Annotated in this window: 231 protein-coding genes, 5 tRNA genes and 3 pseudogenes (2 of these 239 only partly in view); 131 read left to right on the top strand and 108 right to left on the bottom strand. The window is 67.2% G+C overall.

The window, feature by feature from the left end:
- Window positions 1-401, top strand: the 3' portion of a protein-coding gene (locus tag EGH23_RS08390; protein WP_220579551.1) for an NAD(P)-dependent oxidoreductase. The gene continues 214 nt to the left of window position 1, outside the view; 401 of the gene's 615 nt are visible here — the last part of the coding sequence; its start codon lies off the left edge, out of view; it ends in the stop codon at window positions 399-401.
- Here EGH23_RS08390 and EGH23_RS08385 read toward each other — a convergent pair.
- The 4 genes from EGH23_RS08385 to EGH23_RS08370 form a co-directional block, all read right to left on the bottom strand.
- Entirely contained in the window at window positions 395-1039 is a 645-nt protein-coding gene (locus EGH23_RS08385) for a class I SAM-dependent methyltransferase (protein WP_220579550.1), read from the bottom strand. The genes EGH23_RS08390 and EGH23_RS08385 overlap by 7 nt on opposite strands.
- 83 nt (window positions 1040-1122) lie before the next feature.
- On the bottom strand, window positions 1123-1605 hold the full coding sequence (locus tag EGH23_RS08380) for a double winged helix-containing putative transcriptional regulator (RefSeq protein ID WP_220579549.1): 483 nt from the start codon (window positions 1603-1605) through the stop codon (window positions 1123-1125).
- Entirely contained in the window at window positions 1605-2537 is a 933-nt protein-coding gene (gene mch, locus EGH23_RS08375) for a methenyltetrahydromethanopterin cyclohydrolase (RefSeq protein ID WP_220579548.1), read from the bottom strand. The genes EGH23_RS08380 and mch overlap by 1 nt, the downstream gene beginning before the upstream one ends.
- Window positions 2538-2561: 24 nt before the next feature.
- Window positions 2562-2894, bottom strand: coding sequence for an MTH1187 family thiamine-binding protein (locus EGH23_RS08370; protein ID WP_220579547.1), 333 nt, complete (start codon window positions 2892-2894; stop codon window positions 2562-2564).
- A 136-nt stretch (window positions 2895-3030) separates the two neighbouring features.
- Here EGH23_RS08370 and EGH23_RS08365 point away from each other — a divergent pair, with 136 nt between their 5' ends.
- The gene (locus EGH23_RS08365) at window positions 3031-4533 is read left to right on the top strand and encodes a glycosyltransferase family 2 protein (RefSeq protein WP_220579546.1); all 1503 of its coding nucleotides are present in this window, start codon (window positions 3031-3033) and stop codon (window positions 4531-4533) included.
- Window positions 4534-4752: 219 nt separating this feature from the next.
- On the opposite strand, the gene EGH23_RS08360 is transcribed toward EGH23_RS08365, so the two are convergent.
- Window positions 4753-4823 (bottom strand) — tRNA-Gly (locus EGH23_RS08360).
- Window positions 4824-5101: 278 nt separating this feature from the next.
- On the opposite strand from EGH23_RS08360, the gene EGH23_RS08355 reads away from it, so the two are divergent.
- Genes EGH23_RS08355 through secY form a run of 25 tightly spaced genes read left to right on the top strand, consistent with a single transcriptional unit; the run spans window position 5102 to window position 19498 of the window.
- Entirely contained in the window at window positions 5102-5947 is an 846-nt protein-coding gene (locus EGH23_RS08355; protein WP_220579545.1) for an RNA methyltransferase, read from the top strand.
- A gap of 4 nt (window positions 5948-5951) precedes the next feature.
- Window positions 5952-6968, top strand: a complete 1017-nt coding sequence (gene rpl3p, locus EGH23_RS08350; RefSeq protein ID WP_220579544.1) for a 50S ribosomal protein L3 — start codon at window positions 5952-5954, stop codon at window positions 6966-6968.
- 3 nt (window positions 6969-6971) lie between these two features.
- Window positions 6972-7712, top strand: coding sequence for a 50S ribosomal protein L4 (gene rpl4p, locus EGH23_RS08345; RefSeq protein ID WP_220579543.1), 741 nt, complete (start codon window positions 6972-6974; stop codon window positions 7710-7712).
- Complete coding sequence (locus EGH23_RS08340) at window positions 7709-7966, top strand: 50S ribosomal protein L23 (RefSeq protein WP_220579542.1); 258 nt, start codon at window positions 7709-7711, stop codon at window positions 7964-7966. The genes rpl4p and EGH23_RS08340 overlap by 4 nt, the downstream gene beginning before the upstream one ends.
- 2 nt (window positions 7967-7968) lie before the next feature.
- Window positions 7969-8691 (top strand): 50S ribosomal protein L2, encoded by a 723-nt coding sequence (locus EGH23_RS08335; RefSeq protein ID WP_135304318.1) that lies wholly within the window; start codon window positions 7969-7971, stop codon window positions 8689-8691.
- Complete coding sequence (locus EGH23_RS08330) at window positions 8688-9110, top strand: 30S ribosomal protein S19 (RefSeq protein ID WP_220579541.1); 423 nt, start codon at window positions 8688-8690, stop codon at window positions 9108-9110. The genes EGH23_RS08335 and EGH23_RS08330 overlap by 4 nt, the downstream gene beginning before the upstream one ends.
- Before the next feature lie 2 nt (window positions 9111-9112).
- Window positions 9113-9574 carry a 50S ribosomal protein L22 gene (locus EGH23_RS08325; protein WP_162317700.1) on the top strand — a complete coding sequence of 154 codons (462 nt, stop codon included), beginning with the start codon at window positions 9113-9115 and terminating at the stop codon, window positions 9572-9574.
- A complete protein-coding gene (locus EGH23_RS08320; protein ID WP_220579540.1) occupies window positions 9574-10509 on the top strand; it encodes a 30S ribosomal protein S3 in 936 nt (311 codons plus the stop codon). Before EGH23_RS08325 ends, EGH23_RS08320 begins: the two co-directional genes overlap by 1 nt.
- The gene (gene rpmC / locus EGH23_RS08315; protein ID WP_162317698.1) at window positions 10506-10721 is read left to right on the top strand and encodes a 50S ribosomal protein L29; all 216 of its coding nucleotides are present in this window, start codon (window positions 10506-10508) and stop codon (window positions 10719-10721) included. The genes EGH23_RS08320 and rpmC overlap by 4 nt, the downstream gene beginning before the upstream one ends.
- Window positions 10721-11005 carry a ribonuclease P protein component 1 gene (locus EGH23_RS08310; RefSeq protein WP_220579539.1) on the top strand — a complete coding sequence of 95 codons (285 nt, stop codon included), beginning with the start codon at window positions 10721-10723 and terminating at the stop codon, window positions 11003-11005. Before rpmC ends, EGH23_RS08310 begins: the two co-directional genes overlap by 1 nt.
- On the top strand, window positions 10996-11349 hold the full coding sequence (locus EGH23_RS08305; protein WP_162317696.1) for a 30S ribosomal protein S17: 354 nt from the start codon (window positions 10996-10998) through the stop codon (window positions 11347-11349). The genes EGH23_RS08310 and EGH23_RS08305 overlap by 10 nt, the downstream gene beginning before the upstream one ends.
- Complete coding sequence (locus EGH23_RS08300) at window positions 11349-11747, top strand: 50S ribosomal protein L14 (protein ID WP_135304325.1); 399 nt, start codon at window positions 11349-11351, stop codon at window positions 11745-11747. The genes EGH23_RS08305 and EGH23_RS08300 overlap by 1 nt, the downstream gene beginning before the upstream one ends.
- 4 nt (window positions 11748-11751) lie before the next feature.
- Window positions 11752-12114 (top strand): 50S ribosomal protein L24, encoded by a 363-nt coding sequence (rplX, locus tag EGH23_RS08295; protein WP_220579538.1) that lies wholly within the window; start codon window positions 11752-11754, stop codon window positions 12112-12114.
- Window positions 12111-12890: a 30S ribosomal protein S4e gene (locus EGH23_RS08290; protein ID WP_220579537.1), complete on the top strand. Its 780-nt coding sequence runs from the start codon at window positions 12111-12113 to the stop codon at window positions 12888-12890. The genes rplX and EGH23_RS08290 overlap by 4 nt, the downstream gene beginning before the upstream one ends.
- Window positions 12887-13417, top strand: a complete 531-nt coding sequence (locus EGH23_RS08285; RefSeq protein WP_220579536.1) for a 50S ribosomal protein L5 — start codon at window positions 12887-12889, stop codon at window positions 13415-13417. Before EGH23_RS08290 ends, EGH23_RS08285 begins: the two co-directional genes overlap by 4 nt.
- Entirely contained in the window at window positions 13414-13593 is a 180-nt protein-coding gene (locus EGH23_RS08280; RefSeq protein ID WP_135304329.1) for a 30S ribosomal protein S14, read from the top strand. The genes EGH23_RS08285 and EGH23_RS08280 overlap by 4 nt, the downstream gene beginning before the upstream one ends.
- Window positions 13594-13595: 2 nt before the next feature.
- The gene (locus EGH23_RS08275; protein WP_135304330.1) at window positions 13596-13988 is read left to right on the top strand and encodes a 30S ribosomal protein S8; all 393 of its coding nucleotides are present in this window, start codon (window positions 13596-13598) and stop codon (window positions 13986-13988) included.
- A gap of 2 nt (window positions 13989-13990) precedes the next feature.
- A complete protein-coding gene (locus tag EGH23_RS08270) occupies window positions 13991-14527 on the top strand; it encodes a 50S ribosomal protein L6 (protein WP_220579535.1) in 537 nt (178 codons plus the stop codon).
- Window positions 14527-15417, top strand: coding sequence for a 50S ribosomal protein L32e (locus EGH23_RS08265; protein WP_236044711.1), 891 nt, complete (start codon window positions 14527-14529; stop codon window positions 15415-15417). The genes EGH23_RS08270 and EGH23_RS08265 overlap by 1 nt, the downstream gene beginning before the upstream one ends.
- Window positions 15417-15866, top strand: coding sequence for a 50S ribosomal protein L19e (locus EGH23_RS08260; RefSeq protein ID WP_220579534.1), 450 nt, complete (start codon window positions 15417-15419; stop codon window positions 15864-15866). The genes EGH23_RS08265 and EGH23_RS08260 overlap by 1 nt, the downstream gene beginning before the upstream one ends.
- On the top strand, window positions 15866-16429 hold the full coding sequence (locus EGH23_RS08255) for a 50S ribosomal protein L18 (RefSeq protein ID WP_162317688.1): 564 nt from the start codon (window positions 15866-15868) through the stop codon (window positions 16427-16429). The genes EGH23_RS08260 and EGH23_RS08255 overlap by 1 nt, the downstream gene beginning before the upstream one ends.
- Window positions 16426-17064, top strand: a complete 639-nt coding sequence (locus EGH23_RS08250) for a 30S ribosomal protein S5 (protein WP_220579533.1) — start codon at window positions 16426-16428, stop codon at window positions 17062-17064. Before EGH23_RS08255 ends, EGH23_RS08250 begins: the two co-directional genes overlap by 4 nt.
- Window positions 17064-17528, top strand: coding sequence for a 50S ribosomal protein L30 (gene rpmD, locus EGH23_RS08245; protein WP_162317686.1), 465 nt, complete (start codon window positions 17064-17066; stop codon window positions 17526-17528). Before EGH23_RS08250 ends, rpmD begins: the two co-directional genes overlap by 1 nt.
- Window positions 17528-18025, top strand: a complete 498-nt coding sequence (locus EGH23_RS08240; protein WP_220579532.1) for an uL15m family ribosomal protein — start codon at window positions 17528-17530, stop codon at window positions 18023-18025. Before rpmD ends, EGH23_RS08240 begins: the two co-directional genes overlap by 1 nt.
- A gap of 6 nt (window positions 18026-18031) precedes the next feature.
- On the top strand, window positions 18032-19498 hold the full coding sequence (gene secY, locus EGH23_RS08235) for a preprotein translocase subunit SecY (RefSeq protein ID WP_220579531.1): 1467 nt from the start codon (window positions 18032-18034) through the stop codon (window positions 19496-19498).
- A gap of 153 nt (window positions 19499-19651) precedes the next feature.
- On the opposite strand, the gene EGH23_RS08230 is transcribed toward secY, so the two are convergent.
- From EGH23_RS08230 to EGH23_RS08220, 3 genes are all read right to left on the bottom strand, one after another.
- A complete protein-coding gene (locus EGH23_RS08230) occupies window positions 19652-20695 on the bottom strand; it encodes a motility-associated ABC transporter substrate-binding family protein (protein WP_220579530.1) in 1044 nt (347 codons plus the stop codon).
- Complete coding sequence (locus tag EGH23_RS08225; protein WP_328765870.1) at window positions 20688-21602, bottom strand: S49 family peptidase; 915 nt, start codon at window positions 21600-21602, stop codon at window positions 20688-20690. The genes EGH23_RS08230 and EGH23_RS08225 overlap by 8 nt, the downstream gene beginning before the upstream one ends.
- Before the next feature lie 82 nt (window positions 21603-21684).
- On the bottom strand, window positions 21685-24036 hold the full coding sequence (locus EGH23_RS08220) for a PKD domain-containing protein (RefSeq protein WP_220579528.1): 2352 nt from the start codon (window positions 24034-24036) through the stop codon (window positions 21685-21687).
- Window positions 24037-24265: 229 nt separating this feature from the next.
- Between EGH23_RS08220 and EGH23_RS08215 the strand changes: the two genes are divergently transcribed.
- On the top strand, window positions 24266-25702 hold the full coding sequence (locus EGH23_RS08215) for a polysaccharide deacetylase family protein (RefSeq protein ID WP_220579527.1): 1437 nt from the start codon (window positions 24266-24268) through the stop codon (window positions 25700-25702).
- Here EGH23_RS08215 and EGH23_RS08210 read toward each other — a convergent pair.
- Both EGH23_RS08210 and EGH23_RS08205 read right to left on the bottom strand, forming a co-directional pair.
- Window positions 25699-27948, bottom strand: coding sequence for an amino acid permease (locus EGH23_RS08210; RefSeq protein ID WP_220579526.1), 2250 nt, complete (start codon window positions 27946-27948; stop codon window positions 25699-25701). The two genes, EGH23_RS08215 and EGH23_RS08210, sit on opposite strands and share 4 nt — an antisense overlap.
- The gene (locus EGH23_RS08205; protein ID WP_220579525.1) at window positions 27941-28357 is read right to left on the bottom strand and encodes a universal stress protein; all 417 of its coding nucleotides are present in this window, start codon (window positions 28355-28357) and stop codon (window positions 27941-27943) included. The genes EGH23_RS08210 and EGH23_RS08205 overlap by 8 nt, the downstream gene beginning before the upstream one ends.
- Window positions 28358-28546: 189 nt before the next feature.
- Between EGH23_RS08205 and trkA the strand changes: the two genes are divergently transcribed.
- The 3 genes and pseudogenes from trkA (at window position 28547) to EGH23_RS08190 (ending at window position 30741) form a co-directional block, all read left to right on the top strand.
- Window positions 28547-29878 (top strand): Trk system potassium transporter TrkA, encoded by a 1332-nt coding sequence (trkA, locus tag EGH23_RS08200; RefSeq protein WP_220579524.1) that lies wholly within the window; start codon window positions 28547-28549, stop codon window positions 29876-29878.
- An 88-nt stretch (window positions 29879-29966) separates the two neighbouring features.
- Window positions 29967-30344, top strand: a pseudogene (locus EGH23_RS26280) (potassium transporter TrkG); the annotation flags it as partial.
- A gap of 43 nt (window positions 30345-30387) precedes the next feature.
- Window positions 30388-30741 carry a DUF7344 domain-containing protein gene (locus EGH23_RS08190; RefSeq protein ID WP_220579523.1) on the top strand — a complete coding sequence of 118 codons (354 nt, stop codon included), beginning with the start codon at window positions 30388-30390 and terminating at the stop codon, window positions 30739-30741.
- A gap of 187 nt (window positions 30742-30928) precedes the next feature.
- On the opposite strand, the gene EGH23_RS08185 is transcribed toward EGH23_RS08190, so the two are convergent.
- The 3 genes from EGH23_RS08185 to EGH23_RS08175 all read right to left on the bottom strand — a co-directional run bounded on the left by EGH23_RS08185 (window position 30929) and on the right by EGH23_RS08175 (window position 34009).
- A complete protein-coding gene (locus tag EGH23_RS08185; RefSeq protein WP_220579522.1) occupies window positions 30929-31807 on the bottom strand; it encodes an FxLYD domain-containing protein in 879 nt (292 codons plus the stop codon).
- A 299-nt stretch (window positions 31808-32106) separates the two neighbouring features.
- Window positions 32107-32337 carry a hypothetical protein gene (locus EGH23_RS08180; RefSeq protein ID WP_220579521.1) on the bottom strand — a complete coding sequence of 77 codons (231 nt, stop codon included), beginning with the start codon at window positions 32335-32337 and terminating at the stop codon, window positions 32107-32109.
- Between the two features lie 136 nt (window positions 32338-32473).
- A complete protein-coding gene (locus EGH23_RS08175; RefSeq protein ID WP_220579520.1) occupies window positions 32474-34009 on the bottom strand; it encodes a TrkH family potassium uptake protein in 1536 nt (511 codons plus the stop codon).
- A gap of 405 nt (window positions 34010-34414) precedes the next feature.
- Between EGH23_RS08175 and phoU (EGH23_RS08170) the strand changes: the two genes are divergently transcribed.
- Together phoU (EGH23_RS08170) and phoU (EGH23_RS08165) are read left to right on the top strand one after the other, a co-directional pair.
- The gene (gene phoU / locus EGH23_RS08170) at window positions 34415-35083 is read left to right on the top strand and encodes a phosphate signaling complex protein PhoU (RefSeq protein WP_220579519.1); all 669 of its coding nucleotides are present in this window, start codon (window positions 34415-34417) and stop codon (window positions 35081-35083) included.
- A 224-nt stretch (window positions 35084-35307) separates the two neighbouring features.
- Window positions 35308-35988: a phosphate signaling complex protein PhoU gene (gene phoU / locus EGH23_RS08165; RefSeq protein ID WP_220579518.1), complete on the top strand. Its 681-nt coding sequence runs from the start codon at window positions 35308-35310 to the stop codon at window positions 35986-35988.
- A 280-nt stretch (window positions 35989-36268) separates the two neighbouring features.
- Here phoU (EGH23_RS08165) and radB read toward each other — a convergent pair whose 3' ends face one another.
- Both radB and EGH23_RS08155 read right to left on the bottom strand, forming a co-directional pair.
- Window positions 36269-36985, bottom strand: a complete 717-nt coding sequence (gene radB / locus EGH23_RS08160) for a DNA repair and recombination protein RadB (RefSeq protein ID WP_220579517.1) — start codon at window positions 36983-36985, stop codon at window positions 36269-36271.
- 48 nt (window positions 36986-37033) lie between these two features.
- On the bottom strand, window positions 37034-37864 hold the full coding sequence (locus tag EGH23_RS08155; RefSeq protein ID WP_220579516.1) for a hypothetical protein: 831 nt from the start codon (window positions 37862-37864) through the stop codon (window positions 37034-37036).
- 94 nt (window positions 37865-37958) lie between these two features.
- Between EGH23_RS08155 and EGH23_RS08150 the strand changes: the two genes are divergently transcribed.
- Complete coding sequence (locus EGH23_RS08150; RefSeq protein ID WP_328765867.1) at window positions 37959-38783, top strand: hypothetical protein; 825 nt, start codon at window positions 37959-37961, stop codon at window positions 38781-38783.
- Here the strand turns inward: EGH23_RS08150 and larC are convergent.
- Window positions 38780-40111 carry a nickel pincer cofactor biosynthesis protein LarC gene (gene larC / locus EGH23_RS08145; protein ID WP_220579515.1) on the bottom strand — a complete coding sequence of 444 codons (1332 nt, stop codon included), beginning with the start codon at window positions 40109-40111 and terminating at the stop codon, window positions 38780-38782. The two genes, EGH23_RS08150 and larC, sit on opposite strands and share 4 nt — an antisense overlap.
- Window positions 40112-40156: 45 nt before the next feature.
- Window positions 40157-40573, bottom strand: coding sequence for a universal stress protein (locus EGH23_RS08140; RefSeq protein ID WP_220579514.1), 417 nt, complete (start codon window positions 40571-40573; stop codon window positions 40157-40159).
- Between the two features lie 229 nt (window positions 40574-40802).
- Here EGH23_RS08140 and EGH23_RS08135 point away from each other — a divergent pair, with 229 nt between their 5' ends.
- Entirely contained in the window at window positions 40803-43028 is a 2226-nt protein-coding gene (locus EGH23_RS08135; protein WP_220579513.1) for a CDC48 family AAA ATPase, read from the top strand.
- A gap of 411 nt (window positions 43029-43439) precedes the next feature.
- Here the strand turns inward: EGH23_RS08135 and EGH23_RS08130 are convergent, their stop codons facing one another.
- Complete coding sequence (locus EGH23_RS08130) at window positions 43440-44582, bottom strand: CBS domain-containing protein (protein ID WP_220579512.1); 1143 nt, start codon at window positions 44580-44582, stop codon at window positions 43440-43442.
- 107 nt (window positions 44583-44689) lie between these two features.
- Between EGH23_RS08130 and EGH23_RS08125 the strand changes: the two genes are divergently transcribed.
- Window positions 44690-44992 carry a lycopene cyclase domain-containing protein gene (locus tag EGH23_RS08125; protein WP_220579511.1) on the top strand — a complete coding sequence of 101 codons (303 nt, stop codon included), beginning with the start codon at window positions 44690-44692 and terminating at the stop codon, window positions 44990-44992.
- A 192-nt stretch (window positions 44993-45184) separates the two neighbouring features.
- On the top strand, window positions 45185-45676 hold the full coding sequence (locus tag EGH23_RS08120; RefSeq protein ID WP_220579510.1) for an HTH domain-containing protein: 492 nt from the start codon (window positions 45185-45187) through the stop codon (window positions 45674-45676).
- A gap of 76 nt (window positions 45677-45752) precedes the next feature.
- Here EGH23_RS08120 and EGH23_RS08115 read toward each other — a convergent pair whose 3' ends face one another.
- Window positions 45753-46109, bottom strand: coding sequence for a hypothetical protein (locus tag EGH23_RS08115; RefSeq protein WP_220579509.1), 357 nt, complete (start codon window positions 46107-46109; stop codon window positions 45753-45755).
- Window positions 46110-46435: 326 nt separating this feature from the next.
- Window positions 46436-46510, bottom strand: a tRNA-Val gene (locus EGH23_RS08110).
- A gap of 179 nt (window positions 46511-46689) precedes the next feature.
- Between EGH23_RS08110 and trpD the strand changes: the two genes are divergently transcribed.
- The 4 genes from trpD to trpG are packed head-to-tail and all read left to right on the top strand — an operon-like array spanning window position 46690 to window position 50583.
- The gene (gene trpD / locus EGH23_RS08105; RefSeq protein WP_220579508.1) at window positions 46690-47685 is read left to right on the top strand and encodes an anthranilate phosphoribosyltransferase; all 996 of its coding nucleotides are present in this window, start codon (window positions 46690-46692) and stop codon (window positions 47683-47685) included.
- Window positions 47682-48329: a phosphoribosylanthranilate isomerase gene (locus tag EGH23_RS08100; RefSeq protein ID WP_220579507.1), complete on the top strand. Its 648-nt coding sequence runs from the start codon at window positions 47682-47684 to the stop codon at window positions 48327-48329. Before trpD ends, EGH23_RS08100 begins: the two co-directional genes overlap by 4 nt.
- On the top strand, window positions 48326-49957 hold the full coding sequence (gene trpE, locus EGH23_RS08095) for an anthranilate synthase component I (RefSeq protein WP_220579506.1): 1632 nt from the start codon (window positions 48326-48328) through the stop codon (window positions 49955-49957). Before EGH23_RS08100 ends, trpE begins: the two co-directional genes overlap by 4 nt.
- Window positions 49954-50583: an anthranilate synthase component II gene (gene trpG, locus EGH23_RS08090; RefSeq protein WP_220579505.1), complete on the top strand. Its 630-nt coding sequence runs from the start codon at window positions 49954-49956 to the stop codon at window positions 50581-50583. Before trpE ends, trpG begins: the two co-directional genes overlap by 4 nt.
- Before the next feature lie 4 nt (window positions 50584-50587).
- Here the strand turns inward: trpG and EGH23_RS08085 are convergent, their stop codons facing one another.
- Window positions 50588-50767: a DUF8029 family protein gene (locus EGH23_RS08085; RefSeq protein WP_162317652.1), complete on the bottom strand. Its 180-nt coding sequence runs from the start codon at window positions 50765-50767 to the stop codon at window positions 50588-50590.
- A gap of 493 nt (window positions 50768-51260) precedes the next feature.
- Between EGH23_RS08085 and EGH23_RS08080 the strand changes: the two genes are divergently transcribed.
- Window positions 51261-54413, top strand: a complete 3153-nt coding sequence (locus EGH23_RS08080) for an adenosylcobalamin-dependent ribonucleoside-diphosphate reductase (RefSeq protein ID WP_220579504.1) — start codon at window positions 51261-51263, stop codon at window positions 54411-54413.
- 104 nt (window positions 54414-54517) lie between these two features.
- Here the strand turns inward: EGH23_RS08080 and EGH23_RS08075 are convergent, their stop codons facing one another.
- Window positions 54518-54814 carry a DUF7526 family protein gene (locus EGH23_RS08075; RefSeq protein ID WP_220579503.1) on the bottom strand — a complete coding sequence of 99 codons (297 nt, stop codon included), beginning with the start codon at window positions 54812-54814 and terminating at the stop codon, window positions 54518-54520.
- Between the two features lie 39 nt (window positions 54815-54853).
- Window positions 54854-56371: a molybdopterin-dependent oxidoreductase gene (locus tag EGH23_RS08070; RefSeq protein ID WP_220579502.1), complete on the bottom strand. Its 1518-nt coding sequence runs from the start codon at window positions 56369-56371 to the stop codon at window positions 54854-54856.
- 86 nt (window positions 56372-56457) lie between these two features.
- Between EGH23_RS08070 and EGH23_RS26810 the strand changes: the two genes are divergently transcribed.
- Together EGH23_RS26810 and EGH23_RS08065 are read left to right on the top strand one after the other, a co-directional pair.
- Window positions 56458-56580 (top strand): HVO_2523 family zinc finger protein, encoded by a 123-nt coding sequence (locus EGH23_RS26810; protein WP_268899419.1) that lies wholly within the window; start codon window positions 56458-56460, stop codon window positions 56578-56580.
- 60 nt (window positions 56581-56640) lie between these two features.
- Entirely contained in the window at window positions 56641-58926 is a 2286-nt protein-coding gene (locus EGH23_RS08065; protein WP_220579501.1) for a hybrid sensor histidine kinase/response regulator, read from the top strand.
- Here EGH23_RS08065 and EGH23_RS08060 read toward each other — a convergent pair.
- On the bottom strand, window positions 58901-59563 hold the full coding sequence (locus EGH23_RS08060) for a TVP38/TMEM64 family protein (protein ID WP_220579500.1): 663 nt from the start codon (window positions 59561-59563) through the stop codon (window positions 58901-58903). The two genes, EGH23_RS08065 and EGH23_RS08060, sit on opposite strands and share 26 nt — an antisense overlap.
- A gap of 74 nt (window positions 59564-59637) precedes the next feature.
- On the opposite strand from EGH23_RS08060, the gene EGH23_RS08055 reads away from it, so the two are divergent.
- On the top strand, window positions 59638-60006 hold the full coding sequence (locus tag EGH23_RS08055) for a DUF5830 family protein (protein ID WP_220579499.1): 369 nt from the start codon (window positions 59638-59640) through the stop codon (window positions 60004-60006).
- Between the two features lie 66 nt (window positions 60007-60072).
- On the opposite strand, the gene EGH23_RS08050 is transcribed toward EGH23_RS08055, so the two are convergent.
- Window positions 60073-61086, bottom strand: coding sequence for a DUF7115 domain-containing protein (locus tag EGH23_RS08050; RefSeq protein WP_220579498.1), 1014 nt, complete (start codon window positions 61084-61086; stop codon window positions 60073-60075).
- A 128-nt stretch (window positions 61087-61214) separates the two neighbouring features.
- Between EGH23_RS08050 and EGH23_RS08045 the strand changes: the two genes are divergently transcribed.
- Window positions 61215-61358: transfer RNA gene (locus EGH23_RS08045), tRNA-Met, on the top strand.
- Between the two features lie 85 nt (window positions 61359-61443).
- On the opposite strand, the gene EGH23_RS08040 is transcribed toward EGH23_RS08045, so the two are convergent.
- The gene (locus tag EGH23_RS08040) at window positions 61444-61827 is read right to left on the bottom strand and encodes a nuclear transport factor 2 family protein (RefSeq protein WP_220579497.1); all 384 of its coding nucleotides are present in this window, start codon (window positions 61825-61827) and stop codon (window positions 61444-61446) included.
- A 72-nt stretch (window positions 61828-61899) separates the two neighbouring features.
- Between EGH23_RS08040 and EGH23_RS08035 the strand changes: the two genes are divergently transcribed.
- Together EGH23_RS08035 and EGH23_RS08030 are read left to right on the top strand one after the other, a co-directional pair.
- Window positions 61900-62946 carry a zinc-dependent alcohol dehydrogenase family protein gene (locus EGH23_RS08035; protein ID WP_220579496.1) on the top strand — a complete coding sequence of 349 codons (1047 nt, stop codon included), beginning with the start codon at window positions 61900-61902 and terminating at the stop codon, window positions 62944-62946.
- Between the two features lie 37 nt (window positions 62947-62983).
- Window positions 62984-64210, top strand: a complete 1227-nt coding sequence (locus EGH23_RS08030) for an FAD-dependent oxidoreductase (protein ID WP_220579495.1) — start codon at window positions 62984-62986, stop codon at window positions 64208-64210.
- Between the two features lie 16 nt (window positions 64211-64226).
- On the opposite strand, the gene EGH23_RS08025 is transcribed toward EGH23_RS08030, so the two are convergent.
- Window positions 64227-64802, bottom strand: a complete 576-nt coding sequence (locus tag EGH23_RS08025) for a HalX domain-containing protein (RefSeq protein ID WP_425433204.1) — start codon at window positions 64800-64802, stop codon at window positions 64227-64229.
- Between the two features lie 165 nt (window positions 64803-64967).
- Here EGH23_RS08025 and EGH23_RS08020 point away from each other — a divergent pair, with 165 nt between their 5' ends.
- The 4 genes from EGH23_RS08020 (at window position 64968) to EGH23_RS08005 (ending at window position 67030) form a co-directional block, all read left to right on the top strand.
- The gene (locus tag EGH23_RS08020; protein ID WP_220579493.1) at window positions 64968-65405 is read left to right on the top strand and encodes a pyridoxamine 5'-phosphate oxidase family protein; all 438 of its coding nucleotides are present in this window, start codon (window positions 64968-64970) and stop codon (window positions 65403-65405) included.
- Window positions 65406-65450: 45 nt separating this feature from the next.
- Complete coding sequence (locus EGH23_RS08015; RefSeq protein WP_220579492.1) at window positions 65451-65864, top strand: DUF8009 family protein; 414 nt, start codon at window positions 65451-65453, stop codon at window positions 65862-65864.
- A 203-nt stretch (window positions 65865-66067) separates the two neighbouring features.
- Window positions 66068-66310 carry a DUF8028 family protein gene (locus tag EGH23_RS08010; protein WP_220579491.1) on the top strand — a complete coding sequence of 81 codons (243 nt, stop codon included), beginning with the start codon at window positions 66068-66070 and terminating at the stop codon, window positions 66308-66310.
- 60 nt (window positions 66311-66370) lie between these two features.
- Window positions 66371-67030: a ribonuclease H family protein gene (locus tag EGH23_RS08005; RefSeq protein WP_220579490.1), complete on the top strand. Its 660-nt coding sequence runs from the start codon at window positions 66371-66373 to the stop codon at window positions 67028-67030.
- A 27-nt stretch (window positions 67031-67057) separates the two neighbouring features.
- On the opposite strand, the gene EGH23_RS08000 is transcribed toward EGH23_RS08005, so the two are convergent.
- Complete coding sequence (locus EGH23_RS08000; protein WP_220579489.1) at window positions 67058-67954, bottom strand: NAD-dependent epimerase/dehydratase family protein; 897 nt, start codon at window positions 67952-67954, stop codon at window positions 67058-67060.
- Window positions 67955-68173: 219 nt separating this feature from the next.
- On the opposite strand from EGH23_RS08000, the gene EGH23_RS07995 reads away from it, so the two are divergent.
- The gene (locus EGH23_RS07995; protein WP_220579488.1) at window positions 68174-68413 is read left to right on the top strand and encodes a DUF8015 family protein; all 240 of its coding nucleotides are present in this window, start codon (window positions 68174-68176) and stop codon (window positions 68411-68413) included.
- Between the two features lie 15 nt (window positions 68414-68428).
- Here the strand turns inward: EGH23_RS07995 and EGH23_RS07990 are convergent, their stop codons facing one another.
- The gene (locus tag EGH23_RS07990) at window positions 68429-70681 is read right to left on the bottom strand and encodes an NADP-dependent malic enzyme (protein ID WP_220579487.1); all 2253 of its coding nucleotides are present in this window, start codon (window positions 70679-70681) and stop codon (window positions 68429-68431) included.
- 98 nt (window positions 70682-70779) lie between these two features.
- Window positions 70780-72528: a methyl-accepting chemotaxis protein gene (locus EGH23_RS07985; protein ID WP_220579486.1), complete on the bottom strand. Its 1749-nt coding sequence runs from the start codon at window positions 72526-72528 to the stop codon at window positions 70780-70782.
- Between the two features lie 127 nt (window positions 72529-72655).
- On the opposite strand from EGH23_RS07985, the gene EGH23_RS07980 reads away from it, so the two are divergent.
- The 5 genes from EGH23_RS07980 to EGH23_RS07960 all read left to right on the top strand — a co-directional run bounded on the left by EGH23_RS07980 (window position 72656) and on the right by EGH23_RS07960 (window position 76478).
- A complete protein-coding gene (locus EGH23_RS07980; RefSeq protein WP_220579485.1) occupies window positions 72656-73165 on the top strand; it encodes a COX15/CtaA family protein in 510 nt (169 codons plus the stop codon).
- A gap of 86 nt (window positions 73166-73251) precedes the next feature.
- Window positions 73252-74079, top strand: a complete 828-nt coding sequence (locus tag EGH23_RS07975) for a basic amino acid ABC transporter substrate-binding protein (protein WP_220579484.1) — start codon at window positions 73252-73254, stop codon at window positions 74077-74079.
- A 4-nt stretch (window positions 74080-74083) separates the two neighbouring features.
- A complete protein-coding gene (locus tag EGH23_RS07970; RefSeq protein WP_220579483.1) occupies window positions 74084-74758 on the top strand; it encodes an amino acid ABC transporter permease in 675 nt (224 codons plus the stop codon).
- Window positions 74755-75498 carry an amino acid ABC transporter ATP-binding protein gene (locus tag EGH23_RS07965; protein WP_220579482.1) on the top strand — a complete coding sequence of 248 codons (744 nt, stop codon included), beginning with the start codon at window positions 74755-74757 and terminating at the stop codon, window positions 75496-75498. Before EGH23_RS07970 ends, EGH23_RS07965 begins: the two co-directional genes overlap by 4 nt.
- Window positions 75495-76478 (top strand): amino acid ABC transporter permease, encoded by a 984-nt coding sequence (locus EGH23_RS07960; RefSeq protein WP_220579481.1) that lies wholly within the window; start codon window positions 75495-75497, stop codon window positions 76476-76478. The genes EGH23_RS07965 and EGH23_RS07960 overlap by 4 nt, the downstream gene beginning before the upstream one ends.
- A 28-nt stretch (window positions 76479-76506) precedes the next feature.
- Here EGH23_RS07960 and EGH23_RS07955 read toward each other — a convergent pair whose 3' ends face one another.
- Window positions 76507-78033 carry a replication factor C large subunit gene (locus tag EGH23_RS07955; RefSeq protein WP_220579480.1) on the bottom strand — a complete coding sequence of 509 codons (1527 nt, stop codon included), beginning with the start codon at window positions 78031-78033 and terminating at the stop codon, window positions 76507-76509.
- Window positions 78034-78179: 146 nt separating this feature from the next.
- Between EGH23_RS07955 and EGH23_RS07950 the strand changes: the two genes are divergently transcribed.
- Window positions 78180-81425 carry an Eco57I restriction-modification methylase domain-containing protein gene (locus tag EGH23_RS07950; protein ID WP_220579479.1) on the top strand — a complete coding sequence of 1082 codons (3246 nt, stop codon included), beginning with the start codon at window positions 78180-78182 and terminating at the stop codon, window positions 81423-81425.
- Window positions 81426-81459: 34 nt separating this feature from the next.
- Here the strand turns inward: EGH23_RS07950 and EGH23_RS07945 are convergent, their stop codons facing one another.
- Window positions 81460-81810 carry a four-helix bundle copper-binding protein gene (locus EGH23_RS07945; RefSeq protein ID WP_220579478.1) on the bottom strand — a complete coding sequence of 117 codons (351 nt, stop codon included), beginning with the start codon at window positions 81808-81810 and terminating at the stop codon, window positions 81460-81462.
- 154 nt (window positions 81811-81964) lie between these two features.
- Here EGH23_RS07945 and EGH23_RS07940 point away from each other — a divergent pair, with 154 nt between their 5' ends.
- Together EGH23_RS07940 and EGH23_RS07935 are read left to right on the top strand one after the other, a co-directional pair.
- A complete protein-coding gene (locus EGH23_RS07940; protein ID WP_220579477.1) occupies window positions 81965-82555 on the top strand; it encodes a type IV pilin N-terminal domain-containing protein in 591 nt (196 codons plus the stop codon).
- A gap of 72 nt (window positions 82556-82627) precedes the next feature.
- Window positions 82628-83335, top strand: coding sequence for a helix-turn-helix domain-containing protein (locus EGH23_RS07935; RefSeq protein ID WP_220579476.1), 708 nt, complete (start codon window positions 82628-82630; stop codon window positions 83333-83335).
- Between the two features lie 175 nt (window positions 83336-83510).
- Here the strand turns inward: EGH23_RS07935 and EGH23_RS07930 are convergent, their stop codons facing one another.
- From EGH23_RS07930 to EGH23_RS07915, 4 genes are all read right to left on the bottom strand, one after another.
- Window positions 83511-84218, bottom strand: coding sequence for a ferredoxin--NADP reductase (locus EGH23_RS07930; RefSeq protein ID WP_220579475.1), 708 nt, complete (start codon window positions 84216-84218; stop codon window positions 83511-83513).
- A gap of 122 nt (window positions 84219-84340) precedes the next feature.
- Window positions 84341-85678: a hydroxymethylglutaryl-CoA synthase gene (gene hmgB, locus EGH23_RS07925; RefSeq protein WP_220579474.1), complete on the bottom strand. Its 1338-nt coding sequence runs from the start codon at window positions 85676-85678 to the stop codon at window positions 84341-84343.
- 99 nt (window positions 85679-85777) lie between these two features.
- The gene (locus EGH23_RS07920) at window positions 85778-88075 is read right to left on the bottom strand and encodes an Ig-like domain-containing protein (protein ID WP_220579473.1); all 2298 of its coding nucleotides are present in this window, start codon (window positions 88073-88075) and stop codon (window positions 85778-85780) included.
- A gap of 67 nt (window positions 88076-88142) precedes the next feature.
- A complete protein-coding gene (locus tag EGH23_RS07915) occupies window positions 88143-88727 on the bottom strand; it encodes a DUF2150 family protein (protein WP_220579472.1) in 585 nt (194 codons plus the stop codon).
- A gap of 165 nt (window positions 88728-88892) precedes the next feature.
- Between EGH23_RS07915 and EGH23_RS07910 the strand changes: the two genes are divergently transcribed.
- Window positions 88893-89213 carry a hypothetical protein gene (locus tag EGH23_RS07910; protein WP_220579471.1) on the top strand — a complete coding sequence of 107 codons (321 nt, stop codon included), beginning with the start codon at window positions 88893-88895 and terminating at the stop codon, window positions 89211-89213.
- Window positions 89214-89269: 56 nt separating this feature from the next.
- Here EGH23_RS07910 and EGH23_RS07905 read toward each other — a convergent pair whose 3' ends face one another.
- The gene (locus tag EGH23_RS07905) at window positions 89270-90505 is read right to left on the bottom strand and encodes a mechanosensitive ion channel family protein (protein ID WP_220579470.1); all 1236 of its coding nucleotides are present in this window, start codon (window positions 90503-90505) and stop codon (window positions 89270-89272) included.
- A 122-nt stretch (window positions 90506-90627) separates the two neighbouring features.
- A complete protein-coding gene (gene pdxS, locus EGH23_RS07900) occupies window positions 90628-91536 on the bottom strand; it encodes a pyridoxal 5'-phosphate synthase lyase subunit PdxS (RefSeq protein WP_220579469.1) in 909 nt (302 codons plus the stop codon).
- Between the two features lie 156 nt (window positions 91537-91692).
- Between pdxS and EGH23_RS07895 the strand changes: the two genes are divergently transcribed.
- Window positions 91693-92040 (top strand): response regulator, encoded by a 348-nt coding sequence (locus tag EGH23_RS07895; RefSeq protein WP_220579468.1) that lies wholly within the window; start codon window positions 91693-91695, stop codon window positions 92038-92040.
- Window positions 92041-92070: 30 nt separating this feature from the next.
- Window positions 92071-92844, top strand: coding sequence for a DUF1405 domain-containing protein (locus tag EGH23_RS07890; protein WP_220579467.1), 774 nt, complete (start codon window positions 92071-92073; stop codon window positions 92842-92844).
- Window positions 92845-92889: 45 nt separating this feature from the next.
- Here EGH23_RS07890 and EGH23_RS07885 read toward each other — a convergent pair whose 3' ends face one another.
- From EGH23_RS07885 to EGH23_RS07850, 8 genes are all read right to left on the bottom strand, one after another.
- Entirely contained in the window at window positions 92890-93066 is a 177-nt protein-coding gene (locus tag EGH23_RS07885) for a hypothetical protein (RefSeq protein WP_164509660.1), read from the bottom strand.
- Between the two features lie 98 nt (window positions 93067-93164).
- The gene (locus EGH23_RS07880; RefSeq protein ID WP_220579466.1) at window positions 93165-95861 is read right to left on the bottom strand and encodes a valine--tRNA ligase; all 2697 of its coding nucleotides are present in this window, start codon (window positions 95859-95861) and stop codon (window positions 93165-93167) included.
- 548 nt (window positions 95862-96409) lie between these two features.
- Entirely contained in the window at window positions 96410-97318 is a 909-nt protein-coding gene (locus tag EGH23_RS07875) for an HFX_2341 family transcriptional regulator (RefSeq protein ID WP_220579465.1), read from the bottom strand.
- A gap of 54 nt (window positions 97319-97372) precedes the next feature.
- The gene (locus EGH23_RS07870; RefSeq protein WP_220579464.1) at window positions 97373-97795 is read right to left on the bottom strand and encodes a YgaP family membrane protein; all 423 of its coding nucleotides are present in this window, start codon (window positions 97793-97795) and stop codon (window positions 97373-97375) included.
- A gap of 106 nt (window positions 97796-97901) precedes the next feature.
- Window positions 97902-98384, bottom strand: a complete 483-nt coding sequence (locus EGH23_RS07865; protein ID WP_220579463.1) for a peroxiredoxin family protein — start codon at window positions 98382-98384, stop codon at window positions 97902-97904.
- 180 nt (window positions 98385-98564) lie between these two features.
- On the bottom strand, window positions 98565-100088 hold the full coding sequence (locus tag EGH23_RS07860; RefSeq protein WP_220579462.1) for a sodium:solute symporter family protein: 1524 nt from the start codon (window positions 100086-100088) through the stop codon (window positions 98565-98567).
- Entirely contained in the window at window positions 100088-100297 is a 210-nt protein-coding gene (locus tag EGH23_RS07855) for a DUF3311 domain-containing protein (RefSeq protein ID WP_220579461.1), read from the bottom strand. Before EGH23_RS07855 ends, EGH23_RS07860 begins: the two co-directional genes overlap by 1 nt.
- 75 nt (window positions 100298-100372) lie before the next feature.
- Window positions 100373-100717 (bottom strand): tRNA-binding protein, encoded by a 345-nt coding sequence (locus tag EGH23_RS07850; protein ID WP_220579460.1) that lies wholly within the window; start codon window positions 100715-100717, stop codon window positions 100373-100375.
- A gap of 50 nt (window positions 100718-100767) precedes the next feature.
- On the opposite strand from EGH23_RS07850, the gene EGH23_RS07845 reads away from it, so the two are divergent.
- Together EGH23_RS07845 and dnaG are read left to right on the top strand one after the other, a co-directional pair.
- Window positions 100768-101484 (top strand): sugar phosphate isomerase/epimerase family protein, encoded by a 717-nt coding sequence (locus EGH23_RS07845; protein ID WP_220579459.1) that lies wholly within the window; start codon window positions 100768-100770, stop codon window positions 101482-101484.
- Between the two features lie 141 nt (window positions 101485-101625).
- Window positions 101626-102954, top strand: coding sequence for a DNA primase DnaG (gene dnaG, locus EGH23_RS07840; protein ID WP_220579458.1), 1329 nt, complete (start codon window positions 101626-101628; stop codon window positions 102952-102954).
- Here dnaG and EGH23_RS07835 read toward each other — a convergent pair.
- Together EGH23_RS07835 and EGH23_RS07830 are read right to left on the bottom strand one after the other, a co-directional pair.
- Window positions 102951-103367 (bottom strand): GNAT family N-acetyltransferase, encoded by a 417-nt coding sequence (locus EGH23_RS07835; RefSeq protein WP_220579457.1) that lies wholly within the window; start codon window positions 103365-103367, stop codon window positions 102951-102953. The genes dnaG and EGH23_RS07835 overlap by 4 nt on opposite strands.
- Entirely contained in the window at window positions 103364-104707 is a 1344-nt protein-coding gene (locus EGH23_RS07830; protein ID WP_220579456.1) for a DUF92 domain-containing protein, read from the bottom strand. The genes EGH23_RS07835 and EGH23_RS07830 overlap by 4 nt, the downstream gene beginning before the upstream one ends.
- 135 nt (window positions 104708-104842) lie before the next feature.
- On the opposite strand from EGH23_RS07830, the gene EGH23_RS07825 reads away from it, so the two are divergent.
- Window positions 104843-105451 (top strand): undecaprenyl diphosphate synthase family protein, encoded by a 609-nt coding sequence (locus EGH23_RS07825; protein WP_220579455.1) that lies wholly within the window; start codon window positions 104843-104845, stop codon window positions 105449-105451.
- 426 nt (window positions 105452-105877) lie between these two features.
- On the opposite strand, the gene EGH23_RS07820 is transcribed toward EGH23_RS07825, so the two are convergent.
- Together EGH23_RS07820 and uppS are read right to left on the bottom strand one after the other, a co-directional pair.
- Window positions 105878-106183 carry a DUF5789 family protein gene (locus EGH23_RS07820; protein ID WP_220579454.1) on the bottom strand — a complete coding sequence of 102 codons (306 nt, stop codon included), beginning with the start codon at window positions 106181-106183 and terminating at the stop codon, window positions 105878-105880.
- 55 nt (window positions 106184-106238) lie between these two features.
- Window positions 106239-107150, bottom strand: coding sequence for a polyprenyl diphosphate synthase (gene uppS / locus EGH23_RS07815; protein ID WP_425433203.1), 912 nt, complete (start codon window positions 107148-107150; stop codon window positions 106239-106241).
- 103 nt (window positions 107151-107253) lie between these two features.
- Between uppS and EGH23_RS07810 the strand changes: the two genes are divergently transcribed.
- Both EGH23_RS07810 and EGH23_RS07805 read left to right on the top strand, forming a co-directional pair.
- Entirely contained in the window at window positions 107254-107448 is a 195-nt protein-coding gene (locus tag EGH23_RS07810; protein ID WP_220579452.1) for a cold-shock protein, read from the top strand.
- A gap of 101 nt (window positions 107449-107549) precedes the next feature.
- On the top strand, window positions 107550-107960 hold the full coding sequence (locus EGH23_RS07805; protein ID WP_220579451.1) for a DUF5778 family protein: 411 nt from the start codon (window positions 107550-107552) through the stop codon (window positions 107958-107960).
- A gap of 10 nt (window positions 107961-107970) precedes the next feature.
- Here the strand turns inward: EGH23_RS07805 and EGH23_RS07800 are convergent, their stop codons facing one another.
- Entirely contained in the window at window positions 107971-108255 is a 285-nt protein-coding gene (locus tag EGH23_RS07800; protein WP_220579450.1) for a DUF7577 domain-containing protein, read from the bottom strand.
- A 114-nt stretch (window positions 108256-108369) separates the two neighbouring features.
- Between EGH23_RS07800 and ahbB the strand changes: the two genes are divergently transcribed.
- From ahbB to EGH23_RS07765, 7 genes are all read left to right on the top strand, one after another.
- Complete coding sequence (gene ahbB / locus EGH23_RS07795) at window positions 108370-109425, top strand: siroheme decarboxylase subunit beta (RefSeq protein ID WP_220579449.1); 1056 nt, start codon at window positions 108370-108372, stop codon at window positions 109423-109425.
- Between the two features lie 17 nt (window positions 109426-109442).
- Entirely contained in the window at window positions 109443-110090 is a 648-nt protein-coding gene (locus EGH23_RS07790) for a precorrin-2 dehydrogenase/sirohydrochlorin ferrochelatase family protein (RefSeq protein WP_220579448.1), read from the top strand.
- Window positions 110087-111430, top strand: a complete 1344-nt coding sequence (gene hemA, locus EGH23_RS07785; protein ID WP_220579447.1) for a glutamyl-tRNA reductase — start codon at window positions 110087-110089, stop codon at window positions 111428-111430. The genes EGH23_RS07790 and hemA overlap by 4 nt, the downstream gene beginning before the upstream one ends.
- Window positions 111431-111721: a hypothetical protein gene (locus EGH23_RS07780; protein WP_220579446.1), complete on the top strand. Its 291-nt coding sequence runs from the start codon at window positions 111431-111433 to the stop codon at window positions 111719-111721.
- A 56-nt stretch (window positions 111722-111777) separates the two neighbouring features.
- Window positions 111778-112056 (top strand): 4a-hydroxytetrahydrobiopterin dehydratase, encoded by a 279-nt coding sequence (locus tag EGH23_RS07775; protein ID WP_220579445.1) that lies wholly within the window; start codon window positions 111778-111780, stop codon window positions 112054-112056.
- A 29-nt stretch (window positions 112057-112085) separates the two neighbouring features.
- Complete coding sequence (lwrS, locus tag EGH23_RS07770; RefSeq protein ID WP_220579840.1) at window positions 112086-112457, top strand: LWR-salt protein; 372 nt, start codon at window positions 112086-112088, stop codon at window positions 112455-112457.
- Window positions 112458-112553: 96 nt separating this feature from the next.
- Window positions 112554-113183: an HAD family hydrolase gene (locus EGH23_RS07765; protein WP_220579444.1), complete on the top strand. Its 630-nt coding sequence runs from the start codon at window positions 112554-112556 to the stop codon at window positions 113181-113183.
- Between the two features lie 9 nt (window positions 113184-113192).
- Here EGH23_RS07765 and EGH23_RS07760 read toward each other — a convergent pair whose 3' ends face one another.
- Window positions 113193-114122 carry a molybdopterin-binding protein gene (locus EGH23_RS07760; protein ID WP_220579443.1) on the bottom strand — a complete coding sequence of 310 codons (930 nt, stop codon included), beginning with the start codon at window positions 114120-114122 and terminating at the stop codon, window positions 113193-113195.
- Window positions 114123-114240: 118 nt separating this feature from the next.
- On the opposite strand from EGH23_RS07760, the gene EGH23_RS07755 reads away from it, so the two are divergent.
- From EGH23_RS07755 to EGH23_RS07745, 3 genes are all read left to right on the top strand, one after another.
- Window positions 114241-115014, top strand: a complete 774-nt coding sequence (locus tag EGH23_RS07755) for an E3 ubiquitin ligase family protein (protein WP_220579442.1) — start codon at window positions 114241-114243, stop codon at window positions 115012-115014.
- 74 nt (window positions 115015-115088) lie between these two features.
- A complete protein-coding gene (locus EGH23_RS07750) occupies window positions 115089-115445 on the top strand; it encodes an Hsp20/alpha crystallin family protein (protein WP_220579441.1) in 357 nt (118 codons plus the stop codon).
- An 18-nt stretch (window positions 115446-115463) separates the two neighbouring features.
- Window positions 115464-117179 carry an ABC1 kinase family protein gene (locus EGH23_RS07745; protein ID WP_220579440.1) on the top strand — a complete coding sequence of 572 codons (1716 nt, stop codon included), beginning with the start codon at window positions 115464-115466 and terminating at the stop codon, window positions 117177-117179.
- Here EGH23_RS07745 and EGH23_RS07740 read toward each other — a convergent pair.
- Genes EGH23_RS07740 through EGH23_RS26275 form a run of 4 tightly spaced genes read right to left on the bottom strand, consistent with a single transcriptional unit; the run spans window position 117176 to window position 119852 of the window.
- Entirely contained in the window at window positions 117176-117733 is a 558-nt protein-coding gene (locus EGH23_RS07740; RefSeq protein ID WP_220579439.1) for a hypothetical protein, read from the bottom strand. The two genes, EGH23_RS07745 and EGH23_RS07740, sit on opposite strands and share 4 nt — an antisense overlap.
- A 1-nt stretch (window position 117734) precedes the next feature.
- Complete coding sequence (locus EGH23_RS07735; protein WP_220579438.1) at window positions 117735-119075, bottom strand: NRAMP family divalent metal transporter; 1341 nt, start codon at window positions 119073-119075, stop codon at window positions 117735-117737.
- Between the two features lies 1 nt (window position 119076).
- Window positions 119077-119625 carry a phytanoyl-CoA dioxygenase family protein gene (locus EGH23_RS07730; protein WP_236044709.1) on the bottom strand — a complete coding sequence of 183 codons (549 nt, stop codon included), beginning with the start codon at window positions 119623-119625 and terminating at the stop codon, window positions 119077-119079.
- Window positions 119511-119852, bottom strand: coding sequence for a phytanoyl-CoA dioxygenase family protein (locus tag EGH23_RS26275; protein WP_236044708.1), 342 nt, complete (start codon window positions 119850-119852; stop codon window positions 119511-119513). Before EGH23_RS26275 ends, EGH23_RS07730 begins: the two co-directional genes overlap by 115 nt.
- Before the next feature lie 168 nt (window positions 119853-120020).
- Between EGH23_RS26275 and EGH23_RS07725 the strand changes: the two genes are divergently transcribed.
- The 7 genes from EGH23_RS07725 to thrC all read left to right on the top strand — a co-directional run bounded on the left by EGH23_RS07725 (window position 120021) and on the right by thrC (window position 125422).
- Entirely contained in the window at window positions 120021-120401 is a 381-nt protein-coding gene (locus tag EGH23_RS07725) for a translation initiation factor IF-5A (protein ID WP_220579437.1), read from the top strand.
- Window positions 120402-120403: 2 nt separating this feature from the next.
- Window positions 120404-121201: an agmatinase gene (speB, locus tag EGH23_RS07720; RefSeq protein WP_220579436.1), complete on the top strand. Its 798-nt coding sequence runs from the start codon at window positions 120404-120406 to the stop codon at window positions 121199-121201.
- A gap of 87 nt (window positions 121202-121288) precedes the next feature.
- On the top strand, window positions 121289-122044 hold the full coding sequence (locus EGH23_RS07715) for a LolA-like protein (protein WP_220579435.1): 756 nt from the start codon (window positions 121289-121291) through the stop codon (window positions 122042-122044).
- 77 nt (window positions 122045-122121) lie between these two features.
- Window positions 122122-122838, top strand: coding sequence for a hypothetical protein (locus EGH23_RS07710; RefSeq protein WP_220579434.1), 717 nt, complete (start codon window positions 122122-122124; stop codon window positions 122836-122838).
- A 32-nt stretch (window positions 122839-122870) separates the two neighbouring features.
- Window positions 122871-123638: a Nif3-like dinuclear metal center hexameric protein gene (locus EGH23_RS07705; protein ID WP_220579433.1), complete on the top strand. Its 768-nt coding sequence runs from the start codon at window positions 122871-122873 to the stop codon at window positions 123636-123638.
- Window positions 123638-124198: a SprT-like domain-containing protein gene (locus EGH23_RS07700; protein WP_220579432.1), complete on the top strand. Its 561-nt coding sequence runs from the start codon at window positions 123638-123640 to the stop codon at window positions 124196-124198. Before EGH23_RS07705 ends, EGH23_RS07700 begins: the two co-directional genes overlap by 1 nt.
- A gap of 33 nt (window positions 124199-124231) precedes the next feature.
- Entirely contained in the window at window positions 124232-125422 is a 1191-nt protein-coding gene (gene thrC / locus EGH23_RS07695; RefSeq protein WP_220579431.1) for a threonine synthase, read from the top strand.
- 16 nt (window positions 125423-125438) lie between these two features.
- Here the strand turns inward: thrC and EGH23_RS07690 are convergent, their stop codons facing one another.
- Both EGH23_RS07690 and EGH23_RS07685 read right to left on the bottom strand, forming a co-directional pair.
- The gene (locus EGH23_RS07690; RefSeq protein WP_220579430.1) at window positions 125439-126518 is read right to left on the bottom strand and encodes an SDR family oxidoreductase; all 1080 of its coding nucleotides are present in this window, start codon (window positions 126516-126518) and stop codon (window positions 125439-125441) included.
- Window positions 126515-128092: a succinic semialdehyde dehydrogenase gene (locus EGH23_RS07685; RefSeq protein ID WP_220579429.1), complete on the bottom strand. Its 1578-nt coding sequence runs from the start codon at window positions 128090-128092 to the stop codon at window positions 126515-126517. The genes EGH23_RS07690 and EGH23_RS07685 overlap by 4 nt, the downstream gene beginning before the upstream one ends.
- Before the next feature lie 125 nt (window positions 128093-128217).
- On the opposite strand from EGH23_RS07685, the gene EGH23_RS07680 reads away from it, so the two are divergent.
- Window positions 128218-128589 carry a 30S ribosomal protein S8e gene (locus EGH23_RS07680; RefSeq protein WP_220579428.1) on the top strand — a complete coding sequence of 124 codons (372 nt, stop codon included), beginning with the start codon at window positions 128218-128220 and terminating at the stop codon, window positions 128587-128589.
- Window positions 128590-128975: 386 nt separating this feature from the next.
- Here EGH23_RS07680 and EGH23_RS07675 read toward each other — a convergent pair whose 3' ends face one another.
- The 3 genes from EGH23_RS07675 to EGH23_RS07665 form a co-directional block, all read right to left on the bottom strand.
- Window positions 128976-129974 carry a phosphate signaling complex PhoU family protein gene (locus EGH23_RS07675; protein ID WP_220579427.1) on the bottom strand — a complete coding sequence of 333 codons (999 nt, stop codon included), beginning with the start codon at window positions 129972-129974 and terminating at the stop codon, window positions 128976-128978.
- A 284-nt stretch (window positions 129975-130258) separates the two neighbouring features.
- The gene (locus tag EGH23_RS07670) at window positions 130259-131122 is read right to left on the bottom strand and encodes a TatD family hydrolase (protein WP_220579426.1); all 864 of its coding nucleotides are present in this window, start codon (window positions 131120-131122) and stop codon (window positions 130259-130261) included.
- A 52-nt stretch (window positions 131123-131174) separates the two neighbouring features.
- Complete coding sequence (locus tag EGH23_RS07665; RefSeq protein WP_220579425.1) at window positions 131175-131639, bottom strand: NYN domain-containing protein; 465 nt, start codon at window positions 131637-131639, stop codon at window positions 131175-131177.
- Window positions 131640-132679: 1040 nt separating this feature from the next.
- On the opposite strand from EGH23_RS07665, the gene gcvT reads away from it, so the two are divergent.
- The 5 genes from gcvT to EGH23_RS07640 all read left to right on the top strand — a co-directional run bounded on the left by gcvT (window position 132680) and on the right by EGH23_RS07640 (window position 140844).
- Complete coding sequence (gene gcvT, locus EGH23_RS07660; RefSeq protein ID WP_220579424.1) at window positions 132680-133771, top strand: glycine cleavage system aminomethyltransferase GcvT; 1092 nt, start codon at window positions 132680-132682, stop codon at window positions 133769-133771.
- On the top strand, window positions 133768-134151 hold the full coding sequence (gcvH, locus tag EGH23_RS07655) for a glycine cleavage system protein GcvH (protein ID WP_220579423.1): 384 nt from the start codon (window positions 133768-133770) through the stop codon (window positions 134149-134151). Before gcvT ends, gcvH begins: the two co-directional genes overlap by 4 nt.
- Window positions 134152-134273: 122 nt before the next feature.
- The gene (gcvPA, locus tag EGH23_RS07650) at window positions 134274-135617 is read left to right on the top strand and encodes an aminomethyl-transferring glycine dehydrogenase subunit GcvPA (protein WP_220579422.1); all 1344 of its coding nucleotides are present in this window, start codon (window positions 134274-134276) and stop codon (window positions 135615-135617) included.
- A gap of 262 nt (window positions 135618-135879) precedes the next feature.
- Entirely contained in the window at window positions 135880-137298 is a 1419-nt protein-coding gene (gcvPB, locus tag EGH23_RS07645) for an aminomethyl-transferring glycine dehydrogenase subunit GcvPB (RefSeq protein WP_220579421.1), read from the top strand.
- 90 nt (window positions 137299-137388) lie between these two features.
- Window positions 137389-140844, top strand: coding sequence for a PAS domain S-box protein (locus EGH23_RS07640; RefSeq protein ID WP_220579420.1), 3456 nt, complete (start codon window positions 137389-137391; stop codon window positions 140842-140844).
- Here the strand turns inward: EGH23_RS07640 and EGH23_RS07635 are convergent.
- From EGH23_RS07635 to EGH23_RS07625, 3 genes are all read right to left on the bottom strand, one after another.
- Window positions 140841-141209 carry a response regulator gene (locus EGH23_RS07635; protein ID WP_220579419.1) on the bottom strand — a complete coding sequence of 123 codons (369 nt, stop codon included), beginning with the start codon at window positions 141207-141209 and terminating at the stop codon, window positions 140841-140843. The genes EGH23_RS07640 and EGH23_RS07635 overlap by 4 nt on opposite strands.
- Window positions 141210-141247: 38 nt before the next feature.
- Window positions 141248-141454: a DUF7511 domain-containing protein gene (locus EGH23_RS07630; RefSeq protein ID WP_236044707.1), complete on the bottom strand. Its 207-nt coding sequence runs from the start codon at window positions 141452-141454 to the stop codon at window positions 141248-141250.
- Between the two features lie 97 nt (window positions 141455-141551).
- A complete protein-coding gene (locus EGH23_RS07625) occupies window positions 141552-141722 on the bottom strand; it encodes a DUF7838 family putative zinc beta-ribbon protein (protein WP_220579418.1) in 171 nt (56 codons plus the stop codon).
- A gap of 92 nt (window positions 141723-141814) precedes the next feature.
- Here EGH23_RS07625 and msrA point away from each other — a divergent pair, with 92 nt between their 5' ends.
- Genes msrA through EGH23_RS07590 form a run of 7 tightly spaced genes read left to right on the top strand, consistent with a single transcriptional unit; the run spans window position 141815 to window position 147129 of the window.
- A complete protein-coding gene (msrA, locus tag EGH23_RS07620; protein ID WP_220579417.1) occupies window positions 141815-142474 on the top strand; it encodes a peptide-methionine (S)-S-oxide reductase MsrA in 660 nt (219 codons plus the stop codon).
- 55 nt (window positions 142475-142529) lie between these two features.
- The gene (locus tag EGH23_RS07615; protein WP_220579416.1) at window positions 142530-143066 is read left to right on the top strand and encodes a cob(I)yrinic acid a,c-diamide adenosyltransferase; all 537 of its coding nucleotides are present in this window, start codon (window positions 142530-142532) and stop codon (window positions 143064-143066) included.
- A 42-nt stretch (window positions 143067-143108) separates the two neighbouring features.
- Complete coding sequence (locus EGH23_RS07610) at window positions 143109-143996, top strand: M14 family metallopeptidase (RefSeq protein WP_220579415.1); 888 nt, start codon at window positions 143109-143111, stop codon at window positions 143994-143996.
- A gap of 7 nt (window positions 143997-144003) precedes the next feature.
- Window positions 144004-144531 (top strand): HVO_2922 family protein, encoded by a 528-nt coding sequence (locus EGH23_RS07605; RefSeq protein WP_236044706.1) that lies wholly within the window; start codon window positions 144004-144006, stop codon window positions 144529-144531.
- A gap of 57 nt (window positions 144532-144588) precedes the next feature.
- Window positions 144589-145563: a phosphomevalonate decarboxylase MvaD gene (gene mvaD, locus EGH23_RS07600; protein ID WP_220579414.1), complete on the top strand. Its 975-nt coding sequence runs from the start codon at window positions 144589-144591 to the stop codon at window positions 145561-145563.
- Window positions 145564-145623: 60 nt separating this feature from the next.
- Window positions 145624-146871 carry an NAD(P)/FAD-dependent oxidoreductase gene (locus EGH23_RS07595; protein WP_220579413.1) on the top strand — a complete coding sequence of 416 codons (1248 nt, stop codon included), beginning with the start codon at window positions 145624-145626 and terminating at the stop codon, window positions 146869-146871.
- 6 nt (window positions 146872-146877) lie between these two features.
- On the top strand, window positions 146878-147129 hold the full coding sequence (locus EGH23_RS07590; protein WP_220579412.1) for a hypothetical protein: 252 nt from the start codon (window positions 146878-146880) through the stop codon (window positions 147127-147129).
- A gap of 22 nt (window positions 147130-147151) precedes the next feature.
- On the opposite strand, the gene EGH23_RS07585 is transcribed toward EGH23_RS07590, so the two are convergent.
- The gene (locus tag EGH23_RS07585; protein ID WP_220579411.1) at window positions 147152-148159 is read right to left on the bottom strand and encodes a chemotaxis protein CheW; all 1008 of its coding nucleotides are present in this window, start codon (window positions 148157-148159) and stop codon (window positions 147152-147154) included.
- On the bottom strand, window positions 148156-149049 hold the full coding sequence (locus tag EGH23_RS07580; RefSeq protein ID WP_220579410.1) for a ParA family protein: 894 nt from the start codon (window positions 149047-149049) through the stop codon (window positions 148156-148158). The genes EGH23_RS07585 and EGH23_RS07580 overlap by 4 nt, the downstream gene beginning before the upstream one ends.
- Window positions 149050-149221: 172 nt before the next feature.
- Here EGH23_RS07580 and EGH23_RS07575 point away from each other — a divergent pair, with 172 nt between their 5' ends.
- Both EGH23_RS07575 and EGH23_RS07570 read left to right on the top strand, forming a co-directional pair.
- Complete coding sequence (locus tag EGH23_RS07575) at window positions 149222-149722, top strand: FlaD/FlaE family flagellar protein (protein WP_220579409.1); 501 nt, start codon at window positions 149222-149224, stop codon at window positions 149720-149722.
- 78 nt (window positions 149723-149800) lie between these two features.
- Window positions 149801-150868 (top strand): actin-like salactin, encoded by a 1068-nt coding sequence (locus tag EGH23_RS07570; protein ID WP_220579408.1) that lies wholly within the window; start codon window positions 149801-149803, stop codon window positions 150866-150868.
- On the opposite strand, the gene EGH23_RS07565 is transcribed toward EGH23_RS07570, so the two are convergent.
- Window positions 150865-151038 (bottom strand): hypothetical protein, encoded by a 174-nt coding sequence (locus EGH23_RS07565; protein WP_220579407.1) that lies wholly within the window; start codon window positions 151036-151038, stop codon window positions 150865-150867. The two genes, EGH23_RS07570 and EGH23_RS07565, sit on opposite strands and share 4 nt — an antisense overlap.
- 206 nt (window positions 151039-151244) lie before the next feature.
- Between EGH23_RS07565 and EGH23_RS07560 the strand changes: the two genes are divergently transcribed.
- The 3 genes from EGH23_RS07560 (at window position 151245) to EGH23_RS07555 (ending at window position 155583) form a co-directional block, all read left to right on the top strand.
- Window positions 151245-153164 (top strand): hypothetical protein, encoded by a 1920-nt coding sequence (locus EGH23_RS07560; protein WP_220579406.1) that lies wholly within the window; start codon window positions 151245-151247, stop codon window positions 153162-153164.
- 23 nt (window positions 153165-153187) lie between these two features.
- Window positions 153188-153322: a hypothetical protein gene (locus tag EGH23_RS26805; protein WP_268899418.1), complete on the top strand. Its 135-nt coding sequence runs from the start codon at window positions 153188-153190 to the stop codon at window positions 153320-153322.
- A gap of 128 nt (window positions 153323-153450) precedes the next feature.
- Window positions 153451-155583, top strand: a complete 2133-nt coding sequence (locus tag EGH23_RS07555) for a glycoside hydrolase family 32 protein (RefSeq protein WP_220579405.1) — start codon at window positions 153451-153453, stop codon at window positions 155581-155583.
- A 42-nt stretch (window positions 155584-155625) separates the two neighbouring features.
- Here the strand turns inward: EGH23_RS07555 and EGH23_RS07550 are convergent, their stop codons facing one another.
- Together EGH23_RS07550 and EGH23_RS07545 are read right to left on the bottom strand one after the other, a co-directional pair.
- On the bottom strand, window positions 155626-156954 hold the full coding sequence (locus EGH23_RS07550; RefSeq protein WP_220579404.1) for a glycoside hydrolase family 68 protein: 1329 nt from the start codon (window positions 156952-156954) through the stop codon (window positions 155626-155628).
- Between the two features lie 107 nt (window positions 156955-157061).
- The gene (locus tag EGH23_RS07545; protein WP_220579403.1) at window positions 157062-157298 is read right to left on the bottom strand and encodes a DUF7996 family protein; all 237 of its coding nucleotides are present in this window, start codon (window positions 157296-157298) and stop codon (window positions 157062-157064) included.
- 156 nt (window positions 157299-157454) lie between these two features.
- Here EGH23_RS07545 and EGH23_RS07540 point away from each other — a divergent pair, with 156 nt between their 5' ends.
- Together EGH23_RS07540 and EGH23_RS07535 are read left to right on the top strand one after the other, a co-directional pair.
- On the top strand, window positions 157455-158501 hold the full coding sequence (locus tag EGH23_RS07540; RefSeq protein WP_220579402.1) for a phytoene/squalene synthase family protein: 1047 nt from the start codon (window positions 157455-157457) through the stop codon (window positions 158499-158501).
- A 92-nt stretch (window positions 158502-158593) separates the two neighbouring features.
- On the top strand, window positions 158594-158968 hold the full coding sequence (locus EGH23_RS07535; protein WP_220579401.1) for a hypothetical protein: 375 nt from the start codon (window positions 158594-158596) through the stop codon (window positions 158966-158968).
- A gap of 47 nt (window positions 158969-159015) precedes the next feature.
- Here EGH23_RS07535 and EGH23_RS26995 read toward each other — a convergent pair whose 3' ends face one another.
- From EGH23_RS26995 to EGH23_RS27180, 3 genes and pseudogenes are all read right to left on the bottom strand, one after another.
- Window positions 159016-159546, bottom strand: coding sequence for a DsrE family protein (locus EGH23_RS26995; RefSeq protein WP_220579400.1), 531 nt, complete (start codon window positions 159544-159546; stop codon window positions 159016-159018).
- A gap of 170 nt (window positions 159547-159716) precedes the next feature.
- Window positions 159717-159791 (bottom strand) — tRNA-Val (locus tag EGH23_RS07525).
- 48 nt (window positions 159792-159839) lie between these two features.
- Window positions 159840-160094: pseudogene (locus EGH23_RS27180) on the bottom strand (DUF7553 family protein); the annotation flags it as partial.
- 104 nt (window positions 160095-160198) lie between these two features.
- On the opposite strand from EGH23_RS27180, the gene EGH23_RS07515 reads away from it, so the two are divergent.
- Window positions 160199-161149 (top strand): MBL fold metallo-hydrolase, encoded by a 951-nt coding sequence (locus EGH23_RS07515; protein WP_220579399.1) that lies wholly within the window; start codon window positions 160199-160201, stop codon window positions 161147-161149.
- On the opposite strand, the gene EGH23_RS07510 is transcribed toward EGH23_RS07515, so the two are convergent.
- The 14 genes from EGH23_RS07510 to EGH23_RS07445 form a co-directional block, all read right to left on the bottom strand.
- Window positions 161141-162697 (bottom strand): NADH-quinone oxidoreductase subunit N, encoded by a 1557-nt coding sequence (locus EGH23_RS07510; RefSeq protein WP_220579398.1) that lies wholly within the window; start codon window positions 162695-162697, stop codon window positions 161141-161143. The two genes, EGH23_RS07515 and EGH23_RS07510, sit on opposite strands and share 9 nt — an antisense overlap.
- Window positions 162698-164227: a complex I subunit 4 family protein gene (locus tag EGH23_RS07505; RefSeq protein ID WP_220579397.1), complete on the bottom strand. Its 1530-nt coding sequence runs from the start codon at window positions 164225-164227 to the stop codon at window positions 162698-162700. It lies immediately after the preceding gene.
- Window positions 164228-166321: an NADH-quinone oxidoreductase subunit L gene (gene nuoL / locus EGH23_RS07500; protein WP_220579396.1), complete on the bottom strand. Its 2094-nt coding sequence runs from the start codon at window positions 166319-166321 to the stop codon at window positions 164228-164230.
- Between the two features lie 3 nt (window positions 166322-166324).
- Complete coding sequence (nuoK, locus tag EGH23_RS07495; protein ID WP_220579395.1) at window positions 166325-166627, bottom strand: NADH-quinone oxidoreductase subunit NuoK; 303 nt, start codon at window positions 166625-166627, stop codon at window positions 166325-166327.
- On the bottom strand, window positions 166624-167031 hold the full coding sequence (locus EGH23_RS07490) for a proton-conducting membrane transporter (protein ID WP_220579394.1): 408 nt from the start codon (window positions 167029-167031) through the stop codon (window positions 166624-166626). The genes nuoK and EGH23_RS07490 overlap by 4 nt, the downstream gene beginning before the upstream one ends.
- Window positions 167028-167297, bottom strand: a complete 270-nt coding sequence (locus EGH23_RS07485) for an NADH-quinone oxidoreductase subunit J (RefSeq protein WP_220579393.1) — start codon at window positions 167295-167297, stop codon at window positions 167028-167030. The genes EGH23_RS07490 and EGH23_RS07485 overlap by 4 nt, the downstream gene beginning before the upstream one ends.
- A 160-nt stretch (window positions 167298-167457) precedes the next feature.
- Window positions 167458-167919, bottom strand: a complete 462-nt coding sequence (locus EGH23_RS07480) for a NuoI/complex I 23 kDa subunit family protein (RefSeq protein ID WP_135304486.1) — start codon at window positions 167917-167919, stop codon at window positions 167458-167460.
- 43 nt (window positions 167920-167962) lie between these two features.
- Entirely contained in the window at window positions 167963-169009 is a 1047-nt protein-coding gene (locus EGH23_RS07475) for a complex I subunit 1/NuoH family protein (RefSeq protein WP_220579392.1), read from the bottom strand.
- Window positions 169009-170691 (bottom strand): NADH-quinone oxidoreductase subunit D, encoded by a 1683-nt coding sequence (locus tag EGH23_RS07470; RefSeq protein WP_220579391.1) that lies wholly within the window; start codon window positions 170689-170691, stop codon window positions 169009-169011. The genes EGH23_RS07475 and EGH23_RS07470 overlap by 1 nt, the downstream gene beginning before the upstream one ends.
- Window positions 170688-171380: an NADH-quinone oxidoreductase subunit B gene (locus tag EGH23_RS07465; RefSeq protein ID WP_220579390.1), complete on the bottom strand. Its 693-nt coding sequence runs from the start codon at window positions 171378-171380 to the stop codon at window positions 170688-170690. The genes EGH23_RS07470 and EGH23_RS07465 overlap by 4 nt, the downstream gene beginning before the upstream one ends.
- Window positions 171373-171786 carry an NADH-quinone oxidoreductase subunit A gene (locus EGH23_RS07460; protein WP_220579389.1) on the bottom strand — a complete coding sequence of 138 codons (414 nt, stop codon included), beginning with the start codon at window positions 171784-171786 and terminating at the stop codon, window positions 171373-171375. Before EGH23_RS07460 ends, EGH23_RS07465 begins: the two co-directional genes overlap by 8 nt.
- Window positions 171787-172127: 341 nt before the next feature.
- A complete protein-coding gene (locus EGH23_RS07455; protein WP_220579388.1) occupies window positions 172128-172775 on the bottom strand; it encodes an AIR carboxylase family protein in 648 nt (215 codons plus the stop codon).
- 49 nt (window positions 172776-172824) lie between these two features.
- A complete protein-coding gene (locus tag EGH23_RS07450) occupies window positions 172825-173217 on the bottom strand; it encodes a hypothetical protein (RefSeq protein ID WP_220579387.1) in 393 nt (130 codons plus the stop codon).
- Window positions 173218-173223: 6 nt separating this feature from the next.
- A complete protein-coding gene (locus EGH23_RS07445; RefSeq protein ID WP_220579386.1) occupies window positions 173224-174870 on the bottom strand; it encodes a uracil-xanthine permease family protein in 1647 nt (548 codons plus the stop codon).
- A gap of 566 nt (window positions 174871-175436) precedes the next feature.
- Here EGH23_RS07445 and EGH23_RS07440 point away from each other — a divergent pair.
- Window positions 175437-176696 (top strand): annotated as a pseudogene (locus tag EGH23_RS07440) (HEAT repeat domain-containing protein); the annotation flags it as partial.
- Window positions 176697-176744: 48 nt separating this feature from the next.
- A complete protein-coding gene (locus EGH23_RS07435; RefSeq protein WP_220579384.1) occupies window positions 176745-178403 on the top strand; it encodes a phospholipase D-like domain-containing protein in 1659 nt (552 codons plus the stop codon).
- Between the two features lie 21 nt (window positions 178404-178424).
- On the opposite strand, the gene han is transcribed toward EGH23_RS07435, so the two are convergent.
- On the bottom strand, window positions 178425-180338 hold the full coding sequence (gene han / locus EGH23_RS07430) for a Hef-associated nuclease (protein WP_220579383.1): 1914 nt from the start codon (window positions 180336-180338) through the stop codon (window positions 178425-178427).
- Window positions 180339-180578: 240 nt separating this feature from the next.
- On the opposite strand from han, the gene EGH23_RS07425 reads away from it, so the two are divergent.
- A complete protein-coding gene (locus EGH23_RS07425; RefSeq protein WP_220579382.1) occupies window positions 180579-181076 on the top strand; it encodes a Mov34/MPN/PAD-1 family protein in 498 nt (165 codons plus the stop codon).
- Window positions 181073-181504, top strand: a complete 432-nt coding sequence (locus EGH23_RS07420) for an FAD synthase family protein (RefSeq protein ID WP_220579381.1) — start codon at window positions 181073-181075, stop codon at window positions 181502-181504. Before EGH23_RS07425 ends, EGH23_RS07420 begins: the two co-directional genes overlap by 4 nt.
- Window positions 181505-181523: 19 nt before the next feature.
- Here the strand turns inward: EGH23_RS07420 and EGH23_RS07415 are convergent, their stop codons facing one another.
- The gene (locus EGH23_RS07415) at window positions 181524-182684 is read right to left on the bottom strand and encodes a pyridoxal phosphate-dependent aminotransferase (RefSeq protein ID WP_220579380.1); all 1161 of its coding nucleotides are present in this window, start codon (window positions 182682-182684) and stop codon (window positions 181524-181526) included.
- Window positions 182681-183085: a 6,7-dimethyl-8-ribityllumazine synthase gene (ribH, locus tag EGH23_RS07410; protein WP_220579379.1), complete on the bottom strand. Its 405-nt coding sequence runs from the start codon at window positions 183083-183085 to the stop codon at window positions 182681-182683. Before ribH ends, EGH23_RS07415 begins: the two co-directional genes overlap by 4 nt.
- A gap of 90 nt (window positions 183086-183175) precedes the next feature.
- Between ribH and EGH23_RS07405 the strand changes: the two genes are divergently transcribed.
- Window positions 183176-185113, top strand: a complete 1938-nt coding sequence (locus tag EGH23_RS07405) for a flippase activity-associated protein Agl23 (protein WP_220579378.1) — start codon at window positions 183176-183178, stop codon at window positions 185111-185113.
- A gap of 87 nt (window positions 185114-185200) precedes the next feature.
- Complete coding sequence (locus EGH23_RS07400; protein ID WP_220579377.1) at window positions 185201-186352, top strand: 5-(carboxyamino)imidazole ribonucleotide synthase; 1152 nt, start codon at window positions 185201-185203, stop codon at window positions 186350-186352.
- A 69-nt stretch (window positions 186353-186421) separates the two neighbouring features.
- Here the strand turns inward: EGH23_RS07400 and EGH23_RS07395 are convergent, their stop codons facing one another.
- Window positions 186422-186721, bottom strand: a complete 300-nt coding sequence (locus EGH23_RS07395; protein ID WP_220579376.1) for an antibiotic biosynthesis monooxygenase — start codon at window positions 186719-186721, stop codon at window positions 186422-186424.
- Window positions 186722-186872: 151 nt separating this feature from the next.
- Between EGH23_RS07395 and EGH23_RS07390 the strand changes: the two genes are divergently transcribed.
- The gene (locus EGH23_RS07390; protein WP_220579375.1) at window positions 186873-187307 is read left to right on the top strand and encodes a plastocyanin/azurin family copper-binding protein; all 435 of its coding nucleotides are present in this window, start codon (window positions 186873-186875) and stop codon (window positions 187305-187307) included.
- Window positions 187308-187336: 29 nt separating this feature from the next.
- On the opposite strand, the gene EGH23_RS07385 is transcribed toward EGH23_RS07390, so the two are convergent.
- Genes EGH23_RS07385 through EGH23_RS07370 form a run of 4 tightly spaced genes read right to left on the bottom strand, consistent with a single transcriptional unit; the run spans window position 187337 to window position 189804 of the window.
- Window positions 187337-187981 carry a 30S ribosomal protein S3ae gene (locus EGH23_RS07385; RefSeq protein WP_220579374.1) on the bottom strand — a complete coding sequence of 215 codons (645 nt, stop codon included), beginning with the start codon at window positions 187979-187981 and terminating at the stop codon, window positions 187337-187339.
- Complete coding sequence (locus EGH23_RS07380) at window positions 187974-188219, bottom strand: KEOPS complex subunit Pcc1 (protein WP_220579373.1); 246 nt, start codon at window positions 188217-188219, stop codon at window positions 187974-187976. The genes EGH23_RS07385 and EGH23_RS07380 overlap by 8 nt, the downstream gene beginning before the upstream one ends.
- Window positions 188216-189334 carry a hypothetical protein gene (locus EGH23_RS07375; RefSeq protein WP_220579372.1) on the bottom strand — a complete coding sequence of 373 codons (1119 nt, stop codon included), beginning with the start codon at window positions 189332-189334 and terminating at the stop codon, window positions 188216-188218. Before EGH23_RS07375 ends, EGH23_RS07380 begins: the two co-directional genes overlap by 4 nt.
- Window positions 189334-189804, bottom strand: coding sequence for a 30S ribosomal protein S15 (locus tag EGH23_RS07370; protein WP_220579371.1), 471 nt, complete (start codon window positions 189802-189804; stop codon window positions 189334-189336). Before EGH23_RS07370 ends, EGH23_RS07375 begins: the two co-directional genes overlap by 1 nt.
- A 224-nt stretch (window positions 189805-190028) precedes the next feature.
- On the opposite strand from EGH23_RS07370, the gene EGH23_RS07365 reads away from it, so the two are divergent.
- Window positions 190029-190574, top strand: coding sequence for a DUF4382 domain-containing protein (locus EGH23_RS07365; protein ID WP_220579370.1), 546 nt, complete (start codon window positions 190029-190031; stop codon window positions 190572-190574).
- A gap of 61 nt (window positions 190575-190635) precedes the next feature.
- Window positions 190636-192051, top strand: coding sequence for a DUF7289 family protein (locus tag EGH23_RS07360; protein WP_220579369.1), 1416 nt, complete (start codon window positions 190636-190638; stop codon window positions 192049-192051).
- Between the two features lie 3 nt (window positions 192052-192054).
- On the opposite strand, the gene EGH23_RS07355 is transcribed toward EGH23_RS07360, so the two are convergent.
- The 5 genes from EGH23_RS07355 to EGH23_RS07335 are packed head-to-tail and all read right to left on the bottom strand — an operon-like array spanning window position 192055 to window position 195402.
- The gene (locus EGH23_RS07355; protein ID WP_220579368.1) at window positions 192055-192807 is read right to left on the bottom strand and encodes a DUF7289 family protein; all 753 of its coding nucleotides are present in this window, start codon (window positions 192805-192807) and stop codon (window positions 192055-192057) included.
- On the bottom strand, window positions 192800-193252 hold the full coding sequence (locus tag EGH23_RS07350) for a DUF7266 family protein (protein ID WP_220579367.1): 453 nt from the start codon (window positions 193250-193252) through the stop codon (window positions 192800-192802). The genes EGH23_RS07355 and EGH23_RS07350 overlap by 8 nt, the downstream gene beginning before the upstream one ends.
- Complete coding sequence (locus EGH23_RS07345; protein WP_220579366.1) at window positions 193245-194234, bottom strand: DUF7261 family protein; 990 nt, start codon at window positions 194232-194234, stop codon at window positions 193245-193247. Before EGH23_RS07345 ends, EGH23_RS07350 begins: the two co-directional genes overlap by 8 nt.
- The gene (locus tag EGH23_RS07340; protein ID WP_220579365.1) at window positions 194222-194806 is read right to left on the bottom strand and encodes a DUF7288 family protein; all 585 of its coding nucleotides are present in this window, start codon (window positions 194804-194806) and stop codon (window positions 194222-194224) included. Before EGH23_RS07340 ends, EGH23_RS07345 begins: the two co-directional genes overlap by 13 nt.
- On the bottom strand, window positions 194806-195402 hold the full coding sequence (locus tag EGH23_RS07335; RefSeq protein ID WP_236044705.1) for a DUF7287 family protein: 597 nt from the start codon (window positions 195400-195402) through the stop codon (window positions 194806-194808). Before EGH23_RS07335 ends, EGH23_RS07340 begins: the two co-directional genes overlap by 1 nt.
- A gap of 157 nt (window positions 195403-195559) precedes the next feature.
- Here EGH23_RS07335 and EGH23_RS07330 point away from each other — a divergent pair.
- Window positions 195560-195631: transfer RNA gene (locus EGH23_RS07330), tRNA-Ala, on the top strand.
- A 161-nt stretch (window positions 195632-195792) separates the two neighbouring features.
- On the opposite strand, the gene EGH23_RS07325 is transcribed toward EGH23_RS07330, so the two are convergent.
- The 5 genes from EGH23_RS07325 to EGH23_RS07305 form a co-directional block, all read right to left on the bottom strand.
- A complete protein-coding gene (locus tag EGH23_RS07325; RefSeq protein ID WP_220579364.1) occupies window positions 195793-196320 on the bottom strand; it encodes a DUF7287 family protein in 528 nt (175 codons plus the stop codon).
- A 139-nt stretch (window positions 196321-196459) separates the two neighbouring features.
- On the bottom strand, window positions 196460-198499 hold the full coding sequence (locus EGH23_RS07320) for a type II secretion system F family protein (protein ID WP_220579363.1): 2040 nt from the start codon (window positions 198497-198499) through the stop codon (window positions 196460-196462).
- A complete protein-coding gene (locus tag EGH23_RS07315) occupies window positions 198496-201027 on the bottom strand; it encodes a type II/IV secretion system ATPase subunit (protein WP_220579362.1) in 2532 nt (843 codons plus the stop codon). The genes EGH23_RS07320 and EGH23_RS07315 overlap by 4 nt, the downstream gene beginning before the upstream one ends.
- Window positions 201028-201217: 190 nt before the next feature.
- Window positions 201218-202363, bottom strand: a complete 1146-nt coding sequence (locus EGH23_RS07310) for a pyridoxal phosphate-dependent aminotransferase (protein WP_220579361.1) — start codon at window positions 202361-202363, stop codon at window positions 201218-201220.
- Window positions 202360-202854 (bottom strand): Lrp/AsnC family transcriptional regulator, encoded by a 495-nt coding sequence (locus EGH23_RS07305; protein WP_220579360.1) that lies wholly within the window; start codon window positions 202852-202854, stop codon window positions 202360-202362. Before EGH23_RS07305 ends, EGH23_RS07310 begins: the two co-directional genes overlap by 4 nt.
- 118 nt (window positions 202855-202972) lie before the next feature.
- On the opposite strand from EGH23_RS07305, the gene EGH23_RS07300 reads away from it, so the two are divergent.
- From EGH23_RS07300 to dhaM, 6 genes are all read left to right on the top strand, one after another.
- On the top strand, window positions 202973-203308 hold the full coding sequence (locus tag EGH23_RS07300; RefSeq protein WP_220579359.1) for a hypothetical protein: 336 nt from the start codon (window positions 202973-202975) through the stop codon (window positions 203306-203308).
- Window positions 203309-203358: 50 nt separating this feature from the next.
- The gene (locus EGH23_RS07295; protein ID WP_220579358.1) at window positions 203359-204639 is read left to right on the top strand and encodes an MFS transporter; all 1281 of its coding nucleotides are present in this window, start codon (window positions 203359-203361) and stop codon (window positions 204637-204639) included.
- A gap of 45 nt (window positions 204640-204684) precedes the next feature.
- Complete coding sequence (locus EGH23_RS07290) at window positions 204685-205275, top strand: thioredoxin family protein (protein WP_220579357.1); 591 nt, start codon at window positions 204685-204687, stop codon at window positions 205273-205275.
- Window positions 205276-205352: 77 nt separating this feature from the next.
- On the top strand, window positions 205353-206351 hold the full coding sequence (dhaK, locus tag EGH23_RS07285; RefSeq protein WP_220579356.1) for a dihydroxyacetone kinase subunit DhaK: 999 nt from the start codon (window positions 205353-205355) through the stop codon (window positions 206349-206351).
- Window positions 206348-207055: a dihydroxyacetone kinase subunit DhaL gene (dhaL, locus tag EGH23_RS07280; protein ID WP_220579355.1), complete on the top strand. Its 708-nt coding sequence runs from the start codon at window positions 206348-206350 to the stop codon at window positions 207053-207055. Before dhaK ends, dhaL begins: the two co-directional genes overlap by 4 nt.
- Window positions 207055-207435: a dihydroxyacetone kinase phosphoryl donor subunit DhaM gene (gene dhaM, locus EGH23_RS07275; RefSeq protein ID WP_220579354.1), complete on the top strand. Its 381-nt coding sequence runs from the start codon at window positions 207055-207057 to the stop codon at window positions 207433-207435. The genes dhaL and dhaM overlap by 1 nt, the downstream gene beginning before the upstream one ends.
- A 26-nt stretch (window positions 207436-207461) precedes the next feature.
- Here the strand turns inward: dhaM and EGH23_RS07270 are convergent, their stop codons facing one another.
- The 3 genes from EGH23_RS07270 to EGH23_RS07260 all read right to left on the bottom strand — a co-directional run bounded on the left by EGH23_RS07270 (window position 207462) and on the right by EGH23_RS07260 (window position 210379).
- Window positions 207462-208226, bottom strand: coding sequence for a pirin family protein (locus EGH23_RS07270; RefSeq protein WP_220579353.1), 765 nt, complete (start codon window positions 208224-208226; stop codon window positions 207462-207464).
- Between the two features lie 111 nt (window positions 208227-208337).
- Window positions 208338-210056 carry a phosphoenolpyruvate--protein phosphotransferase gene (gene ptsP / locus EGH23_RS07265; protein ID WP_220579352.1) on the bottom strand — a complete coding sequence of 573 codons (1719 nt, stop codon included), beginning with the start codon at window positions 210054-210056 and terminating at the stop codon, window positions 208338-208340.
- A complete protein-coding gene (locus EGH23_RS07260) occupies window positions 210053-210379 on the bottom strand; it encodes an HPr family phosphocarrier protein (protein ID WP_220579351.1) in 327 nt (108 codons plus the stop codon). The genes ptsP and EGH23_RS07260 overlap by 4 nt, the downstream gene beginning before the upstream one ends.
- A gap of 79 nt (window positions 210380-210458) precedes the next feature.
- On the opposite strand from EGH23_RS07260, the gene EGH23_RS07255 reads away from it, so the two are divergent.
- The 5 genes from EGH23_RS07255 to EGH23_RS07235 all read left to right on the top strand — a co-directional run bounded on the left by EGH23_RS07255 (window position 210459) and on the right by EGH23_RS07235 (window position 214979).
- Window positions 210459-211409 carry a mechanosensitive ion channel family protein gene (locus tag EGH23_RS07255; protein WP_220579350.1) on the top strand — a complete coding sequence of 317 codons (951 nt, stop codon included), beginning with the start codon at window positions 210459-210461 and terminating at the stop codon, window positions 211407-211409.
- Between the two features lie 44 nt (window positions 211410-211453).
- Window positions 211454-212122 carry an O-methyltransferase gene (locus tag EGH23_RS07250; RefSeq protein WP_220579349.1) on the top strand — a complete coding sequence of 223 codons (669 nt, stop codon included), beginning with the start codon at window positions 211454-211456 and terminating at the stop codon, window positions 212120-212122.
- Window positions 212123-212189: 67 nt separating this feature from the next.
- Window positions 212190-212573, top strand: coding sequence for a DUF8048 family protein (locus tag EGH23_RS07245; RefSeq protein WP_220579348.1), 384 nt, complete (start codon window positions 212190-212192; stop codon window positions 212571-212573).
- A gap of 77 nt (window positions 212574-212650) precedes the next feature.
- A complete protein-coding gene (locus tag EGH23_RS07240) occupies window positions 212651-213253 on the top strand; it encodes a chemotaxis protein CheC (RefSeq protein ID WP_220579347.1) in 603 nt (200 codons plus the stop codon).
- A gap of 73 nt (window positions 213254-213326) precedes the next feature.
- A complete protein-coding gene (locus tag EGH23_RS07235) occupies window positions 213327-214979 on the top strand; it encodes a long-chain fatty acid--CoA ligase (protein WP_220579346.1) in 1653 nt (550 codons plus the stop codon).
- 35 nt (window positions 214980-215014) lie between these two features.
- Here the strand turns inward: EGH23_RS07235 and EGH23_RS07230 are convergent, their stop codons facing one another.
- The gene (locus EGH23_RS07230; RefSeq protein ID WP_220579345.1) at window positions 215015-215791 is read right to left on the bottom strand and encodes a DUF6517 family protein; all 777 of its coding nucleotides are present in this window, start codon (window positions 215789-215791) and stop codon (window positions 215015-215017) included.
- A 127-nt stretch (window positions 215792-215918) separates the two neighbouring features.
- On the opposite strand from EGH23_RS07230, the gene EGH23_RS07225 reads away from it, so the two are divergent.
- The 3 genes from EGH23_RS07225 to EGH23_RS07215 form a co-directional block, all read left to right on the top strand.
- Complete coding sequence (locus EGH23_RS07225) at window positions 215919-217073, top strand: acyl-CoA dehydrogenase family protein (protein WP_220579344.1); 1155 nt, start codon at window positions 215919-215921, stop codon at window positions 217071-217073.
- 92 nt (window positions 217074-217165) lie between these two features.
- Window positions 217166-217954 carry an N-acyl homoserine lactonase family protein gene (locus tag EGH23_RS07220; RefSeq protein ID WP_220579343.1) on the top strand — a complete coding sequence of 263 codons (789 nt, stop codon included), beginning with the start codon at window positions 217166-217168 and terminating at the stop codon, window positions 217952-217954.
- A 208-nt stretch (window positions 217955-218162) separates the two neighbouring features.
- Window positions 218163-220031, top strand: the 5' portion of a protein-coding gene (locus EGH23_RS07215; protein ID WP_220579342.1) for a 2-oxoacid:acceptor oxidoreductase subunit alpha. It continues 30 nt past the right edge of the window; the window shows 1869 of its 1899 coding nt (coding positions 1-1869); the start codon lies at window positions 218163-218165; its stop codon lies beyond the right edge, outside the window.

The following is a 220031-nucleotide window of genomic DNA, read 5'->3' as shown; positions in this document are numbered from 1 at the left end:
CCGACGAACGTCCGTCGGTGTTGACCGAGGGGATCGACACCATCGCCCCGGCGATGGCGGACGCCGGCATCGACCGACTGGTCGGCGTCGCCGCCGCCGGCATCCTGCAGGCGACGCCGAACCGTCTCCGCCTCGATATGCCGGAGTTCCCCGCGGGACTACGGCGGGTGGCGACGGCCCACCGGGAGGCCTACGAGCGACTCCGCGAGTCGACGCTCGACTGGACGCTCGCGTGCCCGCCGCGGATGCCCGACGGCGCGCCGACGAACCACTATCGGACGGCCGTCGACTACCTCCCCGAGGGCGGCCAGTCCGTCTCGACCGGCGACGTGGCGGCGTTCGTCTACGACGCCGCCGTTCGAGGCGGGCATCGTCGAGAGCGAGTCGGCATCGCCTACTGACGGACCGCCTTGAGCAGATACGCCGGGTGTTGATACGGATACCGGCGGTTCTCGAAGGGGGCGTTCCGCACCCACGCGATCGTCCACCCCTCGTCGAACCGCGCCGCGAACTCCGAGTAGGCGACGCCGCCCGGTTGCCGGCCCCAGCGTTCCGGAGCCGCCGCCGCGAGGACGAACAGGCGACCGCCCGGGTTCAACGCGTCGCGGACGGCCGCGACGTACTCGTCTCGCTCCGCGTCGTTCAGGCAGTGAAACAGCGCCGAGTCAGTCACCGTGTCGAAGCGCATCGGCAGGTCGTCCACGCGGAGCGCGTCCCAGACGAGGAACTCCGCGGGGATATCGCGCCATCCGGCCTTCCGTCGAGCCTGTTCGACGGCCTGCGGCGCGAAGTCGACGCCGAGAACGTCGTGGCCGCGGTCGGCGAGATACAGCGACAGCTCGCCGGTGCCACAGCCCACGTCGAGGACCCGTCCCCGAATCTCTCCCGCCTCGGCGAGTTTCGCGAAGGCGCGCTGCGGCCGCCCGATGTCCCACGCCGGGACACCGGCGTACGCGGCGTCGAACCCGTACGCCCGGGCAGAGACCGGCCGAGTGCCCGGCCGGTACGGCGGAAAGCCGTGCCAGACGGGGGCGCTCATCTCTGGAAACCCATTTCGATTGACACCATGCGCTTCGCTAAGGCGTGCCACCGACAAGAAACTGCGCGCCGGATCGTTCGCCGCTATCGGCGTTCGTAGCCGTCGTCCGTCCGCGCCGCGAGTCCGAACGCCTCGGCCCACCCGAGCAGGTGGTCGAGACGGGTCCGCCAGACGCGCTCCCAATCCGCGTGGCGCTCGCGCTCCCAGCGCGGGACGGCGTCTCGAACCCGCTCGAACGCTTCCGTCTCGGTGAGCGGGCCGCCGCAGTCGTCGAGTGCATCGAGTAGCTCCGAAGCCGCGAAGACGTTCTCGCGGAACGCGACCGCCAGCGCCGATTGGTCGAGTTCCGTTCGCGTGCGGTGGTAGCCGCGGTCGCTCTCGTCGACGAGGTCCAGCGCCCGCAAGAACGTGAGATACTCCCGTGCCGTCTCGCGGTCGGTGACGTCGGTGGCCCGCTGGATGGCCCGACAGCAGTCGGCCTCGTCGTCGGGGACCAGCGGGATCGCCGCCCGCGCGTCGCCGAGGAAGGAGAGCGAGCGGGCCGGCGGAGCCACCTTGTAGCGCATCAGAGGCCGAAGCTCTCGACCAGCACGTCCTCGTGGGTCTCGCCGACGACGTGGGTGTCGCCGCCGACCACGTCGATGGTGACCTGCGCCGGCCCGAACAGGTCGACCGGGAGTTCGCCGAAGTCCCAGTCGGCGTCGTCGAAGACGCCTTCGAGCGGTCGGCCGTACTCCGCGCCGGCGACGGAGGCCACCTCGTCGAAGCGGTCGAAGTCCTCGTCGACGGTGAGGTGGACCTCGCCGCCGTAGGCCAGCGCGTCGGTCGTGCGGGCCATCGCCGACGCCTCGTCGGCGGCGACGGGGGCCATCGGCGCTCGCGCGTTCGCCGAGAGCACCTCCGCGGGGTCGAAGCCGAGTTCCGCGAGGCGGTAGACGGCGAGTTCGGCGGCGCGGGCGGCCGCGACGACGCTGCCGGTGACGCTCGCCGTGGCGAACGTCGGCATGAACACCGCGGTCTCGGGGACGCCGGTCCGCTCGGCGATCTGCCCGGCGACGGCCTCGTCGGGGAGTTCGTCCGACTCGATGGCCAGCACGGCGAAATCTGCGTCCTCGCGGTAACCGATGCGCTGGAAGACGTCCTCCTCGCCGACGAGCGCGCGGGCCGGCCCGCTGCCGAGTCCCTCGAAGTCGTCGGTGGCGACCTCCCAGCCGCCCTTCTGCGAACAGAGCAGCGCCAGCGCGGGGTGGTCGGTCGACAGTTCGACGTGGGTCAACGGCGCGCTTCCCACGGAATCCATCGTCGTCTGGACCGTCGCCAGCCCCGCCGTCTGAATCTCCGCGAGCAACATCCCGGCCTCGACGGCACCGGGGACCTCGACGCCGAAGTCCAGCACCGCGGCGTCGCCCGAGAGCGCGTGTACGTCTATCGTGAGTTCGTCCGCGAAGTCGATGGCCTCGTCGACGAGCTCCGTGGCCATCCGATTGAGACTGTCCATACTCGGCCTTTGACAGCCTGCCTTTTAATCTCCGCCTTCGGACGCGCCGCTGCGCGCCTCGCGTCCCAGCGACGCCTCGACGGCGTCGACCTTCTCGCTCGCGCGCTGGTCGACCCCGCGCTTGTCGTCGATCTTCAGGAACGTCTCGACGCGGTCGGACTGCGCGCCGACGGCCTCGTGTGCGGCGTGAGCCGCCGCGAACAGCTCCTCGCTGTTCTCGGCCTCGATGATCGTCCCCATCGGCGTCGTCTCGTACTCCACGTCGAAGTCGTCTAACGCCGCCACGGCGTCGGCGACGTACGGTGCCATGCTCTCTTCGACGACCGGTGCGACCGACAGGAAGCCGATACAGGTCATGGTCGCGGGTTCGGCCGCCACCGGGGTAACTGTGTCGCGGTACCGACGTAGTGACCTATCTCGACGGCGGTAGCGTTCTCCTACTGTCGGCCAGACGTGTACGAATGCTTATCATGTACTGGCGGGTACGTGTCCCATGGGACGGGGGAGGGAGGGGGTGTCGAAGCAGTTGCTGGTAGTCGTCGCTCTCATCGTCATTTCGTTTACCGTATTCGTCGCGTTTCTCCCCCGAGATATCCTGGCCGTCATCGTCGTGACCACGCTCCTCGCCATCTCCTACTTCGGCGGCGCGGTCTATCTCACTACGCACGCGGATCGCATTCCGGACCGGTTGAAACACGCCTCGCTCATCTGGACCGTGCTGTTCCCGGTGACGACGGTCGTCGTCGTGCTCGCGAACATCTGGAAGGACGTTCCGCTTACCGCCCTGCTGTTCACGTTTGCGCTGTTGTTCGTGTTCGTCTACTACTGGCTGGTCGTCCCGCTCGCGCTGGTACAGAAGCTCCGGCAACAGAACTGGACGCGCCCCGAGAAGGAGTGGCCGCCGCTCACCGTCCTCGTACCGGCGTACAACGAGGAGCAGTACGTGGGACGCTGTCTCGACGCCATCGCCGCGGCGGACTACCCCGCGGCGGTCGACGTCGTGGTAGTCGACGACGGGAGTACGGACGGAACGTACGTCGAGGCGCTGGCGCACGCGACCCCGACCACGACGGTCGTCAAACAGCCGAACGGCGGAAAGCACGCGGCGCTCAACACGGGTCTCGAACTCGCGGAGACGGAACTGCTCGTTTCGGTCGACGCGGATTCGACGATCGACCCGAAGGCGCTTCGGTCGCTCGTCGCGGAGTTCGACCGTCACCCGACGGCGGGCGCGATAGCCGGCAACGTCAAGGTGGGGAACAGGGGAACCTTCGTCACCGACCTCCAGGCGCTCGAGTACATCGTCGGCATAAACACGTTCCGACGGGCGTTCGACCTACTCGGCGTCGTGACCGTCGTCCCCGGCTCGCTCGGTGCGTTTCGACGCGAGGCGCTTCTCTCGGTCGGCGGCTACAGCGGCGAGACGCTGACCGAAGACTTCGACCTCACGATAGAGATACTCAAGGCGGGACACACGATTCACGCCAGCGAGGGCGTCGTCTACACCGAGGGACCGGAGACGTGGCGAGACCTCTACCACCAGCGCTTGCGCTGGTTTCGAGGGAACATTCAGACGCTCGTCAAGCACGTCGAGGTGTTCAGCGACAGTCGGTTCGGGCTGCTCCACCGACTCGGGTTCCCGTACGTGTTCCTCTCGCTCTCGTTCCTTCCACTCCTGGGCATCGTCGTCTTCGGTCTGATCGTCCTCTCGGTCGTCGACGGGAGCGCGCCGCTGTTGCTGGTCATCGCCGCGTTCTTCGTCCTGTTACAGTTACTGCTGTCCGTCCTCGCCATCGAGATCGAGGGGGAAGACGTTCGTCTCGCCGCACTCGCGCCCTTCTCTATCCTCGGCTTCAAACAGTTCCTCGACGTGGTTCTGCTGAAGAGCCTCGCGGACGTCTTTCTGGGGAACGACCTCCGATGGAAGAACGTCCGACGGGCGCGCCAACGCGGCAGCGCCACTCGTAACGCCTCCGAGAGGAGTCCCGAGCGGTAAGCGCCGGTCGCGTCGAACGGAACGTTTCTAAGCGCGCACGCGCGACGTGTCATTCCGGAACCGTTCGCGATAGAGCGCGCTGGGGGATTCGAACCGGAACCAGATGTGTTCGCTTCGCTGCGCGCGACTGATAGGGCTCAAATCCCAGTGCGATTTCACGGCTCACGGAATAGCGAGCACACGCTACGCGGTGCTCGCCGGGATTGTTCGCCGTATAAATGCGCTGGAGGGGATTTGAACCCCTGTTGTGACCATGGCAAGGTCACGTGATACCACTACACTACCAGCGCCCTGTTACATCACAATCTGGCGGGGGTGACAGTAAAAAGCCTTCCGTTTTCCGAGGGAAACCGTGGGACGTGAGTGCATTCGACTTACCGGATCGTTCGACCACGTTAGTCGACTCACCCTTTCGGAACCGGCAAAGACCGGGTGGGCCGTTCGGGGGGTACCGGCGGCGACGGGCCGTGTGAACGCGTCTCAACGCACGCGCGAAGCGGGGTCTTTTTACCGTAGGGACGGAGAAGTATCGGCACAGTCTAGTGGCGCGACGTGGAAGCGTCACGGCATGACGACCAGCGTACTCGTGCCGTCTTCCCTCACACGGGAAGCCGAAGACCGCCGCGAGGCGACTCGCAAGCTCGGATACGTGGCCCGCGCGGCCACGGTGTTCCGGGCCGATCGGCTGACAGTGTTTCCCGACCCGGACGGGGCGGGCAAATGGGAAGACGGGTTCGTCGAAACCGTGCTGCGGTACGCCGCGACGCCCCCGCACCTCCGAAAGGAGATGTGGGGCAAGCGGGACGAACTGGAGTACGTCGGCGTCCTGCCGCCGCTCCGCGTGCGTTCACAGACCGGCTCCGGATCTGAGGGTTCGGGGTCGTTAAGACAGGGAATCGTGACCGAGGTCGGAGCTGATGGGCGCGTCCGGGTCAATTGCGGCATGCAACACCCGATCTCCCTCCCCGTTCCAGACGACATGGAACTGGTCGAGGGGGAGCGCGTAACCGTCAGGGTCTCTTCGCGACGGCCGGTCCGGGCGAAACTCGTCGAGCACCCCACGCCGGGGTTCGACGTCGTTACCGCGGACCTCGATGCGGCACTCTCGCGCGACGACGCCGGACTCACCATCGCGTCATCGCGATACGGTGAGCCGGCGACGACGCGGCGTCTCGGCCAGCTGGTCGAGCGCCGGGATACCGAGGGCGGCCTGACCGTCGCCTTCGGGGCACCCGAGCGTGGGTTACCGTCGATACTCGACGTGGACCCGGGCTCCGTCGGTGGAGACCAGACAAGCGACGACCCCACAGGGTTCGACCTCTGGCTGAATACGGTTCCGAACCAGGGCAGCGAGGTGGTGCGAACGGAAGAAGCGATGTTCGCCTCCCTCGCCTGTCTAACCCTCACGGAGTAAACGTATGCCACAACCAAGCAGACCACGCAAAGGCTCGCTGGGCTTCGGCCCGCGCAAGCGCTCGACGACCGAGACGCCCCGCTTCAACAGCTGGCCGTCCGACGACGGGCAGGCGGGCGTCCAAGGGTTCGCCGGATACAAGGCGGGCATGACACACGTCGTGCTCGTCAACGACGAACCCGACTCCCCCCGCGAGGGGATGGAGGAGACCGTCCCGGTGACGGTCGTCGAGACGCCGCCGATGCGCGCCGTCGCCCTGCGAGCGTACGAAGACACGCCGTACGGCAAGCGTCCGCTGACGGAGGTCTGGACCGACGAGTTCCACGGCGAACTCGACCGGACTCTCGACCTGCCGGAGGGCCACGACCCGGACGCTGCAGAGGAACAGGTACGCGACGCACTCGACGACGGAACCCTCGGGGACGTGCGCCTCATCACGCACACCGTCCCCGACGCCGTCCCGAGCGTCCCGAAGAAAAAGCCCGACGTGATGGAGACTCGCGTCGGCGGTAGCTCGCTCTCGGAGCGCCTCGACTACGCGCTCGAACTCGTCGGTGACGGCGGGAAACACGCGATGAACGACGTGTTCCGCGCCGGTGAGTACACCGACGTCGCGGGCGTCACCAAGGGCAAAGGGACGCAGGGTCCCGTCAAGCGCTGGGGCGTCCAGAAGCGGAAGGGCAAGCACGCCCGGCAGGGCTGGCGGCGCCGAATCGGTAACCTCGGCCCGTGGAACCCCTCCCGCGTGCGCTCGACGGTCCCCCAGCAGGGCCAGACCGGCTACCACCAGCGCACCGAACTGAACAAGCGTCTCGTCGACATCGGCGAGGGCGACGAGGCCACCGTCGACGGCGGCTTCGTCAACTACGGCGAGGTCGACGGGCCGTACACGCTGGTGAAGGGCTCGGTGCCCGGGCCGGACAAGCGCCTGGTGCGCTTCCGCCCCGCGGTGCGACCGAACGACCAGCCGCGCCTCGACCCCGAGGTGCGCTACGTCTCCACCGAATCGAACCAGGGATAACCCATGCAGGCAACTATCTACGATCTGGACGGCGAGGCCGACGGCGAGGTCGACCTGCCGGACGTCTTCGAGACGCCCGTGCGCACAGACCTCATCCAGAAGGCCGTTCGCGCCGCCCAGGCAAACCGAAAGCAGGACTACGGGACCGACGAGTACGCCGGTCTCCGTACCCCGGCCGAATCGTTCGGTAGCGGTCGCGGACAGGCGCACGTCCCGAAGCAGGACGGCCGTGCCCGCCGCGTCCCGCAGGCGGTCAAGGGCCGCGTGGCCCACCCGCCGAAAGCCGAGAAGGACCGGTCGCTCGACCTGAACGACAAGGAACGCCAACTCGCCGTCCGCTCGGCGCTCGCCGCCACGACGGACGCCGAACTCGTCGCCGAGCGCGGCCACGAGTTCGACCGCGAGGAGGTCCCCGTCGTCGTCTCCGACGACTTCGAGGACCTCGTGAAGACCCAGGAGGTCGTCTCCCTGCTGGAGACGCTCTCGCTTCACGCGGACGTCGAGCGCGCGGACGAGACGAAGATCAAGGCCGGACAGGGGAAGTCGCGCGGTCGGAAGTACCGCCGCCCGTCCTCGATCCTGTTCGTGACCAGCGACGAGCCGTCGAAGGCCGCCCGCAACCTCGCGGGCGTCGACGTGGCGACCGCGCGCGAGGTCAACGCGGAGGACCTCGCGCCCGGCGCACAGCCGGGTCGGCTCACCGTCTTCACCGAATCCGCCGTCGAGGAGGTCGCAGACCGATGAGCTGGGACGTCATCAAGTACCCGCACGTCACGGAGAAGGCCATGAACGACATGGACTTCGACAACAAGCTCCAGTTCGTCGTAGACGACCGAGCCAACAAGGGCGACGTGGCATCCGCCATCGAGTCCCAGTACGAGGTCTCGGTCGTGGACGTGAACACGCAGAACACGATGGACGGCGTCAAGAAGGCCGTCGTGCGTCTCTCCGAGGACGACGACGCCCAGGAAGTCGCCTCCAGGATCGGGGTGTTCTAACGATGGGACGACGAATTCAGGGACAACGACGCGGTCGCGGGACGTCCACGTTCCGGGCGCCCTCCCACCGCTACAAGGCAGACCTACAGCACCGGAAAGTCGAGGACGGCGACGTCGTCGCCGGGACGGTCGTGGACATCGAACACGACCCCGCTCGCTCGGCGCCCGTCGCGGCCGTCGAGTTCGAGGACGGCGACCGCCGCCTCGTGCTCGCGCCCGAGGGCGTCGGCGTCGGCGACGAACTGCAGGTCGGCGTCAGCGCCGAGATCGCCCCCGGGAACACGCTCCCGCTCGCGGAGATTCCGGAAGGGGTTCCGGTTTGTAACGTCGAGTCCAGCCCCGGCGACGGCGGGCGCTTCGCCCGCTCGTCGGGCGTCAACGCCACGCTGCTCACCCACGACCGCAACGTCGCGGTCGTCAAGCTCCCCTCCGGGGAGATGAAGCGGCTGGACCCGCAGTGTCGCGCCACCGTCGGCGTCGTCGCCGGCGGCGGCCGAACTGACAAGCCGATGGTCAAGGCCGGGAACAAGTATCACAAGATGAAAGCGCGCGGGACGAAGTGGCCGAACGTCCGCGGTGTGGCGATGAACGCCGTTGACCACCCCTTCGGTGGCGGTGGCCGGCAACACCCCGGCAAGCCCAAGTCCGTCTCGCGTAACACGCCGCCGGGACGCAAAGTCGGGGACATCGCCTCGAAGCGGACCGGCCGAGGTGGCAACGAATGAGTTCGGAATATCAAATCGGCCACGAAGGAGAGTTCTCCTTCCGCGGCCACACGCTCGACGAGCTGCAGGAGATGGAGCTCGAGGAAGTCGCGGAACTGCTCCCCGCTCGCCAGCGGCGAAGTATCGAACGCGGTCTGACCGAGGAGAAGCAGAAGCTGCTCGAGAAGGCCCGCGACGCCGAGGAGGAAGAGACGGCGAACAACCCGATCCGGACGCACCTGCGCGACATGCCGGTGCTGCCGGAGATGGTCAACATCACCTTCGCCGTCCACGCCGGTCAGAGCTTCGAGCGCGTCAAAGTCGAGCCCGCGATGCTCGGTCACTACCTCGGTGAGTTCCAGCTCACCCGTAGCGACGTCGAACACGGTCAGGCCGGTATCGGGGCGACACGCTCCTCGAAGTTCGTACCGCTCAAGTAATCATGGGAATCAGCTACTCAGTCGACGCCGACCCGGAGACCACGGCGAAAGCCATGCTTCGGGAGCGGCAGATGAGCCACAAGCACAGCAAGGCCGTCGCCCGGGAGATCAAGGGCAAGACGGCGGGCGACGCCGTCGAGTTCCTCGAAGCGGTCATCGAGGGCGACCAGCCGGTCGCGTTCAAACAGCACAACTCGGGCGTCGGCCACAAGAGCAAGGTCGACGGCTGGGACGCCGGTCGCTACCCCGAGAAGGCCAGCGAGGCCTTCATCGACCTGCTGGAGAACGCCGTCGGCAACGCCGACCACCAGGGCTTCGACGGTGAAGCCATGGAGATCATGCACGTCGCCGCCCACAAGGTCGGCGAGCAGCAGGGCCGCAAACCGCGTGCGATGGGCCGGGCCTCCGCCTGGAACTCCACGCTGGTCGACGTCGAACTCGTCTTAGAGGAGGTCGAGGAATAATGGCCGACGAACAGCAGTTCATCGAAGACGGCCTTCAGCGGACCCAGATCGACGAGTTCTTCGCGGACGAACTCGGTCGCGCGGGCTACGGCGGCATGGACGTCGCCAAGACCCCGATGGGGACCCAGATCGTCCTCAAAGCCGAGAAGCCCGGAATGGTCATCGGCAAGGGCGGGAAGAACATCCGCAAGATCACGACGGAACTCGAAGACCGGTTCGACCTCGACGACCCGCAGATCGACGTGCAGGAGGTCGACGAGCCGGACCTCAACGCCCGCATCGTCGCGGACCGTCTGGGCAACGCGCTCGAACGCGGCTGGTACTTCCGCAAGGCCGGTCACACCACGATCGACCGCATCATGGAAGCCGGCGCGAAGGGCGCCGAGATCGTCCTCTCCGGGAAGGTCACGGGCGCCCGCTCGCGCGTCGAGAAGTTCAACCGCGGCTACATCAAGCACAACGGCGAACCCGCCGAGGACATCGTCGACAGCGGCGTCGGCGTCGCCGTGATGAAGCTCGGCACCATCGGCGTGCGGGTGAAGATCATCCCGCCGAACGCCGAACTCCCCGACGACTTCGAGATCTACGAGGACGTCGAGGTCGAGGACTACGTCGCCGAGACCGACGGCGAGTCGGTCGAGGAGCTCCTCGAAGGCGAGCCCGAAGACGAGAGCGTCGAGGGCGCAGACGTCGAGGTCTCCGACGAACCCGACGACGGCGACGAGCAGGTCGCCGACGACGGTCGCGACGAGGAGACCGAGGTCGAAGAGGAAGTCGTCGCGGAAGAGGTCGACGTTCCGACCGACGAAGACGTCGAGGACGTCGACGTCGACGAACTCGAAGACGCCGTCGACGAGGAGCTCGACGAGGACGTCGAGGCCGAAGCCGAAGAGCTCATGGGCGAGATGGATGACGAGGAGGATGACGAAGAATGACCGTCCTCCACGTCCAGGAAGTCCGTGACATGACGGCCGCCGAGCGAGAGGCGGAACTCGACGACCTCAAGACGGAACTGCTCAACGCCCGGGCCGTGCAGGCCGCGGGTGGTGCCCCGGAGAATCCGGGCCGCATCAAGGAACTGAAGAAGGCCATCGCCCGGATCAAGACGATTCAGCGCGAAGACGGCGACCTTCAGGAGAACGAATAATGCCACTGACACCCGAGACGCTCTCCCGTCACGAACTCGTCGGCCTCGACGTCGAGGTCGTCGCCGCGTCCAACCCGGACGCCGTCGGCATCAGCGGAGCGGTCGTCGTCGAGACGACCCAGACGCTGACCATCGAGGGAGCAGACCGGGTGTGGCACGTGCCGAAGGACGACGCGACGTTCGCCTTCGACGTACACGGGCAGCGAGTCCGTATCGAAGGCGAGAAACTCGTCGCTCGTCCCGCTCGTCGCACAGAGAATTCAGGTGATTCCAAATGGCGCTAGGACTGAACGTACAGGAACCGGAAACGACCTGTACCGACCAGAACTGCCCGTTCCACGGAGAGCTCTCCGTGCGCGGTCAGACGCTGGACGGTGAGGTCGCTTCCACTGACATGGAGAAGACCGTCGTCGTCGAACGCGAGTACGACGTGAAGGTGCCGAAGTACGACCGCTTTATGAAGCGGCGGAGCCGCGTTCCGGCTCACGCACCCGACTGTCTCGACCTCGCGGTCGGTGACACGGTCACGATAGCAGAGTGTCGACCGCTCTCGAAGACGAAGAGTCACGTCGTCGTCAGTGTGGGCTCGGACGAGGCCACAGACGGCGTAGAGGACGGTGAGAACTAATGGAGGCGCTCAACGCAGACGTCACCCAAGGGCTGGAGAAGGGCTCGCTTATCACGTGTGCCGACAACACTGGCGCACGCGAGCTGAAAGTCATCTCCGTTCACGGCTACTCGGGGACGAAGAACCGGCATCCGAAGGCCGGGCTGGGCGACAAGATCACGGTATCGGTCACCAAGGGGACGCCCGAGATGCGTCGTCAGGTGCTCGAAGCCGTCGTCGTCCGCCAGCGAAAGCCCATCCGCCGTCCCGACGGCACCCGCGTCAAGTTCGAAGACAACGCGGCCGTCATCGTGGACGAGAACGAGGACCCGCGCGGGACCGAGCTGAAAGGCCCCATCTCGCGGGAAGTCGCGGAACGGTTCGGCAGTGTCGCCTCCGCAGCGACGATGATCGTATAGAACCATGAGCGAGCAACCAGACAAACAGCGAACGAGTCAACGACGCGCACCGCTCCACGAGCGACACAAGCAGGTGCGGGCCACGCTCTCGGCCGACCTCCGCGAGGAGTACGGCCAGCGAAACGTCCGCGTCAACGCCGGGGACACCGTCGAGGTGCTCCGCGGCGACTTCGCCGGCGAAGAGGGCGAAGTCGTCGACGTCGACCTCACGGACGCCGTCATCCACGTCGAGGACGTCGTCCTCGAGAAGACCGACGGCGAGGAGGTCCCCCGCCCGCTCGACACCTCGAACGTTCGAGTGACCGGGCTGACGCTCGAAGACGACGAGCGCGAGGCGCGTCTCGAATCGGAGGATGATTCCGCATGAGTAAACATCAGAAGCGACTCTCGGTGCCGGACAGCTGGCCCGTAGAGCGCAAGACGGCGACGTTTACGGTCAAGGCCGGAGCCGGCCCGCACGGTGAGTCGGGGGTCCCCCTGCTCATCGTCCTGCGGGACGTGCTCGGCTACGCCGACAACCGCAAGGAAGCGCGCTACGCGCTCAACGAGGACAACGTGCTCATCAACGGCAAGGCCGTCTCCGACGAGGAGCGCCCCGTCGGGATGTTCGACATCCTCGCCTTCACCGAGCGCGACGAGTACTATCGGGTGTTCCCCGGCGAGGGCGGTCGGCTGGCGCTGACCCCCATCGTCGCGGACGCGGCCGACTCCAAACTGGGCAAGATCGTCAACAAGACCCACGTCGCCGGCGGCGACGTTCAGTTGGCGCTCCACGACGGCGAGACGCTCGTCGTCGACGACGACCAGACCTACGACGTCGGCGACTCCATCGTCGTCGACAACGAGAACACCGACGTCGTCGCCCACTTCGAGTACGAGGAGGGCGCGCTCGTCACGGCCGTCGACGGCACGCACGCCGGCGAGATCGGCACCGTCGACGAGATTCAGGTCACGCCCGGCTCCGCTCAGAACAACGTCCTCGTCTCGCAGGAAGGCATCGACGGCGCGGAGTCGGACGGCGACGACGGCTTCGAGACGGTCGAAGAGTACGTCGTCGTCATCGACGAGAACTTCACAGACGACGACTCGTCGTCGGGAGACGCGAGCGGCGAGACCGCGAGCGACGGAGGTGACGACGAATGAGCTCCGAGAGCGAGTCCGGTGACTTCCACGAGATGCGGGAGCCCCGCGTCGAGAAGGTCGTCGTCCACATGGGCATCGGCCACGGTGGCCGTGACCTCGCCAACGCCGAGGACATCCTCGGCGAGATCACGGGACAGAACCCGGTTCGGACGAAGGCGAAGCGAACCGTCGGCGAGTTCGACATCCGCGAGGGCGACCCCATCGGTGCGAAGGTCACCCTGCGCGACGAGGCCGCAGAGGAGTTCCTCGACACCGCGCTGCCGCTCGCCGAGATGAAAAAGAGCCAGTTCGACGACACCGGCAACTTCAGCTTCGGCGTCGAGGAACACACCGAGTTCCCGAGCCAGGAGTACGACCCGAGCATCGGGATCTACGGGCTGGACGTGACGGTCAACCTCGTCCGTCCCGGTTACCGCGTCGCCAAGCGAGACCAGGCGTCGCGCTCGATTCCCTCGAACCATCGACTCAACCCCGAGGACGCGACGGCGTTCGTCGAGTCGACCTTCGACGTGGAGGTGAGCGAATGAGCGAAAGTGAAACCACAGAAGAGCCCGACGCCGCAGAGAGCGAGCGGACCGGCCAGCTAGAGTCCTGTCAGCGCTGCGGGCGCGAACAGGGACTCGTCGGCAAGTACGACATCTGGCTGTGTCGCCAGTGCTTCCGCGAGATCTCGCGGGGAATGGGCTTCAAGAAGTACAGCTAACCATGACAGGAAACGACCCATTCGCCAACGCCCTATCGGCCATCGACAACGCCGAGAGCGTCGGGCATCTGGATCAGACGGTATCGCCCGCTTCGAACGAGATCGGCTCCGTCCTCGAGGTCTTCTACGACCGCGGGTACATCGACGGCTTCAGCTTCGTCGACGACGGCAAGGCCGGCGAGTTCGAGGTCGAACTGAAAGGTGCCATCAACGAGTGTGGCCCGGTCAAGCCCCGCTACTCGGCGGGCGCAGACGAGTTCGAGAAGTGGGAGAAGCGGTTCCTCCCCGCCCGCGACTACGGGACGCTCGTCGTCTCGACCAGCCACGGCATCATGAGCCACTACGAGGCCCGCGAGGAGGGCGTCGGTGGTCAGGTCATCGCGTACGTATACTGACAATGACACGAGTAGAACTGGAAATTCCGGAAGGCGTGACCGCCGAACTGGACCATCTCGACCTCACGGTCGAGGGTGACAACGGTAGCGTCACGCGACGGCTCTGGTATCCCGCGATCGACGTCTCCGTCGAGGACGGCGTCGTCGTCATCGAATCCGTCGAGGAGGACGCGAAGACGAACTCGACAGTCGGGACCTTCGAGAGCCACGTAGAGAACATGTTCCACGGCGTGACCGAGGGCTGGGAGTACGAGATGGAAGTCTTCTACTCTCACTTCCCCATGCAGGTCGACGTCGAAGGCGACGAAGTCGTCATCGAGAACTTCCTCGGCGAGCGAGCGGCCCGTCGGACCACCATCCACGGTGACACCGACGTGTCTGTCGACGGCGAGGAGCTGACCCTGACTGGGTCCGACATCGAAGCCGTCGGCCAGACCGCCGCGGACATCGAACAGCTCACGCGCATCAACGACAAGGACGTGCGCGTGTTTCAGGACGGGGTGTACATCACCCAGAAACCGAGCCGAGGTGACGCCTGATGCCAGAGAACCCCGACAGGAAAAGCAGCGACGCTGACGCGAACGAAGAGGCGCTCACGCAGGGCGACGGCCCCCAAGAAGACGTCGAGTCGGAGCAGCCACTGGAGGGCGAACGCGCCGAAGATCCCGACGAGATCGCAGAGCAGGCCGAATCGGACGACGAGTCCGACTCGGACACCGAGTCCGCCGACGAGGAAGACGAAGACCTCGAGCTGACCGACATCAGCGGCGTCGGCGACTCGAAGGCCGAATCGCTCAGCGAGGCCGGCTTCGAGACGGTCGACGACGTTCGCGCCGCCGATCAGTCCGCGCTCGCGGAAGTCGACGGCATCGGGAACGCGCTCGCGGCCCGGATCAAGGCCGACGTCGGCGGACTCGAAGTCGATACCGAGACCGAGGCCGAAGTCGAAGAGGAAGGCGGCGAAGAAGAGCCCGACGAGGACGTGGAGACGGAACTCCAGCCCCGCGGGCTCGCCGAGAAGACCCCCGACCTCGACGACGAGGAGGCCCGACTGCTGGCACAGCGACACCGCGTCGGCACGCCGCAGTTCAACCGACAGGACTACCACAAGAAAAAGCGCGTCCCGACCGCCTGGCGACGCCCGCGCGGCCAGCTGTCGAAGCAGCGCCGCGGCATCAAGGGCAAAGGCGACACGGTCGAGGCGGGCTTCCGCTCGCCGAAGGCGGTCCGCGGCAAGCACCCCTCGGGCTTCGAGGAGGTCCGCGTGCACAACGTGGACGACCTCGAAGGCATCGACGGCGACGTCGAGGCGGCCCGGATCGCCTCCAAAGTCGGTGCCCGCAAGCGCGAGCGCATCGAGGAGGCGGCCGAGGACGCGGGCATCCGCGTGCTCAACCCCACCTACGTCGAAGTCGAGGTGAACGAGTAATGACGGATCTCTCCGCACAGAAGCGACTCGCGGCGGACGTCTTAGACGTCGGGAAGAACCGCGTCTGGTTCGACCCCGAACAGCAGGGCGACATCGCGGACGCGATCACCCGCGAGGACGTGCGCGAACTGGTCGATGAGGGCGCCATCCAGGCGAAAGACGAGAAGGGCAACTCCCGCGGCCGCGCCCGGGAACGCCAGAAGAAGCGTGCGTACGGCCACCAGAAGGGTGCCGGTAACCGGAAAGGCAAATCCGGCGCACGTCAGGACCCCAAAGAGGAATGGGAGTCGCGCATCCGCGCACAGCGGAAGAAGCTGCGCGAACTGCGCGACGACGGCACGCTCTCGAGTTCGCAGTACCGCGACCTGTACGACAAGGCAGGCGGTGGCGAGTTCGACAGCGTGGCCGACCTCGAACGATATATCGACGCAAACCACGGTGACGAATAATGGCGACAGGACCACGATACAACGTGCCGATGCGGCGACGCCGCGAGGCCCGTACCGATTACCATCAGCGGTTGCGCCTGCTGAAATCCGGCAAGCCCCGCCTCGTTGCTCGAAAGAGCAACAAGCACGTCAGGGCGCAGCTGGTGACGCTTGGCCAGGACGGCGACCGAACGCTCGCGGCCGCACACTCGGGCGATCTCGAGGAGTACGGCTGGGAGGCCCCGACGGGCAACATGCCCGCGGCGTACCTCACCGGTCTGCTCGCCGGGCTTCGCGCGCAGGAAGCGGGCGTCGAGGAAGCGGTGCTCGACATCGGCCTCAACACCCCGACCCCAGGTAGCAAAGTGTTCGCAATACAGGAAGGCGCAATCGACGCCGGGCTCGAAGTCCCCCACAACGACGACGTCCTCGCCGACTGGCAGCGCACGCGCGGTGCCCACATCGCCGAGTACGCCGAACAGCTGGACGACCCGCTGTACAGCGGGGACTTCGACGCCGAAGACCTCCCGGAGCACTTCGACGAAGTCCGGGAGACACTACTCGAAGGTGACATCGAACTATGAGCGCTAACAACGGCTGGGAACCCCGGACACGCCTCGGCAAGCAGGTCGCCGAGGGCGACATCGACTCCATGCAGGAGGCGCTGACCTCGGGGCTTCCCCTGAAAGAATCGGAAGTCGTCGACCAGCTCGTCCCCGATCTGGAAGACGAAGTACTGGACATCAACATGGTCCAGCGGATGACCGACTCCGGCCGGCGGGTGAAGTTCCGCTGCGTCGTCGTCGTCGGGAACCGCGACGGCCTCGTCGGTTACGCCGAAGGGCGTGACGACCAGGTCGGCGGTGCCATCCAGAAGGCCATCGACGTGGCGAAGCTGAACCTCATCGACGTCTCCCGCGGCTGCGGGTCCTGGGAGTGTGGCTGCGGCCGTCCGCACACGGTCGCGCTGCGCACGCAGGGCAAGGCCGGGAGCGTCGAGGTCGAACTGCAGCCCGCACCGCGCGGGCTGGGGCTCGCGGGCGGAGAGACCGTCCGTCACGTGCTGGAACTGGCCGGCATCGAGGACATCTGGACGCGCAGTAGCGGGAACACGCGGACCACGGTCAACTTCGCGAAGGCGACGTTCAACGCCCTGCGGAACACGGCCCAGGCCCGCGTCCCGGAGCGCACGTTCGAGAAGCGCGAGGTGATCGAGTGATGCAAGCGCTCGTTCAGATCCGCGGCGACGTGAACATGGATACGGACATCCACGACACGCTGAAGATGCTGAACATCCACCACGTCAACCACGCCACGCTGGTCCCGCAGACGGAGACGTACCGCGGGATGGTCTCGAAGGTCAACGACTTCGTGGCCTTCGGCGAACCGAGCCAGGAGACCGTCGAACTCCTGCTCGAAACGCGCGGCGAGCCGCTCGAGGGCGACGCCGACGTCGACGACGAGTGGATCGGCGAGAACACCGACTACGACGACGTCGAGGGACTGGCCGCGGCGCTGGTCGACGAGGAGACGACGCTCAAAGAGCAGGGTCTCTCCCCGACGCTCCGTCTGCACCCGCCGCGCGGCGGGCACGACGGGATCAAACACCCCACCAAGGAAGGCGGTGAACTCGGGAAACACGACACCGAGGGCATCGACGACCTCCTGGAGGCGATGCGATAATGACGAGTAAGAAACGACGACAGCGCGGGTCGCGCACGCATGGCGGCGGGTCGCACAAGAACCGACGCGGTGCCGGCCATCGCGGTGGCCGCGGTGCCGCGGGCCGCGCCAAACACGAGTTCCACAACTACGAGCCCCTGGGCAAGAGCGGTTTCAACCGCCCGGATCAGGTTCAACCGGACGTCGCGACGGTCGACGTCCGCGAACTCGACGAGGACGCACCGCTGCTGGCCGCCGACGGCGTCGCCGAAGAAGACGGCGACGGCTACCACATCGACGCCCGAGACGTCGTCGAGGACGGCTACGAGGCCGACGTGGTGAAGGTGCTCGGTGCCGGGCAGGTCCGGAACGAGCTCACCATCGTCGCCGACGCCTTCTCGGACGGTGCGACGGAGAAGGTCGAATCGGCCGGCGGCGCGACGGAACTGAGCGAACGCGGCCAGGAACGGCAAGCGGAAGCCGAAGCCGACGAGGCCGACGCGGACGACGAGGAGTAACGACCGATGAGCTGGAAGGACACCGCCGAACCGTTGCTCGTCAGGATGCCGGCAGTCCGTCGACCGGAGGGCCACATCCCCTTTAAGCGTAAGTTGATGTGGACCGGCGGCGTGCTGGTGCTGTACTTCTTCCTGACGAACGTCAAGCTGTTCGGTCTCGACATCGACGCGAGTCAGGACGTCTTCGGCCGATTCGGGTCGATTCTAGCCTCGGGGCAGGGGAGCATCCTGCAGTTGGGTATCGGTCCCATCGTCACGGCCTCGATCGTGTTGCAGTTGCTCGGCGGGGCCAACCTGCTCGGGCTGAACACGCAGGACGACCCGCGAGACCAGATCCTCTATCAGGGGCTACAGAAGCTGCTGGTGCTGGTGATGATCTGTCTGACGGGGCTGCCGATGGTCTTCGCAGGCGGGTTCTTACCCGCCGACACGGCCGTCGCGCAGTCGCTGGGGATCGGCGCGACCGGTGTCCAGTGGCTCATCTTCGCCCAGATATTCGTCGGCGGTGTCCTCATCCTGTTCATGGACGAGGTCATCTCGAAGTGGGGCGTCGGCTCCGGTATCGGGCTCTTCATCGTCGCCGGCGTGAGTCAGCGACTGCTGGGCGGCCTGCTCTCGACGCCCTTCATCGGCGGCCGGAGCGGTATCCTCTACACCTGGTTCCAGTTCATCACCGGCGAACAGGCGACCGGGCCGGTCCTCGCGCCGGGCGGTCTGGAGACCGTGTTCCTCGGTCAGGGCCAGATCCTGGCGCTGATAACCACGATCCTCATCTTCTCGGTGGTCGTCTACGCCGAGTCGGTGCGCGTCGAGATCCCGCTCTCGAACGCGCGGGTGAAGGGGGCTCGCGGTCGCTTTCCGGTGAAGCTCATCTACGCGAGCGTCCTACCGATGATCCTCGTTCGGGCGCTGCAGGCGAACATCCAGTTCCTCGGACGCATCCTTCACTCGCAGTTGGGGACGCTCCCGGGGTGGCTGGGCAGTTACAACAACGGACAGGCCACCGGCGGGCTGTTCTACTATCTGGCCCCTATCCAGTCGCCCGGTGACTGGATGTGGTGGCTGGAAGCGACGACCAACCCCGCCTGGCAGATCCTCATCCGCGTCGGCATCGACCTGACGTTCATGCTGGTCGGCGGCGCTATCTTCGCCGTCTTCTGGGTCGAGACGACCGACATGGGCCCGGAAGCCACGGCCAAGCAGATCCACAACTCCGGGATGCAGATCCCCGGGTTCCGACAGAACGTCGGCGTCATCGAGAAAGTGCTGGAACGGTACATCCCGCAGGTCACCGTCATTGGCGGTGCCCTCGTCGGGTTGCTCGCCGTGATGGCCAACATGCTGGGTACCATCGGCGGTGTCTCCGGTACCGGGCTGTTGCTGACGGTCTCTATCACGTACAAGCTGTACGAGGAGATCGCGGAGGAACAGCTCATGGAGATGCATCCGATGATGCGCCAGATGTTCGGCTGAGGCCGCCGAAATTCTTCTTCGCGGTCGCTCCCGTTCGGGAGTCACATCTGTCCGATCCGAGCCGTAACCGGCCGTAAGCGAAAAAGAGCGCGATTTTCTCACATAGCCACTCGTTCGTCTCCCGTTCGTCGGGGTCGGCAATGCTTCCGGCCGTCAGCCGGCGGTCGGCGTCGTCGTATTGCCGGGAGTCGTCGGCGTGGATCCGCCGGTCGGCGTCGAGCCGGACGTGGTCTCCTCGTCGGCGTCGGGTTCGGGGCCCGGGACGCGGTCGGGCGCGTCACCCGCCGCGAGGAACGAGAGGAGGTTGCCGACGAACGCCTCGTTGTCGGCGTCGTACACCTCGGTTCGTTCGAGGACGGACGCGTCGGCGACGAAGACGACGTTCTCCGTGCGAACGACGGTCGGGTACTGCCCCGTCCGCCGGGTCTGGAGCGTCTGTGTGCCGTCGACGGCGGTGTATACCACCTCGGCGTCGCTGTCGTCGCGCACGGAGGCGTAGCTACCGGTGTCGAAGGTGACAGTGTCGACGCCCTCGGTCAGCGGGCCATCGCCGTTCGGGGCCGCGTAGATGCTCTTGAAGTTGTTGTCGTTGGCCGCGTCGTCGACGTTGAACAGCGTCTCGGCACCCATGCGGAATCCGTACTGGCTCGTCAGGTTGTTCGCGCCGAAGGAGACGACCGTCGAGCTGGCGATCAGGCCGCCGCTGACGCGCGTCTGGGTCGGCTCGCCGAGGATCACGACGTGGCCACCGGCGTCGGTGTAGTTTTCGAGCACCGCGCGTTCCGTCGCGGTGAACTCCTGGGTCGGCTGGACGACGAGCAGTCCCGCGTGGCCGGCCAGCGTCTCGTTGTACGGTTCTGCGTCGACGCTATCCGGATACGAGAGGCGATGCCCGGCCCTGAACGTCGCTTCTTCTATCGGCTCGAGGTCCGCGCGGGAGAACTCGTTGCCGTGACGGGTATCGACGAGGAGACGCGCGCTCCCGTTCTCGACGGTGAGCGTGCCGGTTTCGGGATCCGCGTCGACGTTGACGCGCTCCGGCTGGAACTGCGGCGGCGACTGGCCGTCGATACTCGCGCCGTCGGGCGGCCCCGAGTTCCCGTCGACGGCGAGCCCCAGCAGCGCGACCGCGCCGAGGACGACGACCAACGCGACGACGTAGGCGGCCAGTAGTCTGATCGCGCTGCCGTCAGCCATCGATGTACACCTCCGAGGAGTTGGTCTCCGGGACGCCCCAGACGGCGTAGTACTTCACGGGGCGCTGGAACTGTCCCTCGTCTTCGGGTTCGCCGCCGACGGTCCCGCCGTCCCCGTCTTCGATCTGGACCGACACGTTGCCCAACAGGAGCGTCGGACTCGACGCCTGCGGTTCGGTCACGTAGACGTCGTACTCGTCGCCCTCGATCCCCTCGGCGCGACTCGCCGCGCGCTCGATGGCGGTATCGAGGTCGCCGATGCGGTCGGCGAAGCCGTTCTCGACGGCGCGGCCGCCGAGGTACGCGCGGCCGTTGGCCACCTGCGTTCGGTCGAGCGAGAGGGCGTCGCCGCGGTGGTACATGACCGTCCCGACGAACGCTCGCTGGAGAGACTCCATCTCCGTGCGAATCCTGTCGATGCCGATCTGCGCCTTGTCGGGGCCGGAGCGGACGAACTGCTCCTGTTGCCGGCCCGCCTGTTCGATGACGCTCGGGGACGCTTGAACGATGACGCCGATGCTGCCGACGGTCGAACTGGGCTTGACGATTATCTCGTCGGCCGAGACGATGCCGAAGTACCCGCCCGAGGCCGCCGCCCCCTCGACGTACGCGACGACCGGCATCTCGCTCGCCGTCCGGTTGACCGCCAGATAGAATTCCTCGCTCGCGTCTACGGGGCCGCCGGGGCTGTCGACGCGGAGGACGACGGCCTCGACCGAGTCGTTGCCTCGAATCGCCCGCAACTGCTCGGCGACGCCGTTGACGTTCGCGTCGTTAGTGGGTCCCCGCAACGTGACGACGGCTACCGACGGGCGTTCCTCGGCTGTTGCCGCCGCGCTCCAGACCACCGGGCCGACTATCGCGCCGGTGACGAGAGCGGCCGTGACGACGACCACGTACGCTGCCACAGTTGTCGCTGAGAGGTTATTTCTTATTGACACGTTTCTCGGTAGGTACCACCCGAAGTATAAACTAGGGTCGGGTCGCCTGTCACGTTCGGCGGCGCGCGAGCAGTGCGGCGACTACCACGGCCAGCAGCGCGACGGGGACGCCGAACCCGGGGCCGTCCGCCGCTGTCGGCTCGCTCTCGCCGGCGGTCGCGGTCGACCGGTCGACGGCGTCGGCCGTCGCGGTCGCTCCGCCGCTCGCGGTCGCCGGCGTCTCCGTCGTCCCCGATTCGATGTCGACCGTCACATTCTCGCCGCCCGCGCCGACGGTGTAGGTGCCGGGATCTGAGAACCGGTGGACGACCGTCGCGGCCGCGCGGCCGCCGGCCGGCACCGCGAGCGTCCGCGTTCGCTCGTCACCCAGCCCGGTGAGGCGGACCGTCTCGTTACCGGCCCGCTCGCCCGCGTTGGCCACCTCGACGGTGACGCCGACGGGCTCGCCGACGGCGGCCGTCGAACGGTTCGCTCGCACGTCGGTCACCGATAGCGCAGCTCTCGGGACGCCGATGGTGAGATTCGCCGCCTCGGCGGTCTCGACGCGGTAGCGATATCGTTCGTCGTCGCCGTCGAGGCGCGTCGTGTTCACGGCCGCCGCGGTGCCGTTTTCTTGGCGGTAGGCCGTGACCAGCGAAGCGTCCTCGGCGTCGAGGCGGGAAGCGGGGACGCTGACGGTGAGTGTCACGCCGGACTCGCCGCCGGCGTCGGTCGTGACCGTTCCCAGCGACCGGACGCCGGCGTTCTCGGCGCTCGCGCGTTCCGGTTCGGCGACGCGGAGCGTCGCCGGCGTTCGAGCGGGGGCGAACGCCACCCGCTCGTAGGTCAGGTTCCCGACGGTGACGTTCGGCGCGACCTCGACCCTCCCCTCGCCCGTCGCGCCGGCGATACCGACGACGGCGCTTCGCCCGTCGGGTCGACTGACCGAGACGCGCGGTTCGCGCGGCGGGGCGTCGGCGTCGTCGGTATCGCCACCGTCAGCGGAACCCCCGCTCGGTTCGTCGCCCCCATCACTGCCTCTGTCACCGCGGTCACTGTCGTCGCTACCGCCGCGTGCGTCGCCCGAGCTACCGCCGTCGCCGTCACTGCCAGCGTCGCCCCCCGAGTCGGACGCCGGCGCGACCACGACCGTTGTCGAGTCGGTAGCGGTGCGGTTCCGAGCGTCGGTGACTGTGAGTTCGAACGTGAAAGCCGTTCGATCCGAGACCGACGGCGCGGTGAACGCGGGCGTCGGCGAGGCGTCTCCCCCGAGGCTGACCGACGGTCCGTCGGACTGCGTCCATGCGTAGGCGGGCGGCCCGACGACCGCCTCGGAGCCGGTCCCGTCGAGTTCGACGCGCGCGCCGGCCTCGACCGAGCGGCTCGCCCCGGCGTCGGCCGTCGGCGGCGACCCCGCCGCGGTGACGGTGACCGTGTCCGTCGCGGTAGCGTTACCGTCGCCGACCGTCAGTTCGAACCGCAGCGGCGTCGGCCCGGTGGCTTCGGGGACTTCGAACCGCGGCGCGGCCGTGTCGTTAGCCGACAGCGAGACTGTCGGGCCGGCGACTTGCTCCCAGCCGTAGGAGAGCGCGTCGCCGTCCGGGTCCGTCCCGTTGCCAGCGAGGCGGATCTCGGCACCCGGCTCGGCGGTCCGGTTCGCTCCGGCGTCGGCGACCGGGGCGCGGTTCCGCCGCTCGATGGTCACGGCGACGCGGTCGGTCGCCGTCCGGTTCGCCCCGTCGGTGACGGTCAGGTCGAAGGCGAGCGTCCGGGGCTCCGCGGTCTCGGGGGCGGCGAACCCGGGCGTCGCCGTGTCGGCGTCGGACAGCGTGACGTTCGGTCCGCCGACTTGCGTCCAGCGGTAGGTCAGGCCGTCGCCGACCGGGTCCGCGGAGTCGCTCGCGTTCAGTTCGACCCGCTCGGCGGGTCCGACGGTCCGGTTCGCCCCGGCGTCGGCCGTCGGCGGCGCCATCTCGGGCTCGCCGCTCACGGTGAGGGTGTCAGTCGTCGTGTCGGTCACTCGCTCGCCGGTCTCGTCGTAGATCGCAGAGCCGGTCGCTCGGAGTTCGTACTCGCCGATCGACGCGTTTCGGGGGACCCCGAGGACGAACTCGACGGCGTGGTCGTCGCCGTCGGTCCAGAGCCACGCGGTCCCGTCCGCGCCGGTTCGCGCCCCGTCGCCGTCCTCGACGGAGAGCGTCCAGTTCTCGGGGAGCGCGACGTCGATCGCGGGCGCGTCCACGTCGTCGACGTCGACGGCGACTTCGACCGGGACCGACCCGCCGGGCGCGACGCGCTCGGTGCCGAGCGACTGGCTGACGACGACGGTTCCGTCCGGTGCGGCGAGCGCCGCCGGCGCGGCGACGAAAACCGAGAGGGTACACGCGACGAGCAGCACTCGCCGAACGCGCGTCCCCGACATCAGTTCTCACGCGGCGTCGCGGCGGACGCCGCTCGGTTCGATGCGACGGGCGGAGCCGAACGGTGGGGAGCCGACATTCGTGCCCGTAGTCGGGAAAGCCACCGGGTTTGTTATGCCGGGCTTGTCGGCGTAAGCGACGATTTACGGCACTCTCCAGCGGTGACGATTCCGACTACCGACGCGAACGTTCGGTATAACAATACGTTATTTTTCCCAAGAGTTCGCCCGCATGACAGACTCTCGGCCGACGTCACGCCGGAGCGTACTGAAAGGAGGGACCGCCGCCCTCGCCCTCGCCCTCGGCGGGAGCCGAATCGGCCGAGTGCGCGCGGACCACGAACACCCGCTGTTGACCACGGCCTTCGACAGCCGCGACCGCTACGGCGAGAGCGGCGACGTGCTCGACGACTTCGAGGACTTAGACGAGTGGACGGCCGACAGCGGGACGCTCGAGGCGAGCACGGACGTGGTCTACGAGGGTTCGCAGTCGGCGAAACTCTCGCTCTCACCGGAGAGCTCGGACGGATCCGTCGAGATCGTCCGCGAGTTCGACGGCCTCGACCTCTCGGACCGAGACCTCTCGATCGCGATCCGCCTCGTTCGACCGGAAGTCGAGCAGTTGACTGCGGTCGTCGAGGACGACGACGGCGACTCCGTGACGATGGACCGCCGGACCATCTCGCCGACGTACGGGTGGTTCCGCAGCGACCTCGGCGTCAGCGACGAGTCGGGCGACCCGGACCTCTCCGAGGTCGAGGAGATTCGCCTCCGCTTCGACCGCGACGTGGACAGCCCCATCACGGCGTATCTGGACGAACTCCGTACTACCGAGCGGACCGAGGGCGGCCGCGTCGTCCTCACGTTCGACGACGGGGGCATCACTCAGTACACGCGGGCGCTTCCGGTACTGGAGTCCTACGATTTCCCGGCGCTCACCGCCGTCAACCCCGGTCGGGCCGACGAGGACGACTACCTCGGCGAGGACGAGATGCGCGAGATGCGCGACGAGGGCTGGGAGATCGGGAGTCACACCTTCGACCACGAACGGCTCACGGACCTCTCGGACGAGGAAGCCAGAGAGCAGGTTCGCGACGCCAAGGAGTGGCTGCTCGACCGCGGCTTCGAGGTCGGCTCGTCGATGTTCGTCTACCCGTGGAGTTCGAACTCGCCGCGCATCCGCGACATCGTCAGCGAGTACCACTACCTCGCGTTCACCGACGGGAGCATTCCCCACGGTGCGCAGTTGACCGGGCCGCTCACGACCGGGCGGATCTTCGGTGAGAACTTAGAGCGCCTCGAATCCGTGCTGGACCTCGCCGAGAAGTACGGTCAGACGGCGGTGGTGAGCTACCACGAGATCGGTGCCGACACGGGATGGGTCTCACAGGCGGACTTCGAGGAGACGATGGCCGGTATCGAGCGTCGTGATCTGGACGTGATTCCCGCTTCCGAGATGCTGACCGAACTGATCGACCCACCGGTCGAGGAGATACGGCCGAAGTCGATCAGAGAGGCCGTCGCTCGCGACGGCGGCATCGAACTGGCCGACGCCCAGCGAGCGGTTCGCTGGAACCGCGAGGAGTCGTACGTCCCGCAGACCAACGGGAAGCGCCTCGACGACGAGACGCTGACGGCGATACTCGACGGGTGGGAAGGCGAGACCTAGAACAGCCGTTCGAGCAGGCGGCGCTCCCGGTGTTTCTCGGCCAGCAGGACCGAACACTCCACGTCGTCGACCACGTCGAGGACCAGCGACCCGGAGACGAGGCGGCGTAAGAGCCCCTCTTCGGTCGCCCCGAGTATCAACAGCGAGGCGTCCGCGGCCGCGCCCTCGATGGCCGTCTCGACGTCACCGGTTTCGATGCGTCGGGCCGCGTCGGCGAGGCCGTGCTCGCTCGCCCACGTCTCGAGGAACTGCGCTGCTTCCTCGCGGTCGCCGTCGGCGACGTGCAGCAGCGTCACCTCGGAGTCGTACTCGGCCTGCAGCATCCGTGCGACCGACGCCGAGAGGTCCGAGTCGGGACCGCCGGCGGTCGGCAGCAGGATGTTCGATGGGTCGAACCCGCGGTCGCGCAGGACGAGGAAGTCACAGGGGACGGCCTCGGTGAGTTCGTCTATCGCGGACTCGGCCCGGCCCGGCGAGCCGTGTGAGTCGGGTCCCCAACCCATCACGACGAGGTCGGCGTTGTACGTGTTGGCGGCGTCGAAGATGGCCTCGTAGGACTTGTGCGAGATGATGGTGTGGCTCTCGACGTCGACGCCGAACGTCTCGGCGTCCTCGCGGGCGCTCGACAGCAGCTGCTCCGAGTTCTCGTCTATCTCGTCGGCCCGTTCGGCGGCCCCGGCTAACGCCGTCTGGTCCGGGACGGTGACGATGTGGGTGGCGACGACGGTGCCGCCGCGCTGTTTGGCGACGGCGCTGGCGAGCGTGATGAGGTCTTTCTCGTGTTCGGGGTTCGCGAGCGGCACCATCACGCGGTACTGGCCGCCGTCGGGCTGGACGCTCGCCGCGGCGTTGACCGCCGCGTCCGGCATGTCGTCCGAACGCGAGAGGATGTGCTCCGAGAGGATGCCCTGCTTTTCGGTCCGCGTGCGGGCGTACAGCCCGTACCAGACGATCGCCGCGGCCGCGATGCCGAAGGTCAGCAACAGCGCGTCGCCCGCGACGAACGCCAGCAGCGCGAAGGAGAAAATCGCGCCGAGTACGGGCAACAGGGGGAACAGCGGGACCGTGAAGTCGGGCGCGTACTCCTCGGGCGCGACGACGCGCATCACGATGAGCGCGAGGTTCAACAGGCCGTAGATGACGAGGTGCAGCCCCGACGCCGCCCCCGAGAGAAGCGTCAGGTCGCCGACGACGATGAACAGCAGGATGAGGCCGCCGGTGATGCCGATGGCGCGGTAAGGTGTCCCGAATCGGGGGTGTATCTCGTTGAGCGCCGGCGTGACGATGCGGTCCCGTCCCATCGCGAAGTTGATGCGCGAGGAGGCGAGGATGGAGGCGTTCGCGCTGGAGGCGGTGGCGAGCAACCCGCCGAACAGCAGCGCCCCGCCCATCGCGGCCCCCTGGAGTCGCCGGCCCACCTCGACGACGGCGATGGGCGGCGTCTCGCCCGGCGCGACGTTCTCGAAGAGACCGGCGATAAAGCCCTGCGGGACGGCGGCGCTCATGACGACGAGTACCAGCGCGTAGACGACGGTGACGATGACGACGCTGCCGATGACCGCCCGCGGGAGGTTCTTCCCGGGCTGTTTGATCTCCTCGGCGACGCTCGTGATCTGGACGAAGCCGAGGTACGAGACGAAGATGAGCCCCGTCGTCTCGAGCGTCGTGACGACGCTGCGCGCTTCGGGGAGGTTCGCGGGGTCCGCCCGCAGCGTCCCGAGGAAGGTGAACACGGCGAGAATCGCCACCAACAGGATGACGATGGCGTTCTGCAGTCGACCGGTCTCCTTCGCCCCCACGTAGTTGATGAAGATGAACAGCGCCGCGCCGACGAGCGCGGCGATCTTGACCACCGACATCGAGAGCGGACCGACGCCGACGGAGCCGCTGAGCCCGAAGATACGGGCGATGTAGCGCCCGAACCCGACCATGTAGAAGGCGCTGGCGAAGGCCAGTCCGAGCCAGTTGGCCCACCCGGCGACCGACCCGAACAGCGGGCCGAGCGCGTGGTTGACGTAGTAGTACGCGCCGCCGGATTTCGGCATCGCCGTCCCGAGCTCGCTCGCCGAGAGCGCGGTGAACATGGCGATGATCCCACCCAGCACGAACGCGACGGAGGCCATCGACCCGGCCTTGATGATGGCGTCGCCGGGCAGGACGAAGATGCCCGCGCCGATCATCGTCCCGACGCCGATGGTCAGCGCCGCGAGCGGCCCGAGGTCCTTCGCGAGTTCCTCGTCACTCATCGGCGTCCTCGTCGGGCAGAACCACGACCGGTCGGTCGTTGTCAGTTATCATCCGCAGGGCCACGTCGCCGGTTATCATCCGGACGAAGCGGTTCCCACCGCGGGGCGTGACGACGACGGCGGTGGCGTCGACGTCCTCGGCGGCGTCGAATATCGTCTCCGTGACGTCGGTCCCGTAGTAGACGTCGGTCTGGACGTCGCCGAGTATCTCGCGGGCGGCCGCGAACATCTCCTCTGCGGCCTCCTCTCGCTGTTCGACGCCCGCCTTGTCGGGCGCGCCGCCGGCCTTCTCGACGACGTTGATGACGACGACCTCGCCGTGCGGGCGGCGGGCGAGGGCGCGCGCGGACGTGACGGCGTCCTCCTCGCTGGCGACCGGCAGGAGCACCCGGTCGAGCAAGTCAGCCATAGTGGTCCCTCCGCGTGAGCGAGGACGGGTGTCGATCGTCTGACGAGTGTCTCGTGACCGAACAAATCATGTCGTTCGAGACTCGCTCGCGACCCTTAACGCTCACGCCTAATCGGCGCTCTCCGGATAGAAATACACTTGACGGGGCCGACTGAACGGGCCGGGTATGCACGAGGCGGAGGGTCGCCGATGTACGTCGTGATCGTCGGCGCTGGCCAGGTGGGGGCGTCGATCGCCGAGAGCCTCGCCGACAGCCACGACGTCGCCGTCGTCGACATCGACGACGACAGGGTCGAAGAACTCGTCTACGACGTGGACGTACTCGGCGTCCAAGGCGACGGCGCGGACCTCGACACGCTCGCCGAGGCCGGGGTCGAGAAGGCCGACATCGTCATCGCCAGCACGGACGACGACGAGACCAACATCGTCACCTGCGGCACGGCGATGACGATGACCGACGCGTTCACCATCTCGCGGGTCAAGAGCGCGAAGTTCCTGCGGACCTGGCAACAGTCAGCGGGGGCGTTCGGCGTCGACCACATGGTGGCGACGAACCTCCTGACGGCAGAGACCATCGCGCGAGTCATCGGCCTGCCCGCGGCCCAAGACGTCGAAACGTTCGCCGACGGCGTCGTCCAGATGGCCGAGTTCGAGATCCCCGAGGCCAGTCCCGTCGCCAATCAGACGGTACAGGAGGCCGACCGCTACGAGTCGCTGACCTTCGCCGCCGTGTTGCGCGGCGACGACGTGGTCATCCCCCGCGGTGAAACAGTGTTACAGCCGGGCGACGACGTGGTCGTCATCGGGAGCAAGGAGAGCGTCCACACCTTCTCTCAGGCCATCTCGCCGGACGTCGACGGGGTGCGGAACGTTCTCGTCGTCGGCGGGAGCGACGTGGGGTATCACACCGCACGGCTCTTACAGGAGCGCGGCCTGAAGCCCCGACTCATCGAGCGGGACCACGAACGCGCGCGCGAACTCGCCGAGGACCTCCGCGGGACGACGGTCTTAGAGAGCGACGCCACCGACCGAGAGTTCTTAGAGCGCGAGCACGTCGCGGACGTAGACATAGTCGTCGCGGCGCTGGACAACGACGAGAAGAACCTGCTCGCGAGCCTGTTGGCGAAGCGCCTCGGCGCGAACCGCGCCGTCGCCGTCGTCGACTCGGGCGAGTACGTTCCGCTGTTCGAGGCCGTCGGCGTCGACGTAGCAGTGAACCCGCGGAAGGCCACCGCAGCGGAGATAACCCGCTTCACTCGCGAGCATCAGGCCGAGAACGTCGCCATCATCGAGTCCGACCGCGCGGAGGTCCTGGAGATCGAGGTGGACGACGAGAGCGTCCTCGCCGGCCGTCCTATCCGCGACGCCGTCGCCGACCTCCCCGACCGCGTCGTCATCGGCGCGATCACCCGCGGCGGCGAACTGGTCATCCCCCGCGGTGACACCGTCGTCGAACTCGGCGACCACGTCGTCGTCTTCGTCGAGTCGGAGTCGCTCGACGCCGCCAGCGCCGCCCTCTGAGATGTTGGGGCGGCTTCGACGCGGCGGACGCTCTGTGTGGACTGGCGAGCGGCGGTATCGCTGGTCGGCACGGTGATCAAGTATCTCTCGGTTGCGCCTGTTCACGACGATCCATTCCGAAGCCGTCTCGCCGGTCCGCACCGGCGGTCGGACGATCGGCGAGCGAGCGATCCGCGGCATCTACGCCTTTACGCTGCTGTAGCTGGTCATCTTCTCCGTGAGCGCGGGCGTCGTCTTCGTCGACGCCGCCCGCGTCGGTCACGACCTCACGGCCCTCGAAGCCATGTCGGCCGTCGCCGCCGCCCTGGGCAACGTCGGTCCCGGATTCCGCGTCGTCGGCCCGATGAACGGCTACACCGACTTCCCGTGGACGAGCAGAGCGTACGTGCTCCTGCTGATGTGGGCCGGTCGCCTGGAGATTCTGCCCGTGTTCGTCTTGTTGACCCGGCCGTACTGGCGCTCGTGAAAGAGAGATAACATTTAAATGGTCGTCAGTTGATACTCATTCCGTGGTGGACGTCTCGTCACTATTCGAACTGTTAGCTGCCGACTATCGCCGGCAGATACTCGTCGTCCTGTGTGACAGCGAGTCCGTGGACGTGCCGGCGGGGCTCCTGCTGCGCTCGGCGAGCGCGGGGGGCGCACCGAGCGAAGCGCCCGGCTGGCCCGCTACGAACGGCGAAGAGAGCGCCGTGCCGCTCGAACTGGTCCACGTCCACCTCCCGAAACTGGCGGAGGCGGATCTCGTGGAGTGGGACCAATCGGCGGGCGTGGTCTCTCGGGGGCCGGATTTCGAGGAGGTGGAGCCGTTCGTCCGCGTCCTCGTCCGCAACGCCGAGACGCTGCCGGGCGACTTGCTCTGAGCCGACCCGTCGCTCCTGTCCCGGCCGTACGTCGGTCGAGAAGGAGTGACGAAGCGTCCGCGCCGAGTCACTTCCGTCTCCGTTCTCTACCGCCTCTAACAGGTGGCACCCGAGACCGAACGATAGCGACGGAACGGCCGACGCCGCTCTCGTCGTCTCCGCGAAAAATCGACTGCGAGCGGACTCCTTATACGAGGTCGCTATCGACGCTCACGACGTAGCGAGCGACGTTCTGCATGTCGACGTCGGTGAACTGCACCTGGAAGTCCCAGACCTGCCCGGGAGCTAACTGCTGCACGTCGTTCTCTTCCTCCACGGTGTCGTTGAAGTCGGTGAGCTCCTGGTCGCTATCGTCGTACAGCGTCACGGAGACTTCGGCCGATTCTACGGCTTCGCTCCCGACGTTTCGAATCGTGCCTTCGACGTACGTGGTCGATTCCCGGCGCGTCAGGCGGTGGCTCGTGATCTCGAGGTTCGGGTCCTGTTGATCGGCTTCCCCGACGATGTCGTCGAAGGAGGTCTGCTCGTTCGCGACGTCGCCTTCGAGGTCGATGACGTACTTCCGGACCTCGCTCAGCTGGGCCTCCTCGAACGTGACGTCGAACTGCCACGTCTTCCCGGTCGCGAGCTGGGTGATCTGGTCCTCTTCGGTCTCGTCGACGAACTCGTAGAGGACCTCGCCCTGGTCGTCCTGTAGCGTCACTTCGGCTTCCACGTACGCGAACGGCTCGTCGCCCGTGTTTTCCACGGTCGCTCGCAGGCCGACCTCGCCGTTCTGTTGATACAGCTCGTGGTTGGTGACGGAGAGGCCCTGCGGCGTGTCGTTGACTTCGCCTTGGATGTCTCCGGTCTGCCCGGCAGTTCCCTCCTCTTCGGTTTCGGTTCCGGTTTCCTCTTCGGCAGTAGCCGTTTCGGTGTCCGTGGCCGTCTGGGTACTCCCGCCCGACTCACCGCCAGCGCCTGCGGTTTCGGTCGCCTCTCCTCCTTCGCCGCCGCCGAGACAGCCGGCGGTAGCACCCAGAAGAGCGGTTCCACTCACGGATTTTACGAACTCACGTCGATCCATTACATCGACCATCTGGGGGCTTTAGGAGAATGAGGACATGGCCTGTCTTTGCAAGTCGCAAACGAGGGTTAGGAAGCCGGAGCGGCCCATATGCGAAACCAGAGCGATCAGTGCGTTCGCCCGCATCCGACACCGCGTCTGTCCCTCGTTTCGAAGTCACACCGATCCGAACCCGAATGAGTCGAAAACGAGCCACGGGTATCGCTCTCCCCGCGATGTGGCTGGTCCCGTAACGGTCTCTGGCCCTCCATAGCGGCGCTATCGGCCGATACCGCGTTCGAGACGACCGGCGGCCGAAATCAACCTTCTTCCTCGCCTTCGCCGCCTTCACCGCCTTCCTCGCCTTCGCCGCCTTCACCGCCCTCCTCGCCTTCGCCGCCTTCACCGCCTTCCTCGCCTTCGCCGCCTTCACCGCCCTCCTCGCCTTCGCCGCCTTCACCGCCTTCGCCATCTTCTTCCGGCGTACTACAGCCGGCGAAAGCGGGGATCATCGCTGCTACGCCTACCGCGAGGAATCGTCGTCGTTCCATACTGCGGGTCGCCTCCGCAGACCGATAAAAAATGTCCTTGCGTCGTCAACACGCCGTTCGGGACCACGTCGAACTCCGTCACCGCGAGAGCTACGCGAGACGAGTCCCGTAGCGAACGGCCGATAGTGGTCGGTCTTCACTGCCCCCAGAACGATCGGGTGAACACCACCAGGACGGTGATGATCTCCAGGCGACCGGCCCACATCAGCAGGATCATCAGGACTTTCGTGGTGTCGGGTAGCATCAGGTACGAGCCGAACGGTCCCAGCCGACCGAAGGCCGGACCGATGTTGCCGATGGCCGCCAGACTCGCGCCGATCGCTTCCAGCGGCGTGAGCGCGATGCCGACGCGGCTGGCGTCCAGCGCGATGAACACCGCGGCGACGCCGAAGAGGAGGAGGTAGAGGAGGGTGAAACCGACGACGCCGCGGACCGCCTCCTCGTCGACGACGACGTCGCCGAGGCGAATCGGCTGGACGGCCTCGGGGTGGCTCGCGTGGAACAGCTCTCGCCGGAGCGCCTTCAGGACGACGAGCCAGCGGACGACCTTGATGCCGCCGCCGGTCGAGCCGGCCGACCCGCCGACGAACATTACCAGCAGGAGGAAGAGCTGGCTGTACGTCTCCCACTGGGCGAAGTCGCTCGTCGCGTACCCCGTCGAGTTCATCAGCGAGGCGATTTGAAACGCCGCCTGTCGCAGGGCGTTCGCGAAATTCCCCTCTGTCGTGCCACCGATGGCGAGCGTCGGCGCGGCACCGCCGAAGAGGAGACCGAAGAGGACGGCGACGAACACCGCTATCGCGCCGGTGTAGGCGCGAAACTCCGTGTCTTCGAGCGGCGCGCGCAGGTCGCCGTCGAAGAGGTACCAGAACAGCGCGAAGTTGGTGCCGGCGACGACCATGAACGGGATGACGACCCACTGCACCGCCGCCGAGAAGGCGGCGATGCTGTCGCCTTTCGTCGAGAACCCGCCGGTCGGCAGCGTCGAGAAGGCGTGCGCGATGGCGTTGTACAGGTTCATCTCCGGCGCGTAACCGAACCAGTGGAGGGCATAGAGCAGGACGGCCAACAGCGCGGTGAAGGCGAAGTACGCCTGCCAGAGGATGCGGGCCGTCGTCGCGATGCGCGGGGTGAGTTTCTCCAGGCTCGGGCCGGGCGCTTCCTCGTTCATCAGTTGCGCGCCGTTGACTGCCAGTTCCGGTAAGATAGCGACCATGAGGACGATGATGCCCATACCGCCGAGCCACTGCGTGAGCTGTCGCCACATCATGAGGGCGTGAGAGTGGCGGTCGACGCCGATCTCGCCCATCACGGTCGCACCGGTGGTCGAGAAGCCGGACATCGACTCGAACAGGGCGTTGACCGGGTCCGCGAGCGTCGACGCGGTCCCCCACCCGGCAAGCACGTAGGGGACCGCCCCGACGACGGCGACGGCGAACCACGTCAGCGCGACGAAGAGGAGCGCTTCGCGCTCACGGAGTTCAGTTCCGGGGTCCAGCCGCTCGACGGCCAGCCCCAACAGTACTGTACCGACGATGGAAACGCCGAAGACGCCGATATCCTCGCCGTAGACCAGCGCGACTACCAATGGAACGAGGAGTGCCACCGCGATGTACTTTATCACCGTTCCGGTGAGCGCGACGCTCTTGCGCCACTCGACGACGACGTTCATGCCGTCGTCCCGGCGCTATCGATGCGTCTTCTCGTCGCGCGACTCGGGACCGCCGGCCCCGTTGGGCGGCCCACCCGAACGTCGACGTGGAGGTCTCCGGACATCCTTGCTACAGTTGGCTGACGAGGCGAGGATATTAAAACCGCCAGAGTCGAGCGACCGACGGGAGAGCGACGTATCGGTGCGCCGTCGCCGGGCCCTCGCACCCCATGCTCTCACGGACGCGTCGAAGACGGGTAGCGGCCGCGCCGGTCCGCCGCTTGACCGAGTCCGGTGCGCGTGCCGCCAGGAGCCGGTCGAGCGTCCGGCTTCTCAGAGGTAACCGATCGTCTTCGGGCCGTCCCGACGCGGCCGAACGTCGACGGCCGCCACACTGATGTCTCAACGGATGCACACTTAGAACAGATGACGCGTGACAGCTTCGAATCGGACCTCGGCGCGTTACGGGCCGACGTCTGTGCGATGGGCGAGGACGTCACCGACCGCCTCGACCGCGCCGTCACCGCCTACGAACGGCGCGATCCGGCGATGGGCCGCGCCGTCGCCGAGGCCGACGACGAGATAAACGAGCGCTATCTCGAACTCGAACGAGACTGCGTCGACCTCATCGCGCTCCAGCAGCCGGTGGCCTCGGACCTGCGCTTCATCGCGGCCTCCTTCAAGATACTCACCGACCTCGAACGCATCGCCGATCTCGCGTCCAACCTCGGGGCGTACGCCCACGAGATGGAGTCGGAGACCATCCCGAACGTCCCCATCGCCGACATCGCCGACATGGCGCTGGCCCAACTCGACGGCGCGATGACCGCCTACGAGGAGCGCGACGCCGAGCGCTGTCGAACGGTCGCCGCCGCCGACACCGACCTCGACCAGCGCTGTGAGGCCGCCACCGACGACCTCGTGCGCTCGCTCGTCGATCAGACGCCCGACGAGGGCGACCTGGAGCCGCTGATGGCCGACACCCAGCGTTTCCTCCTCACGGTGCGGGACCTCGAACGCGTCGGCGATCACGCCGTCAACATCGCCGCCCGCACGCTGTACATGGTCGAGAGCAGCGACGAGCTCATCTACTGAACCTTTTTCTTCGTTGGGTTCGCGCGAAGCGCGAACCACGCCTCGAAAAACGTTCATGAAAAAGGCCGGAATCGCCGTCGGCGATTCGCGTGAAACCGCGCCTCCGGCGCGGTATGCTCTCTGCACCGTTTCTTCGGGGAGCGCACGTAACCGCCCGCTCCCGACCGAGGCGGATTTTGCGTCCAAGGGAAAGGCTGATACACTCGGCAGGGCCACTACGGGCTATGCCACGAGAATCGTATCAGGAGCTTCTCGAATCGCTCCGCGAGGACGTCCTCTACATGTCTGAAGTCGTCCTCGACCGGCTGCGGCTGGGGCTCTCCGCCCTCGAACAGAAAGACGAAGAGCTGGCCTGGCAGGTCATCGACGGCGACGACGAGATCAATCAGCTGTATCTCGACCTGGAGCAGGACTGCATCGACCTGCTGGCGCTCCAGCAACCGGTCGCCTCCGACCTGCGCTTCATCGCCGCCTCGTTCAAGATCATCACCGACCTCGAACGCATCGGCGACCTCGCCACCAACCTCGGGGAGTACTCCCTGGAGGCCGAACGCGACGCCTACCCCGAGGTCGACATCCAAGAGGTCGCCGAGGTCGTCATCGAGATGGTCGAGAACGCGATGGACGGCTACGACCGCGAGGACACGGAGCTGTGTTACACCATCGCCGAGACCGACGACGAGGTCGACAGCCGCTGTGAGGCCGCATCCGAGGAGGTCGTCCGCGACCTCATCGAGCGCGAGATCGACGCCGAGACCAGCGACGCGGAGATCGAGCAGCTGATGGCCGACGTCTCGCGGCTCCTGCTGACGATCCGTGACATCGAGCGCGTCGGCGACCACGCCGTCAACATCGCCGCCCGCACGCTGTACATGGTCGAGAACGACGACGACCTCATCTACTGAACCTTTTTCGATGGGGGGTTCGGCGAGCGCACAGCGCTCGCCTCAACCCCCGCCCAAAAACGTTCATGAAAAAGGCCGGAATCGCCGTCGGCGATTCCGGGGAAACCGCGCCTCCGGCGCGGTATGCTCTCCCGCACAGCACTCTTCGACAGCCACGCCCTCCCCAACCGACTGCGTTGCTCGCGTCGCTGTGCTACTCGTCCCTCGCGCGTTCCTCGCAGCCGTCGCTGCGAGGGTGCGCGCCACCGCGAACGAGGATGTGCTTACCGCACCGCTCGCTTCACTCCCGGCGCGGCGGTTGCTGCCCGTCGTCGCCGACCATCCCCTCGTCGGTGATGCGGAACTGGGCGGTGTCGCCGGCGGGTTTCGCGCGGTGTTTCTCCAGCGTGGCGCGGCGGTTGCCGCCGCGGAAGCGGTCGATGCGGAGGATCGCGCCGGACCAGTGATTCAGCGTGTGACCGCCCAGCGCCGTCGAGCGGTCGCTGTCGGGGTCGGTGAAGACCTGGTTCGTGAAGACGACGGCGAGGTCGTGTTTGCGGGCCAGCGAGAGCAGATGGGTGATCTGTCGGGCAACGTCGCGGAGGGCTTCGCCGCCGTCCTCGTCGTCCCGTTGGAGGCGGTAGAAACCGGTGGCGCTGTCGAGGACGACGAGTTCGATCTCGGGGGCGAACTCGGCGACGTCCTGCACGGCTTCTGCCTGTTCGTCGTAGTCGAAGACCTCAGAGACGATGAGGCGGCCCGCGAGGTCGTCGACCGTCTGCTCCGTCCCGGCGGCGCGGCCGCTGGCGATCTGGCGCATCCGGTCGGCCGAGAGCCCCTCGGTGTCGATGTAGAGGGCGGCGTCGCCCCGCGCGGCGACTTCGATGGCCGCCGAGAGGGCGAGGTTCGTCTTGCCGGCCGCCGGCGGGCCGTACACCTGCGTGACGGCCCCGCGCTCCAGTCCGCCGCCCAGCAACTCGTCCAGCGGGTCACAGCCGGTCGGGACGTGGTCGCTCACGAGAGCGGGTTGGACGTGTCCGGATAAAAACGCTCGCACCGACTCGCCTCACGAGGGGGAGAGATGCGTCCCGAGCGCTCGCTCGACGGCGTCCGGGTCGTCCAAATCTGCGAGCGCGAACCGGAAGTCGATGCCGCGGGGCCGGTGGAGGACGATGGCGTCGTCGGTTCGGGTGTAGCCGGTGAAGTCGGCCCACGGAAAGAGCCGTCGCGCGACCGGCATTCGCTGTTCGACGCCGACTTCCGAAGCGACGTAGGTCCGCTCCTGTCCCCACGTCCCGAGGACGATACCGACCGAGAGCGCCATCTGAGAGGTTATCTGGAGCAGCCACCTCTCCGTGAGCGAACCGAAGACGAACCCGAGGAAGGTGGCCGCGACGACGAGCCCGGCGACGAGGTGGACGCGGCGGCGCGCCCGTTCGGGCCACCCCGCGGTGAACTCGCAGTCGGGGTCGACGCCCTCGGTCAGCGCGAGCGTGTGTCTGGTCCGAGCCATCACGCCGAGGACGAATCCGACTATCGTGGCGAACATGCCGAAGAAGAACCCGAGGAAGCCGACGACGCCGGTCGCGGCGAGCGAGGCGAATCCGAGGAGGACGAGGGCCGCGGGTGCGATTCCGGGGAGCCACCGCAGGCGAGAGCCGCCGAGACGGGTATCGACGCCCGCCGCTCTCGACGTCGCCAGCCAGCCGAGGCCGGTGACGACGGTCAGCGTGACGAGAACGACGCCGTAGAGGACGCCCGAACCGGACATTCCGGCTCGAACGGCGGCGAACGCGACAAGCGGCGTCGCGAGCAGCGCGAGGTAGACTCCGGTGAGGACGCCGAACAGCGGGTCGCCCGACCGTTTCGGAGCGGTCTCTATCGTGGAGGGCAGCATCAGCCGCGAATATTCGCGCCAGCACAATATCTCCACGGGTCGCCGACCCGAAGCCAACAGTCCCTATAAGTGGTCGCCCGATGAAGCTCCGGCCGTGATAGTCGTCGCGACGGCGGATTTCGAGGTGTATCACGGCGTGGTCACGGAGCTGCGGGACCGCGGCGTCGCGTTCACGACTATCGAACCCGACGACGAGTGGCCCGAAGAGACCGACGTAGCGGTGATCGCGGCGGGCGAGGCCGTCGAGATCCCCGACGGCGTCGACCTCGTGCAGGCCGACCCCGAGCGGCCGCGACGGGCGGTCGAGGCGGCCATCGCGGCCCTTCGCGGCGAGAGCGGACGCACTATCGTCGGCATCGACCCCGGCGAACGTCCCGGCGTCGCCGTCGTGCACGGCGAGATGGTCGTCGCCGCGTTTCAGGTGCCGGCCGCCGACGCCGCCGAGGTCGTCCACCGGGAGGTCGAAGACGCCGCCGACCCGGTGGTCCGCATCGGCGACGGCGCGCGGCTCGTCGGCTCGCGACTCGTCGACGACCTCTCCGACGTGCCGGTCGAGTTAGTCGACGAGACGGGGACGACGCCCTATCTCGGCAGCGGCGCGCGCGGCATGGGCGACGTGCTGGCCGCGGTCAACATCGCCCGACTGGAGGGCGAGGAGATAACGAGCCGCGACGTCGAACCGACGGCGGGCGAACTCCAGCGAATCAAGGACCGCTCCCGGGAGGTCAGCGACACCAACCGGGCCATCGACGCGGAACTGGCCCGCGACGTCGCCGACGGGACCCTCACCATCGAGGAGGCGCTGGCCGAACACCGCGGCGACGCGGAGGACGCGGACCGAGAGGAGAGGGAGAGCGACGGCGGAGACGACGAGAACGAGAGCGAGACTAGAGACGACACTGATTCGACGACGGGCTAGTCCCGGACGACGCGTTCGGCCCGGCGGATGACTTCGCGAACCGGCAGGCCGGTGGCGTCGGCGACGGCCGCCGCGTCGTCGAACTCCGCGCTCACGTCGTACACCTCGCCGTCCCCGTCGCTCGCTAACTTCACGGCGACCTCGTACTGCTCGCCGTCGATAGCGAGCGCGACCGTCTCGAACGCTCGCTCGGCGACCCAGCGGTGGCCGGCCCCGTGTTCTCTCACCCCGAGGGTCCCGGTCTCCTCGGCGAGTTTGCGGGCGACGCGTTCGGCGTCCTCGGGCTTGCAGATGACCTTCACGAGGTGGCCGGGTCGGGACTTCTTCATCGTCGCCGGGATCACCGAGACGTCGCGGGCACCGACGGCCGACAGCGACCGCTGGAGGTCGCCGAGCAGTTCCGGCGAGGCGTCGTCGAGGTTCGTCTCCAGGACGGTGATGTCGTCCCGGCGGAGTCGCCCCTCGCCCTCGCCGACCATCGCGCGGAGGACGTTGGGTCGCCCCTCGAAGGAGCGGCCGCCAGCGCCGTAGCCCGACGCGTCGAGCGAGAGCGACGGGAGCGACTCGACGCCATCCGCGACGTGGGCGAGGACCGCCGCGCCCGTCGGGGTCAGCAGTTCCGCGTCGACGGGGCCGCCCCGCAGCGCCCAGTCCGCGCGTTCGGCGATCTCGACCACCGCGGGCGTCGGCACGGGATATGTTCCGTGGCTCATCTCGACGGTGCCGCCGCCGGCCGCGAGCGGCGTCGTGACGACTCGCTCGACGCCGAGGTCGTCGAGCAACAGCGCCGCGCCGACGACGTCGGCGATGGCGTCGTCGGCTCCGACCTCGTGGAAGTGCGTCTCGTCCAGCTCGGTGCCGTGGACCGACGCCTCGGCCTCGCCGAGAATCTCGAAGATGGCCAGCGCGTCGGCCTCGACACCGCTGTCGAGCCCCAGCTCCTCGACGATGTCGACGACCTCGGCGTAGCTCCGGTTCGGGCCGTGGCCCTCCGCGTGCGTGTGGCTGTTCCCGTCAGACGAGTGAGTGTGGCCGTCGTCGTGCGAGTGAGAACGGCTGTGGTCGGAGTCGTGGTCGTGCGAGTGACGCTGATCCTCGTCGTGCGAGTGGTCGTGTTCGACGTGCTGTTCGCGGTCGTCATCGGTCAGGAGCACTTCGACCCGAGTGGCGCTGATGCCGCTCCGGTCTACCTCGGAGACGGCGTACTCGACGTCGAGCGCGTCCTCGACGGGGGAGAGGACGGCGCGGTCGGCACCGGCGGCGAGCAACGCGCCCAGAAGCATGTCGCCGGCGGCGCCCATCCGGCCGTCGAAGGCGAGCGTTCGCATACTCGGAGCGTCACGCTCGGCGGATAAAAGCCTACTACAACGGGCCTACGCGCGCCGGACGATGTGCACGTCGTAGGCGTCCTCGTCGTCGAGTTCCTCGATGGGCACGACCACGTCCTCGGTGTCGGCGCTGCCGAGAAAGACGACGCTCGCGCCGACGTCGCGGGCCACCTGCCGGATCGTCTCGGAGAGTTCGTTCGCGGAATAGGCGCTGACGTCCTCGTAGTGGAGTTCGGCGTCGTCGGTCGCCTCTTCGATCTTGCGCCGGAGGTCGCTGGCGGCCGTCTCCGCCGCGAAGTCCTCGTGGGGGTCGACCTGTCGGCGGCGCTGCGCGTAATCCGTCCCCGTCGGGACGAGGCTGACGGCGACGACTTCGCTGTCGAGAGCGGCGGCGTACTCGACCGCGCGTTCGAGCGCGGCCTCGGCGAGCGACGATCCGTCGAAGGGAACGAGAAACACCATATCGGCGCTATCGGAGCCAGCCTTATCAAACGCGGCGATGGCGGCAGACGCCGGTGGGAATTCGAGAGCGACCGAACCCGCCGCTACTCGGTGAGATACCGCCGCCGTTGCGCGCCGGCTGAAGTGTGGTAGCAGTTAACATAAAAAGGCGTCGCTGCCGTCTCCTGCCCGCCGGTAGCATAAAGCATATCTCTTGGGCTACCCGAGTTCTCTGTAGCCTCACTCTACTATGAACGAAGTGCAACTGGAAGTGGCGAAGGCGTACCCGAACGACTCGGGACGCGGAATCGCCCGCCTCGACCCCGACACGTTGCTCCATCTCAAGCTCTCGCCCGGCGACATCATCGAGATAGAGGGGAGCGACACGACGGCCGCCAAGGTGTGGCGCGCCGACCGGCAGGACTGGAACACGGACACGGTGCGCATCGACGGATTCACGCGGCAGAACGCCGACGTGGGAATCGGCGAGCGCGTCGAGATACGGAAGGCCGAGGCCGAGAAGGCCGACAAGCTCGTCCTCGCGCCGCCCGAGGAGGCGTCGGTGCAGTTCGGCTCCGACGCCGCCGGCATGGTCAAGCGGCAGATCCTGAAGCGGCCGGTCGTCGAGCGCGATATCGTCCCCGTGATGTCCTCGACGAACCACCCCTTCATGCGCTCGCCGGGGCAGGCCATCCCGCTCATCGCCGTCGAGACCGAACCCGAGGGCGTCTGTCTCATCACCGAGGACACCGAGGTCGAACTGCGCGAGGAGCCGATCTCGGGCTTCGAGAAGACCGGCGGCGGTATCACCTACGAGGACATCGGCGGCCTGCAGAACGAGATCCAGCGGGTCCGCGAGATGGTCGAGCTGCCGATGAAACACCCCCAGATATTCAAGAAGCTCGGCATCGAGCCGCCGCAGGGGGTCCTGCTTCACGGCCCGCCGGGGACGGGGAAGACCCTGCTCGCTAAAGCGGTCGCCAACGAGACCTCCGCCAGTTTCTTCTCTATCGCCGGGCCGGAGATCATCTCGAAGTACTACGGCGAGTCCGAGCAACAGCTGCGCGAGATCTTCGAGGACGCCAGCGAGGAGTCGCCCGCCATCATCTTCATCGACGAACTCGACTCCATCGCGCCCAAGCGCGAGGACGTCACCGGCGAGGTCGAGCGCCGGGTCGTCGCCCAACTGCTCACGATGATGGACGGCCTCGAATCGCGCGGGCAGGTCATCGTCATCGCCGCCACGAACCGCGTCGACTCGGTGGACCCGGCGCTTCGCCGCCCGGGCCGCTTCGACCGCGAGATCGAGATCGGCGTCCCCGACGAGGTGGGCCGCGAGGAGATCCTCCAGATTCACACCCGCGGGATGCCCCTCTCGGACGACGTCAACCTCGCGAAGATGGCGACCGACACCCACGGCTTCGTCGGTGCCGACATCGAGAGCCTGACGAAGGAAGCGGCGATGAAGGCGCTGCGCCGGTACCTCCCCGAGATCGACTTAGACGAGGAGGACATCCCGCCGAGCCTCATCGACCGCATGATCATCAAGCGCGAGGACTTCAAGGGCGCGCTCAACGAGGTGAGTCCGAGCGCCATGCGGGAGGTCCTCGTGGAACTGCCGAAGGTGTCCTGGGACAGCGTCGGCGGGCTCGACCCGGCCAAGGAGCAGGTCCAGGAGGCCGTCGAGTGGCCGATGAACAGTCCGGAAAAGTTCGAGCGGATGGGCGTCACGCCGCCCTCCGGGGTCCTGCTGTACGGTCCGCCGGGGACCGGGAAGACGCTGATGGCGAAGGCCGTCGCCAACGAGACGGACGCCAACTTCATCTCGGTTCGGGGGCCGCAACTGCTCAGCAAGTGGGTCGGGGAAAGCGAGAAGGCCATCCGGCAGACCTTCCGCAAGGCGCGGCAGGTCGCGCCGACGGTCATCTTCTTCGACGAGCTCGACTCGCTGGCTCCGGGTCGGGGCGGCGACATGGGATCGAACGTCTCCGAGCGCGTCGTCAACCAGCTGCTGACCGAACTCGACGGCCTAGAAGAGATGGAAGACGTGATGGTCATCGGCGCGACCAACCGCCCGGACATGATCGACCCGGCGCTCATCCGCTCCGGTCGCTTCGACCGACTCGTCATGATCGGCGAGCCCGACGTCGAGGGCCGCGAGCAGATCCTGCGGATCCACACCGACGACACGCCGCTGGCTCCGGACGTGAGCCTGCGCGAACTGGCCGAGCGCACCGGCGGGTTCGTCGGCTCCGACCTCGAATCCATCGCGCGCGAGGCGGCCATCGAGGCCCTCCGCGAGGACGACGACGCCGAGGAAGTCGATATGCGTCACTTCCGCCAGGCGATGGACAGCGTCCGGCCGACCATCACCGACGACATCCGCGACTACTACGAGCAGATGCAAGAGGAGTTCAAGGGCGGCTCCAGCCCGCAGCGCCAGCCCGGCAGCGGCGGCCGCATCGGCTTCCAGTAAGCCCACTTCGTCTTCCGTCGGATTTGATTTCTTCGGCCGCCCGCGGACACCGCTCTCCGCTCGTGCCAGTGGCCCTGCCCTTTCCCGTTCGCCAGCGACGACGCCGCTTGCGAGGCCACCGAGACAGCCACCTCTCACACCGGCGTATCGGAGGGGTTTTACGCGGGACCGAGAGAGATAGAGGTAGACGGCACGGTCAGACGGCTACCTTTCGACCCGCGTGGTTTCCACGTGCGGTTACCGCTGTCTGCCCTAACCCGTCGCTCTAACTTCCGCGAGCGACGGCCATTTCTACGCGACGACTCGAACGGGGAGTCAGGACCTGACGACGCGGAGACGACGTGCTGACGTACCGACCGCTGTCACGGCCGACATTTCGAAACCGGAGAATAGAGCGAACTGTGAACGTCGTTACAGCTCGCCGAGCTTCCGGAGCAGCTGCCCGCGGTACTCCTCGTCGGCCTGGACGCCCTTCAGTTCGAGGACGTTGCGTTCGAGTTTATCTAGGGCGACGTTGAAGGCCGTCTCGGCCCCGTACCCTTCACCGGAACCGGCGGCCTGCCCCTTGTTGGTTCGGAGGCGGATCTGACACTGAATGAGCGGGGTGCCGCGGAGCTTCTCCTTGTGTTCGTGGAAGCGGACGTGGGCGTGTTGGACCTGCATCGCCTGGTACTTGTCGGCGACCTCCCCGATGTCGGTGCGGATGGTCTCTCGGGAGATGGTGTCCAGGAGTTTGATGTTGGTAATCTGGACGTCCATGTGCTCTTCCTCGGTGTAGGTCAGCGCCCGGAGCACGTCCGTCTTGGTGACGATGCCGATGACGTGACCGTCGTCGTCCTCGTCGGTCACGACCAGCCCGGCGAAATCGTTTTCCAGCATCCGGGAGACGGCGTCCTCCACGGAGTCGGCCAGTTTCGCCGTCTCGACCGGGCTGTTCATCACGTCGTAGACCGGCAGGTCCAGCACGCGTTCGATCTCGCCGGAGCGGTCGCCGCGGGTGGCCTTGTTCATATCTCGAACCACCACGTCGACGATGTCGTGGCGCGTGACCATCCCGGTCAGCGAGTCGGTGTCGTCGAGCACGGGAAGCCGAGAGATGCCGTGCTTCCGGAGGAGATTCACGACCTGTCCGACGTTCGTGTCCTCGGTGACGGTGATGACGTCGTCGGTGTAGATCTGCTCGATAGTCAGCGCGTCGAGGTTCTCGAGGACCGCGTCGAGGATGTCGTCCTCGGTGACGATGCCCCAGAGCTCCTCGCCCTGGAACACCGGCGCGATCTTGGTCCCGCCCTCGACCAGCACCCGTGCGACCTCGCGCACGTCGTCGGTCCGCCCGATCTTCGGTGCCGAACTGGTCATCGCCCCCGCCTTCGCGTCGTCCTCGACGTGGGACTGGACCAACTGCTTCTGCGTGATGACGCCCGCGTACGCACCGTCCTCGGTGACGATGATGCCTTTCGGGTTCTCCCGCTCGAAGATCGAGCGGACCTTCCCGAGGCGCTTGTTGGCGTCGACCTCGACAAACTCTCTGGTGGCGATGTCAGCAATGTCCATCGTGCTTCACGCCCTGAGATTCTACGTGAAGGGTTATCAAGCTTGGTTTAGTTCCCGGAGTCCGAGAGCCGGACCAGACTTTTACATCGCCGGGCCGTCTGTCAGATATGCTTCCTAACATCGGCGTGTTCGGTCGCTTCACCTACTTCGTGACTGAGGTGGTGTTCGGGTCCGCCGCGCTGGGGCTACTGTGGCGGGCCGACGCGCTTCGCTCCGCCGCTCGGACCATCGCCGTCCTCTACCCCATCGCGTACGTGTGGGACTGGTACACGCTGAAAGTCGGCGTCTTCGACATCAAACTCCGCACCGGCGTCGACCTGCTGGGAATCCCCATCGAGGAGCACATCTTCATGGTGGTGGTCCCCGCGTTCGTGCTGGGGCTCCACGAGACGTTGCGGAACCGCGACTGAGCGAACCTGTTACACGGCCGATACTGGGTTTACCGAGTGTTAATCGTGCGTGCTACAGCCGCAACGATGGTAATCGGATTCGGAGAAACCGCCCGACGGCGCACGGTTATTAGGAATATATATCGTCCAGAGATGTGCATACACTCCTCACGGAACCTATATGTAGGCGCGACTGTATGATACCAATCAGACATGACCGAGGATACCCCCGCTCCCCGAATCGAACTGTACGTCCGATCGCTCCTCCCCGACGGTGCCCACGAACGGCAGGAGGCCGTCATCGACCGGCTCGACCGCCTCGAACGCGAGGACGAGATCGCCGGCTACAACGTCGTCGTCTGGGGCAAGCAGGTCGCCGCCGAGTCCGCCGCGGCCAACACCGAGGAGGGGAAGTACATCCTCAATCGCGTCGCCGAGTTCAAGCAGTGGGCGCTCTCGAACAACGTCTCGCTGGAGTCGTTCTACCAGAACAGCGAGGTCGACTCGGAGGTCGCCGACGACGCCTACGACACCATGGTCCTGCCGGTCATGGGTCTCGCCGAGTACCACGAGGGCGAACTCGCTCACGTCGCCCCGTGTACGAAAGGCGACGTCGTCCACACCATCGTGGACCAACTGGAGCGACTGGAGAACGGTGAACCGTCCGCGCTCGAACAGACCGCGACGGACGTCAGTATCGTCTGAAGGGTCACAGCGCCGTTCGACAGTTCGCCGACTGAGGTCGGTGAGAAGGAACACAGCGACGACGGCCGCGCCCGACCTACGCGTCCGCTCTGAGCGCCTCGGCGTACGGGCCGACGGTTTCTGCGTCTTCGAGTTCGTCTAACACGGTATCGGCGTCGACGGCCAGTTCGTACGCCGGCCGCCCCTTGCCGGTCGCCGACTCGGTGCGGTCCTTCGCGAGGACGTCTTCGTCGGCCAACGTCCGCAGCGCCGAGATGACCTCCTGGCGCTCGACGCCGCCGAACGGTTCCCGATCCACGTCGTCGAGCCGATTCCGCGCCGTCTCCGCGACGTCGTAGGAGTGGGCTGGTGTCTCACCCTTCACCGATAGTTCTACCACCGACAGTAAGACGAACTGTTCGAACGGCCGCGCCGACTGCAGAGTCTCCTCCATAGTTCCGGGTCGGACGGCCACAGTAAGAAATTTCTGGAACCTGTCGTTTCCGGGACTGCGCTCGTCCGACCGTTCTTCGGCGGGACGGTTTCAGATCACCTGCCCGCTTCACACACCCGGCGCTCGGAGTTCGAGTACCGGTGGAGATTCGCGTCTGGGTTCGGGAGTCCTGCGCGAGCAGAGCGACCGCAGGGTGCGGGAGAGATCCGCTCTCCCGGCGGATTTGAACCGTAGATAGACGGTCACCTCGCTCTCGGTACTGCGACTATCGGGGTTCAAATCGCCCTCACGCTCGCTCCTCACGTCCGTTCGTCGCAGAAGACGAGTGGGTTCGGGCGGATTTGAACCGCCGGCCTCCTCCATGTCAAGGAGGTGTCATAACCGACCTAGACCACGAACCCTCGCTGCCTCGTGCAACTCATTCTTGCCGGGGGGTATAATTGAAGGTTTCGAATTCGTGACCGTACGGCGTCTGTTGATTCGCCGCACGGACGTGCCGTCCGATAGCGAGGCCCCGATAAGCTTAAGTCAGTGTACGGATTTGTACATCACAACACGAAATAGACCATTGGTGGATACAATGAAGGAGTACATCGAGCGCGTTACCGACGGCGAGGACTTGACACAGGACGAGGCACGCGAGGTCGCGACGCGGGTCTTCGAGGACGCGACGGACGCCCAGATCGGGGCGTTGCTGACCGCGCTCCGGGCGAAAGGCGAGACCGAGGGCGAGGTCGCCGGATTCGCCGAGGGGATGCGCGACGCCGCCCGGACCATCGAGCCCGACCGGGAGGGACTGGTCGACACCTGCGGGACCGGCGGCGACGACTACGACACGATCAACGTCTCGACGACGAGCGCCATCGTCGCCGCGGGCGCGGGCGTCCCCATCGCCAAGCACGGTAACTACTCCGTCTCCTCCTCGTCGGGCAGTGCCGACGTGCTGGAAGTCGTCGGCGTCGACGTCGAGGCAGAGCCGGAAGACGTCGAGCAGACCATCGAGGAGAAGGACATCGGGTTCATGCTCGCGCCGGTGTTCCACCCGGCGATGAAGGCCGTCATCGGCCCGCGACAGGAGCTCGGGATTCGAACCATCTTCAACATCCTCGGGCCGCTGACGAACCCCGCCGGGGCCGAAGCGCAGGTGCTGGGCGTCTACGATCCCGACCTCGTCCCGATCATGGCCGAGGCGCTGGCTCGCCTCGACGTCGAACGCGCGCTGGTCGTCCACGGCGACGGTCTAGACGAGATCGCCATCCACGGCAGAACGACCATCGCCGAGGTCGACGGCGACTCGATCTCCGAGTACAGCATCACCCCGGAGGACATCGGACTCGAGACCCGCGACATCGAGCGCATCTCCGGCGGGTCCCCCGAGGAGAACGCGTCGGACCTGCGGGGCATCGTCGAGGGCGAGGTCACGGGCGCGAAACGCGAGATAATCCTCGCCAACGCCGGCGCGGCCATCTACGTCGCCGGCGTCGCAGAGACCCACACCGAGGGCGTCGACCTCGCCAGAGAGGCCATCGACTCGGGCGACGCCGCCGCGAAGCTATCGGACCTCATCGGGGCATGACGCGAGTGAAAATCTGTGGCGTAACGGCTCCGGAAGACCGCGACGCCGTCGTCGCGGTGGGGGCCGACGCGGTCGGGGTCATCCACGGCGTTCCCGTCGAGACGCCCCGAGAGGTCGACGCGGACACCGCGGCGTCTCTCGTCGACGGGGTTCCGCCCTTCGTGTCGGGCGTCCTGGTGACGATGCCGACGGCGGTCGAAGAGGCCGTCGACCGCATCGAAGCCGTTTCACCGGACGTCGTCCAGGTCCACGGCGGTCTCGCGCCGGCGGAACTCGGCGCGCTCACCGAGCGCGTCACCCAGCGAGTCGTCGCCGCCGTCGACCCCGAGTCCGACGACCTCGCCGACTACGCCGCTCACGCCGACGCGCTACTGGTCGATTCGGTCGACGCCGACGGGGCCGGCGGCACCGGCGAGACCCACGACTGGGAACGGACGCGCGATCTCGTGGCCTCGCTCGACGTGCCCGTGATCCTCGCGGGCGGGCTCACCCCCGGCAACGTCGCCGAGGCCGTTAGCACGGTGCGGCCGTTCGCCGTCGACGTGGCGAGTGGGGTAGAAAGCGATGGCGGGACGAAAGACCACGACGCCGTCGAGCGATTCGTCGGGAACGCGACCGCTCCCGAGGCGGAGGTGACGGCGTGACTCTCGACGTCTCCCGCGAGCGGTTCGTCGAGCACGCCGAGGTCGACCGGCCGGTGGTCGTCAGGGTCGCGGCCGAACTCGACACGGATATCGAACCGCTCTCGGCGTACGCGGCGCTCGCGGGGCGGACCGGCGACGTCGACGCGAGCGAGTACGCGTTCCTGCTCGAAAGCGCCGAGAAGGTCGCCTCCAGCGACCCCGACGGCGCGTTCGCCCCGGAGACCGACGACCGCCGCGCCCGATTTTCCTTCGTGGGCTACGACCCGCGAGCGGTCGTGACGGTGACCGGCGAGGAGAGCGACGTCGAGGTGTTCGACGACCGCTACGCAGACCTCGTGACGACCAACGGCGGCGACGTCATCGACGACCTCCGGTCGGTCATGCCCGACGCCGAACTGCGCGGGTTCCCCGAGATGGATCGGCAGCATCTGGAGGGCGGCCTCGTGGGCTTTCTCTCCTACGACGCCGTCTACGACCTCTGGCTCGACGAGGTGGGTCTCGATCGGCCCGACTCCCGCTTCCCGGACGCCCAGTTCGTCCTGACGACGGCGACGCTCCGGTTCGACCACGTCGAGGAGCGCGTCGACCTCGTCTTCACGCCGGTCGTTCGGGCCGACGAGGACGCGAGCGAGCGCTACGACGAACTCCTCGCCGAGGTCGAACGGGTCGAAGACGCCCTCGCGGACGCCGAGCCGCTCTCGACGGGCGGATTCACCCGCGAGGCCGAGGTGGCCGGCCCGCAAGGCGAGTACGAGGAGGCCGTCTCCCGCGCGAAGGAGTACGTCCTCTCGGGGGACATCTATCAGGGGGTCATCTCGCGCACTCGGGAACTGTACGGCGATATCGACCCGCTCGGACTCTACGAGGCGCTCCGGGCGGTCAACCCCTCGCCGTACATGTACCTGCTGGGCTACGACGACCTGAGCGTCGTCGGCGCGAGCCCGGAGACGCTCGTGTCGGTGGCGGGCGACCGCGTGGTGTCGAACCCCATCGCGGGCACCTGCCCGCGCGGGAACAGCCCCGTCGAGGACCGCCGACTGGCCGGCGAGATGCTCGCCGACGGGAAGGAGCGGGCCGAACACACGATGCTCGTCGACCTGGCGCGCAACGACGTGCGCCGGGTCGCCGAGGCCGGGTCGGTCCGCGTCGAGGAGTTCATGAACGTCCTCAAATACAGCCACGTCCAGCACATCGAGTCGACGGTGACCGGCACGCTCGCCGCGGACCGCGACGCCTTCGACGCCGCCAGAGCGACGTTCCCGGCGGGCACGCTCTCGGGCGCGCCGAAGATCCGCGCGATGGAGATAATCGACGAGCTCGAACGCTCGCCGCGCGGTCCCTACGGCGGCGGCGTCGGCTACTTCGACTGGGGCGGCGACACCGACTTCGCCATCGTCATCCGGTCCGCGACCGTCGAGCACGGCGTCTCGCTCCCCGATGCGGACGCCGGGGTCGACGCGACACGCGACCGCATCACCGTCCAGGCCGGGGCCGGTATCGTCGCCGACTCCGATCCCGAGAGCGAGTACGTCGAGACCGAACAGAAGATGGACGGCGTGCTCGCGGCCGTCGAACGCATCGAGCGCGAGACCCCGGCCGCCGAGAGCGGCGCGGAGGTGCGCGAATGAGCGCGCAAGACACGCGAGATCCGGCGTCGGACGAGGCGCTCGCGGACGCCCGCGTCCTCTTCGTCGACAACTTCGACTCCTTCACGTACAACCTCGTCGAGTACGTCTCGGAGCACGCCGAAACCGAGGTCGTCCGCAACACGGCGACCCTCGACGACGTTCGGGCGTTTGACCCCGACGCCATCGTGCTCTCGCCGGGCCCGGGTCACCCCGAGAACGACCGCGACGTGGGCGTGACGATGGACGTTCTCCGCGAGGTCAGCCCCGAGGTGCCGACGCTCGGCGTCTGTCTCGGTTTGGAGGCGGCGGTGTACGCCTACGGTGGCACCGTCGGCCGCGCCCCGGAACCCGTCCACGGGAAGGCCTTCCCCGTCGACCACGACGGCGAGGGGGTCTTCGCCGGGCTCGAACAGGGGTTTCAGGGCGGACGGTACCACTCGCTCGTGGCGACCGAGGTGCCCGAGGAATTCGCGGTGACGGCGACGACCACCACCGAGGGCGGCACCGAGTTAGTCATGGGCGTCCGTCACCGCGAGCATCCGATCGAGGCGGTGCAGTTCCACCCGGAGTCGGTGCTGACCGCGGTGGGTCACGACGTCGTCAGAAACTTCCTCTCGGGGATCTAGCGCCTTAGAAGCCGAGGATCCCGATCACCCACAGCACCGTCACGGCGACGATGGCGAGGATGACCAGTTTCCAGGCGACCTTCATCACGAACCGGCCGACGAGGAGCACCAGTGCGACGAGGACTAACCCGACCAGCAGCGAGGGGGGCGAGCCGAGCGACCCGAACTGCAACAGGGGGAGCATACCGATAGAGACGCGAGACTGCCACATATAGTTCATGGAAGGTAAGTGGTCACTGACTCGCCGCGGGCCGCGGTCCTCGGCGACTGATCGCGGGGCGGTACCGCGTCGGACGCGAACCTCTCGGTTCGCTTTCAGGCGGGGCGGGGGCGAAATCCGGGCTCGAACCCCCGCTCGTTTCCACTGGATTATTCCACGTCCTCTGGCGGTTCTGAGGGGTAGTATTTTACTTTCGCCGCGGTCTACACACGCTTAAGGAGTGACCAACGTTGCTAGTGGTCGTACGCGACTGTGGTCGTCGTGTGAACGAAATTGCAGGAACTCCCATCGTAGTTACTACTCTACAACAGGTAGGAATTCGCACATGAGATTCAGAAAGCAAGGGTTATAGGACATCCATGAATACCTATTCGCCGCCAGAAATGACAGGAATTCGGCCAACCGTCGAGAGGGGTATCGACCGGCAGACGGACGCTGCCGGGAGGAGGAGCGACGAATGAGTGACGCGGGCCATTCCGCCGACGAACTCACGCTTCCGATCAAACGGACGGACGGGAACACGCTGGAGGAGCGACTGACGAGTAACGCCTATCACAACATTCTACCCGCCCGATATCTGCGGAAGGACGCCGACGGCGACCTCGTCGAGGAGCCCGAGGACCTCTTCGAGCGGGTCGCGGAGAACATCGCGCTCGCCGAGGCCGTCTTCGAGGCCGAGAAGCGCGACGTCGACGTCACCGTCACGCCCGACCAGCTGAAACCCGACCACCCGCGCCGAGACGAACTCGCCGCCGAAGTGTTCGGGAAGGGCACCACCGCGAGCGACGACGCCGAGACGACGCTCTCGGTGTACAACGTCAACAAGTTCGCCTACGAGACGGTGGTTCCGGAACTCCCCGCCGAGGTGCGCGACCACGTCGAGGCGACCGCCGACGCGTTCCAAGAACAGATGGAGCAACTCTCGTTCATGCCGAACTCGCCGACGCTGATGAACGCCGGCGACGAGCTCCAGCAGCTCTCGGCGTGTTTCGTCGACTCGCCCGAGGACGACATCGACGACATCCACCAGACCGCGAAGGAGGCCGCGCAGGTCTTCCAGTCCGGCGGCGGCATGGGCTACGCGTTCTGGCGGCTCCGCCCCTACGGCGACCCGGTCGGCTCGACCGGCGGCATCGCTTCCGGTCCGATCACGTTCATGCGGACCTACGACCAGATGTGCGAGACCATCGCGCAGGGCGGTGCCCGCCGCGGCGCGCAGATGGGCGTCATGCGCGTCTCGCACCCCGACGTCATCCAGTTCATCCACTCGAAGAACAAGGACGTCTCGCTGGCCGAGACCCTCCGTCTGAACGACCCCGACGACTTCACGCACAACTCCTTCGCCGACGCGCTCGACGAGGCCCGCGGCCTCATCGACGACGAGGGCAAGGTCCCGAAGCACCTCCGTAACGCGGTCGAGGGGCATCTCTCTAACTTCAACATCTCCGTCGGCGTCACCGACGGCTTCATGGACGCTCTGCAGAACGGCGAGGACTTCACCTTCACCAACCCGCGGACCGGCGAGGACCACGTCGCCACCGCCGAGACGGAGGAGCTGTACGAGATGTTCGACCTCGGCGAGTACGTCGAGGCCGGCGAAGTGCTCTCGATCCCCGCAGAGAAGCTCTGGGAGCGCATCGTCGAGGGCGCACACGAGAACGGCGAACCGGGGGTCATCTACCTCGAACGCGTCAACAAGGAGCACTCCTTCGACGTCGAGGAACACCCCGACCACCGCATCCTCGCGACGAACCCCTGCGGCGAGCAGCCCCTCGAGGAGTACGAGGCCTGCAACCTCGGTCACATCAACCTCTCGACGCTCGCGGCGCGGGACGCCCCCGACTGGCGCGTCTGGGCCGACGACCACGCCGACGAGTACGGCTCCGACGCCGAGGCCGTCGCGGCGTTCCTAGACGAGGCGATGGACTGGGACGAGTTCGACCGCCGCATCGAACTCGGCACCCGCTTCCTCGAGAACGTCGTCACGATGTCCGACTTCCCGGTCGAGAAGATCGAGGAGAAGGTCCGGGAGATGCGCAAGATCGGTCTCGGTATCATGGGCCTCGCGCAGCTGTACATCCAACTGGGCGTCGAGTACGGCTCCGACGAGGCCAACGAGGTCGCCCGCCAGTTGATGCGTCACATCAACCACGGCTCGAAGCGGGCCTCCCGCGAACTCGCCGAAGACCGCGGGACCTTCGAGGAGTGGGACAACTCCAAGTACGCGAACCCGACCGAGTACCGCGAGTGGTTCGAGAAGCAGACCGGCGAGGACGCCGACGACTGGGCCGACGGCTTCCCCATCCGCAACCACAACACGACGACCATCGCGCCGACCGGCACCACGTCGATGATCGGCAACACCACCGGCGGCTGTGAACCCATCTACAACGTCGCCTACTACAAGAACGTCTCCGACGACGTCCAGGGCGACGAGATGCTCGTCGAGTTCGACGACTACTTCCTGCGCGCCCTGGAGGAGAACGGCATCGACGTCGAGGCCGTCAAGGAAGAGGCCCAAGAGCAGATGGCGAACAACGAGTTCGACGGCGTCACCGGGCTCACGACCGTTCCGGACGCCATCGGCGAGCTGTTCGTCACGACCGGCGACCTCTCGGCGCAGGCCCACGCGGGCGTGCAGGTCGCCTGTCAGGAGGGCGTCGACTCCGCCATCTCGAAGACGGTCAACGCGCCCAACGATTCGACCGTCGAGGACGCCGCCGAGGTGTTCGAGTACATCTACGACCACGGCGGCAAGGGCGTCACCTACTACCGCGACGGCACCCGCTCGAAGCAGGTGCTGACGACCCGCGCCCAGAACGCCGAGTTCGCCGACATGGACACGGAGGAGATCGTCGCCCAGATCGAGGAAATGTTCGGCGGCGTCGAGGGCTTCCTCGAAGACGAGGCCGTGCAGGCGGCGCTCGACGAGTCCGTCGAGGAGATGCTCTCCGTGGCGGACGGCGAGCAGTCCGACTTCGCCCGCAAGCAGAGCCGCCCGGACGTCCTCCACGGCGTCACCCAGCGCATCGACACCGGCTACGGGAAACTGTACGTCAACATCAACGAGGACCCCGAGGCCAAACGGCCCTTCGAACTGTTCGCCAACATCGGCAACTCGGGCGGCTTCACCGCCTCCTTCACCGAGGCGCTCGCGAAGACCATCTCGACGGCGCTCCGCTCGGGCGTGGACCCCGAGGAGATCGCCGACGAGCTGCAGGGCATCCGGTCGCCGAAGGTCGCCTGGGACAAGGGCGAGCAGATCCAGTCCATCCCCGACGCCATCGGCACCGCGCTGCGCCGCTACCTCGACGGCGAGGTCGACAAGGCCTACCCGCAGCAGGTCACCCTAGAGGAGACGGCCGAGGACGAGGAGGAACTCGACGGCCGGTCCGCCTCGACCCAGACGGACGGCGGGCCGTCGGCCCAGCCGAGCGGCACCCAGACCGCCACGGGACCGAACGCCGACGCCGGCACCGAGACGGCCGGCGACCAGCAGGAACTCATCGACGCCGGCGAGAGCCCGGAGTGTCCCGACTGCGGATCGCTCTCGCTGTACTACTCGGAGGGCTGCAAGACCTGCGAGTCCTGTGGCTGGTCCGAGTGCTGAACTGACCTGACCGAGCGATTGACGACCGACGACCGATTTCCGCGGCCGGACGGAGCGTGTGACACCGGAGCCGACTTCGCCGCGCGCGGTATCCGTTCGCCTTTCTATTCGGATTCGAACTCGACCACGTCGTAGACGCCCGCGACTCCCGTCTCGCTGACTCGCACAGTCACTTCCTCGCCTTCGTCGACGGCGGTGTCGGCCACGAGCGTCACGGGTTCGATAGGGTCTCTCCGGAAGAAGGCGACGATCCGTTCGAGCCACGACGGACGGCCGCCCTTGCGGCAGACGAGGACGTACCGGGAGTCGGCCAGCGACGCCAGTTCGGGATCGAGGTCGTAGTCGTCGAGTTCGTCGGGCGGGACGACGTGGATGACCTCGCCCGTTATCGTCTCGGTCATATCGGCATCTCGGGGCACGGCGGGATGTGTCTTGCCAGTCTACGAGAACTCCTTCGAGACCCATCCGGAGGGACCGGTCGGTTTCGGCCCGGTCTCCTCGTCGGTCTGGACGGTCCCGTCGGCGGTGACCATCCGAACGACGGCGGTGTGACCGCCCGACGGTGGGTCGTAGGTGTAGGCCCACTGCCGCCACGCGTCCTCGGCGGCCCCGTCGACGTCGACGGACGGCAGTGGTTCGGAGAGCGAGGCGTCGGCCCACGACTCGCCGCCGTCGGTGGAGACCTCGACCCGGGAGACGCCGCGCAGTCCGGCGTAGGCGTGCCCGGCGAGGCGGCGGCGACCGTCGTCGAGGACCTCGCTGTGGTGGAGCTTGGCGATGGGTTTGACCGGACCGGTGCCCTCCCAGCCCCGGCGTTCCCAGTAGCCGTCGGCCTTCTTGTCGAGCACCTCGATCTCGGTCACCCACTTGGTGTTGACCTCGCCCCAGTGACCCGGAACGAGCGCCCGAACCGGGTAGCCGTGACCGCGCGGGAGGAGTTTGCCGTTCATCCCGTAGACGAGCAGGCCGCGGCGCAGCGCCTCGATGGGGAACTCGACGAAGTAGTCGTCGGCGGCGTGTAGCATCACGCACTCACAGCCGCTCTGGACGCCGGCTTCGTCCAGTAGCTGGCCGAGGGGCACGCCGGTCCACAGCGCGGTGTCCATCTTCTTGCCGTTGAGGGAATCTCCCACGCAGCGCAGCGTCGAGAACTGGTTGCGCGAGCCCATCGAGAGCAGTTCGTCGTAGTCGAGTGTCGTCTCCTCCTCGACGGCTCCGGTGACCGAGAGCGACCAGTCGTCGGCGTCGAGTTCGGGGTCGATGGAGTTGATGTCCACCTGATAGAACGTCTCGCTGACCAGCGAATCGAGGCCGTCGACGTCCAGCGAGCGCGCCTCGGCGAGGGCGAGTTTGGTCTCGATGTCCTCGCGGACCGCGTCGGAGACCGAGAGCGACGGCGCGTCGGCGGCCGTCGCCGCGGGCGTCCGGCGCGTGCCCACGGAGTAGCCGAGGACGCTCGCGCCGAGGGCGACGCCGACCGTCGAAAGGGCGCGACGGCGCTTCGAGGAGATGGGCGTCCCGTCGCCGTAGGCGTCGAACGCCTGCGCGAGGGCGACGACGCCGGCCGCGGCGAGCGCCGGTCCCGCGGCGAGGACGAATTCGCCGGTGAGCGCGGCGGCGAGTCCCCATGTCAGCACCGCCGTCCCCACACCGGGGAGGAGTCGGTCGTTGGCCGCGTCGCCGGCGGCGATGGCTATCCATGCCGCGAGCGCGACGATCGCTCCGGTGAGCGAGAGGGCAGCTAAGAGGTTGAGTTGCTGGCCGACACTGCCCAGTTCCGTGATGGCGAGGGAAACGACTTCACCGGGCATGGCCCGGGCGAGCGTCCGCTCGACCGGCGAGACGAGAAATGCCGGCGTGTACCCCGTGAGCGCGTACGAGCCGGCGAGCCCGGCGACCGCCGCGACGAGAGAGACGAGCGCTCGGCCCCCGCGAGTGTCGAGAATGTCGTCGGCCATAGCCGGAGGGAAGGACTACCGACCCAAAGGCGTTGTTCCAATTTCGTCCCCAAAGACCGAAGCCGACGGCGTGCCTGTGCCGGCACATGAGCGAGGAGTCCGGCGGCCGCCCCTGTCCGCTGTGCGACCGGGCGATGTACCACCGCCACTGTAAGTACGTCTGCCCGGAGCACGGCGTCGTCTACGACTGCGCCGACACGTTCTACTGAGTGCCGTGCCACCGAGCACTGCTATCAGATTTATTGTGATGGACGCGTAGGTAACGGGCAATGGGTAACGACGGCGACATTTGCGTTCTCCACGTCGACGACGACCCGGAGTTCGCAGCGGTCGCCGCGATGCAGTTAGAGCAGGCCGCCGACGACATCGGCGTCGTGACGGCGGCGTCCGCGAGCGAGGGACTCGACGTGCTGCGCTCGGAACCGGTCGACTGCGTGGTCAGCGACCACGACATGCCGGGGATGGACGGACTGGAGTTCCTGAAAGCCGTCCGGTCGGCGTATCCCGAACTCCCCTTCGTCCTCTTCACCGGGAAGGGCAACGAGGAGATCGCGAGCGACGCCATCTCGGCCGGCGTGACCGAGTACCTCCAGAAGGACGTCGGCACCGAGCAGTACGCGGTGCTCGCCAACCGCATCGACCGCGCCGTGAGCGAGAACCGAGCGAAATCCGCCCTCGAAGAGTCCGAACGACAGCTGGCGACGCTCATCTCGAATCTGCCGGGGCTCGTCTATCGGTGTCGGAACGAACCCGAGTGGCCGATGGAGTTCGTCAGCGACGGTGCCGACGAACTGGTCGGCTACGACAGCGAGACGCTCGAATCCGGCGAAGTGGCGTGGAACTCGCTCATCGTCCCGGGAGAGAGAGACCCCCTCTGGGAGCGGGTGCAGACCTGTCTCTCGGCCGGCGAACCGTTCGAGGTGACGTACGCCGTCGAGACGAGCGACGGCGAGCGTCGCTGGATGTGGGAGCGGGGACGAGTCGTCGGAACCGACGAGGACGGCGTCGAACTGATAGAGGGATTCATCACGGACATCACGGCCCGGAAAGTGCGTGAGCGGGAGCTCGAACGGGAGCGGGAGTTCACCGAGAACCTCGTCGACGCCATCGACGACGTGTTCTATCTCGTCGGGAGCGAGGGTGAACTGATACGCTGGAACGACACCGCGACCGAGGTGACCGGCTACAGCGACGAGGAACTGTCGTCGATGAAGGCCCTCGAACTGTTCCCCGAAGCGGTCCACGACCGCGTCGTCGAGGCCACTATCCAGACGATCGAAACCGGATACGCGACGTTCGAAGCGCCACTGTTGACGAAAGACGGCGAGGAGATCCGCCACGAGTTCCGCGGCACGCTCATCGAGGACGCCGAGGGCGACGACCTCGGCATCGCGGGGATCGCCCGCGACGTCACCGAGCGAAAGGCGCGCGAGCGAAAGCTCGAACGCTACGAGACGATCGTCGAAGCCGTCGGCGACCCGGTGTACACGCTCGACGACGACGGCGTGTTCACCTACGTCAACGAGGCCTTCGAGCCGATGACCGGGTACGCTCCCGCGGAACTCGTCGGCGAACACATCGGGACGATAATGACCGAGGAGGACCTCGAAACCGGCGACGAACTGGTCCGAAAGCTCGTCACTGACCCGGACGTCGAGACCACGACCCTCGAGATGGACGTCGTGACTCGGAGCGGCGAGCGCGTCCCGACCGAGAACAACATGGCGATACTGCCAAGTCCTGACGGGGCGTTCGCCGGCACGGCCGGCGTCATCCGAGACATCGCCGAGCGCAAAGAGCGCGAGCGCCGCCTCTCGGAGTTCGCCTCCGTCGTCAGCCACGACCTGCGGAACCCGCTCAACGTCGTGCAGGGACGCCTTTCGCTGGCCGAAGAGACCGGCGACGCCGCTCACCTCGGCGACGCGGCCGCCGCCGCCGAGCGGATGGAACGACTCATCGAGGACCTGTTGACCCTCGCCAGACAGGGCGAGACCGTCGGCGAGATTGCCGAGGTAGACCTCGCGACCACCGCCGAGCGAGCGTGGGCGGGCGTCGACACCGGCGAGGCATCGCTGTCGGTCGGTCCGGACGGGACCGTCGAGGCCGACCCCGCCAGGCTCCGCGAACTGTTCGAGAACCTGTTTCGGAACAGCGTGGAGCACGGCTCCACGAATAGTCGGACGCGGTCCGACGACAGCGCGGAACACGGTTCCACGAGCAATCGGAACGCGCCGCGTTCCGATGACAGCGTCGAACACCGTACACCGAACGGCGACCGAACGACGCCGCTGACCGTGGCCGTCGGAGCTATCGACCGGAACCGCGCCGACGACGGCCGGACGGGGTTCTACGTCGAGGACGACGGCGTCGGCATCTCGCCGGGAGGACGGTCGAACGTCTTCGAACGCGGCTACACCACCAGCAGCGACGGCACGGGATTCGGCCTCGCCATCGTCGAGGACATCGCCGACGCCCACGGCTGGTCGGTCAGCGCCGCGGAGAGCGACGCGGGCGGCGCGCGCTTCGAGTTCACGACGAGTCGGGACGACCGCTGAAGTGGCGGTAGGTCGGCCCGGCCAACACCAGCACCGAGAGCGCGCCGAGCAGCACGAGCAGGTGCGGGAGCGCCTCGACCGAGACGCCGGTCAGCGTCAGCGACCGCATCGACGCCCCGGCGGCGACTTCCGCGACGACCCACGGGATCTCACCGACGAACGTGCCGACGACGAACGCCCGCGTCGAGACGTCGGCGAAGCCGGCGCCGTAGGAGACCGGGTCGGCGGGCACCGGCGAGAGCCGGGCGGCCAGCACACCCCTGGTCTCGCCGGTCACCTCGATGATGCGCCGACCCGACTCGCCGAGCCGTCCGAACATCCCACCTTGATCCCCCGCCCGCTGGGCGAACCGATACGGGATGAGGCAGGTGACCAGCGCGCCCATCAGCGCCACGGGGATGCCGTAACCGATGCCGAGGACGAACCCGACGAACGCCGACAGCGGCATCGTCGGCCACGCGAACAGCGGGCGGACGAGATAGAGGGCGACGATGAGACCCGCCATGTAGACGGGGTGTTCCGAGAGGTGCATCGCCTCGTGGATGAGGCGGGCCGGAGAGAGGATCGCCGCGACCACCGCGAGGACGGCGAGCAGCGCCGCCGACCCGAGCACCTGTCGCTTGATGAGGCTGTCCATCTACCGATGAGAGTGTCTCCGACCGGCAAACATCTTGTGGTAAGCGTTAATCCGGTGGCGGACGAGACACCGCCGTGGACGACGCCGACCGCGACCCCGTCGAACTGGGGGTCGAACTGCTCGCCCACCTCGAACACGAGGAGCTGTCGGTGGCCGACGCCATGGACCGCATCGAGACGGTGACGACTAACCCCGGCGTCCAGCGCGAGATCCTCGACACCGCGGCGATGCGCGGGGTCATCGACCGCGAGGACGGCCTCGTCCGTCCGCGCTCCCGGGGCACGTACGTCAGTTTCGAGGCCGACGTGGTCGTCCGCGAGGGCGACTTCTCCTGTGAGCGCTGCGGCGCGAGCATCTCGACGGGCCACTTCGTCCAGTTCGACGGCGGCGAGCTGGGACCGTTCGGGTCGACGTGTATTCGGAAAGTGTTGGGGAGAGAGTAGCGAGGGGCTGAGAAGGGTGCAAAATCTTGGAGAATCCAAGGGTCGAGCAGCTCGAAAACGCCGGCTTCAGCGGCCCTGTCTGAGTTCCTCGATGAGCTTCTCGATGACCTGTTCCTGCCGCTCGATGCGCTCGTTCTGTCGTTCGACGGCGGCGGTGAGTTCGGCGACCTGCGATTCGAGGGACGCGAGGTCGTCGCTGGTATCCGCCGTGGCCGGCGGCGTCCGCTGGGTGGACGATCGCGACTGAGACGACGACCGTTGGGCGGCGTCTGCATCGGCCGTCGTCTCCGTTCGCTGCCCGCCGTTCGCAGGCGTTTTCGCGGCCCGTTCGGACAGCTGGTCGGCGGCAGGGGACTCGTCCTCGTCGTCCTCGCCGCCGACGAGGGGGTCGATGCCGGAGTCGAGGTCGAGGCCGTCCTCGGCGTCTGCTTCGTCGTCCGGCTCCGACCCCACCTTCGCGTTGAGTTCGTCCAGCGACGCCACGTCGTGATAGGCGAACAGCGCCCGCTGGAGCGTCTTCTGTACGGCCGGGGCCTGTTCGGCCGGCGCTTTGATGCGTTCGGGACGCCCGTCGACGGCGAAGACGATCGCCGTGGCGACGCTGCCCTCCTCGAAGTCCAGTCCGGTGACGTCGGCGAAGGAGTACGATTCGAAGTCGGCGTCCCACGTGACGCCGCCGATGTGTTTCAGCAGCTGGGCGTCCGTGACGACGAGCGTGAGTTCGCTGAAGCGGAAGACGCCGTTGACGCCCTCGTCGTCGGCGGTGACGCCGGCGACGTGGAGCTTGCCTTCGAGGAGGCGTTCGAGGACCGTCTCGCCGCGGTCGACCGGGACGCCGAGGTCGCGCTTCTCGTCGGCGTAGTAGAGGGTGAGCTTGGTCTTCCGGCGACCCTCGGAGACGGTCAGTCGCTCGAAGTCGTGGGGGTAGGCGACGACTTTCTCGTCGCTGAGCAGTCCCTCCCCGCGATAGACGAGCGTCCGGGTGGCCGTGAAACAGACGACGTCCTCGTCACCGAGGTTGACGCTGGCCCTGATCTCCTCGTCCCCGAGTTCCTGCCGGACGAGGGGTGGTACCTTCATGCTCCGTGCATTTCCGCGTGATGGCTTAAATCCGGGGGGTCAGACGACCCACCGTGCGAGTGGTCCACAGTCTGCGGGAAGATGAGAACCTTCAAGGCGAGTACCGGCCAAGCATCGGGTGCACCCGAGCCCGGGTGGCTTAGCTGGACATAGCGCCGCACTCATAGGGTTTCACGACTCATGCGGCACCTGCCGACATGACCCGTGGGGTGCTCGTCACGCCCCGGACCTGGGTTATGCGGAGATCGAGGGTTCGGAGCCCTCCCCGGGCATTTTCCAACCAACGTGAACGTCGACGAGCGACGCACGGGGAGCGTATTTTGCAACCCGCCTACGCGGAACCGCGCCGCGCTCCGCTCACAGTTTGCTGGGGGCGCTCACGTGCATCCCGACGAACCGCCAGTCGCCGTCGCGGCGTTCGAGCGTGCCGCTCCAGCGGGTGTCGAACTCGTGGCGCTCGCCGTCTTCGTCCGTCCACGCGAGGGCCACGTCGTCGCTGAACCACGCCACGTCGCCGCGCTCGGTGACCCTGAGCGCGTGACTATCGACGACCCAGTCGCTCGTCGAGAGCGTCTGGTCGCGGAGGCCGGCCTGAACGGCGTCGGACCCCACGAGGCGTTCCGAGATGCCGACCTTCGAGATGGCGTCGTCCTCGGGGCGGTCGTCGGCGAAGAAGGTGTCCAGCGGCGCGCCGTGTCGGAGCGAGTCGTAGTAGTCGCGGACGGTCGTGGTAGCGTCCATAGGAGTGCATTCGCCCGAAGCGGCTTACCAGTGTGGGCGAACGGTTTTCCACCGACGGGGCGAAGGCGGCGTATGCGCGCAGCTATCTACCGCGGCCCAGGTGAAATCGCCGTCGAAGACGTTTCGAAGCCCGAGATCGAGTCGCCGACCGACGCCGTCGTCCGCGTGACGCACACGGCGGTCTGCGGGTCGGACCTCTGGTTCTATCGCGGCGAGAGCGACCGGGAGGAGGGATCGGCCGTCGGTCACGAACCGATGGGCATCGTCGAGGAAGTGGGCGAGGACGTCCGCTCGGTCGACCCCGGCGACCGGGTGTTCGCGCCGTTCAAGATCAGCTGCGGCCGCTGTGAGTTCTGCCGGAAGGGGCTGCACACCTCCTGTGCGAACGGCGACTCGTGGGACGGCGACAACGGCGGCGCACAGGGGGAGTTCGTCCGGGCGACGGAGGCCGACGGGACGCTCGTCCGGGTGCCCGACCGGTACGCCGACGACGAGGCGACGCTCGAAGCGGTGCTCCCGCTGACCGACGTGATGGGGACGGGCCACCACGCGGCCGTGAGCGCGGGCGTCGGCGAGGGCGACACGTGCGTGGTCGTCGGCGACGGGGCGGTCGGCCTCTGTGGCGTCCTCGCGGCGCGCCGCCTCGGAGCCGAGCGGATCGTCGCGATGGGCCACCACGAGGACCGCCTCGAACTCGCGGAGTCCTTCGGCGCGACGGAGACGGTGGCCGCTCGCGGCGAAGAAGCGGTCGAACGGGCGAGAGAGCTGACCTACGGCGGCCCGACGCACGTCATGGAGTGCGTCGGTGCGGCGTCGGCGATGGACGCCGCCATCGACCTCTGCCGACCCGGCGGTACCGTCGGCTACGTCGGCGTCCCCCACGGCGTGGACGAGGGGGGTCTCGACGTGTTCTCGCTCTTCCAAGAGAACGTCACGCTCCGAGGCGGCGTCGCGCCGGTTCGCGCGTACGCCGAGGAGTTGCTCGCCGACGTGTTACAGGGAACGCTTGACCCCTCGCCGGTCTTCACGAAGACGGTCGACTTAGACGGCGTCCCGGAAGGCTACCGGGCGATGGACGAACGCGAGGCGATCAAGGTGCTCGTGAAGGTGGACCACTGAGCGCCAGACACATGCCGCTTCAGTCCAACGTACGGTGATGACACGTTCACCGTCCGTTCTGGTCGTCGGCGGCGGGGCGACAGGTACCGGCGTCGCGCGCGACCTCGCGCTCCGCGGCGTCGACGTGACTCTCGCTGAGCGGGGCGGCCTCTCCAGCGGTACCACGGGCCGCTCGCACGGCCTCTTACACAGCGGGGCGCGCTACGCCGAGAGCGACCGCGTCGGCGCCGAGGAGTGCATCGAGGAGAACCGCATCCTCCGGTCGATCGCCGGCGAGTGCGTCCGCGACACCGGCGGGCTGTTCGTCCAGCTCGCGGGCGACGACCCGGAGTACTTCGAGGAGAAGCGCACCGCCTGCGGGACCGTCGGCATCGAGACCGAGCTACTGGACGCCGAGGAGGCGAGAGAGCGCGTCCCGGACCTCTCGGCGGACGTAGAGCGCGCGATGTCGGTCCCCGACGGCGTCGTCTACCCCTCGCGACTCGTCGCGGCGAACGCGGCCGACGTCGAGGCACACGGCGGGACGGTTCACCCGCACGCGCCCCTGGAAGCGCTGAGCACGGTCGAGGGGTGGGTGACGGAGGCGCGGCTCGGCGGCGCGGTCGACGACACCGTCGAGGTCGACTACGTCGTCAACGCGGCCGGCGCGTGGGCCGGCGACGTGGCGTCGATGGCGGGCGTGACCGTCGATATGGCCCCCACCCGCGGCGTGATGGTCTCCGTCGAGTACGACGGGGTCGACCCGGTGCTGAACCGCTGTCGCGACCCCGCCGACGGCGACATCGTGGTCCCGCACGACTCCGAAGCGGTGCTGGGGACGACGAGCGTCCCCGTCTCGGACCCCGACGACTACGAGAGAGCCGACTGGGAGGTCGAGAGCTCCATCGAGGAGTGCGCGGCGATGTTACCCCCCGTCGCCGATTCGCCGGTCGTCCGGAAGTGGTGGGGCGTTCGGCCGCTGTACGCACCGGACGAGGGCGACGGCGACCGGCGCGGTATCTCGCGGGGGTTCTTCCGACTGGACCACGCCGAGGACGGCGTCGAGAACTTCCTCAGCATCGTCGGCGGCAAGCTGACGACCTACCGACAGATGGCCGAAGCGACCGCCGACCGCGTCTGTGAGCGCCTCGGCGTCGACGCCGCCTGCGAGACGGCGACCCGGACGCTGCCGGGGGCCGACGACGCGGCGCGGCTGGACGAGTTCGTCGACAGATACGACGGCCAGGGGCCGACCGACCGAGACGTGGTAGGGAAACGAGAGTGACCGGCCGACCACACCCTCAACTCCCGGAGAACTCGCCGAACGCGGCTTCGAAATCCTGGATCTCGCCGATCGTCTGATCGGCGGCCTGCTTGAGCGATTCGACGCGTCGCGTGACCTCGTGATACTCGTCGTGGGCGTCGAGTTCGGCGGCGTTCTTCTCGGCTTCGAGCGTCGCCTTCTTCGAGGCCATGGCGAAGTACTGCCGTATCTGTTCGTCGTAGGCGTCCCGGGCGAGCATCTCCTCGACGGTCTCGTAGAGGTCCGCGCGCGTCACCGGTTTGGTCAGATAGTCGTCGAACGGCATCTCGACGATGTCGAATCCGGGGTCGACGGCGGTGACCATCACGACGCGGCAATCGAGGTCGCGTTCGCGGATTCCGTCGAGCACGTCGTCACCGGACATCCCGGGCATCTGGCGGTCCAGAAACACCACGTCGACCGACTCGTCTACCGCTTCGAGCGCGCTCTCGCCGCTGTTCGCGCTCCGGACGTCGTGTCGCATCCCGAGCCACGTCGCGTACAGTTCGGCCACGTCGCGTTCGTCGTCCACGACGAGTACCGTTGCCGTCTCTGAATCTGCGGTCATATGCACGTGTGATTCCTCCGTCTCGATGGCCGGACCGCCTGCATCCGTTACGTCTTACCGAATGGCTACCATAAATTCACCTGACGGATTATCAGACATGATTCTCGACTGGTCGGTAGAGTGTTACTATCACCCACAATAAAATTACCCGTGGCGACCATCTCTTCGGCGATGGTCTCAGTAACGGGCGCGTGGTCGCTCGACGAAGTAGCCGACTTCCTCGCCGAGGAGACGGTACCGATCCGCCTCGGCTGTCGGCGACCGTCGGGCGACCTCTGGATGCTCTCGCTGTGGTATCGCTATCGAGACGGCGACTTCGAGTGTGCGACGGCCGCCGACGCCGACGTCGTCCGATATCTCGAAGCCGACTCCGAAGTCAGTTTCGAGGTGTCGACGAACGAGCCGCCGTATCGCGGCGTCCGCGGAAACGGAAGCGTGAGGATATCGCCCGACGACGAGAAGCGGGTGTTGCGAGCGCTCACAGAGCGGTATCTCGGCGGGACCGACTCGCCGCTGGCCGAGCGACTGCTCTCGCCGAGCCGACGGGAAGTGACGCTCACCGTCACGCCCGAGCGCCTGCACTCGTGGGATTACAGCGACCGGATGTAGCGCGGGCCGTCGGCGATTTGTACGGGGGGAACCTACGGGCGACCGATGAGTACCGATCCGTCGGCCATTCGGTCGCTCGCGGTCAGCGCCGAGGACCTCCTGGCGGCGGCGGAGGCGAGCGCGCGCGACGGGCCGAACGCGGTCCTGCGCGTGACGCCGCCGTACAGCGGTCGGATGCGCGCGCGCCTCCACGTCGTTCAGGGCGACGCCGACGACGAGACCCTCCACGTCCCGCCCGCGTCGTTCCTGCGTGAGGACGCCCCGCCGTATCCGACGCCCGATCAGACCGCCGACGAACTCCGCGACCGGGACGACGAGACCTACGGCGTGGCCCGACACCGCGAGTACCACGAACGGCGCGTCGCGGAGTGGCGCGAGACGCTGCCCGACTACGTCGTGGAGACGGTTACGATCCCGGCGGACGGTCACGAGGTGCGTATCTCGTTGCTCGGGCCGTGACGCCCGAAATGATATACAAATTGGAAGAAATGTCGTTACGACGAGTTACTGACTGAGACGTGTCGATAAAACGTCTCGGTACTTCTAATAAATCCGTAAAACGTCTAGGCGGTCGCTTCGAGACGTAAAACGAGACAAAATCGGTCGAAGGCTCTCGCGGTTATATCATAGGCGGGGTGCATAGTCGCCGTAGGTCACCCGCCATGTCAAGTTCGTCAGTCAACGAACTGTTCGCCCGTTTCGACGAGACGGTCCCGAACATCGGTCAGTCCCTCCTGGCCCCCATCCGAGGTATCGCCTTCTGGACAGCCATCGCCCTCCCTTTCCTCTATCTCCCGCTGTTAGCTTCGGGCCTCCACTCGGGTTCCGTGCGGACGGCGTTCGCCGCGCTGGTCGTCTGTAACGCCGTTTCGCTGCTCATCGGTCACTCTCACGCACGCGAGTAGTCGGCCGATTATCGCAGTATCAGGCCACATATTTATATTCCCACTCGCCCAAAAACTGGTATGGCCGCTTACGGCCGGCCGACCTTACGAGACCTGTTCGACGAGTCACCGACGCCGCATATCGCCCATCCGCCGCGCAGTCACCATCGAGACTTCTACATCGCCACAGACGGCTCCTTCCGCCCGCACAGCGGCGGTGCCGTCGGCGACGATGACTCCGTAGAGGGGGGCGGCCTCGGCGTGGTCGTCGAGACGTTCGACGGCGAGCGCGTCCTCAGACTGTCGGTTCCCGACAGCTCGCCGGACAACAACGTCGCCGAGTATCGAGCGCTGCATCTCGGACTGGACGTCCTCGCCGAACGAGCGCCGATAGACGCCCGTATCGGTCTCCTCATCGACCACGACCAACTCGCCGAGAACGTCAACGCCGAAGTGTTGGCCACGCACGGGTCGGCGTACGATCCGCCTCACCGTGTCTCCGTCCCGCCGTCGACGGGGCTTCACTGGCGGGGCATCCAGGCTCGCATCAACGGCTTCGGCGAGATCAGGGCCGCTCGCATCTCCAGCGACCGGAACCCGGCCCATCCGCTGGCGAACGCCCCCGACCAGTACGCCCACGTCAACGGCGAACCCGACCGGTGCGTCGTCCCGCAGACGGCCACCACCGACGAGCGCGTCCCGCCGCCGTCCCGGTCGAACCGCGGCGGTGCCTCGGACTGAGCCGGTCACACCCGCAACGCAATCGGGTCAGTCGTGCTGTCGCCAGCGCCACGTCGGCTCCCAGTCGAACAGCGCCGTCGCTTTCGACGTATCGACCAGCGCCGCGTGGTCGTCCTCGGGGAAGTCGCCTCGGACCGTCACGTCGTCGAACAGCTCGGCGACGAGCTCCTCGCTGGGCGTCTCCGCGCTCGTGTCGGGTGCCGACACCCAGACGCGTTCGTGGCCGTCGAAGGACGCCTCGACGGTCCGGCGGACGAGGTCGACCACGTCCGAGGTGTGGGCGTAGGTGAACAGCGTGTTTCGCTGCCCGTGCAGCGACCCGCTCTCGCGCATCCCCGAAAGCGTCCGGTCGGTCTCGACGAACGTCTCGCGGGCCATCTCGTCGTCGACGACCCACGGGAACCGCAGCGAAGTGATCGTCCGGGGCGCGCCCTCGTCTCGGCGGGCGAACCCGTCGGCGACGGTTTCGAGCGTCTGTTTGCCCATCCCGTAGGGCGTCGAGGGGGTGAGCCGATGGGATTCGTCGACCGGCAGGTAGTCGACGGTGATGGGGTCCGGTTCGAACCCGCCGCCGATGGCGCTGAAACTCGACGCGAGCGTCACCGTCTCGACCCCTAACTCGCCCGCGGCCTCCAGCACGTGGTAACTCGACATCGCGTTGCTCTCGAAGGTCCGATAGCCGGGCGTCGCCTCCGGCGTCGGGAGCATCCCGAGGTGGACGACGGCGTCGGCGTCGCTCTTCGCGACCGACCCGTACACCTCGCCCGCGTCCAGCAGGTCCGTCGTGAGATACGCGTCCGAGTGCGGCTCGTCTCGCTTCCCGCGCGAGAGGTTCGCGGTCCGGTACCCCTCCGCAGACAGGTGTTCGAGGACGGCCCGACCCACGCGGCCGTTCCCGCCCGTGACGGCGATAGTTTCGGTCACGTACGGTCGTCCCGGGGCCACGACTAAAGTTCACACGAACCACTGGGTGCTGTCGCATCCTCCCCACCAGTCGGCTTCGGCAAAGCGTCGACCGTCCCATAGCTATGCATACGTTACATCGAACCACGAACACCACGGCTACGACGTTTCGACGACGTTACGCGACTCAAATTTTAAGTCGGGTCGGCAATATACGTCGTACCGAGAGGTGTCTCACAGATGAGTACTCGTAGCGGCAGGACCCGCGACCCAGGGGAACAGCACCGGGACCGACCGACGCCGTCGGTCACTCGATACGACCTCGTGCTCGCGCTCGTCCCGACGGCCTTTCTGCTGGCTGCGGTCGCGACGGAAGCGGTCGGCGCGTCGCTTCACATCGCTTTCGTCGCCGGCTCGCTTCTCTCCGCCGCGGCCGTCACCGATGCGCTCTTCCTGCACCCGCCAACGAAGTCACAGTGACGGCGACTACCTCGTTTAGTCCTGCTGTGCGTCGACGACGGCGACGCCGGCGAGGTTGACGATGTCCTTGACCTCGTCGCCGCGCTGGAGGACGTGGACGGGTTTGTCCATGCCGACGAGCATCGGCCCGATGGCCTCCGCGCCGCCGAGGCGCTGGAGGAGCTTGTAACCGATGTTCCCGGCTTCGAGGTTCGGGAACACCAGCACGTTCGCGGGGTCGTCGAGCTCGGAGAACTCGTAGGTGTTCGTGAGGATCTCCTCGACGACCGCCGTGTCGGCCTGCATCTCACCGTCGACCGGGAAGTCGACGCGGCTGTCGTTCTGCAGTTTCTCGACGGCGTTTCGCGGTTTGCGCGTTCCCTCCGTATCGACGCTGCCGAAGTTCGAGTACGAGAGCATGGCCGCCCGCGGCTCGACGTTGAAACTGCGGGCCAGTTCGGCGGTGTGACGGGTCACTTCGGCCAGCACGTCCTCGTCGGGGTCCTGATTGACCGTCGCGTCCGCACAGAAGATGACCTGGTTTCGGAAGGTGAGCATGTAGACGCCGGCGGCGTACTCGGCGTCGTCGGCCGTCCCGATGACTTGGAGCGGCGGGCGAAGCGCCGAGGGATAATCGTGAGTGAGGCCGGTTAGCATCGTATCGGCGTCACCCATCTCGACCATCACGCTGCCGAGGTAGTTGCCGTCCCGAATCAGTTCCTCGGCCTCACTCCGGGTGATGCCCCTGCGCTGACGGAGTTCGTAGAGCCGTTCGGCGTACTCCTCGACGTCGGCGGTGTCGGGGTCGACCACGATGGGGTCGAACTCCAGGCCGAACCGGCGGCGGGTCGCCTCGATCTCCTCGGCGTCGCCGATCAGGACGGGTTCGGCGATGCCCTGTTCGACGAGCTGGTAGGCCGCGCGGATCATCTTCTCGTCGTCGCCCTCCGCTAAGACGACGCGCTTGGGGTCGCTCTTGGCCTTGTTGAGGACGACGCGCATCATCTCGCGGGACTTCCCGAGCCGGGCTTCCAGTTTCTCGACGTAGTCGTCGAGGTCGAGTTCTTTGCGGGCCGCACCGCTCTCCATCGCGGCCTCGGCGACGGCGGGCGTCACCTCGAAGAGGACCCGCGGGTCGAGCGGCTTCGGGATGATGTACTCCGGGCCGAACTGAAGCGGTTGATCGCCGTAGGCCTTGACGACGGCGTCGGGGACGTCCTGCTGTGCGAGTTCGGCCAGCGCCTCGGCGGCGGCGACCTTCATCGACTCGTTGATCTCGGTCGCGCGTACGTCGAGCGCGCCGCGGAAGATGAAGGGGAACCCCAGCACGTTGTTGACCTGATTGGGGTAGTCCGAGCGACCCGTGGCCATGATGACGGTATCGTCGCGGGCGTTCTTGGCCGTCTCGTAGTCGATCTCGGGATCGGGGTTCGCCATCGCGAAGATCGCGGGGTCCTCGGCCATCGACTGGACCATCGTCTCGCTGACGATGCCGCCGACCGAGAGGCCGACGAAGACGTCCGCGCCGGCCATCGCGTCCGCGAGGTCGCCGCCGGGGATATCCCGGGCGAACTCCTCTTTGAACTCGTTGAGCTCCTCGTGTTGGGCGCGCTCCTCGGTGATGATGCCCGAGGAGTCGCACATCGTGATGTTCTCCTTTCGCGCGCCCAGCGAGACGTAGAAGCGAGCGCTGGCGATCGCGCTCGCGCCGGCCCCGGAGAAGACGATCTCTAAGTCCCCGAGGTCCTTATCGGCGATCTCGGCGGCGTTCAGTAGCGCTGCCCCCGAGATGATCGCGGTACCGTGCTGGTCGTCGTGGAAGACGGGGATGTCTAAGTCCTCGCGCAGGCGGCGTTCGACCTCGAAACACTCCGGCGCGGCGATGTCCTCTAGGTTGATGCCGCCGAAGGTCGGTTCCATCGCGCGGACCGTGTTCACCATCGCGTCGGCGCTGTCGGTGTCCAGTTCGATGTCGAAGACGTCGATGTCGGCGAAGCGCTTGAACAGCACGCCTTTCCCCTCCATCACCGGCTTCCCGGCTTCCGGTCCGATGTCGCCGAGTCCCAACACCGCGGAGCCGTCGGAGACGACGCCGACGAGGTTCCCCTTCGCCGTGTAGGTGAACGCGTCGTCGACGTTCTCGGCGATCTCCTCACACGGGGCCGCGACTCCCGGTGAGTACGCGAGCGAGAGGTCCCGCTGCGTGTTGGTCGGCTTCGTCGTCGCGATCTCTATCTTCCCGGGCGGATCACTGCTGTGGTACTCGAGTGCGTCCTCGTCCAGACCCATAGTCGATGGTCGAACGCCAACTAAAAAAAGACGGGTTTACCGTCAAGCGACGTACCCGATATCAACGTATGTCGAAATCGTACGTCGGCCCTGACGGTTCACCGCCCCGTATCGTCGGTGAGGTCCGCGACGTCGTTCGCGAGGTCCGCCACCGCCTCGGACTGCTGGTCCGTCGCGGACACGATCTCCTCGGTCGCCGCTTCCGCCTCCTCGGCGTGGACTTTCGCGTCCTCTATCATCGTCGTGATGTCCTCGACGGCGCTCGCCTGTCCCCCGTTCGCGTCGGCGACCTCTTGGATGCCGGACGTGGCCGCTTCCACGGCGGTCGTTATCTCGTCGAGCGCGTCCAGCGCCGCCTGGATCTCGGTCTCGGCCCGTTCGACCTGCTCGTGCGAGTCGTCGACCATCTCGGCCGTCTCCGTCGCCTGGGCCTGGATGGTGTCGATGCTGTCTGATATCTCGGCGGCGTGGTCGCTCGTCTCGTTCGCCAGCGCCTTCACCTCGTCGGCGACGACGGCGAACCCGCTCCCGCTCTCGCCCGCCCGGGCCGCCTCGATGTTGGCGTTCAGCGCGAGCATGTTCGTCTGCTCCGCGACGTCGGCGATGACCTCCGCCACGTCGCTGACCTCGTCCATCCGCGATTCGAGGTCGGCGACGCTGTCGACGAGGGACTCGCTCGTCTTGGTGAGCCCGTCGGTCACCTCGTGGACCGCCTCGCTGGCGTCGGCCCCGTCCTCGGCCGCGGTGAGCGCGCGCTCCGCCGCGCTGGCGACCTCGCTCGACGTGGCGGCGACCTGTTGCATCCCGGCGCTGACGTTCTGCACGTTGTCGGCGGCCGTGTCCAGCGCGTCGGCCTGTTCGGCGACCTGTCGCTCGACGGTTCGGGCGGCCGACGCCGTCTGGTCGATGGCGCTCGCGAGGTTCGCCGTCTGCGTGTCGACCTGTCCGGTCAGGCGGTCGAACTGCTCGGCCATCTCGTTGAGCGCGTCGATGACGTCCAACAGCGCGCCGTCGACGTACCGTCTCCCCTCCTCGTCGTCGAACGACGCGCGAGCGCCGAGGTTCCCCCGTCCCATCGCGGTCATCGTGGCTTCGAGTTCCCCGACGAGGTCGGACACCGCCTCGTGCCGGCGGGCGTCGTCGGTCCGGTCCTGGACCATCTCCACGACGGCGACGAGTTCGCCGTCGGCGTACAGCGGTGCCGCGCTGAAGGAGATGTGTCGGTCCTCGCCGTACTGGTCCCGCATGACGCTCGTGTCTCGGTACAGCGTGAACGCCGCGTCCTCGACTTTCGGCACGTCGTACTCGACGTGGGTCCGTTCGGGCGCGTCGAGCACCTTGTCGGCGAGCGTCTTCCCGCGACGGCCGTCCGGGTAGAACGCCATGCTGGCCATCTCCATGGACTTGGCGGCGGCCTCTTCGACCCCGGTGAGTCCGGCCAGCGAGCGGTTCCACGTCACGATATCACCGTTCGCGTCGAGGATGAACAGCGGCGTGCCGACGTGATGGACGACGTCGTGGAAGTCTATCGGCAGGTCGTCGACCGTCTCGCTGTCGCCGGTGGGCGACGTGGCCTCGTCCGCTCGACCGCCGGCACTCGCCGTCGCCAGTTCGGCCTGCAGTTCGCCTTCGACTGTCGCTATGGTCTCGTGCGTCTCCTCGTCGAGTTCGTCCCGTAGACGGTCGAACGCACCGCTGACGAGCGCCTCGGTGTCCGGGTCGCGGTCGTCTCCCGGTAACCCCGTGGTAGCCGCCGACGTCGTCTGACCGCCGTCGGTCTCTACCCGTTCACCACCGTTCGATTCGCCGTCGCCTCCGAACAGCGAGGCCAGGTCTCTGGAGAACATGATAGCCGAGACCCTCTCACGGAGCGTAAAAAGCGTACGCTCCGAAATACCACAATTAATAATCGGGTCGCGCGCTCCGTCGACCGCTCAAAGAAGGGGATAAGTACGAGCGCACGAACACTCGACCATGACCGACCGCTTCCGTCGGCTACTCGCGGTGACGACGGCGCTGACCTTCGCGCTCATCCTGCTGGGCGTCTACACCGGTGCCATCGGCGCCGGCCTGACCTGCAACGGGCGCTGGCCGCTGTGTGACGGCTGGCTGGGACTGTTCCCGGCCAACTGGGCGAGCTTCGTAGAGTGGTTCCACCGGCTGGTCGCCATGATCACCGGCTTCGCCATCCTCGGGTCGACGTACGCCGCCTGGCGCGGCGGCTACTCGTCGCGGATCAAGTACGCCACGGGCGTCGCCACCGTCGTCCTCCCGGTCCAGATACTGCTGGGGGCGAACACCATCGTCAACTTCGGGGCGGCCGCGCAGGTGCTGCATCACGCCGCCGCGCTGGCGATCCTGGTGGCGCTCGTCGCGGCGACCGCGTGGGCCTACGACGGCACCGCGACGGACGCCGAAACCCGCTCCGATGCGCGGACGAGCGAGTCGGCCGCCGAGACGGACCCGAGTCCGAGTTCCGACTGAGCGAGCGGCGCTCGCCCCGCCGGAGCGTACAACGCCCGTAGTACCCGTTCGTAACACTAATCCCGAGTTACGTTGTTTTACCGGGTATGTCAGATCGAAGTCTCTCACGTCGGCAGTACCTCACGTCCGTCGGCGGCGCGGCGGTGACGCTCTCGGTCGCCGGTTGCATGGGCGACGGCGGCAGCGGGAACGGCGACGGTGGCGGCGGAAACGGTTCCGCCGGGACGGAACAGGCACCGAGCATCACGGCCGGCACCGCGCCGGGGTTCCCGCCCTTCGAGATGAAGGAGGGCGGCGAACTGGTCGGCTTCGACATCGACCTCTTCGAGGCCGTCGTCTCCGAGACGGAGTACCGCTTCGACGGCTGGTCGGAGTTCGAGTTCGACTCGCTCATCCCGGCGCTCACCAACAACAACATCGACGCCATCGCGGCCGGGATGACCATCAACGAGAAGCGCGACCAGACCATCGACTTCACCGACCCCTACTACTCCTCGGACCAGGCCATCGTCGTCCGCGAGGACGGCGACTTCTCGCCGGGGAGCCTCTCGGACCTGGCGGACCGCCCCGTCGGCGCGCAGAAGGGCACCACCGGGGAGGGCGTCGTGCAGGACGAACTCGTCGGCGACGAGATATCCGAGAACCAGTACAACGCCTACGACAACTACGTGCTGGCGATTCAGGACCTCCAGAACGGCAACGTCGACGCCGTCGTCATCGACGTCCCCGTCGCCGAGACGTTCGCGAAGAACCGCCCCGTCGAGATAGCGTTCGTCTACGAGACCGGCGAGAAGTTCGGCTTCGGCGTCCGCACGGACGACGACGAACTGACGAGCGCGCTCAACTCGGGGCTCTCGGCGGTCCGGGAGAGCGGCCGGTACGAGGAACTGACCCAGAAGTGGTTCGGCGAGTAGAGCGATGCTCCAGACAGGCGACTGGACGTTCGTCCTGAACAACCTCGACTACCTGCTCTCGGGGGCGGCCGTTACCGTCGGGCTGACGGTCACCAGCCTGTTGCTCGGCCTGTTAGTCGGCTTTCCCGCCGGCGCGATCGAGGTGTACGGCGACGGTGTCGGCAAGCGACTGGTGAGCCTCGCCGGCGTCGTCCTCCGCGGGACGCCCATCGTCGTCATCATGCTCGTGCTCTTCTTCGTGGTCTCCATCTCCAAGTCGGCGTTCGTCACCGCGACGGTCGGACTCGGCTTGCGCAGCGCGGCCTACCAGTCACAGATCTTCCGCGGCGCGCTCCAGAGCGTCGACGACGGGCAGATGGAGGCCGCCCGCTCGATCGGGATGAGCCGGCTCGGCGGCATCCGTCACGTCGTCGTCCCGCAGGCCCTGCGTCGGAGCATGCCCGGGTTCCAGAACGAGTTCACTATCGTCCTGAAGGACACGAGCATCGCCTTCGCCATCGGCCTCGCGGAACTGCTGACGCGCGGCTACGACCTCTTCACTCAGAGCGGGCGCTCGACGGCGGTTCTGGAGGTCTTCCTGGTCATCAGCGCCATCTACTTCGTGCTGACTTTCACGACCAACCGCGGGCTGGACTGGCTGAGCGAGTACTACGCGATTCCGTCGGGTGAGAACACATGACACTGCTACGAGTCGAGGACGTGGACAAGTCCTACGGCGACGAGGAGGTACTGAACGGCGTCAGCTTCGAGATGGATCGCGGCGACGTGGACGTCCTCGTCGGCCCGAGCGGGAGCGGGAAGTCGACGATGCTGCGCTGCATCAACCGCCTGACCGAGGTCGACGACGGCGACATCTGGCTCAACGAGACCCACGTCACCGCGCCCGACGCCGACGTCAACGCGCTCCGACAGGAGGTCGGGATGGTGTTCCAGGACTTCAACCTCTTCGCGCATCTCACCGCCCTGGAGAACGTCACGCTCGGCCTGAAACGCGTCCTCGGGATGGACGCCGCCGAGGCGAACGAGCGGGCGGCCGACCACCTCCGGCAGGTCGGCCTCGCGGAGCAGTCGGACTCCTATCCCGCCGAACTCTCAGGCGGCCAGCAACAGCGGGTCGGCATCGCGCGAGCGCTGGCGATGGAGCCGAAGCTGATGCTGTTCGACGAGCCGACCAGCGCGCTCGACCCCGAACTCGTCGGCGAGGTGGTCTCGGTGATGCGAGACCTAGCCGAGCGCGGGACGACGATGCTCGTCGTCAGCCACGAGATGGGGTTCGTCCGCTCGGCGGCCGACGACGTCCACTTCCTGGACGGCGGGCGCGTCGTCGAGTCGGGGCCGCCCGAGCAGCTGTTCCAGCGGCCGGAACACGACCGCACCGAGGAGTTCCTCGCGGGCCTCCAGTCGAGGGCACCGGAATGAGCACCGGCGAACCGTCCGTCGCCGACGAGGTGCGGACGACGGTGACGGTCGACACCGACCGGCCGTGGGCGCTCGCCGGCCTCGCGGTGTTCTGGGGCTGGCTGCTGATCCGCTGGACCAACGATTTCCTGTTGCCGAACTCGCTGGCGTTCCCGAGCGACCGGTCGTTCGTTCCGGTCGCGCCGTTCGCTTCGGCGGCGGAGTCGGTCGGAGCGGTCGCGGCCTCGCTGGGCCTGTTCGGCGCGCCGCTCGACGTGCTCGCGGGTGTCCTCTCCTTTTTCGCCGGAGCGATCCCCTCGCTCCCGCCGCTGGCCCGCGGGGCGTGGCTCACCATCGTCCTGACCGTCGCCGGCATCGCCTTCGGGTTCGTGCTGGCCGTGCCGCTGTCGGTCGCGCGCGTCTACGGCGGCCGGGGCCTGCGGTGGCTCTCGCTCTCGTACACCGAGCTCCTCCGCGGCACGCCGCTGCTCGCGCAGCTGTTCGTGCTGTACTTCGGCCTGCCGCTGACCCAGATTATCCGCACGCTCCCCGGCGTCGGCGTCGGGATGGTGCCGGGAACCGCCGTCTGGGTCGCCATCATCGGTTTCACGCTCAACAGCGCCGCCTACCAGGCCGAGTACATCCGCTCAGCGCTCGAATCCGTCGACGCCGGCCAGTTGACCGCCGCGCGCTCCATCGGCCTCTCGAAGGTGGACGGAATCCGCTACGTCGTCCTGCCGCAGGGCCTCCGCTACGCCATCCCGGGGTGGTCGAACGAACTCGTCTACCTCATCAAGTACTCCTCGCTGGCCGCGTTCATCACGGTCCGCGAACTGTTCTTCCAGGCCGAGTCCATCGCCAACGACACGTTCCGCTACACGGAACTGTTCGTCCTCGCCGCGCTCTTCTACCTCGCGCTGGTCGTCTCGGCGTCGCTCCTGATGAACGTAGTCGAGGAGCGGACGGCGATTCCGGGACTGGGCGGGAAGCGGCGGGCCTGAGGAACGCGACCACCCTCGATTATCCGGCCTACATGAAGTCCGAGAGGCCGGACTGCTGGTCGTCGTCCTCGGCCGCCTCGTCGTCGGGCGACTCCTCCGCGTCCGCCGCCGCGTCGGCCACCGCCGTCTCGTCACCGAGCGTCGACTGCCCGTCGCTTCCCCCCGGTTCGCTCTCGTCGGCCGCGTCGGCGGAGTCGGCCGTCTCGTCGTCAGAATCACTGCCGGCCGCGGTGCCGCCGTCCACCGTCGCGTTCTCGAACGCGCCGCCGGAGTGTTCGACGGCGGCGTCCTCGCGGCGTCGCTCGGCGTCTTCGACGACCGACTGGACCTTGTTCGTGTCCTTGCCCGACCCGGTGATGAAGGAGACGTGCTCGGCCTCCAGCTCGTAGGTGGCGGCCATCGCCACCGTCAGGTCACGGTTCGTGCAGTGATGGGTCATCGTCGCGAGGAACGGCATGATCTCCCGGCGAGCGGTCCGCATCGAGACGCCGTCGATGGCGGCGATTTGCTGGGCGATGTGGTCCCGCGTCTTACGTGCCCCCTTCGAGCGGCCGAGCTTCGACCAGTAGCTCGGCGGGCCGTAGCGAGTCCAGCCGCCCTTCTTGCCGTCGCGGGCGGCGGCGACGCCCGCGGTCATGTTGTCCCCGGCGTACCGCCAGAAGGAGTAGTTCTGCGTCGCTCGCACGCGGCCCAGCCACTTATCGGCGTTCGAGAGGAAGCCGTAGGCCCGGGCCAGTTCCGCGCCCTCGTAGTCCTTGGGCATGTTGTCCTCGATCCAGTTGATGAGGTCGTCCGGCGTCTCGTCGACGTCGTAACTGGCTTTCAGCGCTTCCTCGGCGGTGCCCTCCTTGAGCACCACGTCGAGGTACTCGAAGATGCCCTCGGAAGTGTCGCGCTCGCCGGAGACGTAGTCGTCGGCCTCGATTCGGTCGCGGCCCTCGGCGGTGGCCTGCAGGTCTTTGATAGCACCCCGCAGGTCGCCGTTGTTCTGCTCGGCGATGTCCTCGACGACGGCGTCGGTGTACTCGATGCCCTCTTTCCGACAGATGTCTCGCAGGACGGGGACGATCGAGCGCTTCTGGACCGCCGAGAACTCGACGTCCTGGCAGTTGTTGCGAAGCGAGTTTGACATCTCGTAGAACTCGTTGGCGATGAGAATCATCGGCTGGGCGGCCTCCTTCACGAGCGATGAGACGGCGCGTGCGCCCCCGCGGTCGGCGTTGCCGTGGATGTTGTCGGCCTCGTCCATGATGACGAGGCGACGGCCCTGCCCGCCGGCTGTCAGCGTGCCGGACTTGGCGGCTTCGCCGGCCACCCGGTCGATGACGTCCTTCGTCCGGGAGTCGCTGGCGTTGAGTTCGATGGTCGGCCAGCCCATGTCGTTCGCCATCGCGTGCGCGGCGGAGGTCTTACCGACCCCCGGCGTCCCGTGGAGGATGATCGCCTCGCGGTGGCTCTCCCACGTATCGGCCCACTCTTTCAGGGCGTCGCGGGCCTTGTTGTTCCCTCGCACCTCCGAGAGCGTACTCGGGCGGTACTTCTCCGTCCAGTCCATTATCGAGAGACAGGCGCGTGGCGCGTTTAGTGGTTGCGGAGCGGTACGCTGTCCGCTCCCGGCGACCGAGCGGCGCGCATCGCCGTCGCGCTGCCGCCGCTGAGAAAGGACTATACGGGTTCCTCGACAGGTGTCCGATACCATCGATGGGGAACGACCGAAGCGACGGGAGCGGAGGGGGCCGACAGGAGGCAGTCGACCGAGAAGCGACGGAGAACGCCGCCGAAGCCCTCGAAGTCCTCGCCGAGGGGTTCCTCGAACACCCCGACAACGACCTCGGGCGGTCGGCACTGACCGACCGCGGCCTGATCCCGGACGCCGAGGACAATTTCGAGTCGGCGAGACTCGATCTCCTCTACGACAGTTCGCTCGTCTATCTCTATCGGCTCCTCGTCGTCCTGTACGCCGAGAGCGAGGGACGGAACCTACTGGAGACGGCTGACGAGACCGACGCGCAGTACAGCCTCGACTCGCTGAAGCGGACCATCGCTGACCGACTCGACAGCGCGGACTCGGCGTACCACCGTCGGCAGACCGACCTGTGGTCGCGTCTCGACGACCTGTTCGAACTCCTCGACCGCGGGAGTGGGAGCGATCGGCCGGAGATCGACGAGAACGACCCCTCTGTTCCGGCGTACGACGGGTGGCTGTTCCGAACGGACCCCGCCGAAGACGATCCCCGCGAAGCGCGCTTCCTCGCCGAGTACGCGGTCGGTGACGCTCACCTCGCGCGGGTCGTTACACTGCTGACCCGCCGCGGAGACGCCGGCGAGACGGCGTTTATCGACTACGCGTCGCTGGACGTTCGGCAGTTGGGGAGCGTTCACGAGTCCCTCCTGCAGTATCGACTCGACATGGCCGACGAGCCGCTGACGCTGACGGACGGGACCTACACGGCCGCGGGCGACGGCGACGACGTCGTCGTCCCAGTGGGAAACGTCTACCTGACGGCGGACGACGGCGAGCGGAAAGCGACGGGCGCGTACTACACGCCGGAGTACGTCGTCGAACACGTCGTCGAACGCACCCTCGAACCGCTCGTTCGGGACGTCCGAGCGGACCTCGAAGCCGAGCGCGCTCGTAGCGATGGAGGCGGGAGAGATGGGGCACGAGGGGGCTCGGCCGACGAGTTCGCGCGACAGATATTCGACCTGAACGTGCTGGACCCGGCGATGGGGAGCGGTCGCTTCCTCCTCGCCGTCGTCGAGTACCTCGCGCGGGAGATCGTCGCCGAGCGGGACCGGCGGGCGGGAGCGGGCGGCGACGAGTCCGTCGACGCGGTCTGCGACATCGACCGAGCGCGACGGAAGGTCGCACGACGCTGCGTCTACGGCGTCGACTTGGACCCGCTGGCCGTCGAACTGGCGACGGCGTCGCTCTGGCTTCGAACGGCGGCCGCCGACCGCCCGCCCGCGTCGCTCGACCGCCACCTCAAGGCGGGCAACGCGCTGGTCGGTAGTGACCTCGAGGAGGTGCCAGCGATGAAGGGGGAGTTCGAGCAGTTCGGATGCGACCGCCATCGCCAGCGGTCGACGGCCATCGCGAACGTCCACACCGCCGAGCGGTTCGGTCTCGATACCGTCCCGGACGACGCGTACCGGCGGATGACCGCCGCGCTGGAAGACGACGAGGCGTGGGCGGCTATCGAGCGGGAAGAGTGGTTTCGAGAGGCACAGCAGCGGGCCGACGACGGCTCGTACTTCCACTGGAAGCTCGAATTTCCGGAGACATATCGCGACGAGGACGGCGACCTCCTCGACCGGCCCGGATTCGACGCCGTCGTGGGGAATCCGCCGTGGGTGGCGACCGCCGGGCGGGCGAACGTCAGCGCCGCCATCGAGACGGATCTCCGGGCCTACCTCGAAGACGCCTTCGAGGCGACAGACGGCCAGTTCGACCTCTACGTGGCGTTCTACGAACAGGCGATTCGCCAGTCTCGGACGGGCCGCGTCGGGTTCGTCGTCCCCGACTCGGTGCTGACGCGCGAACAGAACGAACCCATCAGGGCGTACGTCCTCGAACACGCGTCGCTCGCGGAGATACTGCAAGTCGGTGCCGCGTTCGAGGGCGTCGAGAGCGGCGCGGTGGTTCTCGTCAGCGGCGACGAGACGGACGCCGTCCGCTGTGCGAGCGCGACCGGCATCGACCGACCGGACCTAGGCGACATCGCCTACGACTCGATACCGGCTCGCGTCTTCGAAGCACAGGACGCGAAGCGGTTCCTGCTGTATCTCGACGAAGACACCCGCTCGATTCTCGATCAGATCGAGCGCCAGCCCCCGCTCGGCGAGTTCATCACTATCTCGCGGGGCGAAGAAGTGAGCAAACGCGCCGCGCACCTCGCCGAGAGCCCGCGAGAGGGGGAGACGCGACCGATCGCGCCCGGCGGCGCGGTGCGTCGATACGGCATCGACGAGGGCGAACTCCGCTACGTCGAGGCCGCCGACCTCGAAAAGGCCGAGCGCAACTACGGGAGCCCGAAGCTCGTCTTCCGCCAGACCAGCGCGTCGCTCGTCGGTACGCTCGACGCGGACGGTCTCGCGACCGTCAAATCGGCGTACAACGTCCACGCCGAGTCGGGATCGGCGGACGACCTCAAACACCTGCTGGGGGTGTTGAACTCCTCGGTGCTGAACTTCTATCACCACTACAAACACGCCGCTTACCGAACCGTGTTCCCGCAGATAAACCAGTCCACCTTCGAGGCGCTACCGATGGCGTTCGACGGCGAACCGGACCCGAAACTCGTCGACGCCGTCGACCGCGTGCTCTCACTGACGGCCGAGCGATCCCGACTCGATCTCGACCTCGCCGAACACCTCGGAACGTACGAGTTCGGGCCGTCGCTGGGGGCCCTTCCAGAGTGCCAACCTGCCGAGGGCGTCTCGGCGACGAGACTCGCGGCGACCGCCGACGAGTTGCCGAATCTTCGAATCGGTGACGTCCGCGTCGAGTCGCGTTCGAGCGGCGTCGTCCTCGCCGCGAGCGCTCGGTACAAACCGGACGACGACGCGGTCGAGACCGATAGGTGGGGGTACGCGGAGACCGATCCGATTCCGGCGCTCGAACTCGACGGGGCGGACGACGAACGCGAGACGCTGATCGAAGCGTTCGTCCCCTACGCCGCGGACAGAGCCGAGGGGTTCGCCGACTTCCGCCGGAGCGCGACGCAGTCCAGTTCGCTCCTGGCGCGACTGCAGTCGCTGACGCTGCCGCGCCTCGACGACGTGGCGGCGGGGCTTCGGGAGTTCTCGGCCGAGCGCGCCCGCGCTCGGGAGTTAGACGACCGAATCGCGGAAACCGAGGCGGCCATCGATCGCCGGGTCTGTTCGCTGTACGGGCTCTCCGAGGACGAACGGGACGCGATTCGAAAAGAATTCGGTGACGGATGAGCGTGCTATCTACGAGTCGGAGCGGTCGCCCGACTTAGGCCATGTCACGGCAGGTCTCCACGCAGTCGCGGAGCACGTCGGCACAGAGCTGACAGTGGTCGGCGTCGTGGCTCTCGCACTCGTCGGCACACGCCTCGCAGGCGTCCGCACACGCTTCGGCGAGCTGGGAGCTGAACTGCGAGTCCCGCGCCATGAACCGGGCGTGCAGCGACGCGATGTCGGCGACGTCCCGACAGAGGCGGGCACATTCCTCCATGTCCTCGCTGCCGAGGCACTCGTCGGCACACCACTCACAGACCTCGGCGGCCTCGTTGCAGTTCTCGATGCATTCTCGCTGCTCGTCGCTCAGGTGGTCGATCTCGGAGACGGTCTCTGACAGTGACATCGCGTCTCAGACGTCGGGCGGATTCTGTTTCCGAGCTTCGCCTTCAACTGCAAGTCCGCCACGCCGCGCCTGCGGTCCGGAAACGCCCGTCTATCGGTTATTCGGGCGGGCCGAGGCCGACCGTTTTTGTACGGAGGCGCGAGGATTCGGGACCGTGTCACCGACACCGTCCGGCTCGCCGACTCCCGATCAGCGAGCGGTCAGTTCTATCGTCGCCGTCGTCCTCTTGCTCGGACTGACGGTCGCTATCGCCGGATCGGTGTCGGCGCTTGCATTAGGCTACGCCGACGAGATGACCGCGCCAACACCGACCGTCGCTCATTCCAGCGGCGAGTACGAAACCTACAGCACCGGCGGCGGTCGATACACCGAGCAGGTCGTTCGGGTCACGCATCTCGGCGGCGAGACGCTCCGCGTGCGAGATCTGGAAATCGTCCTCGACGCGAGCGACGCCTGCGGGAAGACCGGTCGACTGGTGAACCTCCCCGCCGACGGGGACGACCTCCGACCGACCGACGAGTTCGTCCGCGGGACCGACATATTCGACAACTCCTACGACGCCGTCGAGGGACCGATCGGCACGGGCGACGTGGACGACGACGGCGAGTGGACCGCCGGCGAGACGGCGCAGTTCCGCGTCTCGACCGGCGAGTGTTCACTCGACGGCGGCGACTCCCTCGTCGTTCGCGTCGTCCACGCGCCCACGAACGGCGTCGTCATCGAGGAACGGATTCGAGTCTCTTGAGGAGCCGTCGTGAGCGACGTCCGGGTCGCGTTTCGGTACCCTTTTGTCCCAGTCAACCCACCTTGCGGACCAATGGCACGGGCAGCGCGGGACGACCTCGCCGAGAGGATCGCCGGGGAGGTGGCCCTGAGCGACGAACCGGGGGCGACGCTGCGGAAGTGGCGAACCGACTTCGGCGTGGCTCAGACGGAGTTAGCCGACCAGTTGGACGTCTCGCCGTCGGTCGTCTCCGACTACGAGAGCGGGCGGCGCGACAACCCGGGCATCAACGTCGTCCGGCGGCTCGTCGGCGCGCTGCTCGACATCGACGAGGACCGCGGCGGCGACCACATCCGCCAGCACGCCCGCGTCCTCTCGGCCGGGTTCGACAGCGACGTGGTCCACGACCTGCGGGAGTACGCCGCCAACGTCGGCGTCGAGCGGGTGTACGACGCCATCGACGCCGAGGAGGTCCACCGCGGCAGTCAGGACACCGTCGCCGGCCACACCGTCATCAACTCCATCGCGGCCATCACCCGCCTCTCCTCGGACGAGTTCTTCCAACTGTACGGCCAGTCGACCAACCGCGTCCTCGTGTTCACGAACGTTACGCGCGGCGAGTCCCCGCTCGTGGCGCTCCGGGTCGTCTCGCCGACGCCCAACGCCGTCGTCCTCCACGGACTCGACGGCGACGCCGTCTGGGAACACGCCGAAGACCTCGCGCGCATCGACGACTTCTCGCTGGCCGTCACCGACGTCGAACTGGACGACCTGTTGGACGGCCTGCACTCGCTGCCGTAGTCGGCGAGGGACCGAGTGAAACGAGGTCCCTCGCTCCCGTTCACTATCTCGCGGGCATCGCCCGCTCGACTTATCGAGGCCGCTAGCGCGGCCTCGCTACCGTTCGCTGTCGTCGGGCCGCAACGCCGCCCGACTGTTTGAGGGGCCTTCGGTCCCTCCCCGGTCGCGCCCCTCGCTACGCCGCGTCCGCCTCCCAACCCTCTGTGTAGATGTTCTCCTCGTCCACGCCCTCGTCTTCGAGGAGGTCCCGCGTCTCCACGACCATCTCGGGGACGCCGCAGAGGTAGAAGTCCGTGCCGTCCAGTCCGTCCAGCGCTTCGGGGAGGTGGTCCTGGACGTGTCCCGTCCGGCCGTTCCACGCCCGGTCGTCGTCGGCATCGGAGAGGACGTAGTCGACGCTGACGTTCTCGTGCTCCGCCCGGAGTTGGTCGAGACTCTCGCGGAAGATGAGGTGGGACTGGTCGCGCTCGCCGAACAGGAGGTGAGCGTCGCCCTCGCCCTCGCGGGCGTAGTGTTTCACCATCGGATACAGCGGCGTGATACCGGTGCCCGTCGCCACGAACACGGCGTCGCGGTCGAAGTCACGAACGTGGAGGTTGCCGTCCACCTCCTCTATCTCGAGCTCGTCGCCCGGCGTCCGCTCGTGCATGAACATCGACCCGTTTCCGTCGTCGTAGCGCTTGATGGCGAGTACGAGTTGGTCGGTCCCGGGCAGATTGGCCGCGGTGTAGGGTCGCGAGTCGTCCTCGCCGTCGTTCTCGAAATGGACGGCCGTGTGCTGTCCGGGCCGATACTCGAAGGTGTGGTCGTCGGCGACGAGCCGGAACTGCTTCACGTCGGGGGTCATCTGATGCACGTCAGCAACGGTGACCGTGAGCGTCATATTCGAGCATCTGGACGCGAGACGGGTCAGAGACGTGCTTGCATGCTTCGAAAACCGCTACTCCGCTGGTCTACTATCACGGTCCACTTCGTTCGCCGTCGTCAGGCGATAGACAGTCCTCGCTACTCCACGTACCGATACTTCCGCTCACCCATCCGCCCCCAGCCGTCGAAGACGAACTCGGATTCCGGCGCGGTGAACTCCTCGACGTCGGCCTCCATGTCGTGGTTGTGGACGTCGTGGATCTGCTCGTACTCCTCGAAGGAGAGGTCGTACCGCTCGCGGTTCTGCTCGTCGATGTTCAGTTGGGCGATCTCCTCCTCCCAGCCGGGAACGACCGTCTCGGCGTGGACCTCCGCCTGTGCCCCGGAGCCGTAGGAGGCGACCAGCAGCTGCTTCCCCTCTAAGTCGCGGCCGTTCTCGCGGGCGTGTTTCAGGCCGGCGGCGCGGGCGATGTGGACCGACCCGGTGTACCAGTTACCGACCTCGCGCGAGATCTCCAGCGTCGGGTCGATGGTGTCGGCGTACCAGTCCTTGTACCGCTCCGTCTCGGTCAGCGAGTCGGTGTACTCCCGAATGGCGTCGCGGAACGCGTCGTCGGTCTCGAAGTCCTCGCGCATCGGCTGGTGGCCGATCTCCGCCGCGACGGCGTCCTCGACGTCCGTCCCGCGGATGATGTGACGGTAGCCCAGCGCCGCGGCCTTCCGGACCATCCCCGGGAACGGCGTGTGGAACGGAATCAGCGGATAGTCGTCGGGGTGGATGTCGCCGGCCACCGACGCGAAGTCGTCCAGCGCCTCGCGCATCCGGGCGAGGTAGACGTTCACCGAGCGCTTCCCGTCGACGGACGGGAACTGCTGGTTCGGCTTGAGGAAGTCGGTCTCGTCGGCGCTGCCGAAGCCCTGTTCGGCGGAGAGTTCGACGAGGTCGGGGTCCTCCGAGACGAGCATGGCGACGGCACCCGCCCCCTGCGTGGCCTCGCCGGGGTCGTCGCGGGCGTACAGCGCCGTGTCGGTGGCGATGACGATCGCCGAGCGGCCGCGGTTTCGCCCGGCGCGGATCCAGTTGTACGCGTCGTCTAAGCTCTGTGTCCCCGAGATACACGCGAACTTCCGCTCGCCCTTGTTCGCGTGGTGGAAGTCGCCGTCGTACACCTGTTCGAGACAACCGGCGACGTACGTGGAGACGGGTTTGGAGTTGTCGAAGGAAGACTCCGTGGCCACGTCGATGCGGCCGACGTCGTCGGGTACGAGACCCTTGCGCTCCATCAGTCGGTGCGCGGCGTTGGCCGCCATCGTCACGATGTCCTCGTAGACGTCCGGGAACGACGAGGCGTGCAGCCCCAGCCCCTTCGTGTACTTCCCGGGGTCGTCGCCCTGCGCCGGCGCGAACGTCTCGGCGAGGTCGAGTTTCAGCTTCCCTGTCCATATCTCCATCGCGTCGATACCGACTGCTGTCATGTGAGAACGGTCACTACGAGCGTATAAGATACTGTCGACCAAGAGTTCGACGATCGACGTAACGCACGGCAGTCGAGCGGCTGGTTCCGATACCAGTGGTCAAGCAGTGAACGAAACCTGTTTGGAGGACCCGTCACCGAAGTATATTGTCACGGTCACGTCGTTACCCGACATATCGACTGAACCACCGCTGGCCCCTGCTCCCTGTTCGGTGAACTGATACAGGTAGAACGTCGCGGATCGTCCACCACCTATCGTCGCCGTTGCACTAAGCGGCGTTTCGCCGCTCCCCAGGGTGTACTCGTCGTTACCTCCGTCGCCCGTTTCGAGGTATCCGTTGCTGTCCGCATCAATGAAGACTTCTCGGTTCCACTGGCCGCTGCCGCCGTTCTGTTCGAGAAGTTCGTCCGCGCTGCCGGCGCTGTCGACCGCGACGCTGGTTACCGATACGTCGCTCGTCCCGTCGTTGTCGATACTAAACCGGACGCCGGTGGTACCGGGGCCATCTGCAGTCCCGTCGTCGTTGTAATTGACTCGGTCGGCCGCGGTGCCACCCCCACTGCCGCTACCACCACTCCCACCGCCGGTCGACCGTGGCGACACGTTTGTGACGAACTCGTCGGAAACACGGGTAGTCCCGGTGGTGTAGGTCACGCTAACGCGGAACGTCTCTCCGGTAGCGTTGACCGGACTCGCAGACGGGGACTCGACCGTCCAGAACTCGGCGAACGTGATCCGGGCTCGCTCTCCGTTGGCGAGTTCGACTGCCGTCCCGGTCACGTCCGTCTCGGCGGTGCCGAACCGCTGTCCAGTTTTGTAGGTACGCTCGTCGCGTGGCCCCTCGGTCGAGAGCGTGACGCCCCGGTCCGACAGATAGAGGTACTCGTCTGGCGGGACCGGGACGTCGATAGCGCGTACGGCCCCCGATGAGACCGTCTCGATGGCGAGCTCGGACTGCGCGACTCCCTCACCGCTGACCTCATCCGAGAGGCCGTTAATCCGTGAATCTTCGGGCACGATAGACACGTCAGTCACGGCGATGGGCCCACCGACCTGGTTCTCTACAGTGACGCCGAATCCGCCGGGAACGCCGTTACCGTCGCCGTCGAGCGCAGTCGCATCTGCTCGGCTGACCACTCGTCCGCCGTCGGAACCAGTGTCCGACGACTCAGGTTCGAGCGTGACCGTCATCGCTGCGTTGTCCGCACTGCCACCGTCGAACCCAGCCCCCAACTGTGAATCGGGTCCGATAGTGAATTCGACATCGTGTGTCCCGGTATCGTTCGCCGGTGTCGAGTCGTATTCGAATGCGACCTCGCCGTTCTCGTTCGTGTACCGCCGCGACCGGACTAGCGAACCGTTGTTCAATCCCGCGACGCTCCCGTTGACGGAGACGTTCTGAACGGGGTTATTGTACGCGTCACGGACCTCGAGTGTCAGTTCTGTCCGTTCCCCACGCGTGAGCGTCGAGGCGTTCCCGCCGATCTCGGTTAGATAGCGGGCTGGATCCTCGTCGACTTTCGTCCCGACGCCGGCTTTCACTAACCTGAGCTGATACGTGGTACCCTGCTCGAAAGTTATCGTGATGTTGTCGAACGGTCCGGGACCGTCAGTTCCCGAGACGTCTGTTATGTACCGCTCGTCGTCACCAGTGCCAGGGGTGCTATCGAACTCGCCGCTCAGCGTCTCATTCCACTTGCTCGCCGGTAGTCGCGAGAGAAACGACACCGAGACGTTCGTGTCCGGCCCGTCGTTCGTCACCCCGACTGTCGTCGAGGACTGACTAACCGGTCGAACGTCGATCGTCGTCGACCCCGCGGAGCTCCGGTCCAGCGACCCGTTCAGGGCGACGAGCGTGATATCGGTGCCGTCGACGATTGTCTGCCCGGACAGCGTGAGGTCGCCACCCCGAAATCTGTTGTAGACGACGGAGTGTTCGTAGTACGTCTCCGGGGCCTCGCCGTAGACATTGTAGTTCGGGCTGTAGACGATAGTGCCCGTGTTGTACGCTCGCGTCTCGCCCGTCCAGTAGTCGCCGGTCTCGCCGGTCGCTCGTGCGTGGCGAATCGTGACGTTGTGAGCGGGGTCGGCGGTGCCGTTCGTCCGAAGCGAGCCCGTCGGCGGCCCGGGGTTCGTACCGAGCAGCCGACTCGGATACCGCGTGCCGAGAGACACCGAGACGGCCCGAGCGCTCGTCTCGCCGGGAGTCGAGACGATGGCGTTTCGCAGGTCCTGCATCTGCGATTGGACCTGCTGGTTGTGGTTGAACTCGACCTCCCGGTTCTGCTCCGGGATGACGAACGCCTGATAGCTCGAAAACGCGACGACGAGGACGGCGAACAGCAACACCGCTCCGATCTGCACCGACTGTGCCCGCTCGTCCCCGACGAAATCCATGCACGCCGGTTGCAGAGTGGGTAGTAAAAAGGTATCTGCCCCAGTATCAGCTCTCGTTCTGGCCGATTCAGGCCTCGTCTTCTTCCTCGACGACTTCTGGGTCGCTCATCGCCGTCTGGAGGCTATCGAGCCCGTTGACCCACTCCGAGACCAGTCCGTAGTCCAGTTCCTCGACGACGTCCATCGAGAGTTCGTCGCCGTCGATGATGCGCGTCCCGGCCTGCACGCAGTAGCCGAGCGCCGCATCTAAGTCCTCCTCGGCCTCGGCGTCGGCGGCGGCCCCGACGTAGTCGGCGACGGAGGCGTCCTCGGCGACGCCCTCGGCGACGTACTCCTCGGCGGCGTAGAAGACACAGAGCAGCGACGTCTGGACGCCGTCGATCAGCATCAGCGTCTCCTCGTCTTCCATCTCTAGGTCCGCGAGGACGATCTCGCGGACGCCCGCGAGTTCGTCGAGCGCGGTCTCCTCGTCGAGTTCACCGTCCTCGTAGTCGGTGAGTATCTTCGCGACGGCGATCGCCGTGTCGTCCTGCAAGTTCAACAGGAGGCGCGCCGAATCCTCGTCTTCGGGGTCGACGTTCTCCTCGCCGATGCGATCGAGCCAGTTCTGCCAGCGTTCTTCGGTGTAATACTCCCCCGGCGGAGTGCTCATGTCTCCCCGTACGTGCGCCCGGGGATAGTAGTTTCGACAGGCGATGCCGACGGCTGAATCGGCTAAAAGGCCGTACCAGACCCGCTCTGTGTGGCACAGCCGCCGACGGACGGTGAACGTTCGCCTTCGCGGGGATTTATACGCCGCGGAGTGGTATGTATTGTCATGTCACAGCGACGGTCGACGCACGCGACGGTCGGCACTATCGATCCAGTCGCTGTCGGTAGCGCGGCGACGCGTGTGGGGCTCGCGCTCCTCGTCGGGGCCCTGCCGGTCGTCGCTGGGACGTTCGCGGGGATGGTCGCGGACGCAGCGACGCTCGGCGTCGCGCTCGACGCCGCCGCGGCGGCGCTCGACGGGCCGCTCGTCGGCGGGTTCACCACCGGTCGACTGTTCCACGTCGGCGTCCTCGGCGCGCTGGTCGGCTGCTGGCTGCTCGGTGCCGGACTCGTCCTCGACGGCTACTTCGGCGGTCGCGACGAGTGAATCGGGTCACGTGTAGACCGTGCGACACCGATACGCTCGCGGCGGCCTCGGCGCGGTCACTGCCCGTCTTCGCTCTCGTTCACCGAGCGGATCACGCTCTCTGGAGCGCCGTCTTCGCCGTCCGCTCGGGGCTGAAGCGTCCGCTGTGGGAACGGGATCGAGATCCCCTCCTCGTCGAAGGCGGCTTTCACCTCCCGGACGACGGCCGAGATGGCCCGCCACTTCCGGGGCGGCGTCGGGTGGTCGATCCAGAACCGCAGTTCGAGGACGATGGCCGAATCGCCGAACGACTTCGGAACGACCTGCGGCGGCGGGGAGTCGACGACTTCCTCGACGGCCGCCATCGTCTCCTGGGCCAACTCCGTCGCTCGCTCCACGTCGGTGTCGTAATCCACGCCGAGGTCCATCGTCAGTCTGAGCAGCCCCTTCTGACTCCGGTTGGTGACCGCCTGGTCGCCGACCCGGTCGTTCGGGATGACGACGAACTCCCCGTCGAAGTTCTCGAGTCGCGTGTTGAAGACGGTGATCTCCGTGACGATGCCCTCCTGTTCGCCGATGACGACCCAGTCGCCGATGGTGAACGGTCGGGAGAACATGAGGACGAACCCCGCGATGAGCGAGCCGAGCGTCGTCCGGGCGGCGAAGCCGACGACGATCCCGAGAAAGCCCGCCCCGACGAGCAGGCCGCTGATGTCCAGTCCCCAGATCGCGAGGATGGTGACGCCGATGACGATGGAGATCGTCACCTGTCCGACCCGGAGCAGTATCTCCTCTTGGTGTTCGGTGAAGTCGTCGAGCGCGAGGCTGAGTCGGTCGATGCTCCGCTTCAACTGATCGGAGAGGACGAACCCCAACAGCACCAGGAGGACGCTCTGTGCCGTGGCGTACAGTTTCGGACTCCCCTCCAGGATTATCGGCGCGGCGACGTCGACGACGTCTACGAGGTCCCAGACGATGAGAAACGAGACGACGACGAGGCACAGCGCGGTCAGCTGGAGCGAGCGGAGCAGCACGCCCCGAGACGACGTCGGCGTGAGCGACGCGAGCCGCTCCAGCCCGCGCCCCATCCGCCCCGAGCGCATCCAGTCCCCGAGCGCGCCTCGGAACTCCGAGAACAGCGCCGGCGCGACGACGATGCTGAGAAAGAGGACGAGAACCAGGAGAATAGTCGCCGTGAGACGGCCTCTGGTGGCCTCCAGTCGCTGGAGGAGTTCCTGGAGCTCCGCGATGAACTCGACTATCCGCTCCCCGGTTATCTCGCTCTCCGGCGTCGGCACGGCGGTCCCCTGCACACACCCTTATCGAAGTCGTAGCGACTTGTGTCTTCGTCTCTGTCCCGACGAGGGCGGTTCGACGGCGAGGCGGAGAAACGAGAGCGATATCGCCGCCCCGAGACCGGGAGAAGCCGTCCGCCTCAGACGCCGCGGCCCTGCAGTTTCTCTTCCTCGGGGAGGTCGGCGTTGGCGTCGCCGCGCATGCCAGAGCCGATGTTCTTGCTGATCTCGGCGAGCGTCTCGGGGTCGTCCCAGTTGTTGACGGCTTCGACGACGGCCTCGCCCATCGCCTCGGGGTCCTCCGCGCCGAAGATGCCCGACCCGACGAAGATGCCGTCACAGCCGTGGTGCATCATCAGCGCGGCGTCGGCCGGGGTGGCGATGCCGCCGGCGGCGAAGTTCACCACGGGGAGACGACCCATCTCTGCCGTCTCGTGGACGAGTTCGGCGGGCGCTTCGTTCTCGCGCGCCCACTTCTCGCGCTCCTCGTAGCTCGCGCCTTCGAGCTGGCGGATGGAGCCCTTGATGTTGCGCTGGTGGTGGACGGCCTGGTTCACGTCGCCGGTGCCGGCTTCGCCCTTCGTCCGAATCATGGCCGCGCCCTCCTCGATGCGGCGCAGGGCCTCGCCGAGGTTGCGCGCGCCGCAGACGAACGGCGAGGTGAAGTCGCGCTTGTCGATGTGGTAGCGGTCGTCGGCGGGCGTGAGCACCTCGCTCTCGTCGATCATGTCGACGCCCGTCGCTTCCAGGATCTGGGCTTCCTTGGTGTGGCCGATGCGGGACTTGCCCATCACGGGGATCGACACCTCGTCGATGATCTGCTCGACTTCCGCGGGGTCTGCCATCCGTGCGACGCCGCCGCGTTTCCGGATATCGGCCGGGACGGCCTCTAAGGACATCACCGCTACTGCGCCGACGTCCTCGGCGATGCGGGCCTGTTCGCGCGTGACGACGTCCATGATGACGCCGCCCTTCTGCATCTTCGCGAAGCCGCGCTTGACGAGATCGGTCCCGCGGCGCAGCTCCTCTAGATCGGTAGCTTCGGGCATTGTCAGCGGCTTGGAACTGGATTTACCTAACGGTTGTCCTTGGCCGGAACTGAGAGACGAGACCGGCGTGAACCGGAGCGGAACGTGACGAACTGCGGCGAACGCGGTGTGGATACCCCTGTAGCCTTTTATAACGTGATGCACATACTGTGTGCGATGGGTACGGAGTGGTCTCCGGTGGAGCGCGAGGAGCGGGCGCGGGTTTTGCACGTCGACGACAACGTCGACTTCCTGGACGTGTCGTCGGCGATGGTGGCACGCCAGTCCGACGACCTCGAAATCGACACCCTCGCCGACCCCGCACGGGTCACGGAGCGACCGGCGACCACCGACGTCGACTGCGTCGTCTCGGACTACGACGTGGAGCCGATCGACGGGCTCGAACTCCTCCGGACCGTTCGGGCGGACCATCGCGGACCGACACGACTGGTCGGTGACCGTCGCCGAGAGCGAGGCCGGCGGCGCGCGCTTCGAGATCCGGTTCTGACCTGGTTCGACCGCTAGCGTTTTGCCGCCGCCTCCCTACCGCCCGGTATGGCAACGGAGCAGGGCGTCGGCGGGCGCATCGAGGCAGTCGTCGCGCGGTTCTTCGGCGGACCCCTCCCCGACAGCGAGGGCCTCCCGCGCTACGTGGCCCCGCTCCCGACGTGGCTGGAAAACGTCGGCCTCCGACTGGCGTGGCCCGTCGCCCTCGTCAACCTCGTCGGGACGCTCTTCGGCTTCTGGTACTACGCGGGCCGCCCGCTGAACCTCGCGCGGCCGCTGGTCGAGGGACAGCTCGGCGCGGCCCCGTTACTGGCGTATCCGCTCATCCCCGACTCGCCCGCGGCGACGATGTTCATCGGGCTCTCGCTGGTCGCGTGGAAGCGCGGCTGGAACGCCGAGTGGCTCCACGCGCTGGCCTTCTTCGGCTGTATCAAGCTCGGCCTCTGGACGCCGTTCGTCCAGTTGGTCATCAACGGCCCCGGCGGCATCGCGGCGTGGCTCTACTGGTTCCTCGTCCTGAGCCACCTCGCGATGGCGCTCGAGGCGTTCCTCATCCACCGCTACGCGAGCTTCTCGGTGCCCGCGGTCGCCGTCGCCGTCTTCTGGTACGGCTTCAACGACGTGGTGGATTACTTCGTCGCAGTACTGGGCGGCCCGCACCACACCATTCTCCGGGCCGAGGTCGTCGCCGGCGGGCTGGACCACACGCTCCCCGCCCACGACCTCGCGGCCGGATGGGCGGTCGTCCTGACGATCCTGGCGACGTTTCTGGCCCTCGCCACTCGCGTCGAGAAACTGAAGCGGCGGCGGGCGACCGCGTAGGTCGCGTCGGTCCCGCTGGTCCGTCTCCCGTCTCGCTCTCCGCCGTCAGATAGTGAACGAATCGTCGTCGTCGCGCTCTTCGAGGACCCACTCCAGTTCCTCGATGGCGCGCAGGATCGCCACCTCCGCCTCGTCTTCCAGTCCGGAGGTCGGCGGGTCGTGGCTGTCGTACTCGTCTTGCAGCGCCTCGATGCGGTCGCGTATCTCTGCCTCCGATTGCATGCGTGGAGATACCGAGTCCCCCGCATTGATGCTACTGGTCCCGGCGACGGCGGCGGGGTTCCTCGCAGCGCGGTCGCTCGCCGCGCTCTCCCGCCGCGTTACCGCACCACGACAACGGCGCTCTCGGTCTCGGTCATCTCGCCCTCGCCGGAGTAGGTGCGGGACTCCTCGACCTCGAACATCTCGGCGTCGAGTTCGAACTCGCCGCCCGACACGACGAGCGTCCCGTCCTCGATCTCGTAGTCGCCCTGTGCGATCGCGCCCTCGATGGCACCCACGTCGTTGCCGAACTCCGGGCCGACGACGGAGTAGTCGAGGTCGATGTCGCTGATCTCGGTCGTGATGTCGGGGGCGTCCTCGAACGTCTCTAAGGTCTCGACGTGCATCGCCTCGGCGACGGCGTCGGCGAAGCCCTCGACGTGACCGTACACCTCCACGTGTTCGAGGTCGGCGTTCAGCGGCAGGCCGTTCTCGGTCTTGTACCGGCGGAGCGCCGAGACGACCTCCATCGCCGTCTCGCCCGCTTCTAAGTCCGCCTCGTAGCCGCCCGCGACGGGCCAATCCGTCGTGTGGACCGACTGGTCGCTGTCGTACATTCTGCTCCACAGTTCCTCCGTGATGTGCGGGAGGAACGGTGCGAACAGTTGGAGGAAGGTCCGATGGGCGGTCAGCAGCGTGTACTCCGTCGAGGCGTTCCCGCCTTCCGAGAGCCGTTGCTTGGCGATTTCGAGGTAATCGTCGCAAAACGTGTTCCAGAAGAACGAGCGCAGTTCGTTCCGGGCCTTCGAGAAGGCGTAGTCCTCGAACTTCGTCGTGACGGAGTCGATGGTCGCGTCGAGTTCAGCCAGCATCCAGCGGTCGACGGCCGCCAGATCGTCCTCGGGGACGTTCTCGACGGCGTTCTGTGCGGGCGTCAGCTGGTCGACCAGCCGCGAGGCGTTCCAGAGCTTCTGGAGCAAGCGCTCGCCCGCCTCCAAATCGCCTTCCTTGTACGGGAAGTCGTCGCCGATGGAGGTCCCGGCGGCCCAGTAGCGGGCGGCGTCGACCGGGAAGTTCTCCAGCACTTCGCTCGGCGGGATGACGTTGCCCTTCGACTTCGACATCGCCTCGCGGTTCTCGTCTAAGACCATCCCGTTGACCATCACGCTCTCGAAGGGCACCTCGCCTGTGTGCTCGTAGCACTTGACGACGGTGTGGAACAGCCAGAACGAGATGATGTCGTGGCCCTGCGGCCGGAGGTCGAAGGGGTACAGCTCGTCCATCGCCATCTCGAACGATTCACTGTCGGCGTCCCAGTCCCACTCGGCGTTGATGAGCGGCGTGAGCGAGGAGGTGGCCCACGTGTCGAAGACGTCCTCCTCGGGCGTGAACGTGTCGTGGCCGCAGTGTTCGCACTCGCCGACGGGCGGGTCGTCCGAGAGGGGATCGACCGGCAGTTGCTCGCGCTCGGCGAAGGTGGGCTCGCCGCACTCGTCGCAGTACCACACCGGGATCGGGATGCCCGAGTCGCGCTGGCGGGAGATACACCAGTCCCACTCCAGGCCCTCGATCCAGTGCTGGTAGCGGCTGTACATCTTCTCGGGGAACCACTCCATGTCCCGGCCGGCCTGCAGGTACTCGTCTTTCTTGTCGAGCAGCTTGATGTACCACTGCTCGGTGACGAGGTACTCGACCTCGACGCCGCAGCGCTCGTGGACCTGCACGGTGTGTTCGTGGTCCCGCGACTCGAGCAGGTGGCCCTCGACGTCTAAGTCCTCGATGATGGCCGCGCGGGCCTGCGTGGTGCTCATGCCCTCGTACTGCTCGGCGAGTTCGGTCATCGTCGCCGACTCGTCGATGGCCAGTCGCAGGTCGAGGTCGTGGGCCTGGTACCACTCGATGTCGTTCTGGTCGCCGAACGTACAGCACATGACGAGGCCGCTGCCGGTCTCCATGTCGACGCGCTCGTCGGCGATGATGGGCACTTCCTGCTCGAACAGCGGCACCCTCGCCGTGCCGCCGACGAGGTGCTGGTTCTCGTCGTCGTCGGGGTGGACGAACACCGAGACACACGCGGGAAGGAGTTCCGGACGCGTCGTGGAGATGGTGAACGTCTCCTCGGCGTCGCCCTCGCCGGGGGCGTCCCCGTTCCCGTCCTCGACCAGTTCGAAGGCGATGTCGTTGAACTTCGTGTGCTTGTCCTCGTCCTCCTGTTCGACCTGCGAGATGGCCGTCTCGCAGTCGGGACACCAGATGGTCGGCGCGCGCTGGCGGTACTCTCGCCCTTGCTCGTAGAGGTCGAGGAAGGACAGTTGGGAGATGCGCTGGACGCGCGGCTCGATGGTCTTGTAGGTGTTGTCCCAGTCGACGGAGATCGCCAGCGACTGGACGTCCTGCGTGAACTCGTCCTCGTACGTCGCGCAGACGTCGCGGCACTTCTCCTGGAACACCCGGCGCTCGAAGTCCTGATGGCGGATATCCAGTTCGCGCTCGGTCAGGCGCTCGGAGGCGATGCCGTTGTCGTCGTAGCCGAACGGGAAGTACACCGTGTCGTCGGCCATCCGGTGGTACCGGGCGACGAAGTCCTGGAGGGTGAACTGATAGAGGTGGCCCATATGGAGGTTCCCCGACACCGTCGGCGGCGGCGTGTCGATGGCGAAGCGGGTGTCGGCGTCCCCGTCGTAGGCGTAGGTGTCCTCGGTCACCCAGCGGTCCTGCCACTTTGGCTCTATCTCGCCGGGGTCGTACTCCCCGTCGAGGCTCTCTGACTGGTCTGCTGTCGATTCCTCGGTCGGTGGGTCCTGTGTGTCACTCATGTCGAATCTGCGAACTCGCGGTCGGTCGAAAAGCGGTGCGGGCGTCGAGAGGTGGGGTTAGTGGGGCGTGGAGACCCCTACTACGGGTACGAGAACGGAGCGGGAAGCTGCTCGACGCGCCATTACGTGTACGTGGGCGAAGCGGGGGATTAACGACTTCGGTTTTCTGGTGAGGCGCAGCTTCTGTTGTCGGAGAAGTAACTGTGATTTGAGACAGTCGGAAAGCCCCGCTAACGAGAGGCGAATCGGCCGCTACAGAAAAGAGGCATAAGACCGCGAACAGCCAGAAAGACCCCGACCGCTCGATTGCCGGGACTCGCTGTGCGCGCTCGCTTCGCTCGCGTGCTTGCGTCGTCCGGGCTAATCGAGCGCCCGGCCCCTTTCAGTCCCACCTGTGTCGACTGATTGATCATTTGCGAGGTGGGGCTTTCTGGCTGTTCGCGGTCTCCTCTCTTTCTCCGATAACAGGCGGCTCGACTATCGCTAGCGGGGATTTCTGGCTGTTGACTCACGTTGTCGGTCGTCTCTCCGGTTCACCGCGTAGAGTTTCAAAGCAGATCGTGTTCGCGCTCGTCGGCCGAGTGCGAGCGGACCCAGAGCTCGCCGATGCGCGAGAGGCGCGTTCGGTACGACTTCCCGTGTTCCTCCTGTTCGATGTAGCCTTTTCCGCCGGGGCCGAGGCGGTCGACGTTGTAGATGACCTTCGAGCGGAAGGAGTCGGTGTACTCCTCGCCGAGTTCGCGGGCGAGTTCCTGTGCCAGTTCCGAGACGGACTCGAACTCGCCGTGTTCGCCGAGGAGAAAGAGGATGACCTCCTCGAAGGGTTTGACGTTCGAGAAGGAGGCGACGGGGAGTTCGACGATGTGCGAGCCGTCGATCTCCTTCGCACCGATGGTCGTTCCGCGCTCGTCGAACTCGTCCAAGAGGTCGAGAGCGGTCTCCAGCCGCTCGTCGACGTCGGCGGCCACGTCCTCACCGCTCTGGAGGTCTTCGAGCAAGCCGACCTGTTTGCGCAGTTCCTCGGCAAGTTCCGTCTCCAGGTACTTCTCGGGGACCGTGTAGTAGGTGTGGATGCGGTCGCGCTCGCCCTCGCGTTCGACCATGATCGAGTGGGCGGCGGTGGCGAACGCGAAGGAGACGGTGCGGGGCATCGCGGAGACGTTGACCCACACCTCGTTGCCGGCGTCGAGCTCGTCGTTGATGAGTTCGAACGCCTGTTCGAACGCCTCGTCGTAGGCGTAGACATCGTCGACGACGAAGCTCTCGGTTTCGGCCCCGAGCAGGTTCCGGTAGTCCTTCTCCAGCTTCTCGGCGAGGCGGCGCGAGTACTCGACGTTGGCCTCGGAACCGACCGCCCCCTCTAAGAGGATGACGCGGTCCACGTCGAGTTGCTCGCGCACCAGCGGCGCGATGAGCCGGTCGTAGTCGAAGCCGACCGGGACGATGTGGGTCTGCATACGTACTACACCTCCCGGCGGCTATAAAAGCGAACAGACTCGGTACGCGAGTCGTCAGTTGCAGGTCTCGTGAACGATGTCGCCGCTCTCGTTCGGGCCGCGCGCCTCGCCGGTGACGATGTCGTTACCGCAGGCGGCACACGTCAGCGTCCAGCCTCGCTCGGCCTTCTTCGAGCCGGCGCTCGACGCCCCGTCGCTGCTCTCGTCGTCTCCGTCGCTCTCGCTGATGGAGACGACCGTCTCCTCCTCCTCGTCCTCGTCGCTCTCGCCGCCGGTCGTGTCGCGGTCCAGCACGTCGTTCACACTGCAGTAACCGCTGGTCGCGTTGAAGCCGAAGACGAGCGCGCCGATGCCGGCGAGCAGTCCGCGCAGACGCTTGCCGTTCCGGAGCGAGCGAACCGCCGCGACGGTCAGCACGACGGCGAGCGCTGCGCGGGCGAGTCGGTCGCGGCCACCAACGTTCTCGTTGAGGTCCATACGCAACCGTCGGACTGCACGCCCTTGTAGGTTCACCTATCCGGACGACCTGCCGGGAATAGACAGGGGAGACGAGACGTAGAAAACGGCCGATCCGAGGCCGTGTTCACTCGCCGAGGGGGTCCTCGTACCCGTTGCGGACGTAGTACCGGACGAAGTTCCCGTAGGTGCGGTCGGCGGGGTGGTCCGCGACCTGTTCGTACTGGACGGTCCCGTCTTCGTCTACGACGTACGTCCCGGCGATGCCGGTCAGGCCGTGGCTCGTCTCCTCGGTCCCGCTGTACTGCTCGGCGACCTCGCCGTCGGGATCGGCGAGCAACTGGAAATCGAGGTCGTAGCGGTCCCGCATCTCGGTCACCTTCGGGAGCGGTGAGGTCACCACGGGGAGGATATCGACGTTATCGTTGAACCAGAGGTCGTAGGACACTTCGCTGAACGTCTGGAGTTGCTCCGCGCAGAAACTGCACCAGTGGCCGCGGTTGACGAGAATCACGGCGGGGCCGTCTTCTAAGTGTTCGGAGAGCGAGACCGTCCCGCCGGCGGTGCTTTCGAGCGAGAAGTCGGGTGCCTCTGCGTGTTCTAAGCTCATACGGGAGCCGTTCGCCGCGGGGCGTCATAACGGGCCTCCGGTCGTGCGCCCGCTCGCCACAGCCGAGTGAGGGCCGGCGTCTCTGCCACCGAACCGCCACACACCGCTCGTTGTAGCGATTTACCGGTAGTGCCGACCCCGGGGTCGGCGCTATCCGGAAATAACCCACAAGAATCTGTCTCAGTCGGCGTCGACGCTCTCGACCTGATAGGCCGCGCGGTTCTCCTCGGGGGCGGCGCTGGTCGCGAGCGAGACGGCGACGGTCAAGAGGGCTCCCAGCAGGATACCGACGATCCCCGGCGTCCATCCGAGATAGGCAGTCGGGAGCGAGATGGCGAGGCCGACGAGGCCGGCGAGCGTCTCGACGACGGGGAAGACGTGCAGGACGTAGAACAACTGGCTCCCGACGATGCCGGCGTACATCCCGTCGCGGGTCGTCCCGCGCCAGTAGAGCGCGAGCGCGACGGGCAGGGTGAGCTGCGCGAACCCGCTGAAGGCGGTGTCGCCGATCTGGACGAGCGTGCCGGGCGAGTAGAGACTGGCGACGAAGGAGAGCGCGGCGAAGATGACGACGCCCGCGCGGGCGACGAGCGTCTCGCGGGCGTCGTCCGTGTCGCCGCTCCCGAACGCGCGCTTCAGCGGCCGGTAGACGTCGCGGGTGAGATACGACGACCCCGACAGCAGCATCGAGTCGCTGGAGGACATCATCGCGGCCATCGCGCCGGCGATGACCAGCGCGGCGAACCACGCCGGCGTGTACTCGCCCAGAAGCGCGGGAACGACGTTGCCGCCTTCCGGCACCGTCACGCCCAGTCCCGCGGCCCACGACCCGAGCATGAACGCCGGGACGAACAGGAGGAGGACGAGAATCGGCCACAGGGCGAACGTCCGCTTGAGCACCGTCTTCGACCCGGCGGCGAAGAAGCGCTGGTTGATCTGGGGGAACATCGTCACGCCGAAGGCGATGCTCACGGCCGTCGAGACGATGTACTGCCGCGTGTAGAGGCCGCCGCCGAGCGCGAGGAACTCCGGGTTCGACTCCGCGAGCGTTTGGGTGGCCGCGCCGGCCCCGCCGACGGACGTGAGAATCCACGCGACGGCTGCCCACACGAGCGACAGCATGAACAGGCCCTGAATCGTGTCGGTCCAGGCGACGCCGCGCATCCCCGAGACGGCGACGTACAGGATCATGAACAGCGTGATACCGCCCGCGCCGACCCAGAAGGGGACCTGCCCGTTCGTCAGGCCGACGATTGCCTGCCCGGCCCCCTTCTGCTGGAGCATCACGTACGGGAACAGCCACACGAGGCTCACGACGGCGACGAGGACGCGAAGGCGCGTCGAGCCGAAGCGGTCGCCCAGCATCTCCCCGAGCGTGACGTAGCCGTGGCGCTTGCCGACCAGCCACTGCTTGTAGCCCAGCACGTACCAGAGGACGGCGAAGATGATGCCGTCCATCAGTCCCATCACGAGAATCCACTCGGGACCGGCGCTGAAGGCGAGGTTCGGTCCGCCGAAGAACGTGAAGGCCGACAGCAGCGTCGCGAAGGTCGTGAAGAGGAGGACGACGGTTCCGAGCGTCCGGCTGGCGAGGTAGTAGTCCTCGGCGTTCCGTTCGGTCAGGCGGTAGGCGACGACCCCGACGGCCAGCGCGACGACCATGTACGCGCCGACGATGCCCAACTGGAGCGCGGTGTCGGCCATCAGCGCACCTCCTCGACGCCGAGCCCCCAGTCGGTGCGGGCGAAAACGGCGAAGACGATACTCGCCAGCACCATCCAGCCGACGTGCCACCAGAGCCACACCGGGAGGCCGAACGCGACGCTCGCATCCCGCCAGAGGAACCACGGCACGGCCAGCGCCATCAGTACGAGCGCGACGGCGGCCCAGCCGGCGGTTCGCGCGAATGTCATAGTTGCGTTCCGTATCCACTGGCGGCACTAATAGATTTCGAACCTTCACACGAGGGATGTGAAGAAAATTCCTTTTCAGTAGACGCGCGTCCCGGGTTCGACGTCCCGTTCTGTCGTCAGGTGGACGACGCCGTCCTCGCCGTCGACGCCCGTGATCAGACACTCGCTCTCGAACCCGGCGACGGTGACCGGCCCGAGGTTCACGACGGCGACGACCTGTGCCCCCAGTAGGTCCTCGGGGTCGTAGACGTCGGTGAGACCGGCGGCCGACTGGAGCGTCCCGTCGCCGAAGTTCACGTCGAGTTTGTACACGTCCTTTCGAGCTTCCGGGAACGGTTCGACGTCGACGATCTCGCCGATACGCATTTCGACGTCCTCGAGGAACCGCGTCGGGTCGATCTCGGCTTCGGTGACTGTCATGGGTGTGCCTTGTGCACGGTTATTTATCAATCGCGGCCACAGGAACCGACATGCGAACGGCAATCCAACTGTGGACGCTTCGGAACGTCGACGCACCCCTCTCTTCTCTCTTCCACCGTATCGCGGTCGCCGGTTACGACGGCGTCGAGTTCGCCGGGCTCGGCGACCCGTCCGAACGAACACAGTTGCTCGACGCCGCCGGCCTGTTGCCGGTCGGCGTCCACGTCGGCACCGACGAACTCCGGGCGGACCCGGCGGCGATCGACGACGAACTGGAGACGCTGGACGCCCCCTACGCCGTCGTCCCGTACCTCGACGACGATCACTTCGCCGACGCGGCGGCCGTCGACGAGACGGCGGCGACGCTCGACCGTCTCGCTCGCGACCTCGACCGCCCGCTCCTCTATCACAACCACGTCCACGAGTTCGTCCCGGTCGATGACGAGACGGCGTTCGACCGACTCATCGAGCAGACGGCGGTGAGTTTCGAACTCGACGCCGGCTGGGCGCAGGCCGCCGGACGGGACCCGGTTTCCCTCATTCGGAAACTCGACGGGCGCGTCCCGGTCGTCCACCTGAAAGACGTCACCGCGGACGGCGACCCGACCCACCTCGGCGAGGGAGTCGTGGACCTTCCGGCCGTCGTGGCCGCCGCCCGCGAGGCCGGGACGGACTGGCTCGTCTTCGAGTACGACGACCCGGACGACCCGCTCGCCGCGATGGAGAAGGGAATCGAGGCGATGGACCGGTTACTGGCCGAGGCGTGAAGCGACGGCGACGCGGGCGCTGTCGGGTGGTATCTAGTCACGGACGCGGCGGCGACGCCAAGCTTATTTAGAGCGTCGTCGCGTAGCCCGGCGTAGTGACAGTAGTCCGTCGCGCGGGCGAGCGACGGACAGGACGGAGCTATGCACGATACAGCGAAATATCTCATTCACGCGGACATCACCGCCGCCGGCGTCGTCGAGCGGAGCGACGTCGTCGGCGCGGTGTTCGGGCAGACCGAGGGGTTACTGGGCGAGGAGATGGACCTTCGGGACCTACAGGAGTCGAAGAAGGTCGGACGGATCGACGTCGAGATCCGGTCCGAGAGCGGGCAGTCGTTCGGCCAGATCACGGTCGCGAGCGGTCTCGACCGGGTCGAGACCGCTATCCTCGCCGCGGCGCTCGAAACCATCGAGCAGGTCGGCCCCTGCAGGGCACAGATAGAGGTCTCGGACATCGAGGACGTCCGGAGCGCCAAGCGGCGCGAAGTGGTCGACCGGGCGACGGAGCTGCTGGCCGCCTTCGAGGCGGACTCCGTCCAGACCGAGGACATCGTCGAGACGGTGCGCCAGCGCGCCCGCGTCGACGACATCACCGAGCACGAGGGGCTGCCCGCCGGCCCGCGGGTGGCGGACTCCGACGCCATCGTCGTCGTCGAGGGGCGGGCCGACGTGCTCCAACTGCTGAAGTACGGCGTCAAGAACGCCGTCGCCGTCGAGGGTACCGACGTGCCCGAGGCCGTCGCGAACCTGACGACCGGCCGGACCGTCACCGCCTTCCTCGACGGCGACCGCGGCGGCGACCTCATCCTCAAGGAACTGGCGCAGGTCGGCGACGTGGACTACGTCGCGATCGCCCCGCGCGGCCGCTCCGTCGAGGAACTCTCCCGCAGCGAGGCGATGAAAGCGCTGCGCGATAAGGTCCCCTACGACGTCGTCGCCGACGCCGACTCCCCCGCCGCCGCGGTCGAGGAGAACGAGACGAGCGCCGACGACGCGGCGACCGTCGACTCCGAACGGGGTCCGGTCACCGACGAGGACGGCGGCGAACCCGCAGCCGTCGCCGGCGCCGACGGGGGAACGGCGGCGAGCGAGACGGACGCCACGGAGGTGACGGCGACCGCCGGACCGACCGGCGACGGTGACGCTGCGGCCGAGGCGACGGCAACGGACGAGGCGGAACGCGAGCATCCGACGCTCTCGGACCACGTCGACGCCGTCATCCGCGCCGACAGCGGAACCGTCCGGCTACTCGACGACGAACTGCGCGTCCTCGCGGAGGGGGACGCCGACGAGGTGGTCTCGCTGGTCGGCGACTGCGACGAGACGCCCCGGACCGTCGTCGTCGACGCCGACTGTTCGCAGCGGATTCTGGACGTCGCCGCCCAGCGCGGCGTCGGCACGGTCGTCGCCACCGGCGACGGCGAGTACGTCAAGCAGCCGACGAGCGTGCAGGTCAAGACCGTCTCCTAGAGGTCCCGCGACAGCAAGACGCCGTCGCCGTCCTCGTAGTGGTCGTCGATCCGTTCGAGTACCTCGAAGTCGAACGAATCGTAGAAGGAGCGCGCCCGCTCGTCGTCCTCGCGGGCGGTGAGCCGAACGGTCTCGAACCCGTCGTTCCGGAGGCGGGCGAGCAGCGCTCGCATCAACTGAGAGCCGTAGCCCCGACCTTGGAGCCCGGGTGCGACGGCGAACTCCGCGACGTAGGCGACCGGCGAGTCCGGGACGACCAGCGCGTACGCTATCGGGCCGTTCTCGTCGACGACTATCACGACCGGCGGGCCGGTGATGGCGACGTCCAACAGCCCCGGCCACGGCTCGTCGAGGGCGGCCGACTGGATGGCGCTGAGTCGGTCGCCGTCGCCCGGGCGCGCCTCGCGAATCATACGAGTCCGGCGACGAGTGCGACGCCGACACCGGCCAGCGCCGCCGCGAGCGTCGCCAGCATGTTGACGCCCTGGTTCCCGACGACGGTCCCCTCGACGGTCGCGCCCAGCAGGCTATCGACGGTCATTCCGACGAGCCCGCAGCCGACGACGACGACGGCCCCGACCGGGCCGACTGTTTCGAGCGTCGCGGCGGCGATACCGGCGATGATGGCCGCACCGACCAGTCCGGCGACGACCCCCTGCCACGTGATGCCGCCGTCGGTGCCGGGTTCGACGCGCCGGAGGGTGGTGATGAGCCGCGGGTTGTCGTAGAGACCGCCGAACTCGCTGGAGAAGGTGTCGGTCATCGCCGCGGCCACCGCTCCGGCGAAGGCGTAGAGGAACAGCCCCGGTTCGACGGCGATGTGGCTCGGACTGGCGACCCACGCGATGACGGCCACCAGCGCGACGATGGAGTTGGCGAGGACGTTCCCGCTCCCCCGCGCGCCCTCGTCCTCCTGTGCGATGCCGCGCTCCAGTTTCTCCTCGTAGCGGAACTTCGACGAGAGGCCGCCCAGCCCGAAGAACGTGATGAGCATGGCGAACCAGCCGTACCCGCCCAGGACGATGGTCAGCAGCGAGAGGAGGACGCCGGTGAGCATCCCCGGGAGCGAGGCGGTATCGAGCGCGTAGGCGACGTAGCCGAGGACGGCCGAGACGCCGAGTGCGATGAAGACCCGCCGCGGGCCGACCGTCGGGTCGAGTTCGAAGAACAGCCACAGCAGTAAGCCGACCGAGAGCATCACCAGCGGGTCGTCGCGCTCGAACAGCACCGACCGGAGCAGCGCCGCGACGAGCGCGCCGGTCCCGGCGAGAAACAGCGCTTCGGCCGAGTCGATGGCGACGCCCTGAATTCGGGCGGCTCCTAACTGTGCGACGACGCCGGCGACGAACCCGACGACGACGAACCCGGCGGCGGCGACCACCTCGTCGCTGTGGACGCGGTGGGCGAGCCGCTGACCGAGGTTGCCGTAGGAGACGAGCACGACCGTCCCGACGAACACCCGGACCGGGAGCCCGAACTGCACCGCGAGCAGGGCCAGCCCGGCCGCGGCCAGCGCGAACGCCGCCAGCCCGTAGAGCTTCCCGTCCTCGTAGTCGCCGGGGCGGGCGAACAGCTCGAACAGCGCGGTCCCCTGATCGACGACGGTCATGGCGAGCAGCGCGACCAGCGCGAACGGGCCGGTCGCGGCGACAGTCGCGAGCGCGGGCGAGTCCAGACCGGTGGCGACCGGGACGGCGAACGCGAGGGTCCCGACCGCGGCGAACGCGCCGGCACGCCGGACTGTCGAAGGCACGTCCCACCGGTATCCCCGAGAGCCACTTACCCTTTCCGAACTTACCGGGTCGCCTTCGGGCGCTCCGCTCGGGGATTTGGCGTCGTTGGTCCGCGTACCGTGGCTTTTAGGCGAGCGGTCGATATACTCCCTCTCGTGGGTCTCTACGACCGCTATCTCGCCGCCCGCCTCCGCCGGAGCGACGCCACCCTACCGGAGACCGTCGCGCTCGTCATCACCGAACGAGACCTGCTGACCGACGGCGCGTACGCCACCTTAGAGCAGTTCTTCGAGTGGGCGGTCCAGTACGAGGCCGAGACCGTCGTCGTCTACGTCAGCGTCTTAGACGAGGAAGCCGTCCCGACGCTGCGCCGGGAACTCGCGGACCTCCGCACGCCCGAACCCGTCGCCGTCCGCGGCCCGGGCGACGCGGCGGCCGTCGACGCGCCGATACAGATCTCCATCGGGCTGGGCGGCCAATCCGAGTTCGCCACCGCCGTCCGGAAGCTCGCCGAGGACGTCGAGAGCGGCGATCTCTCCCCCGAAGAGATCGACGAGGCCGCCGTCGAGGAACATCTCGTCTTCCCGACGGTGCCGGATCTGGTCATCAAGACCGGGGCCGAGCGCCTCTCCGATTTCATGATCTGGCAGTCCGTCTACTCCGAACTGTACTTCACCGACGTGAACTGGCGGAACTTCCGCCAGCGGGACTACCTGCGGGCGCTGCGGGACTATCAGGAGCGACAGCGGCGGTTCGGCCGATGAGCGTAGCGAAGCGTCCAAACGTCGATGGGCGAACGGAGTGAGTCCATCGGAAGTTCGGCCGTTAGACCGGATCTGGCTAGATTCGCTCTCACCGAAGACGACGCGCCAGGCGCTTCCGAGCAGTCGCAGCCCGGCGACGGCGGCGACTGTTCCACCGGTAATTCCAGCGACGGCGAATATCGGCCCGTCTTGATAGCCGGAGAGCCTGTATCCGGCATCGGCGACCACGACGAGACCGATACCGAGGAGGAACGCGACGACGAGCAACCAGCGGCGAATCGACCGGAAGAGCGCCGTGTTCTCGGAGACCATCGGCGGTGCTTCCGGAGTACGGCAGTCTACAGTTGCGCTTTGTTCGCCGATCTCAGACCAGTGGGAAAACGAGGTCTCAGCCGGAGTCGAGAAACCGTGCAGAAGAGCTGCTTTCTATAGCGACTCTTCGTCTTGGTCGTCGGCGTCGTCGGGCATGTTCTGGGAGTCAGAGCGGTCGGAGTAATTCTCGCGACCGACGTGATCGGCGTCGAGATAGTTCATCATCGTGGTGTGGATGTCGTCGGCCGTCTCGAACTCCTCCGTCTCGCTCCGCTCGAGGATCTCCCCGATGGTGTCGTTCTCGCCGCCCTGGGTCTCGATCTCGCGGTCTCCGACCTGCTCGATGACCGTCTCTCGGTCGACCGGGGGGTCCAGTTCCTCCTCGAACAGCTCTTGGGCTTCAGATTCCTGGATTGCCATGACAGGTGCTCTTCGCGCCCCTCTCTCATACGCCCTCGGCCTGCATAAGCAAGGGTCAGTCCGCCGGATCGTACTCCTCGACGGTTTCGCGCTCGCCGCTCGGGAGGGCGTCGCGGAACCGACCGAGAACCTGTTTGGCCTGCGGGACCTCGGCGTCTTCGAGGGCGCGGACCAGGGTGAGGGCACGCCGGGCGCGGGTGGTGCGCCAGGAGTCCTCGCGGTTCTGGTAGGTCCGGATAGCCCGCAGGAAGTCGATCTTGCGGAACTCCGGCCAGTAGGGCGCACAGAAGAACGTCGCGGCCTCGTTGCCGTTGGCGTGCCACGGCAGGAAGTTGGAGGTCCGCTCGTCGCCGCCGGTGCGGATGATGAGGTCCACGTCGCGGGTCGGCCCCTCGTAGAGGCAGTCCTCGATCGTGTCCACGTCGACGTCCTCGGGGGCCAACTCGCCCGACTCGACCGAGCGGGCGACGCTGCGGGCCGCGCCGAGCAGTTCCGCGCGGCCGCCGTAGGCCAGCGCGACGTTGAGGTTGAGGCGGTCGTACTGGCCGGTCCGGGCCTCGGCGTAGTCGATGGCGTCACGGACCCGCTCGGGGAGCATCTCCGTCTCGCCGATGGCGCGGATACAGACCTCGGCGTCGTGGACGCGGTCGGCGTCGGCGAACGTCCGGAGTTTCTCCTCGACGAGGTCGAAGATGTACTCGCGCTGCTCGTCGGGCCGGTCGAAGTTCTCCGTCGAGAAGGTGTAGAGCGTCACCTCGCGGATGCCGAGTTCGTCACACCAGTTCAGCAGCTCCTCGGTCGTCTCCGCGCCCGCGCTGTGTCCCTGCCTCGTCTCGACGCCCTGCTTGCGGGCGTACCGTCGGTTGCCGTCCTGAATCACGGCGACGTGGCTGGGTGCGCCCGAGAACTCTCGGTGGAGTAAGCGCTCGTACGCGGCGTAGCCGAGACGGCGGACCCGATTTCGCATCACCAGTAGCATATCAACGAACCGATAAGGCGTTTGTGGCTTCGACCGTCCGTGCCAACCGGCCGCATGGTTTTAATAGTTCGGGCGCGTACTCCCGTCTGCAATGGCGACCGGTACGGTAGACTTCTTCAACGACACGGGCGGTTACGGTTTCATCGAGACGGACGAGGCGGACGAGGACGTGTTCTTCCACATGGAAGACGTCGGCGGCCCGGACCTCGAAGAGGGACAGGAAGTCGAATTCGACATCGAACAGGCGGACAAAGGCCCGCGAGCGACGAACCTGAAACGGCTGTAAGCGAGCGCGCTCGCTTCTGAGGAGGTGTCGCGACAGCGAGAGCGACCGCTACGGCGGGCCGATTCCGAAGTGCATTAGGGACTCGCCGGCGAGGTTCTCGTATGAGCGACGCCGACGCACTCGACGACGACCTCTACCGCCGGACCAAGCAACTGCTGGAACCCGGCGAGATCCAACTCAACGGGGCCGTCGTCCACACGGAGTACGACGGCAGCGACGAGATCGAGATGATGCAGGCCACCATCGACGTCGGCGATATCATCGCCGAGGGGTACGGCATGGACCCCGAGGACACGTTCGTCTACTCGGGCAGCGACGACTCGCAGTTCGCCTCGAACCAGCACCAGGGGCTCACGCTCGACGGCGAGGAGTTCGTCTGGGAGTGTCAGCAGCTGCTCCGGGAGGGGTCGTTCGACCTCGTCTTCTACTACGAGGCCAGCGCCGATCACGAGGCCATCCTCGAGGACATCGAAGCGGCGGGGTTCGCCGTCACCGGCGTCCGCGGCGACTGAGTCGGCTTTTTCAGTCCGTTAGCCGCTCCTGACAGTTGTGACAGTAGGCGTAGTTCGGCCCGTTCGCGGACCCGCAAAAGGGACACGTCGTGGCTTCGACGCCCGCACGCTCGAAGTACGCGTTCAACTGGCCCGTGTCGCGTGCGTTGCGCCGCCCGCTGAACTGCGCGACGAGCGTGTCGTTCGCGGCGTAGTCCATGATGCGGAACATGACGACGAACGAGAGCGGGACACCCACCAGTACGAACAGGAAGACCAGCAGCCGCACTGTCAGCTCGACGGTGGATATTGCCACGCGTTAACTAGGTACTCTGGGCGCTAAAGCGCTCCGGGGGAGACGCCGGGAATCGACCGTCTGAAATGTTGCGAATCCCGCGCCGCTTTTATTCGCAGAAGTCTGAGCGTGGGTATGAGCGAAGATTTGGGGACCGTCGACCGAGCCATCTTGAACGCGTTTCAGGGGGGGTTTCCGGTCGTCGAAGCGCCGTTCGAGCCGGCGGCGGCGGCGCTTGCGGACCACGGGATAGACGTGAGCGCGGACGAACTGCTCGATCGGGTCCGCCGACTGGACGAAGAGGGAGTTCTCACGCGCTTCGGCGCGCTCATCGACGCCGAGGAGATCGGCGGGACGGCGACGCTCGTGGCGACGCACGCGCCCGAGGACGACTACGACGACCACGCCGAGCTGATCAACGCACATCCGGAGGTCGCCCACAACTACGAGCGCGAACACCCGTACCTCAACATGTGGTTCGTCCTCTCCGTGGTGGACGAAGCGCGCGTCGAGGAGGTCCTGGCCGAGATCGAAGACGAGACCGGCGAACCGACGTTCAACCTGCCCAAACAGCAGGAGTTCCACGTCGGCGCGAAGTTCCCCGTCGAGGGACCACAGACGCAGGCGGTGGACTGCTCTGCCGCCGGCCCCGACGTGACGCCGACCGACCGGCGGTCGCTGACGCCCGACGAACTGGACCTCGTCTTGGAGATTCAGGGCGGGCTGCCGGTCACCGAGACGCCGTACGCCGACGTGGCCGACGCCATCGGCGCGGAGACGGAGTGGGTCGTCGAGACGATCAAGCGCTTCGACCTGGAGGGGAAGGTGCGCCGGGTCGGCCTCATCCCGAACCACTACGCGCTGGGCTACTCGGAGAACGGGATGACCGTCTGGGACGTGCCCGACGACGTGGTCGACGAGGTCGGTCCCGCCATCGCCGAGTTCGACTTCGTGACCCACTGCTACGAGCGGCCGCGACACGAGGGCGTCTGGCCGTACAACTTCTTCGCGATGACCCACGGCCGGAGCGAGGCCGAGAGCGAGGAGCGAATCCGGCAGGTCCGCGACCGGATGGCCGAGCACTGGGACGTCTCGGGGGACGACTGGGACACGCTGTTCTCGACGCGCATCCTCAAGAAGACCGGTATCCGACTGGACGACCGCGCGGCGGCCAACGTCGAATCGGCCTGAGGGGCCCACAGATACCGATGATACCGCTACTCCACGACTTCGAGGGCGAGACGGTTCTGATATTCGGCGGCGGTCCCGTCGGCGCGCGGAAGGCCCGCCGGTTCGCCGCCGAAGCGACGGTCGTCGTCGTCAGCCCCGACTTCGCCGACCGCGAGTTCGGCGGGGCCCAGCGAGTGCGCGCGGTCCCCGACGCCGACGCGGTCCGCGAATGGGTCGAGCGGACCGACCCCGCGCTCGTCGTCGCCGCGACGGACGACGCCGCCCTGAACGACGCCGCGGAAGCGGCCGCCCGAGAGCGGAATGCGCTCGTCAACCGCGCCGACGACCACGGCGAGCAGTCGGTCGGGAACGTCGTCGTCCCGGCGACCGTCCGTGACGACCCGGTGACGCTCGCCGTCGCCACCGGCGGGCGCTCGCCCGCGCTCTCGAAGCACCTCCGCGAACGCTTCGAAGCGGAGTTCTCGGGCGTCGGCGAGATGGCCGAACTGACCGGCGACCTGCGCGAGGAACTGAAAGCGGCGGGCGTCCCCCCGGCGGAACGCCGCGAGGCCGTCCGCGCCGTCGTCGGGGATGATACTGTTTGGAAGGCTTTAGATAGTGGCAGGTCCAAGGCACGACAGGTAGCCAGAGACGTGATCGGGGATATCTCGGGTGATTCGTCGTGAGAGAGCAGACGGGTGTCATCGTCGGCGTTCGCGTCACCCACGAGGACGCGACGGTCGACCAGTTGGAGGCCGCCGCCGCGGACAGCCAACGCCACGCCGTCGAGTCGCTGCTCTCCCGGCGATTCGTCGAGGAGGCGTTCGTCCTCCAGACGTGTAACCGAACCGAGTCGTACGTCGTCGCGCCGGACCACGAGACCGGACTGTCGGCGCTCTCCCCCGTCGTGGCGGACGTCCCGGAGAGCGTCGCCGTCGAGATGGACCACGAGGAGAGCCTGCGCCACCTCCTGCGGGTCGGCGCGGGCCTTGAGTCCATCGTCCTCGGCGAGGACCAGATACTCGGCCAGCTGCGCGACGCCTACGAGGACGCCCGAGGCGTCGGCGGCATCGGCACGCTGCTCGAAGACGGCGTGACGAAGGCCATGCGCGTCGGCGAACGCGCCCGCAACGAGACGGCCATCAACGAGGGGGTCGTCTCGCTGGCCTCCGCGGCCGTCCGGCTGGTGGACAGAGAGTGCGCGCTCGCCGGCGAGACGGCGCTCGTCGTCGGGGCCGGCGAGATGGGACAGCTCGCCGCGAGAGCGCTCGCCGAGCGCGTCGACCGGGTCCTCGTCGCCAACCGCACTGTCCCGCACGCCGAACACGTCGCGGAGACGATCGACGTCGACGCGAGCGCCGTCGCGCTGGACGCCGTAGAGGCCGCCGCCGAGTCGGCGCGCATCGTCGTCTCGGCGACGGGGAGCAACGACCACGTCTTCGACGCCGACACGTTCGCGGAGTCGGGCGAGACGTACGTCGTCGACATCGCCCAGCCCCGCGACGTCTCCGCGGACGCCGCCGAGGTTCCCGGCGTCAGCGTCTACGACCTCGACGCGCTGGAGTCGGTCACCGAGGAGACCCGCACCCGGCGAAAGCGGGCCGCCGAGGAGGTCGAGGAGATCGTCGACGAGGAGTTCGACCGCCTGCTGGCCCAGTACAAGCGAAAGCGGGCCGACCGCGTCATCTCGGCGATGTACGAGAGCGCGGAGCAGGTCAAGGCCGCCGAGCTCAACCGGGCGATGGCCAGCGAGGAGTTCGACGAGGCCCAGCGCGACGTGATGGAGTCGATGGCCGACGCCATCGTCTCGCAACTGCTCGCGGCCCCGACCCGGAGCCTTCGCGACGCCGCCGAGGACGACGACTGGTCGACCATCCAGACCGCGCTGGAGCTGTTCGACCCCGACTTCGGCCCCGACTCCGGCGGCCCGCCGGCCTTCGTCGAGGACATGGCCGTCGAGGACATCCCCGAGGGGATGCGCGAGGAGATCCCGGCGTCGGTCCTCGACCAGCTGGCCGACGACTGAATGGTCTCGCTCGTCCCGTTTCTCGTCGGCGTCGGCTTCGTCGCGGTGGCCGTCGGCGGGCTCTCCGAGGTGACGAACTACACCGAACGGCAGCGCAGGGACGAGCGCCGACTGGTGCAGGCGTTCACGTACGGCTGTCTCCTCCTACTCGTATTGGGGCTGGCGGCGGTGTGGCTCAGCCTCCGGAACGCCGACCTCCCGGCGTGGTTGCTCGGGAGCGTCGCCGTCACCGTCGTCGCCGTCGTCCTCGTCCACCGGCGGCTTCGCGACCGACTGGGGCTCGACGACTGAGACGGCCGACCCGGACCGACCCAACTGATTTGAGTCTGGCAGGCCACCCGTCGAGTATGGCAGACCTGCTATCCGACGAGGAGATAGCCGAGCGCCTCCCCGACGGCTGGGAGCGAGAGGACGACGAGATCGTCCGCACCTTCGAGTTCGACGAGTACCTCGACGCTTCCGGGTTCCTGAGCGCGGCCGCGGGCGTCGCCGAGGACGCGTTCCACCACCCGGAGATGACGATCAGTTGGGGCGAAGTCGAGGTGCGCCTGACGACCCACGACGCGGGCGGCATCACCGAGAACGACATCGACATGGCCGAGCGGCTGAACGGCATCTACGAGTGAGGTGGACGGCCGCGAACGAGGCCGACCCGATGGACGCGCCGGCCCGGTACGCCTTCCGCGTGACCTTTCGCCTCGACCCGGCGCAGGGAGTGACTACCGAGCCGGGCCGCTTCGAGACGACGCTGTACCGGGCGGCCGACCCGCCGGGCGAAGACGGGTGGCTGTTCTTCCGCGACAACTGCTGGCGGGGCAACGTTGCCGACGAGGGACACGTTCGGCAGTTGGCGGAAGACGCGCTCGGGGTCCCCGTCGAGTCGGTCTCGTTCAGCGAACTCCAGACGAGCGAGGCGTATCTCGACGACCTCAAAGCGGCGATCGCGGCCGACCTCGGCGCGTTCAACGCCGACAACGTGACCGAGGTGCTCTCGAAGTACCTCGGTAGCTCTATCCGCGTCGAGTGAGCCGCGGTACCACGAACCACGCATTGTTATACGCTCGTTAAACAGGTTTTAGGGCCAACAAGACTATACCGAGATCTCCCCTATACCTGTAATCCCATGGCACACGACTATGACTTCTGGCTGTTCGACCTCGACGGGACGCTCATCGACGTCGACCCCGGGTATCCGCCAGCGGTCATAGCCCGTGTGGGCGAGCGGCTCGGTCACGAGTTCAGCGACGAGGAGGCGGCCCGCCTCTGGTACGGGCAGGGCGACGCCCGCGAGACCCTCCTCGACGAGCGCGGTATCGGTGCCGAACAGTTCTGGAGCGCCTTCCACGAGGAGGAAGACCCGCACGAACGGGCCGAAGCGACGTACCTCTACGACGACGCCGAGCGGTTCCTCGCCGACCGAACGGAGCCGGTCGGGCTGGTCACTCACTGTCAGGAGTACCTGACCGGCCCGGTCCTCGACGCCCTGGACATCACCGACTGGTTCGACACGGTGGTCTGCTGTGACGACGACATCGGCTGGAAACCCGACCCCGCGCCGCTGCACCGCGCGATGGACGAGATGGGCGTCGGCTACAACGGCCACGTCGGCGCGATGGCGGGCGACAACCCCGGCGACATCGGCGCGGCGCGAAACGCCGGTCTCGACGGCATCCACGTTGCCCGAGAGGCGGACGCGAACCGCGACCGCTGCGTGCGCGGCGACCACCGCGTCACGTCGCTGCTCGACCTCTGAATCCGGGCGCTACGGGAGGTAGTCCCAGTCCTCGACGGCGACGCGCTCCCCGGCGGCCACCGCCTCGGTCCCCTCGGGCACCGTCACCCAGCCGTCGGCCCGCGTCGCCGGTCCGAGGTCGGTCGCCGAGAGCGGCGTCGCCGTCCCCTGTTCGTGCGAGACGGGGACGAACGCCCGCCGCGCCGCGGCCGTCGCCACGTCTTCGGTGAGCGTCGCGTCGGCCGTCGGATGCGACGAGAGGGGCGCGCCGCCGAAGGCCTTCAAGAGCGGCCGCAGCAACTGGACGGCTCCGACGCGGGCGGCGACGGGCGACTCCGGCAGGAGGAGGAGGGGGCGGTCCTCGACGACGGCCAGTCCCGTCTCGTGGCCGGGCGTGATGGCGACCCGCTCGGCAATCAGGTCGCCGAGGTCCGCGACCACCTCTCTGAGCGCGTCGCCGGGTTCGGTGCCGGTGAGGGCGACCGCGTCGCGGGTCAGGTCCCGCTGGACGGCCGCCCGCAGTGCGGGCGCGTCGTCTGCGACCACGTCGCGGTACGTGACCTTCGCGCCCCAGCGGTCGGCGTACTGCGCGAGGGTGAACCCCGCCGTCTCGACGCGTTCGCCGTCGGCGGCCTCGCGCTGGACGAGTTCGTCGCCGGTCGGGACGATACCCACCTGCGGGCGCTGACGGACGTGCAGTTCGTTGCGACCGGCGGCCTTCAACAGGCCGAGATCGGCGGGCCCGAGCTGCCGACCGCGCTCGAAGACCGCGTCGTCGACGGCGATATCGGCCTCGGGGACGGCTTCGGCGGCCGTGGCGTCCTCCGCGAGCACGCGGCCGACGGCGACGGAGAGCGGGACGCGGTCGGTGCGGTCGACGGGGACCGCGTAACTCCCGAGTTGCCGACGCGCGGTCTCCAGACTACGTTCCTCCCTGTCCGTCGGTGAAGGGCCAGTCATACCGGATCGTGGAACCGAGCGAGCAAAAGGTTCCGGAGTCCGGCGGTACTGGATTCGCCCGATTCTCGCGCCCCGCTCACCGACAACGCTTTTTGCGTCTCCCGGACAGGGACGGCGTATGGTCCTCCCGCAGCTGGTCGCGCTGGGCTTCGCCGCCGTCGCCGCTTACCTCCTCTACACCGGCGGTCGCGAACTCGCGACGGTGTATCACGTCCTCCGCGACGACCCGGTCGAAGTGCGGACCCTCCACGGCCACACCGGTCCCGTCGAGATCGAGGGGACGGCCGTCGAGGGCGAGGAGGGGACGGTGACGTCCCCCTTCACCGGCTCGCCGTGTCTGGCCTACACCTACGAGGTCGAGGAGTTACGCTCCTCGGGGAAGAGCGAGTCGTGGCAGACGCTGGACGAGGGGACGGGCGGCGTCGATTTCGTCGTGGACGACGGCACCGGTCGCGTCCGCGTCGACCCGTCGGGAGCGGACGTCCGCCTCGAAGACCACACCGTGACGGTGCCGCCGGGGACGGAACTGCCGGACAGACTGGCCGAGTACGTCGCCGCGACGGACGCCGTCGACGCGCAGGACAGGACGGTGAACCTCCTCGTCACGGAGATCAACGTCGGCAACAGGCAGCGGTTCACCGAGCGCCGGCTCGACGTCGGCGAGCCGGTGTACGTCTACGGACAGGCCCAGCGCGGTCCCGCGGTCGAGTGGGGGAGTAACCTCGTCGATGCCCTGGTGGGCGACGGGAACGGCACGCCCGCGTTCGTCATCTCGGACGCGTCGGAGCGCGGGACGGCGTGGCGCATCGCCCGCGGCGGCCTCTGGCGAGTGGGGCTGGCGCTCGTCGTCGGATTGCTCGGGGTGGTCTTTCTCCGGCCGTTCGTCCTGTAGCGGCCGCCGAACGACACCCCGCTCCCGCTGCCGCCACCGCCGGGTTTAACGCTCCGCCGCTCCTACGTCGGCCCATGTCAGCGCTGCGTGAGGCGTTGCGGGACCTCCCCGACGCCGTGTTCGCGGACGTGCTCGAATCGGAAGACGCGTACCTGCTCGTGTTGGACCTGCCGGGCGTGACCGCGGAGTCGCTCGACGTCAGCGTCGAGAGCGGCCGCCTCGTCATCGAAGGGCAGCGCACGAAGGACGTCCCCTCGGAGTTCCGCTTCGTCCGCGAGGACCGCTCGGTGTTCTTAGACGTCGAACTGCCGCTTCCGCCGGACGCGACCGGACGGGGTGGCGAGGGCACCGTCGACCGCGGCGTCCTCGAACTCCGCCTCCCGAAGGCCAGCGCCGCGCCGAGCACGACGATTCCCGTCGAAGAGGCCTGATTTCGGGGTGCCCAGTCGGTGAATCTCCGCGCGTACTGGCGGTTCTTCGTCGTCGTCCGCCACTTCCTGCCGCTGATGCTCGCCTACGCCCGCGACCGCAAGCGCTTTTTCGTCTTCGGACGGTCCCGGCAGGTCACGAGTCAGCAGCGTCGGGAGCGAGCGGCGACGCTGTTGGGCTCGCTGTTGACGCTGGGCCCGACGTTCATCAAACTCGGGCAGTTGCTCTCGACGCGTCCGGACATCCTCCCACCGGAGTACATCGACGAGTTCTCGAAGCTACAGGACCGCGTCCCGCCGGCCGACTGGGAGAACGCGAAGCCGGTCCTCGAAGGCGACCTCGGGCGCGTCGAAGAGCGCTTCGACGAGTTCGACACCGACGCGATAAGCGGCGCATCGCTGGGACAGGTCTATCGGGCCGAAGTCGACGGCGAATCCGTCGCCGTGAAGATTCGACGGCCCGGCATCGAGGACCTCGTCGAGGCCGACCTGCGGGTCATCCGCTGGTCGCTCCCGCTCTTGATGTACTTCATCGACGAGTCCCGCTCCTTTTCGTTGGAGACGCTGGCCGACGAGTTCGCCAAGACCATCCGCGAGGAGATGGACTACGAGCGCGAGGCTCGCATGCTCGGCGAGATCCGGGAGAACTTCGCCGGCGACGACGCGGTCCGCATCCCGCGGGTGATAGACACCCACTCCACCCAGCGCGTCCTGACGATGGAGTACGTCCCCGGAACGAAGATCAACGACATCGAGGACCTGGACGCCCGCGGCATCGATCGCACTCGGTTGGCCGAGACGCTCCAGCGGTCGTACCTCCAGATGATTATCGAGGACGGCGTCTTCCACGCCGACCCGCACCCCGGCAACCTCGCCGTCCAGGAGGACGGGACGCTCGTCTTCTACGACTTCGGGATGTCCGGGCGGGTGGACCCGTTCGTCCAGGACAAGATCGTCGACTTCTACGCGGCCGTCGCAGAACAGGACATCGACGCCATCCTCGACGCCCTCATCGAGATGGGGACGCTCTCCCCCGAGGCCGACCGGCAGGTGATGGGCGACGTGATGGAACTGGCTATCGCGGACGCCCGCGGCGAGGACATCGAGCAGTACCGCGTCCAGCAGATCGTCCAGCAGGTCGAGGACACCATCTACGAGTTCCCGCTTCGCCTGCCGTCGAACCTCGCGCTCGTCTTGCGGGTGGCGACGGTGGTCGAGGGAGTCTGCGTGACCTTAGACCCCGAGTTCGACTTCATCTCGGTGGCGACCGAGTACCTCCGCGAGGAGGGGTACATCGCGGCCGGGGTCAGGAACTACGTCGAGGACCGTGCGACGGAGGTGCAGGACGCCGCCCAGTCGGCCGTTCGCATCCCGCCGAAACTCGAATCCGTCCTCGACAGGGTCGAACGCGAGGACCTGCAGATCCGGGCGGACATCGAGGATTCCGACCGACTTCTGGCGACGATGACCAAGCGGCTGATACTGGGGATGATGCTCGCCAGTTCGATATTCTCGACGGCCTTCCTCTACGCCGAGGCGTCGCCGCTCGTGGCCGCGGTCACCGGCGTCGCCGTCGTCGCGCTGACCGTCGCGCTCTGGTGGTCGTTCCGGTCGAAGAAGAACGTCCGGGCGAAACCGCAGTTCACCAGACAGAGCATGCGCGAACGGCAGCAACAGTCGGGGAACGCCGGCGGTGCCGGCGGGCTTCCGACCTCGTTCGACGACGAGGACGCCTAAGCTCGGGGTTCGATAACGCGGTCGGCCCACGCCCGAAGCCGTCGTAACGCCGCCCGTTCGTTCCGCGAGACGGGACTATCGGGGCCGAATTCGTCGTCCTCGAACGCGTTGAGAACGGCGACCTCGCCCCGGTCGCAGTAGTCCAGTAATCGGTCTATCCACTCGGGGTCGGCCTGCGCGGGGATGGTCGCGTCGTTCACGAAGACGCACCGCGGGTCCGTCGGCGCGTCGTCGAGCCTGACCGACGCCATCGCCGCATTCTCGCGGGCGAGTTCGACCGCTTCGCCGTCGCACTCGCTGTCGGCCCGCGGCGCGTGCGCGTCCACGACGCCGTGCCAGACGCCCTCCGGAACGCTGGTGAACTGCGTGAGGTGGCCGCCGAGTATCGTTCCGTCGCGTTCGACTTCGGGCGCGAAGTCGAGGACGACACAGCCCTCGGGACCCTCGGCCGCGACCCACGCTTCCATCGCTCGCGCGGTGAGTCTCGTCTTCCCGACGTTCGAGGGGCCGACGACGAGCGTTCGTCCGGAGAGCGGGAGGGGAAGTTCGCCCATCTCAGTCGGCCGGTACCGCCCGTTCGTCCCCGTCTCGCAGCCAGTCCCGGGTGAACAGGGCCGCGAGGCCGACCATCGCGGCGGCGAGGATCGCGGCGAACGCGAGGACGGCGAGCGACACGGGGTCGGCGACGCCGCCCGAAGCCACCCGCCTCACCCACTGGCCGGCGACGACCGTACTGATGCCGACCACCAGCAGGCCGCCGACGTTTTCGAGGAGCGAGTTCGTCTCCGGGACGGCGGTCGGGTCGTTGAGGAGGTACAGCACGAGCGCCAGCACGAACGGCGTCCCGACGAACCCGATCGCCAGCGCCTGGATCAGCAGGCCGAACACCGCGCCGGGGATGAACACGCCGAGGACGCTGAGGAGCGCGAAGGCGGCGACGGCGGCCCGATAGCGCGGGTCGGCGGTGTCCTGCGCCCACCCCATCTTGTCGGCGAGGACGTACGGCGGGACGGCGGTGTTGCCGCCCAGCGTCGTCACGGCCGCGCCCCACAGACCCAGCAGGAACAGCCACTTCGCGTTCGACCCGACGAGCGGGCCGAGCGCGGTCGCAGCGCCCACGGCACCGAGGCCGGGGTCGCCGAGGACCGACGCGGCGACGAGGAAGATGGCGAGGCTGGCGATACCGAAGGCGACCAGCATCGACGCGCCCACGTCGAAGACGGCGAGGTCCGCGTCGTCCACCGTCCACCCGCGGGCGCGCATCGTGTAGGACTGCATCGTCACGAGCGCGATGTGGACGGCACCGCCGAGGATGCCGGCCGCGAGCAGCGCTCCCTCGACGCCGGCCGGGATAGCCGGGACGAGGCCCGCCGCCGCCGCGCCGTAGTCGATGGGGACGACGAACAGCGACGCGACGAACAGCACGACCACGAGCGAGACCAGCACCTTCGCGCCGAATTCGGCGTACTTGTAGCCACCTCTGGCGAGGCCGGCGGCCAGTACGACGCCCCAGAAAACCGCCCAGGGAACGGGGTTGAGACCCGCGATCTCTGCGGAGACGCCGGCGAGGGTCTTCATGATGACCAGCTGGGCGACCCCCGCCGCGACGACGGTGTCGGCGACCAGCAGCCACGCCCACGCGTCGCCGAGGTTCTCCTCGACGGCGGCGACGATGCCGGCCTCGGTCAGTAAGCCGAGACGCATCGCCAGATACTGCGCGGTCGCGCCCATCACCGCCGAGAGGACGACGACCCACAGCAGCGCGTAGTCGAAGCTCGCGCCGGCGGTGACGAGCGCGCCGATAGTCGCCGGCCCGGTGGCGATGGCACCGGCGAGCCACGTCGGTCCCATCCCCGAGAGGCGCTCGCGGAGGCCCCGCGCGTCGTTCGCTGCCATCTCAGACGCACCCCGGGAACGACTCGCCGGCGACGTGCTCGCTGTCGACCCAGGCCGGCGGGTCCTCGTCGGTGAACCGGGAGCGCCCGCGCATGTAGGAAGCGATGAACGCCCGCCGCCAGTCGTCGGTCTCGTTCGGCGCGGTGTAGTGGGGAAGCAGGCAGTGCTGGAAAAGCACGTCGCCGGGCTCCATCGGCAGATCGACGGTGTCTTCGAGGCCGTATCCGCCCTCCTCCAGCGTGATGTCCGTCTCGTACTCGACGGCCTCGTGGTCGAGCAAGCCGTCCGTGTGCGCGCCCGGGACGACCCGCATACAGCCGTTCTCGGTCGTGGACTGATCGAGCGCCATCCAGACGGTGACGTGGTCCATCGGGTGGCTGGGGTAGTACGCGGCGTCCTGGTGGAACTTCTTCTCGCTGCCGACGCGGGGCGGTTTCAGCATCGCGGCGCTGCGCAGGAGTTTGAGGTTCGTCCCCTGCAACTCCCGAACGGCGTCGACGATCGCGTCGTCGGTAACGAGGTCGGCGAAGACGTCGTCCTCCCGAACCATCCCCAGTCCCTCGAACTTCCGGACCTGCTCGGCGCCTTCGAAGCCGCCGACACCGGAGTCGCCCCCGGTTCGAGCATCCGCTGGAACCCGTTCTCCCGGCGCTCGTTCCGGACGTACTCGTCGATTCGCGCCGTCACGCGCTCGACGGTCCCGTCGTCGAGGCAATCATCGACGACGACGTAGCCGTCGCGCTGGTACTGTTCGAACTCCCCCTCGGTGAGCGTCATACCACTTGCTACTATTCCCGAGTCATAAACCCTTCCAACCGCGGTTTCGACGTCTCGTCGACCGAGCCATCGAGGTGTAACCGGTCAGTGCGGCGACCGCCCGGCCCGCGCGGGTCGTGACTACGCAATTCCAAACCGTTTATACTACGACAGAGGTAACGCGGCGGTATGGCAAGAGAGCAGACAGAAGTTCGCGAACTGGACGAGGGCAGCTACGTAATGATCGAGGACACGCCGTGTAAGATCGACTCCTACAGCACGGCCAAGCCCGGCAAACACGGCAGCGCCAAGGCTCGTATCGACGCCCGCGGCGTCTTCGACAGCAAGAAGCGCTCGCTGTCCCAGCCCGTCGACGCGAAGGTCTGGATCCCCATCATCAACCGGAAGCAGGGTCAGGTCGTCTCCGTCGACGGCAGCGACGCACAGGTCATGGACTTAGAGACCTACGACACGTTCACGATGCTCATGCCCGAGGACGTCGACCTCCAGCCCGACGACGAGATCGAGTACCTCGAGTACGAGGAGCAGCGCAAGATCACGCGGTCGTAACGATGTTCCCCGGCGCGGCCGCCGACCGCGAGGACGCGGCCTACGCCCTCGTGGGGGCACCGCTGGACGCCTCGACTTCTTTTCGTCCCGGTGCCCGCTTCGGCCCGCGCCGCGTCCGCACGTTCGGCGAGCAGTTCGACGACTACGACCGCCACACCGGTCGGCACTTCACCGATCTCTCGGTGTACGACCACGGCGACGTCGGCCCGACGGCCGACACCGCCGAGTACCTCGATTTCCTCGCGAGCGCCATCGGTGAGTTCGATAGGGACGGCGCGGTGCCGCTGCTGGTCGGCGGCGAACACACCGTCACCGTCGCCGCCGTCCGCGCGCTCTCCCCGGACGTCTTCGTCTGTCTCGACGCCCATCTCGACCTGCGCGAGTCCTACGCCGGCGACGAGTACTCCCACGCGACGGTGACCCGCCACGCGCTCTCGGTGGCCGACCGCGCGGTCGTGCTGGGCGCGCGAACCGGGAGCGAGGCCGAGTGGGAACGCGCCGACGCCGAGAGCGTGACCGTCGTCCCGCCGGAGGAGGTGCCCGACTGGACGCCGGACTTCGACGGGACGGCCTACCTCTCGGTGGATATCGACGCCGCAGACCCCGGGTTCGCGCCCGGTACCGGCACGCCCGAGCCCTTCGGCCTCTCGCCCCGTGAGATGCGCGACGCGGTGCGGTCGGTCGCCCCGCAGACCGTGGGGTTCGACGTCGTTGAGGTGAACGACCGCGACGACGGGCAGGCCGCCACGCTGGCGGCGAAGCTCCTCCGAGCGTACGTGTTCGCTCACGCGGACGTGTAGCGCTTCGCTGTTCTCCCCCGCGGAGCCGCCTCGTCCGCCGTGAGACCGACGAAAGGTTCTTTCTATCGGCATCGGTACGTACGTTCGATGCGCCGCCCCGCCCTCCACGTAGCCCTCGCGCTGTCGCTCGTCCTCGCCGGCTGCTCCGTCTTCGGCGACGAACCCGTCCGAGAGGAACGGGCCATCGAACGGCTCGACGCCGCCCGCGAACGCGCCGAAACCGTCGAATCCTACCGCTACGAGGTCGACATCGACGCCTCGACGACCGCCAGCGGCGAGCGGATCGACGGCTCCGGGTCCGGTCGCGTCAACGTGACGACTCGCCGGCAGGCTGCCAATGTGACTGTAGGCGGCAGCGTCGCCGGAAGCTACGTCGACGATCGGACCGCGTTCGAGCAGTGTCGCACGGACGGCCTGTCCTGGGGCAAAGAGAACGTCTCGGCCGGGGGCAACTGGACTGAGCTCACGCCGCTGGGCCGACAGCTCTCCGTGCTCTCGACGGGCGACCTCTACTACAACGGGACGGAGACCGTCGACGGTCGGCGGACGGTCCATCTCTCGAGTCACCCCTCGCCGTCGGCGCTCGAAGAATCGGACGCCGGCGCGGGGAACCGACCGGTGTTCGGTTCGCCCGGCGTCGACAGCGTGACCGTCGACATCTGGTTAGACGAGACGACGAATCTCCCGGTTCGGAGCCGGGTAACCGTGCGCGTCAGCGGCGACGGCGAGACGGCCACCGCGACGCTGACCACGCGCTTTCGCGACTACGGCGACCGGGTCGAGGTGACGATTCCCGACGACGTTCGATCGGACGCGATGGAGCTCGGCTGTCCCGGCGACTGACCGGACGTCGACGCTCGATCCCGTTGCTTTCACCGACCGCGCCCCGTTTTATTAGCGATGAGCGCACAAGCGGGCGTATGGACCGACTCTCCTCGTGTTACTTCTGTGGCGGCGCGCTGGACGCGTCGCTGGCCGAGTATCCCATCGTGCCGCAACAGCTCCGGTCGCCCGACGCCGAACGGCGGACGGTCGTCCTCTGTCAGACCTGCCGTCGGAAACTTGGGACGGTACTGGAGGAAGTCGTCGCCGCGGCGGAGGAGTCCGACGCGGCCGGCACGGCCGACGCACGCGACGCGAACGGCGACCGAGACGCGAAGTCGGCGGCCGACGCCGCCCCGATGGCGACGGACGAGACCACCGAGGTCGGCGATACCGAACGGGGCGACGACCTCCTCGGAGACGCGGCGGGATCGGCGGGCATCGAGACGGCCGATGACGGCACGCTTCTCGGAACCGACGACGAGGCGGCCGATTCGGCCGACCCGACCGCCGCGGAGACGCCGCCCGCGACCGGCGAGTCGCCCTCCGGGGCCGACGCGCAGACGGGCGACGACACCGAGCGCGCGGGGTCCGACGGGGGCGACAGCGACGACGCGTCGCTGACGCGACTTGAGTACAACAGGGTGATGCGCCTCGTCCAGAACCGCCAGCTACCGGTCGAGAAGGCGGAGATACGCGAGGTGGCGGTCAACGCCTACGACATCGAACCCGAGGAGTTCGACGCGATAACCGACGCCGCGGTCGAGCGCGGCCTCATCGGCGAGGCGGACGGGCGGTTCGTCCCGGCGGAGTAAGACATACGACGCCGGCGGCGAAACGACGGGACATGCACGCAGGCGAACTCGCCGCCAGACTCGACGAGGAACTCGCCGTCGACGCCTACGCCGATATCGACGCGAGTCCCAACGGACTACAGGTCGGCCCGGCCGACCGCGACGTCGACCGCGTCGCCCTCGCCGTCGACGCGGCCGCCGAGACCATCGACCGCGCGGGCGACGCCGGCGCGGACCTCCTGCTCGCCCATCACGGCATCGTCTGGGGGAGCGTCGAACGCGTCACCGGGACGACCTACGACCGGGTCGCACCGCTCGTCGAGGACGGCCTCGCGCTCTACGTCGCGCACCTCCCGCTCGACGGCCACCAGACGCTCGGCAACGCCGCCGGCGTGGCCGACCTCTTGGACCTCGACGACCGCCAACCGTTCGGTTCGATAGGGGGCGAACACATCGGACAGCGAGGGACGCTCTCCGAACCGACGCCGCTCTCGGACCTCACCGGGACGCTCGAATCGTCGCTCGACACCGGCGGACAACCCGTACAGACGCTCGATTTCGGACCCGAAAGCGTCGAAGACGTGGCCGTCGTCACCGGGAGCGGGGCCGACTGGGTCGGGGAAGCCGACGAGTCCCACGCCGACGTGTTCGTCACCGGCGAGGGCAAACAGCAGGTCTACCACGAGGCCCGCGAGGCCGGTATCAACGTCGTGCTGGCGGGTCACTACGCCACCGAGACGTTCGGCGTCCGGTCGGTCGGGTCCCTGCTGGAGGAGTGGGGGCTGGAGACGACGTTCATTGACTGTCCGACCGGGCTCTGATGGACGCCGTCGACTACGGGGACGTCTCGACCGACGCGGAACTTATCGCGTGGTCGCGGGCCTACTGCCGAGACGTGCGTCGCGAGTGGGCGGTCCCCGTCCGCTTCGACCTCGTCGACTGGGAGGTGTCGAACCGAGCCAAGCGCCGGGCCGCCGCGGTCAAGCGCCCGAAACTGCCCGACGCCGCCGTCGGCACGCCCTTCGACTGGGAACAGGTAGAGAGGGCCGACGGCCGTCCCCTGCCCTGTACGCTGTCGCTGACCCGCGAGGCCTTCGAGTCGTTCGACCGCGCGGAGTGGGAGGCGACGCTCCGGCACGAACTCGTCCACGTCGAGCAGTACCAGCGCGACGGGACGACCGACCACGGGCCGGCGTTCCGCGAGCGAGCGGCCGACCTGGAGACGGAGGTCCGCTGTCCCGCTTTCGCCGACGCGAAGTACGTCCTCTCGTGTGAGAGTTGCGGCGACCCGATCGCCCGCCGCTACCGCGAATGCAAACTGGTCCGCGAACGCGAGCGCTATCGCTCCGACTGCTGCGGCGCGGAACTGGCGCTGGAGTGAACGCCTTACCACCCTGCCGCCCGTAGCGACCGCATGGACGTTCCGCTGATCTGCTACGACTGCGGGGCCACCGCGACGCTCGCGGCCGGCGCGCGCTGTGACTGCGGCGAACCGTACTGGGTGGCGACCGACTCGGAGTGCTTTGCGTGGCCCGAGGGCGGAAAGCGGTCGCTGTGGCGCTATCGCGACCTGTTGCCCGACGTGGACCCGACCGGACTGGCCGCCGGCGCGGGCGGGACGCCGTTCGTTCGCGCGCCGCGGCTGGACGGCGACGTCGGCGCGCGAGTCCACGTGAAGTTCGAGGGGTCGAACCCGACGGGGACGTTCAAGGACCGGGGGAGCGCCGTGGGAGTCGCGGCCGCCGCCGACGCCGGCTACGGGACGGTCGGCACCGTCTCGCACGGCAACATGGCGCGGTCGATGGCCGCCCACGCCGCCAGCGCCGGACTGGACTGTCTGGTGCTCGTCCCGGCGGACGTCCCCGCCGAGCGACTGGCGCTCCTCGCCCGGTACGACCCGACGATACTCCGCGTCGAGGGGGACTACGGCGGCCTCTACGACGAGTCGCTCCGCGTCGGACGCGAGCAGCGGATCGCGTTCGTCAACTCGGACACGCCGTTGCGGGTCGCCGGCCAGAAGACGACCGCGCTGGAGATCGCGGAGGGGTTCGCGCCCGAACCGCCCGACGCCGTCGTCCTACCTGTCTCCAGCGGCGGCCACGGCAGCGCCGTCTGGAAGGCGTTCCGGGAACTGCGCGACGCCGGCCTCGCGACCGAACTCCCGCGCCTCTACTTCGTCCAGACGGCGGCCTGCGCGCCCATCGCCGACGCGTGGGAGAGAGGCGACCGGACGGTGACGCCCATCGAGGGCGGCGAGACGGTGGCGTACTCCATCGCCAACGCCGACCCGCCGAGCGGCAATCGAGTGCTGGCGGCGGCGCGAGCGACCGGCGGCGGCGTCCTCGCCGTCGACGACGAGGCCATCCTCGACGCGCGACGGACGCTCTCGGCCGACGCGGGCCTGTTCGTCGAGAGCGCGTCCGCCACGGCGCTGGCCGGGGCGCGTCGCCTCGCCGAGGGGGATGCCCTCGAAGGTGACAGCGACGTGGTGCTGATCGCGACCGGGACCGGGTTCACCGAACGCGACGTGGACGCGCCGGCCGTCGACGCGGCGAGGGTGGAACTGGGGGCGCTCGACGACGCCGTCTCCGAGCGAATGGGCTGACGTCGATGCGTCGTCGCTACGCCATCGCGTCGGCGTCGAGGTCGGGGTGGTCGCGGACGTACGCGACCAGGCGATCGACGTAGGACTCGAACAGCGGACATCGGACGCCGGTCCCCGCGAGCGCCCGTCTGGTGTTCGCGTCCGTATACGTCGTCGGGTGCGAGAAGTAGGGAAGCGTCTCCGGCTCGACGCCGAGTCGGCCGGCGAGGCCGGGGAACCGATCGAGCAGTTCGTACGACGGGTTCGCCGTCCCCGGAACTGGAACGGCCCGGCGGTCGGCGGCGCGGCCCAGTTTCCGGATGACCCCGCCGACGGTCGGCGGATGCGGATTGCAGAGCTGGTACACCTCGCCGACCGTCTCCGGCCGTCCCGAGAGTTCGGCGATGGCGTCGACCACGAAGTCCCGCGGGACGACGTTCAGGTGGACCGCGTCGGGGCGGGGCGGCGCGGGGGCGAACGCGAGCCGGGGCTGGCGGCGCAGTAGCGAGAGGAGGTAGTACGGGCCGTCGTACTTCCGTGTCTCGCCGGTCTCGCTGTCGCCGACGGCGATCGCCGGTCGGTACACCGTCACCGGGAGGCCGTCGGCCATCCGTGCCCGCACCGCGCGCTCGGCCTCGAACTTCGTCCGCTCGTAGTGGTTGTTGAACGACTGGCCCACGTCGAGGTCCGCGTGGGTGAACGTCCCGTCGTAGCGGCCGCTGACGTAGCAGGTGCTCACGTAGTGCAGTCGCTCGACGGCCGCGTCCGCGGCGAAGTCGAGGACGTGGTCGGTCCCGTCGACGTTGACGCGCTCGGCGGGTCCGCGCTCGGCCCCGAGGTCGTACAGCGCCGCGAGGTGGTAGACGACGGCCGTCTCGCGGCGAATCGCGTCGTAGTCGGTCAGGCCGAGATTCGGGTCGGTGATGTCCCCCTCGACGAGCGTGATGCGGTCGCGCGCCGCGTCGGCCTCGGCGGTCAGTTCGTCGGCCCGCCGCTCCGCCACGTCGCGGTACGCCGGTTGGACGAGACAGGTGACGGCGCCGTCGCTCCGCGCGAGCAGCCGGGAGACGAGCGCCGCGCCGAGGAAGCCCGGAAAGCCGGTGAGAAACCGCGTCATCGGAACGGCGGGAGTCCCCGGAGCCGTCGGAGCGCCCGGACGCTCAGGCTCGCTCCCCGAGCGGCCAGTCGGTTGGGAACGGGGTTCGCCGGCACCAGCGGATGGAGTCGCTGGGTCGTCACCGTCTGGGACTCGGTGTACTTCTGAATCCCCTCGCGGCCGTGTCGCCGGCCGATACCGGAGTCGCCGACGCCGCCCATCGGCGCGTCCGTCGAGGCCCACATCCCGAGGTAGGCGTCGTTGACCGAGACGGAGCCGGCGTCGATACGACGAGCGAGCGATTCGCCCCGGTCGGCGTCCGCGGTCCAGACGCTCCCGTGAAGACCGTAGTCGGTGTCGTTCGCGCGCGAGACGGCCTCGTCGGCGTCGGCGACGGGCGTCACCGAGACGACGGGGCCGAACGTCTCCTCGCGGGCGGCGGTGGCGTCCCCGGGGAGGTCGGTGAGGACGGTCGGTTCGTAGAACAGCGGTCCCACGTCCTCGCGGCGCCGTCCGCCCGTCTCGACGGTCGCGCCGCGCTCGCGGGCGTCGGCGACGTGGGACTCGACCGTCTCCAGTTGGTGCTCGGCGACGAGCGACCCCACGTCGGGACCGAAGTCGAGCGAAGCGCCGAGTTCCAGTTCCGCCGTCGCCGCGACGAAGCGCGCGAGGAAGTCGTCGTAGACGTCTTCGTGGACGAATATTCTCTCGAAGGATATACACAGTTGGCCGGCGTTGGCGAAGCTCCCGTGGACCAGCCCGCGGACCGCCTTCGAGAGGTCCGCGTCCGGAAGGACGACGGCGGCGTTCTTCCCGCCCAGTTCCATCGAGGCGTCGATCAGGTGCTCGCCTGCCAGCGACGCGACGGTCCGCCCCGTCTCCGTGCTTCCGGTGAAGGTGAGGTAATCCACCGATGCGACGAGCGGTTCGCCCACGGTCTCACCGTCGCCGGTGACGACCTGTACGAGGTCCTCGGGGACGCCGGCCTCGGTCAGCAGTTCGACCGCGCGCAACGCGGTGAACGGCGTCGCCTCGGCGGGTTTGAGCACCGCGGCGTTGCCGGCGAGCAGGGCCGGCAGCATGTCCGAGATGGCCAGCGTCAGGGGGTAGTTCCACGGTTCGACGAGCCCGACGACGCCGACGGGGTCGCGGTGCTCGACGGTCTTCGTCACCAGCGGGAACCCGCTGCTCTTCCGGGTCGAGCGGAGGTGGTCCGGTCCCTCGCGAGCGTAGTAATCGGCGGTCAACACCACGTCCAGCGCCTCGACGTGGGCGTCGAGGCGGGACTTCCCCGCCTCCGCCTGGACGACGTCGAGCAACTCCTCGCGGTTCGAGAGCATCTCGTCCGCGACGGACTCCAGTACGGACGCGCGCTCTTCGAGCGGCCGGTCGGCCCACGCCGACTGGGCCGCCCGCGCCCGCTCGACGGCCGCGGTCACGTCGGCCGGTCGACACGCCGGAACCGTCCCGAGGGCGGTGTCGGTAAACGGCGACCGGACCGTCATCGACTCCCGGTCGCCGACGCGGGTGACCGTCTCGGCGAGGCGCTCCCTGGTCCGCGCTGGTAGTACGGTCGAAACAGTCGACGCGTTCATGGTTTCTCGAGGGCCGGCACGTACAATGTAGTTTCGCCGTCGCGGCCTCGCGCCGTGTCGGGACGGCTGGTCGCGCTTCGTCGGGCATCGAACGGTTCAAGTAGCCGCTGGGTCATGAAACGGATATGAAAGACCAGGGACGCTCCCCTCGCAAGCGGACGGGCGGTCGACGACGCCCGAACCACAAGAAGAAGAAGCAGCAACTCGGCCGGGAGTCCACCGAAACGCAGGTCGGCGACCGGAAGCTGAAGGTCGTCGACTCGCGGGGTAACACCCAGAAGGTCCGTGCGGTCACCACGAACGTCGCCAGCATCGCCGACGGCGCGGAGACCCGCGAAGCGACCATCGAGACGGTCGAGGAGAACCCATCGAACCCGAACTACGCACGCCGGAACATCATCACGAAGGGCGCGGTCATCGAGACCTCCGAAGGGTTGGCCCGCGTTACCTCCCGTCCCGGTCAGGACGGCCAGGTCAACGCCGTCCTCGTCGAGTAGAGCGCGCTCGGTAGTTCTCGGTAGCCGCTCGTCTTCGCATAGCGGCGCTTTCGCGGGTCGGCCAATCCGTTCCGATAGCGCGCGTGGTACCGCACAGCCGCGTTCGGGGCTGTTCGCACGCTGTCATCCTTTTCGGAGACGCTCGGAGAACAGCCCGTGGGGCGACAGCGGCTGGTGCGAGCCGCCGTCGAAGTGACGTGCAGTTGGCGACTGACGAGGTGGTGCTTGCGAACCGACCGCACGTCGCCGTTATATACACGATCGTTCATAATAAATACGCGGGACCCGGCACAGTTGGCCGGCCGACCGCGCTGCTGGCACGCGGACGCGAGCGATGAAATTTGGAGACAAACCCGGCTGAGAGAGTCTCTACGGCGGTACTGGGGCTAGGGGCGCGGCGCGGCTTTCTGGAGGGCGCTCTCGGCGATGTTGCCGCCGTAGTCGGCCGTCCGGGACAGCGAGTCCACGACGCGACCGAGGATCTGTGCGCTCTGTGGGTCCAGTTCGCGGACTTTGCTATCGACGTCGCGGGCCGTCTCGTCGACTTTCGGGATGCCGCTCCGGGCCTCGTTCGCGAGTTCGACCGCCTCCTCCGAGTCGTCGGCGAGCAGCGCGTCCATCGCCGTCTCGGGGATGGCCGTCGCCTCCGATTCGAGTTCACGGAGGAGGTCGGCCGTCTCGCCGGTGATCTCGCCGATCTCGCGGGAGAGCCCGGCGATCTTCGTCGCGTGGTCCGCGATGCGCTCTAACTGTCTGGCGCTCGACTGGTAGTCGAAGACGGTCTCGCGGGGGAACCCGATCTCGTTCGCGGCGGTGGGGTTCCGGAGGACGGTGCGGAACACCCGAGAGACCATGTACCAGAGGCGGTCGACGTCGTCGTCGCGCTGGATGACGTCCTGTGCGAGGTCGTCGTTGTCCTCGATGAGCGCCTCGACGGCGTCCGAAAGCATCGTGAGCGCGACCAATCGCATCCGCGTGATGGCGTTGTGGACCGACAGCTCCGAGGAGTCGAGTAAGTCCTGTAGGACGACCCGGTCGGAAGTCTCCTCGATGACTTCCAGACCCACCAGCCCCTGCGTCGCGTCCCGGATGATGCGGCGCTGTTCGGCCGTGATGCGGGGCGCTTCGAGTCGGATGACGTCGAAGCCGCTCACGTACATCGTCATCACGGCGCGAGTGAGCTCGTGCTTGTTGTCCAGTCCGCCGACGTCGAGGGTCCCCTCGACGCGGTCGTCCTCGCGCTTGGGCGCGAGCAGTAGCAGGTCCTCCTCTGTGTGAAACTCCACGACACTGCCTGCGCTGACGTCGTTCTCGGTCGCCCAATCCTTTGGGAGCGAGACTGTGTACGTCGAACCGCCCGTCACCTGGACCTTACGGGTCTCCATGTAAGTCCATATCGCACCTTCCTCGGTATAAATCCATCCCTATCTATATATTTCGCGCCAACCATTTCCTATATTGTGTTAAAGACGTTTATGGACGTTCTATTGCCGGCATATCGTTTCGGTTAGGCCAGTAGCTCGACTTCGGTATCGAATCGATACGATCCCCCCGAAACGGCTCCGCGTGCCAGATATCGAACGAACCGGATATGTAGCCCGCTCATAGCGAAGATAGTGAGTACGTTCTACATGGCTATGCTATATATTCGACTGCCGAGTTCTATCTTTCAGTCCCCACTTCCGTCTCGGTCGGCCAGCGTCGCCTCGGTGTCGATGCCGTACACCGCCCCGGGCGTCTCGACGTGGGCCGTTCGGACCGCCTCGTCGTGGTTCGACTCCAGTAACCAGCGGACGCGTCGCGGTACCGTCTTCGGTCCCAGCACCGCGCCGGGGCGGTCCGGGTCGTCGATGTAGTCCGTCTCCATCAGGAACGGCTCGTCCTCTTCGATGGCTATCTCCAACTCGTCCTTGTCGGCCAAGACGGATTTCGTCGGCCCGACCAGCCGGCCGCCGGAGTAGTGCTTGACGACCTGCGTTCGGTCCAGCCCCCGCTCTTCGGCCCAGCGGGCGACCTCCGCGAAGTCCTCGCCGCCCTCGGTGTGGAGTTGGATGGCGAAGTCGCCGTCGGCCGCGAGTTCGAACCCGTGGCGCATCACTTCGTTCGAGGCCTCCCACACAGCGTCGTCGACGTCGTAGTGGGGGCGACCGGACTTGATCGCCAGCGCCGGGCCGTCGGTGACGTACTCAGCGGCCACGTCGAGTCCCGTCTGCATGATGTCGCGTGCCTCCTCCGGCGTGTGGCCGTCTTCGACGAGACGCGAGACGAGGGCCGGATGGACGCCGAGGACGGGCCACGCGCGGCCCGGAAGTACCTCCGTCGCGTCCTCGACGGCCCCGACGGTCAGATCGAACACCTCGCGGAACGTCGACTCGTCCGCGGCCGCCTCGGTGAGATGCCAGGACGGCTTGTTGAGGACGAGCAAGTGCGTCCCGCCGTGTTCGGCGAACTCCTCGACGGCCTCGACGTTCCGGCCGTTGACCGGGTCGAGATGCAGGTGGTTGTCGAGCACCGGCGTCTCCTCGATGTCCATATCGGGCCTCAGAGCGCCCCCGGCAAAACCGTTCTCCTCCGATAGTCCGCCCTCACTCCACGTCGGCGTCCAGCGAGAGGGAGTCCTGTGCGGCGTTCTGCAGGGCGTCCGAGCGGCCGTGTTCCCCCGGCGCGAGCGCGACGGTGCGGACGCCGTTCCGAGCGGCGACTTCCAGTGCCGGCTTGAAATCCGTGTCCCGCGAGGCCACGACGAGGACGTCGATGCGACCGGACGCGACCGCCTCCGTCGCGTCCACGGCGAGGCGAACGTCCACGTCGCCGCTGGTCGTGATCACTTCGAAGCCGCGGGCCTCGCCCGCCTGGATGAGACCGGGCGACGCGTTCTCGTCGAGGTAGAGCCGCGTCGTCGCGAGCGGTCCGTAGGACTCGGCGACGGTCCGCACGTCCTCTAAGTCGACGTCGAACTCCGAGCGCAACACGTTCGGCCCGTCTACGTACAACCCCACCCGCTCCGTCTCGTCGCTCTCTCCGTCCCGGAGCCGACGAAATAGATTCATGTGCCGTCTCTCCGGCCGCTGGGCTTATTTGTGGCGTTTCTCGCCGCTCGCACTTCCCGAGGTGATAAACCAAAAATAGCTATATGGAATGCGGTATCGGTATCGGGAGTTACTGTTTCGACCACGCCGGCGAATGGCGCTCCTGGGAGAGGGCCGTTCTACGAACCCCCTCTCGTACTCAGTTTCCTGCTGGTCGAACGTGAGCGTGCTATCGACTTCGAACTCCCGGCGGTCGTTTATCGACACGCGCGACTCTTCGCCACCCGCGAGCTGAGCGAGCGCTCGGCACTTCGGTACGTCGTGAATCCGAACGAAGGCGCTTGCACGACCGAATTGTGAACGAGACACCTCCCGACAGAACCGAAACCGGGTGTGACAGCCGCTACGTGGCACCCAAGTCCCCGGACAGCACGCTTTCGTCCGCTGGTGGGTCACCGGCGAAAGCGGGTCGGTAACGGGTGGTTGCCACGTTCCGCACGCTGTATCAGACCGGCGAATGTACTCGCGTCGAAGGGAGGAACCACGGGTCCAGCTAGTCCGTCTCACTGGTCCGTCCTCGAATCCGCTCGCTTTCACTCTCGATTATACTTCCGTGTGAGAACGTAACTTCGACATCTCGTCGATGATTGCTAGCTAACCCGCTCGCGCGAGATACGACGCCGTCGCTGAGTCAGAAGGCGGTTCGTCCCTCGATACGATCGTTATCGCTCGGGTCGTCTCGGATTCGCCCAGACGGCGAATCGAAATGCGCCCGATCGCGCGGCCGACGAGAGTCAGCGACTGTTCGTGTTGTCAGACCCGGACAGCGTGACGTTCGCCGCGGCAAACCCTCGGTACGGGTGCTGGCACGCCTACTGATCCGACAGAGAGCTGTTTTGCGAAGACGGACGTGCACACGAGCGACCGCGCGGAGAAAGTCGGCTCGTTCCGAACTGAACCGAATTTGCTATCGCGTTATACAGTTTACCAGTCGCCCGGCGGTCGCCATCGAACGCCAACAGAGGCCAAGTAGTAAGGTCACCGGGGTCGATTTCACGCCCATGACGCTACGTTCGCCGCCGCTGTCGGAGGCCCACGAAGCGGCCGACGCCCGCTTTACGGACTTCGGCGGCTGGGAGATGCCGGTCGAGTTCACGTCGATTCGTGAGGAACACGCCGCCGTCCGGTCCTCGGCGGGGAAGTTCGACGTCTCGCACATGGGACAGATCACGGTTTCCGGGTCGGACGCCGCGGCGCTCACCCAGCGGCTGACGACCAACGACGTTACCGCGCTTGACTACGGCGAAGCGCAGTACGGCGCGATAACCGACGAGGACGGCGTCATGCTCGACGACGTTGTCGTCTATCGGCTTCCCGAGACCGAACACGACGACTTCCTCTTCGTCCCCAACGCGGGCCACGACGGGGAGATGACCGAGCGATGGGAGGACCACCGCGAGGAGTGGGGCCTCGACGCGGCGGTGACGAACCGCACGACGGAGTACGCCATGATCGCGGTACAGGGACCGGACGCGCCGGAACTGCTGGCCGAGCGGACGAACGTGAACCTCGGCGAGATGGACCGCTTCGACATCGGCGGCGGAGCGGTCGCCGAGGTGTCGTCGCTCATCGCGCGCACGGGGTACACGGGCGAGCGCGGGTTCGAGGTGCTCTGTCCGTCCGGGAGCGCGGCGGCGGTGTGGAACGCGATCGAGTGCCAGCCCTGCGGACTGGGGGCGCGTGATACGCTTCGGCTGGAGATGGGCTTTCTCCTCTCCGGGCAGGACTTCGATCCCGAGGACGAACCCCGTAATCCCTACGAAGCAGGCATCGGCTGGACGGTCAAACTCGACACGGAGTTCGTCGGCCGCGACGCCCTAGAGGGAGTCGAGGCGCAAGGCGTTTCGGAGAAACTCGTCGGTCTCGAACTGATCGACCGCGGGGTTCCGCGCCAGGGCTACGAAGTGGAGTCGCCGGACGGCGACTCGCTGGGTCACGTCACCAGCGGGACGATGAGCCCGACGCTCGGCGAACCCATCGCGCTGGCGTACCTCCCGGTCGAGTACAGCGACCCCGACCAGTCCGTTCGGGTGGTCGTCCGCGGCGAACCGAAGAAGGCACGTACCAGGACGCCCCCATTCCTCGACAGATGAGTTTCGACGTTCCCGAAGACCGGCGATATCTGGAGTCCCACGAGTGGGTACGGCCCGACGACGGCACCGCGCGCGTCGGCATCACCGACTTCGCACAGGACGAACTGGGCGACGTGGTCTTCGTCGAACTCCCCGACGAGGGCGAGGAGGTAACCGCGGGCGAGGAGTTCGGCGTCGTGGAGTCCATCAAGGCCGTCTCGGACATCTACGCGCCCGTTTCGGGCACGGTGACGGCGGTCAACGAGCGGCTGTTCGACGAGCCGGAACTGGTCAACGAGGACCCCTTCGGCGACGGGTGGATGCTCGAAGTCGAGCTGACGGACGAGGACGAACTGGAGGACTTGCTCTCGTCCGACGAGTACGCCGACCAGATAGCGTAGGGCTGCCGCTTCGCCGGTCGCGTGTGACTCCCTCGCGCGCGTTCGGCCAAGGAATACGCTAATGTACCGGCCGTAGGTAGGGTATACTATCATGTCCACCGTGCGGATGGACGGTATCTACCATGAGTGAGAGCGACGAATCTACGACCGGCAGTCCGTACGCACCGCAGACGCCGTCGGAGACCGCGGCGATGCTCTCGGCGGTCGGCGCGGACGACGTCGAGTCGCTGTTCGACGTGCCCGAATCGGTCGCCTTCGACGGCGAGTTCGGCATCGAATCGCGAAGCGAGCGCGAGACGCGCCGAGAAGCCGCCCGCCTGTTGAAGCGAAACGACGACCTGACGGAGTTCCTGGGTCGCGGCCACTACGCGCACTACGTGCCGGCCGTCGTCGACGACTTATCGAGCCGATCGGAGTTCCTGACCTCCTACACGCAGTACCAACCGGAGGTCGCACAGGGGTTCCTGCAGGCGCTGTTCGAGTTCCAGTCGATGCTGGTCGAGCTGACGGGGCTGGACGTCGCCAACTGCTCGATGTACGACGACGCGACGGCGCTGGGCGAGGCCGCGACGCTCTCCCAGCGGATCCGCTCGATCTCGGGCGACCGGGTCCTGGTCCCCGAACGCCTCCGGGACGGGAAACGCGCGGTGCTGGAGAACTACGCCGACGGACCGGGTCTCTCCATCGAATCGTATCCGATGGCCGACGGGCAGGTCGACATCGACGCGCTCGCCGAGTCGGCCGACGAGGACGTGGCGATGGTGTACGCCGAGACGCCGACGGTCCGGGGCGTGGTCGCAGAGCGCCTCGGTGACGTGGGGGAAGTCGCCGACGACAGCGACGCGCTGTTCTGTCTCGGCTCCGATCCGGTGGCGCTCGCGCTGCTGGAACGGCCCGCCGACGTGGGTGCGGACGTGGTCGTCGGCGACGCCGCGTCGCTGGGAACGGGCACCGCCTTCGGCTTCGGGCTCGGCATGTTCGTCACGCGCGAGGAGTTCCTCCGGCAGGTCCCCGGCCGCCTCGTCGGCGCGAGCGAGGACGCCGCCGGGCGACGCGCGTACACGCTGACACTCCAGACCCGCGAACAGCACATCCGCAAGGAGCGGGCCACCTCGAACATCTGCACGAACCAGGCGTGGGTCGCGCTGCGGACGGCGATACACGCCGCGTGGCTCGGCCCGCAGGGACTGGTCGACCTCGCCGAGGATTGCGTGACCCGCCCCCGCGACCTCGCGGCCCGCTTGGACGAAGTCGTCGGCGTGCAGGCCCCGATTCACGACGGCCACCACTTCCGGGAGTTCGTCGCCCACACCGACCAGCCGGCGCGGGCGATCGTCGAGGACCTCGCGGCCCGCGGGTTCGCCGTCCACGCCGTCGGCGAACACCTGATTCAGGTGTGTGCGACGGAGGTGACCGCCGAGAGCGAGGAAGCGTTTATCGAGGCGGTCGCGGAGGTGGCCGGATGACGTTCGCCTCGCTCCGCTCTCGGGTCGCTGCGTTCCCCGTTCGCATCGAGGGTTCGCTTCGCTCACCCTCGCCCTGCTCTCGGGTTACTACGCTCCCCGCTCGCATTGAGGGTTCGCTTCGCCCACCCTCGCCCTGCTCTCGGGTTACTACGCTCCCCGCTCGCATTGAGGGTTCGCTTCGCTCACCCTCGCCCCGCTCGGCGAAACACCGTGGGGCGCACAGCGCCCCACGAGCTTCACGCTCGACACGGGGGTGTCTCGCGTGAAATTCGACCAAGCGCGCTGGACGGACGACGACGACGAGCGCTACGAACCGCTGCTCTCGGAGAAGGCCGACCGCGAGGTCGAGATCGAGGACTCGCCGCTGCCCGACGAACTGACCCGCGATTCGCTGTCCCTGCCGGACCCCGCCGAACCCGAACTCGCCCGGCACTACACGCGGCTCTCGCAGATGAACTACGGCGTCGAGAACGGCCCGTTCCCGCTGGGGTCCTGTACGATGAAGTACAACCCGTCGTTCACGGAGACCGTCGCCGCCCGCGACGACGCCGCCGTCCACCCGGACCGCCCGGAGAGCACGATACAGGGGACGCTGGCGCTGTGTCACCGGTTACAGGACTACCTGGGACGCATCGGCGGGATGGACGCCGTCACGCTCCAGCCGCCCGCGGGCGCGGCCGGAGAGTTCACGGGCATCCAGATAGCGAAGGCTTACCACCGGCACAACGACGACGAGCGCTCGGAGGTCGTCATCCCCGACTCGGCCCACGGGACGAACTTCGCCACCGCGGCGATGGCGGGCTACGAGGTGGTCGAACTCCCGAGCGACGACGACGGCCGGGTCGACGTCGACGCGCTCTCGGCCGCCGTCGGCGAGGAGACGGCGGCGCTGATGCTCACGAATCCCAACACGCTGGGCCTCTTCGAGCGCGACATCGAGGAGATCGCCGACATCGTCCACGACGCGGGCGGGCTGCTGTACTACGACGGGGCGAACCTCAACGCCCTGCTCGGGCGCGCGCGCCCCGGCGACATGGGCTTCGACGTGATGCACTACAACGTCCACAAGACGTTCGCCACGCCCCACGGCGGCGGCGGGCCGGGAGCCGGCCCCGTCGGCGTCACCGAGGAACTGGCGAAGTTCCTGCCGGACCCGCACGTCCGGGAAGTATCGAGCGGCTACGAGCACTACACGCCGGAACACTCCATCGGGAAGGTCCACGGCTACTACGGCAACTGGCCGGTGCTCGTCAAGGCGTTCGCCTACATCGCTCGCCTCGGCGACGACGGCCTCGCCGACGCGAGCGCGAAGGCGGTCCTGAACGCGAACTACCTCGCCGAGCAGATTTCCTACGACGTGCCCTTCGGTCCCTTCCACCACGAGTTCGTCGCCAGCGCCGCGCCGCAGGACGCCGCCGACGCGGCCAAGCGGATGCTCGATCACGGCGTCCACCCGCCGACGACGAAGTGGCCCGAGATCGTCGACGAGGCGCTGATGACCGAGCCGACCGAGGCCGAGAGCAAGCGCTCGCTCGACCAGCTCGCGGCGGCGTTCGACGCCGTGGCCGAGGAGGACGACGCGACGCTCGCGTCCGCCCCGGAGCGCCCGGCGGCGAAGCGGATCGACCAGGTCGTGGCGGCGCGCGAACCGCGCCTCTCTTGGCAGGCGCTCGGGGAGTAGCCCGCCCCCGGGGGAGATTCCGTTTCGTCCCGTGATAATCCGCGCGTGAGTTATATGTAATCCCACCGCCGAGGGAGCATATCTCCGAACATGTCTGAAAAACCGGTCGTCCTCCACATCCGCCCGGAGCGGGCGATGGACGGCGTGCAGTCGCTCTCGTCGGAGAGCGAGGTCGGCCTCTCGGTGACGGCGGTCACGTCACGGGACGCGGCCCTCGAAACGCTGTCGAGTACCGACCCCGACTACCTCGTCTGCGAGCACCGTCCCGACGACGGCCTCGACGGTCTCGCGGCGTTGGACGCCATCGTCGACGTCCGTCCGGACCTCCCGGCGTTGCTGTGCACCGCGGAACCGGACGGCCGAGTGGCGGCGGAAGCGACCCGCCGAGGCGTCGCCGAGTACGTCCCCAGAAGCGAGACCGATCCGGGCGAGCGTCTCCGGGCGCTCGCCGCGGATGGGGGCGTCACGGCGCGCTCGTCTATCGATGCCATCGAGGCGACGACGGAATCGCTTCGGGAACTGACTCGACTCGCCGCGGACGACAGCCGAACCGACGCCGAGACCATCGAGGGGGTCTTGCGGCTCGGTGCCGACCGACTCGGTCTCTCATTGGGTTACCTCGGGCGTATCGAAGACGACACCTACGAGATCGAGCACGTCGTCGGCGACCACGCGCTCGTCGAGGCGGGCGCGTCTTCGCCCCTCTCGGCGACCTACTGCGAACACACCGCACAGACCGAGACGCTCCTTCCCATCCACGACGCGGCGGCGGAGGGGTGGGCCGACCACCCGTCCTATCGGGTCGGCGGCATCGCCTGCTACCTCGGCGGGAAAGTGTCGGTCAGCGGCGAGACCTACGGGACGGTGTGTTTCGCCGACGAGGAACCGCGAGCGACGTCCTTTACCGACGCCGAGCGGGCGTTCGTCGAACTGCTCGTCCAGTGGGTCAGCGACGAGCTCGAACGCCGCCACCGCGAGGCGGACCTGGAGCGCTACGAGGACATCATCGAGGCCGTCGACGACGGGGTGTACGCGCTGGACGACGAGGGGGACTTCGTCTTCGTCAACGAGGCCATGACCGCGCTCACCGGCTACGACGCCGAGTCGCTGCTCGGCGCTCACACGGGACACATCAAGGCCCCCGAGGTGGTCGAGAAGGCCGAAGGAATCGTCCGGGAGATGATCTTCGAGGACCGCGACGACGAGGCGACGTTCGACCTCTCGATCCGGCGGGCAGACGACGAGAGCTTCCCCGCCGAGGACCACATGACCGTCCTCTGGGACGACGACGGCCGCTTCGAGGGAACGGCCGGCGTCATCCGCGACATCACCGACCGGAAGGAGCGGGAACTCGAACTGCGGGAGGCCAACCGGCGCATCGAGCAGATTCTCGGGCGCATCGGCGCGGCGTTCTTCGCGGTCGACGACGACTGGAACCTGACGTACTGGAACGCGCAGGCCGAGGCGGTGTTAGGCCGAGACGCCGAGGCGGTGATGGGCGAGAACCTCTGGGAGATGTTCCCCGACGCGACCGACTCGGCCTTCTTCGAGGCCTACCGCGAGGCGATGGACTCCCAGGAGCCGGTCGTCTTCGAGGAGTACTACCCGCCGGCCGAGAGGTGGTTCCGGGTCAACGCCTACCCCTCGACCGACGGTCTCTCGGTGTACTTCCACGACATCACCGACCAGAAGGAACGCGACCGGAAGCTCTCCGGTCTGCTCGAGACGACGCGGTCGCTGATGCACGCTCACACCGACGCGGACGTCGCGGAGACCGTCATCGAGGCCGCCGAATCCCGGCTCGGGTTCGACCTCAATCTCGTCAGGCTGTACGACGGCGAGACGGGGACGCTGTACCCGGTCGCTTCGACCGACGGCGTGCCCGACCGTCCGGTCTACGACGCCGACGAATCGTTCGCGGGCGAGGCGTTCCAGCGCGGCGAGACGGTCCGGATCGACGACTTCGACCGCGTCGGTAACTACGACGACCGAGACGCGAACGCCGCGATGTGCGTCCCCATCGGCGGCTACGGCGTGCTGAGCGTGGCCACGACAGAGAGCGACGTCTTCGACGACGCGGACGTGTCCGTCGCCGAGATCCTCGCCTCGAACGCCGCCGCGGCGCTCTCCCGCGTCGAACGCGAAGAGGACCTCCGGCGGTACGAGGCCGTCGTCGAGAACGTCCGCGACATGGTGTACGTCATCGACGAGGACGGCGCGTTCCAACTCGTCACCGAGCCGCTGGCCGAGTGGCTCGGCTTCGACCGCGAGGCGATGCTCGGCGAGCGTCCCGACGAGTTCCTCGACCGAGACGACGCCGCGACCTTCGAGCGACACATCCGCGAGATGCAGGCGGAGGGCGGAGAGCCGAGCCGGCGGATCGAGACGTCGCTCGCGACGGCGGACGGCGCGGAGCGTCCCGCGGAGGTCGAGGTGTCGCTCATCGACCACGACCGGTTCCGCGGCACCGTCGGCGTCGTCCGCGACCGGTCCGAGCTCGAGCAGGCCCGCGAGGACCTGCGGGACGAACGCGACCGCTTCTCGTACCTGTTCAACAACCTCCCCGACGCCGTCGCCGAGACGGAGAGCGGCGACGACGGGTCGGTCGTCCGGTCGGTCAACCCCGCTTTCACCGACGTCTTCGGCGTCGACCACGCGACGGCCCTGGACGAGCGCCTCGGCGAGTTCGTCCGGCCGCCGACCGAGGCACAGGGCGAGGAGTACTCGCGCTTTACCGACGCCGACGGGAGCGAGACGGTCCGAACGGCCGAGATCCGCCGCCGCACCGCCGACGGCTTCCGCGACTTCCTCTTTCGGGGGATCCCCTACCGCCGGGACGACGGGCGCGTCTGGGGCTTTTGCATCTACACCGACATCACCGACCAGAGGGAACGCGAACGCCGACTGGAGGTGCTCAACCGCGTCCTCCGGCACAACCTCCGCAACGACCTGACGGTGGTGCTGGGACTGGCCGACGAGCTGGCCGCCCGACTCGACGACGAGAGCCATCTCTCCCTGCTCGACCGGCTGCAGCGAAAGACCGCCGACGTCGCGTCGCTCAGCGACCGCGCCCGCGCGATCGAACGCTCCATCCGGCGGGAGGACGCCGACAGCGCGCCGGTTCCGATCGTCGATGCCGTCGCCTCGCTCGTCGATACCTACGAGCGAACCCACGGCGTGGCTATCGAAACGACGCTCCCGGAGACGGACGCTCGTGCGGCCGACGGCCGGTTCACCCGGGTCGTCGAGGAACTGCTGAACAACGGCGTCGAGCACGCGGGAGCGGACCCCGGTCTCTCGCTGGAGGTCGCGGCGACAGAACGGGAGGTGTCGGTGACGGTCGCGGACGAGGGACCGGGAATCCCACCGCACGAACTCGACGTGTTGACCGGCGACGAACCCATCACGCAACTGAGTCACGGAAGCGGGTTGGGGCTGTGGCTCGTCGTCTGGTTGACCGAGTCCTACGGGGGGACGGTGACGTTCGGCGGGACGGACGAGACCGGGACGGTCGTGACGCTGACGCTCCCGCGGACGGACAGTTAGACCGACTCTCGGATACGCTCGGCGAGGACGTCGTACTGTTCGGTCCCCGTGCCCTTCTGGACGAACGCGGTCACGCCGGCGTCCGCGGCCTCGGGCCGGACGTCCTCCGGCTCCCGGGCGCTGAACAGGAGGAACGGGACCCCCTCGTCGCGTTCGCGAATCGCCGTACAGAGTTCGATCCCGTCGAGCCTCGGCATCTTGTAATCGCTGACGACGGCGTCGTACTCGCCGGAGAGGACCATCTCGAGGGCCTGTTCCGGGTCCGCTTCCATCGTCACCTCGAAGCCGTCTTCGCGCGCGAGGAAGGTCCCGACGATCTCGAGTACGTCCCGGTCCTCGTCCACCACTAGTACCTCCACACTCATCGACTAGCGATCATCGCTACTGGCGTAAAATACCTCTGTCACCGCATCGCATCCAGCCCGACGAACGCCGAACGGTCGGCGCTGAGCCACGTCGACATCCGAGCGACGCCGGAGAGCCCCGGCGGATAGACGGTACAACGGTCGGACGCGTCGCCGTACTGCACCACGGTCATGGACAGTTCCACGTCGGGCCGCTCTGGGGAGGTGTGGGTGTCGTCCGCCACCCGATCCGGTTCGGTGCTCATTGCCTCTACGCGTGGCGTCGGCGACTACCCCTAAAACGGCTGCTAAGAACTCTCCGTAGGGCTATTGATACGGGCCGCCGTAGCCCGGGCGAGCCGCCTACGCGGCCTGCCCGGTGTCGACCTCGCCGTCGATGCGGACGAAGCCGTACTCGCACTCCGGACAGTGCCACTTGACCTTCGTTCCGAGGTGCATCGTCGTGCTCGCGACCTTCCAGAAGTTGCGGTACTCTTCACACTCGGGGCAGTAGTGCTCCAATTCGAGGCTCATGCACGCCGGTTTCGGGCGAGACCAATTGAAGTTCCCGGTTTCGTAGGCGGGGAGACCCCAACAGGCAAACCGACGGGACACCGAGCGGACGTATGGCATCCGATTCGCCGCGACCGTCGGCGCTCTCACTCGACGCGGCGGCACCCCCGCCCAGCGAGACGGCGACCGCGACGTTCGGGATGGGCTGTTTCTGGGGACCCGACGCCCGCTTCGGCGCGATGCCGGGCGTCGCCCGCACGCGCGTCGGCTACGCCGGCGGCGACGACCCCGAGCCGAGCTACTACTCGCTCGGCGATCACACGGAGGTCGTACAGGTGGAGTACGACCCCGAGGCGCTCTCCTACGAGGACCTACTGGACGTGTTCTGGGCGAACCACAGCCCGTTCTCGGCACCGCACAAGCGACAGTACCGCGGCGTCGCGTTGGTCCACGACGAGAGCCAGCGCGAGGCCGCCGCCGCGTCGAAGGCGGCCCTCGAAGACCGAACCGGGAAGACCGTCCAGACCGAGATAGAGTCGCTCGGCGGGTTCTATCCCGCCGAGGGCTACCACCAGAAGTACGAGCTCCGCTCGACGCCCGTCGTGAGCGACGAACTCGAATCGCTCTACGGCCCGGCGTTCGTCGAGTCGACGGCGGCCGCCCGTCTCAACGGCTTCGTCGCGGGCCACGGCGACGCCGACCAGCGACGGGCGGTCCTCGCGGACGTGGACCTCTCCCCGGCGGCCCTCTCGAAAGTCCGGCGACGGCTCTGAGACGGGCTCGGCGGCCGCCCCCGGCTATAAGACCGTGGCACGCCCATCTCCGGGTATGCCGATCTACACCGGCCGGGGCGACCAGGGACAGACCGACCTCCGGAACATGGAGCGCGTCTCGAAGGACTCCCGGCGCATCGAGGCCTACGGCACCGTCGACGAGGTGAACGCGCTGGTCGGCGTCGTCCGCCCCACCGGGCAGGACGACGTCGACGAACACCTCCGGGAGATACAGAACCACCTCCACATCGTGCAGGCGGATTTCGCCAACCCGCAACCCGAGGAGGGCGACCCGCGGATCACCGAGGACCACGTCGACGAGATCGAGGCCGTCGTCGACGAGGCCAACGAGGAGCTCGACCCGCTGGAGTCCTTCATTCTGCCGTCCGGATCCGAACCCGGCGCGAAACTGCATCACGCCCGGGCGGTCTGTCGGCGGGCCGAGCGCCGCGCCGTCTCGTTCACCGCCGAGGAGGCCGGCGTCAACGAGACCGCCATCGTCTACCTCAACCGCCTCTCGGACGCGCTGTTCACGCTCGCGCGCCTGGTCAACAAGCGCGAGGGCGTCCGCGAGGAGAACCCCGAGTACTGAGTCTAACGCTTTTCCAACTCCGGCACTGACATGTAACCGTCGATGCCGAACCAAGTCTCACCGGACGTGACGGTGCGCGGCCCGACCGGCGAGCGGCCGCTGACGGTCGTCTCCGGCGTCCACGGCGACGAACAGAGCGGCGTACGCGCCGTCGAACGCGTCCTCGACGCGGGCCACGAGTTCGAGCGGGCGGTCCAGTTCGTGACCGCGAACCCGCCGGCGGTCGACGCCGGCGAGCGGTACCTCGACGCGGACATGAACCGGGTGTTCCCGGGCGACTCCGATAGCGAAGACAGGGAGCGACGGCTCGCGGCCGAGCTCCTCGACGTCATCGGGGACGCCCCGGCGGTCGCGTTGCACGCGACTCACGCCACGTCGGAGCCGATATCGCTGGTGTCGCGCGAGTATCCGGGAGCGGTCGAGACGGCCGCCGGCATGGCGACGACGCCGGTGGTCGACACGACCGACACGGTCGAGGGCGGACTGAATCGGTTCGGGCGGGTCGTCACGGTCGAGACCGGGAAGCAGGGGACCGAAGAGGCCGTCGAGACCGGCGTCTCCGTCGTCGAAGCGTTCCTCCGCCTCCACGGCGCGCTCCCGGGCGAGACCCCGGACGCCGCGCCGACGTTCTATCAGGAGGACAGCGTCATCGAGAAACCGGACGACGCGCCCGAGGACGCCGCGTGTAGCGACGTCTATGACCTGCACGTCGAGAACTTCGAACGCGTCGACGAGGGCGACGTCTGGGCCACCGTCGACGGCGAAGAGCTGGTCGCCGACGAGGCGTTCGTCCCCGTCCTCGCGTCCGAGTGTGGCTATCGGGACATCTTCGGGTACAAAGGGCATATCGCCGGCGAGACGCTCTCTACGGCCCGCGATCACTGGGACTTGAGTAAGCCGGGCGTGGGCATTTACCCGTCAATCGCCTAGCGAACGCATGGCGAATCGACCGGACGCGGCGGAGTTACCGACGAGCAGCGACCTCCCGGATAGTCCGATCCACACGACCGGTACGGACCACCTCACGATCGTCGGTAGCAACGCAGAGGACACCATCGCGTTCTACCGCGACCTGCTCGGCATGCCGCTGGTGATGCAAGAGCCGAACCACGACGACCCGGACTCGACGCACCTCTTCTTCGACGCCGGGGACGGTCGCATCCTGACCTTCTTCGTCGGCGACCGGACCTCGGACCCGCGGCCGATCCGACCGACCCCCGGTAGCGCCAGTCGTCGGGGTCGTCGCCCCACAGTTTCTTATCGGACGGACACCTCCCACACGCCTATGACTGCTACTTTCGAACTGTACCGGGATTCGGCGGACGAGTGGCGGTGGCGACTGCGCCACTCGAACGGGAACGTCGTCGCCGACAGCGGCGAGGGGTACGCGAGCAAGGCGAAGGCGAAGCAGGGCATCCGGAGCGTGAAATCCAACGCGCCGGACGCCGAGATCGAGGAGGTGTGAGGGCGGGTAGCGGCGTGGGTTCGCAATAGCAAAGTGAGCGGCCCGGAACGGTGAGGTATGAAAGCGACCGCGAAGGCCCACCCGATCCAGGGACTGGTCAAGTACCACGGGATGCGAGACGAGGAGCTTCGGCTCCCGTATCACGACAGCATCTCCGTCTGTACCGCGCCGAGCCACTCGAAGACGACGGCCGAGTTCGACCCCGACCGCGAGGAGGACAGATACGTCATCGACGGCGAGGAAGTCGAGGGCCGCGGGGCCGAACGCATCGACGCCGTCGTCTCCCACGTCCGCGACCTGGCGGGCATCGACCACGCGGTCCGCTTCGAGTCCGCGAACGACTTCCCCACCAACATCGGCTTCGGCTCGTCGTCGTCCGGCTTCGCCGCCGCCGCGATGGCGCTGGTCGAGGCCGCCGGGCTGGAGCTGACCCGCCCCGAGATCTCGACGGTCGCCCGACGCGGCTCCTCCTCGGCGGCCCGCGCCGTCACGGGGGCGTTCTCGCACCTGCGGACGGGGATGAACGACGAGGACTGCCGGAGCGAGCGCATCGAGACGGACCTCGAAGACGACCTGCGAATCGTCGCGGGAATGGTCCCCTCCTACAAGGAGACCGAGGCGGCCCACAAAGAGGCCGCCGACAGCCACATGTTCGAGGGGCGGATGGCTCACATCCACGGCCAGATCTCCGACATGCGCGACGCCCTCCACGACGCCGACTTCGACCGGGCGTTCGAACTCGCCGAGCACGACTCGCTGTCGCTGGCCGCGACGACGATGACCGGCCCCGCCGGGTGGGTCTACTGGCAGCCGCGCACGATCGAGATCTTCAACGCCGTGCGGGAACTCCGGAACGAGGAAGACGTGCCGGTGTACTTCTCCGTCGACACCGGCGCGAGCGTCTACGTCAACACCACCGAGCAGTACGTCGACCGGGTCGAGGAGACGGTCGCCGACTGCGGCGTCGACACCCGCGTCTGGGGCGTCGGCGGCCCCGCCCGCGTCCTCGACGAGGACGAGGCGCTGTTCTGAGTTCCCGATTCAGACGCGGGCTGGAACAGGCCTATCCCGCTCCGGGCCGAATCTCGGGCCATGCGTGTCGCCGTCCTCGGTGCCGGGTACGCCGGCCTCACACTCGCCCGAAAACTCGAACGGTCGCTGCCGGACGAGGCGGACCTCGTCGTCGTCGACGAGCAGGCCGACCACCTCGTCCAGCACGAACTCCACCGCGTCGTCCGGCGACCGTCGCTGGCCGACGACATCACGGTCGAGTTAGCGTCGGTGCTCGACTGCGAGGTTCGCCGAGCGGAAGTGACCGACCTCGACGCCGGCGAGGCGACCGTCCGACCCGTCACCGGCGACGGCGAGGAGACGCTCGGTTACGACGTGGGCGCGGTGTGCCTCGGCGCGGAGACGGCCTTCTACGACCTCCCGGGCGTGCGCGAACACGCGACGCCGCTGAAGCGCCTCGACCACGCTCGCGAGATACGGGACGACTTCCTCGCTCTCGGCGACGGCGACCGGGTCGTCGTCGGCGGAGCGGGGCTCTCGGGCGTGCAGGTCGCCGGCGAACTGGCGGCGCTGGCCGACGAGGAAGAAATCGACGCCGAGGTGTTGCTTCTCGAACAGATGGACGCCGTCGCCCCGTCGTTCCCCGAGTCGTTCCAGGAGGCCGTCCACGAGTCGCTCGTCGACGCCGGCGTGACCGTCCGTACCGGCATCGGCGTCGCGGCCGCCGCGGACGGCGCGATGATGCTCGACTCCGACGAGAAGCTCACCTACGACCAGTTCGTCTGGACCGGCGGCATTCGTGGACCCGGCGCGCTCGACGACGAGCGCCCGGTCGTCAGGGCGGACCTCCGGCTGGGCGAGTCGACGTTCGCCGTCGGCGACGCGGCCCGCGTGGTGGACAGCAACGGCGAGGGCGTCCCCGCGAGCGCCTCGGCGGCCATCCGCGAGGCCAACGTCGCCGCCGAGAACGTCGAAGCGCTGGTCGAACACCGACTGGACCACGACGACGGGGCGTTCGAACCGCGTCTCACGCAGTATCGATTCGAAGTGCCGGGGTGGTTAGTCTCGGTCGGCGACGACGCCGTGGCGAAGGTCGGGCCGACGATCCTCACCGGTCGCACCGCGCTGGCGCTGAAGACGACGGTCGGTGCGGGCTATCTCGGTAGCGTCGGGGCGAGGAAGAACGCCTCGGACCTCGTCCGCGAGGAACTGGGCATCGCCGCCTCCGGCGGAGACGCGACCGACGACCTGGCTGACGACCTCGCGGACGAACTCCCCGACGACGTGGTGGACGCCGCGGAGTCGGACGATCACCGCGACGAGAAGTAGCTATCCATGTCCACTCTCAGTACGTTCCTCCCGATAGCGTTCGCCCTCGGCCTCGCGCTGGTCCATTTGTTCGCCGGTCGGCTCACGTTCCCGAACGTGATACCGCGGAGTCGCTGGCTGTCGCTCTCGGGGGGTAGCGCCGTCGCGTACGTCTTCGTCCACATCCTCCCGGAGATCCAGAGCGCCGGGGCCGACATCGACCGGACCGCGAGCCCCCTCGTCAGATTCGAACACCACGTCTACCTCTTGGCGATCTGAGCGTCCGGGTCGGGCGGACGGTTCAGTCGTCCGCGCTCGTCGCTTCTTCGAGCGCGTCGTCGGGTTCGACCCAGATGACGAACTGGTCGTGGTCCTCGCGGTCGACGACGCCGTTGACGTACTCGCCGTCGACCGGCGGGTCGTTGACCTCCGACTCGGCGACGGGGACGACCTGTCGGACGGCGTCGACGACCCACCCGACCGCACCCTGTTCCTCGAACATCCCCGGGTCGAAGACGACGATGAGGTTCTTCTCGCCGTCGGCGTCGATGTCCATCATCCGCTTGGGGTCGAGGATGGTCGTTATCTGGCCCCGGAGGTCGACGACGCCTTCGACGTAATCGGGCGTGTTGGGGACGCGCGTAACCGCATCGCGCTTGACGATCTCCTCGACGTACTCGATGTCGAGACAGTAGTGCTCCTCGCCGAGCGCGAACTCGAGGACGCGAACCATCTCCTCTTTCTGTCCCCCTTCCTCTTCCATCGCCGCCCGAGCCGACCCGGCTACTCGCTCGCCATCGCCCGTCGCCATCGCTTCTTCTAAGAGCTGCCGATCCGGCAACTCGACGCCGGTCGGTCCCCGCATCGGCGAGGCCGTCGCGGCGACGTCGCCGGATCGCACCTCGCCCGCTCCACTGGTCGCAGAACCGTCATCGACGACCTGCGCGGCGGCCGCCGCGGCCCGCTCGGCGGCCGCCGTCGCGTCGGGCTGGGCTCCGGCTCTCTCGACCGTGTCGGTCTCGTCGTCCTCGGACGCCGCCGGCTCGGTCTCGTCGGCCGTCGGTTCGGCCACCGCAGCTGTCGGTTCGCCGGCTTCGCTCGTCGGGTCGTCGCCGTCGTCGGTGTCTGTGCCTGTCTCTCCGTCTGCGTCTGCGTCTACGCCCGTCTCTGTATCCGAATCAGTCTCTCCCGCCTGGTCCGGCGACGCGCCGCCGTCGTCGCCGTCTGTCGTCGGCTCGTCGTCCGCTCTGTTCCCCTGGCGCATGCTGCGGATGCGCTCTGCTCTGTCCATACGGTCGTCGTCGCTCATGCTGGTATCTCCGTGTAGCCGAACTGCCTGTCCAGGTCCGCCGCGATGTCCTCGAACACCGCACCCATGTCACACTCCTCGTCGCTCCCGAACAGCGAGTTGCCCCGCGTGTACGCCCGCTGGAGGGCCACGCGCTTGCGGACCCGCCAGACCGGGCTATCCGGGAACGCCGCGTCGAACCACTGGAGCATCGTCTCGTCTTCCGAAGTCGTCTCGATGCGGTTGGCCACTACGCCGAGCGTCCGCACCGTGATGCCCGTCTGTCGCTCCAAGGCCGCCATCTGGTCCATCAGGAGCTCGATGGCGCGCTCGGAGGTGGCCTCCGCGAGCGCCGGGACGAGGATGTTCCCCGCGGCGAAGACGGCGGCGTCGGTTAGCTTGCCGTAGAACGGCGGGGAGTCGATGACGACGTAATCGTACCCCGAGACCGTCGAGAGCGCCCGATCCAGCGTATCGAGCGCGTGGTCGCCGGTGACCGTCTTCGGCGTGACGTTCAGCGCGAACGCCGAGAGCGCCGCCGGGTCGACGTCGTGGTCTCCGGTGCGGACCCGGGCGATGAGGTCCGCGACGGTCAGTTCGTGTTCGGCCTGTAGCATGTCGATGCTGGCAGGGACGACGTCCATCTCCTCGTGCTCGACCACGAGGTCGGCGAGGCCGTTGGGGTCGCCCGTCAGCACGTCGAACAGCGTCGGCGGCTGAGCGTCGTAGGCGTCGGCGAGACCCAGTCCCTCCGTGGCGTTGCCCTGCGGGTCCAGGTCCACGAAGAGGACGTCCCGCCCGCGGTCGCTCAGGGCACCGGCTACGTTGATCGCTACCGTCGTCTTGCCGGTCCCGCCCTTCGCGTTCGTCACGCAGATACGGGCCGGATCGGACGTGGACTGGCGGTTCATCGTCGAAGTGAGCGAACGTCTGTGACGGGTGCGTATAAAAATACGCCCCCGATTATCAACGGCGGAACTGAGAGGTGGCGTCCGAATCGGCGGCGAGAGCCCGGTGAACGCCGTCTGACGGCCGTCGGACGGGTGCAAGATTTAACTTCACGTAGTTGAAACACAAGTGGCAATGACCATCAACCCGCGCGACTACGACTTAGACGAATTGCGGAAGATCGCCCGCCAGCGCGGCGATCGAGAGAAGGGGAACGGCCTCGGCGACGGGGAGATGCCCGACCCGGCGAATCTGGACGTGGGGCTGGAAGACGGCGACGAGGAGGTCCTGGCCGGCAGTTCGCTCCGGTCGGGACTGTATCGCGAACTGCTCCCGTTCCTCGCCGGCGATAGTCAGGACAAACCCTATCTCGGCGCACTACCCCAGACGTACGCCGCCGAGTTCGTCGTCTTCGAGTGGCTGGAGTTCCTGTTGATGCACTCGGGGTATCAGGGGGCCGACGAGGCGCTCGCCTACTACGAGTCCATCGACTGGATCACCGAAGACGTCGAATCCGACCTCTCAGATTACCTGCTGGGTATCGACGAGTCGGCGACCAACGACGGCAACGACCTCAGCGTGGACGACCACATGCTGAGTCTGGTGTACGTCGCCAAACTGGCGGCGATGAGGTAGCGCCGCCGGCGGGTGGTCACTATCAACGCTGATTCTTGACGAGAGGATATATATCGAGGCGGGGATAAGACGGGAGACATGAGTGACGACGACGCAGCCGACGCGGCGTCCGGCAGCGGCCGGTCGGTGCCGGTGGGTGTGAAACTCGGCAGCACCCGGACGGTCATCGCCCTGCCCGACGACCACGGGACCGAGAACCGAATCATCAAGACGCTGACCTGTATGGCGACCTACGAGGACGCCCTGACCGGCGAGGAGAAGGTGCTCTACGGCGAGGAAGCCGCCCGCGAGTACCCCGACCGCGTGCAGTACATGCTCCGGTCCGGATTGCCCGAAGACGGGGACCGCGCGGAGATGACCAAGAAGTTCTTCGAGGCGCTCATCGAGGAGAACGACATCCCGGCCGACAGCGGCGTCGTCTACGCTATCCCGACCATCGACAACCCCGCCGGCCTGGACAACCTCCGAGCGGTCATCGAGGAGTCCTCTATCGGGCTGAACCTGGTCGAGAGCTATCCCGAGTCGCTGTGTGGCTCCATCCCCGCCTTCGGCGAGGACTTAGAGGCCATCGACGAGATATTCATCTCGGTGAACATGGGCTCGACGAACCTCGAAGCCTCGGCGTATCGCCGCGGCGAGCAGTTAGCGCCCTTCACGACGGGTGCGGTCACCGGCAACGAAGTCGACCGGATGATCGCGAACTACGTCGAGGAGGAGACCCAGGGGAGGGTCAACGTCGACACGCAGACCGCCCGCGAGTACAAGGAGGAACACGCCGACTTCGTGGAGTTCGAACCCTTCACCGACATCATCCAGCAGCCCGGCGGCGGCACCCACGAGTTCACCATCGAGCGCTCGGTGATGGACGCCGTCGACGAGTACCTCGACGACGCGGTGGACGAACTGGCCAACACCTTCCTGCCGGAGCTGGCCAACGACTACATGAAAGTCTACCAGCTAGCGCTGGACCGTCCCATCGTGCTCACCGGTGGGATGGCCTGCATCCCCGGCATCGTCGAGGAGTTCGAGGCGCGCCTCAGCGAGGAACTGAACCGCGAGATCGAGGCGACCGCCGCCGAACAGCCCGACGTCGCGCCCACCGTCGGCGCACAGCGCATCGCGGCCCGGCTCGTCGAGAACAGCTAACGGGCGTCCCCGCCCCAGCAGTCGAGCCACCGCTCGATGGTCGGGCGCGGCCCGAACCGTTCCAGCGCTCGCCCGTTCGAGAGGACGGCGAACACCTCGGTATCTATCCGAACGTCGATGCCGGGAGACGACCGTTCCTCGCTCGCCCCGTACAACCCTACGCGTGGCATGTGACAGAATGATTTCCCGTCCTACCTAAAGGTCCGTCAGACGGACGTCCGCCGTTCGACAGATAAGTATACACGAGGGAAATACGGACAGAGAACGGGCTTCGGACGGGGTCGGGGCTGTTACTTTCCCACTCGAGTAAATCCTACGATAACGTATCAGAATCTATACGCAGGTATCAAGTTTTCCGGCGCTGTAAACCTCGGTGATGGGCGAGATTATCAAAATAAATAATTACGACGGCGGGTTACCCTCGCTACTCACGCGGACCGGCTCGGGGGGCGTGTTCTCGGAGGGCTACCTTCGCGACCGGGCGGCCGCGGCGGTTCTCGAAGCGGCGGAGACGCCGACGTTCGTCCTCACGAACCGCAAGCGCGGCGTGACCGTCGAAACGGGCGAAACCACGGAGACGGTTCGGCCCGGTCGGGGTTATCGGACGATCGCGGTAGTCACCGATCGACGCCTCGTCGCGCTGGTCGGCGACGAATCGGGGGACCGAGAGGTAGCGGTGTCGCTCGCGGACGTCGACGAAGTCGAATGGGAAACGGGGCTCCGCGGCGGCTCCCTCACCGTCGTTCGAGACGGGCACTCGACCGTGGCGATTCAGACCGGGACCGACGGGCTCGAAGCGGTCGCGGAGTACCTCGACGCGGCTTCGCGGGCGTGGCGACGCGTCGAGACCGAGTTCGACGCGGCGACGGAACTGCTCGTGACGGCGACCGAGCACCGAGAAGAGGGGCGGTACGACGAGGCGGCTTCGGCCGTCGAACGCGCCCGAGAGCGCGCCGAGACGGCCCGGGGCGTCGCGTTCCGGTTCGCCGCGGAGTACGGCGGGACCGCGCTCCAGGAACGGGTCGACCCGCTCGAAACCCGTTGCGAGCGAACGCTCGCGGCGATACACGTCGGCCGTGCCCGCGTGGCGACGGACGCCGGCGAGACGCGCTGGCGCGAGAGCGAGTACGAGGCCGCCCACGACGCCTACGAGCGCGCGAGCGAGGGGTACGACGCGGCGCTCGCCCTCGACCACGCCGCGATCGACGACGTGGACGGGATACGCGCCGAACGGGACCGGCTGGAGCGGATCGTCGACCACCTCGAGAAGTCGCCGCTTCGGAAGGCCGTCACGGCCGACAAGGCGGCCGTCGCGGCGGACGACCCCGAAGACGCGATCGAGCACTGGCGGGAAGCGATGGCCCACTACCGGACGGCGTTAGAGATCGACTGGGGTGCGGAGAACCGGCGCTTCGCGGGCGACACGGCGACGATTCGGGACCGCCTCGGCGCGGTCGCCGAGAACCTCACGGCGACCCAGCGCACCGTCGCCGTCGACGCGATGCGCGCCGGCGACTGGTACAGCGACGCCGGACAGGCCGAGGTCGCACTGGCGGAGTTCGAGGCCGCCGCCGAGGCCTTCGAGGCGGCGCTCGCGACGGCCCGGGACTGCTATCCCGACGCGGTGTCCCATCTGGAGGCAGAGCGGGACGCGCTCGAACAGCGACTCGAACGGACCCAGGCGCTGGTGAACGGCGACGATGCCGTCTCGGACCGGTTCGAGACGGCGGTCGAACCGGACTACGCGGCCTCGGGGACGCTCGGGGAACCGTCCGACGACGGCCCGACGGCTATCGAGGACGCCATCCGCCCGCCGTCGGAAGCCGCCGAAGCGTCGCGCTCCGAATCGGTCGACGAGGTCGCCATGACGGTAGACGAGTCCGCCTCGACGGTCGACCGACTCCGAGCCTTGGACGGGGACCGACTCGTCGCCGTCGTCGCCGACGTGCTCGACGAGACGGCGTGGGAGGCAGCGGCCGACGACCCAGATTCGCCGTTCGACCTGCGAGCGGCCCGAGACGGCGACCGGATGGGCGTCGTAGTCCACCGCTCGACGACAGACGACGTGACGAGCGAGCGGGTCGAGCGGTGTCAGTCGCTCGCAGAGGAGACCGCGATGGATTTGGTGTTGTTCGCGACCGTCCAGCGCCTCCCGGCGGACGTCACGCCGCTTCCGGCAGCCGACGACGTGCGCCTGTTCGACGGCGCGAGCATCGCCGCCGTCGTGGACGCACAGGGCGTCAGTCTGCCGGACGACGCTCGACCGACAGCGGGCGGGCGGGAACAAAGCTTATAGCCGCGTAAGTATCACTATCAATCATGAACTGTCCGAACTGCGACACCCGAATGACGTACAACGACGAGACGACGAAACTGACAGAGTTCGTCTGCCCGGTCTGTCACGACACCGTCATCGACTGGAAATCCGCGGCCAGAAGCGCGCGCCTCGCCTGATACCCGCATTTTCTCTCGACTCGTTCGGCAGTGGTAACGCCGTCTCCCGACTATTCGAGCACGCTCGCACAAGAACGAGCACGAACGATTGCCGAATGCTTTTATATTTGAGAGGGCGAGGTTCGCCAATGATAGAGTCGCTGCGCGTCGGCTGTCTCTTCGTCGAGTCGTGTTCCGACGAGCAGACCGCGGCGTACGAGTGGTGTGAGGGCGCGTTCGACGACGTCGACCGCGTCTCGCTCTCGGCGGTCGAGCCGACCGCGTACGACGTTCTCTGGTGGCACCGCGGGGAGGCGATCGGGCCGGAACGGCTCGCCGACGACGGGGACGCGCTCGCGTCGTTCGTGCGCGGCGGCGGGTCGCTGTTGCTGACGCTCGGCGCGATGGCCGCGGTCGAACCGCTCGGCTTCGACGCCGTCGGTCCCGACGCCGTCGGCCGGGAGGAGGTCTCCGAACCGGTCGGGCCGCTGTGGAAGGCGCTGGCCGCGGACCACCCAATCGCGGAGGGGTTCGACACGCTCAGAGTCCACACCCGCGGTCCCGGCGTGACGGTGCCCTACGCCCGCTACGAGACGGTCGCGCCGATGGAGGGCGACCTGTTGGCCAGTACGGCCCGAGGAACGACGGACGTGGTCAAGCAGATGTCGACCGTCTCGTGGCGACCCGGCGACGGGCACGTCCTCGGCATCGGGTCGGCGGTCTCCTTCCGCCAGCCCACGCACGACATCTGCCGCGGGAACCGCGAGACGCTCGTCTCGAACGCGCTCGCGGCGCTGGCCGGCAGCGAGACGGTCCCGCTCTCGGGGCGGCCCAAGTCCGTCGAGGCGTTCTCGGAGATGCGCGCGGAGTTGGCCGACGACCCGCACCGACCGGCGTACCACGTCACGCCGCCCGCCAACTGGCTCAACGACCCGAACGGCCTCATCCACTGGAACGGCCGCTATCACCTGTTCTATCAGTACAACCCGACCGGACCGTTCCACAACACCATCCACTGGGGCCACGCGGTCAGCGACGACCTGGTCCACTGGGAGGACGAACCCGTCGCCCTCTCGCCCTCGCCGGACGGCCCGGATCGGGACGGTTGTTGGTCGGGCTGTGCGGTCGACGACGACGGGATGGCGACGATTCTCTACACCGGCGGTCGCGGGAAGAAACAACTGCCCTGCATCGCCACCGCGGCCGACGAGGGCCTGACGGCGTGGCGAAAGGACCCCGAGAACCCCGTCATCGAGGAGATGCCGACCCAGCCCGAGGTCCTTCGGACCGAACACTGGGACGGGGAGTTCCGCGACCACTGCGTCTGGCGCGAGGACGGCGTCTGGCACCAGTTGATCGGGGCTGGCATGGAGGGCGGCGGCGGCGCGGCCCTGCTGTACGTCTCCGAGGACCTCCGGGACTGGGAGTACCGCGGTCCCATCCTGACCGGCGACCGCGACACCGCCGGCACGGTCTGGGAGTGTCCCGAACTGCTCGACTTCGGCGAGCGACAGCTGCTGCACGTCTCGAACTACGAGGACGTGGTGTACTTCCTCGGCACCTACGAGGACGGCGAGTTCGACGCCGAGCGACGGGACAAACTCGACCACGGCGACTTCTACGCCCCGCAGTCGATGTGGACCGACGACGGCCGTATCCTCACCTGGGGCTGGATTCCGGAAGCGCGGGACGTGAGCGCCCAGTGGGACGCCGGGTGGTCTGGCGCGATGTCGCTGCCGCGCGAACTCTCCCTCGCCGACGACGGCGGTCTCTGTCAGCGGCCCGTTCCGGAGCTCAAAGACCTCCGTGGGGCCAACACCCACCGCGACGAGCTCCGACTAGATGGACGCGACCGCCGGACGCTCGACGTCGAGAGCAGGGCGTTCGAACTCCGCGCGACGGTCCGCCTCGAAGACGCCGAGAGCGTCGAACTCTCCGTGCTGGAGACGCCCGACCGGGACGAGTACACGCCCATCCGGTACGGCCACACCAGCGAGATATCGGTCGACCGGGCGCGGGCGAGCCACGACCCGCAGGCGACCAACGCCACCCAGCGGATGGGCGTGACGCCGTACGACTCGCCGCTCTCGCTTCGCGTGTTCGTCGACGGCTCCGTCGTCACCGTGTTCGCCAACGAGCGCCACTGTCTGACGACGCGCGTCTATCCGACCCGCGAGGACGCGACGGGCGTCTCGCTGTCGGCAGAGGGCGGCCGGGCGACGGTCGCGTCGCTCGACGTCTGGGAGATGGACGGCGCGTGGTCGGCCGAACCGCCGGAATAGGAGCCGTCACCTCGATTCGATTTCAGTCCCGTCGTCCGATCCTCAGTCGCTGCCGCCGTGGTACCGCTCGCTCGCGTCGGTCTCGTCGGCGTCGCGCGCTCGCCGAATCAGTTCTTCCTCGGTCGGTGGCAGCGACTCGCCGGCCATCGGGATCTCCCAGTGACCGAGCTTCCCGACGATGCGTGTCCGGGTCCCGTCTACGTCGAGGCGGAGCGTCGGCGCGAGCGTCCCGCCGAAGCGTCGCATCTGCTCGCTTTCAGAGAGGTGTGCGATGTCGTCGAGGACCGGCCCGGCGAAGTCGAAGTAGTTGAAGAAGCTCTGGACGAGCACCTCGTCGTCGTGGGCGAACGCCATCCACGAGTACGACTGGAACGGCGCGTTCTCGGGGTTCGTCGCGACCAGCCCCGACCCGTTCAGCGGGACGTACTCGCCGCGGAACGTCTCGGAGACGAAGCCGTACAGCGCGTCGAACCCCTCTAAGTCGGGCGCGAACGTGTGGAGATGACTGGAGATGAAGAGGTAGTACAGTCCGTCCTTGTAGACGACGTGGGGCCGTTCGAGCTCCTGATTGGTGCCGACGGCATCTAAGAGCGGCTCGTCGAGCTCCCACTCCAGGGGGTCGCCGGTGGGCGAGCGAGCGACCCCGACGCTGCCGTTGAACTCCTGTCGGGCGGCGTCGCCGCCGCAGGCGTCGCTGTCCTCCGGGACGGGCGTGTTCGCCTCGAAGAGGAGCCACGTCTCGCCCGTCTCGGGGTCCTCGAAGAACCACGGGTCCCGGAAGGTGTAGATCATCCCGCGGGACTGGTCCTCGCGCTCGTAGCGCTCGCCGTCCGGAGAGAGCAGTTCGTGGTGGGTCCACGGCCCGTTGAGGGCGAACCCGTCGTCAGTATCGACGGTGCCGCCGCTCGCGCCCACGATGCGCTGGGCGTAGGTGAGTTCCTCGGCGTCGTCCGTGCCCGCGGCCGTGTAGAAGAGGTAGACCGAGCCGTCGTCGTACAGCGCCGACCCCGCCCACTGGCGCTGGCCCAGCGCCTCCTCGAAGACCGGGCCGGCGTCGTGCCAGTTCCGGCCGTCCGCAGAGTAGAAACAGCGGATGGCAGCCACGTCGTGGCGCTTGCCCGGCAGGAGGTCCGCGGGCGCGGTCAGCGAGAAGCAGACGCGGTAGCCCTCGACCTCCGCGAGCGTCCCGTCGCGCTCGCGCAGAAACCACGTGTCCCAGATGTGGACGTCGGGTATCTGATCGTTCTCGGGCGGATAGAAGATCGGTGCCACCGTCTCGTCCGTGCGTTCGATGCCGTTCGCCTGCGCTCGCGTCCAGCCCGAACGCGCGCGGAAACCGGGCGCGCCGCCGTCGAGTGAGTCCTCGGTCATGGCTCCGTCTGCGTTCACGACCGGGATAGACGTTTCGGACGACTACAACGGCTGTTGTATCTAACTGTAATCCCGCTCTCGCGAGCGTCGCCGACGGGTGAAGCGGGTCACTCCTCCACCGACTCGTCGCCGTCGGCGCGGCCGACGCCCTCGGGCGCGTGGATATTCAGCGGCCGGACCCACTGATACCAGACGAAGAGGACGCCGAGGCCGTACCCGAGCGCCCAGACGGCGCTGCCGACCCACGGGTAGCCGAGTTGGGAGAGAAAGCCGTTGGCGAGACCGGGCACGACGATGATGGCGGCGACGGTTCCCGCCAGCGCCAGTGCGTCGTTGCGATTCATCGGCCGCTCACCACCGCACGCCAGGCGGTCATGCGTGGAGGTAGCGCGCAGAGCGGTTTAGGCGTGGCGCTTCCTCGCTGGTCCCCTCGATCCGCGATTCGCCGCCTCGCAGCCACCCCATTTTTATCGCAGTACGCCCTACGCCGGGTGACGGGAATGTCTCAGAACCATACTGGCCGGTCGTCACAAGAAGACATTGCGTGGTGCTACGACGCCGTCCACCGGGTGTCGCGGACGTTTAGCCTCACGATCTCGGAACTCGACGAGCCGATGGCACGCGACATCTGCGTCGGATATCTCCTCTGCCGAGTCGCCGATACCATCGAGGACGCCGGGCACATCCCCCCGGCGGCGCAGGCGGAACTCCTCCGACTCTACAGCCGAACGCTCGACCCGGCCGCCGACGCCTCGGTCCGGGCGTTCGACGACGCCGCCGCACAGTGGCTTCCGGGGACGATGAACGCCGACTGGGAAGTGGTCGACAACGCCTCCCGCGCGGTCGGCGTCTTCCGCTCGCTCGAACGCTCCTCGCTCGAAACCATCAGAAAGCCGGTTCGCGAACTCGTCGACGGAATGGCGATGTTCGTCGACCGCTACGCCGAGGAGGGAGGTCTGCGCATCCAGACGCTCGACGAACTGGAGGAGTACTGCTGGTACGCCGCCGGGACCGTCGGCACGCTCGTCACGGGCCTCGTCTCCCACGAGGCGACCGACGCACAGGTCGCGCGGATGGAGGAGAACGCCCGCGCGTTCGCGCTCCTCCTCCAGTTGGTCAACGTCGCCAAGGACGCCGCGACCGACTTAGAGGAGGAGAACAACGTCTACCTCCCGCTGGAACTGCTCGAAGAGCAGGGACTGGACCACGACGACGTCGGCGACCCGGCACACACCGACTCGCTGGTACCGGTCATCGAACAGGTCACCGACCGCGCCGAGAGCTACCTGGACGGTGCACAGACGTGGCTCAAAGCGATGCCCGAGACTCGCGGCAACAAGCTCTCGGCGTGGGCCATCCCGTTCCTGCTCGCCGTCGGCACCATCCGAGAGCTCCGCCAGCGTCCCGCCGACGTCATCGAGGAGGGCAACGTCAAGATCTCCCGCGAGGAGGTCCACGCGGTCTGTCAACAATTCGTCGGCGACGGGGAACCCGCGCTCGGCGAACTCCGACGGAAGATCCGACAGCGACCGCTCCACGAGTACTGAGCCCGCGACCGGCCGGTTCGACCGTTCCCTTCTACCGCCTCTCTCCGACGGGCCGCGCAATCCTGAAACGTTACACCCGTCTAGATGGGGGTATGACCGAGACGCTCGAACTACCTAACGGTGACGTCGTCTCGCCCGAGGACGTGTTCCTCTACAACGACTATCCCTATCGCCTCGTCTGGAGCGACGGCGACCACGCCTTCGAACTCTCGCCGCTGTACTGGGGCGACAGCGGGATGGACGTCCCCTTCCCCGACCGCGAGGCGCTGGTCGACCAGTGGGAGGCCGATTCGAGGGGACTGCTGACCGACGAGGAGTGGGCCGGCTGGCTCTCAGACGCCAGCGACGACCCGCGCTTCGACGACGAGGAGGTCGCACAGCTGGCCGCGGAGCTACCGACCGAGTGGGAACCGGACGGGAGCGGATCCGAGTCCGGGGGCGGTCTCCGGGACAGACTGGGACTCTAACGCGAGAGAAGCGGTCGTCGGCGGCCGCCGGTACGTCGGTATCCCTCTCAGGGCGTCTCGATGTACGCGTAGTTCTCGCGGGCCTGCAGTTTCGTGAGCTCGCCGACGCCCGCGGGCACCGTCTCGACGCCGTCGATAAGTTCGGACTCGGTGATGCTGAACGCGTCCATCGAGTTCTCGCACGCCCGGAAGGAGACGCCGTCCTCGACGAGCGAGCGGACGCGGTCGGGCTGTTCCGACGTCGATTCTGCCAGTAGCTTGATACCCGCGCCGTTGGCGACGAGGACGACGTTTTCGACTTCCGTCGAGTCGTCGGCGAGCAGGTTCGCCACGTTGTTGAGCGCGTGTTTCTGCTTGTCGGTGTCCGAAGCGAAATGAAAGACGGTACTCATCGTTGGTTGGGGGGTCGTGGTTTCGGTCTCAGTCTCGGTCGGCTCCGCCGTCGCTGTCTCCGTGTCTGTGCTATCGGCCGACGTCCCGCTACCGGCATCGCCGTCGCCCGAGCAACCGGCGACGCCGACCGCGGTGAGTCCACCCGCCCACCGGAGGACCGTTCGTCTGGGATGTTCGTCTGCCACGAGCGATGGTTCGGTCTGTGTAGCCCTTACTACGACGTTGCTAAATCGGGTATCTTCGGTGAGAGGCGGAGTAGAACCGGGGTCACCTCGCTCGCTACACTCGCTCGTGACAGGGTTCAATCCGTCCAACGCACGATTCGCTCCTCGCGTTCGCTCGTCACAGAATCGAGTGGGTTGGGGCGGAGTTGAACCGCCGACTTCCTCCGTGTGAAGGAGGTATCATAACCGGACTAGATCACCAACCCGATGCACCTGTGGCTATTCGACCGGTTACATTAAGAATTGCGTTCCGACTACGCCTCGGTCCGGCCTTTCTGCCGGTAGACGTCTACCTTTGCCCGGGCGTCGCCGATAGCTCGTTCGCTCGTCTCGCTGGCTTTCGTCTGGAGGTCGGTCAGGTCGCGCTTGACTCGTTCCAGTCGGCCCGATTCGGGCGCTTTCTCCGTGCCGGTCATTTCACGAACCCGTACCACTATCGGTTCGAGTTCCGCTCTGACGCCTTTGCTCGCCGTCTCGCCGGCGCGTTTGAGGTAGTACCGGGCGTCTTCGAAGTGCCTGTTCCTATCTGTTCTTTCGCAGAGGACAGATAAATCCTTTACGCCGGGTACCGGGTGTACGAACTGTTTTGCGTCGCCGGGCGGTACGTCGTGGTATGTTCACACGGGTGTCGATTCCGACGCCGTTCCAGGTCGGTGCCGTCAACGCCTACGTCGCGGGCCGCACCGTCGTCGACCCGGGGCCGGACAGCGAGGAGGCGTGGTCACGGCTGCTCGAGGCCCTCGAAGCGAGAGAACTCGCGCCCGGCGACGTCTCACAGGTGCTCGTCACCCATCCCCATCCGGATCACTTCGGGCTGGCGGCGCGGTTCCGCAGCGAAGGCGCGCGCGTTCTCGCTACACCGGAGGCCGCCGAGATCATGGAGGATTTCGGCGCTCGACTGCGGTACGAACAGTCGTACTTCGCGGACTTCTTCGAGCGGTGTGGCATCTCCAGAGAGACCGCGGAGGCGGTCACGCAGCTCCCGGAGGCGTTTCTCGCCTATGCCCAGAGCGTCGCCACGGACAGAACGGTCGAAAGCGACGACACGGTGACGGTCGACGACGAACCGCTCACCGTCGACGAGGTCACCGGTCACGCCGTCGGCGAGTGCATCTTCTCGTACGATACCGGCGGTCGGCGAGAGGCCATCGTCGGCGACAACGTCCTCGGCGACATCACGCCCAACCCCTTCCTCCAACCACCGACCGACCGCGGCGGGCAGCGACCCCGGGTCCTCCCGGCGTTCAACGACTCGCTCCGCTGGCTCCGCGAACAGGGCCACGACCGATTCCTCACCGGTCACCGCGAACCGGTCGAATCGCCGGCCGAGCGCATCGACGTCATCTTAGAAGAGCACGACCAGCGAAGCGAGGAGGTCGCCGACATCGTGAGCGAAGGGGCGACGACGCCGGCCGACGTGATGACGGCGCTGTTCGGCGACCTCCCGGCGACGGAGTACTTCTCGGGGATGAGCGAGGCCGTCGGTCACTTAGACGTACTGGAAGCGAACGGTCGCGTGGAAAAACGAGCGAGCGGCGGCGTCTTCGTCTACGAGCTACAGTAGTTCGGCCGCGCGCATCGCGAGGTCCGAGACGGTCCCGAAGCCGGGAATCAGGAGCACCGTCACGACGGCCGCGGCGACGATGGCGGTGTAGAGACCGGTCGGGTACGAGTCGATGGAGCGCTCACCCGTCGGCTCCTCGACCCACATCGCCTTGACGACGCGCGAGTAGTAGAACAGCGACAGCGCGCTGTTGATGACCAGCGAGGCGGCGAGCGTCCACGCGCCGACGTTCAGCGTCGCCGAGAAGAGGTAGAACTTCGAGAAGAACCCGCCGCCGATCGGCAGGCCGGCGAGGCTGAACAGGAAGATCGTCATCGCGGCACAGGCCAGCGGGGCCTGCCGTCCGAGGCCGTTGTAGTCCTCGAAGCGGCGGCCGACGCCCCAGTACTCCGCGAGCGCGATGAAGAGGAACGCGCCGGTGTTCATGAAGCCGTAGACCAGCAAGTGAGCCATCCCGGCGCTCATGCTGAATGCCATCCCGTCGCCGGAGGCCGACAGCGCGGCCAGTCCGATGAGGACGTAGCCCGCGTGACCGACGCTCGAGTAGGCCATCATCCGCTTGACCTTCTCCTGGGTGGCCGCGGCGAAGTTCCCGACGAACATCGTCACGATGGCCAGGATCTGGAAGACGACGAACCAGCTGATGACGTCACCGCTGGCGCTGAGCGCGCCGATGGGGAACGCGACGGCGAAGGCGCGAAACGCCAGGACGAACCCGGCGGCCTTCGACGCCGACGAGAGGAACGCCGAGACGGGTGCGGGCGCGCCCTCGTACGCTTCCGGTGCCCAGAAGTGGAACGGGACGGCGGCCATCTTGAACGCGATACCGCCGATGATCATCAGGATGCCGACGCCGAGTATCGACGCCGGCACCTGGGCCGATTGGGCCTGAACGGAGCCGTCGACGACGGCCTGAACGGTACCGCTGTCGATAGCCGCCGCGATGGCGTCGAACCGGAGAACGCCCGTCGCAGCGTACACCAGCGAGATACCGTAGGCGAAGACGGCCGAAGACACCGCGCCGATGAGGAAGTACTTCAGCCCCGCCTCGACGCTCCCGCGGTTGTTCTTCAGGAACGCGACGAGCGCGTACGACGGCAGCGAGACGAGCTCGAAGGCGACGAACGCGGTCGCCAGACTGTTCGCGGCGCTGAGTACGGACATCCCCGCCGCCGAGAGCAACACGAGCGTGTAGAACTCGGCCTGATAGGCGTGTCCTCTGACGTAATCCGTGCTCGCGAGCGTCACGAGCGAGGTGACGCTCGCGACGATTATCATGAAGAACAGCGCCATCTGGTCGACGACCAGTTGGCCGCCGAACAGCGTTGCGACCCCCTGGCCGCCCTCGGACTGCGGGATACCGGTGCCGCCGAAGATGAACCAGACGGCGAAGGCCAAGGAGGCCAGCGACCCGACGACGGAGATCCCGCCGAGGAGCGTCGTGTTGGTCGTATCGGGGTCGACGCTATCGGCTAACAGCAAGAGGAGCGCCGTCACACCGAGCGCGAGTGGGGGGGCGAGCGCCGCCCACGCGGGCAGTTGAACCATCTATGCACCACCTCCGGTGAGCGGCGCGATCGCGTGTTGAATCATGTCGTAGGAGAGGTCGGGGGCCACACCGAGCACGATGACCAGCAGGAGGAGGACGGCCAGCGGCGCGACGTCGTGGAACGCCGCCGGACCGACCTCGTAGTCCGTTTCCAGGTGGAAGCCGCCGAAGAGCGTGCGTTGCATCGCCCACAGCAGGTAGCCGGCGACGATGACGATACCGAACATGGCGAGCGACGTGAGTAGCGGCGCGGCGCTACCGAGCGAGGCCGCGTTGAAGGCGCCCTGGAAGATGAGGAACTCGGCGGCGAAGCCGGCCATCAGCGGCAGACCCATGTAGCCGAAGGCCGCCGCGACGAAGATGCCGACGGTCCAGGGCATCCGGTCCGCGAGGCCGGACATGTCGCCGACCATCCGCGTGTGCGTCGTGTTGTAGATGACGCCGACGGTCATGAACATCAGCCCCGAGATGAGGCCGTGTGCGACCATCTGGAACGTCGCCCCGCCCATGCCGTGGGGCGTGAAGGCGACGAGGCCGAGGATGACGTACCCCATCGAGGAGATGGAGGAGTACGCGACGATACGCTTGAGGTCGCGCTGGGCCAGTGCCAGCATCGCGCCGTAGATGACGCTGACGACGCCGACGATGGCGAGCGGAATCGCGAGCGCCCGGGCCGTCTCGGCGAGCATCGTGAAGTTGAAGCGGAGCAGCGCGTAGGTCCCCATCTTCAGGAGGACGCCGGCCAGCATCACCGACACCGGCGTCGGGGCCTCGACGTGCGCGTCGGGCAGCCACGTGTGCAGCGGGAAGACTGGCACCTTCACCGCGAAGCCGACGAACATCAGGACGAACGAGATCGTCGCGAGTCCGACGCCGGCGATCTCGGGCAGCTCGGATGCGTTACGGAACGCCTCGGCCATCGCCGGGAGCGACAGCGACGTGAGGTCGGTGTTGAACACCAGCGCGAACAGGCCCGCGAACATGACCAGCGAGGCCACGTTCGTGTAGACGAAGAACTTGATGGCGGCGTACTTCCGCCGGGGACCGCCCCAGACGCCGATGAGGAAGTACATCGGGATGAGCACGCCCTCCCAGAAGACGAACCAGAGGAAAAAGTCCAGCGCCGCGAAGACGCCGATCAGACTCACTTCCATCAGGAGCATCAGCCCGTAGAACTGGGACTGACGCTCGGAGATGGGCGTCCACGCCGAAACGATGGCCAGCGTGGTCAGGACGGTCGTCAGCGTCAGCAGCGGCATGCTGACGCCGTCCAGCCCGACGTAGTAGGAGATGCTGTAGCCGGCGAGGTCGATCCACGGGATCTGCTGGCCGAACGCGACGCCTTCCGGCGACAGCAGGGCGTTGCCCGCCCCGCCGTTCCGGGTCAGGAAGACGTAGTACATGTAGACGCTCGCCAGCGCGGGCACGGCGCTGACGGCCGCCGCGACTTTCCCGGCGTACCGGTCCGGCGTCAGCATGACGCCGACGCTACCGAGGAGCGTCACCGCCAGCAGTGCGGCGATCCACATCTAGAACCACCCCCCGACGAAGCCGAAGACGGCCAATAGGAGCACGAGTCCGAGCGTCAGCAGCGTCGCGTAGTTGTTGACGACGCCCGACTGGATCCGTCGCATCCGGCTGCCGCCGAGCAGACTGACGCTGGAGACGCCGTTGACGACGCCGTCGACGACGCCCTGGTCGAACTTGTCCATCGCGCGCGAGAGCGGGTAGGTGGCACCCGTCGCGAGCCACACCTGATACTCGTCTTGGTAGTAGTTGTGCATGAGTAGCGTCTTCAGACCGCCCAGTTTGTCCGTGTGCTCGGTCGGGCTGGAACCGCGGTACAGCGCCGTCGCGGCACCGGCACCGGCCAGCGCCAGGCCGAGCGAGACGGCCGCCGAGGCGAGCAGCGTCGTCGTCTCACCGAGGGGGTATCCCGCGCTGACGTGCGCCACGTCGTGCAGGAGCGTCTCGTACTGGTGGAGTCCGGTGTTGAGCGCCGCGGGCCAGCCGCCCTCCTCGGGGCCGAGCAGCCACTTGTGCAGGAAGTCGATGTGCGCGCCGGTGAGTTCGGCGACGGGTTTCATGTTGATGAACCCGACCGTCGCCGCCAGCACGCCGAGCACCGCGAGCGGCCCCTTGACGTTCCAGTGAACGCCGTGGGGGTTGCGAGCGGTGTCCGAACGGGCGTCCCCGTGGAAGGTGAGGAACACCATCCGGAAGGTGTAGAAGCCGGTGAAGAAGACGGCCAGCAGCCCCATCGCGTACGCGAGGAGATACGCCGTCCCGAGACCGCCTTCGCTGCCGAACCCGTGGATGAGCGCCTCGTAGAGCACTTCGTCTTTCGACCAGAAGCCGGCGAACGGGACGATGCCGGCCAGCGCCAGCGACCCGGAGAGGAACGCGTAGTAGGTCACCGGCATCTCGTCTTTCAGACCGCCCATGTCCCACATGTTCTCGTTGTGGTGCATGGCAATGATGACCGACCCGGCACCGAGGAACAGCAGCGCCTTGAAGACGGCGTGGGTGGTCAGGTGGAAGACGGCGGCGACGTAGCCGCCGGAGCCCAGCGCGAGCATCATGTAGCCGTACTGGGAGATGGTGGAGTACGCGAGCACCTGTTTGATCTCCTGTTTCACGAGGCCCATCGTCGCCGCGAACAGGGCCGTGAAGCCGCCGACGAGCGCGATGACCGCGAGCGCCGTCGGGGAGAGCGCGTAGAACCCGTACATGCGCGCGACGAGGTAGACGCCGGCCGCGACCATCGTCGCCGCGTGGATGAGCGCGGAGACGGGCGTCGGGCCCTCCATCGCGTCGGGGAGCCAGGTGTGAAGCGGGAACTGCGCGGACTTCCCGATGACGCCACCGAGGACGAGCAGTCCCAGCACCGTGAACCACGCCTGCGGACCGAGGCCGACGGTGTCGAGCATTCCGATGGCCTCCGTCTCGCCGTCGACGATGGCGTGTTCCGCGAGCACCGGGAAGCTCTCGGCGACCACTTCACCGCCCTGCGTGACGGGGGCGAAGAGGCCGGTCCCGAAGGTGGCGAAGATGCCGACGACGCCGATGAGGAAGAAGTAATCACCGAAGCGGGTGACGAGGAACGCCTTCTTCGCGGCGCTCGGCGGGCCGTCCTCGCGGAACCAGAAGCCGATGAGCAGGTACGAACACAGGCCCACGAGCTCGAAGAACATGAACGCCATCAGCAGGTTGTTGGCGACCACGAATCCGAGCATGCTCGCGGTGAAGAGACCGAGTCCGGCGTAGTAGCGCGGGAGTCCGGTCTCGCCCTCGTCGTTCATGTACCCGAGCGAGAAGATGTGGACGAGGAAGGAGATGAGACAGACGATGAGCAACATCAGCGCCGAGAGCGGGTCGAGCAGGAGACCGAAGCGGAGCTGCAGCGACTCCACGCCGGCGACCCACGTGTAGATGAACTCGTTGTGGACGCTGCCGCCCGCGACGGTCAGCGCGACCCAGATAGAGAGCAGTAACGAACCGCCCGTCGCGGCGATGCCCGCGAGCGCGCCGCCCTTCGGCATGCGGTCGCCGGCAAACAGCGCGACGAGGAACGATACGAACGGGAGCAGGACTATCGCCGGAGCGTATGTGAATGCAGCCATCTGTTACCACCTCATCGTCGTCGCCTTCGTCACGTCCACGTCTGTGAAGTTGCGGTACAACACGAGGATGATACCGATACCGACCGCCACCTCGGCGGCGGCAAGCGCCATCGTGAACAGACTGAAAACCTGCCCCGTGAGGTTGCCGTGCTGGAGCGAGAACGCGATGAGGTTGATGTTGGCCGCGTTCAACATCAGCTCGACGGACATCAGGAAGACGAGCGCGTTCCGCCGCGTGAGGATACCGAAGAGGCCGATACAGAACACGGCCGCCGAAAGCAGCAGGTACGCCTGCGCGGGAATCACGCGTCGTCACCCCCCGTCTCGACCGCCTCACCGCCGTCCGCGGCGACAGTCGCTTCGTCGGCCGCGTCGTCGATGTCGGGGCCGACGTTCTCGCCGGCGTCCTCGCGCTTTGCCAGCATCACCGCGCCGTCCAGCGCGGCGTCGAGGACGACGCCGATGAGGATGAACGCGACCAGGAAGCCCTCGGCGGGAACGGCCGTCTCCCCGTCGCCCATTATCGCGCCCGGCGCGATGTCGAACATCGCCGCGCCCAGACTCTTCGTGATAGCGGCACCCTCTCCGAAGCCCGTCGGGGTGGGGAAGGAGACGCCGATGAAGACGGCTCCGAGGACGACGAACAGCGCGACTGCGGCGAGTCCCGCGACGTAGTTCCCTTCGGTGTTGAGTTCCGGTCGGTTCGTCATCGTGCCACCTCGACGATGGACTCGTCCTCGCGGGTCAGCATCACCGCGAAGCTGACGAGGATGAGGACGCCCCCGACGTACACCAGAATTTGCATCGTTGCGACGAACGCCGCTTGGTTCAGGACGTAGAACACGGCGACGCTGACCAGTGACACACCAAGAAACAGCGCCGAATGCCAGACGTCCCGAACTAACACGACGCCTGCCGCACTGCCCACCGTCACCATAGCGAACAGTGCGAACGCGATTGACTCGTACAGTCCCATCTTATCTTGAGACTCTTTGCGGCGTCCCTTTGAAGATTCCTCTTTCGTCTCGGAATCGGGAGGGGTCGGACCACCCTATACGGTGGCCGGTCGACGAGTTATTGACAGCTATATTATGGGATCGCCGCGAGAACGGAAAACGAGTGGCGATACGGGTCGATTACTGATAGTCGATTTCGCCTTCGCCCTCGCCGATCCACGCGCCCCGGTCGGGCTCGCGGGATTCGAGGGGGTCGATGTCCTTGTACCACGGGACGTTCTTCAGTTGCTCCTTGTCGTAGGCGAACTCGTCTTTCGTGTCCGCCGTGAACTCGAAGTTCTGGGTCAGCAGGATGGCGTCGGTCGGACAGACCTCCTCACAGAGGCGACAGTAGATGCACTGGCCGATGTGGAGGTTGTACTCCTCGCCGTTTCGCTGGTCGTCCATCACGATCTGGATGGTGTTGTTCGGACAGACGTTCTCGCACTGCCGACACCAGATACACCGCTCCTGGCTCCACTTGTGGACGCCGCGGAAGCGGGGACTCACCTCGGGGGCGACCTCCGGATACTCCACCGTGAACGTCTCCCCGTCGAGGGCGTGTTTCATCGTCGTTGCCATGGATTTCAGGATGCCGATCATAGTCAGTTACCTCCGGTTGTGGTCGCCGGTGCGTGAATCGCCATCAGGCGATCACCCCGACGATGACCGCGGTCAGTAGCAGGTTCGCGAGCGAGAGCACCAACATCCCCTTCCAGCCGAGCTCGATGAGTTGGTCGATGCGCACGCGGGGGATCGCCGAACGAGCCCACTGCGTGAACAGGAATACGCCCCAGATCTTGATCATGAACCAGATGAATCCGAGGCTCGCCGGTCCCGGTCCGGCCGGGCCGCCGAGGAAGATGGTGGCGATGATCGCGCCGCCGAGGAAGATGTGGATGAATTCCCCGAGGTAGATCAGGACGAAGTACACCGAGGAGTACTCCGTCTGGTACCCGGCGACGATCTCGGTCGGGGCCTCCGGGATGTCGAAGGGGTTCCGGCCGACCTCCGCGAGGTTCGCGATCATGAACAGCACGAACGCGAAGGGGTTGACGAACGCGTACCACGAGGGCAGCGGCCCGATGAGCGGCTGGGTCTGGGCCGCGACGATCTCGCTCATCTGGAGCGACCCGGCGAAGATGACCACCGAGGCGCCGGTCAGGATGAGCGGGATCTCGTAGGCGATGTTCTGTGCGACCGCGCGCAGTCCGCCGAGGAAGGAGTACTTGTTGTTCGAGGCGTAGCCGGCCATGATCAGCCCGATAGAGGCCATAGAGGCCGTCGCGAACACGTAGGCGAGCCCCACCTCGGGGTCCGCGAGGTGGAGTCCGCTCCCCATCGGGATGACCGCGAACCCGAGCAGCGCCGTGCTGGCGATGATGAGCGGCGCGAGGTCCCACGCGGGTCGGTCGACGTCGTCGGGGATGATTAGTTCCTTCGAGAGCAGGCGGACCGCGTCGGCCGGGATGGTACCCAGGCCGAACGGGCCGATACGGTTGACGGCGATGCGGTCGGTGAACGCGGCGGTGATCTTCCGCTTCGCCCACGGGCCGGCCAGCGCCGTGTTCGTCATCATCAGCGAGCCGATGAGGGCCGCTCCGACGAGGCTCATCACGATCATGACCAGCGTGTTGTTCGGGTCGAGGCCGAGCAGTTCCGCCAGCGTCTCCGGAAGCGGGGCCGACTGCATCAGCGGTCGACCTCCCCGAGCACGATGTCGAGGCTACCGAGCGAGGCGATCATGTCCGGGATGTACTCGCCCTGTGACATCTCCGGTAGCGTCTGGAGGTTCGAGAAGCACGGACTGCGAATCTTGAAGCGGGCGGGCTTGTCCGTGCCGTCCGAGCGGATGTAGATGCCGAGTTCGCCCTTCGCACCCTCGACGGCGCGGTAGATCTCCCGGTCCGGGTCCGGACGCAGCGTCCGGGGGACGTTGGCCTGGATATCGCGTTCGTCCTCGGGCCACTGTTCGAGGAGGTCCACGCACTGCTCGATGATGCGGGCCGACTCCTCGACTTCGCGCATGCGGACGAGGACGCGACTGAAGTTGTCGCCGCCCTCCTCGGTGACGACGTTCCAGTCGAGTTCGTCGTAGTAGCCGTAGGGGTCGTCCCGGCGCAGGTCGTAGTCGACGCCCGACGCGCGTGCGACGGGACCCGTCGCGCCGTACTGCTTGACCTGGTCGGGCGAGAGGACACCGGTGTCGACACACCGCATCTGGAAGACCTCGTTGCCCGTGATGAGGTCGTGGTACTCCTCCAGCTTGTGCGGCAGGCCGTCGAGGAAGTCCCGGGTCTTCTCGAAGAACTCCTCGCGCGGTTCCGGCAGGTCCCAGGCGACCCCGCCGAGGCGCATGTAGTTGAACATCAGGCGCTGCCCGGTGAGGTCTTCGAGGATGTTCTGAATGACTTCGCGGTCGCGGAACGCGTACTGGAACGTGGCAGTGAAGTCGCCGAAGACGTCCAGCGCGAACGTCCCGAGCGCGAGCATGTGCGCCGCGATACGGCACAGCTCGGCGGACATGGTCCGGATGACCTGCGCGTACTCGGGCACCTCGATGTCGGCGAGGTCCTCGGCCGCGCGCGCGTACGCCCACTCGTTGAGGATGCCGGCGGAGACGTAGTCCCATCGGTCGGGATAGGGCATGATCTGGTGCCGATAGGTCCCGTTCTGGCACATCTGCTCCTCGCAGCGGTGGAGGTAGCCGATGTCGGACTCGATGTCGGCGATCTGCTCGCCGTCGAGCACCGTCTTCACGTGCAGGACGCCGTGGGTCGCCGGGTGGTGCGGACCGATGTTGACGAACATCGTGTCCGGGTCGTCCTCGCTGCGGTGGTCGTCCTGTAGCGGGTTGGCGTTCTCGCGCAGCGTGACGATCTGGGGCTGGTCCTGATTGTAGTCCTTACTCAGCGGGTGGCCCTGCCACGTCTCGGGCAGGAGGATGCGCCGCAGGTCCGGGTGGTCGTCGTAGTCGATGCCGACGAGGTCGTACGCCTCACGTTCGTGCCAGTCGGCCGTCGAGTAGACGCGGGCGGCCGACTCGTTGTGGGGGTCGTCCTTCGGCGAGGGAACGACGATCGACAGCTCCTGCGTGGGGTCGTCGAACTTCCGGAGGTGGTAGATAGACTCGTACCGGTCGTCGTACTCCTGTGCCGTGACGCAGGCACAGTGGTCGAAACCGGCTTCGGTCTTCAGCGTCGAGAGAACCTCCTGCACCTCGTCGGGCCGGATGACGAACCCTTCGGCGTTGACGTGGGTCTCGCGGTCGAGCACGTGGCCGCCGAGTAGGTCGGCCAGCGCGTCGTAGTCGAGACCGTCGTCGGTGACGCCGACTTCGCTCGTCGTGCCGGACGTGGGTTTCTCCAGACTCATGGCGAATCGTTCCAGTTGTACCGCATCACGAGGTCGTCCTCGTCGATGTCGTCGGCGAGTTTCTGGACGAGTTCGTCCTGCTCTAGGTCACCGAACTGCTCGAGCTCGTAGGGCTTGACCGTCACGGGCGAGGACTCGCCGTTCGCGATGCGCTCTTGGAGTTTGGCGATACCGTAGATGAGCGCCTCGGGGCGGGGCGGGCACCCGGGGACGTGGATGTCGACCGGGATGACCTCCTCGGCGCCCTTGATGACGTTGTAGCCTTCCTGGAACGGGCCGCCGGAGATAGTACAGGACCCCATCGAGACGACGAACTTCGGCTCGGGCATCTGGTCGTAGACGCGCTTCATCCGCGGGGCGAACTTCGAGACGATGGTCCCCGGGACGACGATGACGTCGGCCTGTCGCGGCGACGCGCGCGGGACCCCCGCGTGGAAGCGGTCGAGGTCGTGTTTGATGGCGTAGGTGCTGATCATCTCGATGCTGCAACAGGCGATCCCGAACTGCAGCATGAACATCGAGGAACCCCGGACCCAGTTCATGAACTTGTCGAACTTGGTCAGGATGAACGGCGTCGATCCGAACGCCTCACGCAGCGTCGAGTTGAATCGGTCGTCTGCGCCCTCACCCATCCGGGCTTCCTGTGTCGATACGTCCTCAACCGCCGGTGGTGTCTGATCACTACTCATATGTGTCTGCCCCCTTGGTGGCGCGCGGACTGCGCACCCACTGAACTGCGCCGTTTCGCCACGCCCAACCGAGACCGACGACGAGCACACCGATGAACACGACCATCGGTAGCAGGACCCTCGACATGCCGACCGCGCCGACCGCGTCGCGGTAGATGACCGTCCACGGGAAGATGAGGACGGTCTCGATGTCGAAGACGACGAACAGCAGCGCGACCATGTAGTACTGGATATTGAACTTGATCTGCTGGCTGCTGCCCGTCGGCACCTCGCCGGACTCGTAGGTAGCCGTTTTGCCTTGTTCGGGAACGCGCGGGCGGATGAGACTCGACACCGTCATCATACTGACGGGAATGGCGAGCGCAACGACCGCGAGTGCCCCGATGGCGATCCATGGATTGCTCATTCCGGAATCTCCTATCGTGCGACGGTTAGTGGTACTTCCATATAAGGGTTGATAACCGTCACGGCCCCGGAATTCGGGGGTTTCGGGCCTCCTAAGGTCGGTCTGGCGTATGCGACGTTTCCCCCACCGAACTGCGCACTCTCAGACGATGTACGCCCGGGAAAAACGGGGGCGGTCGGCGCCGTCAGGGATCGGTCGGTCCCTCTCCGGTCGCGTCCCTCGCTACTGCTCACGAGTCGCTCCGCTCCTCGTTCGCTGTCGAGACCCTTCGCTTCGTCGTCGGGCGGCAACGCCGCCCGACTGCTTGAGGGGCCTTCGGTCCCTCTCCGCTCAGGCTCTCGCTACTCCCAATACTCGTCTTTGAACCCCGGCGTCCCGAGCTCGTGTAAATCCCGTGACGCGTCACCGACCTCCTCTTGGAGCCCCTCGTGGTACTCGACGAGTCGGTCACGCAGTTCCCCGTGCTGGCGCGAGAGGATCTGCACCGCCGTGAGCGCGGCGTTGAACGATTTGCCGGCGTCGACGGCGGTGATCGGCGCGCCCTGTGGCATCCCGATGACCGAATCGACGGACTTCTCCTGGACGGGGACGCCGACGACCGGGAGCGGGTAGGCGATGCTCGCGGTCATGTTCGGGAGGTCCGCCGACTTTCCGCCAGCGCCCGCGACGATGACGTCGAGGCCGCGGGCCTCGGCCGTCTCGGCGTAGGCGTACATCAGGTCCGGCGTCCGGTGGGCGGAGACGACGAACGTCTCGAAGGTGAAGCGGGCATCGGGTGCGTCGGTGAAGTCGGTCTGTTCCTCGAAGCCCAGTTCCTCGGCGAGCGCGGCGTACGCACCGGGGCGCTTGCCCTTCCCGCCGGCCATCGTCGGGAGGTCAGAATCGGATCCCATCACGATGCCCACGTCCGGCGTCTGGTCGGTCGGCCGGTCCATCTCCGCTTCCTCGTGTAACTGGTCGATGAGCGACTGGACGTTCTCTGCGGTCATACGCGACGGTCCGACCGGCGGTGCTGTAAGTGTAGGCGATTTCGGCTCGTCAACTCTCGTCCAGCGCCGCCGCGAGCGCGTCGTAACACGCCTGTGAGTCGACGGGAAAGAGCTTGAGCGGCCGTGTCTCGCCCGAGACGCCGATTCTGAGCGCCCCGCGCTTCCGATAGGTGAGCGCAGTACTGAGGACGCCGGCGACGGCGAAGAACGCCGCGAGCGGGAGGTTCCGACCGAGCGACGCGAGACCGAACCCGACGAGACCGAGGCTCATGACCAGGAGGAACCAGTCCACGTCCTGCAGCGTCACGTCGACGACGCCCGAGAGGGGAACGACGACGGATTCCTCGTCGGGTCGGTCGACCAGCACTCGCTCGCTCGTGACGGTAACCCGGCCGCCGCCTCGGAGGGCACCGTCGTACACCGTCTCGCTCTCGTCTGCCATCGCGAGTCAGTCGTCGCTGGAGGCTGGCGGTCGGTCGCCGCCGCGACCGCGGAAGCGGTCGAGCGCCGAGACGAACTCGTCGTCGTCTTCCGTGAGTTCCGCCCACGCGCTGAGGCCGCGCTCTTCGCGGGTGCCGGGGATAGTGTTGTCGAGGACGAACGCGACGAGGCCGCCGACGACCATCCCGGTGCCGCCGACGACGAACAGCGTCGTCGCCACGACGTCGGTCCCCAGTACCGCACCGAACACCGGGACGCCGGCGAGGCCCTGCTGGAGCGCCGTCGCACCCGAGGCCTCCAGCCCCTGTCCGACCTGACTCATGTACTCGGGGACGGCGAGGCCGGCGAAGAGGGCGAACCCGACGATGAAGACGTTGCGGTTGGCGTCTAGGTCGACGTACTTCAACTGCGAGAGACCGACGGCGGCGATCTGGCCGAACATGACCATGTAGAGGCCGCCGATGATGGGCGCGGGAATCGTCGCGAACAGCTCTCCCATCGGGCCGAAGTAGCCGACGAGAATCATCACCGCCGCGCCGATCTGGACGACGTACCGAGAGGCGACGCCGGTGATGGCGATCGCGCCGACGTTCTCCGTGTAGGACGTACAGCCGTTGCCGGTCCCCATGATGCCGGCGAAGACGTTGCCGACGCCTTCCATCCCGATACCGTGGTCGATGCGCTTCGCGCTCGGCGCGCCCCTTCCGGCGATGCGAGCGACCGAGTGGTAGTCGCCGAAGCTCTCGACGACGGAGGCGAGCATCCCGGCGAACATCCCGACGATGAAGCCGGGCGTGAACTGCGGAAGCCCCCACTGGAAGGGATAGATCGGTTGGAGCAGCGGCGCGCTCGTGACGCTCCCGAGCGCGACGTAGCTCACCGACCCCTCGGCGAAGACGCCCGTCACCGAGAGCGCGGCGGCGACGCCCCACGCGAAGGCGATGCCGAGCAGCACCGGGAACAGCTTGAACGCCCGGTGGCGTTTATCGAGGTACTGCGAGAAGACGACGATGGCGAGCATCGTGAGACCGAGGAGCCACCAGTTCTGTCCCGTCCCGGGCGCGGCGAAGTTCGGGTTCGCGATCTGCGGGACGTTAAAGAGCGCGAGGCCGATGAGCGCGATGACCGGTGCGATGACGACGGGTCCCATGTATCGCTTGAGCTTCCCCATCACGCCGGTGTAGCCGATGAGCACTTCGACGACGCCGGCGACGATGACCGCGCCCTGTAACTCGACGAGCATCGTCTGCCAGTCGGCCCCCTGCTGAGCCAGGACGCCGACGATAGCCAGCCCCGGCGCGAGCATCGAGAACGTCCCGCCCTGCACGATGGGGTAGCGGTTCCCGATGGTCGTCTGGGCCAGCGTCGCGATGCCGGAGACGACGAAGAACGTCCCGATGAGGCGGCCGACCTGTCCCGGTGCCGCCTCGAACATCCCCATCGCGCCCGCGAGACCCAGCGGGATCGCGACGGACGCGCCGATCATCGTCAGGTAGTGCTGGACGCCCAGCAGCATCGACTCGCCTCTCGGCGGTCTGTCTTCGATGCCGTACTCGACGAACCCGGCGGCCGACGGCTCGCTCCCGACGCCCGGTCCCTCCGGCGCGACGTCCTTCTCCACCTCCTCGAAGTCGTCCCTGTCGTCAGAGCTCATTGGCTAACTACACAGGACGTAGCCACGGTGCCACAAATCTCTTGCCAGTTGGACTCGCTCGGCCATCCGCCCGCTCGTGTCCCCATTTGGAAAGGAAAACGCTCTTAGCCCGCACCGACACACGTCCGTACATGAGCAACGGGGACGACGAGACGGCGGCCTCGAACGGGGAGTCCACCGACGAGGAACCCGCGGACGAGCCAGTCGACACCGAGGAGGAAACCGAAGCCACCGGAGGCGAGACCGACGACGCGGCCCCGGATTCGGCGGACGAAGCGGACGTTACTTCGCCGGACACGGCTGAAGACGAGAGCGACGAACAGGCGGAGGGCGAAGCCGAAGAAGCGACGGACGAGGAAGACGCCGACGAAGAGACCGACGAGCAGGCGGACGCCGAAGCGGAAGAAGCGGCGGACGAGGAAGCCGAGACCGAAGACGAAACTGAGGAAGACGTCGACGAAGAGACCGAAGACGAAGCGGAAGAGACCGAAGACGAAGCGGAAGAGACCGAAGACGAGACTGAAGAAACGGACACAGACGAAGGGTCCGAGGAGGAAGCCGCAGACGCCGACGAAGCGGAAGCCGGAGAGAGCGGGTCTACCGCCGACGACCTCAATGCGCGTCTAGACGGGGTCGAGAGCGACCTCGAAAGCGCAGAGACGGAGGCCGACCTCGACGCGATCGACCGCGACCTCGACGAGACCGAGAGCGACCTCGAAGCCGCTGACCTGCCCGAGCCGGACGAGGGCGACGAGGACGAAGGCGAGGACGAGGACGCCGAAGACCCCCGAGCGGACCTCGAAGACCGCATTTCTGACATCCGAAGCGACGTCGAGGCCGAGCGCGGCCCCTACGCCGGGGACGTCGTCGACCTCGTCGAGAACGCACGGACCTCGGTCGAAGAGAGCGAGTGGACCGACTCGGGCGAGGAGGAGGCCCACGCGGCCGTCGTCACGTTCCTCGACGACAGCGAGGAGTACGTCGACCACGACGCCGATGCCGGCGACGACCTCGACGCCGCGGCCGACGCGCTCGGCACCGTCGCCGACGCCATCGAGAGCGCGGATTTAGACGCCGACGAGGATTCGGAGACCATCGAGGGGTTGCTCGAAGCGGCCGAAACACTCGAAGACGACCTCGAAGCCGCCGAGGTGTGGAGCGACCTCACCGTCCAGGAGCAACTCGACTACAAGGGGTTCTACGACGTGCTGAACAACGAGAACCGCAAGGACTTCCCGGCGGAGTGGAACGCCGCGAAGATTCACGCCGCCGAGGGGAACGTCGAGATGGTGGTCTTCGCGCTGGAGAAGGTCGGTTCGGAGTTCATGGAGGAGTACATCATCGACATCTTCCACAACCTCGGGAGCGACGCCGAACCCGCCTTCGACGTGATGCACCAGCGCGCACAGAAGCGCGAGAAGGGACCTATCAAGGTACTTGGGAAGATCGGCGACGACCGCGCGACCGAGACGCTGCACGACTTCATCGACGGGGACGGCGACGCGGCGCTCCAGAAGGTGACGCTCCGGTCGCTCGGCGCTATCGGGAGTTCCGAGTCCGTCCAACCGGTCGCCGACCGCCTCGACGCCGACAACTCGGAGATTCGCTCCTCTGCGGCCCGCTCGCTCGGGCTCCTCGGGGACACCCGCGCGATCGAGCCGCTCTCGGACGTCCTCGAAAGCGACGAGCACGACGAGGTCCGAGCCTCGGCCGCGTGGGCGCTCCGGCAGATCGGCACCGAGGAGGCCTTCGACGAAGCGGCGAAGTACGCCGACGACCGGGCCTACCTCGTGCAGGCCGAAGCCGAGAAGGCCACCGGCTACTGAACTCCCCGAGACGAGCCTTTTTGTACCAACGGGCGACCACCCCGCCCTATGCGGTCGCCCACCGTCGCTCTCGCACTCGTCGTCCTCCTCGTCAGCACCGGCCCGACTGCCGTTGCCGAGCCTGTCCTCGATACTCCGGCGGCCGATACCGAGTCGGCCGCATCGGGGGCGTCACCAATCGCTCGATCTGCCGCGACGCCGACGATTCACGCCGTCTACCCGGACCCGATAGCCGCCGGCGACCGCGGCGAGTTCGTCGTCCTCTCCGTCCCTGATTCGACGGCGCTCGGTCGGTTCTCGCTCACGGACGGCCACACCACGGTACAACTGCCGAACCGGACTGCGAGCGGGAACGTCGTGCTTACCGACGCTCCCGCCCGGGTCCGCAATCTGACCGGCGCACCCGTCTACGGGCTCGAATCAGCTCCCTCGCTGGCTAACGGGGGTGACACCGTGCGACTGCGACTGAACGGGACCGTCGTTTCCACCGTTCGCTACCGCGACGCTTCGGAGGGCGAACTCGGCCTCGTGAACGGTTCGGCGATTCACTGGCGACCGCTCGGGGCGACGGCGCGCCCCGTCGTCAGCGGTCGCGCGAGCGAGGTGCGCGCGTTCACGCTCCCGGACGCTCCGAGCGCCCCGCTCGCGCCAATCCGCGCTGCCGAGGACAGAGTCCTCCTCGCCGGCTACACGCTCTCGTCCGCGCGCGTCGCCGACGCACTCGTGGCCGCTCGACAACGAGGCACAACGGTTCGCGTCCTGCTGGAGGGCAGTCCGATCGGCGGTCGAACTCGAACCGAAGCCCGAACGCTCGACCGCCTCAGCGACGCCGGCGTCGACGTCAGAGTGATCGACGGCCCGTACGCCCGCAACTACCACCACGCGAAGTACGCCGTCGCCGACGAGCGAGCCGTCGTCCTGACCGAGAACTGGAAGCCCGCCGGCGTCGGCGGCAACAGCAGTCGCGGGTGGGGCGTCGCGACGAGCCAGCCCCGGGTCGTCGATGGGTTAGCGGCGACGTTCGAAGCCGACGCCGGGTGGCGCGACGCCGTCCGATGGCGCGAGTACCGGCGCGGTCGAGCCTTCGAACGCGGCGAGCGCGCCGACGCGACCTATCCGAGGGCGTTCGAGGCGGAGACGGTCGCCGTCGAACGAACCGACCTGCTCGTCACGCCCGACAACGCGCAGCGAGCGCTGGTCGCGGAACTCGACGCCGCGGACGACTCGATCGCGGTGATCCAACCGACGGTCGGCGACTGGGACGAACCGCTCCTCCGCGCGCTCCGTCGGGCCGCCGGTCGCGGCGTCGAAGTGCGACTGCTGCTGAGCAGCGCGTGGTACTCCCGGAAGTCGAACCGACGGACCGTCGACCGGTTCGAAGCGTGGGCCGAGCGCACCGGCGCGCCGCTGTCGGCCCGCCTCGCCGAGCCGAGCGGCCGGTTCACGAAGATACACGCGAAGGGCGCGGTCATCGACGACGACCGGGTCGTCGTCGGGAGCCTCAACTGGAACGAACGGGCCGCGACGACGAACCGCGAGGTCGTGCTGGTGCTTCACGGCTCGGAGGTCGCGACCTACTTCGGTCGGGCGTTCGACGCCGACTGGTCGGGTGGAAAGCCCGCGGTCCCGCTGGCGCTCGGCGGTGCCGTCCTCGGAATCGTCGCCGTCGCCGGTCTCGCCGCTCGGCGGATTCGGTTCGCGTCGTGACGCGGAAAACGAGACTGCCGATCAGACTTCTTCGGGGAGCGCCGTCGAGCTGCCGAGTTCCTCGTCGATCTCGGCCTCGGCCATCTTCTCGACGAGGGCGTCGATGACCGCCTCGCGCATGCCCGAGACGAACTTGATGGAACCGACGACGAGGTGGCCGCCGCCGGAGACGCCGCCGCCGTTCACTTCCTCGGTCAGTTCGGTGACCATCCGCGGGATGTCCAGTCGGACGCCGTCGCTCCGGAGGACGGCGAAGTCGGGGCCGTAGCCGATGGTGATGACGGGGTCGCCGGTCTCTGCGACCTTCTCGTCGTGGATCTTTCCGGTCGTCTTCCCCGGTGCGGGGTAGGTGAATCGGTGGGCGTGGTTCTCCACGTCGATGCGGTAGAGGTGTGCGCCGTTGTCGAGTCGCTCGTGCTCGACGTGGCTCATCGCGGCGTCGAGCTGGTCCTGCACGTCGCGTTCGGCGCGCTCGGCGAGGAAATCGACCAGTTCCGCGTGACGGTCGCGGTCGTCGCAGCTGACGTTGAGCGCGTCGGTGATGAGGCGCTCGCCGGAGCTGTAGCGGAGCCAATGGGTGGCGTAGTCGAGCGCCTCGCCGATGTCGCGCAGGTCGTCCTCGTCGTAACCCTTCTCGGCGGCGAGGTCGAGGTAGTCGCCCATCGCCTCGCTCTCCGAGCGGTCGGAGAGGCCGGCGACCGCCGGGACGTGTTTGAGGTCCTCGGTGAGATCCGGGTCGATCATCCGGGCGAGTTCGACGCAGAGCATCCCCGTGGTGATGCGGTAGTCCTCGCCGTGGAGGTAGGGGTTGACGTGCTGTTCGATGAGGGGTTCGACGGCCTCGGGGTCGGGGTGGTGGTGGTCGACGACGACGACGGGGATGTCGTAGTGGCGGAGGTTGCGATAGGCCGGGGTGTCCTCCTCCGTCGACCCGTTGTCGAGCATCAGCACCATCGGGAGCTTCTGCCCGTGGCGAGTCCGGTCCTCTAACGCGAAGTTGAGGTCCCGGGTCACGTCCTCCATCTCGTAGTAGGGGGCCTTACTCGGCAGGCGCTTGAGGAGGTGCTGGGGGGCGTCGCTGTCCTCGTAGTGGTCGGCGATGAACCGTTCGAGGGCGACCTGTAGCGGGACGCTGGCACAGAGGCCGTCGCCGTCGGCGTGGTGGCGCATCCGGATCGGGCGGCCGGAGAGGACGGTCTCTCGCAGTTCCGTGGCGACCTCGCGGAGGTCGTCCCACAGCTTTTCGAAGGCGTCCCACTCGACCAGCGGTTCGACGTCGGCGGGTTCGGCCGCGTTCGCGAGCGCCTCGTCGAGGTCGGCCTGTACGTCGGCGGCCTCGTCGCCGTCGAGAACCGTCAGGGAATCCACCTCGACCTGGACGCCGCCGTCGCGGTCCTCGGCGGTGCCCGAGACGCGGACGATGTCGTCCATCTCGACGTCGGGATGGGCGCGGACGCCGGCCTCTTCGAAGGCGGCACACGGGACGATCCCGGTGCCGTCGCGGACCTGAAACACGGTCGGACCGCCGGTCTGTTTGATCTGGACGACCTGTCCTTCGACGACGACGGTGTCGCCCGTCGCGTCACCGAGGTCGGAAACGGCGGCTGTCGTCCCGTGGGGGACGTGTTCGGTTACGTAATCGGACAGCCGGACCTCCTCGAAGCTCAGGTCGCCGTCGGGACGGACCTCGCCGAGTTCGACGACGAACTCGTCGCCCACGTCGTAGCGGCCCAGCAGGTTCGAGTCGTGGACCAGTCCCGAGACCTCCTCCGAGAGGTCGACGAAGACGCCGTAGTCGACCACGCCGTTGACCGTGGCGTGGTAGCGTTTCCCCTGTTCGACGTCGTCTGCGGTACACTCCGCAGCAAGATCGTAGACGGTGGCTCCCCCGTCGGGAGCCTCGGCACCGTCGTCGGTGCCAGTTGGCGAAGACATTTAGCGTCCCTTCGTCACTCCCCGGTTTGTACCCTTCGAAATCGCTGGCTAGGAAAATGCGGTTGCTGTCCCGGGGTGACCGGCGAGGAGCCGGAGAATCGGAAAGTCCTCCCTACGTCGGCCGGCCGACCAGCTATCAGGTGGGGCTCTGGCTGTTCACGGCGAAGCCGCTGCTCCGTCTCTTGCCCGGCGAAGACTGAGAGCGGAACCCTTAGAACGCCGCCGGTCCCACTTTCTCGCATGGGGCTGTTTCGCTCGGGCGGCATCGTCGGTATCGCCAGGTCGGCGCTGGATTTCGCGCGAGCCGCGTCCGAGGAATCCCACCCGAACGAGTACATGGGACTGCTCAGGGGCGACGACGCCGAGAAAGTCGGACTCGACGAGGACGGGACCGTCCTCACCGACGTCCTCGTCATCCCCGGGACGGAGTCGAACCCGGTGAGCGCGACGGTCAAGACGACGATGGTGCCCAACGACATGCGCGCGGCGGGGTCGATCCACTCCCATCCCAACGGCGTCCTGAAGCCCAGCGACGCCGACCTCCAGACGTTCGGCCGCGGCGACGTTCACATCATCGTCGGCTACCCGTACGGCCCGGACGACTGGCGGGCCTTCGACAGCGAGGGCGAGCCGGTCGAATTGCCGGTGCTCGACGTCGAACCGCCCGAGGAGGCCTTCTTCGACTTCGACCAGTCCGACATCGACGCCGAGTTGCGCGAGGAGGAGTTCGACTCGTGACCCGCGTCGTCGCGCAGGGCACCTTCGACATCCTCCATCCCGGCCACGTCCACTATCTGCGGGACGCGAAGGCGATGGGCGACGAACTGCACGTCATCGTCGCGCGGTCGGTCAACGTCACGCACAAAGAGCCGCCGATCGTCCCGGACGGACAGCGCCGGCAGATGGTCGACGCGCTCAAGCCCGTCGACGAGGCGCATCTGGGCCATCCGGAGGACATCTTCGTCCCCATCGAGCGCATCGAACCCGACGTCATCGCGCTGGGGTACGACCAGCACCACGACGACGAGAAACTGCGGGCCGCCCTCTCCGACCGCGGCATCGACTGCGAGATCCGCCGCGCGAGCCCGCTCGACAGGGACGGGGAAGCGCGGCTGCTCTCGACGGGCCAGATAATCGAGAAAGTGATAGACGAACGCTGCGAGTGAGGACTGGTTCCGTCGCGCGTTAGATGAGGTCGTGTTCGGCCAGTCGGTCGACCGCCTCTTCGAGTCGCTCCTTGCTGTTGGCGTACGAGATACGCGCGTAGCCGGGCGTCCCGAACGCGCTGCCGGGGACGGTAGCGACCTGCGCGTCCGAGATGGCCCGGTCGCACCACTCGGTGTCGTCGCCGTCGGGGGCGACTTCGGGCATCATGTAGAACGCGCCCTGCGGTTCGGGGACGTGGACGCCGTGGTCCTCGAACAGTTCGATGAGGAACTTCCGCCGGTCGGCGAACGCCTCGACCATCTCCTCGACGGCGTCGTCGGTGTTGGTGAGCGCCTCGACGCCCGCGTGCTGGACGAAGTTCACGGCACAGGAGACGGAGTGCGAGTGGACCTTCCCGGCCTGGGAGACGAGGTCCTCCGGGCCGGCGAAGTAACCCAGCCGCCACCCGGTCATCGAGTAGGCCTTCGAGAAGCCGTTGAGCGTGACCGTCCGGTCTTCCATCCCGTCGAGGGTACCGAGGCTCGTCGCCTCGACGCCGTCGTAGGTGATCTCCTTGTAGATCTCGTCGGAGATGACGGTGATGTCGTGTTCGACCGCGAGGTCGCGGACGCCTTCCAGCGCCTCGTCGGAGTAGACGGCCCCGTGGGGGTTGCCCGGCGAGTTGACGACCAGGAGCTGGGTGTCGTCCGAGACGGCGTCGGCGAGGTCGTCGAGCGCGCCCTCCAGTTGGAAGTCGTGGGCGGCCGTGTCGACGCGGGTCAGCGTCCCGCCGGCGAGTTTCGCCATCGCCTCGTAGGAGACCCACGCCGGGTCGAGCAGAGCGACCTCGTCGCCGTCGTCGATGACGGTCTGGAAGATCTCGTAGAGGGCCTGCTTGCCCCCGGGCGTGACGATGAGGTTGTCCTTCTCGTACTGGGTGAGCCCGTCGTCGTGGAGCTTCTCGACGAGGGCCTCCTTGAGCTCGGGGATGCCGTTCGAGGGCGTGTAGCCGGTGTGGCCCGCATCGAGGGCGGCCTTCGCGGCGTCCTTGATGTTCTCGGGCGTGTCGAAGTCCGGTTCGCCGACCGAGAGGTCGACGACGTCCTTGCCCTCGGCCTCGAGTTCGGCGGCCTTGTTGCTGATCGCGAGCGTCGCGCTCGGCTCTACACGTTCGACGCGGGATGCGAAGTCCATGGTCATAGGTTTGCGAGTTCGATGGCGCTCGTGACGGCCGAGCCACCCTTGTCGGTGCGTGCCTCGGCTTCGTCCTTGCTCATGCCCGGCCCGATGATGCCCAGCGTGACGGGGGTGTCCCGCTGTAGGGAGACGTCGGTCAGACCCTGTGCGGCGGCGTCGGCGATGACCTGGTCGTGGTCCGTGTCGCCTTCGATGACGACGCCGAGCACCGCGACGGCGTCTACGTCCTCCCGACGCGCCAGTCGGTCGGCCGCGAGCGGCGTGTCGTAGGCCCCCGGGACGGCGAGCGTCTCGACGATGTCGGCGTCGTGGTCGGCCGCCGCCGCGTTGGCCGACTGTCTCATCGCCTCGATGACCGCACCGTGTTTGTCGTACTGGGCGACGACCAGTCCGAGCTGCACCATACCTGTGTGGGTGGCTGTCGACCCTAAAGACCTACCGTTCCGAGACGGGAAACCAGAAGGATTCTAAGCCCCGCTGTATTTCCCATCGGTATGGCTTCGTCGAGCGGCCTGCTGTCGCCCCTCCAAGATGTTCGCCGACAGGTCGGCGCGTGGACGAGAGACGACGACCACGCGACGCTGAAACTCGTCGCCGGGATCACGCTGCTCGCACTCGTCTTGCGGCTCGCTTTCCTCGGTCGACGCGTCGCCCACTTCGACGAGGGTCGGGTCGCCTACTGGGCGTGGCACTACGGCGAGAGCGGGTCCTTCGCCTACCGCTACATCATCCACGGGCCGCTCATTCAGCACGTCGACAGCTGGGTGTTCGCGCTCATCGGGACCAGCGACTTCGCGATGCGCCTACCGGTCGCCGTCGTCGGCGGACTCCTCCCGCTGTCGGCGCTCCTGTTCCGCCGACACCTCCGCCGGACCGAGACCGTGGCGATGGCGCTGTTGCTCGCCATCAACCCGCTTCTGATCTACTACTCGCGGTTCATGCGCAGCGACGTGCTCGTCGCGGCGTTCATGGTCGTCGCCTTCGGCCTGTTCGTCCGGTTCTACGACACGCGGCTCCCGCGCTACCTCTACGCCGCGTCGGTGTTCCTGGCGTTCGGCTTCGCCTCGAAGGAGAACGCGCTCGTCTACGTCGTGACGTGGCTCGGCGCGAGCGGCCTGCTCCTGGCGAAAGTCGTCTTCCTGCCGAACGGCTACCGCGACGCGATCCTCTTCAGCACCGATACGCCCTCCTCCGGCGAGATCCGGGCTCGAGTCGTCGGCGGTGCGAGGAACCGAATCGACGCCGGTCGCGGGGCGATTCGCTCGTTCCGGACGCGCCACGACAGCGCCGCGAAGGTGCTGGGCGCGTACGCCGGCCACCTCGTTCTCGCCGTCCTGCTGTTCGGGTTCGTCTCGCTGTTCTTCTACGCGCCCCGCGGCGCGGGCGTCCCCGGCATCGAACACCCGCCGGCCCCGGTCACCGAGGGGACGGTCGGCTTCTGGGAGGGCATTACCAACCCGGCGCTGTTCGGCGACTTACTACAGGTGACCGTCGACCGGGTCGTAGACCAGTGGGGCGAGTGGCTCGAGCCGGCCGCAGAGAAGACGTCGGACAGCTACGTGAGCCACTTCGGGGTGTATCTGAAGGCGCTCGGCTTCGGATCGGCGGCGCTCGCGCTCCTCGCCGGCGTGGGCTACGTCCTCGACCGACTGGGCTACACCGCACCGCGGCACCTCGTCCCGTTCCTCTTCTACGCGGGGTTCGTCTCCATCTTCGGCTACCCGCTGGGGACCGACATCGGCGCGCCGTGGCTCGCGGTTCACACCGCCGTCCCGTTCGCGCTGCCCGCGGCGGTCGGTCTCGCGGCGATCTTCCGCTGGGGACTGAACGCGCTCTCGTCGGACGACGCGGAGGGCGTCGGCATCACCGCCATCGCCTTCTTCCTGGTGATACTGTTCGTCACTAACGCCGCCGTGACGCAGGTCTACACGAACGCGACCACCGACGGGAACCCGCTCGTCCAGTACGCCCAACCGGAGCAATCGCTCCGCGAGGAACTGACGGAGATGCACCGCATCTCGCAGGCCCACGACAGCGGCCCGGACGTGGTCGTCTATCACGGCGAGTCCGGCGACGACTACGACGGGGGCAACGCCTACGTCAAGCAGGACCGCGGCGACTGGAACGAGTCGTGGTGGAACACGCAGCCGACGTGCATCAAGTGGTACAACATGCTCCCGATGCCGTGGTACTTCGCGTCGAGCGACGCGCAGGTGGCCTGCGAGAACGGCGAGACCGCGCTCGGGACGCGGATACAGCAGAACCAGCCGCCGATCGTCATCACGCAGGAGTTCGACTCGACGGTCCCCCGCGACCGCCTGCGGGCGGCCGGCTACGAGAACGAGACGTACTCGATGCGGACCAGCGGCTACAAGAACGTCTTCACGGTCTGGACCCACGAGGAGTACGTCCGCAACGAGACGGCGAGCTAGCGAACAGTTATCGGACTCTCGTCGCTCGCCCCGCGCACCTCGTCACAGAAATCAACGCTTAAGCACGCTCCTGCGAAAGCGCGCCACATGACACGCACGTCTCCCGGCCCGACCCTCGGCGTGGTCGGCGGGGGCCAACTCGGTCGCATGATGGGCGAAGCAGCGGCGCCGCTCGGCGTCGAACTCGTCGTCGCGGACCCGACGCCCGATTGCCCGGCCAGCCCGGTCGTCCGCGACCAGCTGGTCGGCGGGTTCGAGGACGAGGAGACCTTCCGCGACCTCGCGGAACGAGCGGACGTCCTCACCTTCGAGATCGAACTGGCGGACCCGGACGTCCTCGAGCGGGTCGCCGAGGAAACGGACACGCCGGTCCATCCGAAACCCGAGACGCTCCGGACGATACAGGACAAGCTCGTCCAGAAGCGCCGCCTCGCCGAGGCCGGCGTTCCGGTCCCCGACTTCCGCGCCGTCGAGACGGCCGACGAGTTGCGCGAGGCCTGCGAGGAACTCGGCTATCCGGCGATGCTCAAAGCCCGCACCGGCGGCTACGACGGCCGCGGGAACGTCCCCGTCTCCGGCCCCGGGGACGTCGAGGCGGCCATCGACGACGTGGCCGGCCCGGCGATGGTCGAGGAGATGATCGACTTCGAGCGGGAACTCGCCGTCATGGGCTGTCGCGGCGACGACGAGGAAGACGCGTTCCCGCTGACCGAGACGATCCACGAGGAAGAGATCCTCCGCGAGAGCGTCGCGCCCGCGCGAGCGAGCGAAGCCGTACAGGATCGCGCCCGCGAGGTGGCGCTCGACGTGCTGGACGTGATGGACGGCCGCGGCGTCTTCGGCATCGAGCTGTTCGAGACCCGCGACGGCGACATCTTGCTCAACGAGATCGCGCCGCGGCCGCACAACTCCGGGCACTGGACCATCGAGGGCTGTCACACCTCGCAGTTCGAACAGCACGTCCGCGCCGTGATGGGGCTCCCGCTGGGGTCGACCGAGCAGCGTTCGCCCACCGTCTCGACGAACGTCCTCGGCGACGTCTCCGAGCGCCAGTCCGCGGCGCTGTACGGCGACGAAGCGGTGTTCGCCACCGACCGCGCGCACCTCCACTGGTACGGCAAGCACGAGGTGTACGAGCTGCGGAAGATGGGCCACGTCACGATGACCGGTGACCGCGAGGTGGACGAACTACTGACCGACGTTCGGGAACTGCGCGACGGACTGACGTTCCGCGAGTGAGGCGGAAGCGCGGCGAGACAGCCGAGCGTGAAAATGGCTCTTCACCGCCCGGTACGGGTATCACTCCCTCTATGCCGATGGTGGGGTGCCGGTCTTCGCCGTAATCTGTTCGAGGTACTCGATCTCGGGTTCGCCCTGCACGCCCGCTTCGGCCATCTTCTCGCGCTGGTCGTCCGATTCAGCGAACGACCGGGCGTTCGCCATCGTGTCGAACTCGAACATCATCACGACGTCGCTCGGGTCAGAGTCGGTGCGATACAGTTGATAGCTCTGCTGGCCCGACTCGACGCGGACGTCGTCGTGGTCGTCGAAGCGCCGTTTCCACTCGTCGAAACTCTCGACGCCGTGTCGGACGAGGATGTACGCCATGTGGTTTCACCGCTAGCCGTATTGTTTACGTACCAACATAAACCGGGCTTGCCCGTTACCACTCCCTCACAGCCCTGTTGCTCGGCCTGCGACGCTGGCGACGCCGTATCGAACCGAGTCGTCTATGTCTGTCCAGTTCCGACGCCGACGTATGGAGCGACGGGCCTTCCTCCGGGCGGTCGGGTCGGCGTCGGTCGTCGGACTCGCGGGGTGTATCGGCGGCCGCGGCGCGAACACCGACTACGACATCGGCATGGGCGCGAAGGTGTTCCGGCCGGAACGCTTCGAAGTCACGCCGGGGACGACCGTGACCTGGCTCAACACGAGCAAACAGGGCCACACAGTCACCGCGTACGGGGAGAGTCTCCCCGACGGCGCGGCGTACTTCGCGTCGGGCGGCTTCGACAGCGAGGCCGCCGCCCGCGAGGCGTGGGGGTCGGGTACGGAGGGGACGCTGTTCGAGGGCCAATCGTACGAACACACCTTCGAGACGCGCGGGGAGTTCCCCTACTTCTGTATTCCCCACGAGAGCATGGGGATGGTCGGAACTATCGTCGTCACTGACGACCCGTCGACCGAAGAATAGCGAGGATTCGAGTACCGCGAGGTGCGCGCTTACGCCTCTTCGACCTCGACGTCTTCCTCGTCGACGTCGACGGTCGCTTCCTCTTCCGCGGCGACTTCCTCGGGACGCGCTTCGAGGGTCGCCTTCTGAATCTCGACGCGGCGAAGGGGGTAGATCTCCTTGGCCTCGCCGTAGATGGCCGAGGAGAGTCGGCCCTCGACGACGCTGTCGATGACCTCTTCGAAGGTCCGCTCTCGGGCGGTCTCTTCGACGAGGTCGATCATGGTGCGGCGAATGGCCTTCTCCTGGGAGGCGTCGGCCTTCTTCGTCGTGACCGCGACGGGCTGAATCTGGACGCGGTAGTCGTCCGTCGTCAGCACGGTGACGAAGGCTTCGATCTTCGAGGAGCCGCGGCGGACGAGCGAGCGCAGGTAGTCCCGCGTCAGCTCGTGTTTGGTGAACTCCGTGTACGCGGAGTCGGAGGCGACCTCGTTGATCTTGAAGGTCAGCTTCGTGTTGTTCTCGCTGGCGTCGTTCTTGAGTTCGCCCAGCGTGGTTTCGATGGTGCGACCGAGCACCTTGTCCGGTTCGTCTGCGGGTGTCTCACCGAGGACCTCCCGGTCGAACTGCTCGGGAGCCTGCACGGTGTACCACCGCTTCTGTTGCTTGCGCTTGGAGACGCTTCGTTCACTCATGGTTGGATCGTGTGGATTGGTCTGCTAGCTGTGCTGCGACCCGGATGTTGACGACGTAGTCGTCGACCGTCGACTGCAGGCCGCCCGTCGAATCGCGCTCGACGGCGGTGACCACGGCGTCGTCTTCGACGCGAGTGGTCATCTCGTCGGTGTTGTCCGGCGACACCGCCGCCGCGATGGTCGCGGCGCGGGCGGGCGAGCCGTGCGTCGTGCGGATCTCGGCTCGCTTCCCGGTCATAGTGCCTCCCGGAACGCTTCGATGAGGTCCGCCGTCGAGACGTCGAACCGCGCGCGGACGCAGTCGCCGCACTCGACCGCTCGGCCGCCGACGGCGTCCGCCGCGGCCCGCATCGTCGCGGTCAGGTCCCGGCCGTCGGTGGCGCGGGCGGCCGCTTCGCCGTCCGTGACGACGAGCGTCACGGGCTCGGGCGCGCGGAAGTCGGCCGCGAGGCGGGCGACGGTGCCGACGGGCATCGCGTCGCCGCGCGCGACGAACAGGCCGTCGTACCGGCCGGTCGTCGCCTCGGAGACGGCCGTGTGCGCCCGGCGAGCGTGCGTTCGCCACGCCGAGAGCGCGTCCTCGCGGACGCCGTCGTGGCCGAGCGCGAGCGCGACGCCGACGCCGGGGCGCTCCCGAGCGACGGCGTCTAAGACGTCCGCGTAGCCGCCGATCGTCTCGAAGGGACCGCCCGCGTACGGGCGGAGGCCGCGCTGGACCGCGTCGGCCGCCCGCGGCGGCGCGTCGTCCGCGCCGGTGACCGCGAGCGCGACCAGCGATGCGACGCGCCGGTGGTCGTCGTCGGTCGGCTCGGCGGGGAGGTCCAGTTCCGCGAGCGTCGCCCGCGTCCGCTCCTCGTCGCCGGAGAACGGCGCGCGGAAGAGCGTCGAGTGGGCGAGGCCGTCGGCGAGGTCCGCCGTCGGAATCGCGAGACCGGGGCGGCGCTCCAGCCCGGCCTGCTCGGCGGCTTCGGCGACCGAACCGTCCAACTCGCCGCCGGCGATGGTGCCGGCGAGGGCGAGCGGCGAGGCGGCCGCGGTCCCGAGTTCGCGGGCGATCTCGAAGGCCGTCGCGGCCGGTCGAGACGACAGCGCGTGGTCGGCGCTCGAAGGCGAGCGGCCGACGGAGACGGTCACGTCGGCGTCCGTCGTTCGGTCGGGGTCGGCGAAGGGCGCGACGACGCTCGCCTGGAACGGCGTTCCGGCGGCGTCGAGCGCCCGCGCCAGCACGCCGGTCCCCGCGAGCGCGTCGCCGGTCGCGTCGCTGACGAGGCGCACGAAGGCGGCCTCGGCGAGCGTCGCGGCGACGTCGCCGGGGGCGGCGGCTGGCGGCTGTTCCCGACCGGTGGCCGACATTATTCGTCGTTCAACAGCGCGACGGCCTTCTCGTAGCTGTAGGTGAAGTCCTCGTCGATCTCGTCACCGCGGTAGTAATCGACGAGGCGGCGGATCTTCGACTGCGTGTTCTGGAGCGCACGCTTGTTCTGGTGGTCGCCGGGGTTCTCGTCCATGTGGTCGCGCAGGCGAACTGCGCGCTCCAGCAGGTTGCGGAGATCCTCCGGGAAGTCGGACTTCGCGTCGTTCTCCTCCAGAATCTCGGTGACTTTCTTGCCGGTGGCGAGTTTGACGTCCGGGACGGGCGTGCCCTGGACGCCTTCGTCGCGCAGTTTCAGGCCGATCTCGCTGGGCGAGTGGCCCTGTTCGGCGAGTTCGACGACGCGCTCTTCGACGGCGTCGGCGTCGACGTCGCTCCACTCCGGGGGTTCGTCTGCCGCGGGCTTGTCCGAGCCGGACGAGCCGCGACGGCGGGTGTGCATTCGTGCCATAGTTGTGAGATTGGAACCGCACGAACCGCTCGTCGCTGCCGGTAGCGAGGCGTATTGGCACCGTCAGATGCCGAACACGGCCGCAATCCCGAGTCGCGGAATCCCGCGACGTGTCAGATTTGCGGTCGCGCTGTTCCCGTCTCCCCGTCGTCGTCGGCGCGACTAAACCGTTTCCATCTCGCCGAGGCGGTAGAACTTTGGGCCGGGATAGCACAGGACGGGTCATGGATCGACGCGCGTTCCTCCGCGACGGTGTCGCTGTGGCCGGTCTCGCCGTCGCCGGATGTAGCGACGACGCGCCGACTGGAACGCTCGCCACCTACGTCGGCGACCGGCCGGGCGCGATCGGCGATTTCACCGCCTGTGTCGTCTCGCTGAGCGAACTCCGCGTCCTCCCGGCCGACGAGACGACCGGCACCGAGGAACACGCGGGTTCGGAACTGGTGTTCAAACTCGACGACGTCGCCGTGAACCTCGTCGAACTGGCCGGCTCGGCGGCGATACTCGCACGGGAACAGGAACTCGCGACCGGCGAGTACGCCTATCTGAAGCTCGGCGTCTCATCGGTCGAAGCGACCCTCAGCGGCGGCGAGGCGGCGATGGTTTCGACCCCCGACGACGCCGCACTGAAGTTCGACCGCTCCTTCGAGATACGGGCCGACGAACGGACGCGGTTCACCGCGGAGTTCGCGCCGGTGCCACACGAGGGGCGGGGTCGATACGTACTCGCACCCACTATGCGCGGAACGACGGTCACCTACAAGGGGTAGAGTATCACTCCCGAGACTCAGGCCGCATGGTTTATGTCTCGGCGAGAACATCTTTCCGAGAATGGCGATTGAGACGGTTCTGGGAGGTAATCGAGGACAGAGTGGCCCGCTCGGTCTCGTACTCGTACTCGCTCTGGTCGTCGCCTCGACGACGGCGGTCGTCGTCGTCGGTGCCGACGCCATCACTACGACCCAGAGTCAACTCGACGTCGAGCGCACCGAGAAGACGATGACGCAGTTCGACTCACAGACCGCACTCGTCGCCCTCGGCCAGTCGAGCGCCCAACAGGTCAACCTACCGGCGACCGGTAATTCGGATTACGAAGTCCGGGAGGGAGCGGGGTGGATGAACCTCACCTACACCAACGCCACCGGGAACGTAACAACTCTCAGGAACGGCACGCTCGGTGCCGTCGTCTACGATAGCGACGGGACCGAGATCGCGTACCAGGGCGGTGGCGTCTGGCGCTCCGACAGTGACGGTGAATCGGTAATGGTCTCGCCGCCCGAGTTCCACTACAGGAGTCGGACGCTTACCCTCCCACTCGTGACCGTCTCCGGTCAGGGGGACCTCGAAGGACGGGCAACTATCACGCACAACGACACGACGCAGTACTTTCCTGACCCGGCCAGAGACGAGGCGTTCCGGAACCCGCTGAACGGGAGCGAAATCAACGTTACCGTTCAGAGCGATTACTACCGTGCCTGGGGTGCCTACTTCGAGGAGCGCACCGATGGGACCGTCAAGTACGACCACCCGGACGAGACGGTGACGGCTCAACTGGTGATTCCGTTCAACGCGTCTTTCGACCACGCAGTTGCCACTACTAGTCCCGGCGGTCTAAACGTGAACGGCGGCGACCCGGTCGATAGCGAGCAGGGCGTGGCTTTCCCCTCGGTTGACGAACGAATCGAGGACCGGGTTTCGGATTGCCAGAATGGTAGTTGTTATGTCTATGAGCCCTCCACGATCAACACTAGTGGAACCTATTACTACGATGACGACCCCGGGAGCCTGACTATCGACGACCCCGGGGACAACGTCACTATCGTCGTCAATACCGGGGGACCTGCGTTCAGCACTGACGATATCGAACTCATCGATATCGGCGACGATCACCACGTCTCTCTCCTCGTTCGGCACTCTCTGGACATCAACGCCGACTCTGTCAACGCGGTTGAGGGCGACGCCGGGGAGCTGAAGGTACTCGTCCACTCCGACGGGGACGTAGACTCTAACGGGAACGCAGATTTCGTCGGCCAGCTCGTCGCTCCGGGATCGTCATGTGACATGAACGGTGTCGGCTATCTCGAAGGTGCCGTGATCTGTGAGACCGTGACCGTCAATGGCAACTCGGGAACCATTACCTACAATGATGCCGTACAAGACCTCGAACTGGACCTGACGAACCCCAGCGACACGCAGATCACGTATCTCCACGTCTCCGTCAACGACGTGAACGTGACCGACGCCTGACTTCTACCGCTCGATATCGACGCGCACGTCGTGGCTCACGACGTACGTACGCTCGACGGACCCGCTCACGGGATACTCACAGCGCATCTCGGTCGGTGACGGGGGCGAGGACGAGCAGTCGAACCCTCGTCTGTCGAAGTAGTCCTCCCAGAGCGACGCCCGTTCGGACTCGATTCTGATCGAGACGTTGCTCGCGGCTCCGCCGGTATCGCTGTACCGGACGGCTGACCCGTCGTTGAGCGTCCGGACGAGCGCGGTCGACCCGCCGACGCTGGTCTGGTTCGACGCGTGGAGGACGACCACGTTGAGCAGGAGACGTTCGTTCCGGACCACATGGGACGGCTCTCGGACGAGAATCCCGGAGTCGGGGTTCGTTCTGAACACGGCGCCCATGTTGTACACCAGTCGCTGGTCCCGTTCGTTGCGGTACACGATGGGCGTCGAGGTCCGATTCAGCACGTGGGCCCCGTCGACGGTCACGTTCACCGTCGTCGGCTCACCGGTGTACAGCGTCGCTTCCCCCACACTCACCTCGGTTCCGCGGCTCGGAGCGCCGCGTCTGTACACGTCGGCGACGTTGTCGGCGAGGATGTCGAAGGCCCGTTCGCCGTTGTCGAGTTGCTCACTACGCTTCACGTCGTCCAGCGTGGCGAGTCCGCTAACCGAGACGACGGCAACCGTCGAGACGACCAGACTGAACACGAGCACGTATCCGAGGACTTCGCTCACCCCCCGAGAGTCGGTCGGCTCAGGCATCGCGCACCTCTAGGGCGTCGCTCGTCCCGTTGTAGGCCACCCCGACGACCCCGCCGTCGACGGTCGATTCCCGGAGATCAGTTCGGTTCGTCACGCCCACCGTAATCCGGACCTCCGGGTCCGTCGAGGTCAGGACGAGCTGCTCCCCGACGGGGTCGAGGGTCATCTGGTAGCCGCTGCCGGCCACCCGCTCGGGGAACGTCTGTCGAGTGGTGGCCGTCAGCGCCGACCCACTACTGTCCGCTGCGAGGACTAGCCTGTCGACACGTGCGAGGTCCGACGCCACTTGCTGTCCGATGACTGTTAGCTCTTCCCTGATGACGTTCTCTTGCCGGTCTGCGACGAAGTCGGTCCCGGCTATCAGCAACCCAGTCACCAGAACGGCCGTAATCGACAGCGTAAGCGCGTAGCCCAAAGTCGTCGAGACGCCGCGTGATTCAGACATCGGGTTCACCCGGTGCGATACGCACCGTCGTGTTGTACCGCACGTCGGGCCCGTCGTACACGAAGCGGACCGTCGTGTCGTAGATCGCGTCACTCGACGTCGCATCCCCCGGGAGAGAGAGCAGCGGGAGGGACAGCCCATCCTCGTAGACCACCATCTCGAACTCCCCGCTCACGCCGTTGGTATTCTCGAAGTGGATTGCGTACTCACTCCCGCTAGCGAGGACTCCGTTACCGAACCAGAAGTTCTCCCCGTCGTCGTTCCACCGCAGGGCATCACACGGTCGATCGTTCACCAATCCGGCTGTCACCTGTATGCGGTTCTCCGTCGCCGACGGAACCGAGCAGTGCTCCGTTCGGTTCTCCGACGGGGTAGTCCCGTTCCGTATCGTCCGTACCTGGACGCCACTACTGTTCTCCCAGATCCGAGCGCGCCAGCTCTGCTCGTCGCCGCCGAAGTTCGTGTCGTTCACCTTCACGACTAGTGGGGGGTCGCTCCCGTCCGGGAGCCCGGTGGAATTGAACGCCAGTCCTCTGGTCCCGTTCGCGTTTACGCCTGAGATGCGTTCCACGTCGTTAGCGACGGTGTAATTATTGTCCCCCTGGTCGATGCTCCCGTTGATACGTGTACCGTTCCGATGGCTGACGTAGGTGACATTAACGAGTGTCCCCGAGGTGGCCGACAGGTACTCCGTCTGCGTACTCACGTTCCGCAGGGTCCGGTTGAAAGAGTCGACCGTTTCGTTTTCACCGTCGGACTCGCTGTAGTAGTTCGCCTGCCTGAGGGCCTTCTCGGCGTTCATCTCGACAGTCGCTCTGGCTGCCAACGCCTCGTCGCTCCCGCCCATCTCGCCCCGGCTCGCGAGATTCTCTGTGAAGATAGCCGAGTTGACAACCAGCGCCAGCCCGATGAAGACGAGCGCGAGCACGAGTGCGGCGACGAGCAGTAGTTGCCCGCGTTCGTCGCCGTTCAAATCCGCCACGAGACCACCTCCACGCGGACCGTGTTGTAGACGCTGTCTCCTCTGTCCGGAATCGGGAATGCCGCCGCCTTCGACAGCGTCGTCGCGTTCTGCGTCCCGTCTGGGTCGTAGAGGTGGTCGTCGTCCATCAGCGTCATAGTATAGGAGGCCGACACCGCGTTGTCGCTCGGGCGGCCGTTGTACAGGTAGATTATTCGACCCTGATTGCTGCCGTCTCGGTACCGAATGTAGACGTTGTACGCGATGCCTCGCGCGTCGAAGACGCGTTCCAGCATCGCGCCGAACGTGTTGTTCGGGGGAGTACTGGCGTACACGCCTACTCCCGACCCGCTCGCGTTGTGGTACCGGCTACTGCTGTTGTTCCAGTACAAGAGCGCCGGCTTGAGCGCGTCGCGCTCTACCGCAGTCGCCAACAGCCCCTCGCTGACGGACTGCTGCTGGTTCTCTATGTGCTGGCTCGACGTACTCGCCGACAGGGGAGTCACTGCTGTCATCTGTAACGCGAATATGAGCCCCGTCAGGAGGACCAGACTAGCGATGATGGCCTCCAGGGTGTGTGCCTGACCCCGCATCACCACACCTCCACTATCACGGTCACATCCGTCCCGTTCAGCCAGACGACTCTGAGGGCCGTCACCGTCGCTTCGTTGTCCGTCGGCACCGGCCCGCCGCGCGTCAGGTTCACGTTAGCGTTCCCGGCGGCGTTCGGACAGGCGGTCGACGGGACGAGCGCGTCGTCGCTGGCGTCCCAGCAAAGCGTGTCGTCGGCTGTCACCGTCGACGACGCGTTCCCGACGACGGTCACCTTGGCGCTCTGGGTCGCGGGGTCGAGGCCGAGTTGTTCCGCGAGCGGTGCATCCGAGAACTCGCACCCCGCAGACCCATTGAAGAACTGAACTGTACAGTGAGTCCGGAGGGAATACGGGTCCCGCGGTGAGCCCAGTACCGATTTCGTGAGATGGTCCGCTGCACGGTCGGCGCTCACGGTTTGTTCCTGTGCGCTCGCGGTAAACGGCGACAGAAGTCCGGGAACGAACAGGAAAATGAAAATTAGCACGCCCAGGAAGAGGCTGATGCCGATGGCGAAATCGAGATTAGTCTGCCCGCGCGACGTGGACGCCTTTCGTATTTCCCCGTCCGAATCCATGTGTGTCCCATCCCGTTGCATACTCGCTCCCAACCCACCGGTGTCTGATTACCTCTCACACTGAATACTCTTATCCATTGTGGCGTTCCTCACAGGAGTGCGCTACGCCACCGGCCCGCACGTCCCCTCCGCTTCGATGGGTTTAAGAAAGGCGGTCGGATACCCAGACGTGTAGCGCGGGCTCGTAGATCAGCGGTAGATCACTCCCTTGGCATGGGAGAGGCCCCGGGTTCAAATCCCGGCGAGTCCATGATTCTTGCGCCGCGAGCAAATTCGCGAGCGGCGCGAATTTCCGTCGACGCCCGGATTTGGACCCCCGGAAGTCGCAGCGCGAACGAAGTGAGCGACTTCTCTGGTTCAAATCCCGGCGAGTCACGCCTTCGAGCGTGTAAGCCTGCCCCCGGTCGCCGCTCACCACGCACGAACCACCAACCAACAGGTCGGGTCACACTGCGGCGTCGCGTCGTCGTCGTTCGCCAGCCGAACGACCCGCGTCGAGGTGACGTACGGTTGATCGCGGTAGTCCGTTCCCCACGCGAGCACGATGCCGCCGCCGTCGCGGGCCGGTTCTCGACTCCCGTTTTCGAGCGACGAACTGTTCACGATGCTGACGTTCAGGTCGGGATTCGTCCGACGAGTGGAAGAGACGTTGACCCCGGCGTACGCCGTCAGGTTCGACAAGTCGGTATCGGCCGAAAGCGTTCGGTCGAGTCCCCTCGATTGGTTGTACCGGAGGACGTTCGGCTCGCCGTCGACGCTGTAGCTCTCGACGAGATACGACGCGACGCGGTCGGCTTGCGGTTGCTCTATCGGCGTCGCCGAGTCCTCGTACACCGAGAGCGCGCCGCCCTGGATGAAGACGAACGCGCCGATAATCGTGATCAAGAGGACGCTCGTCCCGATGGCGAAATCCTGTGCCGTCTGTCCCCTGTCGTCCATTCGTAGCACCTCACTGTCGTCTATCACCGCACCCCCGTGTCGCTATATCCACTGCGTTCGACTATCGTATAACCTCTATCGGACTAGTATTAAATATCTACACCGTCGCTCAATTACTGATATCGGCGGCCGCCGCCTCTCACCCCACGGCCATCCACACCACGAGCGCGATCGTCGAGAGGATGACGGCGAACTTCACGCCGGCCATCAGCTTCACCTCTCGGATGTAGCCCGCGATGAACGACGAGAGCAGCGCCTGCAGCGTCACCGCGTGGAAGAACAGCATCGAGAGCAGTTCCGTATCGACGTTGCCGCCGAAGCTCCCGCCCGGCGCGCCGGAACTGCTGGCCCCCGACGCCTGCGTCGACAGGCCGGACATCACGTCCAGGAACTGCGTCTTCAGAAGCGCCATCACGCCCAGCAGCGTGAGGTAGGTCATGATGATAATGACCGTCTGCATCCGGGTGCGGGACTTCCGCTCCCGTTCGATGTCGTCCTGGTTCTCGGAGGCCTGTGCCGCCGTCGAGAGCACGTCCTGAATCTGACTGGAGGCCTCCTGCGCCTCGGCGATGAGCTTCACCGTTCGGGCCAGCCGCGGGACGTGGTACTTGTTGTTGAACTCACGCAGCGCGTCCTTGAGGCTGGTCCCGTAGTTGACCTTCGCGTGCATCGTCTCGAACTCGTCCGAGAGCTTGCCCGCCGAGGTCTCGGAGACCACCTTAATGGATTCGAGCAGCGTCATCCCCGTGTCGTTGGCCGAGGCGAGCTTTCGGAGGTTCTCCGAGAGGTTACCGATGATGGCCTTCCGCGACCGCTGGTTCCACTCGTAGAAGATCGCGAGCGGGAGGAAGTTGATGTACATCGGGACGTACACCCAGAAGAACGTCCCCGAGACGGGGTTGGCCCGCATCCCGTCGAGCGAGAGCGGTGCCCACCCGAGGACGACGGCGACGACCAGCGCGAGGACCGAGAGCGGGACGGTCAGTCCGAGTACCAGAATCGGGTGGTCGCGGAAGAAGACGTCCGGCCGTTTCAGTATCTGGACGAGTTCGTAGGTCCCCTCGCGGCTCTTGATGCGGTCGAAGACGCCGTAGGCTCCGGTGTACTGCTCGACGAGGCCGAGGTTGAACACGCCGACGCCCTCGTCGACGACGACGTCGTCCTCGTCGGCGGCGGGCCGGAGGTAGCCGTCGCCGATGGCGTCCTGCGTGACCGTCGAGACGAGCACCAGAAAGGCCGTTCCGGTCAGCGGGATGAGCCCGTAGACGGTGCCGTAGATGAGTCGCTGCTGGGCGTTGCCCATCATCGACATGATGACGAGGATGATGATGAGCAAGAGCGGGAACAGCGAGAGCGTCATGTACATCTCGCCGAACAGCTCCAGCGTCTCCAGCATCTTCTCCTGCTCCTGCCGAGCGGTTCGCATGTGCTTTTCTTTCTGGTCCTCTAAGAAGGACGTCATGTCCCCCCCGGAGTTGATGATCGAGAGCATGTCGGTCAGGAACTGCGAGAGCTCGTCCGAGGGGGTCTCGATCGCCTGGTTGCGAACCGCGGACCGGTAGTCCGTATCGAAGTACTCCGTCTCTAGGACGATCGACTGGAACTCCTTCGCGACTTCGCCGTACGTGTCGTCGGCTTTCCCCATCGCGTGGAGGATCTCGAGCTGGTTCAGCCCGCCCACCGAGAGGGCGTACATGAAGGAGATGGCGTCCGAGAGGAGGATGTTGATTTCGCGTTCGCGCGCGCTGGCCCGGAAGTACGGGATCGAGACGAGCGAGCCGAAGCCGATCCCGAAGCCGATCGCGCCGAACACCAGTCCGGTGACGAGAATCAGGAAGGGGAGTTTCAGCGCGTCGATGACGGCCAGCACCGCTTCGTTCTGGATGGCGATACCGATGAACGTCGGTCCCTCGGACCCCGAAAAGAGCAGCGTGACGAGCAGATAGCCCAGGAACGTCCCGACGAGCCACAGGGTCACTCCCGCGATGACGCCGACGGCCAGCGCCCGCGCGAGGAACATCTCGACGTTGTCGGCCATCCGGGCCTGTGCGAGTTTCTTCCCGACGCTGTCGACGAAGTCGCCCTCGTCGTCGAACAGTTTCCGATAGGCCGGATAGAACGCATCGCCCAGAGCGCCGCCGCTCCCGAGTTGCTGCTGGCCCTTCGTATCGAGGCTCATCCGCTATCTGCCTCCTCTCCGGCCTTCGGGACGAATTGGCCGAAGCCGCCGACGTCTTCATCTCCGTCTTCGTCTTCTCCGTCCTCCTCGTCCGCGGCCAGCGCGTCGCCCTCCATCAGTGCGGCGACGATATCGGGCGTGTCGCCCTGTTTGAACCGCTCGAACAGCGGTCCGGCGTTGTCGAGGATGGATTTCGTCTCCTCGACCATTGCCGGCGGGGCGTCCGGCCGCGGGACCATCTCCTCTTTCTCCGGGTCGATGTCGATCTTGACCGACTCCATCTCCCGGAGGTCTTCGAGCGACCGTTCGAGCCGGTCGTTGGCGATGAGCGTGAGGATGGTGTCGGGGTCGTTGACGAACGCCTGGATCGTCGCGGCGACCTGCGTGTAGGTGTTCAGTCCCTGCTCGATGAGGTAGGCCAGGACGACCTTCCGCTTGAACAGCTCCTCGTCGAGTTTCTCCTGGGTCCACCCGCGGTCGAACTTGATCTCCTCGAGGGTGTTGGAGTTGCCCATCTGGATGTACTCGTCCGTCTCGGCGCGCCACTCGTAGACGTCCCGGACGTTGATCTCGTCGTTCTCGGCGGAGTACTCGTTGATCTCGGTCAGGGACTTGTTCCGGCGGACCTTGCTGCCGTCCACGCGGGTCTGGGTCTGAATCGAGACCAGGTCGAGCGCGGTGAAGAGCGTCTTCGAGACGTTGATCGGTTCGGTCGTAAAGCGCTTGATGACCTCGCCGACGGAGTCGGCGTGGAACGTGGTGTAGGTCGTGTGCCCCGTCGACATGACCTGAAAGAGGGTGCGTCCCTCCTCGCCGCGGATCTCGCCCATGACGATGTAGTCCGGGCGCTGGCGGAGCGCGGCCTCCAGCAAGTCGAACTCGTCGACGTCGCCCTTGTCGTCCTCGCCGAAGGAGGGGCGAGTGACGCTCGCGACCCAGTTTCGCTGGGGCAGTTCGACCTCGCGGGTGTCCTCGATGGAGACAATCTTGGAGTTCGAGGGGATGAACAGCGAGACGGCGTTCAGCGACGTGGTCTTCCCGGATGCCGTCCCGCCGGCGAAGATGAGGCTCTTGTTGTTCTCGATGCAGAGCCAGAGGAACGCCATCTCGTCGAGCGAGAAGGTGTTCCAGTTGATGAGGTCGATCGGGGTAAAGGGGACGTCCTTGAACTGACGGATGGTGTAGTTGGTCCCGTGGTCGGAGACTTCCCGGCCGAGCGTCAACTGTGCGCGCGACCCGTCGGGGAGCGTCGCGTCGACCTGTGGTTGGCGTTTGGAGATGCCCTTTCCCGAGCGCTGGGCGAGCTTGACGACGAAGTCGTCCAGTTCGCTCTCGCGGTGTTCGACGTTGGTGATGATCTGCTCGTAGTCGGTGTGGTAGACGAACACGCGGGAGTTGTAGCCGTCACAGGAGATGTCCTCGACGTTGATGTCGTGTTTCACCGGGTCGATGCGGGCGTAGCCGACGAAGTCCCGCTTGAGCATGTACAGCAGTTTCTCGACCTGATACTCGTTCAGCGTCGAGGGGTCGTCCTCGATGATGGCCGGCTCGGGGCGGGCCGCGATCCCGTTCAGTTGCCCCACCGCTTCGGTCTCGGTCTCCTCGCCGATGTCGAAGAGCTCCTTGACTTGGTCTAACAGACCGCCGCCGGTCCCCCCGCCCCCGGCGACCGACCCGTCGTAGAGGTCGTACCGGGAGAGCAACTGCTCGGCCTCGCGCTGGATGACCGACGCCCGGTCGGCGTTCGACCCCTTGACGATGACGTCGTCCTCGGAGTACTTGATCGCGGTCTTGAGCTTCCCCGAGAGGAAGCTCTTGAGGTCGTCCTCGATCGCGTTGAGATACGGCTCGACGACGTAGTACTTCCGTTCGTTCTCCTTCCGGGAGTGAAAGACGACGACGCAGGCGTACGGTTTGTTGACCCAGTAGCGTTCGGTCTCACGGAAGTGAGACTTCTTGCTCCCGGGGACCGCCTTCTCCAGGTCGTAGCGGTTGACGACGGTGGTGTGGCCCTCCCGCGTCGAGAAGAACTCGTCTTCGTCTACGTCCGGGTCGACGTCGACGGTGTTCTCGTCGACGAACCCGTCGAGTTCCGCCGCCAGATCCTCGCCCAGCGAGAGCCTGTTCTCGACGCGGTCCGGGTCGAATCCGAGGTGGTCTTCGGGTTCGAAGGGGACGACCTCCCCCTCCTCGTCGCGCGGCTGGTCGCCGTCTTCCTCGTAGTAGAACTCCTGTTTGAAATGTTCCCACGTGTAGACGCCCTTCGCGACCGGCGTCGTCGTCGGGTCGAGATACTCCTCGAACGGCCGGGAGAGCGTCAGCGCCGCGCTCGCGGCCGTCTCCAGTCTATCCTCGAGGTCGCGTGGTTCGAAGCCGAGAAATTCGCTCCGGTCGAAGCGCCCCCCGGTGTGAAACTCCCGTCTGAGGTCGTCCCACGTGTACTCGCCGACCGTCGCCGGCCGGTCGTCGCCGTCTCCCCCACCGGCGACTCGCTCCGCATCTCCCCCCGTTTTATCATCAATTGCCATTGTGTTTCATCTCCTGGTTCGCGTGAAAAACCTTTCCGGCGTCAGCCCCCGCCGCAGTCGACCCGATAGTGCGCCACGGTCCAACACAGTTTGGGCGTGATACAACAGGCCCCGTACTGAAACTTTCGGCGCGGCTATTAGGATTGATAACTCACTATCGGAATCGAGACTTCGCCACCGAACGCGCCGATTACTGGACGAAGTCTGCGATCCGCGTCATCGCTTCTTTCAGGTCCTCCAGGCCCGTCGCGTAGGAGATTCGGAGGTGGCCGGCACCGCCCTCGCCGAAGGCCGTCCCCGGGACGACGGCGACGCTCTTCGACTGGAGCAACGCCTCGGCGAACTCGCCGGCGTCGTCCCACGGACACTCGGGGAACGCGTAGAACGCGCCGGCGGCGGGGAAGCAGTCCAGTCCCATCTCCTCGAACTGCGAGAGGACGTACTTCCGGCGGCGGTCGTACTGGGTGGCCATGTCGGTCACCTCCTCGCGGCAGTCGTCGAGCGCCTCGATGGCCGCGTGCTGCGCGGTGGTCGGGGCCGACAGCATCGTGTACTGGTGGACACGGTTCATCGCCGTGATGGCCTCCGGCGGCCCCATCGCGTAGCCCAGCCGGAACCCGGTCATCGCGAAGGCCTTCGAGAAGCCGTTGAAGACGACGGTCCGCTCGCGCATCCCCGGTAGCGTGGCGATGGAGGTGTGGTCGTGTTCGTAGGTCAGGTCGGCGTAGATCTCGTCGGCGAACACGACGAGGTCGTTCTCGCGACAGAAGGCCGCCACCTCGACCAGTTCGTCGCCGGTCATCGTCGCACCCGTCGGGTTGTTGGGGTAGCAGTAGACCAGGGCGTCGGCCTCGGCGGCCCCGGATTCCTCCAGGACCTCGCGGGTGAGTTTGAACTCGTCTTCGACGCGGGTCGGCACGTCGATGACGTCGACGCCGGCGAACGTCGCGCCGGGGACGTAGGAGACGTAACACGGCTGGACGACGGCGAGGCTGTCGCCGGGGTCCAGCAGCGCGCGAAACGCCAGGTCCAGCGCTTCGCTCGCGCCGGCGGTCACCAGTATCTCGTCTTCGGCGTCGTACGAGAGGTCGTGAACGTCCGACTCGTAGTCGGCGATGCGCTCGCGTAGCTCTCGCTTCCCGCGGTTGGCCGTATACGAGGTCTGCCCGCGTTCGAGCGACGTGATCGCGGCCTCGCGGGCGGCCCACGGCGCGGAGAAGTCGGGTTCGCCGACGCCCAGCGAGATGATGTCGTCCATCTCCTCGGCCAGCTCGAAGAACCGCCGGATGCCCGACGGCGGCACCGCGTCGACCCGGTCGGCGGGTTCGAACGTCATGGGGAGACGGAGAGCCGGTCGTCGTCGTCGTGGTCGTCGAACGTCATCCCCTGTTCCTTGTAGGACTCCATGATGTAGTGGGTGACCGTCTGGGTTATCTCGGGGATGGGCGCGATCTTGTCGCTGATGAAGTGCGAGACCTCCCGCATCGAGTCGCCCTCGACCGCGAGGTCGAAGTCGTAGTCGCCGCTGACGAGGCGGAGCGACGTGACCTCGGGGAAGCGGGCGATGCGGTCGGCGATGTCGCCGTAGTTGGTCTCCCGATCCAGCGCGACGTTGAGTTCGACCGTCGCCCGCACTCGCTCTTCGTCCGTCTCGACGGCCCCCCAGTCGACGACGGCCTGATAGCCACAGATGACGCCGGCCTCCTCGAACTCCTCTATGATGGATTCGACTTCGCTCTCGGAGAAGTCGGTGAGGTGGGCTAAGTCCTCCGTGGTGTAGCGGGCGTTCTCACGTAACAGGTCGAGAATCTCTCGGCGACTGCTCATACTCTGGTGGCGGACGGTGGCGGACAAAAGCCTTGCTCAATGGTGGGACGGTGTGACGTACGACGGCCAGGCGAAATCGGCGCGAGCTTTATTGTAGTGGAATGCCTCGGCCCGGCTAATGTTCGAGGACGCCGCCCGAGACGGGGAACCTACTTCCGGGTGGGGCACCGTCGCGACCTACGACGGCGCGCCCGCCGTCATCGACGCGCTGCTTCGACTCGACTCCGAAGAACTGTACACCAAGACGGAACTGAGCGAGGCGGCCGGCGTCGCGCTGAAGACGCTGTACCTCGACGGGACGCTCGACTATCTCGCCACCTTGGGCCTACTGGAGAAAGAGGAGAGCGAGGGCGAGGAGACGCGGTTCGCCGTCGCGGCCGACACCGACATCTACCGCGCGTCGGCGGCGTTCGACGCCGCCGTCGAGGAGCGACTGGCGACGAAGAGTGAGTGAAGCGCGCGAACCGCGACGCTCTTTGCGATAGCCCGTGACACGACGGTACAGTGGTCTCTGACGCGCAGTCCCGGCTCGTCGTCGGCCTCGTCGGCGGTTCGCACCTCGTGAACCACGCGTACTTCATGCTGCTGCCGCCGATCTTCGGGCCGTTGCGGTCGGACCTCGGGTTGACCGACGCGCAGCTGGGCGTCGCGCTCGGCACCGTCGGCGTCGTCGTGACGGCGCTGCAGTTGCCGTTCGGGTCGCTCTCGGACTCGCGGAGTCGCACGTCGGTGCTCGCCATCTCGCTGACCTTCGGCGCGGTCGGCGCGATCCTCACCGCCACCGCCCAGAGCTACGCGTGGCTGCTCGCCGCGAGCGTCGTCACCGGCGTCGGCATCGCGGGCCACCACCCGGCGCACTATCCGCTCATCGGGGCGGCGACGACGGCGGACACCCGCGGCCGGGCCTACAGCGTCCACGGCTTCACGGGGGCGATCGGGCTCGCCGCGCCGCCGGCCATCGTGGCGACGGCCAGCACGCTCGGGCTGGACTGGCGCGTCGCTATCGGCGCGATCGCCATCGTGGGAGCGGTCTACGGCGTGGTGTGCCTGCTGGCGTTCGACCGCCTCGTGCGCGAAGCCATCACGCACCCGTCGAGTTCGGGCGGCGAAGCGGCGGCCGCCGGCGCTACCGACGTTACCGACACCGCCGACGCGTCGCTGACGACGCGGATCCGACGCGAACTCGGAACTGTGGTTTCCTCGCCCCCCATCCTCGCGCTTACCGTCCTCTGGTTCGTCTCCTCGATGGCCGGGTGGGGCATCAAGCAGTACACGGCGACGCTGCTCTCCTCGGGCTATCCGGTCTCCGACGCCGCCGCGAACTTCGCCGTCTCGGCGATGCTCGTCACCGGCGCGGTGCTCATCTTCGCCGGCGGCTGGCTCACCGACCGCTACTCGCCGGGACCGGTGCTCGTCGGCGGCTACGCCGCGCTGGTCCTCGTCGCCGGGGCGCTCGCGCTCGGCACGCTTCCGCTGGTCGGCGCGCTGGCGCTGGTCCTCGTCCTCTCGGCCACCGTCGACGGGAGCAGACCCGCCCGCGCGGCGCTCGCCGACGCCTTCTCGACCGACGATTCGGCGGGAAAGAACTTCGGCTTCCTCACCATCGGGATCTCCGGCGGGGCCGCCGTCGCGCCGCCGGTACTGGCCGTCGTCGTCTCGCGGGCCGGCGTCGCGGCGGCGTTCTGGGCCGTCGCGGGTATCGGGGTCCTCGCCGTCGCGCTGACGCTCGTCGTGCTGACCGTCGGCGGTCGACGAGCGCTCGGAACCGCACAGCCCGGCGATTGACCCGTCCGTGCGCTTTTACTACCCCGCGACGTACCGCCGACCGCTATGGTCTCGATGGACTCGGAGTCAGACGTACTGACGCGCGGGGACGCCGCACCGCCGTTCGAACTGCCGGGTGCCGACGGCGAGACGTACGCGCTGTCCGCCTTCGCCGACTACGACGCCCTGCTCGTCGTGTTCACCTGTAACCACTGTCCGTACGCGAAGGCCAAGATCGACGAACTGAACCGCCTCGCCGCGGAGTACGACGACCTCGCCGTCGTTGGGATCAACTCCAACGACGAGGCGGAGTACCCCGACGACTCCTTCGAGCGGATGGAGGAACTGGTCGAGTCCGGCGAGATCGCCTACGACGCCTACCTCCGCGACGCGGACCAGACCGTCGCGGCGGCCTACGGCGCGCGCTGTACGCCGGACCCGTTCCTCTTCGACGGGGACGACGGCACGTTCCGGCTGGCGTATCACGGCCGACTCGACGACGCACCGAACCCCGACGACGACCCGAGCGAGCGGGAGATGGCCGGCCACGTCGAGACCCTGCTCTCCGGCGGAGAGATAAACGCCACCGAGAAGCCCTCGCGGGGCTGTTCCATCAAGTGGAAGGGCGGGAACGAACCGGCGTACTGGGACGCGTAGGCCGAGATTATTTCGCCGGCCTCGACGTCTCGCTCGCTCAATTTTATCAGGGAGTGAACCGTCTGTCAACACGACACATGAAGAAACTCATCAACGACCCGGACGACGTGGTCGACGAGATGCTCGACGGGATGGTCGCGGCCCACCCCGACCGGTTCCGTCGGCTCCCGGACACGAAGGTACTGGTCCGCTCGGACGCGCCGGTGGACGGGAAAGTCGGCATCGTCAGCGGCGGCGGGAGCGGCCACGAACCGACACACGCGGGCTACGTCGGCGACGGGATGCTCGACGGCGCGGCGGCGGGCGAGGTGTTCACCTCGCCGACGGCCGACGAACTGGAGGAACTGGTCGACGCGGCCGACAGCGGCGAGGGGGTCCTGATGGTCATCAAGAACTACGAGGGCGACGTGATGAACTTCGAGACGGCCGGCGAGATGGTCGAGATGGAGGGCGGTGACGTGGCCCAAGTCGTCGTCGACGACGACGTGGCCGTCGAGGACTCGCTGTACACTTCGGGGCGGCGGGGCGTCTGCGGCACCATCCTCGTCCACAAGGCGGCGGGCGCGAAGGCCGCCGAGGGCGCGGACTTAGAGGAGGTTCAGCGGGTCGCCCAGAAGGTGGTCGACAACGTCGGGACGATGGGGATGGCGCTCACGTCCTGCGTGACTCCGGAGAAGGGCGAACCCACCTTCGACCTGGGCGAGGACGAGATCGAGCTGGGAATCGGCATCCACGGCGAACCGGGCGTCGAGCGCACCGACATGATGGACGCCGACGCCATCACCGAGGAACTGACCGAGTCGGTCCTCGAAGACTTAGACCTCGATTCGGGGCAGGAGGTCGTCACTATCGTCAACGGGATGGGCGGGACGCCACAGATGGAGCTGTTCGTCGTCAACCGGAAGCTACAGGAACTGCTCTCCGACCACGACGTAGAGACGTGGGACGCGTGGGTCGGCGACTACATGACGTCGCTCGACATGGCGGGCTGTTCGATCACCGTCTGTGCCGTCGACGACGAACTGAAGGAGCTACTCGGCGCGCCGGCCGACACCCCGGCGCTGACCGTCAAATGAGCGACGAGGGACGGGCGGTCGTCGCGGCCGTCCGGGCGGTCGCCGAGCGCCTCGAAGCCGAGCGGAGCCACCTCACCGAACTCGACTCGGCCATCGGCGACGCCGACCACGGGGGAAACATGGCCCGCGGCTGGAGCGCCGCCGCCGAGGAGGTCGCCGAACTCGACGATCCGGACCCGGCGACGGTCGTCAAGACCACGGGGAAGACGCTCATGTCGGAGGTCGGCGGCGCGTCGGGGCCGCTCTACGGCGGCTCGCTCGTCTTCGCCAGCGCCGAACTCGAAGGCGGCGTCACCGCCGAGAGCGCGGTCGCCTTCGCCGAGACCTACTTGGAGAAAGTGCAGGACCGCGGCGACGCCAAAGTGGGCGATAAGACGATGGTCGACGCGCTGGTACCGGCGGTCCACACGTTCAAGAAGTCCGTCGAGACGGACGACCTCCCGCCGGTCGAGGCGCTGGCGAAGGCCGTGGCCGCGGCCGAACGCGGCGTCGACTTCACGGTCCCCATCCGCGCCTCGAAGGGGCGGGCGTCGTATCTCGGCTGGCGCTCCGTCGGCCACCAGGATCCCGGCGCGACGAGCACGCTCTACATCATGGAGGAACTGCTATCGGTCGCACAGGAAGAGCTGGAGGTCGCCGAGGAACCGGCCGTCGACGCCGCGTCGCCGACGGTTCCCGACGGCGAGGAGGCCACGGAGGACTGATGGTCGGTCTCGTCGTCGTCTCGCACAGTCGGAAGGCCGCCGAGGGCATCGCCGAGGTCGCGACGGAGATGGGCGGGGACACCCGCATCGAACCCGTCGGCGGCGACGGGCAGGGCGGCATCGGCACCGTCCCGGACGACATCGTGGACGCGCTCGACGCCGTCGAGGAGGGCGATGGAGTCGTGGTCCTCGTGGACCTCGGGAGCGCCGTGATGAACGCCGACGTCGCCATCGAGATGAGCGACGCCGACGCGGTCATCGCGGACGCGCCGGTGCTCGAGGGCGCGGTCAACGCCGCCGTCGCCGCGACGAGTCCGAAGGCGACGGTCGATTCGGTCCGCGAGCAGGCCGAGGCCGCCCGCGACGTCGACAAGCTCTGAGCCGATACGGCGGCCGGGCGCGAGAGCTATCGACCGATAGTTCCGCGTCGGGTGATCGGCGCGTCGGGGTCGACGGCGAACGCCACGAGCGTCGCGTCCTCGGTGGCGGTCACCGGGACCGCGCCGTCGCCGGTCACCAGCGCGCTCTCGGTGTGACCGAGTTCGGCGTCACCGAGTTCGACGCTCCCCTCGAACACGTAGAGGTAGGTGTCCCACTCGGGTCGGCCGGGCAGCGCGGCCGTCGCGCCGGCGGAGAGACGGCAGTCGTAGCACTCGGCCTCGTTCCGGACGTACAACGGCGCGTCCCCGCCTTCGGGTCCGAAGAGGTGTCGCCACTCGTTCGGCGTCGGGTCGGGAATCCGCTCGTGCTGGATGCCCGGTTCGAGGTCGAGACTGTGCGGCCGGACGAATATCTGGAGCATCCGCAGGGGCGGGTCGTCCCGGCGGGTCTCCTCGGCGTGCCAGAACCCTTCGCCGGCGTTCATCACCAGTAAGTGGTCGGCGTCCGTCACGAGGACGTTGTCCCGCCGGTCGTCGTGTCGCATCACGCCGTCGGGGACCCACGAGATTATCTCCTCGTCGCGGTGTTCGTGCATCCGGATGAGCGTCCCGGGGTCCATGAACGACTCGACGACGGTCGCGAGCGGGCCGTAGCCGTGGTCGCCGTGGCCCGGCAGCGCGCGCCCGGGGAAATTGAAGTGGGTCCGGAAGCTCCCCTGGTCCTGCGATACGTCGGTTCGCGGGAGCGTGTAGATCCCGGGGTCCGTTTCGGCCGCGCTCGTCTCGTCCATCGATGGCGAGTAGGGCGCTCGGTCGGAAATCCTTTCGCCGCGTTCGCGCGAAGCGCACGCGTCCGACGCGGCGACCGAGAGTGTCCTCTCACAGACCTACCGTCGGCTTCGTCACTCCAGGAGCGCGGCCACGTCGGCCCGCGTCTCGCACGCCAGCACCGCCTCGGCGAGTTCGCGCGCCGTCTCGGTATCGACGTCTCGCACCCGCTGTTTGACCGCCGGGACGGTCACCGCGCTCATCGACAGTTCGTCCAGCCCCAGCCCGACTAACAGCGGCGTCAGGTCGGGGTCGCCCGCCATCTCGCCGCACATCCCGACCCACGCGCCGCCGTCGTGGCCGGCCCGCACCGTTCGGTCGATAGCTCGGAGGACCGGGGGATGAAGCGGATCGTGGAGGTCCGAGACGCCGTCGTTCTCGCGGTCGGCGGCCATCACGTACTGCGTGAGGTCGTTAGTCCCGATGGAGAGGAAGTCCAATCTGCCGGCCAGCGCCTCGGCCATCTCGGTGGCGGCGGGCGTCTCGACCATCGCGCCGAGGTCGGGTGTCGCGTGGGCGACGCCCTCGCGTTCGAGGTCGGGTGTCGCGTGGGCGACGCCCTCGCGTTCGAGGTCGGCGGCGACGCTCTCGACCCGTTCCAGCACGTCCTCGACCTCTTCGACGCGGGCGACCATCGGGACCATCACGGCGAGGGCATCGCCGCCGTCGGTCGCCGCCGCGCGGAGCAGCGCCCGCAACTGCGTCTCGAAGAGGTCGGCGTGGGCCGACAGCGAGAGGCGGACGCCGCGGCGACCGAGGAAGGGGTTCGGCTCGCTCGGTAGGTCGAGGTAGGGCACCTGCTTGTCGCCGCCCACGTCCAGCGTTCGGACGACGACGCGCTCGTCGGGGAAGGCGTCGAGCGCCGCCGTGATCGCCTCGAACTGCTCGTCCTCGTCGGGCGGCGCGGCCCGGTCGAGGAAGAGGAACTCGGTTCGGAAGAGGCCGACGCCGTCCGCGCCGCGGGCGACAGCGGGGTCGAGTTCGGCGGGCCGGCCGACGTTGGCCGCGACCTCGATCTCGCGGCCGTCGGCCGTCGAGACGCGGTCGGTCACGACCGGCGCGTCGAGTCCCGAGACCGCTTCCCGGCGCTCGTCGTCCGGGTCGAGGACGACCTCGCCCGCCTCGCCGTCCACGAGGACCGTCGCGCCCTCGGCGACGTCCAGCAGCGCCTCGCCGACGCCGACGACCGCCGGGATCGCCAGCGAGCGGGCGATGATGGCCGCGTGTGACGTTCGACCGCCGGTGACGGTGGCGATGCCCGCGACGGCCTCGGGATCGAGTTCGGCGGTGTCGCTGGGCGTCAGCCGTTCGGCCAGCAGAACCGTCCCGTCGGGGAGCGAGCCGAGGTCGGCCGTCTCGACGTCCAGCAGTTCGCGCAGGAGGCGGTCGCGCACGTCGCGCAGGTCGTCCGCGCGTTCGGCCATCCGGCCCTCCATCCCCTCGAACTGCGAGACGGCGTCGCCGTAGGCGTCGGCGACGGCGTGTTCGGCCGGCGTCCCGTCGTCGATAGCGCCTTCGACGTCGCCGACCAGCTGCGGGTCGTCGAGGAACTGCTCGTGGGCGTCGAAGACGGCGGCCTCGTCCTCGCCGACGCGCTCGGCGGCCCGGTCGCGGGCCGCTCGGATGGCCTCGCGGGCCGCGTCGTGTGCCTCCTCGAACCGGTCGCGCTGGTCGGCCGCGTCGACCGTCTCGGGATTCGGCCGGTCCGGGAGTTCGAGCGCGTCGGGGCGGAACCAGCGCGCGGTGCCGACCCCGGCGAGCGGCGTGCTCCCGACGCCGGTGAGCGTCGTCACGGATCGTCCCCCGTATCCTCCGCGTCCGCCGCTTCGTCTGCCGCGCTCTCCTCGTCCTCGACGGGCGTCGTCAGCACCGCTTCGAGAGCGTCGAGCGCCGCTTCCGCGTCGTCGCCTTCCGCGACGAGCACCACCTCGTCGCCCTGTTGCGCGTTCAGCCCGGTGACCGCGAGCATGCTGTTGGCGGCCACCAACTCTTCGTCGTCGGCACCGGCGTGGCCGATACGCACCGTCGCGTCGTACGCGTTGGCGGTCCGTACGAGCTTCGAGGCGGGGCGAGCGTGGAGTCCGGCCTTCGGGACGATCTCGACAGTTCGATCCATGCTCAATCATGGGGCGGGATAACTATCATCGTGTTGCAATCTCACAATGGTTTAGTGGTCGCCTCGCATCGGCCACGGTGTGAGCCGTCCAGTCGGGTATCTGTCGCTCGTGTCCGCGTTCGTCTGTGCCGGTGGGGTCGCGCTCGTCCGGCGGGTGGGTATCGACGGTTCGGTGCAGGGAGTCGCCGTATCGTTCCTCCTCGTGAAGGTCCTCTCCCTGCTCGCGGTCTCCTTCGCCACCTACGGCTGTTACCGCATCGCCCTCGGGGTCTACGACCAGCGGACGGCGGACAAGCGCCGCCGCCACGACGCGAGGAACCTCTTTCGCCTCGGCTTCGGTGCGGCCGGGACCGTCGCCGCTCTCGGCGTCCTCACCGAACAGTGGGTCGGCCTCCTGTTCTCGCTCGGCGTCGTCGGGTTCGCGGTCACGTTCGCGCTCCAGCAGCCGCTGTTCTCGCTCATCGGGTGGCTCTACATCATGGTCAAGCGGCCGTATCAGGTGGGCGACCGCGTCGCCATCGAGGACTCGAAGGGCGACGTCGTGGAAGTGTCCTTCCTCGTGACGACGCTGTGGGAGATAAACGGCGGCCTCGTCTCCTCGAACCAGCCTTCCGGCCGCAGCATCACGCTTCCCAACAGCGTCGTCCTCTCCTCGCACGTCAAGAACTACACCCGCGAGGAGTTCCCCTACGTCTGGAACGAACTGACGGTGCAGGTGGCCTACGAGACGGACTTCGAGTTCGCCACGGAGACGATGCGGACCGTCGCCGACGACTACCTCGGCGACGAGATGGCCGCCCGCATCGAGCGCTACCGCGAGCGGCTCGCGGAGACGCCCGTGGAGCTGGAAGTGCAGGACCGGCCGACGGTCAACGTCGTCCAGGAGGAGTCGTGGGTCGCCTTCCGCCTGCGCTATCTCGTCCACCCGCGACGGGGACAACGGGTGCGAAACGAGCTGTACCGGCGCGTCCTCGCCGCGTTCAACGAGCACCCCGATAGGGTGAAGTTCCCGGTCAGCCGGAACCGCTGACCGACGCGGGTGCTTTTTGTCCGCGCCCCTCGACCGCTCGACACATGAGCGAGGACCCGCTTCCCGACGTCACCGAACAGTTCGCTCGGTCGCTCGCGCCCGACCCCGACGAGGTCATCGGCGAGATGGACGCGAAGGCCGACCGCGAGGGATTTCCGACCGTGGGACCCGCCGTCGGCGGGTGGCTCCGGCTGCTCGCGCGCCTGACCGACGCCGAGCGCGTCTTCGAGTTCGGCTCCGGCTTCGGCTACTCGGCGTACTGGATGGCTCCCGCGCTCCCCGAGGACGGCGAGATCGTGCTGACGGAGATCGACGCCGACGAACTCGACGAGGCCCGCGAGTTCCTCTCGCGGGGCGGCTACGCCGACCGGGCGGCGTTCGAACGCGGCGACGCGATCGAGATCGTCGACGGGTACGACGGCCCCTTCGACGTGGTTCTCGTCGACAACGAGAAGGACCGCTACGCCGAGGCGTTCGAGGCGGTCCGCGAGAAGGTGCCCGTCGGCGGCGTCGTCGCCGCGGACAACGCCGTCGAGGCCGGGTCGCTGGAGTTCGACGACGTGCGAGCGCTGCTCGACGGCGAAGACGTGGACGCGAACGAGATGAGTCGCGGCATCGCGGCGTATCTCGAACGGGTCCGGGACGATCCGGACTTCGAGACCGGACTGCTCCCGCTCGGTGAGGGCGTCGCGGTCAGCGTCCGTATCGCCTGAGTGATCGGTTCGCGTCGGCGGGGGCCGTCAGAACGAAAGGCGACGACCACGAAGGGGAAAGCGAACGATGACTCCCGACGATACGACGGCGAACGAAGTTGCCATCGACGAGGCGAGGATCGACCACGCGGCCGAGACGGTCGGCGTCGACCAGGGGGCGCTGGCGGACGCGCTCGTCGTCTTCCACCCCGAGTTGCTCGGGCGACACTCCGAGTTCGAGAGCGAGCCCTACGTCACCGTCGACGGGACGCGGGCGTACCGGGTTCCGGAGTCGGACGCCGACGAACTGCTCTCGGAGTTCGACTTCGACGAAGGCGTCGCGTCGGCGGTCAAGCTCGCGCACACCGAGCAGGCCGAACTGCTCTTCGCCGACGCCGTCCAGGGCGACGACGACTTCGACAGCGGCGAGTGCGGACTGGTCGTCGGCATCGACACCGCAGAACAGTTCTAAGCCCGATTCTCGCCTGCGAAAATGGGGGTGCATAGCTTATGTGGGAGGGCCGGCAAGTCGGGGCCGACTGACTACGCATGAGTCTGATGATAGATATCCGGAAGCTCGGCCTGTTCAACCAGATGGCCAAGGAGGGGGGAAACACCGTGGCCGACCACCTGAGCCAGATGACGGGGATGGAGACGGAGATGGAGATAACGAAGATCAACTTCATCGACATCCCGGACATCAAGACCCACATCGGCGACGAGAAGCAGATCGGCATCAGCATCGAGATGGTCGAGAAACCCCACGGCTACATCCTCTTCCTGTTCAACGCCCGGAGCGCGAAGGACCTCGCCCAGGGCATGATCGGCGACATGGGCGAGACGAACCCCGACGGCGAGGGATTCACCGACATGGAGCGCTCGGCGATCCAGGAGATCGGCAACATCATGACCAGCGGGTTCATCGACGGGTGGGCGAACGTGCTGGACACGACCATCGACATCTCGACGCCGAACTTCACGTTCGGGCCGGGCAGCGGGATGGTCGACAAACTGGTCGGCGACCGCGGCAACGAGATGGCGCTGATGTTCGACTCGCGGGTCCACGCGCTGGAGTCGGACATCAACGTGAAGGTCTACACGTTCCCGGAACTCGAGGAACTCGTCAGTCTCATGCAACAGATCGAGGTCTGAGCGGAGCGGAAACTGCAGTTCTTTCACGATTAATTCACATAGCCTCTTGTAGGGTGAGCACTAGGCACACGGTATGCCGGGAGGTTCACCCCAGACGCTTCGACCGTTCCTGTGGCGCGCGGAACAACTGTACCCCGATACCGAGGTCGTCTCTCGCACCCACGAGGGAATTACGCGGTACGACTACGGCACCTACGCCGACCGGGTCGCCCAACTCGCCAACGCCCTCGACGACGCGGGGTACGGCGACGGCGAACGACTCGGGACCTTCTGCTGGAACCATCATCGTCACTTCGAGACGTACTTCGGGATACCGGGGATGGGAGCGCAACTCCACACCATTAACCCGCTGTTGCCCGATAAACACGTCCAGTACATCGTCGAGAACGCGGAAGACGAGACGATCTTCGTCGATCAGTCGTTCCTTCCGAAATTGGAAGGCGCGGTAGCGGACGACCCCGACCCGTTCGACTCCGTCGAGCGGTTCGTCGTCATGGGCGAGTCGGTGCCCGAGACCGACCTCGACGCCGTCGCCTACGACTCCTTTATCGACGGCCACTCGACGACGTACGACTGGCCCGAACTGGAGGAAGAGCGGCCCGCGGGGCTCTGTTACACCTCGGGGACGACCGGCCGACCGAAGGGCGTCGAGTACACCCAACAGATGCTCTGGTCGCACACGATGGCGCTCCAGACGCCGCAGGGCCTCCCGCTGGCCGAGGACGACGTGGTGATGCCCGTCGTTCCGATGTTCCACGTCAACGCGTGGGGCCTGCCGTTCTCCGCGACGGCCGGCGGGGCCAAACACGTCTACCCCGGCCCGCAACCGGAGCCAGCGGACCTCGCTCATCTCATCGAATCGGAGGGCGTCACCATCACCGCGGGCGTCCCGACGGTGTGGCTGGGGCTGATGGACTACGTCAAGGAGAACGACGTGGACCTCTCGACGCTGGATCGGCTGGTCGTCGGCGGCAGCGCCGCCCCGGAGGCGATGATCCGCTTCTTCGACGACCACGGCGTCGAACTCGTCCACGCGTGGGGGATGACCGAGACGGCCCCGGTCGGCGCTGTCTCGCATCTCAAACACGACCTCGAAGACGCCGACTACGAAACGCAACTGGAAAAGCGCTCGAAACAGGGGCTCATCGTCCCGGGACTGGAGTTCGAGGTCGTAGACGACGAGGGCGAGGCGGTCCCCCACGACGGCGAGGCGTACGGGGAACTCCTCATCCGTGGACCGTGGGTGACGACGGAGTACTTCGCCCGCCCGGAAGCGACCGAGCAGGAGTTCGAGAACGGCTACCTGAAGACCGGCGACGTGGTCTCGGTCGACGAGGACGGCTACATCAAGATCGTCGACCGCTCGAAGGACGTCATCAAGAGCGGCGGCGAGTGGATCTCCTCGCAGGAACTGGAGAACGAACTGATGGCCCACGAGAGCGTCTCGGAGGCGGCGGTCATCGGCGTCCCCCACGAACGCTGGCAGGAACGGCCGCTCGCGCTCGTCGTGCCCGCCGAGGACGCCGACACCGACTCGCTGGCCGGGGAACTGCGCGAACACGTCCTCGACTCGTACCCGAAGTGGTGGGTGCCCGACAGCGTCGTCACCATCGACGAGGTGCCCAAGACGGCGACCGGGAAGTTCGACAAACAGACGCTCCGCGAGGAGTACGGCGATAAATCGATGGTCGAGGGTCGCGTCCCCGAGGACGCGGCACCGGAGTAGCCGTCTCCCGGGACGCCGCCCCGAGCTGCCGCGAGTTACCGCACGCCCGCGACGAGCGAGCGGGTCTCCGTCCGATACGCTTCGGGTTGCAGGCCGAGGTCGATGTCGACCGAGACGCTGATACCCGCGCTCAGGTCGCTCTCGATGGTCTGCTCGAAGTTCTCGGCGGGGTGTGCCCCACCGGAGATGAGGACGTAGTCGCCGTGGTGCCAGACCGCGAGGAAGGCGTCGATGGCGATGTCCGTGGCCGGCACGTCGACGCTCTTGCCCTCGCTCACGTCGAAGCTGATACCCTCGAAGGGGTACACCGCGGAGAGGTTCACCGTCTCGGCCGTCTCCCCGGTATCGATGTCGATGCTTCCCGTACCGACCTCTTCGACGTTCGTCAGCCCCTGGTTCTCCATCTGCTGTTCGAACTGCTCGCGGGCGTTCGCTCGCACCTGGTCGACGATCTCCGCCTGTCCGGCACCCGCCGGGAGGTTGTCGAGGTTCGGACTGAAGTCGACTCGGGAGGCGAAGAATATCGACAGCGCGGTGTCGACCTCTCCGAGCGTCCGTTCCCTGACGCTCTTCCTGAGGGCGGCGTCCTGAAACTGGAGCGTGTGCTGGACCGCTTCGAGCGTCACCGGCCCGTAGCTCTCGTCCAAGACGGTGCCGCTCTCGTCTCCGGTCTCTTCCCAGCCAGTAGCATCGAGGCGGTTTTCGGGGACGACGGGTCGCGGCGTCTCCGCGGCCGCCAAGAAGGACGAACACCCGCTCAGCGCGGCCGCACCGATGCCCAGTCCCGCTGTGAGGTAGTCACGACGATCCATACGCTCCGGTTGGTGGTATCTCGGAAAAACGTACTGTCCTAATTATCAAATTTTTCGAGAAAACAACTCCGTCGGTGTTCTTACGAGTTTCACGAGGTATATGTTGTCACGATTCATCATTGCCCTCATGGAGTTACTGTCCGAGTATCCCGTACCCGAACGTGCCCACGAGGTCAAGCAGGAGGCCCGTGAGTTCGCCCAAGAGCACATCGCGCCCAACGCCGCCGAGTACTACGCGTCCGGGGAGTACCCCTGGGAGATCCTCGAAGCGGGGATGAGCGCGGACCTCGTCGCACAGGACCTCGGCGAGGACCTCGGCGGGCGCGGCCTCGACTTACATCAGGTACTCGCCGTCGCAGAGGAGTTCTATCGAGCGGACGCCGGCATCGCGCTCACGCTGCAACTGGCGAGTTTCGGCGCGGAAATCGTCGAGGAACACGGGAACGAGGACCAGCACGAGGAGTTCCTCCGACCGGTCGCCCAGAACGAGCAGATCACGGGACTGGCGGTCTCGGAACCCCAGACCGGGAGCGACCTCGCCGGCATGACCACCAGCGCCGAGAAGGAGGGCGACGAGTGGGTGCTCAACGGGGAGAAGTACTGGGTCGGCAACGCCGTCGAGGCCGACTGGCTCACCGTCTACGCGAAGACCGGCGACGACCCGGACAACCGCTACGGCAACTTCTCGATGTTCATCGTCCCGACGGACGCCGAGGGCTACGACGCCGAGCACATCCCCGAGAAGATGGGCTTTCGGGCCTCCAAACAGGGACACATCGTCTTCGACGACTGCCGCATCCCCGAGGAGAACCTCGTCGGCACCGAGGGCGCGGGCTTCTACATGCTCGCGGAGTTCTTCAACCACGGGCGCGTCGTCGTCGCGGGTCACGGTATCGGGATGGCCGCGGCGGCCATCGAGGAGGCGTGGGAGTTCGTCCACGACCGCGAGGCGTTCGGCCGGACCGTCGACGAGTTCCAGGCCGTCCAGCACAAGCTCGCCGACATGCAACTGGCCTTCCAGTCCGCGCGGTCGCTGACGTGGGACGCCGCCGACCGCGTCGCGGATCAGGAGAACGCGGGCTACTGGGCCGCCCTTGCGAAGACGAAGGCGACCGAGGCCGCCACCGACTGCGCCGAGAAGGGGATGCAGCTCCACGGCGGCCGCTCGGTCCTGACCGAGAACCGCATCGCCCGCGTCTACCGCGACGTTCGCATCCCCGTCATCTACGAGGGGGCGAACGACATCCAGCGTAACCTCATCTACCGGCAGACCCCGCAGTAGAGGAACGGACATCGATCCGTCCCGACGGCCCCAGCTAGGTGTGCGAACTGTCCGCACGCCGCGTTTTTCTCGTCAGCCGACCTACACTGCGCATGGACGACCTCACTGTCACGTTCGTCGACCGCGGGCGCGTGAAGGCCGACCGGAACTTCGTCGTCGACGGCCACAGCGTCGCCACTGCGTCGAACCGGGAGCCGACCCACGACTACGAGACGTACGTCGTCTGGAACCTCGTGATCGAGACGCCCGAGCTGACGGTTCTGTGGGACACCGGCTCGCACCCGGAGGCCGGCGACGGCTACTGGCCCGAGCCGCTGTACGAGGCGTTCGCCCACGTCGACGCGGCTGACCACCCCCTCGAAGCAGACCTTGACGACGCAGGGTACGGACTCGACGACATCGACGCCGTGGTGATGAGCCACCTCCACCTCGACCACGCCGGGGGCCTCCGCGCCTTCGAAGGCACGGACGTTCCGATATACGTCCACCGCGAGGAACTCCCCTTCGCGTACTTCAGCGCGAACACGGACGAGGGCTCTATCGCGTACCTCCAGCGCGATTTCGACCGCGACCTGAACTGGCGGGTCGTCCACGGCGACAGCTACCACCTCACCGACGGCGTCGAACTGCTCCACCTGCCCGGGCACACGCCGGGACTGCTCGGCGCGCTCGTCGAGCGACCGGACGCCCCGCTGTTGGTAGTCGGCGACGAGGCCTACGTCGAGGCCAACTACGAGGGCCGGCCGATGGCGACCGGGCTCCTCTGGAACAACGGCGCGTGGAAGGCGAGTCTGGAACGCTGTCGGGACCTCCAGCGGGAGACCGACGCCGAGATCCTACTCGGTCACGACCTCGACGTCTTCGAACGATTGGCGGACTGATCGCCCGATTCGGTCCCGACTCTCCGGCGGGGATACCGTTCGATGGCCGATATGAGGTGAGTAATCACACCACACTCTTAAAAATCGTTAAATCAGGAGCCCTCGCGCTATTGATAACAATTAATGGACCCTAATATAGTGGAAAATCTTTAGTCGTGGCCCCCCAATCTCCCGGTACGGCACCACAGCTGGGGCCGAGGATTTCACCATGACAGACAACGAACTAATCTGGCGGATCGCTGGCGGTTCCGGTGACGGGATCGACTCGACCAGCCAGAACTTCGCGAAGGCCCTGATGCGTTCGGGACTTCACGTTTTCACACATCGTCACTACCCGTCGCGCATCCGGGGCGGCCACACGTACGTAGAGGTACGCGCGAAGGACGAACCGGTCCAGTCGCGCGGCGACGGCTACAACTTCCTGCTGGCGCTGGGCGACTCCTTCGCCCGGAACCCGCAGGACGAGGCCTACTACGGCAAAGAGGAACTGAAACCCCTCTACGAGAACTTCGACGAGCTCCGCGAGGGCGGGGTTCTCCTGTACGACGAGGGGCTGCTCGACGAATCGGACGTCGAGGAGATAGAGCTCGAAGAGCAGGCCGAGGAGAACGGCTGGCACCTCGTCCCGATGGACCTGCGCGGCATCGCCAAGGAACACGGGCGAGAGATCATGCGGAACACGGCGGGTATCGGTGCGACCGCCGCCATCCTCGACATCGACACCTCGGAGTTCGAACAGCTCATCGAGCAGAACATGGCCGGCGACATGCAGGAAGCGAACCTCAACGTCCTGGAGGACGCCTACGACGCGGCCTCCGAGCTCGATATCGACCACGACATCGAGGTTCCGGACGGCTCCCACGACGAGGAGCAGGTCATCCTCTCGGGGTCGAACGCCATCTCCTACGGCGCGCTCGACGAGGGCTGTCGGTTCATCTCCGGGTACCCGATGACCCCGTGGACCGACGTCTTCACCATCATGTCCCAACACCTGCCGGAGTTCGGCGGGATCTCCGAGCAGGTCGAGGACGAGATCGCCGCGGCGGCGCTGGCGCTGGGGGCCTCGCACATGGGCGTCAAGTCCATGTCCGGCTCCTCGGGCGGCGGCTTCGCGCTGATGTCCGAACCGCTCGGTCTCGCGGAGATGACCGAGACGCCGCTCGTGCTGGTCGAAGCGATGCGCGCCGGTCCCTCGACCGGGATGCCGACCAAGCCCGAACAGGCCGACTTAGAACACGTCCTGTACACCTCGCAGGGCGACTCCGCGCGCGTCGTCTTCGCGCCCGCGAACATCCGCGAGTGCTACACGCAGACGCGCTCGGCGTTCCGCATCGCCTACGAGTACCAGATCCCGACCATCGTCGTCTACGACCAGAAGATCCAGGGCGAGCTCCGGAACGTGCCCGCCAGTCACTTCGACGAAGAGGCCAACGCCGACCCCGGGTCGGTGCTGACCGAGGACGAGATCCAGGAGGCGGCACACCACGCCTCGGGTAAGTTCCAGCGGTTCCTCCACGAACCGGCGGACGGCTCGAACGTCAGTCCGCGCTCGGTCCCCGGCCAGAAGGACGGCCGTTATCTGGCGACCGGGAACGAGCACAACCCCTCGGGTCACATCAGCGAGGACCCCGAGAACCGCATCGCTCAGATGGAGCGTCGGATGAACAAGCTCGACGACATCCGGGCAGACTTAGACGAGAACACGAGCCACCAGACCTATCACGGGCCGGAGGACGCCGACCACGGCATCCTCGTCTGGGGCAGCCAACAGGACACCGTCTTCGAGTCCGTCGACCGACTCAACGAGGACGGTCACTCCGTGAAGGCGTTAGGCGTATCCGACATGATGCCCTACCCCGTCGACGAAGTCAGCGAGTGGCTCGACTCCGTCGACGAGGCGCTGGTCGTCGAGATGAACGCCTCGGCGCAGTTCCGCGGGCTCACGCAGAAGGAGATCGGCAAGTACGGCGACAAGCTCTCGAGCTTGCTCAAGTACAACGGCAACCCCTTCGAACCCGAGGAAATCGTCGACGGCTTCGAGACCAGCATCAACGGCGAGGACCTCGCCGCGAGCAAC

The sequence above is a fragment of the Haloarcula nitratireducens genome, from assembly GCF_019599505.1.
This window is presented reverse-complemented; position numbering and strand designations above follow the sequence as displayed.

What these genes read in the sequence shown, in the direction of transcription:
- EGH23_RS08385 (WP_220579550.1), bottom strand. Translation starts at nt 1,039, where the DNA reads ATGAGCGCCCCCGTCTGGCACGGCTTTCCGCCGTACCGGCCGGGCACT.
- EGH23_RS08380 (WP_220579549.1), bottom strand. Translation starts at nt 1,605, where the DNA reads ATGCGCTACAAGGTGGCTCCGCCGGCCCGCTCGCTCTCCTTCCTCGGC.
- mch (WP_220579548.1), bottom strand. Translation starts at nt 2,537, where the DNA reads ATGGACAGTCTCAATCGGATGGCCACGGAGCTCGTCGACGAGGCCATC.
- EGH23_RS08370 (WP_220579547.1), bottom strand. Translation starts at nt 2,894, where the DNA reads ATGACCTGTATCGGCTTCCTGTCGGTCGCACCGGTCGTCGAAGAGAGC.
- EGH23_RS08365 (WP_220579546.1), top strand. Translation starts at nt 3,031, where the DNA reads ATGGGACGGGGGAGGGAGGGGGTGTCGAAGCAGTTGCTGGTAGTCGTC.
- EGH23_RS08355 (WP_220579545.1), top strand. Translation starts at nt 5,102, where the DNA reads ATGACGACCAGCGTACTCGTGCCGTCTTCCCTCACACGGGAAGCCGAA.
- rpl3p (WP_220579544.1), top strand. Translation starts at nt 5,952, where the DNA reads ATGCCACAACCAAGCAGACCACGCAAAGGCTCGCTGGGCTTCGGCCCG.
- rpl4p (WP_220579543.1), top strand. Translation starts at nt 6,972, where the DNA reads ATGCAGGCAACTATCTACGATCTGGACGGCGAGGCCGACGGCGAGGTC.
- EGH23_RS08340 (WP_220579542.1), top strand. Translation starts at nt 7,709, where the DNA reads ATGAGCTGGGACGTCATCAAGTACCCGCACGTCACGGAGAAGGCCATG.
- EGH23_RS08335 (WP_135304318.1), top strand. Translation starts at nt 7,969, where the DNA reads ATGGGACGACGAATTCAGGGACAACGACGCGGTCGCGGGACGTCCACG.
- EGH23_RS08330 (WP_220579541.1), top strand. Translation starts at nt 8,688, where the DNA reads ATGAGTTCGGAATATCAAATCGGCCACGAAGGAGAGTTCTCCTTCCGC.
- EGH23_RS08325 (WP_162317700.1), top strand. Translation starts at nt 9,113, where the DNA reads ATGGGAATCAGCTACTCAGTCGACGCCGACCCGGAGACCACGGCGAAA.
- EGH23_RS08320 (WP_220579540.1), top strand. Translation starts at nt 9,574, where the DNA reads ATGGCCGACGAACAGCAGTTCATCGAAGACGGCCTTCAGCGGACCCAG.
- rpmC (WP_162317698.1), top strand. Translation starts at nt 10,506, where the DNA reads ATGACCGTCCTCCACGTCCAGGAAGTCCGTGACATGACGGCCGCCGAG.
- EGH23_RS08310 (WP_220579539.1), top strand. Translation starts at nt 10,721, where the DNA reads ATGCCACTGACACCCGAGACGCTCTCCCGTCACGAACTCGTCGGCCTC.
- EGH23_RS08305 (WP_162317696.1), top strand. Translation starts at nt 10,996, where the DNA reads ATGGCGCTAGGACTGAACGTACAGGAACCGGAAACGACCTGTACCGAC.
- EGH23_RS08300 (WP_135304325.1), top strand. Translation starts at nt 11,349, where the DNA reads ATGGAGGCGCTCAACGCAGACGTCACCCAAGGGCTGGAGAAGGGCTCG.
- rplX (WP_220579538.1), top strand. Translation starts at nt 11,752, where the DNA reads ATGAGCGAGCAACCAGACAAACAGCGAACGAGTCAACGACGCGCACCG.
- EGH23_RS08290 (WP_220579537.1), top strand. Translation starts at nt 12,111, where the DNA reads ATGAGTAAACATCAGAAGCGACTCTCGGTGCCGGACAGCTGGCCCGTA.
- EGH23_RS08285 (WP_220579536.1), top strand. Translation starts at nt 12,887, where the DNA reads ATGAGCTCCGAGAGCGAGTCCGGTGACTTCCACGAGATGCGGGAGCCC.
- EGH23_RS08280 (WP_135304329.1), top strand. Translation starts at nt 13,414, where the DNA reads ATGAGCGAAAGTGAAACCACAGAAGAGCCCGACGCCGCAGAGAGCGAG.
- EGH23_RS08275 (WP_135304330.1), top strand. Translation starts at nt 13,596, where the DNA reads ATGACAGGAAACGACCCATTCGCCAACGCCCTATCGGCCATCGACAAC.
- EGH23_RS08270 (WP_220579535.1), top strand. Translation starts at nt 13,991, where the DNA reads ATGACACGAGTAGAACTGGAAATTCCGGAAGGCGTGACCGCCGAACTG.
- EGH23_RS08265 (WP_236044711.1), top strand. Translation starts at nt 14,527, where the DNA reads ATGCCAGAGAACCCCGACAGGAAAAGCAGCGACGCTGACGCGAACGAA.
- EGH23_RS08260 (WP_220579534.1), top strand. Translation starts at nt 15,417, where the DNA reads ATGACGGATCTCTCCGCACAGAAGCGACTCGCGGCGGACGTCTTAGAC.
- EGH23_RS08255 (WP_162317688.1), top strand. Translation starts at nt 15,866, where the DNA reads ATGGCGACAGGACCACGATACAACGTGCCGATGCGGCGACGCCGCGAG.
- EGH23_RS08250 (WP_220579533.1), top strand. Translation starts at nt 16,426, where the DNA reads ATGAGCGCTAACAACGGCTGGGAACCCCGGACACGCCTCGGCAAGCAG.
- rpmD (WP_162317686.1), top strand. Translation starts at nt 17,064, where the DNA reads ATGCAAGCGCTCGTTCAGATCCGCGGCGACGTGAACATGGATACGGAC.
- EGH23_RS08240 (WP_220579532.1), top strand. Translation starts at nt 17,528, where the DNA reads ATGACGAGTAAGAAACGACGACAGCGCGGGTCGCGCACGCATGGCGGC.
- secY (WP_220579531.1), top strand. Translation starts at nt 18,032, where the DNA reads ATGAGCTGGAAGGACACCGCCGAACCGTTGCTCGTCAGGATGCCGGCA.
- EGH23_RS08230 (WP_220579530.1), bottom strand. Translation starts at nt 20,695, where the DNA reads ATGGCTGACGGCAGCGCGATCAGACTACTGGCCGCCTACGTCGTCGCG.
- EGH23_RS08220 (WP_220579528.1), bottom strand. Translation starts at nt 24,036, where the DNA reads ATGTCGGGGACGCGCGTTCGGCGAGTGCTGCTCGTCGCGTGTACCCTC.
- EGH23_RS08215 (WP_220579527.1), top strand. Translation starts at nt 24,266, where the DNA reads ATGACAGACTCTCGGCCGACGTCACGCCGGAGCGTACTGAAAGGAGGG.
- EGH23_RS08210 (WP_220579526.1), bottom strand. Translation starts at nt 27,948, where the DNA reads ATGAGTGACGAGGAACTCGCGAAGGACCTCGGGCCGCTCGCGGCGCTG.
- EGH23_RS08205 (WP_220579525.1), bottom strand. Translation starts at nt 28,357, where the DNA reads ATGGCTGACTTGCTCGACCGGGTGCTCCTGCCGGTCGCCAGCGAGGAG.
- trkA (WP_220579524.1), top strand. Translation starts at nt 28,547, where the DNA reads ATGTACGTCGTGATCGTCGGCGCTGGCCAGGTGGGGGCGTCGATCGCC.
- EGH23_RS08185 (WP_220579522.1), bottom strand. Translation starts at nt 31,807, where the DNA reads ATGGATCGACGTGAGTTCGTAAAATCCGTGAGTGGAACCGCTCTTCTG.
- EGH23_RS08180 (WP_220579521.1), bottom strand. Translation starts at nt 32,337, where the DNA reads ATGGAACGACGACGATTCCTCGCGGTAGGCGTAGCAGCGATGATCCCC.
- EGH23_RS08175 (WP_220579520.1), bottom strand. Translation starts at nt 34,009, where the DNA reads ATGAACGTCGTCGTCGAGTGGCGCAAGAGCGTCGCGCTCACCGGAACG.
- phoU (WP_220579519.1), top strand. Translation starts at nt 34,415, where the DNA reads ATGACGCGTGACAGCTTCGAATCGGACCTCGGCGCGTTACGGGCCGAC.
- phoU (WP_220579518.1), top strand. Translation starts at nt 35,308, where the DNA reads ATGCCACGAGAATCGTATCAGGAGCTTCTCGAATCGCTCCGCGAGGAC.
- EGH23_RS08155 (WP_220579516.1), bottom strand. Translation starts at nt 37,864, where the DNA reads ATGCTGCCCTCCACGATAGAGACCGCTCCGAAACGGTCGGGCGACCCG.
- larC (WP_220579515.1), bottom strand. Translation starts at nt 40,111, where the DNA reads ATGCGAACGCTCGCCTTCGACGGCCGGATGGGCGCCGCCGGCGACATG.
- EGH23_RS08140 (WP_220579514.1), bottom strand. Translation starts at nt 40,573, where the DNA reads ATGGTGTTTCTCGTTCCCTTCGACGGATCGTCGCTCGCCGAGGCCGCG.
- EGH23_RS08135 (WP_220579513.1), top strand. Translation starts at nt 40,803, where the DNA reads ATGAACGAAGTGCAACTGGAAGTGGCGAAGGCGTACCCGAACGACTCG.
- EGH23_RS08130 (WP_220579512.1), bottom strand. Translation starts at nt 44,582, where the DNA reads ATGGACATTGCTGACATCGCCACCAGAGAGTTTGTCGAGGTCGACGCC.
- EGH23_RS08125 (WP_220579511.1), top strand. Translation starts at nt 44,690, where the DNA reads ATGCTTCCTAACATCGGCGTGTTCGGTCGCTTCACCTACTTCGTGACT.
- EGH23_RS08120 (WP_220579510.1), top strand. Translation starts at nt 45,185, where the DNA reads ATGACCGAGGATACCCCCGCTCCCCGAATCGAACTGTACGTCCGATCG.
- EGH23_RS08115 (WP_220579509.1), bottom strand. Translation starts at nt 46,109, where the DNA reads ATGGAGGAGACTCTGCAGTCGGCGCGGCCGTTCGAACAGTTCGTCTTA.
- trpD (WP_220579508.1), top strand. Translation starts at nt 46,690, where the DNA reads ATGAAGGAGTACATCGAGCGCGTTACCGACGGCGAGGACTTGACACAG.
- EGH23_RS08100 (WP_220579507.1), top strand. Translation starts at nt 47,682, where the DNA reads ATGACGCGAGTGAAAATCTGTGGCGTAACGGCTCCGGAAGACCGCGAC.
- trpG (WP_220579505.1), top strand. Translation starts at nt 49,954, where the DNA reads ATGAGCGCGCAAGACACGCGAGATCCGGCGTCGGACGAGGCGCTCGCG.
- EGH23_RS08085 (WP_162317652.1), bottom strand. Translation starts at nt 50,767, where the DNA reads ATGCTCCCCCTGTTGCAGTTCGGGTCGCTCGGCTCGCCCCCCTCGCTG.
- EGH23_RS08080 (WP_220579504.1), top strand. Translation starts at nt 51,261, where the DNA reads ATGAGTGACGCGGGCCATTCCGCCGACGAACTCACGCTTCCGATCAAA.
- EGH23_RS08075 (WP_220579503.1), bottom strand. Translation starts at nt 54,814, where the DNA reads ATGACCGAGACGATAACGGGCGAGGTCATCCACGTCGTCCCGCCCGAC.
- EGH23_RS08070 (WP_220579502.1), bottom strand. Translation starts at nt 56,371, where the DNA reads ATGGCCGACGACATTCTCGACACTCGCGGGGGCCGAGCGCTCGTCTCT.
- EGH23_RS26810 (WP_268899419.1), top strand. Translation starts at nt 56,458, where the DNA reads ATGAGCGAGGAGTCCGGCGGCCGCCCCTGTCCGCTGTGCGACCGGGCG.
- EGH23_RS08065 (WP_220579501.1), top strand. Translation starts at nt 56,641, where the DNA reads ATGGGTAACGACGGCGACATTTGCGTTCTCCACGTCGACGACGACCCG.
- EGH23_RS08060 (WP_220579500.1), bottom strand. Translation starts at nt 59,563, where the DNA reads ATGGACAGCCTCATCAAGCGACAGGTGCTCGGGTCGGCGGCGCTGCTC.
- EGH23_RS08050 (WP_220579498.1), bottom strand. Translation starts at nt 61,086, where the DNA reads ATGAAGGTACCACCCCTCGTCCGGCAGGAACTCGGGGACGAGGAGATC.
- EGH23_RS08040 (WP_220579497.1), bottom strand. Translation starts at nt 61,827, where the DNA reads ATGGACGCTACCACGACCGTCCGCGACTACTACGACTCGCTCCGACAC.
- EGH23_RS08035 (WP_220579496.1), top strand. Translation starts at nt 61,900, where the DNA reads ATGCGCGCAGCTATCTACCGCGGCCCAGGTGAAATCGCCGTCGAAGAC.
- EGH23_RS08030 (WP_220579495.1), top strand. Translation starts at nt 62,984, where the DNA reads ATGACACGTTCACCGTCCGTTCTGGTCGTCGGCGGCGGGGCGACAGGT.
- EGH23_RS08020 (WP_220579493.1), top strand. Translation starts at nt 64,968, where the DNA reads ATGGTCTCAGTAACGGGCGCGTGGTCGCTCGACGAAGTAGCCGACTTC.
- EGH23_RS08015 (WP_220579492.1), top strand. Translation starts at nt 65,451, where the DNA reads ATGAGTACCGATCCGTCGGCCATTCGGTCGCTCGCGGTCAGCGCCGAG.
- EGH23_RS08010 (WP_220579491.1), top strand. Translation starts at nt 66,068, where the DNA reads ATGTCAAGTTCGTCAGTCAACGAACTGTTCGCCCGTTTCGACGAGACG.
- EGH23_RS08005 (WP_220579490.1), top strand. Translation starts at nt 66,371, where the DNA reads ATGGCCGCTTACGGCCGGCCGACCTTACGAGACCTGTTCGACGAGTCA.
- EGH23_RS07995 (WP_220579488.1), top strand. Translation starts at nt 68,174, where the DNA reads ATGAGTACTCGTAGCGGCAGGACCCGCGACCCAGGGGAACAGCACCGG.
- EGH23_RS07990 (WP_220579487.1), bottom strand. Translation starts at nt 70,681, where the DNA reads ATGGGTCTGGACGAGGACGCACTCGAGTACCACAGCAGTGATCCGCCC.
- EGH23_RS07985 (WP_220579486.1), bottom strand. Translation starts at nt 72,528, where the DNA reads ATGTTCTCCAGAGACCTGGCCTCGCTGTTCGGAGGCGACGGCGAATCG.
- EGH23_RS07980 (WP_220579485.1), top strand. Translation starts at nt 72,656, where the DNA reads ATGACCGACCGCTTCCGTCGGCTACTCGCGGTGACGACGGCGCTGACC.
- EGH23_RS07975 (WP_220579484.1), top strand. Translation starts at nt 73,252, where the DNA reads ATGTCAGATCGAAGTCTCTCACGTCGGCAGTACCTCACGTCCGTCGGC.
- EGH23_RS07970 (WP_220579483.1), top strand. Translation starts at nt 74,084, where the DNA reads ATGCTCCAGACAGGCGACTGGACGTTCGTCCTGAACAACCTCGACTAC.
- EGH23_RS07965 (WP_220579482.1), top strand. Translation starts at nt 74,755, where the DNA reads ATGACACTGCTACGAGTCGAGGACGTGGACAAGTCCTACGGCGACGAG.
- EGH23_RS07960 (WP_220579481.1), top strand. Translation starts at nt 75,495, where the DNA reads ATGAGCACCGGCGAACCGTCCGTCGCCGACGAGGTGCGGACGACGGTG.
- EGH23_RS07955 (WP_220579480.1), bottom strand. Translation starts at nt 78,033, where the DNA reads ATGGACTGGACGGAGAAGTACCGCCCGAGTACGCTCTCGGAGGTGCGA.
- EGH23_RS07950 (WP_220579479.1), top strand. Translation starts at nt 78,180, where the DNA reads ATGGGGAACGACCGAAGCGACGGGAGCGGAGGGGGCCGACAGGAGGCA.
- EGH23_RS07945 (WP_220579478.1), bottom strand. Translation starts at nt 81,810, where the DNA reads ATGTCACTGTCAGAGACCGTCTCCGAGATCGACCACCTGAGCGACGAG.
- EGH23_RS07935 (WP_220579476.1), top strand. Translation starts at nt 82,628, where the DNA reads ATGGCACGGGCAGCGCGGGACGACCTCGCCGAGAGGATCGCCGGGGAG.
- EGH23_RS07930 (WP_220579475.1), bottom strand. Translation starts at nt 84,218, where the DNA reads ATGACGCTCACGGTCACCGTTGCTGACGTGCATCAGATGACCCCCGAC.
- hmgB (WP_220579474.1), bottom strand. Translation starts at nt 85,678, where the DNA reads ATGACAGCAGTCGGTATCGACGCGATGGAGATATGGACAGGGAAGCTG.
- EGH23_RS07920 (WP_220579473.1), bottom strand. Translation starts at nt 88,075, where the DNA reads ATGGATTTCGTCGGGGACGAGCGGGCACAGTCGGTGCAGATCGGAGCG.
- EGH23_RS07915 (WP_220579472.1), bottom strand. Translation starts at nt 88,727, where the DNA reads ATGAGCACTCCGCCGGGGGAGTATTACACCGAAGAACGCTGGCAGAAC.
- EGH23_RS07910 (WP_220579471.1), top strand. Translation starts at nt 88,893, where the DNA reads ATGTCACAGCGACGGTCGACGCACGCGACGGTCGGCACTATCGATCCA.
- pdxS (WP_220579469.1), bottom strand. Translation starts at nt 91,536, where the DNA reads ATGCCCGAAGCTACCGATCTAGAGGAGCTGCGCCGCGGGACCGATCTC.
- EGH23_RS07895 (WP_220579468.1), top strand. Translation starts at nt 91,693, where the DNA reads ATGGGTACGGAGTGGTCTCCGGTGGAGCGCGAGGAGCGGGCGCGGGTT.
- EGH23_RS07890 (WP_220579467.1), top strand. Translation starts at nt 92,071, where the DNA reads ATGGCAACGGAGCAGGGCGTCGGCGGGCGCATCGAGGCAGTCGTCGCG.
- EGH23_RS07885 (WP_164509660.1), bottom strand. Translation starts at nt 93,066, where the DNA reads ATGCAATCGGAGGCAGAGATACGCGACCGCATCGAGGCGCTGCAAGAC.
- EGH23_RS07880 (WP_220579466.1), bottom strand. Translation starts at nt 95,861, where the DNA reads ATGAGTGACACACAGGACCCACCGACCGAGGAATCGACAGCAGACCAG.
- EGH23_RS07875 (WP_220579465.1), bottom strand. Translation starts at nt 97,318, where the DNA reads ATGCAGACCCACATCGTCCCGGTCGGCTTCGACTACGACCGGCTCATC.
- EGH23_RS07870 (WP_220579464.1), bottom strand. Translation starts at nt 97,795, where the DNA reads ATGGACCTCAACGAGAACGTTGGTGGCCGCGACCGACTCGCCCGCGCA.
- EGH23_RS07865 (WP_220579463.1), bottom strand. Translation starts at nt 98,384, where the DNA reads ATGAGCTTAGAACACGCAGAGGCACCCGACTTCTCGCTCGAAAGCACC.
- EGH23_RS07860 (WP_220579462.1), bottom strand. Translation starts at nt 100,088, where the DNA reads ATGGCCGACACCGCGCTCCAGTTGGGCATCGTCGGCGCGTACATGGTC.
- EGH23_RS07855 (WP_220579461.1), bottom strand. Translation starts at nt 100,297, where the DNA reads ATGACATTCGCGCGAACCGCCGGCTGGGCCGCCGTCGCGCTCGTACTG.
- EGH23_RS07850 (WP_220579460.1), bottom strand. Translation starts at nt 100,717, where the DNA reads ATGACAGTCACCGAAGCCGAGATCGACCCGACGCGGTTCCTCGAGGAC.
- EGH23_RS07845 (WP_220579459.1), top strand. Translation starts at nt 100,768, where the DNA reads ATGCGAACGGCAATCCAACTGTGGACGCTTCGGAACGTCGACGCACCC.
- dnaG (WP_220579458.1), top strand. Translation starts at nt 101,626, where the DNA reads ATGCACGATACAGCGAAATATCTCATTCACGCGGACATCACCGCCGCC.
- EGH23_RS07835 (WP_220579457.1), bottom strand. Translation starts at nt 103,367, where the DNA reads ATGATTCGCGAGGCGCGCCCGGGCGACGGCGACCGACTCAGCGCCATC.
- EGH23_RS07820 (WP_220579454.1), bottom strand. Translation starts at nt 106,183, where the DNA reads ATGGCAATCCAGGAATCTGAAGCCCAAGAGCTGTTCGAGGAGGAACTG.
- uppS (WP_425433203.1), bottom strand. Translation starts at nt 107,150, where the DNA reads ATGCGAAATCGGGTCCGCCGTCTCGGCTACGCCGCGTACGAGCGCTTA.
- EGH23_RS07810 (WP_220579452.1), top strand. Translation starts at nt 107,254, where the DNA reads ATGGCGACCGGTACGGTAGACTTCTTCAACGACACGGGCGGTTACGGT.
- EGH23_RS07805 (WP_220579451.1), top strand. Translation starts at nt 107,550, where the DNA reads ATGAGCGACGCCGACGCACTCGACGACGACCTCTACCGCCGGACCAAG.
- ahbB (WP_220579449.1), top strand. Translation starts at nt 108,370, where the DNA reads ATGAGCGAAGATTTGGGGACCGTCGACCGAGCCATCTTGAACGCGTTT.
- EGH23_RS07790 (WP_220579448.1), top strand. Translation starts at nt 109,443, where the DNA reads ATGATACCGCTACTCCACGACTTCGAGGGCGAGACGGTTCTGATATTC.
- EGH23_RS07780 (WP_220579446.1), top strand. Translation starts at nt 111,431, where the DNA reads ATGGTCTCGCTCGTCCCGTTTCTCGTCGGCGTCGGCTTCGTCGCGGTG.
- EGH23_RS07775 (WP_220579445.1), top strand. Translation starts at nt 111,778, where the DNA reads ATGGCAGACCTGCTATCCGACGAGGAGATAGCCGAGCGCCTCCCCGAC.
- lwrS (WP_220579840.1), top strand. Translation starts at nt 112,086, where the DNA reads ATGGACGCGCCGGCCCGGTACGCCTTCCGCGTGACCTTTCGCCTCGAC.
- EGH23_RS07765 (WP_220579444.1), top strand. Translation starts at nt 112,554, where the DNA reads ATGGCACACGACTATGACTTCTGGCTGTTCGACCTCGACGGGACGCTC.
- EGH23_RS07760 (WP_220579443.1), bottom strand. Translation starts at nt 114,122, where the DNA reads ATGACTGGCCCTTCACCGACGGACAGGGAGGAACGTAGTCTGGAGACC.
- EGH23_RS07755 (WP_220579442.1), top strand. Translation starts at nt 114,241, where the DNA reads ATGGTCCTCCCGCAGCTGGTCGCGCTGGGCTTCGCCGCCGTCGCCGCT.
- EGH23_RS07750 (WP_220579441.1), top strand. Translation starts at nt 115,089, where the DNA reads ATGTCAGCGCTGCGTGAGGCGTTGCGGGACCTCCCCGACGCCGTGTTC.
- EGH23_RS07740 (WP_220579439.1), bottom strand. Translation starts at nt 117,733, where the DNA reads ATGGGCGAACTTCCCCTCCCGCTCTCCGGACGAACGCTCGTCGTCGGC.
- EGH23_RS07735 (WP_220579438.1), bottom strand. Translation starts at nt 119,075, where the DNA reads ATGGCAGCGAACGACGCGCGGGGCCTCCGCGAGCGCCTCTCGGGGATG.
- EGH23_RS07730 (WP_236044709.1), bottom strand. Translation starts at nt 119,625, where the DNA reads ATGGTTCGGGAGGACGACGTCTTCGCCGACCTCGTTACCGACGACGCG.
- EGH23_RS26275 (WP_236044708.1), bottom strand. Translation starts at nt 119,852, where the DNA reads ATGACGCTCACCGAGGGGGAGTTCGAACAGTACCAGCGCGACGGCTAC.
- EGH23_RS07725 (WP_220579437.1), top strand. Translation starts at nt 120,021, where the DNA reads ATGGCAAGAGAGCAGACAGAAGTTCGCGAACTGGACGAGGGCAGCTAC.
- speB (WP_220579436.1), top strand. Translation starts at nt 120,404, where the DNA reads ATGTTCCCCGGCGCGGCCGCCGACCGCGAGGACGCGGCCTACGCCCTC.
- EGH23_RS07715 (WP_220579435.1), top strand. Translation starts at nt 121,289, where the DNA reads ATGCGCCGCCCCGCCCTCCACGTAGCCCTCGCGCTGTCGCTCGTCCTC.
- EGH23_RS07710 (WP_220579434.1), top strand. Translation starts at nt 122,122, where the DNA reads ATGGACCGACTCTCCTCGTGTTACTTCTGTGGCGGCGCGCTGGACGCG.
- EGH23_RS07705 (WP_220579433.1), top strand. Translation starts at nt 122,871, where the DNA reads ATGCACGCAGGCGAACTCGCCGCCAGACTCGACGAGGAACTCGCCGTC.
- EGH23_RS07700 (WP_220579432.1), top strand. Translation starts at nt 123,638, where the DNA reads ATGGACGCCGTCGACTACGGGGACGTCTCGACCGACGCGGAACTTATC.
- thrC (WP_220579431.1), top strand. Translation starts at nt 124,232, where the DNA reads ATGGACGTTCCGCTGATCTGCTACGACTGCGGGGCCACCGCGACGCTC.
- EGH23_RS07690 (WP_220579430.1), bottom strand. Translation starts at nt 126,518, where the DNA reads ATGACGCGGTTTCTCACCGGCTTTCCGGGCTTCCTCGGCGCGGCGCTC.
- EGH23_RS07685 (WP_220579429.1), bottom strand. Translation starts at nt 128,092, where the DNA reads ATGAACGCGTCGACTGTTTCGACCGTACTACCAGCGCGGACCAGGGAG.
- EGH23_RS07680 (WP_220579428.1), top strand. Translation starts at nt 128,218, where the DNA reads ATGAAAGACCAGGGACGCTCCCCTCGCAAGCGGACGGGCGGTCGACGA.
- EGH23_RS07675 (WP_220579427.1), bottom strand. Translation starts at nt 129,974, where the DNA reads ATGGAGACCCGTAAGGTCCAGGTGACGGGCGGTTCGACGTACACAGTC.
- EGH23_RS07670 (WP_220579426.1), bottom strand. Translation starts at nt 131,122, where the DNA reads ATGGACATCGAGGAGACGCCGGTGCTCGACAACCACCTGCATCTCGAC.
- EGH23_RS07665 (WP_220579425.1), bottom strand. Translation starts at nt 131,639, where the DNA reads ATGAATCTATTTCGTCGGCTCCGGGACGGAGAGAGCGACGAGACGGAG.
- gcvT (WP_220579424.1), top strand. Translation starts at nt 132,680, where the DNA reads ATGACGCTACGTTCGCCGCCGCTGTCGGAGGCCCACGAAGCGGCCGAC.
- gcvH (WP_220579423.1), top strand. Translation starts at nt 133,768, where the DNA reads ATGAGTTTCGACGTTCCCGAAGACCGGCGATATCTGGAGTCCCACGAG.
- gcvPA (WP_220579422.1), top strand. Translation starts at nt 134,274, where the DNA reads ATGAGTGAGAGCGACGAATCTACGACCGGCAGTCCGTACGCACCGCAG.
- EGH23_RS07640 (WP_220579420.1), top strand. Translation starts at nt 137,389, where the DNA reads ATGTCTGAAAAACCGGTCGTCCTCCACATCCGCCCGGAGCGGGCGATG.
- EGH23_RS07635 (WP_220579419.1), bottom strand. Translation starts at nt 141,209, where the DNA reads ATGAGTGTGGAGGTACTAGTGGTGGACGAGGACCGGGACGTACTCGAG.
- EGH23_RS07630 (WP_236044707.1), bottom strand. Translation starts at nt 141,454, where the DNA reads ATGAGCACCGAACCGGATCGGGTGGCGGACGACACCCACACCTCCCCA.
- EGH23_RS07625 (WP_220579418.1), bottom strand. Translation starts at nt 141,722, where the DNA reads ATGAGCCTCGAATTGGAGCACTACTGCCCCGAGTGTGAAGAGTACCGC.
- msrA (WP_220579417.1), top strand. Translation starts at nt 141,815, where the DNA reads ATGGCATCCGATTCGCCGCGACCGTCGGCGCTCTCACTCGACGCGGCG.
- EGH23_RS07615 (WP_220579416.1), top strand. Translation starts at nt 142,530, where the DNA reads ATGCCGATCTACACCGGCCGGGGCGACCAGGGACAGACCGACCTCCGG.
- EGH23_RS07610 (WP_220579415.1), top strand. Translation starts at nt 143,109, where the DNA reads ATGCCGAACCAAGTCTCACCGGACGTGACGGTGCGCGGCCCGACCGGC.
- EGH23_RS07605 (WP_236044706.1), top strand. Translation starts at nt 144,004, where the DNA reads ATGGCGAATCGACCGGACGCGGCGGAGTTACCGACGAGCAGCGACCTC.
- mvaD (WP_220579414.1), top strand. Translation starts at nt 144,589, where the DNA reads ATGAAAGCGACCGCGAAGGCCCACCCGATCCAGGGACTGGTCAAGTAC.
- EGH23_RS07595 (WP_220579413.1), top strand. Translation starts at nt 145,624, where the DNA reads ATGCGTGTCGCCGTCCTCGGTGCCGGGTACGCCGGCCTCACACTCGCC.
- EGH23_RS07590 (WP_220579412.1), top strand. Translation starts at nt 146,878, where the DNA reads ATGTCCACTCTCAGTACGTTCCTCCCGATAGCGTTCGCCCTCGGCCTC.
- EGH23_RS07585 (WP_220579411.1), bottom strand. Translation starts at nt 148,159, where the DNA reads ATGAGCGACGACGACCGTATGGACAGAGCAGAGCGCATCCGCAGCATG.
- EGH23_RS07580 (WP_220579410.1), bottom strand. Translation starts at nt 149,049, where the DNA reads ATGAACCGCCAGTCCACGTCCGATCCGGCCCGTATCTGCGTGACGAAC.
- EGH23_RS07575 (WP_220579409.1), top strand. Translation starts at nt 149,222, where the DNA reads ATGACCATCAACCCGCGCGACTACGACTTAGACGAATTGCGGAAGATC.
- EGH23_RS07570 (WP_220579408.1), top strand. Translation starts at nt 149,801, where the DNA reads ATGAGTGACGACGACGCAGCCGACGCGGCGTCCGGCAGCGGCCGGTCG.
- EGH23_RS07565 (WP_220579407.1), bottom strand. Translation starts at nt 151,038, where the DNA reads ATGCCACGCGTAGGGTTGTACGGGGCGAGCGAGGAACGGTCGTCTCCC.
- EGH23_RS07560 (WP_220579406.1), top strand. Translation starts at nt 151,245, where the DNA reads ATGGGCGAGATTATCAAAATAAATAATTACGACGGCGGGTTACCCTCG.
- EGH23_RS26805 (WP_268899418.1), top strand. Translation starts at nt 153,188, where the DNA reads ATGAACTGTCCGAACTGCGACACCCGAATGACGTACAACGACGAGACG.
- EGH23_RS07555 (WP_220579405.1), top strand. Translation starts at nt 153,451, where the DNA reads ATGATAGAGTCGCTGCGCGTCGGCTGTCTCTTCGTCGAGTCGTGTTCC.
- EGH23_RS07550 (WP_220579404.1), bottom strand. Translation starts at nt 156,954, where the DNA reads ATGACCGAGGACTCACTCGACGGCGGCGCGCCCGGTTTCCGCGCGCGT.
- EGH23_RS07545 (WP_220579403.1), bottom strand. Translation starts at nt 157,298, where the DNA reads ATGAATCGCAACGACGCACTGGCGCTGGCGGGAACCGTCGCCGCCATC.
- EGH23_RS07540 (WP_220579402.1), top strand. Translation starts at nt 157,455, where the DNA reads ATGTCTCAGAACCATACTGGCCGGTCGTCACAAGAAGACATTGCGTGG.
- EGH23_RS07535 (WP_220579401.1), top strand. Translation starts at nt 158,594, where the DNA reads ATGACCGAGACGCTCGAACTACCTAACGGTGACGTCGTCTCGCCCGAG.
- EGH23_RS07515 (WP_220579399.1), top strand. Translation starts at nt 160,199, where the DNA reads ATGTTCACACGGGTGTCGATTCCGACGCCGTTCCAGGTCGGTGCCGTC.
- EGH23_RS07510 (WP_220579398.1), bottom strand. Translation starts at nt 162,697, where the DNA reads ATGGTTCAACTGCCCGCGTGGGCGGCGCTCGCCCCCCCACTCGCGCTC.
- EGH23_RS07505 (WP_220579397.1), bottom strand. Translation starts at nt 164,227, where the DNA reads ATGTGGATCGCCGCACTGCTGGCGGTGACGCTCCTCGGTAGCGTCGGC.
- nuoL (WP_220579396.1), bottom strand. Translation starts at nt 166,321, where the DNA reads ATGGCTGCATTCACATACGCTCCGGCGATAGTCCTGCTCCCGTTCGTA.
- EGH23_RS07490 (WP_220579394.1), bottom strand. Translation starts at nt 167,031, where the DNA reads ATGACGAACCGACCGGAACTCAACACCGAAGGGAACTACGTCGCGGGA.
- EGH23_RS07485 (WP_220579393.1), bottom strand. Translation starts at nt 167,297, where the DNA reads ATGGGACTGTACGAGTCAATCGCGTTCGCACTGTTCGCTATGGTGACG.
- EGH23_RS07480 (WP_135304486.1), bottom strand. Translation starts at nt 167,919, where the DNA reads ATGATCGGCATCCTGAAATCCATGGCAACGACGATGAAACACGCCCTC.
- EGH23_RS07475 (WP_220579392.1), bottom strand. Translation starts at nt 169,009, where the DNA reads ATGCAGTCGGCCCCGCTTCCGGAGACGCTGGCGGAACTGCTCGGCCTC.
- EGH23_RS07470 (WP_220579391.1), bottom strand. Translation starts at nt 170,691, where the DNA reads ATGAGTCTGGAGAAACCCACGTCCGGCACGACGAGCGAAGTCGGCGTC.
- EGH23_RS07465 (WP_220579390.1), bottom strand. Translation starts at nt 171,380, where the DNA reads ATGAGTAGTGATCAGACACCACCGGCGGTTGAGGACGTATCGACACAG.
- EGH23_RS07460 (WP_220579389.1), bottom strand. Translation starts at nt 171,786, where the DNA reads ATGAGCAATCCATGGATCGCCATCGGGGCACTCGCGGTCGTTGCGCTC.
- EGH23_RS07455 (WP_220579388.1), bottom strand. Translation starts at nt 172,775, where the DNA reads ATGACCGCAGAGAACGTCCAGTCGCTCATCGACCAGTTACACGAGGAA.
- EGH23_RS07450 (WP_220579387.1), bottom strand. Translation starts at nt 173,217, where the DNA reads ATGGCAGACGAGAGCGAGACGGTGTACGACGGTGCCCTCCGAGGCGGC.
- EGH23_RS07445 (WP_220579386.1), bottom strand. Translation starts at nt 174,870, where the DNA reads ATGAGCTCTGACGACAGGGACGACTTCGAGGAGGTGGAGAAGGACGTC.
- EGH23_RS07435 (WP_220579384.1), top strand. Translation starts at nt 176,745, where the DNA reads ATGCGGTCGCCCACCGTCGCTCTCGCACTCGTCGTCCTCCTCGTCAGC.
- han (WP_220579383.1), bottom strand. Translation starts at nt 180,338, where the DNA reads ATGTCTTCGCCAACTGGCACCGACGACGGTGCCGAGGCTCCCGACGGG.
- EGH23_RS07425 (WP_220579382.1), top strand. Translation starts at nt 180,579, where the DNA reads ATGGGGCTGTTTCGCTCGGGCGGCATCGTCGGTATCGCCAGGTCGGCG.
- EGH23_RS07415 (WP_220579380.1), bottom strand. Translation starts at nt 182,684, where the DNA reads ATGACCATGGACTTCGCATCCCGCGTCGAACGTGTAGAGCCGAGCGCG.
- ribH (WP_220579379.1), bottom strand. Translation starts at nt 183,085, where the DNA reads ATGGTGCAGCTCGGACTGGTCGTCGCCCAGTACGACAAACACGGTGCG.
- EGH23_RS07405 (WP_220579378.1), top strand. Translation starts at nt 183,176, where the DNA reads ATGGCTTCGTCGAGCGGCCTGCTGTCGCCCCTCCAAGATGTTCGCCGA.
- EGH23_RS07400 (WP_220579377.1), top strand. Translation starts at nt 185,201, where the DNA reads ATGACACGCACGTCTCCCGGCCCGACCCTCGGCGTGGTCGGCGGGGGC.
- EGH23_RS07395 (WP_220579376.1), bottom strand. Translation starts at nt 186,721, where the DNA reads ATGGCGTACATCCTCGTCCGACACGGCGTCGAGAGTTTCGACGAGTGG.
- EGH23_RS07390 (WP_220579375.1), top strand. Translation starts at nt 186,873, where the DNA reads ATGGAGCGACGGGCCTTCCTCCGGGCGGTCGGGTCGGCGTCGGTCGTC.
- EGH23_RS07385 (WP_220579374.1), bottom strand. Translation starts at nt 187,981, where the DNA reads ATGAGTGAACGAAGCGTCTCCAAGCGCAAGCAACAGAAGCGGTGGTAC.
- EGH23_RS07380 (WP_220579373.1), bottom strand. Translation starts at nt 188,219, where the DNA reads ATGACCGGGAAGCGAGCCGAGATCCGCACGACGCACGGCTCGCCCGCC.
- EGH23_RS07375 (WP_220579372.1), bottom strand. Translation starts at nt 189,334, where the DNA reads ATGTCGGCCACCGGTCGGGAACAGCCGCCAGCCGCCGCCCCCGGCGAC.
- EGH23_RS07370 (WP_220579371.1), bottom strand. Translation starts at nt 189,804, where the DNA reads ATGGCACGAATGCACACCCGCCGTCGCGGCTCGTCCGGCTCGGACAAG.
- EGH23_RS07365 (WP_220579370.1), top strand. Translation starts at nt 190,029, where the DNA reads ATGGATCGACGCGCGTTCCTCCGCGACGGTGTCGCTGTGGCCGGTCTC.
- EGH23_RS07360 (WP_220579369.1), top strand. Translation starts at nt 190,636, where the DNA reads ATGGCGATTGAGACGGTTCTGGGAGGTAATCGAGGACAGAGTGGCCCG.
- EGH23_RS07355 (WP_220579368.1), bottom strand. Translation starts at nt 192,807, where the DNA reads ATGCCTGAGCCGACCGACTCTCGGGGGGTGAGCGAAGTCCTCGGATAC.
- EGH23_RS07350 (WP_220579367.1), bottom strand. Translation starts at nt 193,252, where the DNA reads ATGTCTGAATCACGCGGCGTCTCGACGACTTTGGGCTACGCGCTTACG.
- EGH23_RS07340 (WP_220579365.1), bottom strand. Translation starts at nt 194,806, where the DNA reads ATGCGGGGTCAGGCACACACCCTGGAGGCCATCATCGCTAGTCTGGTC.
- EGH23_RS07335 (WP_236044705.1), bottom strand. Translation starts at nt 195,402, where the DNA reads ATGCAACGGGATGGGACACACATGGATTCGGACGGGGAAATACGAAAG.
- EGH23_RS07325 (WP_220579364.1), bottom strand. Translation starts at nt 196,320, where the DNA reads ATGGACGACAGGGGACAGACGGCACAGGATTTCGCCATCGGGACGAGC.
- EGH23_RS07320 (WP_220579363.1), bottom strand. Translation starts at nt 198,499, where the DNA reads ATGAGCCTCGATACGAAGGGCCAGCAGCAACTCGGGAGCGGCGGCGCT.
- EGH23_RS07315 (WP_220579362.1), bottom strand. Translation starts at nt 201,027, where the DNA reads ATGGCAATTGATGATAAAACGGGGGGAGATGCGGAGCGAGTCGCCGGT.
- EGH23_RS07310 (WP_220579361.1), bottom strand. Translation starts at nt 202,363, where the DNA reads ATGACGTTCGAACCCGCCGACCGGGTCGACGCGGTGCCGCCGTCGGGC.
- EGH23_RS07305 (WP_220579360.1), bottom strand. Translation starts at nt 202,854, where the DNA reads ATGAGCAGTCGCCGAGAGATTCTCGACCTGTTACGTGAGAACGCCCGC.
- EGH23_RS07300 (WP_220579359.1), top strand. Translation starts at nt 202,973, where the DNA reads ATGTTCGAGGACGCCGCCCGAGACGGGGAACCTACTTCCGGGTGGGGC.
- EGH23_RS07290 (WP_220579357.1), top strand. Translation starts at nt 204,685, where the DNA reads ATGGTCTCGATGGACTCGGAGTCAGACGTACTGACGCGCGGGGACGCC.
- dhaK (WP_220579356.1), top strand. Translation starts at nt 205,353, where the DNA reads ATGAAGAAACTCATCAACGACCCGGACGACGTGGTCGACGAGATGCTC.
- dhaL (WP_220579355.1), top strand. Translation starts at nt 206,348, where the DNA reads ATGAGCGACGAGGGACGGGCGGTCGTCGCGGCCGTCCGGGCGGTCGCC.
- dhaM (WP_220579354.1), top strand. Translation starts at nt 207,055, where the DNA reads ATGGTCGGTCTCGTCGTCGTCTCGCACAGTCGGAAGGCCGCCGAGGGC.
- EGH23_RS07270 (WP_220579353.1), bottom strand. Translation starts at nt 208,226, where the DNA reads ATGGACGAGACGAGCGCGGCCGAAACGGACCCCGGGATCTACACGCTC.
- EGH23_RS07260 (WP_220579351.1), bottom strand. Translation starts at nt 210,379, where the DNA reads ATGGATCGAACTGTCGAGATCGTCCCGAAGGCCGGACTCCACGCTCGC.
- EGH23_RS07250 (WP_220579349.1), top strand. Translation starts at nt 211,454, where the DNA reads ATGAGCGAGGACCCGCTTCCCGACGTCACCGAACAGTTCGCTCGGTCG.
- EGH23_RS07245 (WP_220579348.1), top strand. Translation starts at nt 212,190, where the DNA reads ATGACTCCCGACGATACGACGGCGAACGAAGTTGCCATCGACGAGGCG.
- EGH23_RS07240 (WP_220579347.1), top strand. Translation starts at nt 212,651, where the DNA reads ATGAGTCTGATGATAGATATCCGGAAGCTCGGCCTGTTCAACCAGATG.
- EGH23_RS07235 (WP_220579346.1), top strand. Translation starts at nt 213,327, where the DNA reads ATGCCGGGAGGTTCACCCCAGACGCTTCGACCGTTCCTGTGGCGCGCG.
- EGH23_RS07230 (WP_220579345.1), bottom strand. Translation starts at nt 215,791, where the DNA reads ATGGATCGTCGTGACTACCTCACAGCGGGACTGGGCATCGGTGCGGCC.
- EGH23_RS07225 (WP_220579344.1), top strand. Translation starts at nt 215,919, where the DNA reads ATGGAGTTACTGTCCGAGTATCCCGTACCCGAACGTGCCCACGAGGTC.
- EGH23_RS07220 (WP_220579343.1), top strand. Translation starts at nt 217,166, where the DNA reads ATGGACGACCTCACTGTCACGTTCGTCGACCGCGGGCGCGTGAAGGCC.